Consider the following 228,961-nt stretch of genomic DNA (forward strand, 5'->3'; position numbering starts at 1 on the left):
GCGGCCACCGCACCCGCGGCACCGGCGCACCGGCGTCCGAGTGCGGCGCGCCCCTGGCGGCCACCGCGGCCCCCTACTTGCTCAAGACGTTCGCCACCACGATGAACAGCCCGATCATCACATCCACGCCACCGACCCGGAAGGACCCCGTCCAGTTCCGGCCCGCCACCCGGGCCGCCCACACCCCCCAGCCGAACAGCGCCACCATGTTGAAGCCCAGGGCGACGTCGATCGCGCTCGCTTCGCCCCACCACTTCGCCTGGGCGCCGAGCAGCACCGCGATCGTCGGCACCATCGCGGCCACCAGCGGCCATTCGGTCAGCATGGAACGCACCGCGCTCGCGGTGACCGGAGTGTCCTCGTCCGTCCGGTGCGCGATGGAGTGGGCGTAGCCGTGCGCGGCGGCCGACGCCACCGCCGACAGCGCCACCCACAATGCGTCATACCCGGGATCCGCCGGGGTGCCTTCATGGCCCAGCGCGGCCGCCAGCGCGCTGGCGAGCACCGAGCCGTACACCCCGCCGAACAGCAACCGCTGCAGGGGCTCCCCCCGTCTGGCGGGCGGCAGGGAATCGTCACGCATCACGGACACGGCGCCACCTCACAGGACCGACGGGGCTGCCCCGCTCGGGGAGGCCCATACGAGATGTAGCAGCCCCCGGCACGGATCCGTACGAAGCTACGCCGACCGTTCCGGGCGAATCATCCCCGTGGCGCGGCGGTATGGCCCCGCGGTATCGCGCGGAACCGAGGAGTCCGCACGGTCCGCGGAACCGAGGAGTCCGCACGGTCCGCGGAACCGAGGGCTCCGCACGGTCTGCGGCAGCTCGTCAGACGCGCACGGTCAGGGCGGGATGCGTACCGTTCAGATAGTGATCGCCGATGTCGCGGAGAGCGTGGGTGGGGGAGGTCCGCGCCGTCAGCACACGTGCGTTGCGCCAGAACCTGTCGAATCCCAGGGTCCCGGCCGGGGAGTCGGCGCCCTGGGCGAGTTCCAGGACATGGGTCGTGATGTCCATCGCCGACCTGCTGGTGACGGCCTCGGCCGCGGCGACCAGGACCGCGATGTCCGCGCGCTCGTCCACGCCGAGTTCCTGCCCTGCGAGAAGACCGCGCGCCAAGGCCTCGGTCGCCGATTCGACCACCGCCGCGGCGGTGTGGACAGCCGTCACCAACTGCCCGTAGGCGAGCAGCAGGTAGGGATCCGTGCTTGTCCGGTCCGGGTACGCATCGGGGTACGCACCGTCATCCGGACCCGTGGCCGGACGGCCGCGCGATGAGGCCCGGTCGATGTCCCGTGCCTCGGCAAGCGCTCCTTCGGCGGTGCCCAGGCTGACATGGGCAAGGGCGAGCCGGAGCGCCAACGGGGCGAGCGTGGCGAAGGGGGAGATGGCGTGCTCATCGTGGGGGACGGCGCCGAGGACCTGGTCGGCGGGGACCGGGACACCGTCGAAGCCGATGCGCCCGGCGCCCGTGAGCCGCTGGCCGAGGCGGTCGTGCTCCGCATCGGCCACCACCCCCGGGTGGGCCGGATCGACGCAGACGACCAGTGACTCACCGCTCTCGGCGCACACCGCGCCGAGCATCAGCCGATCGGCGACCTGGACACCCGAGGCGAGTGCCTTGCACCCGTGGAGGACGTACCCGTCGCCGGCCGGGGTGAGCGTCAGGTCGGGGCCCGCCGTCGGCTCCAGGTCCGGGATATCGGTACTGCCGCCCCAGAGCCACTGCTTCGCCGCCGACCGGAGTTCGAGCCCGTCGGCCCTTTCCGGGGTGCTGAAGAACCGGGCACTCCACGACAACACATAGTGCCGGGCCAGCAGTTCGCCGATGGAGCTGTCGGCCGCCGCGATCTCCCGGATGACCGCGCAGGCGGTACGCCAGTCGGTGCCGCGCCGGGCCGGTCCGGGCGGTGTCAGCAGGCCGGGCAGACCGGCTTCGCGCAGCCGTGCGGCCTCGTCGAACGGAGGCTTGCCCGCACGGTCGCGGCTGAGCGCGTCAACGGCGAGGTCATCCGCGATCTCCCGGGTGATGCGGAGCCGGATCCCTTCATCGGCAAGGGGGTGGGGCTCCGTGAAGGCGGGGCGTGCAGCGGACTTCTTCGGCATGGCGGCGTTCACCGTCCCGTCGGGCGTCTCCGGCGCGATCGGTGAGACCGGACCGCCGGCCGGTGAATCGGTACGCACCGGTGCCCGTACACCCATTTCTCCCACCCCTGATTCCCTAGTTTTCCCACTGGATTGGTAGGGAAAAGAATGCTTCCGGACTGCGGGCGGATCAAGGGGTGTTCAAGGGGTGGACAGACCGGTCTTGGCATCCGGTACCCCGCGAGGAGAGGCCCTGAGGGACTCCTGGGGGAGTCCTGAGGCAGCTCTGGGAAAGCTTCTGGGAAAGCTCTGAGGGAGCCCTAAGGGTTGGACCAGGAGGCCGGGTCCTCGGTCAGCGCGGATACCAGGTCCGGCAGCTCGGCCGAGGCGACATCGGCCAGAGAGACGCCGTCGAGGATCTGGCGGACATTGGCCCGCAGCGCGATCCACAGCGGCAGCAGTGACTCGGCGGGCCCCGTGTAGGACAACTCCGGTGGACGGACTCCGCGTACCGACACCAGCGGGCCGTCCACGACGCGGATGACATCCGCGACGCTGATCGCCTCCGCCGGCTTGGCCAGCCGGTAGCCGCCGTTGCCGCCGCGCTGGCTGTGGACGAGCCCGCCCCGGCGCATGTCGTTCAAGATGCCTTCGAGGAATTTATGCGGAATGTCCTGTGCTTGGGCAATGGCTTCCGCCTTGAGCGGCCCCGCGTCCCGGGCAGCGGCGAGTTGCAGCGCCGCGCGCACCGCATAGTCCGCTCTGGCTGAGATCCGCATGCTGCGCATTATCCCGTAAGGGACCCTGGCCGGGACCTCCGGGTGTCCCGGCCGGGGACCTCCTGGTGTCCCGGCCGGGGATCTCCGGGCGTCCCGGTCCCGTGATCTCCGGGTGTCCCGGTCCGGTATCCCGGTGCACCCGCGCCCGCCCTCTCGGAGTGCCCTGCGTCGCACTCTTCGCCGGGTTGCGAGCCCGTACGACCGGACGGAGGCTCGACGTAGGCACCGACTCCGAGGTGAGTGTCGTGGCAGACAAAGGCGCGTCAACGTCCGTCGCCGAGTCCGCGGTCATGGAAACGCGAGGGCCCGACAGCGTGGCAGTGGACCTGGTCGTCAACGGGGTCTCCTACGTCCTGGACCTGGAACCCCGGGTCAGTCTGCTGGACGCGCTGCGTGAGCACATGGCTCTCACCGGTTCAAAAAAGGGCTGTGACCAGGGAACCTGCGGGGCGTGCACGGTCTGGGTCGACGGGCGCAGAGTGCTGGCGTGTCTGACGCTGGCCGTCACCTGCGAAGGCCGGGAAGTAACCACTATCGAAGGCCTCGCCGAGGGTGAGGAGCTGCACCCGATGCAACGAGCCTTCCTCGACCACGACGCCTTCCAGTGCGGGTACTGCACACCCGGGCAGATCATGTCGGCCGTCGCCGTGCTGAACGAAGGACATGCCGGGTCCGACAGCGAGATCGCCGAGTGGATGAGCGGCAACATCTGCCGCTGCGCGGCCTATCCCCATATCCGCTCCGCCATCCGCGAGGTGTACGGCCACAAGACAGGACAGTGACAAGACCGGACAGTGACAAGACCGGACAGTGACAAGACCGGACAGTGACAAGACGGGGCAGTGACAGGACAGGACAGGACAGTGACGTGCGTGCCATCAGCTATACCCGCGCGACGGATGTGACCACTGCGGTCCGGGCGGTGACCAGCGACCCCGGAAGCTCCTACCTGGCGGGCGGCACCACGGAAGTCGACCTGCTCCGCCTCGATGTGCTGCGGCCCCATCGCCTGGTGGACATCAACCGACTGCCCCTGGCCGGGATCGAGGACCGTCCCGACGGGGGACTGCTCATCGGCGCGCTGGCCCGGATGAGCGAGGTGGCCGAGGCGCCGGGCGTCGTGCGGCGCTTCCCGATGCTCTCCCAGGCGCTGCTGCTCGGGGCCTCCGCCCAACTGCGGAACATGGCCTCCATGGGCGGAAACCTGATGCAGCGTGTGCGGTGTTCCTACTACCGGGACCCCGAATCCGCATGCAACAAGCGCGTTCCGGGCAGCGGCTGTTCCGCTCTGGAAGGAGCCCATCGCGGGCACGCGATCCTCGGCACCAGCGACCACTGCATCGCCACCCACCCCTCGGACATGGCGGTCGCGCTCGTGGCCCTGGACGCCGTCGTCCACGTGGAGGGCGCGCACGGCTCCCGCAGCATCCCGGTCGACGACTTCTTCCTGCTCCCGGAGGACACGCCCGAGCGGGAGCATCCCCTCACGCCCGGTGAACTGATCACCGCGATCGAGGTGCCCCCGGCCCCCGTGGCGCGCAGGTCGCTCTACCTCAAGGTGCGCGACCGTGAGTCCTACGAGTTCGCCCTCGCCTCGGCAGCGGTGGCGCTGGCGCTGGAGGACGGGGTGATCCGCGAGGTCCGGCTCGCGCTCGGCGGCGTGGCGACCAAACCGTGGCGCGCGCACCGGGCCGAGGACGTGCTCGTGGGGCGGCGCGCCGAGGCGGAGGTGTTCGCACGGGCCGCGGCCACGGAGCTGGCACCCGCCGTCACCCGCCCGATGAACGCGTTCAAGGCGGAACTCGCCCGGCGGACCATCGTCCGTGCCCTGCAGACCGCTGCCGCGCAAGGAGGCGGGACAGTATGACCACGGGCGCCACCCTCACGGCTGTCGGCCGGCCTCTCCCGCGCGTCGACGGCCGGGCCAAAGTCACCGGAAGCGGCCGCTACGCAGCGGAGTACACCCTGCCCGGCACCGTGTACGCCGCCCTCGTCGGCGCGCGTACCGCCTGCGGCCGGGTCACCGCCATCGACACCAGTGCCGCGGAGAACGCCGGCGGTGTGCTCGCCGTGCTGACCCACCGGAACCTGCCGAGAATCGCCGGCGCGCCCCATCTGCTTCCGTCGCTGGCCGGTCACGCCGCCCCCGGCGAGAGCTTCTTCCCGATGCAGGACGATGCCGTGCACTACTTCGGGCAGCCGGTGGCCATGGTGATCGCCGATTCGTACGAGCGCGCCCAGTTCGCGGCCCGGCAGGTCCATGTCGACTACGAGCGAAGCGCCTCCGTCACCACCCTCGAAGAGGGCCGGGACCAGGCCTACGAACCCGAGGCGATCTTCGCGGGCTTCCTCCCCGCACGCAGTGTGCGCGGAGATGTCGAGGCCGGCTTCCGGGCGGCCACCCAACGCCTCGACGCGACCTATCACTTCGCGGCAAACCACCACAATCCCATCGAGCCCTCGGCCACCACGGCGGTCTGGGACGGCGACCGGCTCACCCTCTACGACGCCACCCAGGGAATCGTGGCAAGCCAGAGCACCGTGGCGGCGCTGCTGGGCATCCCGCCGTCGAAGGTGCGGGTCCGTGCGCCGTTCGTCGGCGGGGGATTCGGCTGCAAGGCCATGATCTGGCCGCATGTCACCCTGGCCGCCATGGCCGCACGCCATGTGCGGCGCCCCGTCAAGCTGGCGCTCACCCGCGAGCAGATGTTCACCTCCTGCGGCCACCGCGAGGAGCAGGAGCAGCGCATCGAACTCGGCGCCACGGACGAGGGCCGGCTCACCGCCCTGCGGCACCACAAGCTCTCGCTGACCTCTCCTTTCGACGACTGGGCCGAACCCTCGCTCAGCATCGCCTCGCAGGCGTACGCCTGCCCCAACTACGAGGGCGTCTACCGGCTGATCCGCAGCAACACCATGACGCCCACCTTCACCCGCGGGCCCGGCGAGACCACCGGCATGTACGCCATGGAATGCCTGATGGACGAGCTCGCCCACCGCATCGGCGTCGACCCGGTACAACTCCGGCTGCGCAACCACGCACAGTCCGACCCCCAGACCGGCCATCCATGGTCGAGCGACGGCGCGGAGGAGTGCTACCGCCGTGGCGCGGCCCGCTTCGACTGGCACTCCCGCAACCCCGAACCCCGCTCCCAGCGGGACGGCAACTGGCTGATCGGCAAAGGCATGGCCACCGCCGGATACCCGGTGTTCTTCCCCATGCAGCCGCAACGCGCCCGGGCCCGTCTCTACGCCGACGGCTTCGCCGTGGTGCAGGCCGGCACGCAGGAATTCGGTACCGGAGCGGCCACCGCCATGACGCAGGTCGCCGCCGACGGCCTGGGGATCTCCGTGGAGAACGTACGGTTCGAGTACGGCGACACCGACCTGCCGAACGTCGCGGCGACGGTCGGCTCGGCAGGCGCCGGCATGATCAGTGCCGCGGTGCACACCGCGGCCACCACGCTCCGCGACCAGATGATCGAGCAGGCGATCGCCGACCCCGCCTCCCCCCTGCACCAGGCGGACCCGGCCGCTGTCGTCGTCCGTGACGGGCGGATGGAGCTACCGGACCGGTCCGGCAGCGGCGAGTCCTACCGCGACCTGATGCAGCGCCACTTCATGACCGATATGGACGCCCTCGGCAGTTGGAGCCCGCCGCCCCCGGACGTGCCCTACGGGCTCGCCACCTTCGGTGCGCAGTTCGCCGAGGTCGCCGTCGATCCGGACCTCGGTGTGGTCCGCGTACGCCGGATGGTCGGCGCCTTCGCCCCGGGCCGGATCCTCAACGCCGCCACCGCGCGCAGCCAGGTCATGGGCGGCATGCTCTGGGGCATCGGCCAGGCGCTGTTGGAGGGCACGGTGGTCGACACCCGCGACGGCCGCTGGGCGAACGCGAGCCTGGGGGAGTACCTGGTACCGGTCAACGCCGACACCCCCGATGTCGACATCGAGTTCGTGGAGGTACCGGACACGGTCGTGAACCCGCTGGGTGTCAAGGGCCTCGGAGAAGTCGGCATGGTCGGCGCCGCGGCAGCCATCGCCAACGCCGTCTTCCACGCGACCGGATACCGCGCCCGCGAACTGCCGATCAGGATCGAACACCTGCTGTAGGGGTGGGCTCCGGCCTGCTGTCTCCCGGCGTGTCGCCTCTTCCGCGCTGTCTCCGGCCCCTGTCCGGCGTACGACGCCGACGCCGACGGCAGTCGGCCGGCCAGCCCAGCCCCCCTGAGAACCCGGATCCCGGATCCCGGACCGTGGCTGACATGCGCTGGAGCCCATGACGCATGATTTCGTCAGGCGGTGGCCATCACGGAGGGAAGTATGTACGGACAAAGCGGTACCAGCCGGGTCCTGCTGGTGGACGATGACGCGGCGATCCGGCGGTCGCTGGGGCGCGGACTGCGGCTGAACGGCTTCACCGTGGGGCTGGCGGACGGCGGCCGGGCCGCGCTGGAGCGGATGGCCGAGGCGCCGCCGGACGTCATGGTCCTCGATATCTCGATGCCCGATCTCGACGGCATCGCGGTGTGCCGGCAGCTCAGGGAGCACGGCAACGACCTCCCCGTGCTGATGCTCTCCGCGCTCGACGAGGTCACCGACCGGGTGGCGGGACTGCAAGCAGGCGGGGACGACTACCTCGTCAAACCGTTTGCCCTGGACGAACTCGTGCTGCGTCTGCATGCGCTGCTGCGGCGCCGCCCCCCCGCCCCCACCGACGGCGTACGCGTCGGCGGTCTGGCGCTCGACACGGCGGCACACCGCGCACGGCTCGACGACCGGGAGGTGGAACTGACCCGACGCGAGTTCGCCCTGCTGGAAGTCCTGGCCCGCAACGCCGGGCAGGTGCTGACCCGCGACCAGCTGCTGGAACGCGTATGGGGCTACGACTTCGAGGTGCGCACCGACGCGGTGGACACCTTCGTCAGCTATCTGCGGCGCAAGCTGGAAGCGGGCGGGCGGAGCCGGATCGTGCACACGGTGCGAGGCGTCGGCTTTGTGCTGAGGGACGACGAGGGCGGGGCGGCGCGATGAGGCTGTCCACCCGGATCGCGCTCGTCGTCGGGATGGTGGTGCCGCTGCTGGTGGTGGTGTCCGGCTGGCTCCTGGTGCAGCTGGTGGGCAAGGATCTGCGCATCCAGGCGGACCAGCGTCTCACCGAACGTGCGCAGAGCGTGGCCGTGGCGGCGCGCGGCCTGTTGCGGGCCAGCTCCCACGACCGGCCCCGCGCCGAACAGGCCCGCCAGCGGAAGCTGTTCACCGCGGCCCTGGACGTCGGCGTCCGGCTGTCCGGCTCCGGCACCACCGTCATGGACGGCCCGCAACCCGCCGCCTCGGTTCCGCTGCCCGCCGGCACTCGGCATCCGTCCACCGTGCGGTCGCAGGGCAGGAGCTGGCGGGTGCTGGCCGTGCCGGTCACCGGTCGCGGCGCAGGGGTGCACGGGATGCTGTGGCTGTTCTCCCCGGACACGGCGCGCGAGGCGCAGCTCGGGATGGTGCGCCGGAGGGTGATCATGGTGGCGCTGCTCGCGGCTCCGCCGGCCGGTGCCGCGGCCTGGCTGCTCGCCGCCCGCGCGGCCCGGCCACTGCGGCGTCTGCAACAGGCGGCCGGCGGACTCGACCCGCACACCAGCGCCGCTCGGCTGGATCACGCCCCGACCCGCATCACCGAGGTCGACGACCTTGCCCGGACGCTGCAGACCTTCCTGACCCGGTACGACGAGCAAGCCGCCCGCACCGCCGAGGCGCTGGCCTCGGCACGCTCGTTCTCCGCCGCCGCGTCCCACGAACTGCGCACGCCGCTGATGAGCATGCAGACCAACCTCGACATCCTGGAGGCGTTCCAGGACCTCGACGCCGCCGACCGGGCGGAGACGGTGGACGATCTGCGGCATGAACACGCCCGCCTGCTGGGCCTGTTGGTGATGTTGCGGGCGCTTGCCCAGGGCGATCTGGTGGAGGCCGATTCGTTCGCCGTCATCGACATGGCCGATCTCGCCGACGAGGCCGCGGCGGATGTCCGGCGCAGGTACCCAGGGGCCGAGGTGGTGGTCCACAGCAGCCCGGGGCTGACGATCCACGGATGGCGGCCGGGGCTGCGTTCACTGCTGGACAACCTCTTGACGAACGCGCTGGTCCACGGCCGGTCCGCCGAGGGCGGCGCCCATGTCGCGCTCTCCCTCCGCGCCGGTGAGGACAGCGGCTCTCCCTGCGTCGTCCTCGGTGTCGAGGACCGTGGGCCGGGTGTGCCGCAGCAGCGCCGGGAGGCGGTCTTCCAGCGTTTCCAGCGCCGTCCGGACAGCCCCGGCTCCGGCCTCGGGCTCACCCTGGTCGCCCAGCAGGCCGCCCTGCACCGGGCGAGCCTGCGGCTTGCGGACGGCCCCGGCGGCCGCGGAGCCCGCTTCGAGGTCGTCTTCCCCGCCGCACCCGCCCACCGTCCTCAGCACACGGCGCTGCCCGCGCACCGGGACTGGCTGGCGGATCCCGTGGACCGCCCACAAGGTTTCCACAAAGAACACCCCTAGCTTCTCCTTGCGGACGGGCACCGTGCCCGCCCCGCTCGTGAGGAGGACCTTCATGCGTACCCGGAGCATCGCCCTCTCTTCGGTGGCTGCCGCGACAGCCCTGCTCGGTGTCGTGGGCACCGCCGCCGCGGACAGCAGCACTCCTGCACCGTCCGGTTCCGCCTCCGCCAAGACCCGTACGGGAGAAGGCAAGACCCGTACGGGAGATGGCGCACAGGCGCTGTGCAGGCGCGCCCCGAAGATCGAGAAGCGCCTCCACCGGGCACTTCACCGTCTGCAGGGCAAGGCCGGGGTCCGTGGCTCCGTCGCCCGCCTGGAGAAGCGTGCGGAGAAGGCGAAGGCCGCCGGGCACACCGAGATCGCGACCTTCCTCAACCACAAGCTCGCCCACCGCAAGTCCCTCGTTCCCACGCTCCAGCAGCGGCAGAAGGACCTCGCCAAGGTCGCCACCTGGTGCAAGTCCCGGAACAACACGACCTCGTCGTGACCCGGACCGGACAGGCCGGGGTGTTCGCGGCGATCACCCTGATGTGCGGACTGCTCGTCGCCGGATGCGGGAACGGGGTACGTACCGAGGGCGACGTCCCTCACGTGACATCGTCGCCCTCCGCGCCCGCGCCCACGCCCACCGACCTGGCGGAGATGCGCAAGCTGCTGGACGGCGCCGAGAGCGCAGCGGCTGCGGCGGACTCCGACGCGGCCGCGGACCGCTAGGCGGCCGGGACGTTGCGGACAGGGCCCAGGGACGAGGAAGTCCGCCCGGGTCGCGACGGCGACGGCGACGGCGACGGCGCGTGTACGGGGGTGCGCCATATCCCGCCGCTCCCTCGCCCCTCGTCAGGCCTTCGCCCGTCGCCCTTCGTCCGGTCGCCCTTCGCCTGAGCGTGTCACCCCGGCGCGCTCGGGCGATCCGGCTCAGTCCTCCGCCCGCTGGGTGACGGGAGCCTCGGTGCGGTCGCCAGGGAACTCGTACCAGCGGCGTTGCAGACAGACATAGCGCGCATCGGCCTCGACCAGGTGGAGGAAGGCCGTCACGGTCTCCCGCAGGCGTTCCTGCAGCGCGGGATCGGTCAGCTGCCCGTCCTCGGTGAACCCCCGATGCGCCGCGGCAAGGCTGAACATATCCGGGTAGACCCGGGTGCCCAGATGCTCCAGCGGAACCCTCAGTGCCCACAGCCCCCGGTTGCCGCCGACCAGGGACGGGGAGGCGGAGACCAGCAGCGCATGCTTGGTCTTGAACGGCTGCGGGCGAATCCGCGAAACCCAGTCGATCGCATTCTTGACGACCCCCGGCAGGGAAGCGTTGTACTCGGGGGAAGCGATCACAAAGGCATCGCAGCGCTCCAGCCGGTCGCGCAGCGCCAGAGCACCGTCCGGAACCCCTCCTTCGGCCTCGACATCACCGTCGTACAGCGGCATATCGAATTCCCGCATCGCGGCGAGATCCACCATGGCGCCGGCCTCGGTCATCATGCGTCCGACAAGGGAAGCAAGACGGGCATTGGACGACCCTGCCCGTAGTGCGGCGCCGAGAACAAGGACACGCAGCGGTCCGGGGTGTGCATCCGTGGGCATGGTGACGTCCTTCCGGCACAGGAGTGCGAGTGCCCGTCGCCGCACACACGGCCACCGCCTGGGGTGGTGAAAGCGTACCGGCGCACAGGCGACGCACCCGGTACCCACCGCGCCATGTCCCGACCTGCGCCCCAGCCACCGGAACGCGTCGATCCCGTCGATGCTGCCGGCCTTCCGGCCTTCCGGCCTTCCGGCCTTCCGGCCTTCCGGCCTTCCGGCCTTCCGGCCTGCCGGCTCCGCCGGTGCCGGTATCGATGCCGATGCGATGCCGGCGCGGACGTTCCCCGTCCGGACTATGCGGAAGCGCTGCGCGCCCGGTTCCGGGTGGCCCGGCGCCGCATGGCGCGTCGCTCGTCCTCGCTCATCCCGCCCCAGACACCCGCATCCTGACGGGATTCGAGCGCCCACTGCAGGCACTGCCCCATGACCGGGCAGCGGCGGCAGACGGCCTTGGCCTCCTCGATCTGCAGGAGCGCGGGGCCGGTGTTGCCGACGGGAAAGAAAATTTCCGGGTCCACTTCGCGGCACACCGCGTCGTGACGCCAGTCCATGGCTACCTCCGTTCTCCGCGGCCGAGCGCGGTCGGTTCCCTCACTTCGAGGCGCCGGGGCTTTCTGCTCACGTCCTCAACCGTTGTGCCCGGGCCGCTGGTCGTCCTTGTTGTCCTCGTGTGCCCGTCCCTGTGCCCACAATGCGCCGCCATGGCCACGGCCTCTCGCCAACCGGTATTCCGGTCCGGCGCGGAAGGAGCACCGTTGCCCACGGCTGTCGCGCCGCCTACCCGCGCCTCGCCGTGACACTCCGCCACCGCGCAGGATGGCGTGAGGGCACGTGCACTGCGTCGCCCGATGGCGCCGGGTCACCCTTCTCGTGGACGATAGGACCGGCGTCGTCAACGCCTTCCACCGCAACCAGGGCCAGGCGCTCAGCGTGCTGCGCGCCCTGTCCGGCCCCGGCGACGACGAGGACCCTTTCCTGATCGGTTTCCTCTGGAAGGGCGACAGCCTGATGCGCCTGTACGTGCAGCCTCGCGGCCGCACCGGCATCATCGGCGCCGACATTCGCCTGGCCGGCATGCTCACCGCGCTGATCGCCGCACTCCCCTCCCTCATCGAGGAGGAGGAACGCCACCGGCGGGCCCCGGACGACCCGTACTGCGATCTCCTCGTGGACTTGACCGACTGGTAGGGAACCCACCACTGGGGTGCTCTTCAGGGCCGCCCGCCGCTCGTTCGCCGAATATCCGCGCAGGGGGCTACGGTCACCGCCACGGCTCGGCGTAACGTCGGCCGTACCGCTGTGATCAGGAGGCTGAGACGGATGCTGGTACTTGGGCGTTCGCAGGTCGAGGCGCTGCTCGACCTGGATGCGCTGATCGACGCCATGGCGTCGGCGATGACGGACCTGAGCGCCGGCCGCGCTTCCTCTCCGGAGCGCGTCGCCGCCCTGGTGCCGGAACGGGACGGGTTCCTGGCAGCCATGCCGGGCTTTGTACCGTCGGCCGGGGTGCTCATGAGCAAGCTGGTCTCCGTCTTCCCGCACAACGGGGGCACCCCCGTGCCGACCCACCAGGCACTGATCGCCGTCTTCGATCCGCACACCGGAGAACCGGCAGCGCTGCTGGACGGTACGGCCATCACCGCGGCGCGGACCGCTGCCTGTTCGGCGCTCTCGGCACGCCTGCTGGCCCGCGAGGACGCCTCGGTGCTGGCGGTCCTGGGCACCGGAGCGCAAGCCCGGTCGCATGCCGAGGCGATGTGCCGGGTCCGCCCGATCCGGCACATCCGTGTGGCGGGCCGCGACCAGACGAAGGCGGCCGCCCTGGCCGGCCTTCTGTCGTCCGCGCTCGACATCCCCGTCGAGGCGAGCGACACCTACGCCGAGGCCCTTGACGGCGCGGAGATCGCCGCCGCGACCACCCACTCCGTCGCCCCCGTGATCCGGCGCTCCTGGCTGACTCCGGGCGTGCATGTGACCTCGGTGGGATTCAACCCGGAGGGCAGGGAGATCGACGATGCCACGGTGGCCGAAGCACTGGTATGCGTCGAGTCACGGCAGGCGGCGCTGGCGCCCTTCCCCGCGGGCAGCAACGACCTGCTGAGCCCTCTGGGCGAAGGCGTCATCACCGAAGCGCATGTCCACGCCGAGCTGGGCGAACTCCTCACCGGCAGCAAGCCGGGCCGCTCCTCACCGGACCAGATCACCCTCTACAAGTCCGTCGGAGTGGCAGTGCAGGACGCGGCGGCCGCGGCCCTTGTCGTCGCCGCGGCCCGTCAGCAGTCGGCAGGGACGGACATCCGGCTGGACTGACTTACGCCGCCTGTCCGGTGACTTCCGGCTGGAGTGACCCACGCTGCCTGCCCGGCCGGCGGGTTCGGGGTGAGAATGGTGCGCGGACGCCGCCCCCGGGGAGTGCAGACGCCGGGTGGTGCGAAACGAAGGAGCCGAGATGTCCCAAGGACCCGGAAAGCCGGCCGAGTCGGCTATACCTCACGAGGGTGCGGACAGCTCTCCTCACGGGCGCATCATCTTCCTGAACGGCACATCGAGTTCCGGCAAGTCGAGTATTGCCAAGGAGCTGCTTCTGGCCCTGGACGAGCCGTACCTCCATCTGCCCGTGGACGCCTTCCACGCCATGCGCTCTCGTAACGAACTGTCCCCGGAAGAGTTGCCTGTCGTCCTCCATCGCACATGGCGGGGCTTCCACCGTGCGGTCGCCGGTATGGCTGCGGGCGGCAACAACGTGGTGGTGGACCATGTGCTGAGCGAGCCATGGCGTCTGCTGGACTGCCTCGAAGTGTTGAGGCCCCGGGACGTCGTCCTGGTCGGTGTGCACTGTCCGCTCCAGGAACTGGAGCGTCGTGAGATCCGGCGAGGCGACCGTCCGGTGGGCCTCGCGGCCCGTCAGGGGGAGCAGGTCCATGCTCACGGGCTGTACGACATCGAGTGCGATACCGCCACGGCCGACGCCGAGGAGTGTGCGCGGCGGATCAGGGATTTCCTGCCACGGCGACCGCTCCCCACCGCCTTTGAACAGCTCAGGGCGAAGCTCCGCCCCGAGCTGCCGGCCGCCGGCTGACCCGGACGGGCGCACGGGCGCACGGTCCGCCTCAGCGTCCGTACGTCCGGTGACACAACCGCAGAAGATCCGAACGGACGTGGCCGGACGCCATCCGGCACATCACTCCGGCGTCCATCGTCGGCCGAGGCCGCGGGGCCCGTGGGAGCTCTCGCGGAGCAGGGGCCGGGGCAGGGGCCGTGTGGCGCCGCTGCCGGGGCACCACCCGTACCGGCTCAGGACGTGACCTCGGCGGCGCGGCGTGAGCGGGGCCGGGCAGTGTCCGTCCCACGGCCCGTTGCCGCCGGTTCCCCGGCACCGTATGCCTTGGAGTGGCGTCATCTCGCCTGTGTATCTTCGAGTGCCGTTTCGCCTTCCGCCTCACGGACGCAACATCCACCACCCGCTCATGCGACGGTCCCCGCGTGGGCAGCACCAACGGGGACGGCCGGGCCGGGGCGACCGTGCGTCCGTCCGGTGCCCGACCGGGACCGTGCAACGGGCCGGCCGGAAGGGACACGCAGCTGCTGGTGGCCAGGAGGACGGCAGCAGCTGCGGCGAGGCGAAGGAGTAGAGGGCGCACGCCCTCACGGTGTCGGAGGCCCGGGGCCTGTCCAAACGACGCGCCGGGCGTCCACGCGGACGAAGGACAAAACCGAACTCTCGTGGGTCTCCTGAGCAGACGGGGGAGAGGTGGTGGCGAGAAGCGGCGCTGCCGGTCGCCTCTGCCGGTCCGCCAGGGCTTCACGCTTCCGCGAAGGTGCGCGTCAGCTCCTCGGCCACGATCTGCGCTGCCGGCGCGAACCACCGTCTGCGGTGCCGGACGAGCTGAACGGGCACCGGCTGCGCCTTCGGGCCGTCCACCACCGCCAACTGACCTTCCTGAAGGTGACGTTCGACGGTGACACGGGGCAGAAGCGTCAGACCGAGACCGGCCGCGACACACGACCGGGCGGCATCGATGCTGCCGAACCGGGTGATCCGGGGACGGGCCCCGGGCAGGCCCAGCAGTGTGCGGACGAGCCGGTCGCTGTACGAGCATCCCTCCTCGTGCACGAAGAAGCATTCCCCCGCCAACTCCTCCCAGCCGGCTGCCCGCCCGGCCAGCGGATGACCGGGCGCCGCCATGTACACCAGCGGTTCGTCCGCGATACTGCGGGCCAGCAGATCGCTCTCGCCGACCTCCGGCTCCAGCAGCAGCGCGATGTCCAGCCGGCCGGTGCGCAGTCCGTCCACGGCCGTGGACGTGCCGGCGGCGTGCAGTTGGACATCCAGACGAGGGTGGGTGTGCCGCAAGGAAGCAATCACCGCGGGCAGCCGGGAGGCGCACAGCGAATCACCCGCGCCGACGGCGACCTGGCCCTCGATGCTCGCGCCCGCCATGTCACCCTGCCCGGCCGTGGCCGTGGCCGCGGCTTCGTGACGGCACACGACATCGCCGCCGGCCGGTACCGCCTGCGGTACTTCAGCCCTCGCGCCGAAGTCGCCTTCTGCGGACATGCCACGATCGCCACGGCCGTGGCCCTCGCCTCCCGCTACGGAACCGGCGAGCTGCTGTTCGACACGCCCGCGGGTGAGATCCGGGTAGGCACCGACCTGGTCAACGGGCTGACTCAGGCCACGCTCACCAGCGTGCCGGCGCACTCCCACCCGGCCGAGGACGCCCCCCAGGTCGAGCCGGTGCTGCGGTCTCTGCGCTGGACCAGGGACGATCTGGACGACGACCTCCCTCCGCACGTCGCCTTCGCGGGCAACGACCATCTCGTCCTGGGAGTACGGAGCCGGGCACGACTGGCTGCCCTCGACTACGACTTCGACGCGCTTGGCGACCTCATGCGGCAGCACGGCTGGACGACCGTGCACCTCGTCCACCGCGTGGCCCCCGGCCGCCTCGACTTCCACGCCCGTGACCCCTTCCCGGTCGGCGGAGTCGTGGAAGACCCGGCAACCGGCGCGGCCGCCGCGGCCTTCGGCGGATACCTGCGCCCTGGGGCCGGTCACGGAGCGGCTGCGGGTGCACATCCGGCAGGGCGAGGACATGGGGCGGCCCAGCGACCTCTACGTCGACCTCCACCCCGATGACCCGCAGGTGCGGGTCAGGGGGCAGGCCGTACCGCTCCCCGCTCCGGGCCGGTGAGCCCGAGGACGTGGCGGAGGAGGGTCATCGTCGTCCCCGACGATCTCCCTCAGCTCCGCAGTCGCATACCGCGCGAGCCGGACCACGGCAGGCGACACTGAAGACGGGTTCGTTGTCATTCTCCGCATCATGCTGGCCGCACCAGTCCACGAGCAACGCCGACCCACGCACGGGCCACTGCCAACCCGGTCCGCTGCAGGGCGAGTTGTCGTCTCCCGTGCCCGGCCCGCACGGTCTCGTCGGTCGATAGGGTGCGTGTATGACCGAGCACTGGAGCGCGTCAGACCCAGGAGTCCTACGCTTCCCCTCGGGCGCTCTGGTGCGCGGCCGGGGACTGCGCCACCCCGTTCCCCCGGGACCCACGCCCGCGCCGACCTTCGCGGTCTACCTCCTCGGCAAGCAGCCGCCACCGGCCGAGTGGGAAGTCCGGTGGCTGCGCTGGCCTGATTTCCGGCTTCCCAAGGATCGCCGCCAGGCTCGTCTCGTGTTCAAGGAGGCGCTGACCCGGGCAGCGGACGAACGCGTCGAGGTGGCCTGCGGCGGCGGCCGCGGCCGGACGGGAACAGCACTGGCATGCATGGCCGTTCTCGACGGGGTGCCGCCAGACCGAGCCGTGGCCTACGTCCGTCGGCACTACCACCCTCGCGCCGTGGAAACTCCATGGCAACGACGCTTCGTCCTGCGCTTCGCAGACGACGCGTAGCGGAGGCCCGCGGCGCCGGACGCGTCACCACGGCCCGGCCACGGCCCGGCCACGGCCCGGCCACGGCCCGGCCCCGGCGGGGGCGGCAGCGGCCATCGGCGACGATCTGCCACGCCCCGAATCTCCCCCTGACCTCACCCGAACCTCACAGGCCTCGTGGCTCCTCGACGACACGATGGCGCGGCCCATACACGCTCCCGAGCAGGTGATAGCGCTGCGGGTCGTGCACCTCAATGCCCTCTCCCGCAGCCGTCATGTGGCGGCCCCAGTGGTCCCATCTGTCGTGAGGTGCCATCCACGCAGCGAGAAGAGCGTGCAGGCCATCCGCGCTCACCAGGACGTGCGTGGGCCCTGCCATGGCGGTGGCCGCTTCGCGCAGCGTGACCGCTGTCCGGTCCGCCCAACTCCTGACCGCTTCCGCCGCGCGGGCCTCGGCACGCAGCACGCTGAGGGCATCGGCAGACTCCGGGGCAGCGTCGGGAAGAACGCTGTGCAGCAACCGGTAGCGCATCAGACCCGGTCGTTGAATGCCCGGCACCTCTTGATCGATGCGACCCACCATGGCTGCTCGGTGCTCACGCATGAAGGCGAGATGGGCCTCGTCGCTCGCCCACCGCGCCACACTCAGAAGCAGTCGTCCGTCCAGCCTCCCGAAACAGCTGAGCTGCCGGAATGCCTCGGGCTGAACCCTCGTGCACAACTCGCGCCACTCACCGAGCAACGCTTCCGCCGCTGCCTGTTGCCGCTCCGGTGTGTCCACGATCCATTCGCTGACCAAAATCGTGTCGGCATCGCACCGTGGCATATCGGTCATATCGGGTACTGATCGAGAAAGCATGCGCCGCCTCCCAGGGGTGGAGACCGATCATCCGTCCTCAATCAAAGTTGAGGTCAAGCCGAGGGAGCAGTGTTGCGGAACCGGCGGCGGCAGTCGAACTGACGGCAGCATGCATCATCACCACCGTCGTGCCCCACACAGGGGCGATCGCCCCGGCATACTCCATGACCTGGTTTCTGGTGGCTCACCGGTCCTGTGGACGCGGATCAGCGGACCATGAAGCGGTCGAGTTCGCGCGCCTTCTGACGCAGGGCAACTGCCCATAGGTCCTTGTCCGGAGCCGGAGGAGCCGGCACCTGAACGTCCCTCAGGCCATCGCCCGTGGTGCAGCCGGTCGCCGTCCAGTCCACCTCGATGCCGGCCCTCTCTGCGAGGACCAGCACCGTAGCGACGAACCCTTCGGACAGGGCGATCATGACGGCATGCCCGGTATTGCGGTGCCGCACCAGCAGTGCGTCGACGAACGCTGTGAAGTCGGTGGGGTCGATCTGGCATTCGTCGGCATCCATCGGCCCGATGCCGGACGGCAGAGCCAACTCGGCTTCATGGAGGGCCACTTGGCGCAGGAACAGCCGAGAGACCCCATTGGACGGGTTCCACAGCGTCTGGCTGCCCATGTCGTAGTACTGGCTCACCGGGACGCCTCGCTGCTGGTCACAGGGGCAGCTTAATCGGACGCTCCTGGCTGGTTCTGCGACCGTATATGTTCGCCGGGTTGCTGGTCGGGACGCTGGTGCAGGTGTGCAGGTGCCGCGCCAGGGTCACGGCAGCGTCCCGGAAATTCGGCGGCACAGCGGCCTCACCGCCCGTACGGTGCCTGACATGACCCCCACACCGGCCCTCGGACTCGCCCGTCCCGTACGGGGAGTGAAGGTGCACTCCCGGCAGACGCTCGGCGGCTGTGCGCCGACGTACGGAAGGATCGAGCTCGACTTCGAACCCCTGCCCGCGGCGGAAGCCCCGTCCGTCGAGTTCGCCTGCGCCGTCTCACCCGAACCGGCTCCGGAGTTCGAAGACTTCCTCGCCCAGGGCGTGCTGCGGGAACTGTCCGGCACGGACACCGGGGACCCCGAAGCCCGCCGAGGCGCACCGGCGAACGCCCGGGTCATCGTCCGCGCCATGTCCTGGCACTATGTCGACACCTGTGAGCTGGTGTTCCTCCGCCTCGGAGCCCTGGCAGTGCGAGAAGCGCTGTGCTGTGTGGCAGAGGACCGTGAACCGCAGCTGATCGACACAAGGGTCGGACTGCTCTTCTGAGCCCGGCCTGGCCATGGCCGAACGGCGCATCGTTCGACGCTTCAGCCGCAGCGCGTCTGACCAGGTCGGCGGGGTCTGGCGCTCAGAGTCCGAGATCCGGGCCGAAGACCTCGTAGTGAAGGCGTGAGGCAGGTACGCCGGATGCCAGGAGCTGGGCGCGGACCGTTCATGAACGGTACGGGGCCGCAGAGATGGGCGGTGGTGCCGGCCGGAATGGTGATCTGCGTCAGGTCCATCAGCCCGGTGCGCACGGTCACCGGGTCCGCCGCACCGCCGGCCTGCTGCTCCGCTCGCTCTTCCTCGTTCGGGAGCCCGTCCCCGAACCGCGAGCCCTCTTCGTACCAGAGGTCCGCTGTCGCGTCGGTGAGCTTGCCGGTGAGCCGGTGGAGATCCGTACGGAACGGGTGGGCGGCCGGTGACCGGTCGGCGTGGGCGGCGATGATGCGGCGTCGGGAACCGGTGGCCGCAAGGTGCGAGAGCATGCCGATCATCGGTGTACAGCCGATGCCCGCCGAGGCGAAGAGCAGGGGACCCTCGCCGTCGTCACCGAGCACCACGTCACCGAAGGGCGGGCTCACGTGCAGGGTCTCGCCGCCGTGGACGTGCGCGTGCAGATACCCGGAGACCTCGCCCGCGGGGTCGTCGGAGGGGGCGCCGGACCGCCTGGAGCCCACCGCCCGCTTCACGGAGATCTGCAGCCCGCCGTCCGGCTGTCCGGACAAGCTGTACTGGCGTATCTGCCGTGCGCCATCCGGGAGTTGCACCTGTACGGATACATACTGGCCGGGGCGGGACGGGGGAACGGGCGCGCCATCGGACGGTCGCAGGATGAAGGTCGCGACCTCGCCGGTCTCCTCGATGCGGGCGGCCACGCGGTAGGGCCGCCACACCCCGCCGTCCGGAACCCCCGCATCGGCCAAGAGCCGCTTCTCGGTGGCGATCAGGGCATGAGCCATCAGCCAGTACACCTCGTCCCAGGCCTGTACCACCTCGCCGGTCACCGCATCGCCGATCACCTCGGCGATGGCCGCGAAGAGGTGTTCCCGCACGATCGGGTACTGGTCCGGACGCACCCCGAGAGAGGCGTGTTTGTGTGCGATACGCGTGAGCATGGCATCCGGCCGGTCGTTCGGGTGATCGAGGAGATGACGCGCGAACGCGGCGACGGCGCCGGCGAGAGCCTGCTGCTGCACGCCGTTGGCCTGGTTGCCGCGGTTGAAGAGGTGGCGCAGCAACTCGGGGTGGGCGGTGAAGAGCTTCTCGTAGAAGACCGTCGTGATCTCGCCGAGGGCTTCGCTGACGGCGGGGAGGGTGGCGCGTACGGTCTCGGTGGACTTCGGCGACAGCATCGACAACTCCGGACTCTTGGGGGGAGGGAGAGAGGGGAGGAGAATAAAACTGGTATTTAAAATTCGTATTTTGACGCTCGGGCGGGTGGAGCGGAGCGGGGGAGTGGGTGGGCTGGGCGGAGCGGGGGGGATGGTGGTGTGGGGGTGCGCGGTGTGGCGGGGCGGGTCCGGTGCGCGTGAGGGGTGCGGGGCGGGCGATCGGCGATCGGGGTTCCGTTCGCGCCGTCGTGGTCAGTCCGCGCCGTCGTGGTCAGTCCGTGGGGCGTGGTGTCAGGCTGAGCAGGAGCGGTCCGGTCGGGGTTTCGGTCAGGTCGGCGATCGAGAGCGGGTCGAGCGAGGCGTAGAACGCTTCCTGTGCCGTCCGTAGTGCGATGCGCAGGCGGCAGCCGCCACGCAACGGGCACGGTGGGTCGTCCTCGCAGCCCACGACGTCATCGATCCCCTCCAGCTCGCGTACCAGCCGCCCCAGCGAACCTGTACGTCCCGCGGCTGTCAGCGTCAGGCCTCCGCCCCGTCCGCGCCGTGCCTCCACCGCGCCGAGGTGCTGGAGCTTGCTCACCACCTTGGCGGCATGGGTGTACGGCACTTCGACGGCGCTCGCCACCTCGCGGGTGGTGGGCGCATCGTCCGTATCGCCGAGTACCGCGAGGCGCATGGCGATACGCAGGGCGATGTCGGTGCTCTTGGTGAGTCGCACCTCTGCATTTTATAGAAGTGGCATTTCAGATACCAAAATATCTCAGGGGTCGGTCGGTGAGAGAAGAATGCCGCGTCCCGGCCGGCGGGCGGGCCCGTCGTTCAGTGGTGGCCGGAGGCCTGCTGCTGGAGATAGGCGGCGACATCGGCCACATCGTTGCCGATGGCAAGGACGCCGTTGACGGCGGCGCTGGGGGGCGAGGCGCCGTTCACTCCGGCGAAGAACACGTCGAAGTGGCCCCGGCGCGTCTCCAGGTAGCCGGCCGCCGTCTCCGCGCCCACGGCCAGCCGGTCATTGAGGGCGTCACCGCCGGCCGCGGTGCCGGTCTTGGCGAAGACCTTGCCGCGTGACGGGCAGCCGCGGCAGGAATCCGCCAGGGTACCGTCCACGCCCAGGACCGGTAGCGAGGTGCGGAAGCGCTGCGCCTCGGAGGTGTGCTGCCAGTACGTCAGGATCTGGGCCAGGGCGCGTGGTGTGGTCCGGTCGGCAGGGTTGCCGCCGCGGCCGTCGGCGAGCTGCACCGCCTTGCGTTCGACCTGCGCATGGTCCAGGAAGGTGGCCAGTACGGGGAAGCCGTCCTCGCAGTTGCTGCTTCCCGTACCGGTGGCCATCAGGCAGACCCCGAGGTTCGCCCCGAGATTGTGGCTCACCTTGAGAATGAGTTTGGCGTACTCGGCGTACACGGGTGAGGTGTACCGGGCCACCGTGGGCACGCCCTGGTAGGACTTCGGCAACTGCCGGGCCGGGTTGGGGCCGATGGCCTTTGCGCGGACCTCGACCCCGGCCCGTTTCAGTGCCTCGATCAGCGCGGTCCGGCCAAAGGCATTCGGGTCCTTGATGGCGGACACCCGGAGGACGGGAGCCGAACCGGCGGCGATGGTGCCGGACAGCCGGATCCGGGTGCCGTCGGCGGAACTGCTCACGCTGATGTCGGCCGGTTTGCCCGCCGCGACGGTCCGGACGGCGGACGTGACGTGGTAGGGCGCGACCTTCGGGCGCCAGTCCAGGCCGGCCGGGGCGCCTGCTCTGGCGCCGGGCGAAGTCAGCAGATCGATGACGTTGTCGTTGATGATCAGTGGTGTGGGGGTCGGGACGAGGACGGGATCCGGCCGGAACAGGCGCGCGTCGATGACCACGTCGCCGTCGACCCGGCGAATCCCCGAGTGGCGTACCTGCCGGGCCAGCTGGTCGATGCCGGCCAGCGGATCCTGCGGGGTGAGGGTGGCACCCGGGACAGCGTTGGCGTAGGTGTGGTCGACGGCGGTGAAGGCGACGGTACCGTTCTTGCGCGTCCGGCCACCGAGGGTCAGATCGCCCTGCGCGACCAGGTCCAGGTTGCCCTTGAGCGTCGTGTTGTGGCGCTGCCCGACGGCATGGACCGGTGTGATGAAGCGGTGGTCGCCGCCGAGGGTGTGCCAGGTGCCGCTGACGCTGAAGAGTTTGGCCGTTGACCCGGGGATGAAGAACTCGCCGGCGTTGCGGGACTGCGTCAGTGTGCCGGTCTCCGGGTTCCGCTGGAGCAACCCCCACCGGGCATATCGGTAGTCCGGCTTCCGCATGATCGAGGTGATCCGCGGGTCGAGTGCGTGGGGCGTGGGGGAGGGCGCGACCTGGACGAGACCGGTGATGACGACGCCGACGGCCAGCAGAACGCCCAGGTGTCTGGCGAGGCGCCCGCGAGAGGTCCGAGGGGTGACGGAGGGGGACATGCAGACTCCACCGATGGTGTTGATCTGTCGCTTATCTACCGCTATATCCCCCTGAAGGTACTGCTCACCGCCACCACGGGGCCGCAGACGTCCGCGGGGGTCCCCCGGACGCTCCAGCGCACCGGGTGGTCGAGCCCGTCAGGCCCGTTCTCCTCGACCGGGCCGACCTGGACCATGACGTGGCCCTGCGCGGCGGGCCCGGCATCCCGGGCATGGGCGGCATCCAGACGCGCGACGGCATCCAGACGCGCGACGGCACCCAGAGGCGCGACGGCATCCACGAAGTCAGTTCCCCTCGACGACAACCGGCGCGATGGCCGGCAGATCCAGGTATCTGCGCGTGAGTTACGGGCCGCAGGTCAGGCCGACCGCGATCTGCGTCGGCTGTTGTACGGGGGGTGATACTGGTGGTTCTCGTTAACACCGTTCCCGTCGCCGCCGCCATCTACCGCGACGATATGCACCTCGACCGTGGCCTGTCGCTCGGCGCCGCCCGGATCATCCATGGCCTGCAGCCCTGGCTCACTGATGAGTACCAACACGACGGCCTACGCACCAGCAACGGGGCCGTTTTGGAACGTCTTCCCGCGCTGGTGAACGAGCACCCGTGAAGCTCATCCCGCTCGCACCCACCGCGTCTGCTCCGCCCAACCGAGCAACCCTGTTTGAGGGTGTCCAGATCATTCCCTGAGGAGCCCTGAGGAGCCCTGAGGAGCCCTGAGGAGCCCTGAGCGCGAATGGGTGCGATCGGCAGGGCCCGGAAGGATCGGCGGGATCGGCGGGGTGGCTCCCGTCTCACGCCCGGCGGACGAGGAGTTCGGTGTTGCGGTCCGCCGCGGTGCCCGCCATTTTTTCGTGGACGCCGTCGGTCAGGCCGGCGGCGAGCCCGGGAGCGTTGTAGGACAGCTCGCGGTAGAGCGAGGCGAGGCCGACCGAGGAGAGGTCGTCGAAGTCCGTGCGGTGCGGGGCGGCGGATTCGATGAGGGTGGTGAACAGGGACAGTGTCCCGTCGTGGTTGTCCACGAGCTCGATGAGCCGTGCGTGCTGTGGATAGTCCACGTGCGAGGCGGTGTTGACCTCCCAGAAGGAGCGTGCGGCCGTCGGGTGGGCGTGCGGCGTGATGTGGTTGATGTGGCTGTGACCGTTGATCCATGCCACCACGTTCGGGAACCGGCTCAGCAAGGCGATGACCTCTTCGCCGTCGTGCCGCTTCTCCTCCGAGCGGGCCGCGTCGGGGCGCCGGGTCATGCTCGGGCTGTGGTGATGGCTGAACACCAGGATGTGCGCATCATCGGCACCGGTGTTGCGCACCAGCCGTCCGTCCTCGTCGTAATGGCGGGAGCTGTGAGCGGCCAAGGTCCGTTCCAGCCACCGTAGTTGCTCGGTTCCCAGGGACCCTTCGTAGTGGCCGCTGCAGTAGGTGGTGTCGATGCTGATGCCGATGACACCCTCGGCGATGGTGAAGGAGTAGTACATCCCGTCACCGTCCAGGTGGTTGTCGGTGTAGCCGTGCCCGACCGGCCCCGCTCCGGCGAAGGCCGGTTTCAGATGTGCCCGCAGGTACTCGTGAGGTGTGAACATCCGGCGGTGCTCGTCGGCGGTCACGGCGCGTGCACGGGACGCGTTACGGCGGAGGATGTCCTTGAGCACGCTGCTCTTGGGGTCATCGCCGCTGTCCAGCACCTTGCGGAAGGCGGCCACATCGGCATCCGGTACGGAGAACAGCTTGCGCGTCCCGGTGACGTACTCCGCCAGCACGGGGTCCTGCGGGGCCAGACAACCGCCCGGCAGATCGTCGTGGTTGCCGGGCGTGGAGTACCAGGGAAGCCGCAGGCCGGGGCTGACGACCGGGCGCATCGCGGCTTCGAGGTAGCCGGGGATCGGTGGCAGGCCGCGTCTCTTGTCCTGGTCGCGCAGGCCGTCGTCCGGATGCCAGTACAGCGCGAGGCCGGAATTCTGTACCCCCTCGTACGACGTCGGGTCACCGGTGTTGGGGGTGATGCGGCCACCGCTCATGAGGGTCAGGAACCACTCCAGTTCCACCATGGAGTGGTTGTCGATGTTGTCACCCGTGGACATGACGAAGGCCGGCGGCCGTCCGGTGTGCGGTCCCCTGCGGATCGCGTTGGCCTGCTCCACCAGCGACACCGCACCGGCCACCGACAGAGCCTCCTGCGCCCGCCACGATCCCGGCGATCCGACGCGCAGGTACTCGGTGCGCAAGGGGCTCTGGACGTCGGCCACATGGAGGTCGGTGAACTGGACGAAGCATGCCAGGGCGGTCCGCCGGTCCTGGCGTCCGGCCGCGGCGGAGGTGAGCTCACCCCGGACGACCAGGGGCCATCCGGGACCGGAGGTGATCCGGCGGTAGCTGCCGCTGCCGACGAGGCGGGCCGTGGTGTCGAGGGTGGTGGTCCCGAACGGGGCCGCTCGTCGCCCACCGGGGCGGGCCGGCGGCGTACGGGTGAGGGACTGTGCGTGTGCGGTGCCCGGGGCCCCGCTGCTGCTGCGCCGGCTCGGTAGTGCCCATGCGGCACCGGCTCCGGCGACGGCGGCACCGGAGCTGAGGAGGAAGCGACGACGGTTGGTGGGGGTGTGGGTTTCAATACCGGCCATGAGGCCCTCCGTGCCGTGGCCGGTGTACCTGACCACGGCGGTGTCACCAAGCGGAATGTCTCATTCCAGATCCTGGGCGGCGAGCGTGACCGGAACTTGAACGGGCCCGGAACTGGGCACACCCATTGCCCATCGGTAGGGTCCGCCCCCTCGAGGGCGCCCCGGTAGCGTCCCGGTGGCGCCCGGATGACGCGCGGTGGGCCGCGGCGACCGCCCATGGAGGAAGAGGTGACGCCGTCCTGTCAAGGAGGGCTGACGGCTGAGGCCACTCGTCGTCGCCGACACGCAACGAACGACCGGGAGAACCCTGACCCCGCCGGATGACCGGCGGCCCGGTCCGAAGCTACGCGTTACGCGTCCCGATCGGCTTCCCGGGCTGCCTCCTCCAGCCGGCTTCGACGGTTCTCCCACCACCGAGGTCGGCCGCACATGGTGGGAGTTCCTGCCTGCCCTGATCACGGCCGGAGTGGGCATCGGCTGCGTATTCGGCCCGATGGTCACGGTCGCGATGTACCGAGTGGAGCCGACGATGGCCGGGGCGGCCTCCGGGGTGCTGAACGCGCTCCGTCAGATCGGCACCGTGATCGGCAGCGCCGCAGTCGGTGCGGTACTGCAGAACCGCCTGGCCGCCTCGCTACGGGGCGAAGCGGCAAAGCGGGCGTCGGACCTCCCTGCCGGTGTCCGGAACCCATTCCTGGAGGGCCTTCGCCACGCCGCGGAGAGCGGTCAGGAGGCCGGCGTCGGGCAGAGCGGCGCGATGGTCCACCTGCCGCAGGGCACGCCGTCGGGCCTGGCCCACCGCGTGCAGATGGCGGCCTCCACGCTGGAACACGGGGTCGTGCACGCGATGCGGCCGACCCTGGCACTGCCCATCATCGTGATCGCGGTCGGCGCCCTCGCGTGCTTCCTGGTACGACGCCGGCAGGTCGCCGGCCCGCACCCCGCTACGAAGTCGGCCGACCTCAGCGCCTCGTCCTGACCACGGCTGGGCCCGGGGAGAGTCATTGCCAGGGGCGTGTGCCGTCTCAGGGGTTGCGGCCCTCCAGGCTGATCAGCAAAGTGCGCAGCGTGCCGTTGAGCTCGCGCTGTTGCTCGGGTGTGAACGCGGAGAGCATGGTGCGTTCGGCCTCGGTCTTGGTGGCGAAGACCTGCAGCGCGCGGTTGAGGCCGCCCTCGGTGAGCGTGACGAGAACGCTGCGGCGGTCGGCGGGGTCGAGCTCTCTGCTGACCCACCCTTTGGCCTCGAGCCGTGAGACGCGGTTGGTGACGGCTCCGGTGGTGAGCTGCATCTGTTCCAGCAGGTCCTTGGCGCTGAGGCGGCGGTGTGGTGCCCTGCGCAGACAGGCCAGCAGTTCCAGCTCCCACAACTCGATGCCGTGTCGCGCCAGTTCGCGCTTGAGCTTGATCTCCATGTGGTGAGCCACCCTCCGTAGGCGGTACACCAGCGCCTTGGATTCCAAGTCGGCCAGGCCGTGCGCACTGGAGATGATGTCGATCATGCCGTCGACGCGGTCGCGGGGCGAGCTTTCGGTCACGCGTCGGATCCTATCAGCGCGTTGACGAAAAGGCGAACGTTAATTATCTTCATGTTAAGGGAATCGCGTGCGCCTTTCGCGTACCGCGCTTCGAAAGGGGAGAAATCATGGCGCCCACCAGGCGTGAAAAGCTCGGCCAAGTCGTCACCGTCGCCGGTATGGCGGCGGCTCTGCCGTCGGTCTGGCAGACCGTCACCCACATCACGGATGAGACCTATCGGGCGCCCGAGGCGCGGGACGGCGCGGGGCATGTGCAGTACCACATGGCCCGCGAGGCCCTGATCACTGCGGGCGGCCTGGCGGCCATCGGGATCGGCGTGCTCGCCGGGCCACGGCGCGGACGGCCGTTGTGGGCCGCGATGGCGGCCGCCGGTGCCGGATTTGCGGCGGCGATGTGGTCCGGAGGCCCCACGACAGGTGTCTGGGCACCCAATGAGAAAGCGCTCGCGGTGCATATCGCCTCCACCACCGGTCTCGCCGCGGGGATCTGGCTGCTTCGTCCCGGGCGGGGGAATCGATGAGCGTCGAGGTGACGGTGGCGGGAGGCGGGCCGGTCGGTCTGCTGACCGCGGCTCTGCTGGACGCCGCCGGGGTGACGGTGGAGGTGCTGGAGCGCAGGGCCGGACAGAGCGAGCCCGCCAAGGCCACCACGATGCACCCCCGGACCCTGGAGGTCCTTGCCCTGCTGCGCACCGAAGACGGCCGGCGGCTCTCCGACGTACTGGTCTCGCTGGGGCGCCCCGTACCGAAAACGCACTTCGCCGCACTTCCCGACCTGCTCGACTACGCGCAGCTCGATACGCCCTACCCCTTTGTGCTGATGGTCCCGCAGACGACCACCGAGCGAGTGCTGGCGGCCCACCTTCGCCGGCGCGGCGTAGCCGTGCAGTACGGCCATGACGTCACCGGGTTCACCCAGGATGCCGACGGGGTCGAGGTGACCGTCAACGGCGGTGTGCGCAGCACCGGTTATCTGGTGGGCGCCGACGGCGCGCACAGTCTCGTACGACGGCACGCAGGCATCGACTTCCCGGGGACCCCGCCCTCCATGGTGGGCTTCGTCGCCGATGTCACGCTGACCGACCCTCCGGACGGGGTGGTGCACTACTGGGACCACCGGCACGGTCAGCTCAGTTTCCTCCCCCTCCCCGACGGTACGTACGGCCTCTCCGACGGTACGTACCGCGTGTTCGGCACCGAAGCCGCGGACACCCAACTGACCTCCGACCAGGTGCGCGCACGCCAGGCGCGGTCCCTGACCCTCGACGAACTGCGCGCCATCCTGCGACGGATGACCGGCAGCGACCACGGACTGCGTGACGCGCTGTGGCTGTCCACGGCCAACGACACGACCCGGCGCGCCGTGACGTACCGCGCGAACCGCGTCTTTCTGGCCGGCGACGCGGCACATGTCCATCTGCCCGCAGGCGGCCAGGGACTGAACGTCGGCCTGCAGGACGCCGTGAACCTGACGTGGAAACTGGCCGCCGAGATCCACGGCTGGGCTCCGCCCGTGATCACGAGTGGAGCGGCCGGCTACGAAAGTGAGCGCGCCTCGGTCGCCGCCGGGCTGGCCGGCAACACCCTGGCTCAGGCAGCCCTGATGACCACCTTCACCCCGGCGGGTGCCGCGCTGCGCGACCTGATGAGCGCGCTGATCGCCAAGGGCGGCGACACCGCGGACGACCTGACCGCCTGGTTGTCCGGACTCGGCCTGTCCTACGCTCCTCCGGTCCCGGGACACCCCTTGGACGGTTGCCGCGCCCCCGACCTCGCGCTGTCGGACGGCACCCTGCACCGCCGGCTGGCGGTCGACCGGTTCCTGCTGGCCGACTTCACGCCGGACGCCGTCTTCGCGTCGCTTCGCTCGGCGCGGGTCGAGGTGGCCCGGGCCCTGCCGTGGTCGGGGCTGTCCGCCGCGCTGATCCGCCCGGACGGCTATATCGCCCGCGCCTGGACCAGCCCCGATGTCGATGAAGTGGCCGCGGCGCTCAGCTCCTGGACGACGCCTTTGACGACCAGGAGCCGTGAGCCGTGAGCCCCTGAGTCATGAGCCCGAAAGCGGCCGCTGAGGTATGGCCCCGCCGGCCACCCGTCGGTAACTTGTGGGTGCCCCGCCGGCGGTGTGCCTGCCGCGGGGCTGCTCGCCGGGCGGACCCGACGGGCACCCGACGAAGCAGGCGGATGACGTGAAGCCTCGTTTACGCTCGGCGTGCGGTGCCGTGGCGCTGTGCCTCGCCCTCGTCCTCACGGGCAGCTCTGTCTCCGGCGCGGCCGCTGCCCCTGTCGGGCCGGACGCTTCTGCCGCCGGTGCGTCGGCCGTGCGGACATCCGCCGGTGCGTCGGCCGTTCACGCACCCAGCGCCGCATGGACGGCGCCGCTGTCCACCAGTGGCCGCTATATCGTCGATGCCGACGGCAAACGGTTCCGGTTGAAGTCGGGCAACTGGGACGGCGCGCAGGGCTCGTGGAACGGTTCGGGCGACATCAACGACGCCGCCGCACACCACAGCGGTCAGAACTCCCACGGCATACCGCTCGGCCTCGACCGTGTGGACATCGCCTCGCTGCTGCACGACTTCCGCGCCCTGGGCCTCAACAGCATCCGGCTGCCGTTCTCCAACGAGATGATCCACTCCGACGCCCCGGTGCCGGATGCCGCGGTCGCCGCCAACCCGCAGCTACGTGGCAGAACACCGCTGCAGATCTTTGACGCCGTGGTCGCAGCCCTGACCGCGGACGGTTTCGCCGTCATCCTCAACAACCACACGAACACCACCCGATGGTGCTGCGGGCTCGACGGAAACGAGCGGTGGAACAGCCGCCAGAGCACTCGTCAATGGGCCGACGACTGGGTCTTCCTGGCCCGCCGGTACCAGAACAACAGCCGTGTCGTGGGAGCGGACCTCTACAACGAAGTGCGCCGTGACCTCTGGGACGACCCCAACTGGGGCCTGGGCGACAACCACGACTGGCAGGCCGCCGCCCAGGAGGCGGCGGACCGGATCCAGACCGAGGCCAACCCCCGGCTTCTGCTCATCATCGAAGGCATCAACTGGACCGGGGTGCCGGTGGACGGTCTGCCGCACGGCCGCCCCGCCCTCACCCCGGTCCGTATGCTCTCGCACACCCTCGTCCGCTCCGGGAAGCTCGTCTACTCGGCCCACTTCTACGGCTACACCGGCCCGCACCACAGCGGCGCCACCGGCGTGGGGGAGACCAGCGACCCCCGCTACCAGGACCTGCCCCGCGACCAGTTGCGCGCCGTACTGCACGATCAGGCGTTCTTCGTCTCCGCCGAGTCCGGACAGCACTTCACCGCGCCCCTGTGGGTCAGTGAATTCGGCATGGGTTCCGGCGAGTCGAACCCCGTGCCCCGAGCCTGGTTCGCCAACCTGACGGACTATCTCGCCGCCAACGACACGGACTTCGCCTACTGGCCGCTCGTCGGCTGGAGCACCGACGCGCAGGGCCGCCCTGCCGGGGACAGCTGGGCCATGCTGCGTTACGACCGCGACGGGCACCGCAGCGGAATCCTGGACGGCAACGACTGGCGTACAACGGCGTGGAACCGGCTGCTGACGGCACCGCAACGGACCGGCCCTGTGCCACCGGCGCCGGCCTGGCACCAACTCACCGTCGACCACCGTGATTTCGTCCAGTCCCTGAGCACCCGGACCCTGGGCGACTGGGACGGCGGAGCCCGCAAGGCGGCCTGCCCCGACGGAGAACGGCTGATCGGGATCAGCCATACCCAAGGCCGCGGCCTGTGCACCGACGCCCCCTCGGCCCGGGATCTGCGTACCCCCGGCAGCACCCCCGAGGTCGTACGTGACGAGCGGTACGTCCCTGCCGGTGGTGACTGGGCCTCCGGCTACCGCAAACTGCAGTGCCCCACAGATCACTTCCTCACCGGATACAGCGTGCGCGGGCAGACGGTCTCCGCCGCGCTGTGCATGCCCGCCCGCATCTCCCTGGGCACCGCAGGGCAAACCCTGTGGTTCGACCGTGGTGACCACCGCCCGCCCGGTGACCCCGGCGGCGACTTCGCCTACGGCCACTACAAAGGCCAGTGCCCCTCCGACGCCTACGCGGCAGGTATCGCCTTCACCAACCGCCCCGGCCACCGGGGCAGTCCCGATGCCCTGCTCTGCCGGCCGCTTTCCTGACCACCGGGAGACCCCGCCCCGACGACCGTGGCGGGGCAGACGGCCCCCTGCCCAGGGCGGCGGTCCGGCTGTGCAGCGTGGTGGTGGGGCCTGGGGCCTGGGGCCCGCCGGATGATGCTCAGGAGACGAAGTCGCAGAGGGCGGGCAGTGGAGCGGCCGCGTCGAGCGCGCCTATGTGGACGACGGCTTCCTCGAACTGGAAGTAGGAGAGTCCTTCATGGCGGGGGCCGATGACGAGCAGGTTGTCCCCGCAACGCCACGCGGCATGGCGCCAGTTGCCTTCTCCCATGGCCAGGGTGCCGCCTTCGGCCGTGATGTCGTGCTCCGGTGGACCGAGCCGTCGGGTGAACGCGGCGACGGCGGCGTCGATGTGCGCGTCGAACATCTCACGTACGGCGTTCGCCTGGCTGGACCAGCCGGGCAACGTGCCCCACAGATCCTCGCTCCAGGCGTCGTCGTCAACCCAGTAGAAGTGGGCGAAGGACACGGTGAGGGGGTCCCCGAGATAGGCGAGGTGTCCCTCGGCGGTGATGAACGTGTCTTCCCACGGCAAGTCGTCGCCGGCTTCGCACCAGCCCAGACGCCGCATCGCCGCCTCGGAGGCCGCCCAGTCGCCCAACGGCAGCTTCGCCAGGCCGACGATCTGCTCCACCAGCCGCGGGGTGATGGCGCATGCGGCGACGTAAAAGGGGTCTTCAGGGTCTTCGTCTGTCATGGCTGCACGGTATCCGGGCCGTACGCGTGTGGCCTCGGCCGGGCGTCGGCCAAGGCCGCCGCGTTGCGGTGGGTGACGGCGACGCCCTTGGGCCTGCCGGTGGAACCGGACGTGAAGATGATCCAGGCGTCGCCGGTCCCTCAAGGGCCGCCGGCAACGACCGAAAGGACGCCATCGGCGCGTTGATCCCGGGCGCCCCGTGCCGGTAGGTGTCGTCAGCCGAGCAGGGTGCGGGCGATCTCCAGGGCGAGGCGCAGTTCCAGTGTGTGGTCTGTGGTGATGGCCGTGGGCAGGAGTTCTTCCGCGCGTTTGACGCGGTAGGTGACGGTGTTGCGGGCCACGTGCAGGATGCCGGCGGCGGCCCGCAGGCTGCGTTCCTCGGCGAGGTAGACCCGCAGGGTCTCGCGCAGTTCCCCTACCCGGGTGCCGTCGGAGGCCAGGGGGCCGAGGAGGTCGTGCACGAACCAGCGGGCGTGTTCCGGTGCTGCGGTGGCCAGGGCGACGAGACGCACTTCGCGGTAGTCGGTCAGCCAGTCGCCGGGAGCGAGCCGGGCGATGCGTTCCGCCTCGCGTGCCCCGTAGTGGCTGCGGCGCATCCCTGCCGTGCCGTGGGCGGGTGGGCCGAAGGCGAGGCGCACTCCCGGGGCGCGGTCGGTCCCGGCACGGGCGCGGTCGGGGAGGCCGGTGAGGTCGTCAGGGGCGTGCAGCCACAGCCAGGCGACGGTGCCGGTGGCGGGGATCATGAGGGGCCGGCCGGTGCCGACCGTGCGGGCCAGCGCGGTCGCCGTGTGCTGCAGCCGCTCCGCCGCGGGCAGCGGGTCCTCGGTGCTGTTGCACCACAGCACGGCGGCCAGGTGTGTACGGGTGACGTCGTAGCGCAGCCGCCGGGTGGCGGCTTCCGGTTCCACCGGGCGGGCGGCCAGCAGATCGTCGATCGTCTTGCGGCGGGCCGCTTCGTCGCTGCCGCGCCAGCGGTCGCGTTCGGCGATGTAGGACTCGGCCATCAGGCTGGCGTGGGTGTCGGCGTGGGCGAAGAGTTCCTCGGTGACCCGGCGCAACTCGGTGAGGCGTTCGCCGGCCGGGACGTACTGCTCGACGGCCGAGGTGAGTTCCTGGGTGAGTCTGGCGTGGCCGAGCCGTACCCCGCGCAGGACCCGGTCGAGTCCGACGCCCCGGCGTGCGAACTCACGGCAGCCCTCCAGGGCTTCGTCGGGCATCGCGCCGTCCTCGCCGGTGGTCTCGGTGAGCAGCAGCCGCAGGGCGGCCAGGACCGTCGACTCGGTGGAGCGTCGCAGGGTGGCCAGGGGCGCAGGGCCGCCGCCGTGTTCGGGAACCTGCTCCAGGATCTCCGCGGCCATGCTGTCGGCGGTCTGCAGCGCCCACCGGACGGGACCGGGGCCGAGGACGGCGGTCATGGCGGTCACTGCGGCCGGGGACAGCGCCGGCTCGTGGTGCGGTTGGTCCCGGTCCGGAGCGAGCTGCCGGAGCCATTGCCGTGTCATGACCGCCTCCTTCGGGTCCATGGTGCCGGGGCCGGTGACCGCGCCGCTTCCGGCTCACCCCACCGCTTCCGGCTCACCCCACCCCACCCACCCCTATCACCGGTCCCCGCTGTCTGCCGGGGAACGTCCGTCCCTCCCGCTGCGGACGGAGGGACGGAGCTGCCTCACCGGGCGAGCGGCACGGCGGCGGATGCTCCGAGCTCCTGGGATGCCACGAGCCCCTGCCGCAGCGCCGCCACCAGGCCGGGCACCTCCGCCATGCGGGGCGCACCGCCGAAGAGGTAGTGGTCCGGACGCAGCAGCAGGGCCTGCCGGCCGCACCGTTCCAGGTGGGAGCGGTAGGTGCCGTCAAGGTCGACGACATCGGCCGGCCCGTTCGCCGCCGGGTCACCGGTGACCCGCAGGAGGCGGACGCCGAGCCGCGCGCACCAGTCGAGTGTGCCGTCGTCGAGTACGCCCCGTGGGTCCTCGGTGGCGAGCAGGGCGAAGCCGGTGCCGATGACCTGGTCGAAGAGCCCGGTGCGGCCGCGGAAGCGCACCCGGCCCTGGCCGCCGAGCTGTCCCGCCGGGGCCTGCGGCCCGCCGTCCGTGCCCTGACGCAGCAGTCCTCCGGTGAGGACCTGCGGGGGCATGTCCGCCAGCGGGTCGCGGCCCGCCCGCCGGTCGGCGAGCATCCGCGCGTCGCGCAGGAGGGCGGCTGCGGGGTCGGGTTCGCAGATGATGCCGCCCAGGAAGACGGAGAGGTCGATGGCGTGCCGCAGGTGCTGGGAGCGTTCCGCGGTGTAGGTGTCCAGCAGGGGCGCGCCGGCTTCGCCGCGGAGCACGAGGTCCAGTTTCCAGGTGAGGTTGGCGGCGTCGCGGATGCCCGAGCACATGCCCTGTCCGGCGAACGGCGGCATCTGGTGGGCGGCGTCACCGGCCAGCAGCAGACGGCTCTGGCGCCAGTTCTCGGCCCAGCGGGCGCGGAAGGTGTAGACGGTGCGCCGCTCCAGGGTCGCGTTGCCCGGGTGCAGGTCCCAGCCGGCCAGCAGCCGCCAGGCGTTCTCCGCGCTGCCGAACTCCGCGGCCGACTCACCGGGCAGCAGCATGAACTCCCAACGGCGCCGGCCCGGACCACCGGACACGGCGGTGGTGGGCCGGTGGGGGTCGCACACCTGGAGGTTGCGCGGGGCGAAAACACGGTCCGGGTCGTGCGGGAGGACGTCCAGGACCAGCCAGTCGTGCTGGAAGCCGCGGTCGGTCATCGTGGTCGTCATCCGGGAGCGGACGAAGCTGTTGGCGCCGTCGCAGCCGACGACGTACTGCGCACGCAGCGTGCGGTGCCTGCGCACACCGTCGCGGAGCAGCGGTTCGTCCCCGGCACTCCCGGCGACGGTCAGCGAGACGCCGTCCGTGTCCTCGGCGAGGTCCGTGGTCTCCCAGCCACGTAGCACGTCGACCCCCGCGGTGCTGTGGGCCTGCGCCTCCAGGGCGGCCTCCAACTGCGGCTGGGTGAAGAGGTTCATCGCCGGCCAGCCGGAGGCGCCGGTGTCCTCGAACGCCAGCCGCAACAGGGTCTCGCCGTCGCCGTTGCGCCATTCGTAGTCCGCGGCCGGCTCGCTGAACGTGGGCAGCGCGTCCGCCAGGCCCAGCGAGGCCAGGATGCGGGCCACCTCGTGGTCGAAGACCACCGCCCGCGGCAGCGGATACGGCTGTGGCCAGCGTTCGACGACGCCCACCCGCCACCCCCGGGCCCCGAGCTGTATCGCGGTGGTGAGCCCGACGGGCCCGGCGCCGACGACCAGCACGTCATACGTCTCATCGCCGCCCGCGCGGACGGCGTCGGCGGCCGGGACGGCGTCGGCAACTGGGGCAGGGCCGGATACCGGTACGGGGCCGGCAACCGTCACGGGGCCGGATACCGGGACGGGGCCGGCAACCGGGACCGGGCCGTCGGCCGTGTCCGGCGTGCCACCCGCTGCGGTGTCCGTGTGGTTGTGGTGCATGGTGTGTGTCCTCCTGCCGTACGGGTCGTCAGCTCGCGTCATGGGCGCCGGTCATCAGCGCGGCAAGGTCCTCGGGCGCAAGGAAGGAGGGCGGGACCGGCGGGCCCCAGCTGTAGAGCGAGCGGGCGTCCTCCCACACCCGGGGCGTCCACAGCTGGTCGTCGACGATGCAGTCCATGTCGGCGAAGTACTCGGAGAAGTTGCCGGCCGGGTCCTTGAGGTACCAGAAGAAGTTCGAACCGACGTGGTGGCGGCCCAGACCCCAGACATGGCGTTCGGGGTGGCTCTCCAGCATGCGGGTCGCCCCGCGCCCGACCTCGTCGACGTCGTCGACCTGCCAGGAGGAGTGGTGCAGGAAGGAGATCGGGGCCTGCTGCACCAGCACGTTGTGGTGGTCGGTGGAGCACCGTAGGAAGGCGGCGCCCGGGACCAGATCGCTGACCTTGAAGCCCAGGCCGTCGGTGAAGAACCGCTGCGAGGCCGCCTGGTCGGTCGACCCCAGCACCACGTGCCCCAGGCGGCGCGGCCGGACGGTGCCCTCGCGCAGGATGGCCGGTGCCCGGCCGTCGGTCCGCTCGGCTCGGCCGGGCCCGTTGCAGGGCACCGGCTCGGCGGCCGGCTGCACGAGACGGGGCTGTACCTCGACGGTGACGGTCACCTCCGTGCCGGGATCGACCGCGCGCAGGCAGCGCCCGTCGTGGACGTACGGCATCTCCAGGCGGTCCAGGGCGGCGCCGATCCGCCCGAGGTCGTCGGCGTCATCGGCGGCGACGACCAGCTCGTCCAGCCGGCGCCTGGCGGCGTGCACGATCTTCAGCTGTTCGCCGCCGTCGGCCGAGGCGAAGCGTCCGCGGCCCAGGGCGGTGAGTCCGAAGTCGGCGTAGTAGTCGTGCGTGGCATCCACATGGGGCACACCCATGGTGATCCGGGCGAGGCGGTGCAAGGGCATGACGGCTCCTTGAAAGCATGGGGAGAGACAGGGATGAAGCAGGGGAGAGACAGGGATGCCGGGTCAGGTGCTCGGTCAGGTGCCCGGTCAGGTGCCCGGTCAGGTGCCCGGTCAGGCGCCGGGGCCGTCGGGGTGGTCCGCGCCGACGACCAGCCGGTTGCGGAGCGCACCGATGCCGTCGATCCAGCTGTGCAGTTCCTCGCCGGGGGCCAGGAAGCGCCGCGGAGTGCGGGCGCCTCCCACACCGGCCGGGGTGCCGGTGAAGACCAGGTCACCGGGCAGCAGCGGGCAGACGGCGGAGAGCCACGCGATCTGCTGGGCGACCGGGAAGACCATCCGGCCGGTGCGGGACTCCTGCATCGTCTCGCCGTCGACGGCACAGCCGAGCGCCAGGTCATCGGGGTCGGTGAACTCGTCGGGCGTGACCATGACCGGACCGGTCGGACTGAACCCCGGGAACGACTTGCCGAGCGTGAACTGCGGTGCCGGACCCTGGAGTTGGATACGGCGTTCCGAGAGATCCTGCCCCACGGTGAGACCGGCGACATGCTTCCAGGCGTCCTCCGCGCGTACCCGATGGCCACGGAGGCCGATGACCGCGACCAGCTCGACCTCCCAGTCCACCATCGCGCTGGGCAGCTCCACCGTGTCGTACGGACCGGCCAGTGAGGTCGGGTACTTGGTGAAGACGGCCGGCTGAGCGGGGGTGTCGAGGGCGGACTCCTCGATGTGGTCGGCGTAGTTCAGCGCGACCGCGAACACCTGGCGCGGGCGGGGGACGGGGGCGCCGAGCCGGCGCTCCTCCAGCGGCATCCGCTCGGCTTCCTGCGCGGCGGGCGTCCGCGCCCAGACGGTGAACTCCTCCCAGCGGTCGAAGACGGCCTGCGGGTCGGACGGGAAACGACCGTCACTGGCCTTCTCGACATCGACCACCCCGTCCTCGTGAACGAGTACCAGACGGTTGCCGAGATGTGCTGTGCGCATGGCGCACCACCTCCAGGAAGGAAGAAGGGAAAGGGGGAGGGAGAAGAAAGGGAAGAGCGAGGAGAGGGAAGAGCGAGGAAAGGGGAGCGAGGAGAAAGGGGAAGCCGAGCGCTGCGGGACGCAGCGGCGGTACGGAGAGGAACGGCCCGCTTCGGCTGCGGAGTCAGCCCCGCCCCCTGCGCCACCGCAGGTGCTGGCGGGCTCCGTCGTGCGCGGCGGCTGTCAGCACCAGCTCGTCAGGCTCGCTGCGGACGCCCCGCTGCAGGTCCCCCGCCTCGGTGACGGCTGCCGGCTGCGCCGAGGGCCGGCCGGCGATCGCCGGGTCGCTCGTCAGCAGTGCGCTCATCCAGCCGCCGCGGGTGTACAGCAGCATCCCGCCGGGCCGGTCGCCCAGCGGCCGGGTCTCCTTTCCGGCCCGCTCGACCGAGCAGTGCACCAGACTCCAACCGCCGATGATCTCGTCCACGTCCACGTCCACGTCTACGTCCACGTCCACATACGCCTCACAGGTTTGGTTCCGGACAGGTCCGGCCGGACCGAGCGCACAGGGGCACCACAAAGCAGCACCCGGCCCGACCGACCGCGGGTGACAGCAGCCGCCCACCTCCTCAGGCAACCGCGGCGCCCACCCGCCCGCCTCGGCCTGCGAGCCCAAAGAGCGGGTCCGCGTTTGCGCTCAGTGGCCGCTTCGCGGCGCCGCCGGGGCCGGTAATGCTGTGGGGCGTACTGCTCTGCCGGCCCCGTCCAGGTCCGGGCATGCCAGGTCCGGCGCCGCTCGGATGCCTTCGTGAGCGGGCGAAAATTCGGGTGAGATCGGTGCGAAGATGCGAAACACTCGCCCCGACCGATGAGTCTTACCCGGCATGCCGGTCTCTTTTTACAATCACCACCCACCACCCACGTTCGTGCCGACAGCCCTTGGCTGCGAGGCGACTGTGCCCAGGAACCCCCAGCGAGGTGCTGCCATGACAGCTGCGATCCAAGAACGACCGGCCGTACAGGCGGGCCGCATACCCACCGTGGTGCGGCTGCTGGTGCTGGCCACATTCGTGGTGATCCTGAACGAGACGATCCTGATCAACGCCATCCCGCGGTTGATGGAGTCGTTGCACATCACCCAGCAGTCGGCGCAGTGGGTCTCCACGGCGTTCATGCTGACCATGGCCGCCGTGATTCCGATCACCGGCTGGTTCCTGCAGCGGGTCACCACCCGCCAGGCTTACGCCATCGCGATGGGAGTGTTCCTCGCGGGCACCGCTCTGTCAGCCGTCGCGCCCTCCTTCGAGGTGCTGCTGCTGGGGCGAGTCGTACAGGCTGCAGGTACGGCCGTGATGATGCCCCTGCTGATGACCACGTTGATGATGGTGGTGCCCGAGCAGGACCGCGGCCGGGTGATGGGCAACGTCACCCTGGCGATCTCGGTCGCGCCCGCGCTCGGACCTGCCGTGTCCGGGCTGATCCTGCAGGCCGGCTCCTGGCGGATGCTGTTCGTGGTCGTTCTGCCGATCGCGGCTCTGGTGACCCTGTTCGGGCTGCGCAAGGTGGAGAACATCAGTGAGCCGCAGGTGAGCGCCATCGACTGGCTCAGTGTCTCCGTGGCGGCGCTCGGCTTCGGCGGCCTGGTGTACGGCCTGAGCCTCCTCGGCGAAACCGGCGGCAGGTTCGGGCTCGGCATCGGCATCGTCATCGCCGGCGTCGCGGCAATCGCCGTTTTCGTGATCCGACAGCTCAAGCTGCAACGCACCGGCACGCCTCTGATGGACCTGCGAACCCTCGGGCACCGCACCTATACCCTTTCCCTGGCTCTCATCTCCATCGGTTTCCTGGCGATGCTCGGGTCGATGATCCTTCTGCCGCTGTACCTGCAGAACGTACGCGGGCTCAGCCCGCTGGAGACCGGCTTGCTGGTCATGCCGGGCGGCCTGGCCATGGGACTGCTCGGACCGACCGTGGGGAAGCTGTTCGACCGGTTCGGCAGCCGGCCGCTGGTGCTGCCCGGCTCGATCGGGATGGTGCTCACCCTCTGCGGTTTCACCCAGGTCTCGATGACGATGCCGTACTGGCAGGTGCTGGGACTGCACGCGCTGCTGATGGTGAGCCTGGCGGCGACGTTCACCCCCGTCTTCACGCTCGGTATGGGAGCGCTTCCCCCGCACCTGTACTCCCACGGCAGCTCGATGCTCGGGACGTTGCAGCAGGTCGCCGCGGCGTTCGGGACCGCACTTGTGGTGACCGTGATGTCCGCGCGCACCGGTCACCTGGTCGCCGACGGCGTCGCCGCAGTGCCGGCAGAGCTGAGCGGGATGAAGCTGGCCTTTGGCGTCGCCGCCGCTCTCAGCGTGGTGACGATCGTAGTGGCCGCGAAACTGCCGCGCCGGATCGCTGCCGCCGGCGCCCAGGACGGCGACCTCGCGGACCAGCCCACCGGATCATGAGGGCCGGTCGGAGCGGACTGCCTTCCCCGTAAGCATTGCGCGGTCCCTGCCGCCGACCGGCCCCCGGCGCCCGCACCCCCGGGAAGACGCCCCGACTCACCCCGACTCACCCCGACTCACCCCGACTCACCCCGAGAGCGCGAAGGCCCTGCGCCGGGCCCGGCACAGGGCCCGGCGCAGGCCTGTTTGATGGCGTGTGGCGTCGAGGAGCCGGAACCCGAACTGGAGCATGCGCTCCGGATTCTGCGAAGCAAGCCCGGTCTGAGAGACCGACCGACGGCGACCCTAACGACCGCCCGCAGAAGGGCGGGTGGCTTCCCAGGCCGCCTCGATCATCTGGAAGATCTCGTCCACCGCGGCCTCCGGATCGGCCGCCTCACGGGCCAGCGCATAGGCGTCGATCACGAACCTCGCGATCGTCCGGCTCGCTGTTGTGGTCTGTGACAGGTCGGGATCGGCGGCGATGGCCGTTCCCAGCGACTCCGCATGGCGCAGCCTCATCGACTCCTCGTACTCCCGCAGGGCAGGCGATGCGTCGATCATGTGCCAGATCGGGGCGGCGCTGTCCGCCGTGCAATGCCGCACCAGGGCCTGGATCTCGCGGCGCAGTGCAGGGATGAGCGGTTCGTGCGGTGCCCGGCCGGTGACCGCCTGCGTGAGTCGTTGCTCGAAGTCTTCGTCCTGCTCGAACACCAGGGCCTCTTTCGAGGCGAAGTGGGAGAAGACCGTGGTGACGGCTACGTCGGCCTCGGCGGCCACGTCACGGATGCCCACCGCGTCGTACCCGCGTTCCAGGAAGAGCCGCAGGGCGGTGTCAGCGATCTTCTGGCGGGTCGCGGCCTTCTTGCGCTCACGGCGTCCGGACTGCACGGTCATGCGCTGACGCTATCAGGCACAAAGTCAGAACTGTTCTCAAACACTAACCGTTAGTGTTATGTTCGACCGCATGAAGAAAGTGAGCTTCGCCGAGTTCGGCGGTCCGGACGTTCTGCAACTCATAGACGCCGAGGAGCCCCACGCGGGCCCCGGTCGGGTACGCATCGCCGTGCGGGCGGCGGGCGTGAACCCTGTCGACTGGAGGGTCCGTGAGGGCCAGGTCCTGGGGGCCCATCCGGTCGAGTTGCCCGCCGGGGTCGGGCAGGACGCCGCCGGGGTGGTGGACGAGGTCGGCGAGGGCGTCGAAGGGGTCAAGGTCGGCGACCGCGTGTTCGGTGAAGGCTCGAGCACGTATGCCGAGTTCGCCGTGCTGTCGGCCTGGGCCCGTGTGCCCGAGGGGCTGGCATTCGAAGAGGCGGCCGGGTACCCCTCCGTGGTGGAGACCGCGCTGCGCATCATCCGCCAGGTCGGTGTGGAGTCCGGGCAGACACTGCTGGTCAGCGGTGCGTCCGGGGGAGTCGGATCGGCGGTGACGCAGATCGCCGGCGACCGCGGCATCACGGTGATCGGCACGGCCGGGGCCGCGAACCAGGACTATCTGCGCAGCCTGGGTGCCCTCGCCACCACGTACGGCGAGGGCTGGGTCGAGCGGGTGCGGCAGCTCGGCCCTGTCGACGCGGCTCTCGATCTGGCCGGCTCGGGCGTGATCCGCGAACTCGTCGGGCTGACCGGGGATCCGCAGAAGGTGATCTCCATCGCCGATCTCGCCGCGCCGGAGCTCGGTGTCCGGTTCTCCGGCGTGCCCGGGAGCATGCCGGAAGCGCTCGCCGAGGCCGTCGGCCTCATCTCTAGGGGGAAACTCCATATCCCGGTCGAGAAGTCGTACACACTCGCCGAGGCCGCTGCGGCGCACACCGACAGCCAGGCCGGTCACACGCGCGGGCGCCGGGTCATGGTCGTGCCCGGGTGCCCGAGTCCTCGGGTGTCCGGATTGTGACAGTCAATCATCAGCCGTTGTCGTCGTTGTAGCCACTGTCGTAGCCCGAGCTGCCGTGGTCGTCGTGGTGGTGATGACTGTGGTGGGAGTGGTGGCTGTGGACGTGGTGGCTGCCGAATGTAGAGGACACGGCCGTCGTCGTCGTGGTGGCGGCGTTGGCCGATATCGTCTGGGGGGCTGCGAGCGGCGTGGCCGCCTCGGCAGCACCGGCAACGGCCCCGGCACCCGCGCCGGACAGCGCAAGCAGGAGTGCCGTGAAGGCGGCGACGGTGAGCCGGCGGCTCCTAAGTGTCTTGGTGAGCATGGTTGTTGTCCTTTGAGGGTCTTGAAGGGGCGCGACCGGAAGGCCTGTCATGGCTGTGTGCCTCCTTGGGGCGCCGTGTGCTTGCCCCGCTCCTGCGAGCCCCGGTCGCGACCTGCCAGTGGCTGCTCAGGGCGCGGCCGGCGCACCGCTGGGACGGAGGCGCTTCGTAGCGTTGTGGATCAGCTGCCGGACGACGGGCAGGGCTGCCCGCATGGCTGTGGCCAGTACCTCTTCGTCTTCGGCGGGCAGGCTTGCCGCCAGGCCGGCCAGGCGGGCGTGGTAGGCGCGCTGCCGTTCCGCACGGAGTTCCTGCCCGGCGTCCGTGAGGGCGACCAGGGCAACCCGCCCGTCCTCGGGATCGCTCACGCGCCGCACCAGCCCCTGCTGCTCCAGCCGCTTGACGAGCTGGGTCATCGACGGCTGAGCAATGCCTTCCGCCGTGGCCAGCGCCGTCAGCCGGACAGGCTCCTCACGTCCGAGCCTGCCGAGAGTTGAGGCGGCGGTGAGGCTGAGGTCCCGATCGACCAGGTGCCGCACCATGAGGATCGCCATCTCCAACAGCGCGTCGGCAATGACTTCGTGGTTCTGACCAGCACGCGTTCGGTTCATGAGCTCGTCGCATCACTTTTCGCCGTAGATAGGCCTGACCGGCCTCTTGGTGGATGCCGGGAGTGGCCGTGAGTGGTGGACGGGTGTGTCCACGGCGTTGGTGGCGGGTTCGGAGGCCGTCACGGTGAAGGTGACGTCGGCGCGTACCTCGTCGGGCGTCGTCCACCGGGACGCGCCGGGCTCGCTCGCAGGACCACCGCGGTGGTGCACCAGCGGGCAGAAGGCGTCCATCCCATCCACTGCCACGCCCTATTTACTCTGTATGTCCATTTATATCACTTCCCTATATAGGGAAGTGATGGTTTCGGGCCTCGGTCCGGTGAACGTGAAGGGGAACGGGAGCCGTGAGCGTCAGCGGTGGCTTCTGCGGCTCCGTGCGGGACCGCGGCCACGGCTTCCCGGCGGTGTCGGCTTCACTCGTCGGAATTCACGGCTGCCGCGAGGCCTGGGCGGCGAACGCTTCGAGTGGCTCATGCCAGGAGAGCAGCGGGTCGCGGTGATCGTGCGGCCGGTCGAGGTGCGGCACATCGTCGGGGTGGACAGTTCCGGCCCGGCGGCCCCGTCCCCGCTCTCTGACAGGCACCCCCGCCCTGGCAATCGCCGCCAACACCCCCGCAGGGTGACCCTTGCGCAGGGTGATCGTTCTCCGGTGGTGAACAGAATCGTCACTGCCTCGGTCCTCTCCCTCTGCTGCCTGGCTCCGGCAGTTCCGGCCCATGCCGACGGTCCCCGGACGATGCCGCAGGTGGCGGGCCATGGGCTGGTCTCCGCCTATGCGGCGCTCCGTTACGACACCTCCGTTCGGCTCAAGGACGGGCGCGGAGCCGGCCGCCATGTGCTGTGGCCGGCGGGCTGGAAGGTCTGTGCGCAGGATCCGGCGGCAGGCACGGCTCTGCGGGGCCGGCGGGTCACGCTCACCGTGGTCAAGCGCACGGAGTCGTGCCGGTAGCGGCGGGCGGCGCCGGCTCCGCCGGCCGTATCAGGCGCGTGGGATGCGCCCCTTGCTGTGCATGGCGGTGCGGACCCGGTCCTCGGCCAGGCGGCGGCCGGCGGTGTGCGGGGTGATGCGCTGCAGCCGCGCCTCGTCCATGACGGTCACGGTGTTGGCGCGCAGCCGGGAGGAGACCGTCTCGACGATGGTGGAGGTGTCGGGCCGGAACCCGGAGTAGCGGGCGTCCATCGCGAAGGCGGCTGCGACGACGCCGCCGGCGTTCGCCACGAAGTCGGGGAGCACGGTGATGCCGCGCTCCGCGAGGATGCTCCGGGCTTCGGCGGACGTGGGCAGGTTGGCGCCCTCCACCACGAGCTTCGCCTTGATGTCGCGCGCGGTGGTGCGGTCGATGACGTCCTGCAGAGCGGCGGGCACCAAGATGTCGCAGTCCACGGTGAGTTCACGGCCCGGAGCGAGCACGGTGCCGGAGGGGTGGCGGGTGACGAAGTGGTCGCCGTGCTCCTCGCGCGCCGCCAGGAGCGCGTCCACGTCGAGACCGCTGGGGTCGTGCAGCGCCCCGTGGGCGGTGGAAACCGCCACGACGGTGGCACCGAGGGCGGCGAAGCGGCGGGCGGCTGCGCTGCCGACCGCACCGAAGCCCTGCAGCGCCACCCGGGAGCCGGCCATCGCCAGCCCCTGGTGCCCTGCCGCGGCGTCGGCCGCCTCGGCAAGGCCGTAGCCGGTGACTCCGAGCTTGTCGTAGGCCACGCCACCGAGGTGCGCGGGGGTGCCGACGGCGGCGCCGCGGTCGCCCAGTTCGTCCTGGATGATGGCGGCGTCGTCTTCGGTCAGGCCCATGTCGAGTCCCATCACATAGTCGCGGGGCACCTCGTTGGACAGCGCGCGGGCGAAGGCGCGCAGCACCGCCTCCTTGTCGCGGGACGCCGGATCGGCGACGATGCCGGCCTTGGCGCCGCCGTAGAAGAGGTCGACAGCGGCCCACTTCCATGTCATGACGCGGGCCAGCCGGGACACCTCGTCGACGGTCACGCCGGGGCTCATCCGGGTGCCACCCTTGCCGATGCCGCGAGCGGTGTTGTCGATCACCAGGACGCCCTTCATGCCGGTGCGCCGGTGCGAGACGACAACGATCTTCTCGGGGCCCCACTCGTCGACGAGGGAGAGTGCATCAGTCACGGTGTGTTCCTTGTCGGTAGGAAGGAAGAGGGAGGAAGAAGCAGGGGCGTTCGTCGGCGGAGGCGTCAGGCAGGGGCGTCGGACGGGGGCAGTGCCTGGGCGATCAGTTCGGCGAGATGGGTGCCGCTGCGCGGGGTCTGCTGGGCGATCTGGGTGCGGCAGCTGAAACCGTCGGCCAGGATCCTGGTGTCGGCAGCGGCCGAGCGCACAGCGGGGAGCAGCACCTGTTCGCCCGCGGCGACCGAGACGTCGTAGTGGCCGCGCTCGAAACCGAAGTTGCCTGCGAGACCGCAACAGCCGGAATCGAGCGTGGTGTTGTCGATACCCATACGGGCCAGCAGTGTGCTGTCGGCACCGAAGCCGGAGGTGGCGTGCTGGTGGCAGTGGGTCTGGCTGAGCGAGCGGGCCTCGATCCGCGGGGGCTGCCAGCCGGGGGTGTGGTGGACGAGGAGTTCGGCGAGGGTGAGGGTGGCCCGGGAGAGGGCGCGGGCGTCTTCATTGCCGTCGAGGAGTTCGGGGAGGTCGCTCTTGAGGGCCGCGGTGCAGCTCGGCTCCAGCCCGACCACGGGTATGCCGGCGCGGACCGCGGGAGCCAGCGCGGCCGCGGTGCGCCGGGCGATACGGCGGGCGATGCCGAGCTGCCCGGTGGTGACCCAGGTGAGCCCGCAGCACTGCGTGCCCTCGGGGACCTGCACCCGGAAGCCCGCGTCTTCCAGCACGGCCACGCCGGCTTGGAGGACTTCGGGACTGAAGTGGTTGTTGAAGGAGTCGACCCACAGCATGACGGGGCCGCGCCGGCCGTCACCTTCGGGTGCGCGGCGGCGGAACCACGTCAGGAAGGTCTGTGTGGCGAAGCGGGGGAGGTCCCGCTGCGGGGCGATGCCGCCCAGCCGTTTGAGGACCGGGGCCAGGCGGCCGGACGTGAGCGCGTTGACCAGGCCGGGGATCCGGGCGGCGGCCCGTGAGAGCAGTGGCAGCCAGCCCATGGTGTAGTGCGAGGCGGGTCGCAGGCGCCCCTTGTAGTGGTGGTGAAGGAACTCCGACTTGTAGGTGGCCATGTCGACGCCGACGGGGCAGTCGGCGCTGCAGCCCTTGCACGACAGGCACAGATCCAGGGCGTCGCGGACCTCGGTGGAACGCCAGCCGTCGGTGATCACTTCACCCTGGGTCATCTCGTACAGGAGCCGGGCGCGGCCGCGGGTGGAGTCCTTCTCGTCCCGCGTGACCCGGTAGCTGGGGCACATCACGTCGCCGCGGTGGGCGGCGGAGCGGCACTTGCCGACGCCGACGCAGCGGCGGGTGGCCTTGGCGAAGTCGCCGTCGTCGGAGTGGAAGGGGAAGACCGTGGCCAGGGGCAGGGGAGTGCGGTGCGGGCTGACGCGCAGGTTGCCGTCGACGGGCAGCGGACGCACGATCATGCCGGGATTGAGGCCGTTGTCGGGGTCCCAGATGTTCTTGAACTCCTCGAACAGGGCGATGACGTCGGGGCCGTACATCAGGGGCAGGAGCGCCGAGCGGGCCTGGCCGTCGCCGTGTTCTCCGGACAGCGAACCACCGTGTGCGGCGACCAGGCGGGCGGCGTCGCCGAGGAAGGCGCGGAAGACGGCGGTGCCCTGCTCGGAGGTGAAGTCGAAGTTGATCCGGACGTGCAGACAGCCCTCGCCGAAGTGGCCGTAGACGGCGCCCTGCAGCTCGTGGCGAGCCAGCAGGGCGGTGAACTCGCGGAGGTAGGAGCCCAGTTGATCGGGCGGGACGGCCGCGTCCTCCCATCCGGGCCAGGCCTCGGCCCCGCTCTCGGTCCCGGTGCCCGGGGGCAGGCGGGTGGCCAGACCGGCACCGTCCTCGCGGATCCGCCACAGACTGCGGGCGCGGGCGGGATCGGTGACGATCTCGCTGCCGGTGAAGCCCGCGGCCCCGTGCGCGGTCCCGGCCAGCGCTTCGGCCAGCCCGGGCAGCGCGTCCGCGGGGCCGCCGAGTTCCGCGAACAGCCAGGCCTGCGCGGTGGGCAGGGTGTCGATGGCGGTCCTGGTCGCGGGCCGGGTGACGATGTCGGTCAGTCCGCGGTCGAGGCCTTCCAGGGCCAGTGGCTGATGCCAAAGCAGTGCGGGGACCGCGTCGGCCGCGGCACCGGCGTCCGAGAAGCCGAGGACGACCAGGGCCCGCGCAGGGGGAGGCGAGATGAGGCGGACGGTCGCCGAGAGGACGACGGCCAGCGTGCCCTCGCTGCCGACCAGGGCCCTGGCGAGGTGGAAGCGCCGCTCGGGGAGCAGCTGTTCCAGCGCATAGCCCGACACCTGCCGGGGAAACTGCCCCAGTTCGGTGCGGAGCGTCGCCAGATTGCCCTGGGAGAGCCGGTGCAGGGCGGCGATCAGCTCTCCGCGGTCGTCTCCCGCGGCCACGGCCGCGTCGATCTCCTCCCGGGTCATCTCGCCGAGCCGGACCACCGTGCCGCGGTAGGTGACGACTTCGAGTTCGACGATGTTGTCCGCGGTGCGTCCCCAGGCAAGCGAGTGCGAGCCGCACGCGTTGTTGCCGATCATGCCGCCCAGGGTGCACCGGCTGTGGGTGGAGGGATCGGCGCCGAATACCAGACCGTGCTCGGCGGCGGCGCTCTGCAGGTCGTCCAGGACGATGCCGGGCTGCACGGTCGCGGTCCGGGCGTGGGGATCCAGCGCCGTCAGCCGGTTGAAGTAGCGGGAGAAGTCGAGCACCACCCCCGGCCCGACGGCCTGCCCGGAGGTGCTGGTGCCCGCGCCGCGTGCGGTGACCGGCACCCCCAGGCGCCGGCACACCCGCAGCGCGTTGAGGATGTGCTGCCGCTCGCGGGGGAAGACCACGGCGAGCGGGATCTGGCGGTAGTTCGAGGCATCGGACGCGTACTGTGCCCGGTGACCGGCGTCGCCGGCGACCTTGCCGCAGTCCCCGTGGTCGAGGGCTTCGGCCACCGCTGCCGCGCCGAGGCTGACGGCGCCCTGGGCTGTCGAGGTCACCCTGCTCGCTCCTTCGTGCTCACCGGTCGTGTTCCGCCTGGTCCCGTCCACGATGTGGGGCTCCCGGGGCCGGGGACAAGGCCCAGCAGGACGCAAGAATCAATGCTTGAGACCAAGGAATGCTGAGGCTCGCGTTCGGGGGCGGCGGATGCTTATGCTCGCTTCCCGCGTCGTTGGGAGCCCGCGTTGCTGAAGCCACTGCATCTGCTCACCCTGAAGGCCGTCGTCCGCAGCGCCTCGTTCGCCCTCGCGGCCCGCGACCTCGGATACACCGCCTCCGCCATCTCGCAGCAGATCTCCGCGCTGGAGAAGGAGACCGGCCTGGTGCTCTTCGAGCGGGAGGCGCACGGGATCCGCCCCACCGCCGCGGCCCACCGCCTGGTCGATCTCAGTACCCATGTGCTGGCGGCCATGGAGGATCTGGACCACCACGTCCAGGAGCTCGCCACCGGCGCCACCGGCCGGCTGCGGCTGGGCAGCTTTCCCACGGCCGATGTGCGGCTGGTGCCCGCCGCCTTGTCCGCCCTCGTCGAAAGCCGCCCGCGGGCACGGATCCAGTTGGAGGAGGGCGAGCCCGAAGAGCTCGTCACCGCCCTCAGCCACGGCGATCTCGATGTCGCGCTCGTCTTCGAGTACGGGCTCAGCCCCCGCCAGTGGCCCGACGGCCTGACCTGCCATCAACTGCTGCGCGAGGACCTGGTGCTGCTCAGGGCACGCGACAGCGGCCTCGGCGCCCAGCTGTCCCAGCTTGCCGGGGCCCGCTGGATCACCAGCCGGGAGGACACCGCAGGGGCCCGTTCCTTCGTCCGTCTCTGTGCGGCCGCGGGGTTCGAGGCCGCCGTCGCCTTCCGCAGCAACAACTACGCCGTGGTGCGGGAGCTGGTGTCCGCGGGACTCGGCGTGGCCGTGGTCCCGGCGCTCGGCCACGTTCCCGGCGACGGGATCGAAGCGACCCGCGTCACCCAGCGCTCCGCCCACCGCACGGTGATGGCGCTGCACCGCAGCGAGAACAGCAACCCGCTGCTCCCCGCAGTGATCAGCTGTCTGCGGCGCGCGGTGCCCGACGGCGAGCCGTACGTGCACCCCGCGTGCGACGCATGACCGGCCGGGACGCGGGCGGGCTCCGCCTCTGTGGGGCCGGGGGAGCGGCGGAGCACCCGCGTGAACGACCGGCCGGCCGTCACCGGATGGGCGTGGGTTCGGATGCGTCGGAGTCGGACATCCGGTCGAGGGCGTCGAGGTCCACCGAGCCTCCCGGCATGACCCTGCGGGTGCGGCGGTAGCCGTACGTGGCGTAGATGACCAGGCCGACGACCAGCCAGCCGCCGAGCCGCACCCAGGTCTCCCACTGCAGGAACGACATCAGCCAGACGGAGAAGGCCATACCGAGGACGGGCACCACCGGCATGCCCGGGCAGCGGAAACCGCGCTTGAGGTGCGGCTTGCGGTAGCGCAGGACCAGCACGGACGCGGAGACCACCACGAACGCCAGCAGCACTCCGATATTGGTGAGTTCCGCGACCGCGTTGATGGGAAGCAGCCCCGCCAGCACCGCGGACACGCCACCGATCAGCCAGGTGGCGCGGTGCGGAACCTTGCGCCGGGGGTGGATGGCGCCGAACCAGGCCGGCATCAGTCCGTCGCGGCTGAGCGCGTACCACAGGCGGGAAGCGCCCATCATGAAGGAGAACGTCACGGTGACGATGCCGATGACCGCGCCGACGGCGATCACATTGGCCAGCCCGCTCAGCCCCACGCTCCGGAACGCGCTGGAGATCCCGCTGTTCGGGTTGAGCTCGCTGTAGCGCTGCATCCCGGTGAGCACGATGCAGACCAGCACGTACAGCACCATGGAGACCGCCAGCGACAGCATCATCGCCTTCGGCAGCTTGCGCCGTGCCTCCATCGATTCCTCCGCCGCCGTGCTCAGCGCGTCATAGCCGAACACGGCGAAGAAGACCGTGGCCGCCCCGGTGAAGGCCCCGCTGAAGCCGAAGGGCGCAAAGGGATGCAGATTGCCGGTCTTGACCTTGGTGAAGCCCACCACGATCACCAGCAGCACGATGCCGATCTTGATGATGGTCAGCACCGTCTCCACCCGGGCCGAGGTGCGGGTGCCGCGGGTCAGCAGCCAGGCCACACCCAGGCAGATCGCCATCGCCAGCAGGTCCACCCGGTGGCCGGTGCCGGTGCCGGGGGCGCCCAGGGCCCAGACCGGCAGATGGATGCCGACCGCCTGCAGCAGAAATCCCAGATAGCCCGACATCCCGATCGCCACGACGGCGACGATGGCGGTGTACTCCAGGAGCAGGTCCCAGCCCACGATCCAGCCGACGATTTCCCCAAGGACCGCGGCGCAGTAGGTGTAGGACGAGCCAGCCTTCGGCACCATCCCGGCGAACTCGGCATAGGCGAAGGCCGCACAGAGCGAGGCTGCCCCGGCCACCAGGAACGAGATCAGGACGGCGGGGCCGGCGACGTCCCGGGCGACGGCCGCGGCCAGGCTGAAGATCCCGGCCCCGATGATGGCGCCGATGCCGATCATTGTCAGCTGGGTGAGACCGAGCGTGCGCACCATGCGCTCACCGCTGGGCTGTTCATGGGGAAGCGTTCGCCGGAAGATTCCCTGGGGGCCTCTTCCCAGCAACGCGCGAAGGGGAGAATTCGGGGTGTGATGGGGGGACATCGCTCGCTCCCTGTCAGGCAACGGCGGCACGACGGGCCACCGTCGTGGCGGGGGTCACCACTGGCCTGAAACCCTCACTCAGGATCCGCCCCGGCAAAAGGGACCCCAGCGCGACAACTTGCGTGGCTGAGGGCAAGCGGAACTGGGGAAGGGGCTCCGCAGGACGAGCGGACCGGACTCTCGTGCACCGGGCATCGTGTTCCGGTGCACGCCAACTCGCCCAGGGGGCACGCCTGTCGACGGCAGGGCTCCGCGGCGCGACGTTGGCCGGGGCGCTGTCTTACGGGTCGCGGCGGGCCGGGGCGCCGTGCCGGGCACCCGACACCGCCCGCAGGACGTCCACCAGCGCCGCGACCGTGGGCCGGTGCTCGACGGAGGAGCGGAACAGCACCACGATGTGCCGCTCGACCTTCTCCCGCAGCCGTACGACATCGAGGCGGGACGCGCGCAGGCCGAGCATCAGATCCGTCACCGTGCTCACCCCGATCCCCGCCTCGACCAGCGCCAGCGTGGCCGCGGTGTCGGTGACCTCGTGCTGCACCCGGGGTTCGACGCCCGCGCGCCGGCAGGCCGTGCGCACCGCCCGGCCGTAGTAGCTGTCGGCCGACGGCAGGATCCACCCCAGGTCCTGCGTATCTGCCAGGCCGATCACCTCACGGCCGTCCATCGACCCGGCGGGCACCGCCAGTGAGAACCGCTCGCGGTAGAGCTGCCGCACCTGCAGGGCGGGCTCCCGCGGAAGGGGCACATCCGGGTAGTCCAGGCCGAGCGCCAGGTCCACCGCTCCGGAAGCGACCGCGTCGTGCACCTCGTCCACCTCCATATCGCGGCTGTGCACCGCGAGCCGGGGATGGACCTGCCGTACCTCCTGCAGCGCCGGCGGCAGGATCTCGGCTGCTGCCGTGGCGAACAGCCCTACGTGCAGCACCCCGGAGATCTCGTGCCGGGTGCGCTCCAGAGCCTCGACGGCTTCCGCCCCCGTCGACAGGATCCGCTCGGCGTGACTCGCCAGCGTGCGGCCGGCATCGGTCAGCTCCACCCGCCGCCCGACCCGCCGCAGCAGCTCCGTGCCCGCGGCCTTCTCCAGCGCGGCGATCTGCTGGGAGACGCCGCCGGGCGTGTATCCAAGGGCCTGGGCCGCCGCGGTGATCGTTCCGCGCCTGGTCAACTCCACCAGGGACCGCAGCTGGGCACTCGTCCAGTCCATATAGAGATCCTAATAGATCGGACGTACTAACTGTTCGTAGACGTCAAAGGTTCGCGTGCTGCACGATGACGGGCAGCTAGCTGATCAGCTCTTCTCGCCACGCACTGACAGCCCCGCCACGCGCCGGACGGATGCCCCCGGCGCGGGCGCCGGCCTCCGGAAGGGATCGGCCCCTTGTCCATGTCATCCACCTCCCGCACCGTGCCGCCGACTGCCGACGTCGTGATCGTCGGCGGCGGTGTGATGGGCACCAGCATCGCGTTCCACCTGGCCGAGGCCGGGGTGTCCGACATCGTCGTCCTCGAGCGCGGAGAGCTGGCCGGCGGCAGCTCGGGAAAGCCCATCGGCGGCGTGCGGGCGCAGTTCTCCGACCCGCTCAACATCGCCCTGGGCAGCAGGAGTCTGCGCGCCTGGCAGGACTTCGGACAGCGTCCCGGCGCCGACATCCGGCTGGACAGCGTCGGCTATCTCTTCCTGCTCACCAGCGACCAGCAGGCCGCGAACTTCGAGACCGCCGTCCGGCTCCAGAACGGCCTCGGCGTCCCCAGCCGCATGATCGGCCCCCGCGAGGCACAGCGGCTGTGTCCCTACGTCAGCACCGACGGGCTGGTGGCCGCCGCCTACTCCCCGACCGACGGCCACGCCCGGCCCCAACTCGCCGTCCAGGGCTATGCGCGCGCCGCCGCGAGCGCGGGCGTCACCTTCGCCACGCACACCACCGTCACGGGCCTCGACACCGCCGGGGACCGGGTCACGGCCGTCCACACCGATCACGGCCGAATCTCCTGCTCCACGGTCATCTGCACCGCGGGCGCCTGGTCCGCGCGGCTCGGCGAGATGGCGGGCGTCCACCTCCCGGTGCGTCCGGTACGCCGCCAGCTCGCCTTCACCGCGCCGCTCGCGCCGCCCGCCCCGCGTACCCCCTTCACCATCGACTTCGCCTCGACCGCCTACTTCCACAACAGCGACGACGGCCTGCTGTTCGGCCTCGCCGACCCCGGACAGGACGAGGGCTTCGACACGACCTGGACGCCGGACTGGCTCGAACTTTTCCGTGCCGCCGCACGGCGCAGGGCCCCCGCCCTCGCCGAGATGGAGACCGCAGGCGGCTGGGCCGGACTGTACGAGGTCACCCCGGACCACAATGCGCTGATCGGACGGGCCGGCGCACCGCACAATTTCCTGTACGCCACCGGGTTCTCCGGCCATGGCTTCCTCCAGGCGCCCGCCGTCGGCGAGATCGTGCGCGACCTCTACCTGGAGCGCACACCGTTCGTCGATGTCACCCCCTTCAGCGCCGACCGCTTCACGGCCGGTGCCGAGATCCGCCCCGAAATCCACGTGGTGTGAATCCCCCTGACGGAAGGACGACCTGCCGATGATCAGCCAGTGGCAACTGCGCGCCGCGTTCGCCCAGCGGCTCTCGGACATGTACGGGCGGGAGGTGCCCGCCTACACCACGCTGGTGGACGTCTCACGCGAGGTCAACGAAGACGTGCTGCGGGCACAGGGCGCCGACGCCGAGCGCCTGGGGTCCATCGGCCGGGTGACCGCCGAGCGGCACGGCGCCATCCGCGTCGGCACTCCGGAGGAACTGCGCCAGGTCGCCCGCATCTTCGGTGCCCTGGGGATGTACCCGGTCGGTTTCTACGATCTGCGGGAGGCCGCCGCCAGCGCGATCCCCGTCGTGTCGACCGCGTTCCGCCCCGTCGACGCCGGGGAACTGGCCCGTAACCCCTTCCGCGTCTTCACCTCCCTGCTCACCCCCGCCGACCCCCGGTTCTTCGACCCCGACCTGCGCGCCCGCCTGGAGAACTTCCTCGCCGCCCGCCGGCTCTTCCCCCCGGAACTGCTCGCCCTCGCCGATCGCGCGGAAGGCGCCGGGGAACTGCCCGAAGCGGACGCCGAACGCTTCCTCCACCTCGCCGTCCAGGCCTTCGAACTGTCCCCCGAGCCCGTCGACCAGGCGTGGTACGCCACCCTGGAACGGATCTCCGCCGTCGCCGCGGACATCGGGGGCGTGGGCAGCACCCATATCAACCACCTCACCCCCCGCGTCCTGGACATCGACGAGCTCTACCGGCGGATGACCGAGCGCGGCATCGAGATGATCGACACCATCCAGGGTCCTCCCCGCTGGAAGGGCCCCGACGTCCTGCTGCGCCAGACCTCCTTCCGGGCGCTCGCCGAGCCCCGCGCCCTGCGCACCCCGGACGGCAGCGTGACCAGTGGATCCCTGCGGGTGCGCTTCGGCGAGGTCGAAGCCCGCGGTATCGCCCTCAGCCGCGAGGGCCGGGCCCGCTACGACCGGCTGCTCGCCCGCGTCGACGACCAGTCCGCCGGTCTGTCCCCTGCCGACCGGGCCGCACTCGCCCGCCGCTTGTGGGCGCAGGAGCTTCCCGACAGCGAGCAGGGACTCGCCGCGGCCGGCCTGGCGCACTTCACCTATCACGCCGCGCCGGACCGCCCTCGTGACGGCAGCCGCCCGCCCGCCGGGCTCCATGACCTGCTGGAACAGGGCTGGCTCCGGGCCGAACCGCTGGTCTATGAGGACTTCCTGCCGCGCTCCGCGGCCGGCATCTTCCAGTCCAACCTCAGCGAGGAGGGCTCCAGGAACAGCGACCAGCAGGGTGCCGCCTACGACAGCGCCTGGCTCTCCGGTGTCCTCGGCCGCGACGTCCTGGACCCGTTCGACCTCTACGAGGAGCAGCAGGACCGCTCCCTCGCGCAAGCCGCCCGGGAACTCGGACTCGACGGCACGCCCGGCTGATCCCCGGCCCCGCCGCCCGCACCCCTCGACCCCCTCAACACCCCAGAGGAGCATCATGACCGGCACCATCCTCCCCACCGCCGAGGACCTGCGCACCCGTGCCCGCGGCAGCCTCGCGGCCCTCGGCGTCACCGTCCCGGAAGGCGACGACTTCTCGGCCCGCAGCCCCCTCACCGGTGACGACCTCTTCGGCCTGCGCGCGGCCACCGCCGCCGACACCGAGGAGGCCATCGCCGCCACCCGCGAGGCGTTCCTCGCCTGGCGCACCACCCCCGCGCCCCGCCGCGGTGAACTCGTGCGCCGTCTGGGCGAGTTGCTGCGTGATCACAAGGGTGACCTGGCCGACCTGATCACCATCGAGGCGGGCAAGATCCGCTCCGAGGCGCTCGGCGAGGTCCAGGAAATGATCGACATCTGCGAGTTCGCCGTCGGGCTGTCCCGCCAGCTCTACGGCCGCACCATCGCCTCCGAGCGCCCCGGCCACCGGCTCGCCGAGACCTGGCACCCGCTGGGCGTGGTCGGCGTCATCTCCGCGTTCAACTTCCCCGCCGCGGTGTGGTCGTGGAACACCGCCATCGCGCTGGCCTGCGGTGACACCGTGATCTGGAAGCCCTCGGAACTCACCCCGCTGATCTCCCTGGCCTGCGACCGGCTGGTGACGCAGGCCGCCGAGGACGTCGGCGCCCCGCGCGATGTGCACCGCCTGCTGCTGGGCGACCGCACCACCGGCGAAAAGCTCGTCGACGATCCCCGTATCGCGCTGATCAGCGCCACCGGCTCGACCCGCATGGGACGCGAGGTCGGCCCGCGCGTCGCCGCCCGCTTCGGGCGCAGCCTGCTCGAACTCGGCGGCAACAACGCGGCCGTGGTCGCGCCCTCCGCCGACCTCGACCTCGCCGTGCAGGGCATCGTCTTCGCCGCGGCCGGCACCGCGGGCCAGCGCTGCACCACCCTGCGCCGTCTCCTCGTCCACCGGGACATCGCCGACACCCTCATCGCCCGGCTGACCGCCGCCTACCGGAAGCTCCCCATCGGCGACCCGTTCGACGAGACCACCCTCGTCGGCCCGCTGATCTCCACCGCCGCCCTGGACACCATGCAGGACGCCCTCAGCCGGGCCCAGGCCGAGGGCGGCAAGATCCTCGCGGGCGGCAACCGGCGGCTCGCCGACGCCGCGCCCCGGGCCGCTTACGTCGAGCCGGTCCTCGTCCGCGTCGACGAACAGACCGACGTCGTCCGCGAGGAGACCTTCGCCCCCATCCTGTACGTGCAGACCTACGACACCCTGGAGGAGGCCATCGCCCTGCACAACGATGTCCCGCAGGGCCTCTCGTCCAGCATCTTCACCCGCGATCAGCAGGAGGCCGAGCTCTTCCTGTCGGCGGAGGGCTCCGACTGCGGCATCGCCAATGTCAACATCGGCACCTCCGGCGCCGAGATCGGCGGGGCCTTCGGGGGCGAGAAGGAGACCGGCGGCGGCCGGGAGTCCGGCTCCGACGCCTGGCGCGCGTACATGCGCTCCGCCACCAACACCATCAACTACTCCAGCCGGCTCGCCCTCGCCCAGAACGTCAGTTTCCTGTAGGCACCGGAGGGGCCCCGCGCCCGCGCCGCACGTCCTCGACCGCCCCCGTCCTGCCCCGCGCAGGGCGGGGGTTCGTCGTGACCGGGGCGTCCGAAACCGTCCGCGGATCCGGCCAAGTGCCCGGTTATCGGGCGCCACCTGCCGTTTTTCGACAAACACCGCGCTGCGCCGGGACATCCGTTGACGCGGTGGGTGCCGCGGTGTGATGGTACGGCGGCCTGGGTCATGGACATGCCGTTCTCGCACCGCGCTGACGCCGCCCCACGTGGCCGAGGCCGGCCGACGAGACGCCGCCACGGCCCGGCGCTCCACCAGAACCTCCGCCGGTAGCACTCCCTACCCCTCAAGGAGCCATGGTGTTACGAAGACTCGCGGTGGCCGGCGTCTCCCTCGCCGCCACCCTCCAAGCCGCCGTGCTGGCCCTCGCCCCCACCGCCGCGGCCACTTCGCAGACCGCCCTGCCGCCCCACCCGCCGGGCGCCGCGACAGCGGCCGCCGACCGGGACGCGCCCGGCGGACCGGCGCGCGCGCCCGCCGAAGGCCCCGTCGCCGGCCGCACCCGGGCCGCCGACGCCCCCGACATCGATGTGACCAAGGTCCAGGCGCATCTGACCGAGCTGAACGCCATCGCCACCCGCAACGGCGGCACCCGCAAATCCAGCGGCCAGGGCTACCGGGACTCGGTCGCCTATGCCAAGGCCAAGCTCCAGGCGGCCGGTTACACCGTCACCGAGCAGCCCTGCACCTCCGGCTGCGCCACCGGGGCCGGTCCCAACCTGATCGCCGAATGGCCGCAGGGCGACGCCACCAAGGTGTACATGTTCGGCTCCCACCTCGACAGCGTCGGGGCGGGGCCCGGCATCAACGACAACGGCTCCGGCTCCGCCGCGCTGCTGGAGACCGCACTCACCCTCGCGCAGCAGCACCCCGCCATGGCCTCCCGCGTCCGGTTCGGCTGGTGGACGGACGAGGAACAGGGCCTCAACGGCTCCGATTTCTACGTCAACTCGCTCTCCTCCGCCGAGCGGTCGAAGATCAAGGCGTACTACAACTTCGACATGATCGCCTCGCTCAACGGCGGCTACTTCATCAACCACGTGTCCTCAGCGGCCGCCCAGCCGATGAAGGCCTACTGGGACTCCCTGGGCCTGCAGCCCGAGGAGAACACCGAGGGCGCAGGACGCTCCGACGACTACTCCTTCGAGCAGGCGGGCATACCCACCTCCGGATATGCGATGGGCGCCAGTGCCCGGAAGACCTCCGCGCAGGCGGCCAAGTGGGGCGGCACCGCGAACCGCGCCTACGACTCCTGCTACCACCAGTCCTGCGACACCACCAGCAACATCAACACCACCGGACTGAACCGTAGCGTCGACGGCATCGCCGCCACCCTGTGGAAGATCGCCGTCGCCGACACCGCACCGGCGAACGACTTCTCCCTGACCGCCGGCCCCGCCACCGGCAGCGTCGACCCCGGCGCGTCGGCCACCAGCACCCTCTCCACGACCACCACCAGCGGGCCCCCACAAACGGTGGCCCTGTCGGCCTCGGGTGCTCCGGCCGGTGTGACGGTCTCCTTCAGCCCCGCCTCGGTGACCTCCGGCGGCAGCTCCACCATGACCATCGCCACGACGTCGAGCGCGGCGCCCGGCACCTACCCCCTCACCGTCACCGGCACCGGGTCCGTCACCCACACCACGCAGTACACCCTGACGATCAAGGGCGCCGGAGGCTGCACCGCTCAACAGCTGATCGCCAACGGTGGATTCGAGAACGGCACCACACCCTGGACCGGCGACACCGGGGTGATCGGCGCTCACGCCGGCCAGTCCGCCCACAGCGGCGGCAGGTTCGCCTGGCTCGGCGGCTACGGATCCTCCGCCACCGACACCCTCAGCCAGTCGGTGACAGTGCCCGCCGGCTGCGGCAAGGCGACCTTGAGCTACTGGCTGCACCTCGACACCGATGAGACCGACCGGGTCGCCTACGACACCTTCAAGGTCAAGGTGGGCAGCACCACCTTGACGACCCTCTCCAACACCGCGGCAGCGAGCGGCTACACCCAGCGGACCCTGGACCTGACCCCCTACATCGGACAGCGCATCACCCTGACCTTCACCGCCACCGAGGACTCCAGTCTGCAGACCAGCTTCGTCATCGACGACGCAACCCTGCAGACCGGCTGACCGACGGCCCGGAGGGGCGGGGCAGAATCCGCCTCGCCCCTCCGGTGCCACGTCAAGCGGGCGTCTCGTCCGTCGCGTAGCAGGAGGCGGTGTAGCGGTCTCGGTCGCCGGTGGGTGTCCAGCCGCCCGTGCCCCGGTCGGGGTCGGCGAGGTCGAATCCGCTGTCGCGCAGTTGCGCGCCGAGGGAGGCGGCGGGGAAGCCGCTGCCGTTAGGCGCTTCCTCGACGGGCCACAGCGTGACGAGCAGGGCTTCGGTGTCGCCGGCGTCGGGTTCGCTGTCGAGGCTGGCGACTTCGAGGTGCCAGCGGCCGTTGCGCACAAAGGCCTCGGCGCGGTAGGCGGACCGTGCGGCCGGGGCATTCTGATGGGTCTCGGTCATCCGAAGAGAGCTCCTGACATGGAGTGGGAGTGTGTCGTGGGGCGGGAGTGCGGGACTTGGGGTGAGGATTTTGGGGACGACGGGCAGGCCCCGCGGGCTCAGACGTCCCGCCAGCGGGCCATCGCGCACGAGAAGGCGCCGAACAGCGTCAGACCCGCGGCGATCGCGGCCAGCAGCCAGGGGCCGGCCGGGGTATGGGCGAACGAACGGAGCGTATCGTCCATGCCTTTGGCACGGCCGGGGTCGTAGGTGACCGCGGCCTTGACGACGTAGACGCCGGCGAGTGCGAACACTCCACCGCGGGCGATGCCTCCCGAGACGCCGAGCACATCGATACCGCGCCGGGCGGACCGTGACATGCCGCTCCTGTTGAGGTGCTTGTGGAACGTGCGCAGGATGGCCCGCACCGCGATCCAGACGCCGGCCACGGCAATGCCCACCCCCGCGGCGGCCACCAGCCAGGGACCGCCGGGCAGCTCCAGAGCCTTGGCCGTGGCGTCCCGGGACTGCTGGTCGCTCGCCCCGCTTCCGCTGCCCTTCTTCCCCGCCGCGAAGGACAGCACGGAGAAGGACACCACGGCGTAGAAGACGCAGCGGACGAGCGACAGCAGTCGCGTTCCGGCCTTGTGCCCGTCGGGCCCTGCCGCACCGAAAGCCGCTTCGGACAGACGCCACAGCGCCATCCCGGCCAGTCCCGGACCGAGCGCCCATATCAGCACGCTGCCGAACGGCCGGGCGGCGATCTCCGCCAGCGCCCCGCCCCGGTCGGCCTGCTCACCGGGGTCGCCGAACGCGATCCGCAGTGCCAGTACCCCCACGAGCAGGTAGATCACGCCCCGGGCCGCGAACCCGCCGCGTGCCGCGGCCCGGACCGCCGGGCTGCGCGCGGCGCGCTGGGCGGTGCGTCGTCCGAAGTGCGGTACCGCAAGAGTCGATGGCATGTGTGACCTCCAGAGGGCTTCTGCCCCGCCGTCGGGGGCGCACCCGGCCGGTCTCCAGGACCGACGAGAGCGGGATACTTCTGCCCCGCGGTCGGCGGTGCACTCCGGTTGCCTCTGGCGAGGGGCCCCCGTTGCCGCCGCCGCGGAGACCGCGTGGCGCCGCCGGGGAGAGCCCGCTACCGCTGCCGAGGACATCCCGCCCGCCGGTCATCCGCCCGTCTTCGGCAGGGGGCTCCGTGGCTCCGGCGCATCGAGTGGCGTGGGGCGCATTGCGTGGCCCGGGCGCGTTGCGTGGCCCGGACCGCGTGGTGTGGCCCTGGCGATGCGTGGCCCTGGCGCGATGCGTGGCTCCGGCGCCTCACAGGACGTCTCTGTCGGGTGTGCTCCAGGGAGTGGCCAGGGGCGGGTCTTCGGTGGTGTGCTCCGGGAGACCGGCGAGGGCTTCGACCCGTGCGGGGCGGTAGGGGGTGGGGCCGTTCCACTCCAGCAGGAGGACCGTGGCATCGTCGTCGAGCCGGCCGTCGTGGTAGGCCAGGTGACGCCTTATCAGGCGCCGCAGGGTCTCCGGGACGGGCAGCCCGTCGGCGTGGTGCTGGATGAGGAAGTCGGTGAAGCCCGCCAGGCCGAATTCCTGGCCTTCCTGGTTGCGGGCTTCGGTGATGCCGTCGGTGTAGAGCAGCAGGCGGTCGCCGGGCTCCAGCTGTTCTCGAACCACGGTGGGCGGCAGGCCCAGATCGGTGCCCATGGGAGGGGCCGGCGGGCAGGTCAGGCTCAGTGCGGTGCGTCCCTTGCGGATGATGACCGGCGTAGGGTGCCCGACGCTGGTCCAGGTGAGGAGCCCGGTGCCGGTGTGCAGCTCGGCCAGAATGCCCGTGGCGTAGCGGCTGCAGCCGAACTGTTCCACCAGTGCGTGTTCCACGGCTTCGGCGATCTGCAGGATTCCGGGGCTCTGCCGGCGCCGGTTGCGGCTGGCGGCGACCGCGAGGTTCGCGGTCAGCCCGGCGGCCGTGTCATGGCCCATGGCGTCGAAGAGCGCCAGGTGCACGGTCTCCCCGGCGATGGCGTAGTCGAAGACATCGCCACTGACCTGATAGGCGGGCTCCATCACCGCACTGACCAGTACCCGGTCGGTGGCGAAGGTCCGCGGCGGCATGATGCGCCACTCCATCTCCGCGGCCACATTCATCCTCCGGCGCCGCACCAGCCGGGCATAGGTGTCGCTCGCCCCCCGTTTGCTGACGATCATCAGCGCAATCAGCCCGGCGAGGTTGCGCAGGTCCTGGGCCGCCTGGGAGTCCATCTCCGTGCCCGGGGGGCCGGAGGCGCGCAGCACGCCCAGCCGCTCGGTGCCGTCGAGCAACGGGACCCACCAGTGCTCGGCCCCGGGGGTGGGACTCCCGACGATGCCCCCGGTCTGGAACGCCCGCCCGGCGAGGGTGCCCTCCACCCGCACCACGTCCGGCGGCGGGTCCGCGCCGCCGCCGGCGCCGGGCCCCTGACCGGCAAGCAGACACAGCACTTCCTGCTGCAGATCGGCCAGGTAGATCAGCACGCCCGGCCAGCCGACCTTGGCCGCGTGCTTGACGACCAGGTCCGGCACCTGCTCCAGCGTGATCACGTGGCTGGCGGTGATCAGGTCACCCAGCATGCGGGCCCGGGCAGCCGCACTGCTCATTCAGGCACCTCTCCTCGGGTTGCAGCTCGCCGAGCCTTCGCCCCGTGGGCTGTCCATGCCGTGGCACCGTCGGTCGCTCTTGCTCCCGCTCCCGGCGGCGATGCTTATCTCTCGATGGTGACACCGAGAAGGGTTTGCCGAGAACGACACCGCGGTGTGCCTAGAGCGCCACGCGGGCAATCGCTCCGATTTCCAGTGCGACGTAGAGGGCGCCATCAGCTCCGAAGGCCAGGCCGTGCGGCTCCGAGGCGGGGCTCGGGAGGTCGTACTCCTCGATATGGCCGTCGGGAGTGATGGACCCGATGCGGTTGGCTCCCCATTCGGTGAACCAGCAGTCACCGGCCGGGCCGGCGACGATCGCATGGGGCCGGGATGCCGGGTCCGGCAGCGGGAACTCGTCGATCCGACCCTGTGTGGTGATACGGCCGATCCGGCCGGCACCTATCTCGACGAACCAGAGCGCGCCGTCCGCGCCGCAGGTGATGCCGACCGGCGCGGCGTTCTCGGTCGGGAGCCGGTGGAGGGTGAGGTCGCCCTCGAAACCGAGGCGACCGATCGCGTCTGCCTGGTTGAGGGTGAACCACAGGGCGTCATCGGGGCCGGTCGTGATGGCTGAGGGGAAGGCACCGGGCAGGTGCAGTGGGAACTCCGTCACGCGGCCGTCCGTGTCGATACGCCCGATGCGGTCGGTGTGCAGCTGGGTGAACCACAGGGCTCCGTCGCCGGCGGCCACGATCCCGAAGGGGCCGCTGCCCGGACTCGGGAGGGGGAACGAGGTCGCCTTCCCGTCCACGGTGATCCGTCCGATCCGATGGTCCTGACTGCGGGTGAACCACAGCGCCCCGTCGGGTCCCGAGGTGATGAGACAGGGGCCGCAGGCGGCGGAGTCGAGCGCATAGCGGTCGAGCTTCCCGCCCGGCGCCAGACGGGCGATCTGCCCGGCGTGGACCAGAGTGCACCACAGCGCGTCGTCGGGGCCCGTGGTGAGGGCATAGGGACCTGAGCTGGCTTCGGAGACCGGAATCTCCTCGAACGAAACGGCGCGGCGGGACATCGGCGGTCTTCCCCCAGTGGCACTTGCACTTACTGCTACGAATGTTGCGTTAAGGAAAGCATGGCATGGCGCCTCCGTTCACGCAACGGAATTTCGGTGCGATCCGCCGCGTGTGCGGCGGCCGCTGTGCGAGTTGCGCCGGGGCGCGAGCGGCGAGTTGCGCGGGACGCGCCGCTCGCCCCTCCCGCCCTCACCCCCTCCCGCCTCACCTCCTCCCGTCGTCGCCCCCTCCTGCGGGGGCGTTCCGGCGCGGCAGGCGCGTCGCGATGCCGTCGATGAGGAACGCCAGGCTGAGCTCGAACTGCTCGTCCATGCCGGCTCCCGACGGGGCGGTCATCCACTCCGTGAGCAGCGGATGACGCCCGCCCTCGGCCGCCAGGTCCCGGGCGGCCGTGATGGCCTCGCTGAGCTGCTGCGGCGAGTGGAGTCCGTGCCTGCGGCGCATGGCGAGCTCCTCCGCCTCCTGTTGTGCGCTGCCCAGGATGTGCCGGTCCAGGAGCGCGGCGTAGGTCATGGCCTCGCCGACCGTGAAGCCCTGCCGTACCAGTACCCGGAGGATGAACTCGGTGCGGCGCATCAAGTGCGGGCCCAGGGGTGGGCGCGTGGGCATGAGCTGGGCGTACCAGAGGTGGCGCTTGACCGTCGCCCAGCTCTGCGAGGCCAGTGCGTGGAGGTCCGCGCGCCAGTCGGCGCCCGGCTCGTCGGGCACCGGGATCTCCGCCGTGACGCTGTCGAGCATCAGGTCGATCAGGCCGTCCTTGCTGAGCACGTAGCGGTACAGCGCCATCGGGGTGTACGGCCCGAGCCGCTTGGCGACCGCCGTCATCGTCAGCGCCTGGGCTCCGCCCTCGTCGGCGACCGCGACGGCGGCCCGCACGATGTCGTCCCGCTCCAGCGGGCTCCGGCGCCGCGAGGGTGAGGGCCGGGTCCAGATCAAGGGCGCCGGTGCGCTGCTCGGATTCTCCTTCATGGCGTGAGTTTATCTCGTCAATGTAAGGTATATGTCATATACGCAAGCCAAGGGAGCAGCCGCATGAACCAGTACCCGCCCGTCGCCCCGCCCGGCGTCCGTCTGGGTGTCGTCAGGGGGATCAGCTACGGCATGTTCGGAGCTCCGGACAGCTTCGTGCCCGAGATGCGGAAACTCGGCGGCACTCTGGTGCGCGTCTATGTCTACTGGGGCCAGATCGAACCGGAGCCGGGGCGCTACGACTGGACGGTCGTCGACGCGATCCTCGGCCAGCTGGATCCGGCCGACGAGGTATGGGTGACCGTGTGTTCCAGCTCCCCGTGGGCGACCCGGCACCCGACGGGCTTTCTGCCGTCGTCACCCGCCCACGACCGGCGGCAGTACGAGCGCTTCGTCGGCGACCTGGTGGCCCGCTGCCGGGGCCGTGTCCACTACTGGCAGTGCAACAACGAGCCCAGCAACACCGGCCTCCTGTGGGCGGGTACCGCGCCGGAGTACGTGGATCAGCTCACCTCCTTCCACCGCGGTGTGCTCGGCGCGGACCCGGAAGCGAGGGTCGTCCTCGGGGGGTGCGGCTACGACGTGCTCGCCGGTCCGCCCGGCAGCCCGGCCCGGCAGTTCTTCGACCATGTCGTTGCGCACGGCCGGGATGCCTTCGACCTGTTCTCCGTTCATCTCTACGGCGATCCGCACCACATCCCCGAACAGGTGGAATCCGTCCGTGAGATGATGCGCCGGCACGGCTACGAGCGGCCGGTGGTGGCGGGGGAGTACAACGGGCCGACGCTCTTCGAGTTCCCCGAGGCCCAGGCCGCGTTCCAGCAGACGATGATGGCGGCCTTCGCGGGACCGGAGCAGTCCGCCCCCGAGACGCTGCCGGCGGACGCGCCCCCGGACCGATCGCCGGACGAGGTGCCGGACGGGGCCCCGGGCGGATCGCCGGACGAGGCCCCGCAGGCCTCCCACGAGCTGCTGGACGAGGCCTCCCACGAGCCCCCGGACCGCACGGCCATGCGCTCCCTCTACGCCCGCATGGCCCAACTCCCGCCGCAGTTGCAGATGTTCATGGAGGACTGCCCGCCCGGGCTCGCCGCGAAGCGGGACCGGATCAACTGCCGCCAGGTCGTCACCCGCAACATCCTCGCCCTCGCCGCCGGAGTGACCCGCACGGCATGCTGGAATCTGGCGCCCGAAATCCCCGGCTACCGCGACCGGTTGAACATGATGGGATTCCTCTTCGGCAGGCTCGCCCTGATGGACTACGACGGCACCGGCCGCCTGACCCGACGCCACCCGTCCGCCGACACCTTCGCCCTCGTCGCCGCCTGCCTCGACGGCACCACCCAGGTCCGCCGCCTCGACGCCGGTGGCCGCCCGGAGTTGTACGCGTTCGAGGTGACACGCCAGGGCCGCGGGCCGCTGCACGTCCTGTGGGTGGCCGGGGACGCCTTCACCGGTGAGGACGAACCCGGGACACCCGTCGACTGGCCATGGCCCCACGCGACGGTCCACGCGCTCGACGCGTTCGGCACCCGCATACCCGTCGAACCGAACGGCGGCACCGTGCACCTCTGCGCCTCGGTCACCCCGCTGTTCCTCTCCACCCGCCCGGAGACGTCGGCCCGGCCGTGAGACGGCCTGCCGGACGGGTCCGGTCACCGCGTCGGGTGACAGCCGGCGCATGGAGGCGCGCCGACGGGCGGGCCGGACAAGGGAGGACGACCTGACATGCCTGCGGCAGCGTCGGGTAGGGGAGCATGCGACGGGGGCTCAGCAACAGGCGGGAGCCGGCAGCATGAGCAGCAACAGCACCATGAACGTGGGAACGGAGTCGGAGACCACCTCGCAGGCGTGCGCCGCGCCGGCCCCGAAGGTGCTGCCGCAGATCCAGGCTCCGCTGCGCGTTGCTCCGTCCGACGCACGGGAGTTGTCCAAGCAGTTCCTGCTGCGGCTGCAGGAACTGGAGGAGGGGACCCCGGAGCGCCAGTACGCGCGCAACACCCTCATCGAGATGAACCTCTCCCTGGTGCGCTATGTCGCCCGCCGCTTCTCCAGCCGCAAGGAGTCGACGGAGGACGTCCTGCAGGTGGGGACGATCGGTCTGATCAAGGCGATCGACCGCTATGACCCTTCGCGTGACGTGGAGTTCACCACGCTGGCCGTCCCGTACATCCAGGGGGAGATCAAGCGGTTCTTCCGCGACACCACCTGGTCGGTGCGCGTGCCGCGGCGCCTGCAGGAACTCCGCATCGACCTCGCCCGCGCACGGGAAGAGCTGGAGAGCGAGGGCAGCCATGAGCCGTCCGTAGCCGACCTCGCAGCCCGCCTCCAGCTGACGGAGGACGAGGTGGCGGAAGGGCTCGTGGCCAGTAACGGCTACGACAGCGACTCCATAGACCGTCCCGTCCAGGCCGGCGGCGGCAAGCAGCAGACCACCGGCCTCGTCGCCGACCTCATCGGCACCGAAGACCCCTCCCTCGCCCTCGCGGAAGACATCCAGGCCCTCAAGCCGCATCTGGCCGCGCTCGACGACCGCGAACGTACCCTCCTCCAGCTGCGCTTCGGGGAGGAGATGACCCAGTCCGAGATCGGTGCGGAGCTCGGCCTCTCCCAGATGCACGTCTCGCGCCTGCTGACCCGCGTGTGCACCACTCTGCGCAAGGGGCTCCTGGCCGGGACGTGAACGCGCCTGTCGCTGCCGGGGCAACGCCTGAAGGAGGGCCCCCGTCAGGGCCGGTCTGCGGTCGTCGTCAGCCCGCCTGGCTGCTGTCCTTCATGCCGCCCCAGCCGTGCCAGCGGTCGATCTCGATCCAGGCGCTGACCCGGCGGCGGTCCCGCCGCGGGTACGGCGTGCCGAGGTACTGCTGCGCCAGCCGGTCGATGTCGGTGAGCCCTTCGTCGTCACGGAGCTCGGCGACCCGGCCGATGATGCTGAGATGCGTGTACCAGTTGCCCTCGTCCAGCACGGTCAGCGTGACGCGGGGATCGTTGCGGACATGCTCCAGCCGCTTGCGGCCCTCATCCATATTGACCAGGATCCGGCCGTTGTCCCAGAGGTACCAGGTGGCCGTGGACACCGGCTGGCCGTCCGGCCTCAGCGTCGTGATGACGGCCGGATTCGGCTTGCTCAACAGGGCGGCTGCGGTGTCGGGAAGCGGTGGTTTCGACATACGAGGCGCTCCTCGGTACGTGGGTACGGTGCTGTGGTCCTTTCGGGTCGCTGCGTGCATGCGGTGCCGGCGGTGCTGTTCGCCGTCCGGTGCGATCCCTACGAGCGACCGTACTCAGCTCACCACCGGTACCCGCCTCCCGGTGCGCCGCCACACCGCACACCGTCGGTGCGGTGCTCCTGTTCGGCGGCCACCGGAGGGCAGGGCAGCCGTCCGGCCGGCAGGTCCGGTGCGTCCGGGACCTCCGAGGGGGCGTCGGCCGCCTTCCGCAGGAGGAGCATGGCGGCGTCGTCGTGCAGCTCGCCGCCCACATGCGCGAGCAGGTCCTCGTGGAGCGCGGCGAGAGTGCGGGAAGGCTCCGGCGAGATGTGTTGTGACAGCCGCTCCACGAGCGGGTAGAACTGCCGGCCGTGGTCCCGGGCCTCGGTCACGCCATCGGTGTAGAAGAGCAGCTGGTTCCCTTCGTGCAGGGTGATTTCCTGGAGGCCGGGGGCCTCGTCGGCCAGGGCACGCAAACCGAGCGGCGGGGCCGGACGGACGGGCTCGACGGGCAGCACACCCGCGTCGTGGACCAGGAGCGGAGCGGCGTGCCCGCAGTTGACCAGCTCCATGCGGCCGGCTTCGGGGTATCCGGCCAGCACCGCGGTGACGAAGTCGTCCGGACCGAGGTTGCGCGCCAGGCTGCGCTCGATCCTGTGGACCACATCGAGCAGATCCGGCTCGTCGTAGGCCGCTTCCCGGAACACGCCCAGGACCAGCGCGGCGATTCCCACCGCCGGCAGCCCCTTGCCGCGCACATCGCCCACGATCAGCCGGACCCCGTACGGCGTCGGCACCAGGGCGTAGAGGTCCCCGCCGATCCGGGCCTCGGCAGCGGCGGCGCTGTAGTGGACCGCCGTCTGGAAGGGCCCGACCGTCGCCGGCACGGGTTTGAGGAAGGCGTGCTGCGCGGCCTCGGCGACCGAGCGGACGGCGGCCAGTACCCGCTCGCGGCGCCTGCGCAGGGCGCCGGCCAGACTGCTGGCCAACGTCACGGCGGACAGTGTGGACAGCACGATCGCCTGGTCGCTGCCCGGCGCACCGTCATGCAGACCGAGCGCCGCACCCAGCGCCACCGCCAGGACACCGACACGGAGCACTCCCCACGGCCCGCTGGTGGCGGCTGCCAGCGCGGGACCCACGGCGAGCAGCGGCAGCCAGCTCATGCCGGTTCCGCCGGAAAAGGCGAGGATCGCGACGGCCGCGATGATCAGAACCGGCAGGCAGGAGGTGTAGTGGCGGCGGGTGTCTGCCGCACGGACCGGTGTGTCACCCCGGGGCGGCGCGGGCCGGCGGACCGCTATCCGCAGCGTGGAGAACGGCTTGGGAACCTGCCACCGCGGCAGACGGTCGTGATGATGGATCCGGGCTTGGCGCATGTACTGGTCCGCGGCTCGCTTCCCTGCTCAGGGCACTGGGCTCAGGTACTGACACCTGAAAATGTCCGTTTCATCAAGGAAAGCGGTATATGCGGGGGAGTGGCAAGGGCCGGGATTTCACATAGTGAGCGACAGTCCCCTGGTCACGCGGCTCGCGGTCGGAAGCAGTCGGCCGCGGATCTCCTCGATGCGTGAGATGCGGTCCGCCCGCAGCGATACGCCGAGGGAGCCGAGCGTCTCGCCGCTGTAGACCGGCACCGCGACGCAGAACGTGCCGAGCGCGTACTCCTCCATATCCGTCACGAATGGCGCCATGGGCAGGGTGTCGAGCTTGCGCAGCAGTTCGGCCCGTCCGGTGATGGTGCGGGGCGTGAGGTCGGCAAGGGGGTGCCGGGAGAGGTAGTCGTCGCGGGCCTCGTCGTCCAGCTCACGCAGCACGCATTTGCCCAGTGCCGTGGCGTGCCCGGCGTCCTCGAAGCCCACCCAGAGGTCGACCCGCGGTGCCCGGGGGCCGTCGACGATCTCGGCCACCCGGATCTCGCCGTCCTCGTAGAAGGTCAGGTAGGCGGCGGCCGAGAGGTCGTCCCGTAGTGCCGCGAGCGCGGGGCGGACCCGGTTGAGCAGCGCCTGCCCCCGCCCTCCGGCGTGCAGGGTGCCCAGCTTGTCGCCCAGGACGAAGCCGCCGTCCTCCAGCTTCCGGATGTACCCGTCGTGCGCCAGCGTGCGCAGGAGGTGATACGTGGTGGCCAGTGGCAGCTCTGTCTCGCGTGCCAGCTGCTTCGCCGGTGCGCCGCCCTCGTGGGCACCCACGGCCTCCATCAAGCGAAAGGCGCGCTGGACGGAAGTGATGAGCGTAGGGCCTTCTCCATTGCCCATGTCTTCAGCCTGCTCCCGGTGTCCCGGGGAGGCAAGGCCGTGCCGTGGCGGCTGGCGTTTCGTGGCGAACGGTGCGCGTCGGGACGTGCTGGGTCGTGCCGGCGCGCGTCGGGGTGTGCCGGGGTGTGCGGAGCGTTTCCGGAGCGCGATCGGTGGCGCAGGGCGTGCCCGCGGGTGGCAGCCACGTACAGAACATTTATTCGAATAGTGGGTACTCTGGAAGCATGGCCATGCACCTTCAAGGCTCGCTCTTCGACCAGACCGACGAGGTCCGTCTCGGCCCGCTGCGCGGCGTGCGCAGGACCGAGCTCGGTGACGGGGCCTGGATCGATCTGCTGCCCGGGTGGCTGAGCGGGGCCGACGCCCTGTTCGCGCGGCTCGCCGACGAGGTGCCCTGGCAGGCCGAGCGCCGGCGGATGTACGAGCGGGTGGTGGACGTGCCGCGGCTGCTCGCCTTCTACGAGGCCGGAGACACTCTGCCGCACCCCGTGCTGGTCGAGGCGAGGGAGGCGCTGTCCGCCCACTACGCCACCGAGCTCGGCGAACCGTTCACCACGGCCGGGCTCTGCTACTACCGCGACGGCCGCGACAGCGTGGCCTGGCACGGCGACCGGATAGGCCGTGGCCGGCGCGCGGACACGATGGTCGCCATCCTGTCGGTGGGCACGCCTCGCGATCTGCTGCTCCGCCCGCGGCGCGGCGGCGGCACCGTACGGCGCCCGCTGGGGCACGGCGACCTGATCGTGATGGGTGGCTCCTGCCAGCGGACCTGGGAGCATGCGATCCCCAAGACCGGCCGTGCGGCGGGGCCGCGGATCAGTGTCCAGTTCCGGCCCCACGGCGTGCGCTGAACCCGGACGCGGGTGGGCCCCCGAGTCCGTGTCGACTCGGGGGCCCGGCAACTCCTACGGGCAACTACTGGGGGGAGCGGTCAGTGGCGGTGGCAGACCAGGTGCCCCCGGTGCCAGGTGCGGGTCCAGTAGCCGGGGTGGCGCACGCCGTGCCGGTCACGCCAGGCCGGGTGCCAGGTGCGGGTCCAGTGTCCGTGGACCATGTGACACCGCCCCCTGTCGACGTGCCGGGAGGTCGTGTGGTCTCCGTGGTGCGACGGCGTGGCCGAGGCGACACCCACCGAGGAGAGCAGGGTGCCTCCGGCGAGAGCAACGGTGGCGGCGCCGAGAGCGAGGGCGCGCTTGAATCCGTCAGTCATGGATCGTGCCTTTCTGCATTGCCATGGCGCGTGGCCATGGTGCGAGATGCCCAGCCGATGGCCGGGCATCACTGACCATGCACCCATGGCGCCCTCCATATGCGGCTAACACCAAAGGTTTTACACAATGCAGACGGAGTGTGAAAGAGAGTAATTATCGGACTAATGGGTGGCGAGGGGGTGAGCGCGGCGTGGTGGCCATGGCGGACGGCGGGCCGAGGGGGCGGGTGCCCGTGGCAGCGTCAACTCCGGTGCGCTGCAACCCGGCTGGAAGCGCCGACACCGAAGGAGGCCGCTCGTACGCCGTGCCCGATTCAGGCAACCCAGCGCGCTCGGCGGGTGGCGGACGACGATGAAAGGCCCCCCGCGAGGGCGGCGGCCATGCGGCGCACGGCCTCACGCAAGGTCTCCGGCGAGGTGGTGTAGGGGATGCGCAGGCGCTGTTCGAACAGGCCCGGATCGGTGCCGAAGTACGCACCGCCCTCGATCCGTACCCCGTAGTCCAGGGCCCGTTCGGCCAGCGCCGACGCGAGGGGTGCGCCGAGGTCGACCCACAGCGACAGTCCACCGGGCGGCAGTTGCCAGGTCCACTGCGGCAGGTGCTCGGCCAGGGCCGCGGCCAGCGCCGCGCGCTGCCGGCGCAGCTGTTCCAGGCGGGCCGGCAACAGTTCCCCGGCACGGGCCAGGAGGGGAACGGCCAGCAACTGGTCCAGCACCGAGCCGCCCATGTCGGTGGCGACCCGCTGGCCGGCGAGTTCGGTGACGAGCCGCGCGGGGGCGCGCACCCAGCCCATGCGCAGACCACCCCAGTGCGTCTTGCTCATCGAGCCGATGGTGATGACCTGGCCGGCCCCGCCGGGGGTGGCGAGGGAGGCGAACGGCGGCGGGGCGGGGACATCGAGGGCGAGGTCGGCCAGGGTCTCGTCGACGACCAGCCAGGCGCCGGAACGCTCCGCGGCGCGCAGGATGCGCACGCGCTCCTCATCGGGCATGAGGCAGCCGGTCGGATTGTGGAAGTCGGGGAGCAGATAAGCCAGTTGGGGCACGGCCTGGCGAAAGGTCGATTCGGTGATCTCGATGTCCCAGCCGGTGTCGGTCACCGGGACCGACAGGGTGCGCAGCCGGGCGCGGCGCATGGCCTCCAAGGCGTTCGGGTAGGACGGATTCTCGACCATGACCCGGTCACCGGGCCGGCACAGCAGCCCCAGGACGAGCGTGAGGGCATGCTGGGCGCCGGCGGTCACCAGGATCTGTTCGGGCATGGTGGCCAGGCCCCGCCGGGTGAAACGCTCGGCGACGGAGGCGCGCAGTTCCGGGAGGCCGTAGGGGTGGTAGCCGGGGGTGTGCGCGTGCTCGGCCAGCCGGGGGGTGACCTGGGCGAGGGCATCGAGGAGCGTCCGCTCCGGCAGGCCGGGGGCGGCGCTGGCCAGGTCGATCGCGGTGTCCTGGGGCCCGAGGAGCCGTGCGATGCCGCTGGGTGCCCGGCCCTCCGGAAGGGCCGTCCACGTACCGGAACCCTGGCGGCTGTGCGCGTAGCCGCTCTCGCGCAGCAGGTCGTACACGGCGGTGACGGTGGCCCTGCTGGTGTTCAGAGCCGCGGCCAGCTCCCGTTCGGCGGGGAGCCTGACGTGCAGCGCGATGCGTCCGTCCAGTATCAGCGCGCTGATCGCCCTGGCCAGGTGGCGGTAGGCCGGCCGCGCCTCCGCCGGGTCGGGCAGCATCGCGGCGAGCTGCCGGCTCCCCAGGCTGCGGTCGGCGCGGTCCGCCCGGTCCGCGTGCGGGAACCGATGCCGGTCGGCCATGCCACTCTCCCCGGATTGGTCGTGCTCACCAGGCCAATCACTCTACAGAGGCGGCAGGTTGGCCTTGAGGCGCAGGGGGCCGGCCGCGGTGGGTCCGTTCCTTCCTCACACCCTGCCCGGCTGCTGGGGCGATGCGAACGCACTCCCACGCCGTGACGAAGCAGGGATGTCCGGGGGGGGGCGCAGCCCCGTGACCGTATAACCCGGCCGACGCGTCTCAGCCCCGCGGTGCGTCCTGCAGCAGCGCGGCGATCAGCGCATGCCCCGTTTCCCCCTGCCACTGGGCTGCGCCCCTTCCGCCCGGTGAGCCGACTGTCACCTCGACCAGCTCCGTGCCCTCGGAACGGGGACTGCGCCGGACCTGGCACCTGCTGTCACGGGCGGCGCGCGCCCTCTCCCGCAGTTCACCCTCGATGTCTTTGCCGCACTGTTCGCGGGCCAGGTCCCCTGCCGTCCGGCCCCACGTATCGGTGAGACGGGGGTCGGCGCCGTGGCAGAGCAGGGCCCGCACCACCGCAATCGATCCCCGCTCGGCTGCCAGCATCAACGGGGTCCGACCGCGATGGCGAGCGTCCGGATCGGCATCCGCCTCGAGCAGGAGCCGGGCGGTCCGCTGGTGGCCGCCGGCGGCCACCCACATCAGGGGGGAGTAGCCGGTGCCGTCATCCTCCCGCCGGTCGGGGTCGGCACCGTGAGTGAGCAGTTCGCGCACTGCCTCGAAGTGGTCCCAGCACGCCGCCGCACACAGCGGCAGACCCGAACTGCCCGGCTCCCCGCGGCTCTCCGTATCGGGTGGGGCGCCCGCTTCCAGGAGCAGTCGCACCAGGTCCGTGTGACCGCTCACCGCGGCAAGGTACAACGGCGTCTCCCCGTCGGCGCTCGCGGCGGACGGAGAAGCCCCCTGCCGCAAGAGCGCGTCCACCCGGTGCGCCCGCCCCCTCTCAACGGCGGTGATGAGTCGTTGGGTCAACGACTTGGTCATGCGGCCTCCTTCCTCGGGGGCGTCATCGGGACCGGCCCCGGCCCTCCGGTCACTGTTCCCGCAGTTCTCCGGCATCGGCGAGGCACCACGCCTGCCGCCCGCGGTTGCCCTCGTGGGGGACATATCCCGCAGTGCCGAACCGGCCGTCGTGTGGTGGGAGATGTCGCCGAGGAAGGCGACCCGGGGGCACGTCATCGATGGTCTGGCGGGTGGTCATGGAGGCCGAGGCTAACTGCGGACGCCGCGGGAGTCGACGTAATTGTCCGGGCGGCGGCTCCGTCTTCCCGGGCCCCTTCAGCCACCGTCCGGGAAGAGCCGGTCCAGGTGGTGGCGGAGGACCGCTGCTGCGGCCTCCGGGGTGCGCTGGCCCACCAGGACGCTGGTGCCGAGGCCCGCCGACAGGGCGAGGAGGCTGATCGCCTCCGTGCGTACGTCCGTGCCGGGCGCGGTCAGGCCGGCTTCGCGCGCCCGCTCCAGTTGGTCGGCCACCAAGTCCTCGGCGGCATTGGGGCCGTCGATGAACGGCTGGGCGGCCAGGGCCTCATCCGTTACGGAGAGCACGGCGTAGGAGGTGTAGACGAGGTGGAAGGTCCGGCTCTCCTCGTCGCGGGGGAGTGCTTCGAGGAGGATGGCCTCGATCATCCCGCGTGGTCCCGGGGTGTCCCCGGCGGCCCGGAACCGGTCGGCGATACGGGCACCGAGCCCGGTGGTCAGCTGCTGCAATCCGTGGAGCAGCAGCTTTTCCTTCGTCTCGAAGTAGTACTGCACCAGTCGCAGGGACACCCCTGCTTCGGCTGCCACATCGCGCATCCCGATGGCGTGCAAGCCGCGCCGCCCGGCGACCCGGACCAGTGCCTCGGCGATCTGGGTGCGCCGCTCTTCGTGGTCCACGCGCTTCGGCATCAGCCCGTGCCCTCCGCCTCGTTCGTTCCGTTCCGGTCTGCGGGATCGGCTACATGGTACCGCTGTACCACTTTGGTGATACGGTGGTATCACTAAATTCGCTGTCAGGAGGTGGCCTGCCGTGCCCGGCACCAAGACGCAAGACCACAACCCCGCCGTCGGCCGCTATGTGAACGAGGCGGTGCGCGACCGGTACTTCGCCGCGTGCGACGCCGTCTACGCCCTGGGGCCGGCCCCGGCCGGGGAGTGCGACGTGGAGACCCGCTTCGGGACCACCCACGTCTACCGGTACGGGCCGACGGAGCCCGGCGCCGCCTCCCGCACTCCGGTGGTCCTGGTGCACGGGGCCGGCGGCAACTCGTCGCAGTGGTACCCGAATGTCGCCGCCTTGAGCGCACGGCGCCCGGTCTATGCGATCGACACCCCCGGCGACCCGGGCCGCAGCGTGCAACACGAACCGATCCACCAGCCCGAACGTGCCGCACAGTGGCTCGATGAGGCGCTCGAAGGCCTCGGACTCGACCGGGTCCACCTCGTCGGGTCCTCGTACGGCGGATGGCTCACTTTGAACCAGGCGCTGCACCGGCCCGGCCGACTGGCCTCGGTCACCCTGCTGGATCCGGGCGGCCTGGAGAAGGTGGGCCTCCGGTTCTTCGCCTGGATCTTCGTCAGCCTCTTCGCGACCTGTGCGCCGAAAGCACTGCGTCCACGCCTCGCCGCCTGGCTCGACCAGCCGGTCCTGGTGGTGCCGGAACTGCGCGCGATGATACGGCTCGGCGTGCGCGCCCACCGCATCCGCCGCCCCGCCCCGCTCCCTCTCACCGAAGCCGAACTGTGCAGTATCCGCACTCCGCTCTACCTGTTGCTCGGGAAGCGGAGCCTGATGGTGCATCCCCGACGGCAGCAGGTGCGTGTCCCGCGGCTGGTGCCCGGCGCCCGGGTCGAGATCGTCGCCGACACCGGCCATGCACCCCAGATCGACCACGCGGAGTCGGTCAACAGCCGGATGGTGAGCTTCCTGGACTCAGTGGACTCCGTGGACTCACTGGACTCCGCGCACTGAGGTGCACCGGCACCCGGCCGAAGGGGTGCGGAGGCGGACCCGGCAGCTCGGGGGCCCGGCGGACCAGGGCCCGGCGGGACATGGCTCGGCAGGTCAGGGGCCGGCCGGTTCACGGGTCGTGCACCGTGATGCGCAAGGCCCCCGCCAGGCACCCTCAGCGGCCTGGGTCTCGATCACCCCTGCGGTCTCCTCCCGCCCCGCGCTCGACCGCCGCCAGCACCCGGCCGGCGCCGTCCTCCGTGCCGAGCAACGCCGCCACCTGGCGGGCGCGATGGCGGTACCGGGGGTCGCGCACGGCCTTCCCCATGGCAGCCGCGAGGTTTTCCGCGGTCAGCCGCTGGAAGGGAATCCTCCCGGGGCCGACTCCGAGTGACGTCAGGCGTGACGCCCAGAACGGCTGGTCCAGCATCATGGGAACGGGGACCGCCGGCACGCCCGCGCGCAGGCCGGCCGCCGTGGTTCCGGCACCCGCGTGGTGGACGACGGCTGCCATCTGCGGAAACAGCTGGGCGTGCGGGACCTCGCCCACCGTCAGGACGTCGTCCCCCTCGACCGACAGGCCCGCCCGGCTCGACTGGACGACACCGCGTACCCCGGCGAGCCGCAAGGCGCGTGCCAGGAGACGTCCGAGCCGTTCCGGGTCACTGGGCGCCATGCTGCCGAAGCCCACGAAGACCGGTGGCGGACCGGCCTGGAGGAAATCCGCCAGCCTGGGTTCCGGTGTCCAGCCGGGGACTTCCGACGGCCACCAGTAGCCCGCCACCTCCATGCCCGGCCGCCAGTCGGCGGGCCGGGGTACCACCGCCGGGCTGAATCCGTGGTGGACGGGCCAGGTGTCCCGACGCCGCACCAGGGCCTCCCGCGTCACGCCCAGCCGGCGCCGCAGATGGCGCACCCCGGGAGCAAAGGCCCGGGCCAGCAACGACTGTGCGCACTGTCCCAGGGCCCGGTTGGCGAGCGGCCCCCACGACGGCACGTCGAGGATGGCCGGCGGGAACTCCCGGGTGGGCTCCAGGGGCTGCAAGAACACGCCGGCGCAGGGCAGTTGCAGACCCTCCGCCGCCACGAGCCCCAGGGGAGCCAGGCTGCTGGAGAACAAAAGGACCTCGGCGCCCGAGGCGCAGGCCTCGGCCACCGCGTCGGCCATCTCCGGCGCCAATTCCCGTGCCAGTCGCAGCTGTTCGGCCTTGGACAGGCCGGCGCCCTTCCCCGGCCTGTGCCCCGGCGTGTCCTCCGCTCCGGACGTGGCGTACCGGTCGAGCGGCAGGGGATGGAAGCCCAGGCCGCTGCGGCGTACGACCTCGGCCGAGCGTTCATGGGTGGCCATCACCACCCGGTGTCCGGCGCGATGCAGCCGGGCCCCCAGGCCGGTGTAAGGAGCGACGTCCCCGTGCGAACCCGCGGTGGCGATCAGGATGTGCATGGTCGGCAGTGTCCCGTTTCGTCGGCTGCGATGATTCCGACAGCGACCGGCTTCACCCGGGCGGTGTAACCGCCGTATTTCCGTGTGCGGCCGGACGCGTGGGAACCCCGCGCAGTGGTGTGGTGGACGAGGGCCGGGGGGCCTCCTCGCGGGCGTTTGCGCGGCACCCCGGCGCGGTGGTCAGTCGCGGCGTGCGATCACCCGGTAGGCGTTGGACAGCCGGGTACGCCGTGTGAAGGGCGCCAGCAGGAGGTCGAGCCCGATGAGGACGAGGAGCACGGGCGCGACGGCCAGCAGGGAAAGCCCGCGGATCCAGCGGCTGACCGGCCCCGGCCTCCGGGGCAGCCAGGGCAGATCCTCGCTCGGCAGGACGGACTTGAGCATGTTCACCGCCGCGGACGTCAGATCGGTGGGGACATGGGGCTCGTGCCGGTCGGTGGCCACGACGGTGAATCCCTGCTCGGCCAGTGCACTGCACAAGTTGTCCAGGGGGACGAAGTGCAGATGCTGCGGCTGGAGCCACGGCCCCCACCATTGGCCGAGCAGCCGGGCGGAGGCGGATTCCGGGTCGGGCACTTCCACCAGGAGGTGACCGCCGGGCCGGAGCGCGGTGTGGGCGGCGGCCAGTTCCTGCCGTGGCGCCAGGGTGTGTTCCAGGTAGTGATGCATGCTCACCACGTCGTACTGGCAGGCCAACTGGCCTGCCAGCCCGACGAAGGAACCCCGGTAGGCCCGGGAGATGCGGCCGTTGCGTGCGGCGATCTCGACGCCCTCGCCCCAGTCGAGCCCGTGGAACTGCGTGCCCGGATGGATCTTTCGGGCTTCGGCGCAGAAGTCGCCGTGACCGGTTCCCACGTCCAGCCACCGTGACGGGCGGCCGAAGGGGAGCAGCGCCCGGGCGCGGGCCCGGTAGAGCCGCACCGCGAGGGGCGAGCGGGCCAGCCGGGCCATTGTCGCCTCGCCCAGGCCGTCGTAACAGTCCCGGTAGTAGAAATCCAGCCCGTCCGCGCTCAGCCGGGGATTCTGGAACACGTGCCCGCAACTGCGGCACTGGTCGAGTACGAACGTCCCGGGCTTGTGCTGGGGATGGTCGGTGGTGCGCAGGCGCCCGCGCAGCCGGGAGGAGGTGCACCAAGGACATGTGGTGCGCCGTGGTTCGAAGAACCGCTCCAGCCCGTGTGCCAGCTCGTCTTGGTAACGGTGCCGGTGGGCGGCGATCTGCTCGCTTCGCATACTCATCATGGGGGGCTTCTTTCCGATGTGGTCCTGAGAGGGGAGCGCTGCCACCGGTGCGGAGGGCGGGCGAGGCACGCCGGGCCGCTCCGGGGACCGGGCGCGCACCGCACGGACGCCGGAACGCTGGGTGCACTACGAACGGGTGGCGGCACGGGGGCGGGCACGGCGGGGCACGGACAAGCGCCGCACACACGGGCGTTCCACCCCCGCATACAGCAGCCACGAGGTCAGCAGCACGACGGGCAGCCCGGCCAGCACCACGGCGAGGTTGCTCCACCCATGACCCGTCAAAGACAGGTACAGCAACCCCAGCACCATGAAGTGGACGAGGTACATGGCGTAGGAGATCTCACCGAGGAACACCAGGACGGGCGTGCGCAGCAGCGATTTTCTGCCGCGCAGGTCCAGCTCGGCGGTCGCGTACACGAGCGTGGCGAGCGGGATCACGGTCGAGGCCGCGTACAGGAAGCTGCGCGGCAGAAAGGCGGCGTTGACCACGATCGTGCTGATGACGCCCAGAGCGGCCGGGAGAATGCCGATGCGCGGAATCCGCATTCCCGTCGAGGAGATCCGGGCCAGCATCATGCCGAGGACGAATTCGGGCAGCCTCGTGATCGGCAGCATGTACAAGGACCAGTATCCGGGAAATGACGGACCACCCGGGTTGAGGACGAACTCGTAGAGCACCGGGCAGGTCCAGACGAGCGCGATGGCCCCGCCCGCCCCGATCAGCAGTCCACGACGTGACAGCCGCTCGACGTACGGCAGAAGAAGGGGGAAGAGGAGATAGAAGAACCCTTCGGCGGCCAGTGACCAGGAAACCGGGTTACCCGCGGAGACAAAGCGCTGGCTGGGAACCCAGGTGTGCACCAGGAAGAGGCTGGAAAGGTTCGCCGTCCATCCGGAACCGTGTGTCGCCGTCCCTCCGGCGCAGACGAGCGCGGCCATGATCACGCACCAGGTCAGTACGTGATTGGGCAGAATCTTGGCGGCACGGCGCCGCCAGAAGGCGCGTGCGGTGTCGGTCGGGCGGGCGGAATGCGTGAGCACATAGCCGCTCAGAATGAAGAAGAGCGAAACCGAACTCGCCCCGACCCATACTTCGGGTCCCAGGGTCCGGGCGAGGTGCGGGTTGATCAGCAGCGCACTGTGGGTGTAGACGACCCCGCCCGCAGCGGCGAACCGCAGACCGGTCAGAGAAGGCAACTGCCGGGGCCGGCCCGATCGTGTGCCGTCCTTCGCCGACGGCTCCTGTGCGCCGATACGGCCGACGACGCGGCCGACCGTCGCGGTGGAGGGGGACGACGGCCTGGGGAGATCGTGCACGAGTGGCCTCCTGCGGGAACGACCGGGCCCATGACCACCACGCAGATGCACAGGGGTGCGCGGAAGGGGTCGCCGGGGGATCGATGGGAAGGACTGATCCGGCCCGTGCGGAGGAATGGGCGGCCCGTCGCGCGGATACCTCGATTGACCCACCGCTCCACGCCCGTGCCTAGGGAAGGTGACCCGATTTCACTCATACGGCCCAGAGCCGGACCCTGGTGCGCCGTAAGCCCCCGCAGCAACGCCCGTATCCGGTGGTGGCCTACGTGACATCCCTCAGGTGCGCCCCGGCCGTACAGGTGATTCCTGCGGACCTGTGGCCGGGCGGGTGGAGCGCGAAGCGGCCGCGGGAAAGAATGACGTCATTCCGCCGTGCCATGCACACCGGCTGCCTGGGGCGCCGATCACCCTCAAGGGCAGGGCATATGACGAGGCAACGCATTCCGGTGCACAGGGTGCTCGGTAACAGCGGTACCGCGATATAGGAGCGAACTGATGCGTCGCTGCGCGCGTGCGGGAAAGGCCCTGCGCGAAGGACCGGGCGGCGCGGAAACGGCTGGGTCGAGGGGGAGGGAAACGCCTGCCTCCGGCGGGCCCGGATATCCACCGCAGGCCCCACTCCCACACCAGAGGTCTTGAGTTGAAGCACACCAGCGCATCTGAGTCCCGCACCGTCCTCGGCAGTGCGGGGACCGTGGTTCTGATCGCCGCCGCACTCACCCTGCAGTGCGCCCAAGCCGCCCCGGCCAAGGCTCCTGAGCCCCCGTCAGCGACCGCTGCCGCTCAGCGCGCCCGGACCATCAGCTCCGCACTCGGAGCCAGCGCGGCGGGCTTCTACTACGACGCGCCGCGCAACCAGCTCATCGTCAATGTGACCACCGCGGCTGCCGTGGCCAAGGTCCGTGGGGCCGGCGCCGAGGCCAAGATCGTCAAGCACTCCCTCACCTCGTTGAATGCGGCCCGTGCGACCCTCAAGCAGAAGGCCACCATCCCCGGGACGTCCTGGGCGATGGACCCCAGGACCAACCAGGTGGTCGTCGTCGCCGACCGTACGGTCCAGGGCGAGCGCTTGAACCGGCTCAAGAAGGTCACCGCTTCGCTCGGCGACCGGGTCGTCCTCAGACAGTCGGCGGGCACGCTCCGGCCGCTGATCGCCGGCGGCAATGCCGTCTGGGGCAGCGGCGCGCGCTGCTCGCTCGGCTTCAACGTCATCAGGGACGGTCAGCCGTACTTCCTGACCGCCGGCCACTGTGCCAACGCGGTGCGGAACTGGTCCGCCTCACAAGGGGGTCCGGAGATCGCGGTGACGGAGGCCGGTGCCTTCCCCGGTGACGACTTCGGGATCGCGAAGTACACCGACGCCGGTATCGCCCACCCCAGCCGGGTGGACCTCTACAACGGCAGCCTGCAGCCGATCGGCAAGGTGGGCGATGCCATCGTGGGGGAGCGGGTGCGGCGCAGCGGCAGCAGCACGCATGTCCGGACCGGTGACGTCACCGCCGTCGAGGTGACGGCCAACTACCAGGAAGGGCCGGTCGACGACCTGGTCCAGGCCGGCATCTGCGCGGAATCCGGGGACAGCGGCGGGTCGCTCTTCGACGGAGACACCGCGCTGGGCCTGACCTCGGGTGGCAGGGGCAACTGCCTTCTGGGCGGCGAGTCCTTCTACCAGCCCGTACGCGAGGCCCTGGAGAAGACCGGATCTCACCTCGGCTGATCTGAGGGGCCGGGCGGACCGGGCCGGGCGGACCGGTCCGCTCCCGGCCGCTACGGACGCAGCGAGGGCAGTGGCCCGAGCGTGGGCCACCGGTCCAGCATGCGATGGCGCAGGTCCGCGGCGAGCCGGTGCAGACCGCGCAGATCGGCCCGCTCGGCCGTCGTCTGTGCGACGACGCCGAGCCGGTGGACCAGCCGCTGCCGGGCCGTGGCGGTGCCCCATTTCCAGTCATGATCCGGGACGCGGGCCAGGTGGTCGACGGTGCCGCGGTGGGCCCGCTGCACCAGGGCGTCGCCGCGCAGCAGCCAGCCGGCACAGGCGTCGGTCAGATCGCCGTGCGGCTCGGTGCCGGTCGCGGTGGTCCATGCCGTGCGGTAGGCCGTTTCGGCGCGGTCCATGAGCGGTGCGGTTGCCGCGGTGGAGCACCAGCAGGTGGGAAAGCCGATGCGCAGGTAGGCGAGTTCCATGATCCCGTTACCGAGCGCGGCCTGTTCGAAGTCGATGAATCGGACGCCCTGTGCGGTGTGCAGGTCATTTCCCGGGCACGGGTCTCCATGGAGCAGGGCGTGCCCCGGTGCCTGGCCGATCCGGTCCGCGAGGGCCTCGAGTTCGGAGGGCGCGCCAGACGGCACGGACACCTCCAGCGCCTCGGCGAGGCGGAGGAAGGAGCCGATGTCGTCCTGTGTCGGGCCGGACCAGGCCGGCAGGAGGCCGACGTCCTCGGGGGTGCCGGTGGCGTGCAGCCGGGCGAGTGCGGTGGCATAGCCGACGATCCATTCACGGGACGGCCGGCGGGGCTCGAGATGCTCCAGGACCAGCACGCGCTCCTCGTCGTCGGTGCCCAGCAGGCGCGGCACGACAGCCGGTTCGACCCGGGAAGCGAGCTGCAGCGCCGTCACCTCGCGCGCGTACCGCTGAGCGGCGTCGGGGACGCCGACGATCTGTTTGACGACCGCCGGTATCCCGTTCAGCTCGATGCGCCAGACGCGCGAGCGCGGGCTGCTGTCCAGTCTGCGGTGCCTCGTGGGCGTCCCCAGCTCTGCCCGCAATCCGTCTCCGAACGGCAGTTGAGATGACATGGCCAGCATCCTTCCACCCACGCCAACAAGCGTGGCGCCGGGGTGAATTCCGATGCCGGGGTGAATGCGGTGTGCGGCTGCTGCGGAGGCGTCCGGTTCCCCCGGACTCCCCGGCGCGGGCGGGCCCGTTCGCCGGGGAGCCGGAGACAAGGGGGTCGCCTCACCGCCCCCAGATGCGGCGATGCGGTATGCGGGATGAGCGCGTGCCCAGATGTACGGCGCAGGGCACGGCGAAGCAGCGGTCGGCCGGGCCGCGCCCCCGTCGGTACCACCGTCCCGACGGGGGACTCGGACGGTCTGGGGAGGAATGGCTACCAACCCGCCTCGCCGGCGGAGGAGACCGTTGCCCACGCTCCCTCTGAAGGGGCCCTGAGCGGGGCCTCGTCCGAGGTGCCCGCTGCGGGTGTCAGGTCGCCCCCGCCGCCGAGAGCTCCGCGCAGCGCGTGGCTGGTCTCAGCCGATGGTGGCGCCGGTGGAGGTGGCACCGGTCGTGCCGCCCGCGCCGCCGCCGATGGTGGCGCCGGTGGTGGTGGCGCCGGTCGTGCCGCCCGCGCCGCCGCCGATGGTGGCGCCGGTGGTGGTGGCTCCTGTGGTGCCGCCCAGGCCGCCGCCGATGGTGGCGCCGGTGGTGGTGGCGCCGGTCGTGCCGCCCACGCGGCCGCCGATGGTGGCGCCGGTGGTGGTGGCACCGGTCGTGCCGCCGCCGAGCCTGCATCCCACCGGTACCAGCTGGATCCTGCCGTTCACGATACGGACTTTGCAGAGCACGCCTCCGCCGCCGCCGATGGTGGCGCCGGTGGTGGTGGCGCCGGTGGTGCCGCCCAGGCCGCCGCCGATCGTGGCGCCCGTGGTGGTGGCTCCTGTGGTGCCGCCCACGCCGCCGCCGATCGTCGCGCCGGTGGTGGTGGCGCCGGTCGTGCCGCCCACGCCGCCGCCGATCGTGGCGCCGGTGGTGGTGGCGCCGGTCGTGCCGCCCACGCCGCCGCCGATCGTGGCGCCGGTGGTGGTGGCTCCTGTGGTGCCGCCCACGCCGCCGCCGATGGTCGCGCCGGTGGTGGTGGCACCGGTCGTGCCGCCCACGCCGCCGCCGATCGTGGCGCCGGTGGTGGTGGCTCCTGTGGTTTGTTCGGTGCTGGTCGGGGCCGAAGCCTTCGCTGTCTGCGGCGCTTCACTGCTCATCGCGGTGATAGCACCGACCGTTCCCGTGAGTGTCACGGCCAGGAAAGACGCACCGATCACGTGGGGAATTCGCTTCCGGATGTTTGTCGCCATGATGCCTCCTCTTGAGTGGACGGGCCGTCGATAGACCAGCCTGGGAGGTCGGCCATGACCGCGGTGTTGATCCGGCGTGGCCCTCGCGTGACGCGCTCGGTACCGGGCGGGAATCCGCCGCTTCTACCGGCCGTCCGGTCCCTGGTGAACCGGCCCGTCAATCGAACCGGCCGTACTCGACCGGGCAGGCGCAGCGCCGGTCACAGATGGTGTCGAGGTGATCGCCACCCGTGCAGGGGGCCGCTGGGGGAGTAGTCACCGGATCGGACCCGAGCGGGCCGGACCCGGGCGGACGGGACCCCGGTGAACCGGACCCGAGTGAAGCGCGGCCGGGCGGACCGGGGCCGAGTGCACCGGACCCGGCGGACCGGCCCCGGCCCTGCCGGAGCCGGGTGAGCAACTGCCCTCGGCCGGGTCGCGGCGCCACGGTGCCGTGTCCGGAGCCGTGGCGGGAAGAGGCCGCGAGGTCACGCGTCCGGGGGCTGCCTCGGGCGTTGTGCGCCACAGTCGATGCGCGCTCTGCCATCCGGGTGACGGGGCGTCAAGAGCGTTGCAGGCGTGCTCACTCGGGTGGATTACTGGGAGCCATCCAATCCGGTGGGCCGCCTACCCTCTCGGGCGAGTGGCAGTCGGCCTACCTCGACAACACACCCACGTGAGGGCGGGCGGCGGTGCAGCACTGGCGCCGCGACGGATGCCCTCGCACGCAGAGGCGTGAAGACACCAGGCAGGTGCCGTTCGTCGGCACCGGCTGGTGTGGCGGCTCACATCACCTCTTCCTGGGGACGCCATGCGAACTGTCCGTACATTGCGCGCCATCCTCGGTGTCTGCGCCCTGACCGTGGCGCTGACCGCCGGGCTGGTCGCCGTCCCGACCGGGGCACACGCCCAGACGCCTGTGCTGTGCAGTGAAACCTCGCTGGTCAACGCGATCACGGCGGCCAATGCGGCCGACGGGGGCACCCTGGCGCTGATCCCGTTCTGCACCTACCAGCTCACCAGCGCGCATGGGAACGGACCCACCGGCCCGGTGGGGCTACCGCCCATCACCACGTCGATCACCCTGGTGGGTATGGGCGTCAACATCGTCCGTGACCCGAGCGCACCGGCCTTCCGGGTCCTCCAGGTCCAGGGGGCCGCGAACGTGCCAGGTACCAAAGGCCAGTTGAGCCTGGTGGGGGTCACCGTACGCGGCGGCAGTGCCGTGCCTCCCTTCCCGGGAGGCGGCATCTCGAATCTGGGGGGCACGGTCTCCCTGCTCACCAGTGCCGTCATCGGCAACACCGCCGTTGCCGGGGGCGGAATCTACAACGACAACGGTGCCGTCTCGCTGACCGCCAGCTCCGTCACCGGAAACACCGCCACGTCCAGCGGCGGCGGCATCTACGTCAACTCCGGGGGCGTGACTCTGCTGGGCACCACCGTGAGCGGCAACACCCCGGACAACTGTGCTCCGTCAGGCAGCGTCATCGGCTGCACCTGACGGCCGGCCGGCGCATCGGCCACCACGCACCACACACCCCATCCCGACACCGGCGGCGCACACCGCCGCCCGGTCTCGGCTGATCACTCCCACTCACACACTCCACCGAAGGAGCTTCGCCATGCCCATCTCTCCCAGTCAGGGTTCGACCGGAGGCGGGACCACCGTCAACATCACCGGTACCAACCTCGGCGGCGCCACCGCCGTGCACTTCGGCACCAAGACAGCCACCATCACCGGCAACACGCCCACCTCGGTCACCGTCATCAGCCCCTCGGGCACCGGTACGGTTCCCGTGACCGTGACCACCCCGGGCGGAACCAGCAACCCGCTGTCGTTCTTCTACGTAGGTGCGCCCTTCAAGTCCGGCATCTCCCCGGTCTCCGGCGTCACCGCGGGCGGCAACACCGTCACCATCACCGGCACCGGCCTGACCACCGCCACCTCGGTGAACTTCGGTGCCGCCACGGCGACCCCGACCGTGGTCAACGACGGCCAGCTGACCGTCGCCGTGCCGGCGGGCACGGGGCCCGGGCCGGTGAGCGTCAGCGTCACCACCGCGGGCGGTACCAACAACGGCCTGTCCTACACCTACGTCGACGCCCCGACCCTCACCACGCTGAACCCCAACTCCGGCCCGGTCAGCGGCGGAACCGTGGTGACCCTCACCGGCACCAACCTCAGCAGCACACAGTCGGTCACCTTCGGCGCCACGCCCGCACCGTTCACCGTCCTCAGCGACACCACCGTTTCCGTCGTCACCCCGCCCGCGGCCGACGGAACCCCCGGTCCCGTCGACGTGACCGTGACCACCACGGGTGGCAGCGCCACCCTCACCGGCGGCTTCACCTACCTGGCCGGCCCCGGCATCTGACCGGCACCCCGAGCCGCTGACGGCCTGGTCCCTCCGACCAGCCAACCGAACCATCACTCCGGACAGGGCGCGCCCTGCCCTGCCCGGCCGTCCCCCAGCTCACTTGACGAGCCTCGGCCCGGCGCTTCTCCTCAGCGGACGGCCGGGGCTCACGCTCTCGAAGGACCATGGCCGTGAATCGCTCAGCACAACCGCCAACCGCTTCCGCCGCGCAGACGCCGGCCGCAGCCACACCCGCAGTCTTCTCCGTCTCCCCCACCTCGGGTGCCTCCGCGGGTGGCACCCCCGTGACGATCACCGGCACCGGCTTCACCGGTGCCACCGCCGTGCGCTTCGGTGCCACACCGGCGCCGTCGTTCACCGTCGTTTCCGACACCCAGATCACCGCCACCACCCCGCTCGGCACCGGCACGGTGCAGGTCACCGTCACCACCCCCAGCGGTACCAGCAACCAGTTCGTCACCTTCTCCTATGTCGCCACCTCCGCTCCGGTCCTGACCTCGGTGGTTCCTGCTTCGGGTCCGTCGTCGGGTGGTACGACGGTGACGTTGACGGGTTCGGGTTTTACGGGTGCGTCGGTGGTGCGGTTCGGTGCGGTGCCGGCTTCGTTCGTGGTCAATTCCGCTACGCAGATCACGGCGACGGCGCCGGCGGGGTCGGGCACGGTGCAGGTCACCGTGGTGGGGCCGGGGGGTACGAGCAATGGTGTGGCGTTCACCTACACGACGGTTTCCGCTCCGGTCCTGACGTCCGTGACCCCGTCCTCTGGTCCCGCTGCCGGGGGCAATACGGTCACTCTCACCGGCACGGGCCTGGCCACCACCAGCTCCGTACGGTTCGGTACCACGGCGGCAACCTCCTTCACCGTTGTCTCCGACACCCACGTCACCGCCGTCGCCCCTGCCGGGACCGGCACGGTGCAGGTCACCGTCACCACCCCCGGCGGCACCAGCAACGGCGTCTCCTACACCTACTCCGTGACGCCCGCCCTGAGCGGCGTCAGCCCCAACCAAGGGCCCACGTCCGGCGGGAACACCGTCACACTCACCGGCACCAACCTCACCGGAACGACCTCGGTCACCTTCGGCACCACCCCCGCAACCTCCTTCACGGTCCTGTCCCCGACCCAGATCTCCGCCGTGGCCCCCGCGGCGACCGCGGGTCCGGTCGATATCACCGTGACCACCCCGGGGGGCACCAGCACCCTCCAGAGTGCCTACTTCTACGTCAGCACCCCGGTCCTCACCGGCGTCGCCCCGCTCTCGGGACCGCTCTCGGGCGGGAACACCGTCACACTCACCGGTGTGCACCTCCTCGAAGCCACCGCGGTGCGCTTCGGGACGACCGCGGCAACGGGCTTCACGGTGGTCTCGGACACCCAGATCACCGCCGTGGTTCCGGCCGGAGCCGCCGGTCCGGTCGACGTCACCGTGAGCACCGCCGGGGGAACGAGCAACGGGATCTCCTACACCTACCTGGCGGCACCGGTCGTCACGACCGTGGTCCCGAATCAGGGGCCCATCGCCGGTGGTATCACCCTCACCCTCACCGGCACCGGCTTCGCCCAGGCGACCCAGGTGCTCATCGGTACCGGCCCAGCGGGGTTCACCGTCGTCTCCGACAACCACATCGTCGTCGACGCCCTGCCCGGCGCCGCCGGTCCGGTCGCCGTCACCGTCACCAGCCCCGGCGGCACCAGCGCGCCGAAGACCTACACGCGGGTCGCCTCACCAGGGATCTGAGGTGGCGGGCCGGCCAGGGCGCGAAAAGAGGAAGGCCGCACCCCCACCCCCTGGCGTAAGGTGCCCTCCGGTAGATCATCGCTTACTTCGGGAGGGCTTGATGGTTCCGGAACTGGTCAGGATCTGGGCGTCCGGCTGGGCCGTTTCACGACGCACGCCCCGGCCGGTCGGGCATCCGTGGGGGCTCTATATCGAGGTGGGCAAGCCCGACCAGGTGGGGCGCCATGTACTGCACCACGCCGATGAGTCCTCGGTGCGCCAGGCCGCCGCCGCTGTGACGGTGCCGCACACCTGGCTCAAGGTGCCCATGGAGCCGGCGGATGTCGGGCACTGGCTGCCGCAGGGCTGGGTGGTGGACAAGGACGAGGCGGGACACCTGATGGCCGTGGACCTGCAGGTCACCGACCCGGAGGTGCCCAAGGGCTACACCGCGGACGTGGAGACCGTCGACGGCGTCGTCCACGTCCGGGTACGGGATGCCGCGGGCGACACGGCCGCCGAGGGGCAGATGGCCGTCCTCGGGCGGGCCACGGTCGTCGACCGCGTCACGACCGAGGAGGGGCACCGCCGCCGCGGCCTGGGCAACTTCGTGATGCGTACTCTCGCCGACCATGCCGCGGCCGGGGGCGCGGAACTCGGCATTCTGGGTGCGACCGACGACGGACGCGCGCTCTACGAAACGCTGGGCTGGAAGGTGCACGCCCCGCTGGCGGCGTGCATCTACCGGCCCCGGTAGGGGGCCAGGCAGCCACCCGCTCCGCGCGGGCACGCCAATGTTCCAGGCCCGTTCACCCGCGCAGGAGGCCCAGGACCTGTGCCTCTTGCGCTGCACGGCGCATCACGGGGCGGCACGGGGCGGCGCGTGCCGCTGTGGGACGATTCCGGGCGCAGCGCAGCGCGGGGCGACGACAGCACAGCGACTCGTCCCGAACGCGAGCACACAACAGGCTGACGTGGCAGTGAGACGGGGAAGAAGCGGATGTTTGCGATATCGCTGGGTGATGACGGTGCGGAGCTGCGGCCACTGGAGCCCTGGCAGGCCGGGGAGTACCTCGCCCATATCGACCGGGGCCGCGAGTACATCGGCCGCTACATCGGACTGACGGACCGGGCCGGCGACCTCGCGTCCGCCACGGCGTTCCTGCAGTCCTACGCGGACAAGGCGGCTGCCGACAGCGGTCGGCTCTACGGAATCTGGGTGGACGGTGTACTCGTCGGCGGCGTCCTGTTCAGGACGTTCGACACCGAGTCCGGCAACTGCGAGGTCGGCTGCTGGCTGGAGGAGGCGGCCGTCGGACGCGGGCTGATCACGCGCGCGATCCGGGTGCTCATCGACTGGGCGGTCGGGGAGCGCGGGATGCACCGGGTGGAGTGGATCGCCTCCTCCGCCAACACCGCCAGCCTCAATGTCGCCAAGCGGCTCGGCATGGTGCGGGAGGGTGTGCTGCGGGAGAGCAACCCCTACCGCGGCGTTCGCCACGACATGGAGATCTGGTCGGTCCTGGCCCGGGACTGGCACATGCGGCGCGCATCCGGCGGCCGGTGACGTCTGCCGGCCGGAGCCGCGGTGCCGGCGTTGCCGTACGGGTTGCTGACCGGCGTCGCCGTACGGGTTGCCGACCGGAGGTGCGGTCGGCAACCCGTACGGGCAGCGGGGTCAGGCGGTCTGCTGCAATCGGTGCAGCGAGGCCACCAGTTTGTCCACCTCCTCGGATGTGTTGTAGAGCGCGAGTGAGGCACGCGCCGCGCTCTCCAGGCCGTAGTGCGCCAGCGCCGGTTGGGCGCAGTGGTGGCCGGCACGGATGGCGATGCCGTCGCGGTCCAGCCACTCGGCGATCGTGGACGGGTCGTGGCCGGCGAGGGTGAAGGTAAGTACCGCGATTCTGTCGGGTGCTGAACCCAGCAGCTCAAGGCCGGGGACCGTGGCCATGGCCTGCTGCGCGTACGCCATCAGTGAGGTCTCGTAGGCGGCGATGGCGTCCCGGTCGAAGGAGGTCAGCCAGTTCAGCGCGGACAGCAGACCGACCACGCCGGAGATGTTCCCGGTTCCGGCCTCGAGGAGGTGCGGTACGGGGGCGTAGGTGGTGCGGTTGAAGTCGACCGACTCGATCATGTTGCCGCCACCCTGCCACGGCGCCATGTTCCGCAGGATCTCCGGCTTCGCGTACAGGACGCCGATGCCCGTCGGGGCGAACAGCTTGTGGCCGGAGAACACATAGAAGTCGGCGTCCAGGTCCTGCACATCGACAGGGAAGTGGGCCACCGCCTGCGCCCCGTCCACCAGCACCTTGGCGCCGTAGCGGTGGGCGAGTGCGGTCATCTCGCGCACCGGCGGGACGGTGCCGAGCACGTTCGACGCCTGACTGACCGCGACGAGTTGGGTGCGCATGGAGAGCAGATTGGCGTACGCATGGAGATCGATCTGGCCGTCCGGCCGCAGTGGTACGGGTACCACCCGGGCACGGGTCTCCTTGGCGATCAACTGCCAGGGAACGATATTCGAGTGGTGCTCCAGTACAGGCACCAGGATGTCGTCCCCGGGGCCGAGATGGGCCCGTCCCCAGCTCTGGGCGACGAGGTTGATCGCCTCGGTGGTCCCGCGTACGAAGACGATGTCGTCCGGTGACGGTGCGCCCAGGAACCGGGCGACCGCCGACCGGCCCGCTTCGTAGGCCTCGGTGGCTTCCCGGGCCATGGTGTGCGCACCACGGTGGATGTTGGAGTTGGCGGATCCGTAGAAGCCGGCCAGCGTCTCGATCACCTGGCGTGGCTTCTGTGTGGTGGCCCCGTTGTCCAGCCAGACCAAGGGGTGCCCGTTCACGGTCCGGTGCAGGATCGGGAAGTCGCGGCGCGCCATCTCGGGTGAGAAGGCGACGTGTTGGCCGGGGAGGCCGGTGGGTTGTACGGGCTGGGTGACGGCGGATTGCAGGGGCTGGGGGGTAGTGGGGTGCAGGGGGTGGTCGGTGGGCTGGGTGTGGGCGGCCGGATCGGTGCTGAGTGGAGCGGCGGTGACCGGGGCAGTGCCGACCGGGGCTGTGCTCACCGGGGCAGTGGCGACCGGATCGGTGCTGACCCGATCGGCGGTGGCCGGAGCGGCGGTGACCGGGTCCGCGGGCGCGTCCGTGGCCGTGCCCATGGCCGACGCCGCAGCCAGTGCCGTGGCCAGCGCCGCAGTGAGTGCCGTGGCCGGATCGGTGGATGTCAGGCCGTCCGTCGGCGGGTTCGCGGGGGGAGCCGTGTGCGGCCACCGGCTCCCGGTGACGTCAGGAATAGTCATGGAAGTTGGAGACCTCGACGTTCTGGAGCACGGCGAGTGCGTCCTCCACCAGTACCGCGGTGTTGAAGTACGCCGTCATCAGGTACGACGTGACACCCTTCTGGTCAACGCCCATGTTCCGCATCGACAGGCCGGGTTCCACCTCGTCCTCGACCTTCGCGGGACGCAGGCCCACCACGCCCTGCTCCGCCTCACCGGTGCGCATCAGCAGGATCTCGGTGGTGCCGATGCCGGCACTGCCGGAGAACCGCACCTTGTCGGAGGGGAGCAGCGGGACGCCGCGCCAGGTCAGCAGGGGGCTGCCGAAGCGGTTGTCGATGACCGGGGGCACACCCCGGCGCGTACATTCCCGGCCGAATGCGGCGATGGCCCTGGGGTGGGCGAGGAAGTAGCCGGGCTGCTTCCAGACCCTGGTCAGCAGTTCGTCCAGGTCATCGGGGGTCGGGGAGCCGGTGCGCGCCTGCACCCGCTGCCCGGCGGCCACATTGTTGAAGAGGCCGAATTCCGGGTGGTTGAGCAGCGAGGCCTCCTGCCGCTCGCGCAGGGCGTGCACGGTGAGGTTGGACTGGGCGCGAGTCTGGTCGATGGGCCCGTTGTAGAGGTCGGAGACCCGGGTATGGACGCGCAGCACCGTCTGGGCGAGCGTCATGTGGTACTCGCGGGGCGTGTCCTCGTAGTCGACGAACGTCATGGGGAGTTCCGGTTCGCCGACGTGCCCGGCGCTGAGATCGACCGGTACCTCGGCGCCCGGCAGGACGCCGTCCGCCGAGAGGTAGGCATCCATCGCTCCCCGTACCGCCGTGTCGCGCTCGCAGAGCCCGGTGAGCACGCTCCGTTCGACGCACAGGGCCACGCCTGGCGTGAGTGCCCGGACACGGTACGGCAGGGGCTCGGAGCGGGTCCAGGCGTCGAGATCGAAGAACTGGCCGTCACCGATGACTTCGAGTACGGCGTCCTCGCCGTACCGGCCACTGGCCCGCTTCTCGGCACGTCCCTGGGCGATGACCCACAGCTTGTCGTGCGCCTCACCGTCCTGGGCCAGCATTTCTCCGGCCTCGAAGGTGACTTCCGTGAAGGAGCGCGCCAGTTCGGAGAGCAGCGCGTCGTCGGCGTCCCGCAGGTAAGGGAGTTCCCTCAGGTCTCCCGGAATGACGCGCGGCGAACCACCGTCGTTGTGGGTGCTGATGCGGTCGTCGCCGAGGACGTAAGTGCGGCGGCGGTTGACGCGGAAGACACCCGATTCGACATCCACCCATGGCAGGGCGCGGAGCAGATAGCGCGGGGTGATGCCGCGCATCTGCGGGCTGGTCTTGGTGGTGGTCGCCAGTTGCCGTGCCGCATCCGGGCTGAGACTCGTCTGGTCGTTCATCACAGGACCTCCTCGACGACAGGCGTGTCAGGTGGCCGGGGCCCGGCCGAGCGACACGCGGGAATCTGATCGTGTGGTCGAAGCCCGTCACCCGCAACCAACCGTTTGACGGCGTTAGGCCGGAAATATTCGCTGTATGAACTTCGCAATTACGGATATATGTGCGACTATTGGCTCTTGGGGTGCCGCTATGGTGCGCGCCCATTCCGGGATCGTCGGAGCCGAGGCGTCCCGGCCGCTTTCTCCCGCCGCCCGCCGCACCGGATATGCGACGTGATTTGCCCTCATAACAGTCCTTGGTGATTCTTCAAGGATGGCTTATGTGGGGGCAGTTGGCCCTCTTCGGCGCCGCGGCAAACCACTCTGCGGGCTCTTCTTTCTGTGGTTTCCCGCTCCTCCTCACGGTGCCGTGCCGTGCCGGACGCCCGGCGCAACTCGCCCCACTGTGGCGAGTGTTGAAATGGGTGACCGTGGCGTCCGGTCTTCACCTGGCGGACCGGGGTGCACGGCACTCTCAAGATGCGGACCCGGCCCCGGATGAGGGCCGGGTCCGTGGCCCCGGACAGGCGACAGGAGCCGCCTTCCCCGGGCGCGGCGGCCCACGGGGAAGGCGGCTCCTGCAGTGCGCTGGTTCCTCCTACTGAGGCTTGAAGGAACGGATCTGGTAGCTGCCCTGCAGGTTGCCGCCCGCGCCGGAGGGCGTGGACCCGACGCGCGCGTGGTAGTTGGTCTGCGTGTAGTACTGCACTCGGTGCCGGGTGTTGTTCCATACGGAGCGGACATTCCGTCCCCGCTGGATGAAGGAGCAGTCGTCGGCGGTGTTCGCCTTGCTGGACTGGGACCACTGGCAACGGGTTCCCCCGCCGTTCCAGTCGCTGTAGATGCAGAAGTACCCGGAGGTGCAGTGGAAGGCCGCCGGGCGGGCGGACGCCATGGGGGTCGCGGTTGCGCTGGGTACGGTGCCCAGGGTGGCGGTCAGGGCGGCCGCGGCGACGATGAACGAGCGAAGACGGCGCATGGGAAGAACTCCTTATCCTCGGTGGTGGCCGGCGAGTGGCAGGGCCGCTGCGGACCGGCGGGGAAGGTCGCGTACGAGTAGGAGAGCCAGGCCGCGCCGGGCCGGACGGGCAACGGGCGGTCGGCTGCGAAGCGTCACCAGTATGGTTCGCCGCCGCGATGCCCACTCAGGGCATTTCTGGCCTCACCAGGGCCTGTTGGAGCGCGACGGCGCAGGCACCTGGCGTACGCCGCACGCACCTCCCCTCACGCGAAGAGCGCATTCACACCCGGTTCGCGGCCGCCAAGTCCCGCCCGGTAGCTGCCGGGCGGGACGCACGGCGGCACTGCCCCGTTGACCCGGAACATGGAATTCATGGGTGTCTGATGGGTTTGGTATGTCATGGGGAAGCGCGCCCGGGTATGGCCCTGGCGCCAGGACTGCCTCAGGTCTGTGGGGCCTTTGATTGCAAGGGACATCCGTCCAAAGGGGTGCCGCTCCCGATGACTGCTCCGTATTGTCAGCTCGCGCCGGAGCCTTCCCGTCCGGAAGCTCCGTGTGGGAACCCCTCCGGGCCCGCGATACCTGGCAATGCCTGCACCGAGGAGCAGTGGTGACACCCCTGATCGTACCGGTCATGATCGTATTTGGAATATTCCTGCTTGCCATGGTGACCGTGGGTATCTGGACGTACCAGGACACGTTGACGTTCTCCGACTTCGCGCTGGGCGGGCGCCGGCTGAGTGCGCCACTGGCGGCCCTGTCCGCGGGTGCCAGTGATATGTCCGGCTGGCTGTTCCTGGGTCTGCCCGGGGCGGTGTACACGGCCGGGATCGGCGCCTCGTGGATTGCCGTCGGCCTGGCCGTCGGTACGTATCTCAACTGGCGTCTGGTCGCACCGCGTTTGCGTACCTACACCGAGCTGGCCGGCGACGCCAAGACACTGTCGGCGTACCTGGAGGAGCGCTTCGAGGACGGCAGCAGGATGCTGCGCCTGGTCTCGGCAACCGTCATCGTCGTGTTCTTCACCGTCTACGTGGCCAGCGGCCTCCTGGCCGGGGGAGTGCTGTTCGAGGACATCTTCGGCGGCGGCTTCGAATTCGCGCTCACCGTCTTCGCCGTGGTGATCGTCGTCTACACCGTCCTGGGCGGCTTCCGCGCGGTGAGTGTGACGCACTCGGTGCAGGCCACGGTGATGTTCTGCGCGGCCGTCGCGCTCCCGCTGACCGGTATCGGGCTGCTCGGGGGATTCGGCGCGCTGCACAGGCTGCTCGCCCACAAGACGTCGTCCCTGCTGGACATGGGAGCCAAGGCCCACTTCGACGGCACCCGGTGGACGTCCGGTCAGCCGCTCGGCGCGGTGGCCGTCATCTCCCTGCTCGCCTGGGGCCTGGGCTACTTCGGCCAGCCGCACATCCTGGCCCGCTTCATGAGCATCCGCAGCACCCGTGACATCCCGTTGGCCCGCCGTATCGGCGTGGGCTGGGTGGTCGTCTGTCTGGCGGGCGCCTCGCTCGTGGGGCTGGTCGGGATCGCCGCCCTCAACCAGCCGCTGGACAACCCGGAAACCGTCTTCATCGAGCTCTGCGCCCAGTTGGGCAATCCGTGGGTCGCGGGCATCCTGCTGGTCGCCGTGCTCGCCGCGATCAAGTCCACCGCGGACAGCCAGCTGTTGGTCTCGGCGATGGCCCTCACCGAGGATTTCTACCGGGCCTTCGTCAAACGCCGGGCCTCGGACGCGTCGATGGTGCTGGCGGCTCGTGTGACGGTCGTGGTCGTGGCGCTGGTGGCCTACGTCATCGCACTCAGCGGCGGTGCCGTACTGGACATCGTCGCGTACGCCTGGGCGGGCTTCGGCGCCGCCTTCGGCCCGGTCATCCTGCTGTCGCTCTACTGGCCGCGCATGACGCGGGCCGGGGCGATGGCCGGCATCGTGACGGGGGCGGTCACCGTCGTCATGTGGAAGCAGATCGACCCGCTCCTCGGGCCGCTCCGGTCGGGCATCTACGAGATGGTGCCCGGCGTGCTCGCGGCCACCGCGGCGGCGCTGCTCTTCGGGAAGTTCGTCGGCCGCCCTCCGCGCCGCACCTGGTCGGGCCCCATGGAGAAGCGGGCCGCCGCCACGGTGCCGGCCGGCTGAGTCCGCGGGGCGGGACAGCCGGCCACTGCGCCTGGTTCCGCGCCCCGGCCGCACGGGACTCACGAGCCCCAGCGGCCCACCGGCTCACCGGCTCACCACCGAAGTTCCCCCGGTCGCACCCGTCCCGGCAGCGCGTCACGCGCCTTATGATCCAAGAGGCTCAGCGTGCATCACGACGGGAAAAGATGTGCCTCTTCACCGTTCCTTGTCGCCCTCCGGGCTTCTACGGATGGCGTCGTCCGCTCTCGCGGCGACGGGCCTGGTCGCGCTGTTGAGCGGTTGCACGCAGAGCGGGGAGCCGCAGAGCGCCGGCCGCACCTCGGCCGCCTCCGCCCCGGTGCGGCTGTGGCCCGAGCGGAAGCCCGCACCACAGCCCGAGCGCGGAAGGGGGGAGAACCTTCCCGCAGCCGTGCCCGGAGTGCCGCCCGTGCGGTCCGGGGACATCCGCAAGGCGGATCTGTTCACCGTCGTCAAGGCACAGACCGCCGCGGGTTCCGCGCTCGGCGGCGGGCCGCAGTTCGACTCCGCCACCACGAGGAAGATCAACGCCTGCGCCGCGGAGCCGGCGCACTGTCCGGTGCGAAAGCCCCAGTACCGGGATCTGACGGGGGACGGCAAGGACGAACTCATCGTCGGTATCGAGGCGCCGGACCACTCCCTGGCACTGTGGGTCTTCACGCTCGACCAGGGGCAGGTCACCCGGGTCATGGACGCCGGCGCGACACCGCTGTCGGTGGAGATCGCGAACGGCGATCTGATCCTGCGGGAGCCCACCGGCACGCCTGGCTACGACACCCGCACGGTCTACGCATGGGACTCGCGGACGCAGACCATGGCCCTGCGGTCGATGGAATTCGACCAAGCGCACTCCGCCACCCCCGCCCCGGAGCGCACACCATGAGCGCCGGCCGGCCCCGGAAGCGGCTGCGCCTGCCCGCCTGGACGATGACGCTCCACGGGAAGTTCGCCGCCTTCGTCGTCGTCATGTGCTGCGTCCTCGCGACGGTCGTCGGGGTCCTGGTGCACGTCCTGGTCGGCCGGCAGGCGGAAAGCCAGACCCGCAGTGCGGCGCTGTCACAGCTGGACTCCGCCGCGGAGGCGTACGTCGCCGGGGAGCCCCTCGGTCATGACGCCGCGGTGGACCCCGCGGACCTCCCCGCCCCGCTCCACGCCATGGCACTGCGGGGCGAGCGTGGCACACAGCTCGCCGACCACCAGGGCCGCCCGGCGATGTGGGCCGTCACCCCCGCCGACGGCAAGGCGCTGGCGGTCCATCTCGACTACAGCCGGCGAGCCGCCGCGATCCGCGGACTGGACCGGACCATCGTCGGCTCCTCTGCCTTCGCGATCGCCCTCACTCTCGCCGTCGGACTGTTCGGCGTCTCCCGTATTACCCGTCGGTTGCACCACACCGCCCAAGTGGCCCGCAGAATCAGCACCGGCGATCTCGACGCCCGGGTGGACGACCCCCGCGTCCTGTGTGCCGCCTCCGCCCAGGACGAGACCGCCGCCGTGGCGGCCGCACTCGACGCGATGGCCGCCACACTGCAGAGCAAGCTGCACAGCGAGCAGCGTTTCACCGCCGATGTGGCTCATGAGCTGCGCACCCCGCTGACCGGACTGCACCTGGCGGCGGAGCTGCTGCCCCCCGGCCGCCCGGCCGAGCTGGTGCGGGACCGGATCCGGGCCATGAGCCGGCTGACCGAGGACCTGCTGGAGATCTCCCGCCTCGACGCGGAAGTGGAGCAGGCCGATATCGAGGTGCATCAACTGGGACCGCTGGCCGAGCGTGCGGTGCTGGCCACCGGGCTGCAGGCCGAGGTCCGTACCGAGCGGGACACCCGGGTGGAGACCGATCAGCGCAGGCTTCAGCGCGTGCTGGGGAACCTCGTCTCCAACGCCCACGGGCACGGCCGCCCGCCGGTACTGCTGACCGTCGACGGCCGCGTCATCACCGTACGGGACCACGGGGACGGCTACCCCGGCCACCTCCTCGACCACGGCCCCCAGCGGTTCCGGAGCCGGGCAGGGAGCGGCCGGAAGACCGGTCACGGCCTCGGGCTGACCATCGCGATGGGACAGGCCCGCGTCCTCGGTGCCACGCTGCGCTTCTCCAACGCGCCGGAAGGCGGAGCCGTCGCCGAGCTCGTCCTGCCGCCATCGGTCCCGGGCCCGCGTCGCTCCCCGCCGACGCGGACCGGCAGCTCTTAGGCGGTGTCGTGCTGGAACCCGGTACCCCTCGCCGGAGTGTCCGCGCCTGAGCGACAAGCGCAGAATGAAAGGAGCCGCTCTGCCGTCCGGCGGGCGGACCGCCACTGTGTGCGGCGGGTGGAAGGGAAAGCCGGTGCCAGCAGATCGGCCGAGGGACGCGAGGGCTCGTGGTCCGCTTTGGTCCGAGCCCGGTTCGCTGCTGGAGCATGTCGCCGTCGCCGTCTTCGGCATCGATGACGACGACCGGATCTGCTACTGGGGCCCGGGCGCCCGGGATCTCTTCGGCTACGACGCGGCCGAGGCGCTGACGAAGCCCGGCGCCCTCCTTCTCCCCGGACCGCCCGGGGGAGGGCCCGACGCCTGCGCCCGTATGGCGGAGCGGGGCCGGACCCGGGGGTACTGGCGTGGCCGCCTGCACGCCCTGCATCGGGACGGCACGGTTCTCGACTGCGGGTTCCGCGTCTTCCCGGTGACCGGCACCGCGGGACGCTCGGTGATCATGGCGCTGGCCAGCCGCGGCGACGAGCTGGACCGGGTGAAGACCAACCTCGCCTTCCTCGACGCCCTCTTCGAGACCTGCCCCATAGGCCTGGCCATGTTCGACGCGGAACTGCGCTACCTCCACGTCAACCAGGCGCTCGCCGACATGAACGGACTCCCCATCGAGGAACATCTCGGACGGCGCCTCGCCGAGATCATGATCACCTCGGACGGTGGTGAGTACGAGCGCATGCTGCGCGCCGTCGCCGCGGAGGGCAAACCCGTCACCGGCGTGCGGGTGGGGATGCGCACCCGGGGCCACCCGGACCGGGACAAGGTCCTGTCGGTGAGCTTCTTCCCGCTCACCCAGGCCGTGGGCACCCACCAGGGGGTGGGCGGCCTGCTGGTGGATGTGACCGACCGCGAGCAGGCCATCGTGGAGGCGACCGCCACCCGTCAGCGGCTGGCACTGCTGAACCGCGCCTCCGCCCGGATCGGCACCACCCTGGATGTGCAGGTCACGGCCCAGGAACTGGTCGAAGCCGCGGTCCCGGACTTCTCCGACGCGGCCGTCGTGGAGCTCGTGGAGTGGGGGGACGAGCACGCGGCGTTCGACCCCGCCCTGCCGGTGGACACCCACCGCATCGCCTACGGCACTGTCCTTCCCCCGCCCGCGACGGAACTGGTGGGCGGGGTGGACGTCGTGCACTACCCGCCGGGCTCCGCCATCCATCAGATGCTGCGGACCGGCCGTCCGCTGTGCGTCGAGGTGGACCAGGAGTTCATGGTCCGCACCATGCTCAACGAAACCCGCGCCCGGCTGATGGCCGACAGCGGTCTGACCTGTCTCCTCCTCGCTCCGCTCATCGCCCGGGCAACGGTCCAGGGGATCGCGGTCTTCGGCCGGTCGGCGGCCAGAGTGGCCTTCACCGAACAGGACCTCAGCCTGGCCGGTGAGCTCGCCTCCCGGGCGGCGCTGTGCCTGGACAACGCGCGGCTCTACAACCGGGAGAGGAACATCGCGCTCACCCTCCAACGGGCCCTGCTCCCCGCCGCTTTGGTGACCGGCCCGTACCTGCACATCGCTCACCGCTACCTGCCCGGCAGCCGTGTCACCGAAGTCGGCGGTGACTGGTACGACGTGATCCCCCTGCCCGGCGGCCGGATTGCCCTGGTCGTCGGTGACGTCATGGGACACGGAGTGTCGGCCGCCGCGGCGATGGGCAGGCTGCGTATCGCCGCCAATGCGCTGGCCCGGCACGACCAGGAACCGGACGGGCTGCTCACCGAACTCGACCAGTGCGCCCAAGAGGCCGGTATCGAGCTCGCGACCTGCCTCTACATCCGCTATGACCCCGCCACCGGAGGCACCCGGATCGCCAGCGCCGGCCACCCTCCGCCCCTCGTCCGCCACCCGGACGGCCGGATCCAGCTCATCGACGACGTGCTCGGAGTGCCGCTCGGCGTCGGTGGCTGTCCCTTCCGGACGACGGAGATCGAGCTGCCCGACGCCGCCACCCTCGTGCTGTACACCGACGGCCTCATCGAGTCACGAGGCCACGACATCGACGAGGGCCTGGACGCCCTCCGCACGGAACTGGGCCGGATCTCCGCCTCGTTGGAAGCCACGGCGGACCGTATTCTCGCCCGCCTCCTGCCGAGTTCCCCGGCCGACGACACGGTCCTGCTGCTCGCCCGGGTGCACCGTGCGCCGCGGTGACGTCCGAAGCGGCAGCGAGCGGAGACCGGCGGGGGCATCGCGGCCCCGACTCGCCACCGGGGAGCGGGTGGCGGGGAGTGGGGGGGCGGGGAGTGGGGAGCGGGGAATGGAAAGAGGGGAGTGGCCGGCGGACGCCTGTCGCCGCGCCCTCGCACGGTCCGGCGCGCGGCATCCCGGAGGTTCGACGGCGCCGTGGGCCGCAGGGCGGCTGTCCGGCCGGGCGCGGTGTGGTCAGTCCGCGCGGCCGGTGGCCGCGACCGTCACGCCCAGACCGATCATGGCGAAGCCCCCCGCGCCACCGATCATCGACAGCCGGCGTTCGGAACGCGCGAACCAGGCGCGGGCCGCCGAGGCCGTGAGCCCCCACACCGTGTCCGTGACCAGGCCGATGCCGATCGGCACCAGGCCCAGGACGAGCATCTGGGCGGGCAGCCCGCCTGCCGCGTGGTCCACGAACTGGGGAAGCACGGCGGCGAAGAACACGATGCCCTTCGGGTTGGTGACGCCGACCAGGATGCCGTCGGCGATCGTCCGCAGATCACCGCGGGCGGCCTGCGCGGGCACGTCCACGGCACCCATCTTCATCTCCTTGCGGTGCCGGAACGCCTGGACACCGAGGAAGACGAGGTAGGCCGCGCCCGCGAGTTTCACGGCGAGGAAGACACCGGCGGACCGCTCGACCAACGCGCCGAGTCCGAATGCCACCGCGGTCACCAACAGATACGAGCCCAGCACATTGCCCACTACCGTCGCCAGTGCTGTGCGGCGGCCGTGCGCCAGAGCCCGGCCGATCACGAAGAGCACGCTCGGCCCCGGGATCGCAATCACCAGCAACGACATCGCCGCGAACGCAAGCAGCCGGTCGGTCGACACCATGTCTCTCACCTCGGCGACCATTGAACCAGCTGCGGCGCGACGAGCTGCCCCCTGGTGGTTCGCGGCCTCAAGCCTTTCCCGCTTCAGCCGCGAACCGTACGGAACGGGGCTACGCCACGACGGGCAGCAGGCCCGCCACCGGGGCGGCCAGGTCGGTCACCTGGTGCAGCTGGCCGAGGTCATGGAGGTGCTGAAGGCCGGTGAGCTGCCCGGTGACCGTGGGCATCCGGCTCTGGTATTTCGCGGGTACGGGCGCGACACCGAGGCTGTCGAGTGTGCTGAGCACGGAGATTCCCGGCGCGATGGGAGGGGCGGCCGGGGCCGTGGGCGCGGCCGAGGCGGAGGACACCGCGAGGCCCGAGGCGCCGGCGGTCAGGACGAGTGCTGCATACATGCGTCGAGTGGAGATCACGCTTTCACAAACGGCACCGGCGCCCGGGCGGACACGGCTCCTCGCCGACTTCACCCGGCCAGAGGAGGCGTACGGCGGAAGCACCCGTGTTCTCACCTGCGAGCGGTCCGCCGTGAATCCAGCTGTCCGGTGAACTGACCGCCCCGGTGCCGGCCGATGTCTTCGCCGCGATGCGTTCTCCGGTGCGGAGCCAAGCCGGTCTGAACAACGCAACGATGCGGCCTAATTGCGGCGGGAGACGTGATAGTGGCTGATGTGCCAGCCGTGCTCCGTTTGCTGGAGCAGCACGGTGAGGTTCACGGCGATCGCAGGCCTGTCGGTGAACGAGAAGTCCACGCCCAGATAGCCGAGTACGAGGTCGTCGGCGGGCCGCCTGGTCTCCAGGATCCGGTACTCGGCGGTCATCCCGGGGGGCTGGGAATCGTAGTACTCGGCGATGCCCTGCCGCCCGACGCTGTAGGGGGGCAGTCCTTGGAAGATCGCGTCCTCGGTGAAGTGGGAGGCGGCCCGCTGCGGTTCGTGCGCGGCGACTGCTGCCTTCCACCGGTCGAGCACGTCGCGCAGGACGGCTTCGCTGTCTTCTGTGCTGTTCATCAGGGCTCTCCTGTGGGGGCGGCACGGCGGCGGTCTGCGCGGACCGGGCGGGAACCGTGAGGGGGCGAGACCCGGTAAGCCTCCTCGGGTATTCGATGACGACGCCGCCGGGTCGCCCGCCGCGGACGCGCCGCCGAGGCCGCCGCTCCGGAGCCGAGGTGGCTGCTCCTCAACGGCCCGGGTCATTCGGGTGCGCGGGCAGCGGCGTCACCGTGTCGTGCCGCCACACCCGCAGCGGCACCGACGCGAGCACCTGCTCCAACTGCTCCGCGTCGTCCGCGCGGAAAAGGCTCCAGGTGCGCCACTCACCAGGGGCGAGCGGCGGACACCGGGAACAGTAACGTCGGCGGCCCCGGCCTGTTGATGATCACGCACGGGCACGGCGCGCCGACCCGCAACGACGGCCATGGCTCGCACTCATGCCGGCGGCCTCACCCATGGATGGGCGGTCTCGTACGCGTGCCCGGTGCGCAGCAGCGCGGCTTCACCCAGCGGCCGCCCGATCAGCTGCATGCCGATGGGCAGGCCGGCATGATCGCGGCCGACCGGCAGGCTCAGGGACGGCAGTCCGGTGATGTTCGCCGGGGCGCTGAGGCGGACATAGGCATCGGAGACGCTTTCCGTGGTGCCGTCCGGCCATGAGACGGAGGGCTGGTCTGTTTTCGTGGCGGTCATCGGCACCGTGGGCGCCGCGAGTACATCGATCCGGTCGAACATGCTCAACCACGCCTGGCGCATGAGAGTGCGGGAGCGCTGGGCCCGCAGGTAGTCGCCCGCCGAGACCAGCTCGCCGGCCTCCAGGAGGATCCGCACGTCCGGCGCGTACAGCTCCGGGACCGACCGCAGCGTGCGTTCATGAGAGGCGGTCGCCTCGGGGACCATCAGACCCCACTGGGTGGCCTGAACATAACGCGTCATCGGTATCTCGACCTCGACGAGTTCGGCCCCCATGGCCGCCAGCTGCGTGTGGCCCTCGCGCACGGCGGCCTCGACTTCTGGGGCCACGCGGTCGAAGTAGTAATTGACCGGTATGCCGACGCGCAGGCCCGTCAGGTCACCATCCCCCGGGGGCAGCGGGTAGGCGGTCGGCGTGGTGCGGAGACTCGCCGGATCCTGGGGGGCATGGCCCACCAGCGCGGACAGTACGAGCGCCGCGTCCCGTACGGTGCGGGTGAGAGGGCCGACGTGGTCCAGCGACCAGGACAAGGCGACCACACCGTGCCGGGGGACGAGGCCGTAGGTCGGTTTGAGGCCGACCAGCCCGTTCAGTGCCGCGGGCACACGGATCGAACCGCCGGTGTCCGTGCCCAGGGCATAGGTGGCGGTTCCCGCTGCCACGGCGACCGCCGAGCCACCGCTCGACCCGCCCGCAATCCGGTCCTGGGCCCAGGCATTGCGCGTCTGAGGCGTCGTCAGCCCGTAAGCGAACTCATGTGTATGCGTCTTCCCGATCAGGACCCCGCCCGCCTCCGACAGGCGTCCGGCCACGGCGCTGTCCGTCTGTGCGAGGTGGTCCGCCCTGACCCGGGAGCTGGCCGTGGTCGGCATGCCGGCAGCATCGATCATGTCCTTCAGCCCGAAGGGTATGCCGTGCAGGGGGCCGCGGTAGCCGCCCGCGGCGATCTCGCGTTCCGCTCGCGCGGCCGCATCGCGCGCCGCCTCGCCGGCCAGGGTGACATAGGCCTGCAACCGTTCTTCGACGTCGTCGATCCGCCCGAGCACGGACTCGGTCAGCTCCACCGGGGAGAGGTTTCTCTCCTCCACGGCGGCGGCCGCCTCGGCAAGTGTCAGCTCAAAGAGCTCCATTGGCCGCCTCCCCATCGACGACGTAGGCGGCGGCGGGCGGCGTCTCTCCGAAGTCCAGCTCGCGCAGGGTGCGGATGACGCGGTGGATGTGGTTCGCGGTGGCGGCCACGTCGGTATGGCGCTCGTCCGGCAGTGGGAGTCCGGCATGGAGCGCCCATCGGGCGACTTCTCCAGCCGTGAGTTCGACGGATGTCATGGCATGTCCTTGGCGTCTGTGTGTGCCGGTCGGTCAGTGCAGTGGTGAAGCAGCGTCACAAAACAAAGAAAGGCTAACGCAATTTCTTTGCGTTAGCCTCAGGGTACGGGTCGAAGCAGGTTAAAGCAAACACATAGCTTTTGAGGTCGGTGTCAGTCCGATGCCGGTCCTGATGCCGGTCCTGATACCGGTCCGATCCCGCCCCAGCGCAGTCATGCCACTCGCGCGCAAGGCACCGCCGCCCGTGGACCAGTAGTGCCGGCCGACCGGCCACGCGCCGCCGTACGGTGCGATCCGGCCGGCCGGGCTGTACCGGCCGGCCGGATCCGTGCCGGCTACCGCGGCCGGCTTCCGGAGTGCACGGGCCCGGACCTGTCCACCGTGCACGGACCGGACAGCGCACCTGGGCAGTGTCCTGGCGATCACGAGCGGAGCCAGATGACGAGTGCGGCTGCGGTGACGGTGCCGAGGTAGACGTAGCCGCGCTTGTCGAACCTGGTCGCAACCGCGCGGAAGGCCTTCAGCTTGTTGATCGCCCGTTCGACGGTGTTGCGCTTCTTGTAGCGGGCCTTGTCGAAACCGGGCGGCCGACCGCTGGCGCTGCCGCGCCGGGCCCGGTTGGCGGCCTGGTCGGCTTTCTCCGGGATGACGTGCCGGATTCCTCGTCTGCGCAGGTAGCGACGGGTTCGGCGATTGCTGTAGCCCTTGTCGGCGCTGACGCTGTCTGGCTTCGTACGCGGTCTGCCGGTGGCGAGCCTCGGCACGCGGATCTTGTCCATGACCGGCTCGAACTGGGTGCAGTCGGCGCACTGCCCGGGCGTGATGACCAGCGAGAGCGCCCGGCAGCGGCCGTCCGCACTCAGGTGGATCTTGGTGGTGAACCCGCCGCGTGAGCGGCCGAGCGCCTCACCTCCCGCACCACCTCCGCCAGCCGGTCGATCAGTTCCGCCCGGATCCGACGGCTTTGACCGCCCAGGCGAAGCCCCTTTTGATGGCGGGCGGCGGAGCCTGCCGGGCGCCGGCGGCGTGGTGGTGCGCGCGCACGGATGTCGAGTCGACCGAGATGTCCCAGTCAATCTCGCCGACTGCGTCCGCCTCGGCCTGGACCCGCTGGAAAAGCATTTCCCAGGTTCCATCCGCTGACCAGCGGCGATGCCGCTCGTGCACCGTCTTCCACGGTCCGTACCGCTCAGGCAGATCACGCCACTGCACGCCCGTGCGTATCCGGTAGAGCACCCCGTTCACGACCTGGCGGTTCCGCCACCGGCTGCAACGCCCGTTGCTCACCGGTAGAAGTGGCTCCAGCCGCTCCCACTGAGCATCCGTCAAGTCACCTCTGCGTCCCACAGCCCTATCAACGACTGGACTGATCGTCGGGACGTTGTCCAGCCCCTGGCGATGCTCGGTGCTGACCGCTGAATACGGTGGAGGGGCCCGGTTGATGAGAGGACGCGAAGACGTGGATGTGTATGAGGCCGTGGACAGTCGCCGGGCCGTGCGGGCGTTTAGCGATGGGCCGGTGCCCAGGGAGGTACTCGAACGAGTGCTGACCGCAGCGACACGGGCTCCGTCCAGCGGAAACCTCCAACCGTGGCATGTGTATGTCGTGACCGGCGAACCCTTGGCCGAACTGAAGAGACACGCGACCGCCAGGGCACTGGCGGGAGACCCGGGTGATGAGCGGGAGTATCCGATGTACCCGGACGAACTGACCTCGCCGTATCTGGACCGCTTCTCCGCTGCGGCAGCTCAGCGATACGAAGCGCTGGGTATAGAGCGCGACGACCCCGACCGACCCCAGAAGATCGCTACCTTGAACTCGGAGGCGTTCGGGGCGCCGGTCGTCTTGTTCTGCTACCTCGACCGGACGATGGGGCCCGGCCAGTGGGGTGACGCGGGGATGTACTTGCAGACGGTCATGCTGTTGCTGAGGGCGGAAGGGTTGCACAGCTGCCCCCAGGTGATGTGGACCATGTTCCGCAAGACCGTCAGCCGAACAGTCGGCGCCGATGACGAGCTCGTGCTGTTCTGCGGCATCTCAGTGGGAATTGAGAAGGAAGGCGTGCCACGGCTACGTACCGGGCGGGCGGACATGACAGAAACGGTGAGCTTCATCGGAGTGTGACCGCTGACAGCCGAGATCAACAGGACACTGCCTAGTAGGGCTTTGTTACGTGGTCTTGCGAGCCCCTCGGCCAGACGGGCCGCAAGAAGCGCAAGCGGGGTCGCTGCAGGTCGGAGCCGTTGACGCAGACCAGATCATTTGCGACATGATTCCTGCGAGGGGTTGTCGGTCGGTGGCGTCCTGTTCAGCGGCTCGTGCCCGGGTGCTGTCGCCGCCGACGGACAAGAACGCCGGCTGAGAGTGGGCAGCCCTCCCGAGACCGTCCGCAGGCTCACCGACCGCTCGCGGTCGCCGACCCTCTGGCGCTCTGCCCACGCGGCGTCCGCGAGCTGCTTGCGTTCTGCTGCGCGTATCCGCGTCCGCGACTTTCCTCTGCTCGATGGTCTTCTCGTGGCGGCGGAGAGCATCCAGCATCAGATCGGCGATGCGGTTCGCCGCTCCGGGCGAGCGTGATCCTTCGACCAGCACCCCTCTGTCTCGGCTGCGGGTGAGCACGAGCGTGCCAGGGGTGTACGGCGGATCGGGTACGTCGACCCGGATGCCGTTGGCGGTGCGCAGCGATTCCAAGACGATACGCAGGCCGTCCACGCTTTGGGGCACCTTCACCTTGGTGAGGTTCCACTTCGTATGGCGGAACAGCGAGGCGCCGAGGAGCTGGTCGCCGTCACACGGTAGTAGATGACGATCGTGGGCCAAGGCCGTCGTCCTGCCATGCGATACCCCATGCGCTCAATGTCCTCCACGCGCACGGCCGTTGGCAGTGCTTTGGCGCCCGGCGCGGCCGAAACCTGGCCGCGGAGGGAGTGTGTGTCGTGTCGATGGGCGGGGCGATGAACGTCGGCCGCTATGCCGGGCTCCTCGGGCCGCCCGGCCTCGGCCTGCGCCTGACAGGACTGTGTGATGAGGGCGAGAAGGGCTTCTACGAGCGCGGGCTGACGCGCTCACAGGCTTCGCTCCAGGACATCCACGTATGCACCGCACCTTGGAGGACGAACTCATCCGCGCGCTTGGCACGGCGGGAGTCGAGGAGGTCCTCCGCGCCGAGGGTGACTTCCGTGCCTGGCAGTCCTTCCAGCGTCAGTCCGCACAGCACGGTCGGCCCCGGCATCAGCAGGTGCGGCGCTTCCTCGGTATGAAGAAGGGCCGCAAGATCCGCTATGGCCGTCTCCTTGTCGATGCCCTCGCACCGGACCGGACACCGCCTCCGCTCGATGACCTCCTCGCGAGCCTGTGAGGGCGTGGACGCACTGCCGCGTCGAGCATGCTCGACAGCGGATGAGCGCGAGCGTTAATCGGTTGACCAGGTGGCAACGGCTGGGCAGGCTCCAGCACGAGCCGCCTGCCCCTACTGGGAGACCTGCGGATGCCGTCTCGCCTACACGCTCTCTGTTTCGATGCGCACGACCCGCTCCGTCTCGCGCGCTTCTGGGCGGACTTTCTCTGCTGGGAGACATCCGAGGACTCCTCCGACAACATCACGCTGCTCCCCAGCGACGAGACCGGGTTCCGGCTCCGCTTCCTACCGACCCAGGAGCGGAAGACAGGCCAGAACCACATGCACTTCGATCTGACGAGCACGTCCCTTGACGACCAGATGCAGGTGGTGGAGAGGGCGCTCGAACTCGGCGCCCGGCACATCGACATCGGTCAACGCCCGGAGGAGGGGCATGTGGTGCTCGCCGACCCCGAGGGCAATGAGTTCTGCGTCATCGAGCCGGGCAACAGCTTCCTCGCCGAGTGCGGATTCATTGGAGCGCTGGCGGGCGATGGCTCGCAGGAGGCCGGGTACTTCTGGAGCCGAGCGCTGGGCTGGCCATTGGTCTGGGACCAGGAACAGGAGACCGCGATCCGCTCACCGCACGGTGGTCCGAAGGTCACGTGGGGTGGTCCACCCCTGATGCCCAAGACGGGGAAGAAACGGCTGCACTTCGACCTCGCTCCACCGGTCGGCAGCGATCAGCAGACGGAGGTCGATCGGCTCGTCTCCCTCGGGGCAACGCGCATCGACATCGACCAAGGGGACGTCGACTGGGTGGTGATGGCCGACCCCGACGGTCACGAATTCTGTGTGCTGCCCCCCCGATAGGCCAGCAGTGGCCCGAGCTGACCGTGCTCGACTGGCCTTCGGCGCCCACCATCCTGACGCCTTCTTCATCCTGATGCACGGAGCCGGCGCAGGCAGATGATGCTGCACGCGAGTTGGAGCAGACCGACGTGGAGATCGGAGCGTCGTTCGTAGCGGATCCGCAGTCGCTTGAACTGATGGAGCCAGGCGAAGGAACGCTCGACGACCCAACAGACCTTGCCCAGCCCGGAGCCATGGGCGACGCCGCGTCGGGCGATCATCGGCTTGATGCCGCGCTTCCACAGCAGGCGACGGTACTTGCCGAAGTCGTAGGCCCGGTCGGCGTACACGCACCGGGGCCTGTGGCGGGGCACTGACCCAGGCCTGACACGCTGCACCCCGCCGGCAAGTCCAGCGGGGTGCAGCCGGCACCGGCCGACCCGGCAAGGGCAAGACCACCCGGGCGCTCACCGTCGACCGCAGTAGCCGCCACCTCCCAGGCCGTGCGCATGTTCGGCCCGCTCGCCTCTACCCGGCCCGCCGTCAACTCGTGGAGCGCCCTGGTGTGGCTGGCGATCATCTGCACCGTCGGGACGGGCCTGTACGCGCTCGTCATGTGGGCGCGTCGAGCCTGTTCTGAGCGGCCGCCGCTGGAGGACATGCGCTGGCGGACGACCTGCCAGCACAACGAGCCGCGTGGCGTTGGCCGCCGACTCGATCCGCCCGGTCCCGTGGCTCACCGGCCCCAGCGCACCAAGCCGAGCAAGGCAGCTCCGCGCCATGCAGCACCCTGCGACGCTGATTCGCGAAATACGCCAGCATGAGATCCGGCAGCCCGAGAGCCCGGATGCAGCTACTCCGGCACGCCCTCGGGAGGCCAGCATGCTCATCGTCCTCATCGACGAGTCTGCGCACCAGGGGACGACCCTGCGCTGGCGAATATCAAGTGCGGGTTCAGTTCGACCCGGGCGCGTGGGGGACGACCGCGGACGATCACCTGGGGGATCGCGGCGCTGCTGGCCGGGCGCGAGCCGAGAAGAGGACGGCATCAGCTCTAGCGAGGCCCCTGCTTACGGGGGGGCAGGCCTCTCCGCTGTACCTGGTCGTGGCTTTGCGCCCGCTACGGTCATCTATGAACGCTTACCGAGGTATGCGTTGATGGTCGCCGATCCCGGCCACGAGGCACCGGCCCGCCGCCGGACGGCCAGGAACCCCGCACGGGCACCGCATCGTCGTACCGAACATGATCGATACTCCTGCCGCCCGGAACCAGCGGCTCATTGAGGCGTGGGGGCGCGTCTCGGCGGCCTCTGACGGCGCCGCAGCGGATCCGCTCGTACGGGACTGCGCCCGCCACCTGTTCGCCGACCCTGGCGGCGAACAGGTGCATCTGTGGACGTTCGGGCTGGTGCGGATGGCCGGCTACCTCGCCTGGCGGCCGGGGCCGGAGGCTGCCCGGAGTGCGCTGGATGCGCTGCTCGCCGTCGACCGGGCCCTGAAGGAAATGCCGTGCCCCCATACCTCCCACCCGTATGAGGACGCCTTGAAGGAACTCCTGGCGGACGAGGTGTGGCTGGCCGGGCCCGAGCTGAAGAGCCTGGTAGGCCCGGCGCCCGAGGGCGATACCTGGCGCTGCCCGGCCAACGTGGCCGGCTTCGCCCGGCTCACCGCCGACGTCCTCGACCCGTTCACGGTGGACGGTCTCCCCGAGCGGATCCCCGCCGCCCACACGAGCAGCCTGAGCAGGCTGTCGTCGCTCCTCAACGGTTACCCCTACGGCGACCCCGGCGAGGAGCTGTCCGGCCAGGCCGGCGCCCTCCCCTGCCATCCGACGAAGGGGGTGCTCGCCGGGTATGTCGTCACCCTGCACGCGAGCCAGTGGTACGCGGCCTCCGGCCTGATCACCGAGCAGTCCGTGCTGGACGACATGATCACGGGCCTGGAGGCGGCGCTGCCACTCCTGCGCGGCACCTCCTGCCCGCACACCGCCGCCGAGCACCCGAAGCTGTCCGGCGACCCGAGCGGCGACGCCATGACCGGCTTCTTCCTGCGCAGTCCCGGCGGCCGGGCCGAGCTCCGGGCATGGAGCGCCGACGAGCTCCTGAAGGGGTGGCTGTGCCACGGCTTCCTGCGCGGCCTCGCCGAGGAGGCACTGAGCAATCTGCGCTACGCGCGGGACTCCCTCGTCGGCGCCCGGGATGACCGTCTCCTGGACGGCGCGTACACCCGCGCCGACGGACGGCTCGACATCGGCGCGCTCACGCACTGCTTCGACGCGGCGGAGTACGACAAGTCCTGGGAGGCCGAGAACGCCGTGCGCTGGGCCGCGCGGCGGTACGCGGCCACCGGGGACAACAGCCCGCGGGAGCGTCTGGTGCTGCTGCTCCTGGTCCTGTGGTGCGCAGAGGCCGTCGAACTGGCCCCGGACGTCGGCGAGGAGATCCGGGAGGTGCTCGTCGGCGTCAGGACCGCCGCGCCCGACGCGGTGTGTGCGCACGACGAGGCCCATCCGCCCGCCTACCCGGACTTCCAGGCGCACCTCAACCACCTCTACGCACCGGCTGAGTTCGCCGCCCCGGAGGAAGCCCGGGGCGGCGAGGCCTGGGGCTGTCCCCGGTATCTGGCCTGCCTGGCCGAGGAAGCGCTCGACACCCTGGCGTGACCACGGGACCCACCAGGCGGGTCAGCCGGAGTGGGTGATCACCCCGGTGACGATCCACAGCGCCCACGCCGGCGGAATGAGCGCCACATAGCCCAGCGGCCGCCGCAGCACGGGCACGCCCTCGCCGGGCTCCTGGACCGGGCGGGTGCGGCGCGCTCCCGGCCCGGCGGAGAAGCCGAGCGGTCCAGCGCCTCGTCTGTGAGGCCGCCGCGCTGCCGGGGCTTGTGCCGAGAAGGCGTCAGGAAGCCGCCCCGCAGCGCCTGGACCGGACGGCACAAGCAGCTGGCCGCCGGACTGTCGAGAGTGGAAAGCGACGGGGAGTCGGGGGCGTCGGCGAGGATCAGACCGTCCTGCTGGATGACGGCGGCTGTCTTCGTGGTGGAGTGCCCTACGGCCCACAGGTCCGGGCGAAGTCCAGCCATCGTGAGCTGTGGGTCGCCGAGGGAGGCGACGAAGGTGCGCCAGCTGGGCCAGTCGATCTCTCCGACGTCGTACGGTTCGGTGTGCGCGGTGTTCAGGAGCCTGTCCAGGGTGGTGCGGGCGCCGGTGTGCAGCCGGTCGTCCTGTGCGCGCCAGGCGAGGGAGATCCAGGAGGGGCCGGGGACGCGGTTCTCCCAGTCCACCCAGCGGCCGGGAAGGTCGAGGTCGCCCTTGGGGGAGGCGATCGCCTCGATATACCCGCCGGTGAACACTGCCTCCACCGTGGGTTCGCCGCCGCGGACGCGGATCTCAGCTGTTGTGGTCGGGAGCGTTTGGCAAGGCCACTGGATCCGACGAAACTTGGGCGGCTCGCTAAGGGATGTCCCGTAAATGACGGTCGGGGCGAACCCAGGTAGGGCCGTCCCGGTGCCCGCTGATGGACAGGCGCGATGGCAGGATGTCGGCTCCGACCATCCTGAGAGGCCATCCGCATGCCCACGCCTGCCGACTACCTCGCACTCGCACGTGCGGAGAAAGACGGCTGTGCCCTACATCGCCTCGTTCAATGTCCGTACCCCTTCGTCTGGCAGGCTCTGGCCACTAATCCCCACACCCCGCCCGCGGCTCTCCTGGAACTGAGCAAGGCTCGCGACAGTGTCTGGAACGACAACCGGCTTCTTCGTCTCCTGGCTGAACATCCTGGTGCGAACCGCATCGTTCTCCGAGCTGTGCTCGATGACGTTGCAGCGAAGCTTGAGGAGGGTGAACGACCCTACGCCGCCGTGCTTGCTCTCGCAGGTCGGCTAGAGCTTGAGGCGGACGAGGTGAGGAGGCTCGGGACTCTTCGAGGGTCCTCTGCGCGTCTGCGCCGCCTGCTAACGCTGCGGCTGAGCTCCCGCAACTGAGTGATTGTGCTGCTCGAGTTGCGATGATCTTGGTGTGGCTGGTGTGATCACGGCGTCGGAGCCTTCCTGGATAGCCCCGTTCACCGGGCTGAGCCCGCGTGCGTTCGGAAAGCTGGTGACGATGCTGAGTCGTGAGGGTGCGGACGCGGTCCGCAAGGGCCGGCCGTGGAGCCTTCCCCTGGAGGACCGAACACTGCTGGTCGCGGCGTACTGGCGCACGAACTTGACGATGCGGCAGCTCGCGCCGCTGTTCGGGGTGTCGAAGTCGGCGGCGGACCGCATCATCGACCACCGCGCGCCGATGCTCGCGCCTCAGCCCCGCAAGCGGTTCGCCAAGGACACCGTGCTCATCGTGGACGGCAGGCGCCACCATCGGCCGCGCCGACGCCCGGCGAAGTGCCGCCCACTGCTCCACCTCGGCTCCCCGCTCGGCCGATCGGCCACCCGCGCGCCGAGACGTCAGCCACCGGCGTGAGGCCGGCGTCCATGGGCATCGTGGCCGGTGGCCGATGGCCGATGAGCAGCACACCGGTGGTGGCCGACTTCGCGGTGCATCGGCCACCGGCCACCGCTTCATGGCCGACGGCCGATATACCGACGTCGGCCGTCGGCCATGGCCGACGGCGGCCGGTCACCCATGACTATGCGGCGTGCAAGCGCACAGCGAGGTGGCCGATGCCCCGGCCCGGTGATGGCCGTTTACGGCGCGCGGCGAATACGCACTGCTCACCGCCGGGTATCCGGGGCGGGGTAAGCATTCGGGTATCCGCTGCGCGCCGCTGCATCCGGGTATCCAGGGCGGAAGCAAGCCGGGTATCCGCGCGAACATCCAGCGGCAGTACGGAGCCTGGGCGGCCAGTCGAAAGCCCGATGGCCGACAACCGGAAAGGGAGCTGACCCGCATGGTGACCCTGACGCCCCGGCCCTCGCCCGCATCTACAGCGGCGCCTCCATCCGGCCCACCACCGGCAAGCCCCTTACCCTCGACCAGGCCCACGAGAAGATCCGCGCCGCCCTCGCCCGAGCCGCCGAGACACCACGGGCACAGTGGAGCTGGGGCATCACCGCCGACGAGATGAGCGGCCTGATCGCCCTGCGGCGACGAACCCCGACCATGGGCACCCTCAGCTACATCCTGCGCGAGGACACCTGGGGCAACGGCTACGCCATCGAAGCCGCCCAGCACGTGGTCGACTTCGCCTTCGCCATCGGCGGCCTGGAGCGCCTGGAGGCCATGCACCACCCCGACAACCCGGCCTCCGGCCGCGTGCTGACGAAGGCCGGCTTCACCCGCACCGGCACCTGCGACCGGCAAACAGAGGATTGGCTTCGTTCGCGTTCGGTAGCAGCGTTTGGCCACCGGTTTGGGAGGCGATGGAGAGTCGAAGCCTCAGCAGATGTTCACGAGAAATGAGGTCGCCGTTGGCCGAGGAGTCTCAACCGTGCCTGGTTGAGTGACGGGCAACCGATAATTCGTTGTCGGTGTCAGTTGGGCTGCGAGAGCCTCCGATGCATGGAAGAGCCTGCCGAAAGCCTCATTCGTGGCGGTGTCGAGCACCAAACGCCTCAGGTCGAGCAGGCCGCGGGCGGCGAGCCGGTCCAGGACGGCCTGTGGCAGGCGGGCCCACCGCCGGTTCGTGACCAGATCACGAACCGGCGGTGGGCGGTGAACTTGGAGATGCCGAAGCATGGCGGCAGCGCGGCGGACACCGCCTCATCGTCGGTATTCGCAGTTCCGCCGCCCTGCGGACGGACGCGCGGCGGCGACAGCAGCGGCTGGGTGAGCTCCCACAACCCGTCCGGGACGATCCACCCCCAGCGATTCCTCGCCATGGTGAAAGAATTCCCCACTCACCACGTAGGACACCCTCTTAGGCTCGCTCCTGTCGCCCGACGGTCACTTGATCAGCTGGCCGGGGGGCTGAACTTCTTGTCGTACTCCTCCATGGCATCGACCAGGGGGGCCCAGGGGGAATCGGGGTCGTAGCGCAGGTCCAGCCACTGGTCGACCAGAGTGTGTACCAGTCCCAAGCCGATGATCAACGAGCCCATGGTCAGGACCTGAGCATTGTTAATCTTGATGGCGCCGTCGATGGAAACCGGGTCGTGTGCCGTGACGGCCCGGATACCGGGAACGGTGTTGGCGCTGATGGCGACTCCCAGCCCGGTGCCGCAGAACACCAGGGCCCGGTCGGCCTCACCCGAGGCGACGAGCTGCGCGGCGTCGACGGCGACATGCGGGTAGCCGGCCGGATCCGCCCGGTCGGCCCCTACATCGATGACCCGCGTGACCCGGGGGTCCTTGGCCAGGTAAGTGCGCAGGGCGTCCTTGTAATCCAGCGCGCGCTCGTCGCCGCCCAGTGCGATGGTCAGTTTCTGCGTCATCACGTACTCCTTCGGATTCGTGCAAACCGCTTCATCCACGACTGTGCGGCACGGTGACGCGACGAGGGAGGCCCGGTCTTCCCCAGGGTCTGGGAGGACCCCCCTGCTCGTAATAGATACTGGGGGCATGGATCAGACCAGACGGCAGGAGTTGCGGGAGTTTCTGCGCACGCGACGTGCGCGCCTTTCCCCGCAGAAGGCGGGCATCTGTGGGGGTACCGGGCGACGGCGTGTGCCTGGTCTGCGCCGGGAGGAGCTGGCGCTGCTGGCCGGCGTGAGTGTCGATTACTACATTCGCCTGGAGCGGGGTAAAGCCGAAAATGTCTCGACTGCCGTTCTGGACTCGGTCGCACGCGTACTACATCTCGACGAAGCCGAGCGGCTACACCTGTATGCGCTGACCGGAGTTCCCCACGAGCCCCCTACTCGCGGAAACGGAAGCGGCCCAGGCGTCCGTCCGGGGCTGCAGGCCATGCTGGACGCCTTGGAGAATTCTCCGGCCTACATCCTCGGCCCTGGCCTGACTATCCTTGCATGGAATAGGCTGGCCAGGATTCTCATCGCTGATTTCCCGGCCCTGGCGCCGCAAGAACGCAACCTGGCACGCCTGGTCTTCCTCGACTCGGCCGCCCACGAGCGGTACGCGGACTGGCCCGAAAAGGCGCGGCACACGGCATCGCTGCTGCGCTTGGAATTCGGCCGCGAGCCGCGAAAGCTGGCACCACTCGTGAAAGACCTGACGGCCGGTAGTGAAGAATTCCGGCGCTTGTGGGAAGAACACGGCGTGGCCCGCAAAACTTACGGTCCCAAGCCTTTGCGTCATCCCACCGCAGGAGTGCTCGAACTCGAGTATGAAACATTTCATCCGGCGGATGACTCCAGCCACTCCCTCGTCGCCTACGTCGCCCCGCCCGGCAGCCCCACCGCGCGGGTGCTCAGCCGTCTTCGGGAAGTACCCCCGAGAGCAGAGGACGGCACGAGCCCGCTGGCACGGTCTTGATGACACAGCAGACCTCGGCCCCCGTCTCCGCCGGCCCTTTGGCCAAGAGTTCTTCAACGATCCATACCCCACCTGCGCCCGTCTGCATCGAGACGGACCCGTCCACAGGGTCGCCCTGCCGGATGTTTTCCGATGTGGCTCGTCACTCGAGAGCCGTCGCCCACCGCGTCGCTGATCGCCTCGCCTCCATGGGGCAGGCGGACCTCGAACTGGCGGTCCTGCCCTGGGCGGCGCTCGATGAGCGCTCGTGGGGGAGCACCGACCAGCTGGCGCCCGCGGACATCGCCCGCGTCCTGGGCACCTACGCGGCCCGTGTCCTGACCCCGCGAGGCTCGACGGCCGTCTCCGGCCTTGAGGCGATGACCGCCCTGCGGCCGCCGACCCGGGCCGTCAAAGACGAGGACTCCGGCACCTGGGTCTCCGGCCCTATGCCCGGCTCGTTGACCGAGGCGGTCGATCCTGCCCCGGTGGAGGCTCCGGACGAGCACCCTGTCGTTGCCGCGCTCTACCCCCGGGGCCACCAGCGCACCCCCGCCGAAGTCCTGGACGAGGAGGCGTACGAGTGGATCCGTGACCCGTAGCTGCTCACCGACGCCGAGTGCGAGCGGTCCTTTGCGGTCGGCATCGATGTGAACACCGCCTTTCTCGCCGCCGCCAACCGGTTGCTCGTCGGCCTGTCGGGTCCGGTGCATCTGCGGGCGCCGGCCTTCGACAAGAAGACGCCCGGCTCGTGGCTGGTGGACCTGTCCGGCATCGAACTCAACTCTCGCCTGCCCAATCCCTTCACCCCGCACGGCATCCAGCCCGAGGGCCCGGCCTGGTACGCGACGCCGACGGTCGCCTACGCCCAGGAGCTCATCGACACCTACCGCCTACCGGCGCAGATCCGGCCGCTGGAGGCGTGGGTCCGTACCGATTCCGGCGCCTACCTGGACCCCTGGTACAAGCGCATCGGTGAGGCGTACAAGGCGACCATGGCCGACCTCGGCGTCACCTCCGGCCTGTCGGAGGAGGAGTTCCTCGTGGCGATGGAGCAGCACAAGGCCGCCGACCCGGCCCTGGCACCGGTGCTGTCCGCGATCAAGTCGACGTTCAAGGGCGGCATCGGCAAGCTGCGCGAGCGGCCCAAGAGCATCAAGCACGCGTTCGGCGAGCCGTGGCCGGCGCTGGCACGGCCGACCTGGCGTCCCGACATCCGCGCCGCCGTCATCTCCGCCGCCCGCGTCAACATGCACCGCAAGATCCTCAAGACCGCCCTGGCCACACCACAGGCCCCGGCGCCCACAGGGCACCTGACGCTCGGCCTGGACGCACTGATCCCCATCGCCCTGCTGCCGGACTGCGCCGTCTACCTCTCCGACGGCCCCAGCCCGCTGGACTTCCTGCCGCGCACCGGCGATGGCAAGCCGGCCCCGGCAGCTTCCGTCTCGGCGTCTCGCCCGGCATGGTCAAGCACGAAGGCACCCAAGAGCTGCTGCGGGCCGTGCAGATGCTCGACGAAGGCCACAACCCCGCCCGGCACATCAAAGGCGCCGACGCCGCACTCGACGGAGAGTAGGAGACCGACGTGGGCATCATCGGCGACAGCATCGAGAAGGCATCGGCCGCCACCGCCACCCGCCCGATCCCCAAGAGCGCAGGGGCGCAGATGCGGTACCTGGTCAAGCAGCACAAAGGCTCCACCAAGGCCGTCGCCCAGCTCCTGGGTATCTCGCAGCGCACCGTGGAGCGGTACGTCAAAGACCAGATTCGACGCCCCCGCCGCGAACTCGCCGCCCGCACAGAGCGTGAGGTCCGAAAACGCTGGCAGCCGAAGGTGCGCCAGAGGGCCCAGCAGCGCGCGGCCCAGCGCACCGGGCTCACCATCGAGACGCGGGCAAGGTTCGGGTTCACCGCTGCACCAGGCACGACCGATGACGGGCGGATCCGCCTGATCACCCAGCACCTCCCGCCCGCCTACGCCGCCCGGCTCTTCGACGCCCAGGCCGCCGGTGCCACCGAGCAGCAGTTGCAGATCATCGCTGCCGAGGGCCTGCAGGAGATCTACTTCAAGGACCGCGGCCGCCGCGCGAGCGGCCTGCTCGTGGAGTTCACCGACATCGACTACGTGGAGCTCGACTTCTGAAACGTGAGGACCTGGAACAGGATGTGACTGAGTGCTTCAGTTGGCCAGTTGCACACCGCCGCCCGGCCGGCCTTGCTGCCAGCGCTCTGTGCCATTATGCGGACGCGTCCCAGGGGAGCGGGTCGCGGTCTAAAGCGTGTCCGTTAAATGCGAGCCCAGACCAGCACTGCGGCGAGGACCGCAGCCGAGCGGTAGACGATCGCGAGCTTGTCGAACCTTGTGGCCAGGCCCCGCCACTGCTTGAGCAGGGCGAAGGACCGCTCGACCACGTTGTGGTTCGACGGTCCCGCGGTCGCCGGGCGGATGCCGCTCGGACAGGGCGGCACGCACGTCCTCCCTGATCAGGGTCCGCAGGGTCACGCCCTCGGGGGCGGGCACCGGGCGCCTGGAGCCACCCGCGCGAGTTGCACCCGCACCTGTGCGAGGACTGCCAGAGCCGGACGGTCGCGGCCGAGCAGTAGGCCGAAGCCGACGAACGCGAGTGCCAGGAGCAGGAAGCCCTGCAGGCGGCGCAGAAGGCCGGCGGCCGGCTCTCCCGCTTCCGCGCCTGACCGGTCAAGTCGTCCGCCGACGACGCGGGCAAGCCCACAGTGCCCCCGGGCAAGCCCGCGCTGCTGGTGGCAGCTTCGAGCTCCTGGTCAAGGGCGGCACCGTATGGATCAAGCCGGACGACAGGATCGAGGTCACGTTCAGCGACTCCGACAGCTGGTGACCGTGACACACCGTCGGCCGACCAGGTCGTCACATACTGCCCTGGGGTTTGTATCCGGTGGGTATCAGGGAGCGCTTGGTTGCGCATCGAATCAGTGCGCCGGGCCATGGCGAAGCGACACCCACAGGGGCCGCGATGCTCTGGACCCGGCAGGCATCAGGGCCGGCGTTACCGGTGCTGACCTGGGGTTTCGCGGCTGGGAGAGGCTGTGGGGAGTGGGGTGTGTGTCTGCTGTGCGACGCGGTCGGCGCGCCTGGTGTCTGTCGTATCGTTCCTTTCGGGTCGCCGCCTGCGCGTGAGTCGTGAGTGCAGCCGGGACCGCCGCCTCACCCGGACCGTCCCCACAGGAGTCATTCGCCCGTGTCCTCGTCCGCCCCGGCCGGGGCCTCTTCGCGACCTGTCCGCGTGCTGCTGGTGGAGGACGACGACCTGATGCGTCGGTCCTTCACCATCGCCCTGGAGCGTTACGGCTACGAGATGAAGGCCGCGGCCGACGGTCTTGCGGGGCTTGAGCTCTTCCGCGACGAGAGCTTCGACCTGATGATCCTGGACGTGATGCTGCCCGGTCTGGACGGGATCGGCCTGTGCCGCCGGGTCCGGGAGACCAGCTTGGTGCCCGTCTTGATGATGTCCGCGCGCGGCGACGGGCTCGATGTGGTCGCAGGTCTGGAGGCCGGGGCGGACGACTACGTGGTCAAGCCCGTGGACACGTACGTGCTGGTGGCGCGCATCCGCTCGCTGCTGCGGCGGGCGACCTACGCGCCCGCCCCGGGACCCGAGCGGGCCACCGACGAGGGGCCGCCGTCCGAGGGGAAGATGCTGGTGTTCGGGGACCTGAGCATCGACACCGCCGGCATGGAGGTGTTCGTCTCCGGAAGCCCGGTGGCGCTGACTCCGACTGAATTGAAGTTGCTTCTGGAGTTCGCCGCCCATCCCGGCGTTGTGCTCGAGCGGCACACCTTGTTGCGGAACGTATGGGAGTACGGCTGGGACGGTGACAGTCGGGTCGTGGACCTGTGTGTGCAGCGGCTGCGCAAGAAGCTGGGCCGGGACAGGGTCGAGACGGTCCGCGGCTTCGGCTACAAGTTCAGGCGCTGAGGCCGGTGCGTATGTTCCCCCGCCTGCGGCCGGACTTCTCGTCCTTGCGCTGGAAGATTGCCGCGCTGGCCGCGGCCACGGCGTTCCTGGTCGTGGCGGCGGTGGGCGTGCTGGTGCATGCGTGGACCGCGCGGGACATCCGCGACCGGGCCGAAGCGCAAGCCTTCAACAGCCTCTACTCGGCCATGGACGTCTACCGGCGTACCGGCACGCTGGCCGAGGGCGCGGAACTCGATCCGGCCGACCTGCCCGCCGCACTGCGCCACCCTGCTGACGGCGAGCAGCACACGGCCTACGACATCCCGGTCTTCTGGGCCGCTCAACGGACGGGTGGTCCGGGCAGCCCCGTGCTGGCCGTGGACTACCAAATGGGCACGGAGCTGCACAATCTGCGCCAACTCGACGTGACCATGGCGGTGGCCTCGCTGGTCGCACTCGCAGCGGCCGCGCCGCTGGCGGTCTACGGGGCCGGGTTGCTCGCCCGCAGGCTGCGGCGGGTCTCCGAGACCGCAGGCCGGATCTCCGCCGGGGATCTCGATGCCCGCACCGGGCCCACCAAGGGCCACGACGAGGTGGCCGAGATCGCCGCCACCGTCGATCGTATGGCCGACAGCCTCGGCCAACTGCTGTGCACCGAGCGGCAGTTCACCGCGGACGTGGCCCATGAGCTGCGCACCCCCATCGGCGGTCTGCTGGCCGCCGCCGACCTGCTCCCGGCCGGTGAGACGGAGCATCTGGTGCGGGCCCGGGTGCGGGATCTGCGCGCGCTGGTTGAGGACCTGCTGGAAATCTCCCGACTGGACGCCGGGGCCGAACAGCCGGTCCGCGCCCGGGTGCCGCTCGGCGCCGTCGTCGCCGAGGCCGTGGCACGCACCGGTCTCCGCATCGAGGTCACCGGCGCCGAGACGGAAGCCGCTCAGACCGTGGAGACCGACCCGCGCCGCCTGGAGCGGATCGTCAGCAACCTCGTCGTCAACGCCCACCGGCACGGAGGCCCCCCGGTCAAGGTAGCCGTCAAGGGCCGTACGGTCGTCGTGCGCGACCACGGCCCCGGCTTCCCGGCAGACTTGCTGCTCAACGGTCCCCGCCGGTTCCAGACGGGTGCGACGGAGCGCGGCACGGGCCACGGCCTGGGCCTGACCATCGCCCTGGGCCAGGCCCGGCTCCTCGGTGCCGGGCTGCATCTGGAAAACGCCCCGGACGGCGGCGCCGTCGCCACCCTGCGCCTGCCGTTCCCACCAGCCGAGTCCTGCAGGACCGCCGCGTCGGCATGAGGGCCCGGCGCCTGCGGACCTGCCGCTACGGGACTGCTACGAGGCGGCGGGAACGCCGATACGCGGCGGCTCAGGCCCCGATACGTTCCCCCGGCATCCTTCGAAGCGTGCCCTTCCGCACCTGGAGAAGAGCCCTGTGCCCGGCCGGTCACCTCTGTCCGTGACCGGAGCGGTCCACCCGAATCGTGAGGAGACAACAGTGAACACCTCCGGCAACACATCCCCTGTTCCTTCCCGCCGGAGCGGCGTCGCTTCCCGCGCGCAGACCGTCATGTTCAGGGGGGTGTGGGCCGTCGGCGCACTCGCCGTCATCGCGTCCGTGCTGCTGATCATCGGTGCCTTCGCCGCGAACCCGCGGGCGGGTGAGTCGGGGCAGCCCGCCGCCCTGCTCGGACTGATCGCGTTGTGCTTCGGCGGGACGCTCTTGACCGTCGGTACGCTGGCCCGATTCGTCGTGACGAAGTCGGAGCGCCGATAAGAGCCCGTGGTTGAACTGATCGCTTAGCGGTCGGGGGAAGCAAAGAAGCACTCCGACGGGCCAGGACCTCTCGGCAGCAACCCTGTTGTCCCTCACAGGTGCGCCGAGAGTCCTCGCCTGACGTGTATGTCTCCGCCCCGCCACTGTTACCCGGGCCGGGCGGCCCCGCGTGTGCCTCGCCGCTTCGGGCACGCTCGACCGGCACGGATGCGGCCGCCCCTCCACCTCGGACACCACAAACGCGCCTGCCCGCCCGGCCACCGGACTCCCCACGCCCTACACAACCGCTACCAAGCGGCGCGGACACTGATACACAGCGGCCCAGGCCCCGATACGTTCCCCGGACACCCTTCGAAGTGCGCCTTCCCGTACTTGAAGAGGAGCCCCCGTGACCGCCCACCCCCTTGCCTCGCACGCGCCGCACACCACGCCAGGAGTCGCGGCCGCCGCCACCGACCTGACGAAGGTCTACGGCAGCGGCGACACCCGTGTCGTAGCCCTGGACCAGGTCAGCATCGACTTCCGGGAGGGCGAGTTCACCGCGATCATGGGCCCTTCCGGCTGCGGCAAGTCCACGCTGATGCACTGCGCCGCCGGCCTCGACTCGCCCAGCTCCGGTTCCGTGCGCATCGGCACCACCGAACTCGGCACGCTGGGCGACCGGCAGCTCACCGCGCTGCGCCGCGACCGGATCGGCTTCATCTTCCAGGCGTTCAACCTGCTGCCGACGCTGACCGCGCTGGAGAACATCACGCTGCCGCTGACCCTCGCCGGACGCCGCCCCGACCAGCAGTGGCTGGACCGGGTGGTCGCCAAGGTCGGACTCTCCCAGCGCCTCGGCCATAGGCCCGCGCAGCTGTCCGGCGGGCAGCAGCAGCGCGTCGCGGTCGCCCGCGCCCTGGCCTCCCGCCCCGCCATCATCTTCGGCGACGAGCCCACCGGAAACCTCGACTCCCGCGCCGGGGCCGAAGTCCTCGGCTTCCTGCGCGACTCGGTGCGCGAGCTGGGCCGGACCGTGGTCATGGTCACCCACGACCCGGTCGCCGCCGGCTACGCCGACCGCGTGGTCTTCCTCTCCGACGGCCGCCTGGTCGATGAGATGACACACGTCACCCCGGAGCGGGTCCTGGGCCTGATGAAGAGCCTGGGCGCCCTCTCGCACACCAGCTGAAACCGCCTCGCCCCCAGGACCGAACCCGCCGCCCGCTCGCCTCCGCCGAGCCCACGCCCCGAAAGCTCCCCATGCTGAAAACAGCCCTGCGCAACCTCCTGGCGCACAAGGCCCGCCAACTCATGACTCTCCTTGCCGTCTGCCTGGGCGTCGCGTTCGTCAGCGGCACCCTTGTCTTCGCGGACTCCACCGCCGAGGCCCACCGTGCCGCCGCGTCGAAGAGCTTTGCCGACATCGCGGTCAGCGTGACCGCGAAGGAACCCCCGCCGGGGGCCCCCGCGCACCAGCAGACCAGCGCGCTCGACGACGCGCTCGCACGGAAACTGGCCGCCGTACCCGGTGTCGCCGCCGTGCGCCCGTCGGCCGACGGCACGGCCGCCCTGAACGCGGCGGACGGCACCCCGCTGCGGGTAGGTCCGGGGGCGAATCCGGCCGCCGGCTACGTACCGGGCAAGGATGGCAAGGACAGCCGCTACCCGCTGGCCGAGGGCCGCGCCCCGGCGAACAGCGGCGAACTCGCCGTGGACCGCGGCACCGTCGCCGCCGGCCACTTCCGCCTCGGCGACACGATCACTCTGGCCATCGACGGCCCCGTCATGACCAAGCGACTCGTCGGCATCGTCACCACCGAGGACACCCGGGTGACCGCCGGCGGCACCCTCGCCCTGTTCGACAAGGCGACGGCCCAGAAGCTGTTCGCGTCCCCGGGCCACTACACCGGGATCGATCTGTCCGCCGCCCCCGGCACCGACCAGTCCGCGCTCTCCCGCCGGGTCACCGACGTGCTCCCGGCCGACCGGGCCGAGGCCACCACCGGCGCTGCCCAGGCCGCCCAGCAGGCCCTCCTCGTCGACACCCTGACCCGGGGCTACGAGAAGCTGCCGCTGGTCTTCGCCGGGGTCTCGCTGTTCATCGGCTCCTTCCTCATCATCAACACCTTCACCATGCTCGTGTCGCGGCGCACCCGTGAGATCGCACTGCTGCGGGCCATCGGCGCCACGCGCCGCCAGGTCTCCCGCTCCGTGCTCCTGGAGGCCCTCCTGGTCGGCCTCGTCGCCTCGGCGGCCGGCTTCCTGCTCGGCCTCGGCATCGCCTCGGTGCTGCCCGACATCCTGAGCACCGACGCGAACACGCTGCCCCAAGGCCCTCTGGTGACCGGCCCGCGCCCGGTCGTGGCGGCGCTCGGCGTGGGCGTGGGCGTCACCGTGCTCGCCGCGTGGCTGCCGTCCCGCAAGGCCGCGAAGGTCGCGCCCATCGAGGCGATGCGCACGACCGAACAACCGCCCTCCGCCAAGCGGTCCCGGATCCGCGGCGCGGCGGGCCTCGCTCTCCTCGTCCTCGGCGCCGGTGTGCTGGTGTCGCTCTCGGGAGCGAAGGACGCCTCGGCGAAGAACCTGCAGAACGCGATGGTCGGCTGCGCCCTCCTCGTCGCCGCCCTGATCGTCCTCGCACCGCTCCTCGCCTCCCCGATGATCCGGCTGACCGGACGGCTGACCGGCCGCTTCGGCATCACCGGCCATCTCGCACAGCAGAACGCGCTGCGCGACCCGAGGCGCACCGCCGCCACCGCCGCCACCCTGCTGATCAGCACCGCACTGGTCGCCGGCCTCGCCGTCATCGGCAACTCCACCCGGCAGGCCCTCGACCGCCAGGCCGCGGCCGGCCTCGGCGCCGACTACGTGATCAGCTCCCGCGCCTCCACGACGGGCATCGACCCGGCCGCCGTACGGCGGGTGGCCGACACCTCCGGGGTGCGGACCGCGAGCGCCGTCACGGACTCCACCCTGTCCATCGGCGGCAGCGTCCGGGAGATCTCCGGTGTCGACCCCCGCACCGTGCACGACGTCATGAAGCTCGACTTCGTCAGCGGTTCCGCCAAGGAACTCGGGCCGGGCCGGGTCGCCGTCTCCAGCACCCTCGCCCGGGCAAACGGCGTGACCACGGGCGGCCACCTGGACGTCGCCCTCGGCCGGAACCAGGAGTCCAGGAAGTACACCGTCGTGGGCGTCTACAAGGACAACCCCGTCGCCCACGACGCGCTCGGCGCCCGTACCGAGGTGGCGCACGACAGCTACCTGCCCGGCTCCGTCCAGCGCATCCTCGTCCGCACCGACGGCGGCGCGGTCTCGAAGACCACCGAGGACCGGCTGCGTACCGCCGTGGGCAACAGCCCGCTGCTGAAGGTGCAGGACCGGGAGCAGTTCGTCCACGAGGCCGCCGGCACCATGGGCGACCTGCTGACCCTGATGTACGCGATGCTCGCCCTCGGCAGCGTCATCGCCGCGCTCGGCATCATGAACACCCTGGCCATGTCGGTCGCCGAACGCACCCGGGAGATCGGCGCCCTGCGGGCCATCGGCATGGACCGCTCCGGCATCCGGCGGATGATCCGCACGGAGGCGGTGACCGTCGCCGCGTTCGGCACGCTCCTCGGCCTGGCGGGCGGCCTGTTCGGCGCCTGGGCGGTCGGCTCGCTGGCCAACGGCGCGATGCCGCAGTACTCCCTGGCGCTGCCCTGGGGGACGCTGCTCCTCCTGTGCCTGCTCTCCCTCACGATCGGCGCGCTGGCCGCCACCGTCCCGGCCCGCCGAGCCGCCGCCCTGAGCCCGCTGGAAGCCGTGGCGGAGGACTAACGCACGGCTTTAGCCCCGCCATACCCCCTCTCCGGGGAACCGGAGCGTCACCGCTCAGGCAGAAAACGGTCCTCGTCGCCACGGACGGCGTGCCCGGCCAGGCCGCACTGGACCGTCACCCACGCCCTCGGCGGCAACCCCCTCTGCCCGCCCCCCGTTCGCGGGGATAGTTCGAGCGTGCTTCCGACCTGCCGCTGGCCGACAGCGGTGCGCTCGCCAACGCACCGACTCGGGGGCGGCGCCGAGGGCCGTACCGTCCGCGCGCGGCTATGTCCAGCGCATGCCGATGGCGGAGAGTTGTTCCACTCGTTCCGGTGTCAGTGTCGTGGCGCGGGTGCGTTGGTTGCTGATCCATGTCCCGAGCTTCAGCGGCACGTCCCGTTGTTCCTGGTCCTTGTCGTGGGCTGCGCCCGTGGTGATCGTTTCGGTGTGTTTGCGGGGGACTCGGAGGTGTCCTTCGCGTTGGTAGAACTGCTGGGCGGCCGCGAGGTGCATGGCCCACTTGTCGGCTTGGCTGGTGCGTGGCTTGGGTTTCTCGTCCTCGCCGGCGGGTTGGATGCCGAGGATGTGTTCGCACATCCACTGCTGCACGGTGGTGAGACTGTCCCAGCCGAGCCGGACCGACGTCACCCACCGTCCCAGGTCTTCGCCCTGGCGCACGACGCTGCCCGCCATGGCGGGCAGCGTCCCGCCCTCGTCCAGATGCAGCCGCACCAGGTGGAAGCACCGCTGCCATGTCACCGGCCAGGCCGGGCACCAGGACGGATCGATGGCCTCCAGCTGCTCGCGCCGTTCGGCCGGCATCACCCCGGCCGACGACTCCACCAGCAGCCCCTCGGCGCGCCGCCGGACTCGAGATCCCCCACAGCCGGCCGGACGGCTGTGGCACCTGCGGCTACCGGCCCGGCTGGGCTCGACTGGCCCGCCGCGACCGCCGGCCGCTGGACGAACCCCTACCGCTGCACCAAACCCAGCACCTTCGAGCTGTAGCTCTGCCCCGGGACGGCCGCCATCGGCCTGGTAACCACGTCGACCGCCCCGGGCCACCCAACCCGTACGAGACGAGAGGGAGATCCACAGTATGGACTCCGCCCCGCGTGCCTCGGGCCGGATCGGCCCGCGCACCCTCCTGATCACTACCGCCGCCATGCCGCTGGCCGGCTGGACCGTGCACGCGATCAGCCTCCACCGCAAGCTCGCCTCCGTCCGCCGCGACCCGCTGACTGGCCTGCTCGGCCGCGACGGCTACACCACCAAGGCCCGGCAGACCCTCGACCGGTATGGCGACAGCGCCCTGGTGACCCTCGTCGATCTGGACCACTTCAAGCAGATCAACGACGGACGCGGCGGCCACGCCGCCGGCGACCGCGTCCTGGTCGCCCCCGCACAGAGGCTCACCTCCTGGGCAGGCAGCCGCGGCGCGGTCGGCCGCCTCGGAGGAGACGATGTCTTCTCCCGCAGGTTGGCGGGCCGGCTGCTGAGCGCCGCGAGATTCCGCTCCGGAGCCAGATTGACCCTCGACCTTGTGCAGGGCCCAGAGTGCCGGGTGTGGAGAACGACATGCGCAGCATTGGCGAGATGGCCCGCGACAGCGGCCTGGGCGTGAGTGCCCTGCGGTTCTATGACCGTGCCGGTGTGCTGGTCCCGGCCTGGGTGGATCCGGTGAGCGGATACCGCTGGTACGAACCCGAGCAGCTCGAAGAGGCCCGGGTGCTGGCCCGCTTGCGCCGGGCCGGGATGCCGCTGGCGGACATCCGGCTGGTGCTGGCCAGCTGGTCCGGCGCGGACACCGACCTGGTCCGGAAGCTGCTCAAGGCACACCTGCGCCGCATCGAACAAGGGCTGTTCGATGCCCGCAGCGAGTTCTCCGCGCTCCAAGCACTACTCGATCACAGGGAGAACGTCATGACTTCGCTCCGCATCGCCACCGTCCGGCTGTCCATCGCCGCGCCCGAGCTGGCAGCCGCGCTGGACACGGTCCGTTTCGCGGCGAGCACCGACCCGGAGCTGCCCATGCTCGGCGGGGTCCTGCTCGACATCGAGGGGGAGAGCCTCCATGTCGTGGCCACCGACCGGTACCGAATGGCTGTCGCGCAGGCCAGCGTCTCCGGACACGACGGGAGCCGAGTGCAGGTCATCGTGCCCGCCCCGCTCGTCGACGCGATGCGGGCGCTGTTGGACGGCGAGGGACCCGTGCGGCTCTGCGTCGACGGTGGCCGCGTGACTCTGGAGGTCGGGGATAGGCAGGCGGCCGGTCAGTGCCTTGACCACGACTTCCCCGACTACCGTCGTCTCCTGCCGGCGGCCGGCGGACGCCGCGCCCTTGTCGAGGTGGCGGCCTTCCGGAAGGCCCTGGAGACCGGTCCTGTCCGTGCCGCCGAGGCGGGAGCGCCCGACCTCAGCGTGCTCAAGGTGGAGGACGGCGGCATGGTGACCCTCTGCGCGGACAGCGACGACGACCCGAACCGCGTCGCGGTCAACCGTGAGTTCCTGCTGAACGCGCTGGCCGCCGGAGGCCGGGACCGACTGCTTCTGGAGCTCGGGGCCCCCACGGCGCCGATCGCGATCCACCAGCCCGACGACGAGGGCACCTTCTCGATCCTGATGCCGGTCCGCCTGCAGGACTGACTGTACGTTCGCCCTGATCCGGCCGGCTCCGACCAATCGGACGCAACCGGATCAGGGTGCTGGGGAACTCAGGGAATCCGTCACAGGTGAAGCTCGGCGAGCACGGAGGATCCACTCAGGAACTGAAGTCCTCTGCCAGAACGGTGGCGTCACATGTCAGGTCGAGATCTTCAGGGGTGCCGTCGGAATCCGTACACCAGACGGTCGGTGTGCCGGGCGCAAGGGCGTTGAGCAGGCCAAGAATGACTTGGGCGGGGACGAGGAGTGGATCCTGATCGGGGAAGACGAGTGCGGGGCCTGCCGGATAGAAGGTCAGTTGGCAGTGACCGTCGCTGGTATGGATGTCGAGGTCGGTGGCGTCCTTGGGTGGGAAAGGCCCGGACACTTCTGAGCCCGGCCACAGGGCGATGGCGGTTTGTGCGAGCTGGCCTGCCGAGAACGCCCAAGAGCCACCATCCTCTTGGTCTGGGCTGACGTAGTAGTGGCCTCCCACTGGAACCTCTCAAAGTGTCGGTCTGGCTGGTGTTACTTGACGATACGCGTCTCGCCCGGGGTCTTGTGTGCGGCCATCATCGCGTCGAAGTAGGCGCCAGCCTTCTCGTCGTTGGTGATGATTTCGAGGTGGTTGACCTTCTTGCGCGGATCGTGAATCGCGGAGTTGTAGCGCACAATTCCGTCTTCGTTGCCATCGGCGACGTTCTTGTAGAGGAAATCGGGCACTTTGTCGACGTTGTTAAGGCGTAGCGGTGAGCGGCAACTGGGCCGTTGTGCGCCGTGTTTGGCGTCGATGGCGGCTCCGTCCTGCGGGCGGACGCCGTCGGCGTTCCCGTAGGTCGTCGATGCCCTGGGCGTAGGCATCACAGGCGGATGCAAGTTTCTGGGCCGATGTGCTGAGAGTGTTGAGCAGTGGGCCGCTCTCGCCGCCGTTGTGCATCTTGCGCCAATTGGCGGCGCAGGAGTCCACGGCTTTGGCTTCGCTGGAAGTGGAGACTGTGCGGATGAGCTTGTCGCCCTGCGTACCGAGGCGGCTTACCAGCTGCCCGACGTGGCGCCAGTCTTTGGCGGCCTGGCGGAGTTTCTCCGGGTCACCCTGTGGCCAGAACTGGGCGATGATCTCGCGTACTACCCAGTTGGCTTGGCCGACTGCGGTGGGGATATCGAATTTTCTGTGCTCCTCGTCGCACTGCGGGCTCGAGAAAGCCGGGAGCTGCTGGGGCTTCATGAACTTGGCAGCTGCGTCAGCGTCGGTGCGTATGTAGTTCAACGCCATCGTGTAGAGGCCATTCGCAGTGCCGCCCAGTTGAGCCACGCCCTTCCGGAGGGCGTGTACGAACGCCTTGGCGGCTGGGTCGTACTTCCCGGCGAAGGAGTGGCCCGTCTCGTCGTCGCCGGCCATCCCAGCTACGTCGTCGAGTGACCCGACGAGGCCACGGTGGATCTGACTCGCCCAGCTCTGTAGATCGGTGAATCCAGCTGACGACACCAGCATCTTCGGCGGGTCGACGTGGAACCCCGACACCGTGTACCTCCCGAGAACAATGTGTACCCGGTCCAGGGTGTTTTCTCCCGAACGCAGCCGAGCCGCATTTGGTGATCATTTTGCATCCTCAGGCCCACGCTTTTACCAAGATCAACTGGCGGTAAATGCCCAGCAACCGGCGAGGACTGTGGGTGGCGGATTGCGCTCAGAGATCGCAGACCCCTGATGCACCCGCCCGCGATGAGATCCGTCGGCTCCGCGGCGAGCGCGACCAACTGCAGCAAACCGTCCGCCAGCACCTTGGCCATCAACTCGACCAACTCAGCGCCCGGGACCTTGCCACCCGCTGACCTACCCGTGGCCCAGTAGCTGCGCTTATGAGCGACCTCCAGATAGCCAGGGGTACCGGACATCGATGAGTTGGACAATCCGGCACGGGCCAGAGGTGGGCCTGGCAGATGGCGACGACCTGCGGCGTTCCCGCTGCCGTCGCCCAATCCATCCCGAATCCGGGGTGCGGTTTGGCCGGGTCCGATGCCGCGACTCCCCTCCTGTACACCCCAAGAAGGAAGGAGGTGGAGGAAATGCCAGGCTCAAACTCGGACGATCGGCACCAGGTCGACCAAGAACCCCGCCGCGTGCTCGGTCCTGTCGGACAGTTCATTGCGCTGGTGACCGCGCTGGTGATCGATCTAACGATCAGGCACCTGACCGGCGTCTAACGAGCGGGTTGGCCCTGCTGGGTGCAACGGCGCCCGGAAGGGCCAACCCTGTCCGGGAACTCGGCCGAAGCGCGTCTCACAGCTGGCCGAAACCGAAGGATCCAGCCGACGAAACCCCAATCGTGCCTCGAGTCCCTCACCCAGCTACACCGCCTTCACCTGCGTCAACACCCCGCGAACCCCAGATAACCGAGGCTGGCTGCTGCACGCCGGGCAGGCCACCGAACAGAACCTGCTGCGCGAACCGCTGGTCGCCACCGTGATCCACTTCCCCCGCACCGACAGGGTGCTGGCGTGCCGCAACGATCCCAAGGCGTTCGCCATCGAGGACATAGCCGGCCGCGCTGAGCGGGAGAAGGCCCTCACCAAGGCCAAGCTCGCCTGCTCCGGCTGCCCGATCGTCAAGAACTGCCTCCAAGGGGCCCTGGCCAACAAGCAGCTCACCCCGACCGGGGTGTGGGTGGCGACCACCGCCCGTCAGCGGACGATGCTCTGCAAAGACCTCGTGCGGCGCCTCGACGACGACCGGTCGGCGGGGTCGCCGCACAGGAACGCCGCAAGCAGGAAAAGCAGTACGCGACCCGCACTAACCCGCCGACCGTCCACGAACAGGCCATGGCACGGCTGGAGCTGGAACTCATCTCCAGCCGACCGGCCCCGTACGCTCGACGGATTCCTGGATGAGCCGGCCATGCCCGGCGACAACACCATGGCATGGTTCCGCCTCATCGGCTCCCCCACACACGACGGCACGGACGCAATGGTGCCGCCGTGCAGCGCCACCGACCCGGTAATGGCGCACGCCGTCCTCCACGACCTGGCCCCGGGAGACCAGCTCCGCGTCACTGGCTACCTGCACTTGCCGCGTACCCCGACCGAGCCGATGTTCCTGGTCGTCACCGAACTGCGAGTGCTGCAGTCGTCGCTGTTGCTGGACGACCCCGCCTCACCTGCACTGCGGCTTATCGCCACCAACCACACCTGAACACCATGAAGGCTCGGCCTCACCACGATCAGGCGGTGAGGCCGGGCCTTCGTGCATGTCCGGTGCCTGTCACCCACTGGTGACGAGCGGCTGTCGTACTGCGGTGATAGCGGCGTTATCACCTGCTCTGTTCTCTGCGGGGGCGCCTGGCCATCGCCGGTGGGCACTTGGGTTTGCCGTCGGGCGCGATTAGCCGAAGGGGTTGCCGGGGAAGCGGTTCGCCGAGACTGTCGGCTTGCCCACGAGCACGGGAGCCACCGGAGTGGTCTTGGGGGCGGGGGCTGATACCTGTTCCTGCTTCACGCCGGGGGGCAGGAAGCAGGGCGTTTCCACTGAGAAGACGAGTGCGTTGCCGCGTCCGTATGTCTCCACCGAGACGAAGAGGTTGTCGCTGCCGCCTTTGGCGTCCATGAGCCCTTGAGATGGCTTCTCGCGGTAGCCGTTGATCTTGTAGCCCTCGGCTTCGAGCTTCTTGCGCATGGCGCGCAAGGCCTTCCCGTGCTCGTCTCCTGAAATCGCTGCCCGGACGGAGTAGGAGAGGTCAAAGCGGCCGTCTGTGGCATGTTCGTGGTTCTTGCCGAAGCATTCGTAGAACTCCTTGTCCACCGTCTTGTCGTCGGCCGTGAGGCCGTACTGGCCGGCCAGTGAGTCGATCAGTGTGCGGGCAGAGCGTTCGGCTCCGTCCCTGCTCTTGACTGGCAGTGGGTCGTTCTTCCCGGAGTCGGTCATGCATCCTCCAGATGCGAGCAAGGCTGCGAGTGTGAGCACGCTGATTCGGCTGTGGCGGCGGGTGCGGCTGGTCACCAGTCGGGTCCCTCTGTCTTAGGGCGGGGGTGGGGGTGCACGCGGTACTTCCCTTCTCCAGGAGGCATTCCCGCGATGATGCGGCCCTGGTTGGCGAGGCTTTCGCTGCCCTTGTCCCAGTAGCCGCCGTGCCCCTCGGTGTCCACGTCGAACACCTTGCCTCCAAACTCCTTCTCCGCCGGATTTTCTCCTAGAGTCTTGCCTGAGGCGTCGGTGGAGACGATGTCGTCGGGCGCCCAGCCGGCCCAGACGTGGTCCGGGGCCATGTTCAGGTCCTTGGCGTGGTCCACTGCCATTCCCGGGCTGCCGACCACGACGACATCGTCGGCATCCAGGCCGCCGCTGTGGGATGCACCGACGCCCACCACTGTTGAGCCGTAGCTGTGGCCGAGCACGGTCATGTGGGCACGTTCGCCCTGATGAGACTCGCGCAGTCCGTGCGTGAAGCTTCTCAGATCACCGCCGGCCGGGTCGGCACGTCCGGTCGTGGCCATGCTGGCGTCTGTTTCGGGGGCGTCGTATCCAAGCCATGACACCACCGCAGTGCTGTCGCCGCCCCTCTGCCGGGATGCCTTCTGCAGCCGGTCTACCCGCTCGATCTGCTCATCGACGTTCACCAGGTCGTTGTCGGTGCCCGGGACCTGTACGGCAACGTTGTGGGCGGTGTCGGGATTTCCCTTTGAGACGAGGGCCCGGCCGTCGCCCTTTGTGTCAATCCCCAGTACGTAGAGCCGTTTGTCGTCGCCGCTACCGTCAGCCCTGTCGAGCGCTGTTTGCAGCTTTTGCAGGCCCTCGTACTGCCGCTGGTCGTGGATGCCCAACTCGCCGCGTTGCTTCTTCATGTCGTAGTTCGCCAGCGAGAGATCCACTGCCTTGCGGTTGGCTTCGTCACGGTCGGCACTGGGGATACCGTCGAGCCAGCCGATCTTGTCGGGGTAGGCGTCGGTGTACTCCTGCCGCTCCTGCTCGGAAAGCCCCACCCACCATTTGGCGTTCTCCTTCGGGTCCTTCTTGGAAGGTATGGAGTCCTCGTCGAGGTGGGCGAAGCCTGCGGCCTCGCGAGCGCCGTCCTTCGCCGCCTGGGCGCCGTAGTCCTTGTCGAGGGTGAACGCATCGATCTTCTGGAGGAGTTGCCGCCCCTTCCAGTCGGCAGTGCTGGCCTGGTCGAGGGCAGCCTGGATGTCGTTCTTGTAGCCGGCCATCACGGCGACACGCACCGCGTGGTCTTCCTGGGCTTCCTCGTCGGCGTTGCCGGTGGGGCATGGCCTGCTATCCGTCACGTTGCCGTGGTCGTCGACGGCGAACCCGTCGGCCTCGGCTGTGCGCACACCCTGACGCAGGATGTGCTGGGCCTGCTTCATCTCCACGTGAACGGTGTCCAGGATGGTAGCGATGGAGGTGACGTCGGACTGTCCAACGCCGAGCTGGTTCTCGCTCGCCTCCATCTTCATGAAGGCGTAGCTGGAGTCGACGCCCCGCCACTCACTGGCGTGCAAAGGGCCGGTGACCTTGTGCCGGTGCTGGACCTGCGCTTCCTCCAAAGCCTTGGCCAGCTTCTGCCAGGACCTGATGGCGGCCTCGAGATCAGAGAAGTCCTGCTTGAGCAGTTCCTTGAAGTCGTCGGACACGGTCACCACGCCTGGAAGGACTGAGCGGTGGCATCTTCGTTGAACTGGTGGCCGTCCGCGGTGCGCCGCAGGCGGGATGCCGCGCTGTCGGGGGTGCCGCCGCCGATCCGTTGGCATAACTCATCGAGTGCCATGCCCCAGTCGTGGGCGACCCGTTTCATGTCCGGGCCGATGTACCAGGTCTTCATCGCGGTGCCGGCTGCTTCGATGTCGCGTTTGGCGGTGGCGATGGGGTCCTGAAGATCGTGGCTTATGGCGTCGGCGGCGGCTGCCGCCCGCCGCAGTTCCTCGGGTGTGACCGAGATGCTGCCATTGGACATAGTCCTGCATTCCCCCCCGTTGAGCAGATATATAGTTGCGTGATCATGACATCGACGCTCGTGAGCTGGTTGCTCAGGTGGGTGATTTCGGCTGAAAGCCTGCAGATCAGCGAGTTGAACGGCGCAAAGCCGCTGACGACGTCGGCGCTTGTCGCACAGGCACGGCCGCCCGGTCGAGGGCGTCGCCGCGGTCGGCTTCAGTTCGCGAAAGGTCACCTGACATCTGCTGTGGTCCCCCACTGAGCAGGTACGCGAGGAGAGGCTGCTGACTTCCACGTCGCCGCGGACAACAACCAGCATCCGTCGAGTCGCTCGACTACCCCGCTAAAAGTGCCCGGACCAGAGCAGGGCCATCTCCATCTGACTCTTTGTCTGCGGACAACAATTCAGCCGCTTCTCTGCCACCGCCACCGCCACCGCCACCGCAACCGCCATCGGCGGATGGCGCTGTTGCTGGACGACTCCGCCTCACCTGCACTCCGGCTCATCGTCACCAACCCACTTGAGCACGAAGCGGCTCCCGCCGCCCGGACCTCGATCCGGGCGACGGGAGCCGCCTTATCAGCGCCGACGTCAGGCGGGCTGCTCCTGCTCGGTCAGTTCTCGCAGCAGTGCCTGGTACTCCTCAGGGTCTGTTTGCGTAGAACTGACATCCAAAATCGCCCGCCCTGGACGAAGCCGTCGCTGGTCATCTTCATGCGCAGATGCTGAACAATGTAGAAGGGTTCGTCATACGGCAGCCGCTTCGGCTGGCTGGGCTTGTCCTTCTCCGACCTGTCCGCTTCAGCAGCAACCGCCGGTCCTGGGCTTCCGGCAGGGGTATTAACGCCGAGGCCCGAAGCCCCACCGCCGGAGGGCCCTGGGGTGCCCGCAGTCGCCTGAGGTGGAACCGCTGGTGTCTGGGTCTCCGCAGCTTCGGAGCTCTCCGCCCTATCGCAGCGGTTTACCGCGGTAAACCGCTCCGATGAGGGCGCCGCCTTCTCCCCCGCTTCGAGTCTTTACGAGGTGGCGCGCACCGGCTCGGCGGCGTGCGACCTGCTGCGGATGGCCGCCGGCGACCTGGACGCCCATGTCTCGGTGGCGCTCCCGTGGTGGGACACGGCGGCAGGCCACGGCCTGATCCATGCCAGCGGCCGGACCGTGGTGCACAGGCGGTCGCCGAGGCGCACCCGGATCGACATCTCGGGGCGCCCGGAGGTGGTGCGCTCGCTGGCGCGGCTGCTGGAAGAGCACTCCCATGTGAGCGAGGGCGCAGCATGAGCGCCCCCGGCCCCCGCTCAGGGCGTCCCACCCGGCACGTGCTCGACCGGCCGGACATCGAGACGGTCCTGCTGCGTCCGGAGACGTCCACCGTCTAAGCGCCGGACGGCAGGCCCGTGTTCCGCCTGCGCGCCGGTGTCCCGGCGCAAGAGGAGGCCGCGCGCTACCAGCGGTGGCTCTCCGGCCTGGGCCTGCCGCGTCCGGCGTTCTTCTGCAACCCCGACGAGGCGGCGCAGCCCCGCACCGGTTCGCGGCCGCCGCCGGGCTTCCGCACCTGTCCCCCCGCCAGGTGCGGCTGGCCACCGACAAGCTCGCCATGAAGGAACTGTTCTCCGCCGCAGGCCTGCCGGCAGCACGGTTTCGCGCGGTCACCTCGGCCACGGAGGTGAAGGAGTTCGCCGACCGGTCCGGGTGGCCCATCGTCGTCAAGCCTGCTGTCTCCGGCTCGGCGGTGGACACCTGGAAGGTGGACACCGACCGGCTGGCCGCGGTGGACCTGGCGCTGAGGAGCCGCCCGGACCAGCGGTGGATCGCCGAGGAGTACGTACGGGGCACCGAGCACCAGCTGTGCGCGCTGGTGCACGAGGGCCAGGCGGGACGCCTACATCGCGGTCAACCCGGCACCCCTGCTGGACACCCTGGACGGGGCGACGAACGCCGACATCACGCTGGCCCCGTCGGAGCCGGAACCGGTCGACGGACGCGCAGTGGCCCAGCGCATTGCCGACGTACTCGATTTCCGCGCCGGTTATCTGCACGCCGAGTTCTTCACCGGCCACGACGGATCGTTCGTCATGGGAGAAATAGCGGCGCGCCTCGGCGGTGCCGAATTGCCCACCAGCCACGGACTTTCCCGCGGATTCGACATGCTGGCCGCGGTGGCGGACGTGTATGTGGACCGCCGTCCGGCACTGACGTACACCCGCGACTGTTCGGTGGGCCATCTGCTGCTGCCGGCCCGCCGTGGCATCATCTCGGACATCTCGTCCCTGGCGGAACTGACGGCCCTGCTCGGCGTGGTCTCCGGCGCGCTCACCGCCGCGGTGGGCGACCGGCTCGACCCGCCGCGGGCCTCCAACGCCTCCAGCGGCCACGTGCACGTCGAGGGAGAGAATTCAGGCGTCGTGCAGGAACGTATGGCTGAAGTACTGTCCCGTTTCCGGCTGCAGGTGGCCGAGGCGCAGCCCTAAGATCCCCGTAGTCGCCGGCTCGGGCGAATGGCCGGCGGCCGCCCGAATACCCGATGTCTGCGAGAGGTCACCCGATGGTCCCAAGTGTCGCTGTCCTGTCCGATATCCACGGTGTGCTGCCGGCCCTGGAGGCGGTACTGGACGAGCCCGATGTCATGGCGGCCGACCTGATCGTCGTCACCGGTGACCACGCGGCCGGTCCGCAGCCGGTCGAGGTGCTGGACCGGCTGCGCGCGCTCGGCGAAAAAGCGGTCCTGGTCCGCGGCAACGCCGACCGGGAGCTCGCCGAGATGGCGCGGGGCGAGTTCCCGGCCGACCAGGCGTGGGAAGTCGACCTGTGGGCCGCCGAGCAGCTGCGGGAGGAAGACGTGAAGTTCCTGGCGGAGCTCCCCCACCCCGTGACCATGGAGGTCGACGGCTTCGGCAAGGTGGTCTTCTGCCACGGGACACCGCGCGACGACGACGAGGTCGTCCTCGTCGACACACGCCTGGACCGCTGGGCAGAGGTCTTCGCCGAACTGCACGACGACGTAGGGACCATGGTGTGCGGGCACACCCACATGCCCTTCATGCGCCTCGTCGACGAGCGCCTTGTCGTCAACTCCGGCAGCATCGGCATGCCGTACGGCAGGGCCGGCAGCTCCTGGGCCCTGCTGCACAGCGGGCAGGTGCAGTTGCGGCACACCCCATTCGACGTCGACGGAGCCGTGGATCGGGTGACCAGGGAGTCGGGCTACCACGACTGCCGCGCCTGGGCCGAGCACTACATCCGAGCAGTCACCACGGACGCCGAGGCGGTCCGCACGTTCGGCCCCCGGGATGGTCGGGTCGACTCCTGACCTAACGTCACCGGCACGGTGGGCGGCACTGACCGTCGGTTACGCGTTCCCTTCGAGCCGGTTGGCCACCTGATCCGTGGCCATCACCACGAGACGGGAACGGCCTGACCGGGAACGTCATTGCTGCGGATGATGGAGGCCAAACCCTGACTGGTCGTTATCGCTCCTGCGGGCTGCGGCACGATGTGCGCTCGTGAGCGGCACCCGGCACCCGGGACGCGACAGCGATCACCAGCTCGACGGCCTCCGGCTCACCCACCGTGATCCGCGCCCCCTCGCCGGGGAACGCCTTGACCCGCACTCCCGCCTCCCGGCAGGCGTCGGCGAACGCCGCGGTGTGCTCGCCGAGGCCGAGCCACACGAAGTTGGTGTGGCTCTCGGGCACGTGCAGGCCCACGGCGCGCAGCCTGTCGACGAGCAGGCTGCGGCGCCGGACGAGCCTGCCGGAGTGCAGGTCAACCACAAACGCGTCGCGCGGGTCATGCGTGCCCGCGGGATCGTCGGCTTTCACCTGCGTAAGAAGGTCCGCACCACCGTCCCGGAGCCGTCGGCGACGCCGGTGCCGGACCGGCTGCGGCGCGACGTCACCGCGACGGAACCGGACACGAAGTACGTGGGCGACATAACCTACCTCCCCGTTGGCAACGGCCAATTTCTTTACCTGGCAACGGTGTTGGACCTGTCCTCGAAACGTCTGGCGGGCTGGTCGATCGCCGATCACATGCGCACCGGGCTGGTCACCGATGCTCTCAAGGCCGCAGCCGCCACCCGGGGCGCCGGCGGCCTGCGCGGGGCGATCTTCCACAGCGACAACGGAGCCCAGTACGCCTCGAAGGAGTTCGCGCAGGTCTGCGCGGAGCTTGATGTGATCAGATCGCGCGGCGCAGTGTGCACGAGCGCGGACAACGCCGCCGCCGAATCGTTCAACGCGACCATGAAGCGCGAGACGCTCAAGGGCAGAAAACGCTGGTCAGGGGCCCGTGAAGCCCGTCTCGCGGTCTTCCGATGGGCGACCCGCTACAACACCAGAAGAAGGCACTCCAGCATCGGCCAGATCAGCCCCACAGCCTTCGAGCAACGATCAGCTACCCTGACCACCGCCGCATGACAACCGGTGTCCACGATCCCGGGTCAAGCCCCAACGCCTGGGCCTACAGCAAGAACACCTGGCGCCAGACCTGCCACGACCTGGGCATCAGCCCACGAGGGACACGGCCCTGGCGCCCGCAGACCCACGGCAAAGTCGAACGCTTCCACCGCACCCTGCTCGACGAATGGGCCTACCACCAGCCCTACACCTCAGACGCCGAACGCCAGGCAGCCTTCCCCGACTGGCTGGACTGGTACAACTACCACCGACCCCACACCGGAATCAGCGGCCACACCCCAGCCAGCCGCGTCACCAACCTCTCCGGACAGCACACCTAGACGTCGCCCGCCTGCTCCTTGCGCTGGTGGCGCGGATACGGGTCCTCTCCGCGCCTCGGCGGTGCGGGACGGATCTCCTGGGGTTCGGCCGGGGCGGCTTCGCCGGAGGCACCGTCGGAGCCGAGCATGTCCTCGCCGTACAGGTCCTGTACCCAGTTGGCCTGGTAGATGGTGTCGAGGTAGCGCTCGCCGAGGTCCGGGGCGATGGCCACCGCGGTGAGCCCGCGCGTGTCGTGCCGGGACAGCCAGTCCATCGCGCCGCTGACGACCGTGCCGGTCGAGCCGCCGAAGAGGAAACCGTGCCGGGCCAGTTGGTGGCAGGCACGCACGGTGTCCGCCTCCGCCACGCGTACCGCCTCGTCCACGAAGGACTCGTCGAGCAGCGGGGGAGGGACGCTCATGCCCAGACCGGGGATCATACGGCGTCCCGGCGCACCGCCGAAGGTCACCGAACCGACACTGTCCACCGCGACGATCTGCACCGGCCGGTGCCACTGCCGGAAGTAGCGCGCGCAGCCCATCAGGGTTCCGGTGGTGCCTGCCCCGATGAACAGCACATCCAGATGGGGAAACCAGCGGGCGATCGCCGGTGCCGTCGTGCGGTAGTGCGCCTGCCAGTTACCCGGATTGGTGTACTGGCTGAGCCACACCCAGCGGTCGTCGGAGGCGCACAGATCGCGGACGTAGTCGAGCCGTGCGCCGAGGAAGCCGTTGCCGGACTCATCTGAGGCGATGACGTGCACCTGGCTGCCCAAGGCCTCCATCATCAGCCTGGTCGACAGATTGCAGCGGGAGTCCGTCACGCACAGAAACCGGTAGCCCTTGCTCGCCGCGATCATGCTCAGTGCCACGCCGAGGTTTCCTGACGAGGACTCGACCAGGACCGATTCGGGAGTCAGGGCGCCCTCCCGCTCGGCCGCCTCCACCATCTCGGTGGCGGCCTTCAGCTTGATCGAGCCGGCGAAGTTGAGGCCCTCGCACTTGAGGAACAGGGACTGCCCGAAGATCGCCTCGAGGTCGACGTAGAGTTCTTCCTCGTTGAAGGCGTAGGGAACAGATATGACTGGCATGATGGGTCCCTCCTCTGGAGGCAGAGCACCTTCGGAATATCCATCCGACTAGGGCGGGCTCCTCATTGCGTCGGTGCCGGTCTCATCCGTACCGGCGCAGTTCATGGAAGAAGTTGTCGACGACCTGCAGTCGGCCGGAGCGGACCACCTCGTCGTAGACGTACTTGCCGACCGCGAGATCGAGCACGCCGAGGCCGAACGGTGAGAAGACCGCGGGCCGGTCCGCCGGCACCGTCACCCGCCCGTTCATCACGTCGTCCAACGTGCCGTGCAGGAAGTCCCGGTTGCCCGTCAGCTGTTCGGCCAGATGCGGGGAGGTGTCGGCAGTGAGGCAGTGCTCGACGTCATCGACGATATTCGTCGAGGCCAGCAGGATCTGCGGCGCGAGGTCGCGCAGCGACACATGCAGGACCACCGGGTTGTGGGCGAACCACGAGGGGTCGTGGACGTGCGGCTGACCTGCGACGGTGGCGAAGACCACCAGATCGCTGAGGCGGATCAGTTCCTCGGCGCTGTGGTGCACGGTGATCCGGCCGGCGGTGCCGGTCTGTTCCAGGTAGAGGCGGAAGCCGGCGGCGCTGTCGGCGGACAGGTCGTGCACGCCGATCTCGTCGAACGACCAGCCGGTGCCTTCCAGGAACGTATGGATGTAGCGGGCGATCAGGCCCGCCCCGAAGAACCCGACGCGCAGCGGGCGTGGGCGGCCGCGGCTGAGCCAGTCGGCCGCCGATGCCGCCGACGCGGCCGTTCTGGTGGCGCTGATGATCGAGCTCTCGAGGCAGGCGAACGGGTAGCCGGTGGCGGGGTCGTTGAGGATCAGCACGGCGGAGGCCCTGGGAATGTCGGACGCCACGTTCTCCGGGAAGCTGGAGATCCACTTCAGCCCGTCCACCTGCGCCTCTCCGCCGATCGAGGCGGGCAGCGCGATCATCCGCGAGGACCGGCGGTCGGGGAACCGGAGGAAGGAGGACGGAGGGTTCACCGAGGCACCGGCGCCGTGCAGCCGGTAGGTGTCCTCGACCACCTCCACGAGGTGCTTCTCCCGTCCCTGCAGAGCGGTCTGGACCTGCACTCCTGAGATCACCGCGAACGGGGGCACGGTGAGCGGCGGTTTCGTCATGGCGGACTCCGTTGCACTGGAGCGGATGGTGTTCACGAGGTGGTCACCTCGACGGTCGGTGAGCAGTCGGCCAGGCGCAGCGGATCGGCCATCGCCACCACCACCTCTCTCGGCCCCTCGAAGGGCTCCCTGCTGTGCGCGGTACGGACGTTGTCGACGAGGAGCAGGTCACCGGCCTGCCAGGGCCGGCGCACGGTGTGCGCTTCGTAGACCTTGTTGAGCAACTGGACGGTGTCCTCGGTGAGGGGGTCGCCGTTGCCGTAGCGGGTGTTGAACGGCAGCCCGTCGGCGCCGTACTCGTCGATCAGGTACTCGCGGACCTCGGGGGCCATCGTCCACTCGTTGAGGAACGCGATCTGGTTGAACCAGCAGCGCCGCCCGCTGACCGGGTGCCGCACCACGGCGCTGCGGCGCTGTCGTGTGCGCAGTCCGCCGTCGGGCTGCCACGCGCACTCGATCGCGTGGGCGCGGCAGTAACTCTCGATGGCGCTCCGGTCGTCGGTGCCGAACGCCTCCGGCAAGGAGGCCCCGATCTCGTCGTGGTAGCTGCGGGTGAGCAGCCAGCCCTCCCGCTCGAACCGCTCGGTCAGCTCGGGCGGTAGCGCGTCGAGCACCGCCGTGGAGTCCGCGACCCCGGTTACGCCGCCCTCAGCCGGTGCACCGAGGCAGGCGAACAGCATCAGGCCGGGGAATTCGAGCCTGTAGCTCAACTCGTGGTGCATGCACATCGGCTGGTTCGGTGGCCACTTGGAGGAGGAGTAGACGCCCTCGGAGTAGGTCTGCCGGGGGGCGAAGGCTTCCTTCTCCGTCACCGGAGCGAGGCCCAGCCGTTGCACGACCGCGCCCACCTCGGCGGCGTGCCGAAGCTCCAGGCCACGTACGAGGACCGCACCGTGTTCGAGGACCGCGGCGCGCACCGCGTCCCGGTGCTCGGCCGCCCAGCTCGCCGCGTCGGCAGTGGTGTTGAGCTGCAGCATCGGAGTCCGGCCGGATGCCGAGTCCAGGTCCGGCAGCGAGGTCGGAAGTGAGGGTGCCATCGTGGTGTCCTTTCGCTCTGCTCCAGCGGGCGGCGGGGCGGTGTCCGGCACCGTCGTGGTGTGTCCCTGGGCCGCGGTGTGGCCCTGCACCGTGCCGCCCCGCCCGGGCTCCGGCAGCGCCCGCGGCGGCTCGGAGCCGGCCGTGGAACGGCTCTCGACCAGTTGGGCCAGGTCGGCGAGGACCGGGTGCTGCAGGAGGTCCTTGGGCGAGACCACGCGATCCAGGCAGATCGCGACGCGTACGGCCGACAGTGAGGTGCCGCCGAGGTCGAAGAAGTTGTCCCGGCCTCCGATCCGGTCCTCCGGGATGCCCAGCGCCTTGGCCCATGCGGCGGCAAGCCGCTCTTCGGCCGGTGTGGCGGGCGGGTGGCGGCCGTCCCGGGCGCCGCCGTCCTCGGTGGCGCCGCCTTCTCCCTCGGCGCCGCCCTCCTCGGCGAGTGCGGCCAGCGCCTTCTTGTCGGTCTTTCCGTTGGCCGTCAGCGGAAGGCTCTCACGCCAGTGGAAGGCCGACGGAACCATGTATGCGGGCAGGGACCGGCTCAGCTGCTCCTGCAGTGCGGCCGCGTCCAGCGGGCGCGGACCGGAGTAGAAGGCCACCAGCCGCTGAGCCCGGCCGCCCGGGGGCGAGACCACGACGGCACCGTCGCGGACTCCGGGCACCCTGAGCAGGGCGTTCTCGATCTCGCCCATCTCGATCCGGAAGCCGCGGATCTTGACCTGGGCGTCCTGGCGCCCGAGGAACTCCAGTTTTCCCTCCGGCGACCACCGGCCGTAGTCGCCGGACCGGTAGAGCCGCCTGCCGGCGCGGTGCGGATCCGCCGTGAACGCCGGCCGGGTGCGCTCGGGATCGTTGACGTACCCGCGACCGACACAGACGCCGGAGAAGACGATCTCCCCGGGGGCGCCGAGCGGCACCGGCGACAGGTACTCGTCGACGAGGTAGATGTGCACATTGTTGACGGGGCGGCCGAGCGGGATCCGTTCGCCGTCCGGCACCCGGTCCATGACCTCGTGGTTGGTGTCGTCGGAGGTCTCGGTCAAACCGTAGGCATTGACCAGAGCGATCCGGGGCGCCGCCGCGAACCAGCGCTGGACGAGCTCCTTCCTCAGGGCCTCGCCCGTCACCGACACGCACCGCAGGGAGGGGAGTTCACGGGGGTGCTGTTCCAGGAAGGACAGGACCACATCGAGGTAGGACGGCACCACCTGGAGCACGTTGACGCCGCCGTCCGCGATCGTGTCGAGGAATCGCCGTACGTCCAGGACGGCCTCCTGCTCGACCAGCAGGACCCGCCCGCCGGCCAGCAGCGCGGAGAGCAGTTGCCACAGGGAGATGTCGAAGCACTGCGGCGCGGTCTGGGCGACGACCTGCCCCTCGGCGATCCCCAAGTCGTCGATCTTGGCGTACAGGTGGTTGAGCATCCCCTCGTGCTCACACATCGCCCCCTTGGGCTCCCCGGTGGAACCGGAGGTGAAGATGACGTAGGCGAGGCCGTCCGGGGCGACGGGGACGCGGGGGTCGCCGTCGTCGCCGCTCTCCTCGCACGCCGCGTCGATGAAGAGCCGCTGGATTCCGGGCAGCGACGCCAGGGCGTGGTCGAGGGGAGCGGCGCTGCCGGGTTCGGTCAGCACCAGCCCGCACGAGGCACGGGAGAGCATGGTGGCCATGCGGTCGGCGGGGAAGTGCGGCTCGATGGGCAGGTACGCGCCTCCGGCCTTGAAGACCGCGAGGACAGCGGCCAGCCAGTCCAGATTGCGTTCGGTCACCACCGCGACCACGTCTTCCCGGCGCAGCCCTCGTGCCAGCAGCGTGTGGGCCAGCCGGTTGGCACGGGTGTTGAGCTCCTGGTAGGTCCATCGCCGGTCGCCGTGCACGGCCGCGAGGGTGTCCGGGTGTGCCCGCACCCGCTGCTCGAACAGCTCGTGGAACCGGTGGTCCGGCAGCGCCCGCCGCGGCCCGGCGAGCCCTTCGAGCTGGAGGTGACGTTCCTCGGCGGACAGCAGACTCTGCCGGCCGTGCTCCGCGTCCGGATCGGCGGCGATCAGCGCGAGCGCGGTGACGTGGTAGCCGGCGATCCTGGCGGCACACGCTTCGTCGAGCACATCGGTCCGGTAGCGCAGCCGCAGCAGGTGCCGGCCGTCCGGGCACATCACCACCTCCACCCGCAGCACGGAGCCCTCACCCGCTCCACCGCCCGTTCCGCTGCCACCGGTCGGATCGAACACCGTCTCGGGCGGCGGAAGGGACCGGTCCGGCGTTCCCCCGGGGCCCTGGGCCGGAGCGCCTTCGCGCGCCGGCAGCTGAGACGCGGCCTCATGTACGTCGCGCACCAGCATCCGCCATGACGCGGCCGCAGTCGTCAGCCGGCAGGGCAACGGACTGCCGCCCTCCGCCGCGACGTAGCCGGTCGCCACCGTCCGCTCACCGGACAGCGCACCGAGAACCTTGGCGTGCGCGGCCAACAGCACCGAGCGCAGCGTGACGCCCCACTCCTGCGCCCGCCCATCCAGCTCCGGCAGCAGGTGGCCGGGTATCACCGACTCGTGCGCCGCGGTGCCCGGAACCGGCGTGCGGGTCCACCGCGGGACCGTGGCGAACCCGCCGGCGGCGGGCTCATCGCGCCGGAAATCCATGTCGTTCGTCAGAGGCGTTGCCATCGGAGCTACCTCCATTCCCCGCCGTCGCCCCGGCGGATCTGCCGGGCCGGATTTCCTCCCCACCAGGCGTGTTGCGGGAGGACTTCGCCCTTCATGAGGAACGAGTCGGGCGCGAGCACTGCGCCGTCGCCGATCGCCACGCCGTAGTGCACGAAGGAGCCGACGCCGAGAGTGCAGCCGGCGCCGATCGTGCTGCGGTCGGACTTGAAGGTGCCGTCCTCCTGCGAGTGGCACTGGACGACACTCCCCGCGTTGAGCGTGCAGCCGTCCCCGATGGTGACCATCGTCCGCTCGGTCAGATAACAGCCGTCGTCGAAGACCCTGCTGCCGATCCGGACACCCAGCATCCGCCAGACCACGCTCTTGAACGGGGTCCCGTCGAACATCCGCAGGTACGTCTCCGACGGCACCTTCCAGTAGCGCTCACGCCGCCAGAACCGGAGGTCGTAGATCGAGCAGAACAACGGGTCCGTGGGGTGGCAGGCCGTGACGGCACGTTCGACCAGCACGTAGTACACGGCGGTGAACAGCACGACGAGTACGTTGGCCAGCGCCAGCGCCGCCGCACCGAACGGGGCGTAGAGGTCGGCGGCGGCCGAGACGAGCAGTGTCACCAGGAAGAAGTAGATCCACCGGACCAGCACGTACCAGGCCATGGTGGCGGCATTGTGCCGGTTCTTGGCGGGCAGCCGGCGGCGCAGCTGCTCCTCGCTCTTCAGCCCGTCGAAGCTGCTGTCGCGCTGGACCGACCGCGGAATCTCGAAGCTGGGCGAGCCCAGCAGCCCCACACCCTCCCGGACCTTCCCGTCGACGGGGACCATGACCTTCGTCGCGAGCAGACAGTTGTCGCCCGTCCTGCCCCGCGAGGGGTAGGCGATCCGGTTCCCGAGGAAGTTGTGCGCGCCGATCGACGTCCGGGAGACACGGAACGAGGTGCTGGAGAAGTCCGCGTTGTTGATCGACAGCCCGTCGGCGACCATCGTGCCGCTGCCGACGGAACTCAGGTACGGGGTCTCGTGCTTCACCTCCGTGCCGAAGTTCGACCCGGTCTGCTCGATCCGCGACAGGTCGTACCCCAGGCACCGCAGGTAGTGGACGATGCAGGAGCTGTCGCCGAACAGCCGCATCAGCGACCTCCTGTTGGTCATGAACGTGATCGCCCGGTGCACCCCGTAGTGGAAGCCGTACAGGGGATAGACCTTGCCCGGTGTGATGGTCCGGTTCAGCAGGCGCGGGACCGTGGTCAGCAGGAGAAGACCGAGCGGTAGGGCACCGAAGAAGACGACGAGCGAGAACGCCAGGGCGTCACCGTAGAACGTCCAGCTCGTGAGCGCCGACGGCCCCGGCTCCAGGGCCGCGGCCAGCTGCGGGGCCGCGGCGAGCAGGATGTCCACGGCGCCGATCGCCAGCGGCACGTACACCAGCAGCACCGTCAGCAGTTGCAGGACGCTGTGGAACAGCCTTCTCGTGGCACCGCACTCGGCCGCGTCCACCACCAGGTAGTCCGCATCGGTCCGCTGCGCCGGCGACCCGTGCCAGTGCTCGCCCTCGGGCACCGCCTGCCCGCTGTGCAGCGAGGAGGCGTGGCCGAGCTGGGCCGCGTCGCCCAGCGAGGTGTCGATGTCGAGCACGGTGGCCTCACTGACGACCGCGTCCTTCCCCAGGGTGACCGTGCCGGTCTGGATCAGGCCGGCGTGGGCCCGGTAGCCGTTGAAGTACGAGTCCTTGCGTATCAGTGCGCCGTCGCCCACCGCGAGCAGGTCCGTGCACACGGGAACGTTCCTGGAGAGGATCACGACGCGTCGCCCGATCCTCGCGCCCAGCGCCTTGAGATAGAGCGCATAGAGCGGCGACCCGGCGAACAGGACCAGGGGATCGGAACGGATCAGCGTCTTGACCATCCAGAAGCGGACGTACGCCAGGCTCCAGACACGGATCTGACGGGGCTTCCACCGGCCGATGAGTATCCACTTCAGCAGGACCGGAAGGGCGGACAGACATACGAAGCCCGCCGCGCCGAACAGCACCGCGCGCAGGTAGGCGTCGAACACGCCGGACCCGGCGGAGATCCACGCGTAGCCCCGGGCGGCGACGTAGGTGACGAGGCAGGAGTACCCGAGGAAGGCCAGCAGCTGCAGCGCTCCGCACAGGACGTATCGCGGCGTGCCCGTCGGAGCCACCGCCACCGGCGAGGGAGCCGGCGACTCGGCGCGGGCAGCGGGGGCCGTGGGGGCACCGGGGGTAGCGGAGACAGCGGGCGCTGAGGTCGCGAGCGCCGTCGCCAGGCTCCGGATCGTCGGGTTCCGGTAGACGTCCTTCATCGATACCGAGGGCAGGTCCGCATGCTTCCTGACCCGGGCGCAGAACTGGGCCATCACCATCGAGTCGGCGCCCAGATCGTCGAAGAAGTGGCTGTCGACCGATACCTCAGCGACGCGCACGACGTCAGCCAGTACCGCGGCGAGAACCCTCTCGACATCGGCGGGCGGGGTGGCAACCCCGCCCAGGACCGTGGGGGGTTCCCCCAGATCGGGAGGCAACGCTTCAAACGACTTTCCCGCCATGTGAGCTCCCTGGGGAAGTTCCGGCCGCCGTCGTTCAGTGCCCTGGCACCGGGCGCCTTTGCTTGTTCCGGCGCAGGCCCGAGGGGGCGAACCGAGCGGTGGGTGAGGTGTCGGCACGGGCGGCGGGGCCGCCAGCGGGAAGCCAGTCCCGCTTATCGCCTGCGCTCGACACGAGAGAGACGGTCAGACAGCACAACCTTTGCTCGATGTTAGCGTGGGAATCGGTTGGGGACATTTTGGAAAAACTTTCGCATATAAGCGGCCGCCTATCGGAAACCGGTATGCGTGCCCCTTTCCGGCCGGAAGGCTGTGAGCCCGTGACCGGCTTGTTTCACTCGAACGGGGGTATGGGGGTGCGATCCCTGCACCCCCAAGTACGCCCACGTCCACGGCTCCTCAAAAGGATCTGACCCGCATTTCGGCGGGGGACCGCGAGGTGCATTGCGGATGTGTGGGCAATAACTTGATGTACAGCGAGCCCGGATATGTAACGGAATGGGAACGGAATGGGTGGAGCGGAACGTATGGCGCGTGACGCATGCGATGCCGCCCGGGAAAGCTTCCCTATCACTCGTTGCGGAAAAACGACGAGGAGGCTATGCATGCCGAGAAAAGCGGTGCACAGGCGATGCATAGGCGATGCATTGGAGACCCTGGTCGCAGAGTGAAGGGTCCGGACATTCGCTCATACGGGATACCGGTGGCGATCGTCGGGGAGACCGAGACGAGCCGGCTTGCTGTGAGTCGGCTACGTCGTGCCGTCACGGCAGAAAGCAGGCCGTGACGGCACGTAGGAGCACGTATGGAAGCACACGCACGCACGTATACAGGCACGTATACAGGCACGCATGCAGGCACGTATGTCTGCACCGGCGTCGGCGCCGCTCAGCCCGAGTGGTCCTCAGGCCTCCGCGCCGGACTCCCCGCCGTAGTGGCGGGCGGTGAGCTGGAGCAGCAGCGCGGTACGGACCTGGGGGTCGTCCAGCGGCAGCGCCACGACGTCCTGGAGGCGGCGCATCCGGTGCCGCAGGGTGTTGGGGTGGATGTGCAGGCGGGCCGCGGCGGCCCGTGGGTCGCCCATCTCCTGCAGCCAGGCGTGAAGCGTCGGCACACCACTCGTGCCGTACGCCTCGTCATGGTCCACCAGTTGCTGCAGCGGACCGATGCCGGTGATCCGTGCCGCCGCGGCGGAGCGTGCGACATGGCGGAGCACGACCGTGGCCCACACCTCGTCGTGGACGGCCTGGGCGCTCTTGATCAAACCCGTCCGGAGCAGGTCGAGAGTGTCGTCGGCCTGCTCACGCGAGCGCGCGAGCCCGGGGACCGACGCCGCCAGTCCGCCGACCGCTACCAGAGGGGCGGGCTGCCCGGTGGGCCCGCAGAGCGTCTCCAGCCAAGCCGGCCCCCCGTCGGTGGGCCAGGTGGCCATCTCCGCCGGAACGATCCCGTACACCACCCCGCCGACGACTGCCGCGGGGGAGCGGAGGCGAGACCCGCGGAACCGGGACATACGCTCCCATACCGTCAGTCGCTGTCGCTCCGCCTCGCCGTCGTCCTCGCAGCGCACCCCCACGGCGATCACCCGCCAGGGGCCGGCGGTGAGTCCCAGACGCCGCGCCGCGTCCGCCGATCCCTCCTGACCGTGCAGCACCGTGGCGACCATGTCCGTCAGGACGAGGCGCTCCACATCCGCGCCCGCCCGCCGGCGCAGCAAATGGAGGGCGGCCACCGCCGCGGTGTCGGCGAACGCCTCGGCCCGGTCGGCAGGAACCGGTCCCGGCACGATCGCCCAGATCGAGCCGAGCACATCCCCGCCGGCGTGCACCGGTACCACCAGCCGGGGCTTGGTTCCTTCCACCACCGCGGGTACATAGAACGGCTCGGTGTCCTGGGCGATCCGGTGAAAGACGCCGTGCCGCCGGAAGTGGGCGTTCACCTCGTCAGGGACGTGGCGTCCCATGATCGTCGCGACCCGCGCCTCGTCGCCGCGCTCCTGCCGGGCGGAGTAGGCAAGGACACGTGAGCTGCGGTCCTCGATGGTGACCGGCGCGTCGATCACGGCGGCGATGGCGTCGGCCAGTCCGAAGAGATCGCCCGCCTCGGCGCCGACCGCCCCCGTGCCGGAGTCCCCGCAACCCTCGCTGTCGAGCACCGCGCGCAGCAGGGACACCACCTGGGCCCAGCCCGCCTGCTGCTCGACCTGTATCAGGGGCAGTCCCGCGGCGCCGGCGGCCGTGACCACCGTTTCGTCGACCGCCGCCGGGGCCTTGAGCAGCAGGGCGCCGGCCGACCGTGCGGCGCACGACGACAGCAGCCGCAGGGCCTGCGAGCGATCCGTGAGATTCACTCCGAGGACGAGGTCACCCGGGCGCAGATCGAAACCGCCGTCCGGCTCGGCGATCACCACATCGCCCACCGGGACCGCGGTGCCTCCGGGGGCGCACACTCCCGACAGCACGGCCGGCCCGACGGACCCGAGAAGCCGTTGCAGACTCATCACCGGTCATCACCCGCTCACCGTTCCGCCCCCCATCGTGCACCACGGAATCCGCACCTCCGCAAGCGGCCTCTCCCGAGCGGACCAGGGGGTCGCGCAAGGAGCCACCGGCACCGGCACCGGTCCGGGCAGCCGGGCTCTCGCACCACCGCACCTGCGGTTCCCGCTCGGAACCGACGGTCATGGCCGGCTAACGGCCGGTGTGCGGCGGCCGGTGTGCAGCGGCCGGTGTGCGGCGATCGGCCGGCACTGTTGGCCTGCGCGGTCGGCCGACGCCGGCGGTCGGCGTGGTCACCAAGCGTCGTCACCCACGGACATCAGGAGGACTCCACGGAAATCACCTTCCGGTGGCGGGAATTGAACGGCCGCGGCGGCCGCTCCGTATCTCTTCATATCCGTGCCCCGTGGGGCACCGGTCCGCGATGTGAGGAGGGCATCATGACTGACCCTGGTATCCCGCAGCTCCAGGCCCTGCCGGAGGGAGACGCCGAGGTATCCCTGGTGATTCGTCTGCAGTGGGAGGACGTTGCCGCGCTCGGTCAGGACGCCGCCCGGCTGGCTGCCCGTTGGAAGCGCCCGGTGACCCTGGACGAGGCAGCCAGCCAGCGGCTGCGCATCCGCCCGCCGGCCACCCATGCCAAGACCGTGACACAGGAGCGGGCGCAGCCCGCCGTGGCATCCACCACGGTGTCGCCCCTGCCGTCCCGTTCCCCTCAGGAGCAGGCTCGCCAAGCGATAGAGAAGATCAACGGCACCACCGCTCATGAGACGGCGTAGCGCGACGCCGCACTGAGGAGGGCGGCGAAGAGAAGGGTCCGGGTCCCCTGGGGCAGGGGGTGCGGCAGTCCTGAACTGCCGGACCCCCTGCCCTTCTCCGTGCCCCGGCTGGGCCGTCCGAGCGAAGATCATCGGCCCAACGGCTCAAAGCGGGGCCGCGGTGCGTGCTGCCCGGGCCCGTCGGTGCTTCTGTGGCGAGCCGGGCGCGACCGGCGCTGAGCCGGCGGGACGGGGCCGAGCCGGGCGCGACCGGCGCCGAGCCCGCGGGACGGGGCCGAGCACCGAGGAGGCAGGCCATCGTGAACTCCACCGCCGCGGCACGAGAGCCGAGGCCGGTGCAGGCACGGGACGTCCCGCCCGGCGGACCGGGCCGGGGGCGCGCCCCACCCGCCGACGACCCCGAGGCGGCCCGCTCCCGAACGTCCCGAGCAGCAAAGGCACGGAGGCATGCACACCACGGTCACACTGCTGGCGGACGCTCCGGCCCAACTGCTTCCGGCCAGGCAGCTGATGGCGTTCACCCTGGCTTCCCACATCATCCTGGTGCCGCTCGGCGTGGCGCTGCCGCTGATCACCCTGGTGATGCACCACCGCGGCCTCCGCCGGAACGACCCCGTGGCACTGCTCCTCGCCCGACGCTGGTCGGCGGTCATGGCGGTGCAGTTCGCGGTCGGTGTCGTCACCGGCACCGTGCTTTCCTTCGAGTTCGGGCTGCTGTGGCCCGGCCTGATGGGCACCTGGGGCGGCGTCTTCGGCATCGGATTCGGCGTCGAGGCCTGGGCGTTCTTCCTCGAAGCGGTGCTCATCGCCATCTACCTCTACGGCTGGCGGAGGCTGAAGCCCCGCACCCACTTCCTGCTGGGCCTTCCCCTTCCCGCTGCCGCGCTGCTCGGCGCGTTCGGAATCCTGGCGGCCAACTCGTGGATGAACACACCCCGCGGCTTCACCCTCGATGCGGACGGCAAGCCGGTGGACGTTCACATCTGGTCGGCGATCTTCACCCCCATGTTCGGGCCCCAGTACTGGCACTTCGTCGTGGCGATGCTGGTCACCGCCGGCTACGTCGTCGCCGGCGTCTACGCCGCCGGCTGGCTGCGCGGCCGCCGCGACCGCTATCACCGGCTCGGCTTCACCGTTCCCTTCACCCTCGCCGCGGTGTTCACCCCGGTGCAGATGCTGCTCGGCGACTCCATCGCCCGGTCGGTCTTCCATGAGCAGCCGGTGAAGTTCGCCGCGACGGAGATCGTCTGGCGGACCGGCACCCACGTACCGGAGTACATTTTCGGCCGTCTGCACCCCGACGGCACCGTTTCCGGCGGTATCAAGATCCCCCAACTCGACTCCGTGCTGGCCGGGTTCACACCCGGGACCAAGGTGACCGGACTGACCTCCGTCCCGGCGAGCGACCGGCCGACGGCGGCCCAGGCCACCATTGCCCACGGCGCCTTCGACCTCATGGTCGTGATCGGCTCGCTGCTGCTTCTCCTCGCCCTCTGGTACGGCTGGTGCCGACTGCGGCGCCACCGGCTGCCCCGCTCGCCGTGGTTCTTCCGCGGTGCGGCGTGCGCGGGTGCCGCCTCCGTCGTCGCCGTCGAATGCGGCTGGGTCACCGCCGAAGTGGGACGCCAACCCTGGATCGTCTACCAGCACATGCGGATCGGCGAGGCGGTGACGGCGACCCGGTCCACCAGTCTGTGGATCATGCTCGGCCTGGTGATGGTGGTGTATGTGTTCATCTTCGGCTCGCTGCTCGCCGTGCTGCTCAAGATGCGAACAGGCTGGCGGCTTGCCGACGCGCGACCGGCGGCGGGGGAGCGGCACGAGGGACCCGAGACGGACACTCCCTACGGGCCGCGCGCTCCGGTGGCGGCCGGTGGTCCACCGAAGTCCGGCGCAACGGGGCCGGAACCGGCCGAGGACGGCCGGCCGTGATGGCCGCCGTGATCGCCGTGGTGATGCTGCTCGCCGTGGCCGCCTACGCCTGCGCCGGCGGCACCGACTACGGAGCCGGGTTCTGGGACCTGACCGCCGGCGGAGCGGAGCGCGGCAAGCGGCCGCGGTGGCTCATCGACCATGCGATGGCCCCCGTGTGGGAGGTCAACAACGTCTGGCTCGTCTTCGTCTTCGTCATCATGTGGACCGGGTTCCCGGTCCTCTTCCAGACCGTGTTCTCCGCGATGTGGCTCCCCTTGGCCCTGTCCGCCATCGGCCTGGTCCTGCGCGGTGCCGGCTTCGCGCTGCGCAAGCCCGTCCACCGCATCGCGGGGCGACGCCTCTACGGTGCGGTCTTCGCCCTCTCCTCGTTGCTCACCCCGTTCTTCCTCGGCGCGGCCGTCGGCGGTATCGCCTCGGGACGGGCTGTACCGGGAACGGAGGCGTCGGCTCATGCCTGGGCCAACCCGACCTCCATCCTCTTCGGACTGATCGCCATCGTGGCGACGGCCTTTCTCGGCGCCGTGTTCCTCGCCGCCGACGCCGCCCGCATAGAAGCACCCGACCTCGTCGGCTACTTCCGGCGGCGGGCGCTGTGCAGCGTCGTCGCGCTCGCCGTACTCGCGGCGATCATGCTGACCGTCACCCGGAGCGACGCCCCGCACGTCTGGCACGGACTCACCCACGGCGTCGGCCTGGGCCTCGTCATCCTGGCCGGAGTATGTTCCCTCGCCACCGGGTGGCTCCTGCTGCGCCGGTCCGGAGCCTGGTCCCGGCTCACCGCCGTCGGCGTCGTCGCCGCGGCGGTCATCGCCTGGGGAGCCGCCCAACGCCCCTATCTCATCCCCACTTCGCTGACCGTGGCCGAGGGCGCGGGTGCTCCCAGCAGCCTGCGGTGGGTAGGCCTGGTCACCCTCGTGGCCGTGGTGCTCGTCTGCCCGGCCGTGGCGTTCCTGTACTGGCTGGACACCCACGGCGAGCTGGAACCGCTCTCCGGCGCCGACCTGCAACGAACCCGGCCGGGCCGCGACGACCCGCCCGGTCCGCTCCGCGACGACCCGCCCGGTCCGCTCCGCGACGACCCGCCCGGTCCGCTCCGCGACAAGCCGTCCGGTCCGGGCCGCGGCGAACCGACCGAGCGCAACTGAGACACCGGCGCCGCCCACATGGGCGATGCCGTCGCACGGCACGCCGTCAGCAGCGCTCCGCGACGTGGCCCTCTGCGCCGGCGGGGCGGACATCGCGATCGCGCAGGGCGAGGGAGAGCGTCTTCCCCCAGGCGCGGCAGGCCGCGGTGAAGTCCTCCGGCTCGTATTCGATGACGAAGATCTTGTCGGCATAGGCCGCGGCGAACTCGGTGCACTCGTGGTAGCGGGCGCACTCCTCGACGACGGCGAAGTCGAAGCCGATGCGGCGGCGTTGCGGCAGCAGGTCGGTGGTGTTCTTCTGGGCGATGGCCAGATGCTGCTGGTGGGCGCGGCGGGCCAGGAGCTGGGCGAAGGCCGCGGCATGTCCGGCGGTGAGCCTGCCGCCGGACCGCTCGTAGGAGTCGAGGTTGTCGGGTTCCACGGCATCGAAACCGGCTTGGGCGCAACCGTCGATCCAGGGACCGACGATGTCCATCAGGGCCCGTCGTTTGGTGCCGGTGGAGATGTCGAGCAGAGGCTCGTCCCAGTCCTTGTCGATGACGGGCTTTCCGTCCCGGTCCCGCAACAGCAGCTCGGGGTGGCGGTCCTTCCAGAGGCCGGTCGCGTCGGGCTGTGCCTGGAAGGCGTTGACGTAGCAGATGTTGTAGAGACCGGGGGCCGGCTCGGCCGTGCGGTCGCGGGAGACGGCCCGGGACCCGGCGGGCGGGGGATAGGCGCCGCCGAGCTGGTAGTCGAAGGCGGCGTTCGCCGTCGGTGGCCGCACCGCGGACGGGACCGCCGCGCCGCTGGACGGCGGCGGTGTCCTGGAGCCGGCGGCGTGTGGAGCGCGGGCGGTGGAGCACGCCGTGCTGAGCGCCATGACCAGGACGAAGGCGCCGACGGCGAGGGGACGTGAAGAGTGCACAGCCGGAGCCTACGGACGGGTGGCGCGCGCAGCGCAGTCGCCGCCGTCCTCAGGAACACCTCGCACCGGGGCGGTTCCGGGAAAAGTGTGCCTCCCGGCCCGTGGGGACGAGCCGGGAGGCACGGTGGCCGACGGCTGCGGTCGTCCGTCCCCCGCCCGAAGGCGCGGGGCAGCCCCCCCCGGTGCAACCGTGCGGCGCCGTCGCGGTCAGCTCAGCGCTTGACCACGAACGCCTTGCCCTTCTGCGCGTCGGCGGAGCAGGAGTTCTTCTCCGCTGTGGTCATCGTGCGCGTCTTGACGGTCACCGCGTTGTTCTGCCCGTCCGTTCCGTTGGGCGCGGGCCCGGTGATCGTGTCCGGCACGTACCAGAAGTAGTGACCCCACTTCGGGCTGTCGTAGTGCGTCTGCCAGGTGCCGGAGACGGTCTGCGTGACCTGGGCGCGGGAGATCCAGCCCACCTCGCCGGGCTTCACCGTCATGTTCAGGGAGCTGTTCTCGGTGTGCGAGCTCGACCAGGTGTGGCTGTAGGTCGCGGTCACACTCAGATCGATGATGCCGGCGATGTTTCCGCCCGCGGTGACGGAGACGCCGGCGGAGTCCGTGGAACCCACCGTGTCCGACCAGCCCATCGACTGGGTGGCATCCGAAGTGCTGCAGTTGTAGAGGGAGTTGGAGACCCGGCGGAAGTCCCCGAGGTACGCCTTGCCGAGAGTCGGCTCGTTGAAGCTGCACTTGCCTTCACCGGAAGCGCAGTCGGCCTTGAGCTGCTCCGGGGTGGGGCCGTCGTCCGCGGCAGCCGGTATGGCCATGGCCGCGACCAGACCCAGGGACGCCGTGGACAGTGCCAGCAGCCGGCTTCCGTGGCGAATCGTTCTGCTCTTTGTCATCGTGCTGTTGCCTCTCGCCCAGCCTTGTGGATGCGACGAGTCCATGTGGGGGATGCGTCGCTGTTGCGTATGAGACTGGTGTGAAATCTGTGACAACTACACCAAGAGTTGGCAAAGTTGTAGTTGATAGTGAAACAGACCCTTTACAGCGGACTGAAACGGAGGCAGCATCACCTCCCGCTCGGCGGAAGGGTCACCTCCGCTCGACGGAAGGCTCCTCTGCCGCCCCGGCCGCAGGAGGCCGCCTCCGCCTCAACCGGCGCCGCGCGCCCCATGGAGAACGGTGCGCACGGTCCGCGCCACGAAATCCTTCTCGAGCGGAAGCCGCCGCAGTACGACACGCACCCACGCGGCCCCGGCCAGCAGGTCCATCAGCAGCATGGGATCGGTGTCCGCCGGGATTTCGCCCCGCGCGACGGCCCGGTCGAAGACAGCCTGCTCGCGGGCGATCCGGTCCGCGAAGAAGTCCTTGACGTGCGAGGCGAGTTCGCGGCTGTGGGTGACGGCGCCCAGCACGGCGATGGCGATGTCGGAGGCCGGCCGCGCGGTGAGGAGGGTCGCCATCGTACTCAGAAGGGCCTCCAGGTCCCCTTCCAGGCTGCCGGTGTCGGGAGGTGTGAGCTCCAGTTGGCGTGCGCCGATGAGTGCGGCGCCGAGGAGGGCTCCCTTGGAGGGCCACCACCGATAGAGCGTGGTCTTGTTGACGCCGGATCGCTGGGCGACTCCCTCGATGGTCAGTCCCTCGTAGCCCTTTTCCGCCAGCAGATCCAGTGTGGCGTCGAAGATCTCCTGCGCTTTCCGTGGGCCGCCGCCGCGCCGTGTCCCGTTCCGCTCCTCGCTCATGACGGGAGAGTAGCAGCAAAAAACAACGCAACGTTGCGTTGCATTTTAGGTAGCGTGCCGGGCATGGAATCCAAGGAAGCCGGTCTGCCTCTCGTCTTTGTGCACGGCATGCGGCTGAGCGGCACGAGGTGGCGCCCCGTCATCCGTGCCATCGGTAACCGTCATCCCACGGCTGCGCCCGACCTGCCCGGTCACGGGGACCGGCAGGGCGAGCCGTTCAGCATCCCCGGCGCCGTGGCGGCGGTGACCGAAGCCGTGGACGCACTCGTCGGCCGGGCCATGCTCGTCGGCCTGTCCCTGGGCGGCCATGTCGCGATCGCCACCGCCGCAGCCCACCCCGACCGTGTCCTCGGCACGGTCGCGATGGGCTGTACGGCGCTCCCGCGCGGTGTGTTCGGCGCCGTCTACCGGGGAGCGGCACGGCTCGCGGCCCGGCACCCCCAACAGGCCGACCGGCTCAGCAGGTTGGCGTTCCGCCGCACCCTGCCCCCTCCTCAAGCGCGGGCCATGGTCTCCGGCGGCCTGAGCTGCGCGATCACACCGAGCATCATCAAGGCCGTGGCCGACATGGGCCCGCCGGCGTTGCTCTCCGCGTATCCGGGCCCGGTCTGGCTGGTGAACGGCGGGCGCGACCGCTTCCGCCGCCATGAACGCCTCTTTCTCCGCTCCTGCCGCGACGGTCGTCTCATCATCCGGCCGGAGTGCGGACACCTCACCAGTCTCACCGACACGGCGGACCTCATCCGCCATATCCGCGATGCCGCCACGGTCGTCGCGGCCCGGGGCCACGGCTTCTCGACGCCGGAGGGAGTGCGGTGACCGCCCGCACATGGAGCCTGGAGGAATCCCTGGAAATCCCCCTCCCGCCGCACGCCGTCTATGCGGCCCTGGCGGACATCCGGCGGATGAAGGAGTGGAGCCCCGAGGTCATCTGGGTGTGGCCCCGCGGGGAACGCTTCGTGGGGGTCAACCGGAAGGCCTGCTGGATCTGGTTCGCCACCTGCCGGATCGTCATCGCCGATCCCGGCCGGGAGTTCGCCTTCGACAACACCACGTTCGGCCTGCCGGTGGCGCGTTGGGGCTACCGCCTGACCCCGACGGAGTACGGCACGCTGGTCACCGAATACTGGATCGACCGCCGCCGCCACGGATGGCGCCGTTGGGCCGCCGAGATGCTGGGCCTCGTCTTCACCGGGACTCCGCCGGCCCGGCGCGCCGCACACAACCGCGCCGGCATGCGGATAACCCTCCGCCGGCTGTCCGCCGCGTGCCGGACGGCCCCTTGAACCGCTCAGGGAGGGCGGGCCCGGCACATCGACGCGCGCCGTACCAACAAACGGTGAGGTGACCGGGCAGCTCGCCCCCACGCCGCCCGTGGCCCGCACCCATGAACGCCGGCCACGGCCCCGGGCCTGTCTTCCCGGCTCTCCGCTGGTGACGGCGAGCCCGTCCCTCCCTCAGGTGGCCCGGGTGGCCACCACCAGCCGGCACCGTGGGCTGCCGTCGGGGCGTCGGCCGAGCTCCGGCAGGGCGTGCAGCTGCACATCAAATCCGGCCCGGGTCAGCTCGGCCCGCACCTCGGCGAGCCGGAAGGTCCGGTAGTACATGACGAAGCGCGGCCGCCACAGGGCGTTGCGGACCCGCATCGCCGTGTCGAAAGCCAGCAGCGCCCAGTAGCCGGGCGACCCCGGCCGTGCCGGAGCCCCGATCGGGAAGACGAACCGGCCACCGGGGCGCAGCACGGAGTGCACCTGCGCGAACAGCCCCGGCCGTTCCCGGGACAGAAAATGCCCGAACGCACCGAAGCTCACCACGAGGTCGAAGACCGGTCCGAAGGGGAGCGCCCGTGCGTCCGCGCGCACCCATGTGGTGCGTGGTGCGTCCGCGACCGGGCGCTCACGGGCGCGCCCCTGGGAGAGCATTCCCGCGCTGAGGTCGACTCCGGTGACCCGCTCCCGGCAGTTCTGCCGCAGTACGTCCATGCCCGCGCCGGTGCCGCAGCACAGGTCGAGACCGCTGTCGAACGGCCCCAGTCTCTGCAGCGCCCGAGACACGGGCGTCAAGATCGCGTCCGGGGTCCGGAACGGCGTGTGGTCGAACGTCGGCGCGAGCAGGTCATAGCCGCGCTCGACGGAGGACAGCGCCTGCACGGCGAGTTCACGAAAGGTGGGACCTTGAGGTGCGAACATCGCCCTCAGCATAGAACTCGTCCGCACCTGGGTCGCATCGGCCGCGTGATGTGGTACCGTCCAAACGGAACGTATGTGTGCTTGCCGCCCTTCCGGCGCCCGTACGTCAGTTCTTTTCCTTCGCTTGCGCATCGCTGTTGCGCCCGTCCTTCTCGACCGGCGATCCAACAGGCACCGGATACTCGATATGCACAGCCCGGCGATGCGGCATCACCTTTTCTTCCGGTCGCGGGCCGTTCCGACCTCCGGCAGGGCGTGAACTCACCGCCCTCACCTGCCGGATTCCCTCCCGTCGGCCCGCAGACGAACCTCCTGAGAGGACCTACCCTCATGACCACTGGTACCCATGTCAGCAGGCGACCCGCCACAGCCACTTTTCCTGCTTCCCCTTCCCCTTCTCCCTCCGCTTCCCCTTCTGCTTCCCGCATCGTTGACCAGTCCGCGGCCGCGGACTGGGCCGTGGACTCCGAGAAATCCGAGGTACCGGCAGCCGGGATCCTGGATTTCACGAACGACCGGCAAGAAGCCGGTTTTCTCCGCGCAAAAGGCTGTCTTGCCTCGTCCGGCGATGTCCGGGTGCCCGCCGCGCTGATCCGTAAGGCGGGTCTGCGCCCAGGGGATTCCGTCGTAGGGACGTGCACGCGACCGCGGTTGCTCGCACGGATCGAGTCGGTGAATGGGCACAGGCCGGAGGCCGTGCGCGGGCGGCCGCATTTCCGTGACCTCACGCCACTGCACCCGCGCCACCGCATGCGCCTGGAGAGTGCGACCGGCGCGCTGGCGCCGCGCATCGTCGATCTGATCGCACCGGTCGGCAAGGGCCAACGGGGCCTGATCGTGGCACCCCCGAAGACGGGCAAGACGGTGCTGCTGCAACAACTCGCCGCCGCTGTCGCCGAGAACTACCCCGCATCCCGGCTGATGGTCGTGCTCATCGACGAACGACCCGAGGAGGTCACCGATATGCGACGCTCGGTGCGCGGAGAGGTGCTCGCCTCCACCTTCGACCGGCCGGCGAAGGAGCACATCGCCCTCGCCGAACTGGCCGTGGAACGCGCCAAACGACTCGTCGAGCACGGACAGGACGTCGTCATCCTCTTCGACTCCCTCACCCGCCTGTGCCGGGCACACAACAACGCGGCCGCTTCGGGCGGCCGCACCCTGAGCGGAGGCGTCGACGCCGCCGCGCTGCACGGCCCCAAGAGGCTCTTCGGCGCGGCACGGCTCGCGGAGGAAGGCGGCTCGCTGACCATCCTTGCCACGGCCCTGGTGGAGACCGGTTCCCGGGCCGACGATTACTTCTTCGAGGAACTGAAGAGCACCGGGAACATGGAACTCCGTCTGGACCGTGCACTCGCGGGCAAGCGGCTCTATCCCGCGGTCAATGTCACTGCCTCCGGCACCCGGCGCGAGGAACTGCTGCTCCCGGAAGCCGAGTTGACGGCCATTCGCCGACTGCGGCGCGCCCTACGGGCCGGAGACGGCCAGGCGAACACGGAGTCCCTGCTCGAAAAGGTCCGGCGTACGCCCGACAACGCGACCTTTCTGCGACAGGTCCGGCACACCGTTCCGGGCGGATGACCGTGATGACCGGGTGACCGTGATGACCGTGATGACTAGGTTCTGTCACTCCGATCTTGGATATCGATGACGGGGTAAGCGGGCGGCTGCCTCTAGAGACCTTCAAGGGCTGGCGTTACCGTCTAGCCATTTTCTTGGGGCTCCTCGGCTCCGCGTTGTTTCACAGGACTCGCTGCTGTCCCCGCCGTGATCAGTACCCTTGGGGTAGCGACCCGCGGGGTCCATGTGCACATTTGGTGGCGATCGCGGCCAGGGTTCCCAGGGCGAGACAGCTGGTCATCACGGCTGCCATAGGCGCGGGGCTCTGAGTACCGAAAAGCCCGACCAGGGGGGAGGCGGCCGCGCCGAAGAGGAACTGGCCTCCGCCCAGGAGAGCGGAGGTGGCTCCCGGGGCAGTGCGTCCGCGGCTCTGAGCGACGGTGATCACGGCTGGGAAGAAGATGCCGAATGCGCTGATAGTGATCAACAGGCATAGCCAGGTCAGCAGCGTGGTGCTGCCAGTGGTCGCCTGAATGAGGAGTAGTGCTGCCGCCCCTGTTGTCGACAGCGCGCCGCTGATGATGAGGAGGGCCTCGGGGGCCCGACGTTTGGCCAGATGGCCGTAGGTCAGGCTTCCTGCCATGTTGCCGACGGCGTTGACGCCGTAGACGAGGCTGGAAAGAACTGGGGAGAGACGGTAGATGTCCTGGAAGACGAAGGTGGTTCCGGCGATATAAGCGAAGACGGCGGCTCCGCCGCAGGCGAGGGCCAGCACCGGTGTGAGGATGGCGCGCTGTGCGGCGACCTCTCCGATGGCGCGCAGGCTGGCGGCCATCCCTCCGGTGAGGCGGCGGTGGGGCGGGTGGGACTCGGGAATCCAGCGCCATACGCCCAGCGACAGGAGCAAGCCCATGAGGGCGAGGACGGCGAAGACGTAGCGCCAGGACACCGCCAGCAGCAGAGCGCCTCCCGCCAATGGTGCTAGGACCGGGGCCGTGGCGGTGATCGCTCCCAGGCGGGAGAAGACCGAGGGAAGTTCACGGTCGTCGAAGAGGTCGGCGACGACAGCACGGGAGACGACGATCCCGGCCGCTCCCGCGATGCCCTGCCCGACTCGTGCCGTGTTGAGCACCTCCACCGTGGGCGCCAGAGCACACACGGTGGAGAAGGCGGCGAACAGCACGGATCCGCCGATAAGGACGGGCCGGCGGCCGACCGCATCACTGAGGGGTCCCAAGACAAGTTGCCCGACGATGATTCCGGCCAGGAACCCGGTCAGTGACGTTTGCGCGCCGGAAGCATCGGTTGCCAAGGAGCGTGCCAGGTCGGGGAGGGCGGGGACGTACATGTCTGTGGCCAGCGGGCTTGCGCCGCTCAGACCGGCCAGAACCACCAACAGCGGGAGCCTTTTGGGAAGTTCGGGGGACGGGCGCTGATGACCTGCAGATGCCTTACCGGTTGAATGTGCAGTCATAGCGCCGGGGCCGCCCCCTCGGCCTGCGCTGACGCCTGCGCCGGCCCCCTACCCCCATCGACGGCCTCCTCGGCCTCCGCCACCTGCTCCAGCAGCCCGGCGGCGATCTGCAGCACACCGCGCTCGGCCGGTGACAGCGTCTGGCGCAGTGCCGCCGCCAGCCAGGCGTTACCATCCCGCACGTGCTCCCGCAGCGCCTCTCGGCCCACTTCCGTGACCTCGATGTTCTGGCGGCGGGCATCCACCTCGCTCCGCGACCGGCGAATTCGCCCCTGTTCCTCCAAATCGTTGAGCACCCGGGTCAGTGACTGGGTCTGCAGCCCTTCGATGGCGGCCAGTTCCGACGGAGTCAGTGGGCCGCTGTGTCGAAGGTTGGCGAGCACGGATGCGGCCAGTCGCGTCAGGGACCGGCTGTTTCCCGGCTGCTCGGCGCGCAATCGGGAAGCCAAGCGGGACACGCCCCACCGCAACGCCTCGGCCAGGACCAGATCATTCGATGTCTCTTCTGGAACATCAACCATGTCCATAGTGCCAAACTAACGCTTAGTATCTGGCTTTTCAAGCTTGCACTTAACGTCATTTTAGTAAGCGTGAGTTTCCTACATGGGTGGTTCGTCGACACGTGTTGCGCCAGATGCGTCATCGTGACGTCGGTCGCTGCTGGGCTGCACAGAGCATTGGAGGTCGAGTCCGGTCTGGCTGCGAGGCCGTCGATGAGGCAGGGGCGGTACCGCATGCGTTTGAGCCGGGTCTCCACCAGCTTGGTGACCTGGTCGAGGCTGTGCTTGGTGAGGTTGGCCAACGATCTCTTCAGGTGCGACCATACGCCCTCGACGGGGTTGAACTCGGGGGCATATGGCGGCAGCCGGTAGACGGTCAGCCATTATCGGGCGGCGATCAGCTCGCGCATGGTGCGACTGACGTGTGTGTTCAAATTGTCCCAGACCAAGACGATGGGACCGCCGAGTTACTGGTGCGCGGCGTCCAGCAGGCGTGGGTAGTTGGTCTCGGCGAAGCCCTTGCGGCGGCCTTTGGCAGGACCTCGGTCGAGGTGGATGCGGTAGATCAGTCGGGCCCGGTGGCCTGCCTTGGTGCAGATCAGTGCCGCCATGGAGACTCGTTTGGTTCCTGCGGCGGTGACCCTCACGACCGGGGTGCGGTAACGGCGGCCCCAGGTACGGCCCTTCGGCGGCCTCAGGCCCTGGCCGGCTTCGTCCTCGAAGCACCGCCAGGCACCCAAGTCCGCCGCCCTCTTTTTATGACGGGCCACTGCTCGTCCCTCCAGGTGGCGATCTTCGCCTCGGTCCCGCTCGGCAGCCTTGCGGGAGGGGACCTGAATGCTCCAGCCGATGCGTGCAGCAGCAGATCTAGCCCGGCCAAGGTGTACTCGATACCGAACCGGCGGCGCACGGCTTCGGCGATCCTCGCCAGTGTCCAGTACTGGTCAGGCCAGCCGAATGTGGCCGGGCCGGCATCCAACACCGTCTCCAGCCGACGGAGTTGTTGCGGAGCGAGCTTGCAGCGGGCGCCGCTGGGGCCCTTGGAGGCCAGGGCTTGTCGACCGCCTGAAACCAACACCCGTCGCCAGCGGTTTGCCGACATCCGGGTCACCCTGAACCGTCGGGCCACCTCCCGGTCAGTGGCCCCGGCCTCGATCAGGTCAGCCGTCGCGAGCCGGACTCGTCACGCCGAGCCCGTTCCTCGGAAGTCAAACCGCCATCGGGATACCTCATCTTTCTGGCATAGCGCGGCCCCCGCCAACCGTCACGCCCCGACGTAACCCCCACCATTAAAGATCTCTAGCGTGTGCGTCGTGAGAGTCCACCAATCGGTCCGGAGGTGCCATGCCCCTGCAGATGAAGTTGACTGCGATAACACTCGACTGCCCTGATTCACTGGCTCTGGCGGCGTTCTATCAGCAGGCGTGCGGCCTCGAACTCCACCCGAAATCAGACGCCGATTTCGCCGGTCTCAGCCATGAGGACGGACTCTTCATCGGCTTTCAACGGGTCGACGACTACCGGGCTCCACACTGGCCCGACCAAACTGTTCCCCAGCAGTTCCACCTCGACTTTGTGGTCGAGGACCTGGACGAGGCCGAGGCCCGGCTGCTGGAGCTGGGCGCGGGCAAGCCGGACCACCAGCCGGGTGAGGACAGGTGGCGGGTCTTCACCGATCCGGCAGGGCATCCGTTCTGCCTGGTCCTGCGCTGAGGACAGATCGCCAGAACAGTCGCTTCCGTACGGAATCACGATCGGAGCCAGATGAGGAGGGCGGCAGCGGTGACGGTGCCGAGATAGACGTACCCGCGCTTGTCGTAGCGGGTGGCGACGGCCCTGAATTGCTTGAGCTTGCCGATAGCCCGCTCCACCGTGTTGCGCTCTTTGTACCGGCTCTTGTTGAAGTCCGGAGGCCGTCCGCCGTGCGGCCCCCGGCGCAGGCGAGCGGCCTTGTGATCTTTCTTCTCCGGGATCACGTGCCGGATGCCTGCTTACGAAGGTAGGCGCGGATCATGCGGTTGCTGTACGCCCTGTCGGCGCCCACGCTGTCCGGGATGCGGCGGGGACGCCCAAGCCCCGTGCGAGGAACGCGGATCTTGCCCATGACCGGCTCGAACTGGGTGCAGTCCGCCCGCTGCCCCGGGGTAACAAGCAGGGACAACGGTCGGCAGCGGCCCTCCGCGGCAACATGGATTTTGGTGGTCAGCCCGCCGCGGGACCGGCCGAGGGCCTCGCCTGGTGCACCGCCTCCGCCAGCAGGAGCCGCAGAGCCATGTGCGCGTGCAGGTGAACTGATCTTTGTGGCGCCCCCTTTGAAAAGCCAGGTGCGGCGGGAGGCGGGTTCGTGGGTGCGCCGGCGGCGTGCTGGTGGGCCCGCACAGAGGTGGAGTCGACGTTGACGTTCCAGTCGAGGTCGCCCTCGGCGTCGGCAGCGGCCTGGACGTGCTGGAGGAGCATCTCCCAGGTGCCGTCGGCCGACCACCGCAAATGCCGCTTATGAACCGTCTTCCACGGGCCGAAGCGTTCGGGCAGCTCCCGCCACTGCACCCCGGTGCCGAGCCGGTGAATGATCCCGTTGATCACCTGCCGGTGGTCCCGCCACCGGCCGCACCGGTTGGTGCTCACCGGCAGCAGCGGCTCCAGCGCAGCCCACTCCGCGTCTGTCAGATCCCCCCTGCTGAGCATGACCGGAACAACGAGCCACCTGATCGAAGAGACACCACCTAAGTGGCAGGGTGACCGGGTGACCAGGTGGTCGGCTCCGGGACGGCCCTCCGAACCTGGTCAGTAGTGCCCCTTCTTGCCGTCGGCAAGCTCCCGGATGGCGTCCGTATGACCTGCGTGCCGGGCCGTTGCCTCGGTTATGTGGAACACGATCCACCGCAGGCTCGCGGCGGAAACACCGAAGTCGGGGTGGGTACCGACGACATCGAGCGCATGGGCGGCGATGATCTCGTTCGACACGGCACACTGCCGGTCGTACTCGGCAAGGAGCTGGGGGCGCCGCCCCGAACGGCCGCGCCCGGGCCGTCGCTCGGTCACCGTGGCAGGCCGTCGGCGAGGCCTGGCGTGCCACCGCCTCAGGAAGCGGGCGCCGCCGGCAGGACATGGACGCCGGTCCGGTCGGTGCTCAGGCAGAGCGAGCAGATCGCCGCGGCGTGCTGGTGGCAGGCGGCGAGGTCCGGACGCTCGAACTCCTGCCGGCAGACATGGCATGCGTACCGGGCCGTACTGGGGTTGCCGTCCGGGTCCAGCAGTGGAGCATCGATTCCGTCGGTGGTGCGCCGCAGGTAGAACCGGCCCTTGGTCAGGACGGCCGTCAGAGGGGTGAGGACGAAGGCGATCACTGCGGCCGCGACAGGTGAGTACGGCTGGAGGGTGTCCCCCAGAGCGTGGAAATACAGGGCGATCGACAGGCCGGATGCAGCGGTGAAAGACACCACTCCGACCGGGTTGACCGCATAGAGCATGCCGCGGCGGAACTCGGGGGCCTGCGGGGAGAGTTTCAGCAGGTACTTGTTGACGATGATGTCGGTGGCGACGGTGACGATCCAGGCGATGGCGCAATTCGAATAGAACCCCAGGATGCTGTTGAGGAAGCTGAACATGTCCGCTTCCATCAGGACCAGCGCGAAGGCCAGATTGGCGAGTACGAACACCATTCGGCCCGGATAGCGCTTGGTGACCCGGGTGAACGAGTTCGTCCATGCCAGCGAACCGGAGTAGGCATTGGTCACGTTGATCTTGATCTGACTGATCACGACCAGGACCACGGCCAGCGGGATGACCAGCCACGACGGCATCATGGCCGCGAAGGCGCCGGTGAACTGCTGGATGGGCTCGGTGGCCGAGGCCGCACCCACTTCGGAGAGGATGTAGACGGCCAGGAAGACACCGATGGCCTGCTTCAGCGCGCCGAGCACGACCCACCCGGGGCCGGCCATCACCACGGCCGTCCACCAACTGCGCCGGTTCCGTTCGGTCTTGGGCGGCATGAAGCGAAGGTAGTCGACCTGTTCACCGATCTGCGCGATCAGCGACAGACACACGCCCGCACCCAGCAGCACGGACGCGGCGTTGATCCCTCCGTTGCCGTTGCCGTTGCCGTTGCCGTCGCCGTGGGCGCCCCGGTACGACAGGAACGTGTGCACCGTGCCGGGGTCCGTGGCGATCAGGTAGAGCAGCGGCCCCACCATCAGCAGCAGCCAGACCGGGGTCGTCCAGACCTGGAGCTTGCTGAGCGCCTTCATGCCGTAGATGACCAACGGGATGACCATGCAGGTGGACAGCACATAGCCCAGCCACAAGGGCAGCCCGAAGCCCAGTTTCAGGCCCTGCGCCATGATCGAGCCTTCGAGGGCGAAGAAGATGAAGGTGAAGCTGGCGAAGATGACGCTGGTCAGGACCGAGCCGTAATAGCCGAAGCCCGAGCCCCGGGTGATCAGGTCCAGGTCGATGTTGTAGCGCGCCGCGTAGTAGGCCAGGGGGAAGCCGGTGATGAAGATGACCACCGCGGCGACCAGGATGGCGGCCAGAGCGTTCCCCGTGCCATGGGTGAGGCCGATGCCCGCACCGATCGAGAAGTCGGCCATGTAGGCGATGCCGCCCAGCGCCGTGGTGGCCACGACCATCGGCGTCCAACGGCGGTAGCTGCGCGGGGCGAACCGGAGGGTGTAGTCCTCCAGGGTCTCGTCGGCCGCTTTGCCGGCCGGTGCCTCGGTGGGGGCGGGCCGGGGGCTGCTGTCGGGGACGGTCAGTTGTGGCTCGACGCTCATGCCGGACCTCCTGAGGGACAGTGGGAATGCGAAGTGATGCGAGGTGATGCGAGGCGACGCCGTGTCATGCGTGTCATGCGGTGTGATGCCACGCGCACGGCAGGGGAGGCGCCGTGTGGCGCGCGAGGACATCGGCGCAGCGGGAGTGCGGTGGTGGGGAGACTAGGGAGCGCGTGTTTCCCGCAATGTCTTTCCAGATGAAGCGGACGTTTCCGCGGTGGCGCGACGCCGGTGGCGCGACGCCGGTGGGGCGAGGATCGCCGGCGCGAACACCGTCCGCGCGACCGCCCGCGCGAAGACCGACCGCGCCATGAGCGAGATGTCCTCGCGGCCCGCGCGGCAGAGCGGGTAGATATGAGGCCGGCGACGACGGAGGTTCCAGGTGCACCGGGCTCGGGCCGGGAGGGACAACCGGGAGTTCCCTTCCCGCCGATGCTGCCCGACGAGCACTCTCTGCCCCCGCCCCGTCGCGTCCCGCCCCCTTCCCCCCTCTCACCCGCAGGAGCCACCATGACAGCGGACCGACACGGGCACCTGATGAGCGATACCGACGCCGAGGCCGCCCACCGCTACGAACAGGCGCTGGACGACCTGCTGTTCTTCCGGCCCCGGGTCGCGGAGACATCGCAGGCGGTACTGGCTGCCTCGCCGCGGTCGGTGATGGGGCAGACGCTGGCCGCCTATCTGGGGGTGCTGGGCACCGAGGAGAAGGACGCGGCCGCGGCACGGGACCGCTTCGTCCGCTTCCGCTCCGGCCTGGACACCGAGCGCCTGACGCCCCGGGAGCGTATGCATATCGCCGTGGCCACGGCATGGCTGGACGGTGACCTGCACGGCGGCGGCCGCATCCTCGGCGACCTCTCCATCGCCTTCCCGCGCGATGCGCTGGCACTGTTCGCGGGCCACCAGCACGACTTCCTCACCGGGGACGCCCAGCGCCTGCGCGACCGCGTCGGCGGCGCGCTGGACGTCTGGGACGAGGACGACCCCCACCACGGTCCGTTGCTCGGCATGTATGCGTTCGGCCTGGAGGAGTCGGGCCACTACGAGCGGGCGGAGGAGGTCGGTCTGGCGGCCCTTGCGCAGCATCCGGGCGATGTGTGGGGCATCCACAGCGTGGTGCACACCTATGAGATGCGGGGACGCTTCGCGGACGGGATCCGCTTTCTCGACGCCCGTACGGCCGACTGGGCCCGGGGCAGTCTGCTCACCGTCCACAACTGGTGGCACTACGCCCTCTACACACTGGAGCTCGGTGCCACCGACCGGGTCCTGGAGATCTACGACTCCGCGCTCCACCACGATGCCTCGGCCGGTGTGGCGATGGAACTGCTGGACGCCGCGGCGCTGTTGTGGCGGCTGTACCTGGCACAGGAGGAACAGAGTGCGCGGTGGGCCCGGCTCGCCGATGCCTGGGAGAGCCGCCAGGACGGCCCGCACTATGCCTTCAACGACGCACACGCGGTCATGGCGTATGTGGGGGCGGGCCGCTTCACCCAGGCGCAGCGTCTCGTCCGGGACCGGGAGAACTGGCTGGCGGCGGAGGGGGGCGTCACCAACCGTGCCATGACAGCCGAGGTCGGACTGCCCGTCTGCCGCGCACTGATCGCCTACGGCCGGCAGGACTACGGCCGGGCCGTCGATCTGCTGCTCCCCGTCCGCCACCGCCTGCACACCTTCGGCGGCAGCCACGCCCAGCGGGACGCGATCCAGCGCACCCTCGTCGAGGCATCCCTCCGCTCGGGCCGGGCCGACCTGGCGCGGACCCTGCTCAGCGAACGGATTCAGCTGCGCCCGGTCTGCCCGTACAACTGGTCGGCCAAGGCCCGGCTCGCGGAACAGCTCGGTGACCCCGCACGGGCCGCCGCCGCCCGCGAACGCGCGGCCGCGCAGGCATCCGCGTAGCGGGTGGAACGGGTGACACGTTCGGACGTCAGTGGCGTCCCGCGGGCAGGCGGGTGTCCTCCACGGCCGGCGGGGCGTCGGGCGTCAGGAACTCCGGATCGGGTTCCAGGAACCGGATGGCGACGGCGGTGGCGAGGTGCAGGACGGCGAAGATCCAGACGATGCCCTCCACACCGAGCGGGCCCAGGGCGAGGGCGACGATGGCGGGGCCGGCGAAGGTGCTCGCTCCGGCGCCCAGGTTGAGCGCGGACATCGCCTGCCCCTTGTGGTGTGGCGCGAGTGCGGGAACCAGCGCCGAGATCGGCACGTAGCCGGCCAGGGCGATGCCGTAGAGGGCGGCGGCCACCGCGGCGGCGAGGAAGTGCGGTCCCGCCAGGACCGGTACGTAGTACAGCGCAAGACAGGTGAGGGCGCAGGCCACGGCGCCGAACCAGGTCATGGTGCGCTGCCAGCCGAGGCGGTCGCCGACGGCCCCGAAGAACAGGTTGGCGAAGATGTTCGCGGCGAACATCACGCTGAGCAGGCGCAGCCAGCCCGAGGTGCTGAAGCCGACCGTTTCGGTGAAGAAGAACGGCAGGCAGACCAGGAAACCGAATTGGGAACCGGTGCTGAAGACGCGGACAGCGGCGCCGATGGCCACGCGGGGGCGCCGCCGCATGATCGAGACGCTGCCCGCCAGGGTCGCGAGCGGACGCCCGCGGTCGGGAGCGAGTCCGCTCCGGCCGGTGGGCTCGCGCACCAGCAGCAGGGCGAGCAGGCCGCCGAGCAGCACCAGGCCGAGCGCGAACCACAGGGTCCGGTAGGAGCCGACCACCGGGATCGTGGCGCTGGCGACGAGTGAACCCAGGGTCGGCAGGCCGCCGGTGAACGCGAACCAGTACCAGCCGACCGCCGTTCCCAGCCGCTGCGGTGGGGTCGCCGCGGTGACCCACACCAGGAACCCGTAGGCGAACAACGGGTATCCGAACCCGCGCAGCCCGTAGATGAGCATCAGTAGCGGATAGTTCATGGTGGGTAGTGCCACCGTCAGCATCAGCAGCTGGAAGACGAGCCAGATGGCGAAGCCTGCGGTCATCACCCGTCGTGGCCCCCACAGGTCCGAGAGGGCTCCCGAGAGCCAGGCGCCGAGGGCGACGGTGATGCCGTAGACGGCGATGACCGCCGCCGCATCGGCCTTGGCCAGGCCCTGATCGGCCAGGTACTTCGAGAAGAAGCCGGTCTCCACGCCGTCGCCGGTCATGAACAGCAGCACCCCCAGGAACCCCCAGGCCAGCGCCGGGGGTATGCCCAGGCGGGCACATCGGGAGTGGCTGCTGACGGCCGGCGGCCGGCCGGTGGCCGGTATCGGTGCCGGCCGGGGGTGAGCGGGGCTGCTCATGGGCTCTCCAGGGGGCTGGGCGTGATCGGTGAGCAAGGGGGAGGCCGCACCGCCGGCCGCGTCGGCAGACGGTGAGCCGCGGCAAGTCTTCTCGCATTTTGTGCGAAGTCAAGACTCCTCTGATAAAAAAAGAAGCGGTACCGTGCTGACATCCAGGGACGCGCCGGTCCGGAACCGGATCGTGCACGGCCCCCGCCCCACCCCCGCACCCCGAGGGAGCCGTGACCCCGCCATGACCACCACATCCGGGATTCCCACCACCATGCGTGCCGCCGTACTGCACGGACCCGGGCAGCTGAGCGTCGAGAAGCGTCCCGTTCCCGCCCCCGGCCCGGGAGAGGTCCTGGTCCGCGTCGAGGCGGTCGGGACCTGCGGCTCGGACGTGCACTACTACCGGGACGGGCGGATCGGCGACTTCGTCGTACGCGAACCCCTCGTGCTGGGGCACGAGGCGGCCGGCACGGTCGTCGCCTGCGGTCCGGGCACCGACGAGCGCCGGATGGGGCGCCGGGTGTCCATCGAGCCCGGCACGCCCTGCGGCAGCTGCGGTGAATGCCGTCCGGGCCGCTACAACCTGTGCCCGGACATGAGCTTCCTCGCCACGCCGCCCGTGGACGGCGCCTTCTGCGAATACCTCGCCGTCCGCGAGGGCTTCGCCCACGAGGTCCCCGACACCCTCACCATCGAGGAGGCCGCCCTGCTGGAACCGCTCTCCGTGGCGGTCTGGGCCTGCCGCAAGGCCCGCGTCGCCCCCGGCGACCGGGTGCTGATCACCGGCGCCGGGCCCATCGGCCTGGTCGCCGCCCAGACGGCACGGGCCTTCGGGGCACGGGAGGTACTGGTCACCGATGTCCTGCCGCACCGCCTCGAACTCGCCCGGGCCGCCGGCGCCACGGCCCTCGACGTCTCCCGTACACCGCTGCCCGAGGCGCAGTACACCCCCACCGTCCTCCTGGAGTGCTCCGGCGTACCCGCCGTGAGCGGCGAGGCGATCCGTACCGTGGGCCGGGCCGGACGGGTGGTGCTCATCGGGATGGGCGGGTCCGAGGCGCCGCTGCCCGTGAGCCGGGTGCAGAACTACGAACTGGAACTGACCGGTACCTTCCGCTACGCCCATACCTGGCCCACCGCGATCTCCCTGGTGGAGTCGGGAAGGGTCCGGCTCGACTCCCTGGTCTCGCACGGTTACGGTCTTGCCGAGGCCGAGAGCGCACTGACCGTCGCCACCCACGACGCGACCGCCGTCAAGGCCGTCATCTACCCGCAGCGGTAGCCGCGCTGCCGCTGTCCGACCGGAAAGGGGCGGCCCCGATGGCTTCCACACGGTCGTCGCTGGCCGAGGTCGACCGGCGACGGCAGGACGTACTGGCCCATGTCGTCGAGCACGGAGACGTGCGCATCGATGACCTGGCCAGACACTTCGGGGTCAGCCTCGCGACCATGCACCGCGATCTGGACCAGCTCGCCGAACGCCGGCTGCTGCGCAAGGAACGCGGCCGGGCCGCGCCCTTCCCGACCCTCACCATGGAGACCGCCACCCGCTTCCGCATCGGTGTGAACCGCTCGGTGAAGGAGGCGCTGTGTGCCGCCGTCGCCGACGAGATCCGGCCCGGCAGCACCCTCGTGCTGGACGACTCGACCACGGTCTTCCCGCTCGCGGCCCGGATCGCGCGGACCGAAGCGGTCACCGTGGTCACCAACTCCCTGGGTGTGGCCCGGCTGTTCGACGAGACACCGGGCGCCGACGTCACCCTCCTCGGCGGCCGCTACCGCGGTGAGTTCGGCTCCTGCGTCGGCCCCGAGGTGCTGCGCGCGCTCGGCCGGCTCCGCGCCGACCTCGCGGTGATGTCCGCGGTCTCCGTACTCGGCGGCCGGCTCTTCCACCCGATCCGCGACTACGCCGACATCAAGGAAGCCATGCTGGACTGCGCCGAGCGGTCGCTGCTGCTGGTGGACCACACCAAGTTCGGCAAGTCCGCCACCCATGCCTACAGCGACATCGCCCGCTACGACCGGGTCGTCACCGACCGCGGTGCGCCGGCCGGGGAGCTCGCCGAGCTGCGCCGCAGGGGAGTTGCTGTCGACGTGGTCGACGCCTGACGGTGCGCCGCAGCGGGGCGGTGCCGACCGCACCCGCCGGGGCTGCTCCCCGCTCGCAGGCCTGCCCCGCACCTCAGTTCCGGGGAGGCCGCGGTGGCTCCGGGTCGGGAGCGAGCAGGCCCGCCAGCACCCGGCGGATCACCCGCTCGAACAGGTCTTGAGCATCCTGCGCCGGGCCGGCCGCCGGGTTGACTGCTGGGTGGGCTTCCGCGTGGTCGGTGAGGGCCTGCGCGAGGAGCGGATGAGCACCCTTCCCGGCCGCGGTGGCGAGATAGGCGGCCTGTGCCGACTGGCGCGCAGTGGGTGACCGGCAGCTTTGCAGGGCGGCACGGGACAGCATCGCGACCAGCGCGCTCAGCACGGCGACGGCCTCCAGCTTGGCCGGGCCCGTCATCCGTACCGGCGCCAGGGCCCCGAGGGCGAATTCGAGGTAGTCCAGTCCGCGGGGACCCACCCGCATCGCCTCCGGCGGCACCTCCAGTAGCCAGGGGTGCCGGAGTTGGACCTCCCGGGCACGGAGGGCCAGTGCCACCAGATCCGTCACCGGTTCCCCGGTCAGGGCCACCGTGAGGTCGATCTCGCCGGTCACCGAGTCCACCATCAGGTCCACCAGATCGTCACGGCCGGCGACATAGCGGTAGAGGGACGCCGGACCGGTGCCCACTTCCTTGGCCACCTGCCGTACGGACACGGAGGCCAGCCCGCCGGCATCGGCCAGACGGACCGCCGCCCGGGTGATCTGCCCACGGCTGCGCTCGGGTGCAGGCCCTCGCGCCCCCCGCTCGGGACGTTCCCACACCACTACCGGCTCCTCGGCCACCGAGACCCTCACCTGCCCCTCTCCCTCGTCCGGCCGCTATGCTAATAACTGCGAACAGCGATCGCAGTATTGAGGGGGGATCATGACCACATGGACGCCGGGCCGCTGGGCCCGCAACGGTGAAGTGGAGCTGGCTTACGACCAGTTGACGTCTGAGCAAGACAAGGAGCCACTGCTGCTGGTGACCGGCCTGGGCGTCTCGCGCCGCTGGTGGCCCGACGGCCTGGCTCAGGCCCTGGCCGGGCAGGGTTTCGCGGTGGCCCGCTATGACCAGCGCGACGCGGGAGAATCGACCCATCTGCCGCCCACCGCGACCGGCAACCCCATCACGGCGCTCTTCCGCAAGCGCGGCGCGTCGTATACCGCCGAGGACATGACCGACGACGCCGTCGCCGTGATGGACGCGCTGGGCTGGGATTCGGCCCATCTCTTCGGACAGTCGCTCGGCGGCGCGGTCGCCCAGCGCATCGCGCTGCGCCACCCCCGGCGGGTACGGACGCTGACGTCGGTGTCGGCCGTGCCCGGCGACGCCGCGGGCCTGGGCGCGGTGCGCTACATCCGGCTGCGGACGCTCGGCAAGCTCGCTCGGATGACATACCCGGACACCCCCGAAGGCGATATCGAGGCCGGGGTCGCCCTCGCCCGTCTCGTGCATTCGCCCGCGTATCCGCTCGACGAGCAAGCCGTCAGGGCCTCGGTCGCCGCCCGGGCGGACACCGGGGTCCGCGACGGGCACAGCCAGAGCCGGCAGATCGGCGCACCGTGGCACGGTCCCGCCATCAGCCGGATCACGATGCCGACCCTGGTCCTGCACGGCGCGGACGATCCCCTGGTCAAACCCGCTGCCGGGCGCACCGTTGCGGCCCGTATCCCGGGTGCGCAGTTCGTCTCGTTGCCCGGGGTCGGCCACGACCTGCCGGAACCGGTCTGGAGCGACGTCGCCGTGCGGGTGCGACGCCTCGCCGACCGGTAGGGCGGCGGGGAACGGCCGGCGGAGGAACCGAGCTCGGGGGCGCCCCTGCCGGACGGCCCGCCTGAACGGTCACTCCGATTTCGCGACAACGTGGCCCGCCCGTCGGCCATATGCCGACCGGCGCACAACTCCGCCGCAACCCCACCCGTCCTACCGCACGCATCTGTAGGCACTCTTCTTCGGAGGTTATTCATGCGACGGTTGGGGACAGCGGCCGCGGCGCTCGTGCTGGCGGGCGCCGGGGTGGTGGGCACGGCCGGTGCGGCCGGCGCCGTGACCGCCCCGGCGGGCAGGGCACCCGCGGCCTGCTCGACCGCGTGGGGCAGCGGCAACAAGTCGACGACGGACGCGAGCTTCAAGCCGTTGAAGAACATCACCACCAGCCGCACCGAGTGCTACGACCGGATGGTCTTCGATATCGGCGGCGCAAACGGCAAGCTCGGCTACCACGTCGGCTACGTCGATGCGTTCCACCAGGACGGCTCGGGCGAGCGCATACCCGTCAAGGGCGGCGCCATCCTGCAGATTTTTGTGTCCGCGCCCAGCCATGACCCGGTGACCGGTAAGCAGACCTATGCGGGGACGGCCGGCAAGTCGCTCCCGGGAGTGAACATCAGCGGTTACAAGACGTTCACGGACACCAAGTTCGGGGCGAGCTTCGAAGGGCAGACCCAGGTCGGCCTGGGCCTGCGCGCCAAGCTGCCGTTCCGGGTGGTCCAGTCCGGTCACGAGCTGATCGTGGACGTCGCCCACAAGTGGTGAACCGCCCAGCCGCGGGCGTCCGGCCCGGGGCGCCGGAAGGGATACGGCGGCCCGCCTGACGCCCGGGTAAAGCTCCGGCGGCACACAGAGAAATACCCCGGTCCGAATTGACGGCCGGGGTATTTCTCTGTGTATATTGAGGGCTTCTATGTCTTCATGCTGTGTCTTCGTCAAGCAATGAAGTAAGCCCAACTTCATTACCGAACATTACCCGAGCGGAGCTGAATTGTCAAACGCGGAAATGCGGTACGAGCAGGAATTCATTGATCTGCTCTATGAACGCCTCGCCGAACTGCGGGCCGGAGCCGAGAGGGCGGTGAACGCCGCCCTGCCGCTGGACGGGAACCATGCCCAGGCGCGGCTGGAGCGCGATGTGCTGGTGGCCGAGCACTCGGGCCTGCTGGCTGCCTTCGACGCCGGCGAGAACGGCCTGTGCTTCGGCCGGCTGGTCTTCCGGGACGGGCGCGATCACCACATCGGCCGTATCGGCATCCGGCGCGACGACGCGGACCGGACCCCGCTGGTCCTCGACTGGCGGGCCGAGGTCGCCCGCCCGTTCTACCTCGCCACCGGGCACACCCCGCTGGGGCTGCGCCGCAGGCGTCACCTCACGACCGAAGGCCGGGTCGTCACCGCCCTCCATGACGAGATCCTCGACCTCGACGACACCGAACGCACCGGGTACGAGAGCACCGACGCGGACGCCGTCCTGCTGTCCGCGCTGGACGCGGCGCGCACCGGACGGATGCACGACATCGTGCAGACCATCCAGGCGGAACAGGACGCGATCATCCGTGCCCCGCACCGCGGCGTCCTCGTCGTGGAGGGCGGGCCCGGCACCGGCAAGACCGTCGTCGCGCTGCACCGCGCCGCGTACCTGCTCTATGCGCACCGCGAACTGCTGGCCCGCCGCGCCGTGCTGATCGTCGGCCCCAACCCCGCGTTCCTCAGCTATATCGAGGAGGTGCTGCCCTCGCTCGGCGAGACGGGCGTTCTGCTCGCCACACCCGGCGAGCTCTTCCCGGGCGTGACCGCGACCGGAACCGACACCGCCGAAGCCGCCGCGATCAAGGGCCGTGCGGAGATGGCGGACGCCCTGGCGGGGTACGTACGGGACCGGCAGACCCTGCCCGACCCCGAGATCGTGATCGACCACGAGGACGGCGAACTGCGGCTGGACGCGGACATGGCGCGCGAGGCACGTCGCCTCGCGCGCGAGACCAAGCTGCCGCACAACCTCGCCCGCCCCCACTTCGCCTTCCGCATCATCGATGCGCTCACCGCGCAACTGGCCGACCGGCTGGGCGCCGACCCCTTCGGCGGGCCGAACTTCCTCGGCCCCGACGACCTCGCCCAGCTCGGCAAGGAGATCGCCACCAGCCCCGAAGTGCACCGCGCCATCGAGGAGTTGTGGCCCGACCTCACGCCGCAGCGGCTGGTGGCCGACTTCCTCGCCGACCCCGGCCACCTCCCGGAAGCCGACGCGGACCTGATCCGCCGCGCGCACGGCGACTGGACTCCCGCGGACATCGCCCTGCTGGACGAGGCGGCCGAACTCCTCGGCGAGGACGACTCGGCGGCCCGCGCCGCGGCCGAGGCGGAACGCCAGGAGCAGATCGCGTACGCCCAGGGCGTCCTCGAACTCTCCTACGGCTCCCGCACCCAGGAGTTCGAGGACCGGGTGGACGAGGACTCCGAGGTACTGGCCGCGCACGATCTGCTGGACGCGGAACGGCTCGCCGACCGGCAGGAGGAGGCCGACCACCGCACCGCCGCCGAACGCGCGGCGGCCGACCGGACCTGGGCGTTCGGCCACATCATCGTGGACGAGGCGCAGGAGCTGTCCGCGATGACGTGGCGGTTGCTGATGCGCCGCTGCCCCACCCGCTCGATGACCCTGGTCGGCGACCCGGCCCAGACCGCCGAGCCGGGCGGCCTGGGCTCGTGGGAGGCCATCCTCGCGCCCTACACCGGCGAGCGCCGGCACCATGTCAGGCTCGGGGTCAACTACCGCACGCCGAGCGAGATCATGGACATCGCGGCGCAGGTGCCCCGGTCCACGGACCCGGCGTTCGAACCGCCCCGCTCCATCCGCTCCACCGGTGTACCCCCTTGGGCACACCGCACCGACGATCTGGCGCATGCCGTCGCCGAGGCCGTCGCGCAGGAGGCCCACGAGGAGGGCCGCCTCGCCGTGATCGCCCCGGCCGCCCGCCACGCGGCCCTCTCCGCCGCCCTTCCTGGGGCCTCCGCCGGCCTCTCCCCGGACCTGACCAGCCCGGTGGTTCTGCTCGATCCGCGGCAGGCCAAGGGCCTGGAATTCGACACGGTGATAGTCGTGGAACCGGCGGAGTTCGGAGCCAGCGACCTCTACGTCGCGCTCACCCGGGCCACGCAACGGCTCGGCGTCATCCACGCGGCACCCCTGCCGCCCGGACTGGAGACGCTGCCGCCGCGGAACGCCGCCCCCACCGGTCGGTGACCGCGCGCCGCCGGGGCGCCGTAAGGAGAGAGACGGCGCCCCGGGGGGGAGGGGGTACCCCCGGGGGACCGGGCGGCGGAGCCGTGAAGTCGGCGGTATGTCGGAGCCGGTGGTCCAGGTGTCGGTGGCCTGTCGGGAACCGTCGGGAACTGTCGGTCCGATGTCGGCGGGATCCGGCACCGTTCGAGAGGTCCTGCCGGGTATCCACCCGGCTGTTGGTCGGGTAAGGGGATCTCCTGTGCATGACGTAGTGATCGTGGGTGCCGGTCCGGTCGGTCTGTTCCTTGCCTGCGAGCTCGGCCTCGCGGGCTGTTCCGTCCTGGTACTGGAGCGGGAGCCGGAGTCCGGCTCCCCGCTCAAGGGAAAGCTGCTCGGGATCCGGGGCCTGTCCGCCGCTTCGATCGAGGCGTTCCGCCGCCGCGGGATGCTGCACGAATTGCGGACGGCATCGGGTGTGCACGACACTCCCGGCGCTGACGCCGAAGCGCACGAGCCGACATCCCTTCGTGGCGGCCATTTCGCCGGCATGAGGCTCGATCCGGGCCGGATCGACGCCGCAGCCCTGCCGTACCGGCTTCCCGGCGCGGCGATGGACGGCATGCGTACGTACCTCGAAGCGGTCGAGACGACGCTGTCCGAGCAGGCAATACGGCTCGGCGTCGAGATCAGGCACGGCGTCACGGTCTCCGCCCTCACCCAGAACGAGAAGAGCGCGATCGCGCACGCCGGCGAGCACGAGTACGCGGCGCGCTGGGTCGTCGGCTGCGATGGCGGACGCAGTACGGTGCGCGGACTCGCGGGCTTCTCATTCGTCGGTACCGAGCCGCAGTTCACCGGCTACACCATGCAAGTCACCGTCGCCGGCGCCGAGAAGCTGCACTTCGGGACCAACCTGACGCCGACCGGCATGTACCTCCATTTCGCGGCCGGGCACATCGCCATGGCGGACTTCGACGGCGGCGCGTTCGACCGCTCGCAGCCGCTGACCCGCGACCATCTCCAGTCGGTTCTGCGCCGGGTGTCCGGCACCGACGTGACGCTGACCGAGGTGCATCTCGCCTCCAGCTTCACCGACCGGGCGATGCAGACGACGACCTACCGGCGGGGACGCGTCCTGCTCGCGGGCGACGCCGCGCATATCCACTCGCCCCTTGGCGGGCAGGGACTCAACACCGGCCTCGGCGACGCCATGAACCTGGGGTGGAAGCTCGCGGCGACCGTGCACGGACACGCACCGGACGGGCTGCTCGACACCTACACCCGTGAGCGCCATCCGGTCGGCGCGAAGGTGCTCGACTGGTCGCGCGCCCAGGTGGCGGTCATGCGGCCGGACCCGCACTGCCAGGCGATCCAAGGAGTGGTGCGCGACCTGATCGGGACCGGTGACGGAGCGACCTACGTGTCCGAAAGGCTGTCGGGAGTATCGATCCGTTACGACCTCGGCAGCGAGCATCCACTGGTCGGCCGCAGCGCCCCGGACCTCCACCTGGAAGACGGCACTCGCCTCAGCGACCTGATGCGGGACGGACGGGGCGTGGCGCTCGATTTCAGCACCGCCCGGAGCCTGCGCGGTGCGGCGGAGGGCCGGGAGAGCCGGATACGGTATGCAGCCGGTCCGGCGGAAGACGACCTGGGACTGGGTGCCGTGCTCGTCCGTCCCGACGGCGTGGTCGCCTGGGCAGGTGAGCGCACCCCCGATCGCGAAGCGTTCGAGGAGGCCGCCGGACAGTGGTTCGGCGGCCCGGAAAGCTGACGCGGCCATGCCGTTCTCCTGAGCGGCCGCCCGTTCCCCTCCCCTGTCTCTCTTCTCCCCGAGTTCGAGGAGCGCATATGACGATCACTGTCCGACCGGGAAGCACCGTGATGTTCACCGGTGATTCGATCACCGACTGCCAACGACTGGAGAGCGAAGACGGACTCGGGTTCGGCTACCCGCTGCGCGTGGCGGGCGAGTGGGGCTTCAGACATCCGGACCGGCCCGTGACCTGGCTGAACTCCGGGATCGCCGGCCACAAGGTGCGGGACCTCGAAGCCCGCTGGCAGAGGGACGTACTCGACGCGCGCCCGGACGTGGTGTCGATCCTCGTCGGGGTCAACGACATGGGCTGGCACACGCTGGACCCGGAGGGGTATGTGATCCCCGTGGAGGAGTTCACCGCGGGTTACGACCGCCTGCTCGCGCCCCTCGCCGAGGCGGGCACGGAGCTGATCCTCATCGAGCCGTTCCTCCTGCCGATCCACGGCGTCGTCGAGGCCGGTGCAGGTACCGCACGCATCGGAGTGGAAGAGCGAAAGGAGTGGCGCGCCGACCTGGACCCGAAGATCCAGGCCGTACGGGAACTCGCCGACACCTACGGTGCCCATCTGCTGCCCGCCGACCACATGTTCGCCGAACTCGCCGCGACGACCGGACCGGAACACTGGGCCGAGGACGGCGTGCACCCGACGCCGGCCGGTCATGCCGCCCTCGCGGCGGCCTGGCTGCGCCTGGTCGGGTGACCGGGCGTCAGGTCACGGCCATCCCGGCGGAGACGCGATACACCACGTTGCGGCGCAGCGGGCCGTCGGGGACGCCGGGATCGTCGAAGTCGAAGGCGGGGTCGTGGGTCATGCCGATGCGGCGCATCACGGCCTGGGAGCGGAGGTTGGTGGCGGTCGTCACCGCGACGATCTCCGGCAGACCGAGGGTGGTGAAGCCGAAGGACAGGGCGGCCCGGGCGGCCTCGGTGGCGTAACCGTGGCCCCAGGCCGACCGGGCCAGACGCCATCCGGTCTCCACCCCGGTGAAGGACATGTCCTCGTCCACCGGGTCGAGCCCGGTGAAGCCGATGAACTCGCCGGTGGCGCGCACCTCAAGGGCCCACCACCCCCAGCCGCGTTCGTCGAGGGCGGCCTGGAAGCGGGCGATGGAGGCCTCGCTCTGCTCCTGCGTCAGCACTTCCGGGAAGTACCGACGGACCTCGGGATCGGCATTCATCGCCGCCCAGGGCGCCAGGTCGGAGGGCCGCCAGGCGCGCAGCAGCAGGCGCTCGGTGCGTAGTTCGGACACCGCGCCAACCTAGCCCGCTCGGGCGGGGGAGGCGACCGAATAAGGGCGACCGGCCAGGGATGAGCGCAGAGGGACGACCGCATCAGGCGAGCGAAAAGCGGGGTGCCGTTGCGGCGTGGACAGGCCCGACCCGCCCGCGCCGCAACGCCCTGCCGCAGACGGCCGGTCCGGTTCTCCCGGCCCGCGCACCGCCGGCGGCGTACTACTTGACCGACCCCGCCATGATCCCCTGCACGAAGTGCCGTTGGAAGGCGAAGAACACGATCAGCGGCACGATCAGCGACAGGAAGGCGCCGGGGGCGAGCACCCCGATGTTGCTGCCGAACTGTCGCATCTGCGACTGGAGGGCCACCGTCAGCGGCTGTGAGGCGTTGTCGGCGAAGAGCAGCGCGACCAGCATGTCGTTCCAGACCCACAGGAACTGGAAGATGGCCAGGCTGGCGATGGCGGGGCGGCCCAGCGGCAGGATCAGCTGGGAGAAGATGCGCCACTCCCCGCCGCCGTCCATACGGGCGGCCTCCAGCATCTCCTTGGGGATCTCCGCGAAATAGTTGCGCAGCAGGAAGATGGCGAACGGCAGGCCGTAGGCGGTGTGGAAGAGGACCACACCCGGGATGGAGCCGAACAGACCGAGCGCGCCGAACAGCTTGGCCACCGGCAGCAGTCCGATCTGGACCGGCACCACCAGCATGGCGACCACCACCAGGAATATCCAGTCCCGGCCGGGGAACTGCAGCCAGGCGAAGGCGTATCCGGCCAGCGCGGCGATCACGACCACGGCGAGGGTGGTGGGCACCGAGATCAGCACGGTGTTCCAGAACGCCTGGACGATGCCCGAGTCCTTCAGCAGCGCCGTGTAGTTGTCCAGCGACAGCTGGCCGGGCGCGGTGAGCGCGGTCCACCAGCCGCTGCTCGCGTTCTTTTCCTCCGTACGCAGGGAGGAGAGGAAGAGTCCCGCGGCAGGGGTGAGCCAGACCAGGCCGATGAGGAGCAGGAACAGCTGGATCGCGCCGCGGCTGAGACGCTTCACCGGCGCCTGCGCCCTCGCCCGCCGGCGGGACGCTGCGGCTGAGGGGACGGTGGTCATGACTGGCTCCTGCGGAAACGTCGGATGTTGAGGAACATGGCCGGGACCACCAGGAGCAGCAACAGGACACCGAGGGCGCTGCCGAGGCCCTGGTTGTTGCCGCCGCCGAAGGAGACCAGCCACATCTGCAGGGCCAGGACATTGGCGTCCTGCTGTACGGGACCGGGGGCGATGATGTAGACGAGGTCGAAGACCTTCATCACATTGATCACCATCGTCACGAACACCACGCCCAGTACGGGGCCGAGCAGCGGCACCGTGATCCTGCGGAAGACCTGCCACTCGTTCGCGCCGTCCATCCGGGCCGCTTCCAGGACGTCACGCGGCATCGAGGAGAGTCCCGCGCCGATCAGGACGAGCGCGAAACCGGTCCAGATCCACATATAGGCGCCGATGATGGCGGGCGTGATGAGGGCCGGGCCGAGCCAGGAGATGCCCTCGTACGGCGGGGCGAAGTCCTTCGCGGGGAGCTGGACGGCGTACGACCCCGGAGCCAGGCGGGGAAGCCGGTAGGAGCCGTCCGCCGCGGTGGTGGCCGTCGCCACGACCTTGCCGTGCGAGTCGACGGCCTCGACGGTGAGCTTCGGCAGACCGCGTTCGCGGGGGTCCACCGTGCCGGGTGTGCCACCACCGCCGGGGGTGAAGTCGAGGTAGACCACGCCCCGCAGCTCCCCCTTGCCGGCCGGGGACTTGGCGGCCTCGGCGGCCGGCCGCGCCTGCGCGGGCATGTCCTTGGGCGCGACGCCGACCAGACCGAGGTTGACGGTGTTCCCCGGGTCGGTGCGGTGCGCCGTGCGGTAGGAACCGTCATGGCCCTTGGCCAGCCGCTTGTCGCCGAGGCGGGCCTTGGCGGTGGGGAACGAGACGGACTCCCCCTGAACCTTGTCGTGGATGCCTACCGTGATCGCGTTGAGCACCCCGCGCTGCGGATCCTGCTCGTAGGCGAGGCGGAAGATGATGCCCGCGGCGAGGAAAGAGATCGCCATGGGCATGAACATCAGCAGTTTGAACGCCGTCTTCCAGCGGATCTTCTCGGTCAGCACGGCGAGGACCAGACCGAGTCCGGTCAGCAGCGCGGGGGCGAAGACGACCCAGATCGCACTGTTGCGGATGGCTCGGAGGGTGGCGGGGTCCTGGAACATCGCGGTGTAGTTGCCGGCGCCGACGAAGGTGTTGCCGGAGGCGTCGTACAGGCTGCGGACGACCGAGAACACGATGGGGTACGCGACCAGCGCACCCAGCAGCAACAGTGCGGGAAGCAGGAACAGCGCGGCGATCCGGCGGCGGCGCCGGACGGCGCGCCGCACGGGGTCGGTGGTGCTGCCGGGGGTGCCGCCCGGAGGGATGGGCGCGGCGGCGCGCGAGGTGGCGGGCGCCGCCGCGGGAGTGGTGACAGGCATGGATCGGGCCCTGGTCCTTACTTTCCGTACGCCTTGGCCGCGGCGGCCTCGAGCTTGTGGGCCGTGCCTTCGGGGTCCGAGGGGTCGCGCAGGAAGTCCTGGAGCAGCTTCCATTCGCCGGCGCCCTGGGTGCCGCCGAAGGCAGCGGGGGCCTGGTCGGACATGTCGAAGCGCACGGAGTTCCCGGCGTCGGTGAGGGACGCGGCGGCCTTGCGGGTGACCTCGTCGTGGTAAGCGTCCGCGGGCACCTTCTTGTTGGGCGAGATGTAGCCACCCGCCTTGGCCCAGACACTCGAGGCCTCGGGAGTGGCCAGGTACTTCACCAGCTCCATCGCGGCCTTCTTGTTCTTCCCTGCCTTGAGCACCACCGCGGCGTCGCCGCCACTGACCACCGGGGCCTTGCCGCCATCGACCGCGGGGAAGGGGAAGAACTTGGCGTCCTTGCCGACTTCCTTGTGGAGCTCATCGGTGACCAGCGCACTGACGAAGTCACCCTCGTAGACCATGGCCGCCTTCGGCTCCGGGCCGAAGACCTGCTGGACGGACTCGGGGAAATCGGTGCGCAGCGCGCCCGAACCGCCGCCCGCCACCAGGTTCTTGTCACTGAACAGCTTGCCGAGCGCGGTGAGCGCCTTGACCACGCTGGGGTCCGTCCACGGGATCTTGTGGGTGGCGAGCTTGTCGTACTTCTCCTGACCGGCCTGGGAGAGGTAGATGTTCTCGAACCAGTCGGTCAGCGGCCAGCCCGCCTCGCCCGCGACGGAGAAGGCCGGCACGCCCGAGTCGGACAGCGTACGGCCCGACTTCAGCAGCTCCTGGTAGGTCTTCGCGGGCGTGACCCCGGCCTGGCCGAACGCTTCCGGGCTGTACCAGACCGTCGACTTGTGCGAGGCCTTGAAGTACAGGCCGTAGTAGGTCTTGTCGACCGTGCCGTAGTCCTTCCACACCTGCGCGAAGTTTTTCTTGGCCTCGGCGCCGACCTCCGCCGACAGGGGAGTCAGCCAGCCCTTCTTGGCGAACTGCTGGAGCACGCCGACCTGGGGGACCATCACCACATCGGGAGCGTTGCCGCCTTCGACCTGGCTGCCGATGACCGTCGAGACGTTGTCGCCGGTGGAGGCGAAGGTGACCTTCGCGCCGGTCTTCTCGGAGAAGGCGTCCAGGACCTTCTTGAAGTTCTGCTGTTCCACGCCGGTCCAGACGCCTGCCACGGTCACGGTCTGGCCGGTGAGTTCCTGCTTCTTGCCTCCGGCCGCCACATTGCCACCGCATGCGGTGGCGCCGAGCGCCAGACCGAGCACGGCGGCGCCGGACACGGCGGCTCGGGTGTGTCGTACTGCGGGTCGTCTCATCGTGGTTCCCTTCGGAGGACTGACGGGGAGGTGGGGAGGGGGTGACGGGAAGGGGAGAGGGTGTGGGGGGAACGGGGCGCGGACGCTAACGGGGCGCCGGCGCGTGCATCCACCAGGCGGCGGTGGAGCCCGGGAGCGTGCCCGCCGGGCAGTCACCGCTCGCCAGCAGCGGGACACCGGGTACGGGAGCCGGCACCGGGTCGGTGCCGAAGTTGACGGCGCAGACCAGACCATCACCACGGACGAACGCCAGCACCTGCGGCGGGGACTCCAGCCAGCGCAGGGTGCCTTCGCCGAGCTGCGGAAGGCTGCGGCGCAGTTGCAGCCCCTCGCGGTACAGGTGCCAGAACGACCGGGTGTCGGCGAGCGCCCGGTCCGTGGCGTGGTCGGCGAACCACTCGGGCTGCGGCAGCCAGGGCCGCGCCGCGTCGGTACCGGAGGTGAATCCGAACGGGGAGGCGTGCCCGGACCAGGGCAGCGGCACCCGGCAGCCGTCGCGGATGTGCTCCCGGCTGCCCGTGCGGTGGAAGATCGGGTCGGTGAGGACCTCGTCGGGCAGGTCGACGACCTCCGGCAGGCCCAGCTCCTCGCCCTGGTAGATGTACGCGGCGCCGGGGAGGGCCAGCATCAGCAGGGCGCCGGCGCGGGCGCGTGCAGGACCCAGCCCCTCCCCGGAACCTGCCGCGGCTGCCGCTGGGGGCTCCGCCAGGGCGGCCTCACCGGCCCGGCCGCCCGGTTCGGCCGCGTACCGGGTGACGGTCCGGACCTGGTCATGGTTGTTGAGCACCCAGGTGACGGTGGATCCGGTGTCCGCGATGTCGGTCAGCGCCTCGGAGATGACCCGGCGGAAGATGCCGACGTCCCAGCGCGCGGTCAGCAGGTGGAAGAAGAACGCCTGGTGCAGCTCGTCGGGCCGGACGTATGCCGCCTGCTCGCTCGGTGTCCGTACGGAGACCTCGCCGACCAGCAGCCGGTCGTGGCCGTCGCGGGCCGTGTACTCCTCGCACACCGCGCGCCAGTCGCGCCACACCTGGTGCACCTCGGGCTGGTTCCAGGCCAGGGGGTTGACCGAGTCGCGGGTCCGCTCGTCGGCCGAGGGGTCGGGGGAGTCGGGGAGTTCGGGGTGCTTGAACAGCCCGGCGGCCACGTCGATCCGGAAGCCGTCGACACCGCGGTCCAGCCAGAAGCGCAGCACCTGGTCGAAGTCGGCGGCCACGGCGGCGTTGCGCCAGTTCAGGTCGGGCTGCTCGGGCGTGAACATGTGGAGGTACCACTGGCCCTCGCTCCCGTCCGTCTCCTTGACCCGGGACCAGGCGGGACCGCCGAACATCGCCCGCCAGTTGTTGGGCGGCAGCTCGCCGGCCTCTCCGCGCCCGTCGGCGAAGTGGAACAGCGACCGTGCCGGGCTTTGGGGACCGTCCCTGAGGGCGGCCCGGAACCACGGGTGCTCGCTGGAGCAGTGGTTGGGGACGATGTCCAGGAGCACCTTCAGGCCCAGGCGGTGGGCGTCGGCCACCAGGCGGTCGAATTCGGTGAGGTCGCCGTATACGGGGTCCACCTCGCGGTAGTCCGCGACGTCATACCCGTGGTCGTGCTGCGGGGAGGGGTAGAAGGGGCTGAGCCAGATGCCGTCCACCCCGAGCTTCTTGAGGTAGGCCAGCCCTGTGCGGACGCCGGCCAGATCGCCGATGCCGTCGCCGGTGCTGTCGAGGAAGCTGCGGACGTAGACCTGGTAGATGACCGCATCGCGCCACCAGCGCTGTGCAGGGTCCTGGGACGGGGTTCCGGCGGCGGCCGCGGAGGACGCGGGGGAGGCCGGACCGGGGAGGGAGGGAGAGGGCGCGGAGTCGGCCGAGGAGCCGTTCCCTGCCGTGGCTATGAGCATCTGCCGTGATCCCGTTCTTGCATGGGCATGCCGTGCGGCTGCAATCGCTGTTATGCATGCATGTTAAGTAGGGATGTCTTTTGAGTGTCAACGAAAAGGTCAAAACTCGCTGTGAGATGCCCGAATTTATGGGAGTTTGCGCAGCTCTCCTGTACTTAACATGTAAGTAGAGGTGAGGGAGGGAGTGCGGAGAACTTCGCGGGGTCAGCCGCGGCCGACGATGGCCCGCAGCTCCCGCGTCAGCCGCGCGACGGTGGCGTCCGTGCCCCGGCGATGGATCAGCGCATCGTGCATGACCCCCTGCACGGCCAGGCTCACCTGGTCGTAGTGCGGGCTCTTGAGACGCGGCTTGGCCGCCAGGACGCCCCGCTTGAGCGTCGGAAGGTACGGGAAGCGACGCACCAGCTCCGGATCCCCGTACAGATCGGCCCACACCGGTGGCAGTGCGCCCTTGGTGAGCACCCGGCGCTGGACCGACTCGGACGTCAGGTAGGAGATCAGCTCGGTGGCCGTCTTCTGATGCCGGGACTGTGCGTTGACCGCAAGATTGGAGCCGCCCAGCGCGCTGGAACCCGGCCCGTCGGGGCCCGGCAGCGGCACCGCGCCGAACTTCCCCGCCACCTTCGACGACCGGGCGTTGGCCAGCGCGTACGCATACGGCCAGTTCCGCAGGAACAGCAGCCGTCCGTCCTGGAACGCCTTGCGGGACTCCTCTTCCTTGTACGTCAGCGCCCGCTGCGGGATCCAGCCCTCGCGCACCCCGTCGAGGAGGAAGGACAGGCCCCGGCGGGCCGCGGGGGAGTCCACCGTCACACGGGTGCCCTCGCCCGCGAGCACCGTGCCGCCCGCCGACTGAACCGCCTCGCCGACATTGGCGGTCAGCCCCTCGTACGGCAGGAACTGGCCCGCGTAACCGTCCATCCCGTACTTGGGCGCGACCGTCTTCGCCAGATGCTCCAACTCGGCCCAGGTGCGCGGGGGCCGCGCACCTTCCCGGGCGAGCACGTCCTTGCGGTAGTAGAGCAGCCCCGCGTTCGTCACATACGGAACCGCATAGAGCCGCCCCCGGAAGGTGGCGGTGTCCACGACGGGAGGAAGGAAGCGCTTCAGCGGAAACTGATCGGCGTTCACGGGCTTGATCCAGCCCGCGGCCGCGAACTCCGAGGTCCATGCCACGTCGATGTTCAGCACGTCGAAGCGGTCACTGCGCGAGCGCAGCTCGGTGACCATCTGCGCCCGCACCTCGTCGGCCGCGTCCGGCAGCTCGACGAGGGTCACCTTCTCCCGCGGGTGCCGGGTGTTCCAGCCGTCGAGGACGCCCCGCAAATAGCCCGTGAGGTCGCCGCCGGTCACCAGGGTGATCGGGCCCCGCCCGTCCGAACCGCCGGCCGACTCCCCGGCCTGCGCACCGGTATGGCCCGCGAACAGCAGCGAGCAGACCAGCAGAGCCCTTCCCGCGGCACGCTTCCACCGCATGGGCTCCTCCTCGCACCAGGCGTCGACGGGGTACGGGACCGACAGCCCACCCCATGTATACCTGTTAGCCATGCGGGATACTAGATGGTGCAGGAAGATACGACAGCGACCCGGCTCACAGTCGGATGAGTGCAGATGACCGTCAACTAGGGCGGAGAGGGAGAGCGAGAGCGTGCGGCTGCCACTCCTGGCGCTGTTGGTCAGCGGCCCCGCACACGGCTACGAACTCAAACAGGCCCTTGAGAACCTTCTGGGCGCGGCATACCCTCAGCCAAATGTCGGCCAGATCTACGTCACCCTGGGCAGGCTGGAGAAGTCGGGCCTGATCGAGGGAGAAGACGTCGAGCAGTCGGATCGCCCGAACAAGCGCATCTACCGGATCACCGAAGCGGGACGCGAAACGGTGGACGCGTGGTTCGAGGAATCCACCGCCGAACCACGGGTACGGGACGAATTCTTCATGAAGCTCGCCCTGGCCCCCCACACCGGGACCGCAGACCAGATCGTCCTGATCAACAAGCAGCGCCGCCACTACCTCAACACCATGCGCGACCTGTCGAAACTCGCGGCGGGCGAGGACCGGGACAACCGGGTCGCGCAGCTGCTGATCGAGGGTGCGATGCTGCATCTGCAGGCGGATCTCGACTGGCTGGAGCGCTGTCAAGAGGAGTTGGAATGAACCGGGACGAGCCGTCCGGCCCGATAGTCCGGGCAGCCGGCCTGGTCAAGACCCACCGGCCGGAGGGGGCCGCACCCGTCCCCGCGGTGCGGGGCGTCGATCTGTGCATCGAGCGCGGCGAGTTCGTCGCCGTCACCGGGCCCTCGGGAGCCGGCAAATCCACTCTGCTGCACCTCCTCGGCGGCCTCGACCGGCCCGACAGCGGTGCGCTCTGGCTCGGCGGCCGCCAGGTCGACGCCTACAGCGAGGCACGCTGGGCGGAGCTGCGCCGCCACCACATCGGCATCGTCTTCCAGTTCTTCAATCTGGTCTCGAATCTCAGCGTCGCCGACAATGTCGAACTGCCCGCACTGCTCGCCGGCAGATCCCCCCGCCAGGCCCGTACCGACCGGGCCGAGCTGCTCGATGAACTGGGTCTGACCGGCAAGGAGAACTGCACACCGGGCGAACTGTCCGGCGGCGAACAGCAGCGCGTCGCGCTGGCCCGCGCCCTGGTCAACACCCCCAGCCTGCTGCTCGCCGACGAGCCCGCCGGCAGCCTGGACAGCAAGGGGACACGCGAGGTGCTGCGGCTGCTCGCCCGCTTCCACCGGCGCGGGCAGACGATCCTGCTGGTCACCCATGACGCCAGGATGGCCAGCGCCGCGGACCGGGTGATCAGCTTCTACGACGGCCAGGTGGCCGACGACGCGCACCTCGGCGGCAGCCGGAACCGTCCCGCGGCCGGTGTGGCCGACGTCCTCAAGCTCAAGGGCTGACCCGTGCGAGCAGCGGCACGCTGGACACAGGCGCATCTGCGGGCACACCGGCCGGCCGCGGTGCTCATCGTGCTGGCCACCGCCGGGATCACCATCTCGCTGCTGCTGGCCACCGCGCTGTTCGCCTACGCGACCGACCCCTGGCAACGGGCCTTCACCCAGTCCTCCGGCGCCCACGTATGGATCCACACCCAGGCCGGCACCGCCGCAGGGTCGCTCGCCGGACTGGACGAGGTACGAGCCACCTCCGGTCCCTTCCCCACGGTCCGCACCACCGCGAGCCTCCAGCCCGGCGGAGCCAAGGCCACCCTGGAGCTGCGCGGCGTGGCGAAGCGCCCCGCCACCGCCGCCCCGCAGATCGTTGCGGGCCGCTGGCTCGACGCGGGTACCGATGCGGGCGCCACCAAGGGCATCGTGCTGGACAGCTCGGTGGCCCGTGCGATGTGGGCCAAGCCGGGCGACTCGCTGGTGCTGAGCGGGATCGCGGCGCGGCTGCGCGTGGTGGGCGTCGCGGACACCGCCGAGGCCGCCTTCCGCGCGGGGGAGTCCCCGGGCGTGGCATGGGTGCTCCCCGGCACCCTCGCCGCCTCGGATGCGGGCCGTGACCATCGTGGCCGCACCATAGGCCTCCAGCTCACCGACCCCGCGGACACCGACTACGTCGTCCAGCGCGCGGTCACCCGGCTCGGCGCCGATCAGATCACCGATGTCTCCACCTGGCGGCAGGCCAAGACGGAAGCCGAGGGGGACAACCAGCTCCTCGGACGGCTGCTGGGCCTCTTCGGACTCGGCGCGCTGCTCGCCGCCGCCCTGGCGGTGGGCGGCGCCATCAGCACCCGGATCCGCGGACATCTGCGCGACATCTCGATCCTCAAGGCCATCGGGTTCACACCCGGCCAGGTGGTCCGGATGTTCCTCGCCCTCCACCTCGGCTTCGCGCTGCTGGGCGTCGCCCTCGGGGCACTGCTCACCCAGGCGCTCGGCACTCTGGTCCCCGGCCGGATCGGTGAAGCGATGGCCCTGTGGCGGCAGCTCCCCGGGCACGCCTGGCTGACCCTGGTGATCTCCGGCGGAGTGGTGGTCTTCATCGGCTCGGCGACCTGCCTGGCCGCCTGGCGTGCGGGGCGGGTACCGCCGGTGCCCGTGGCGCGTGCCGCGACGGCCGGCGGCGGCCGCACATCCGGCCTCACCCGGCGGGCGCTCGGCCTGCGGATCCCCCCGGCCCTGGTCCTCGGCTGGCGGGGCGCCTTCCACCGTCCGCTGCGCTCCTCGGCAGCCGTGGCACGGCTCGCGGTCCCGCTGCTGCTCATCACCATCGCGCTGGGCACCTGGACCACGCTGGACCGCTTCACCTCACACCCCGAGAACGTCGGTCTGCCCGCGGCGCTTACCGCGCGCTCCGACACCCTCGGCGCACACGAACTGGGCCAACTCCTCGCCTCCCAGCCACGGATGACCGCCTACCCCGGAGCCGAGGTTCAGGCCCTCGTACCGGGACAAACCGGGACCATCACCCTGCGCGGGCTCGGCACGGACGCCAAGCCCTACCCCTTCGCCGTCGTGGAAGGCCGCGCCGCCCGCGGCCCCGACGAAGCGATCGCCGGACAGGGCCTGCTGGACCTCCTGGACGCACGCGTCGGCGACTGGGTCCGGATGACCGTCGCCGGCCGCCCGCACGTCCTTCATATCGTCGGCCGCAACATCGAAACCGCCGACGGCGGCCGGGTCGTCTCCACCACCCTCGACACCCTGCGCGACGACGACACCGCCGGTACCGCGACCCCGGCAGCACAGCCTCCCCGTCCGGACTTCTACAACCTGGTCCTGCACCACGGAGCCGACCCCGGTGTGGTGCGCGACGCCCTGACCAAGGCATCGGCCGGGCGTCTCGAAGTGCGGGAGATCCCCAACCCCGCCGATCAGCTGTCGGCGGTCCGTGCCGTCAGCATCGGTCTGATCGCGGTGCTGATCCTGATCGGGCTGGCGGAGCTCGCCACCACGGTCGGTGCGGGCGTACGCGAACGCAGCCGCGATCTGCTCGCCCTCAAGGCCGTCGGCCTCACTCCCCGCCAGATCACCGCCGTCATCGTCTCGGGCACCGCCTTCGTCACGCTCGCCGCCGCGCTGGCCGGCACGGCAACGGGCCTCCTCGCCTCCGAGTGGCTCATCGACCTCCAGGGCCGCACCAGCGGCTGGGGGACCGGTATCGCCCGGCAACCCGGTCCGGCCACCCTGCTGCTGGTCGTTGCCGTCGCGGTGGCGATCGCCGCTGTCGCCTCGGCCCTGCCTGCCGCCCGCGCCGCACGGCGCCGGCTCGCCGACTCGGCAAGCGATCTGCTCTAGCCCAGGGCTGTCCCCGAGGTCCCCGGCCGGAATGCGGCCGGGGACCTTCGTGCGCTCTTCAGGGACTCATCCTCCGCGACGGGCTCAGCTCGGCTCATGCGCGGCTCATGGGCTCCGCAGGGGCTGCGGAAAGGAGGCCGGGGGAGGGGCGACCGGATCTCTGGTGGCGGTCAGCCGGCCGTGCCGAAGTCCTGCGTCCAGTAATCGCCGGGCTGCGCGACGCCGACGCCGATCTCCTTGAAGGAGCAGTCCAGGATGTTCCGCTTGTGGCCGGGGCTGGACATCCAGCCCGCCATGACCTTCTCAGGCGTGGAGTACCCGTAGGCCACGTTCTCGCCGTAGGCGTTCCAGTGGTAACCGGCACGCGTGATCCGGTCGTCCGGCGAGGAGCCATCGGAGCCCGTGTGCGACATATTCTTGTGGTCCGCCATATCCTTACTGTGGTCCTGGGCGGCCTTTGTCAGTTTCGCATTCACGGTCAGCGGGGAACACCCGGCCTTGCTGCGCTCCTTGTTGACGAGTTCCACCACGCGGGCCGTATCACCGGACGCCGGGGCAGCGGTTTTCGAAGCGCTGGTGGTTTTCGAGGCGCCGGCTGAAGCGGCGGGCTTCTGCGCTGTGCCAGCGGCCGGCTCGGAGCCCCATTCCGCCTTCGCCTGCCGATGATCGTAGGACGCATTCTGCCAATGACCGTGGTGCCGGCCGGCCTCTTTCTCCTGCCCCAGGCAAGCCATTGCTGCGGAGGGCACGCCCACGGCGCCTATGGCCAAGGCGGCGACGGTTATCTGCCGGTATCGCCGCGTCCTGCGATGTTTCGTCATGCGTGACCTCAATCGGTAATTGCGGAGCGTCCCTGGCGCGGCTGGCTCTGTGCAATTCCCGCGCCTGAGCTGCGGAGACGCCTTGCGGCTCGTCATTCTTGGCACCGCCGCGCAGGCAAGGCAACAAACTCTGAGTACTACTTCGCTTCGTAGTATTGCGAGGTGCTTGCCATGAGTGCGGGAGCGTGCTGGTCCGGCTGCTGGATCGCCGGGAATTCCTGTCGATCCGTCAGAACCCCTTATGTGCTCGCCGTGCGGGCGAAAGCGCGGAGCGGACCGAATGCCACTTATCCCTGCGCGGGGTATTCATCGGCCGAGACGGACAAATCCCTTATGTCCCCGAGGTGAGAGCTACTATCCAGCTTAGTTAGTGCCGGAATGCCGTATGACGCATGTCACGAGACCGTGCACCACGTGGTGGGAACCATGCCGGGCGTGCCCGCGTCCACCGGGGCATTCCGAGATCCTGGGTCCGAAGATCGTGCATGTTGCGGGGACCTGCTCGTGACGGGAATCGGCTACCCGTTCCGGTTCTTCTCCGCTTCCGCTCCCTCGCGGCATGGTGAGGCCGCACCGGACGAAGGCGGCGAGCTGACGGGCTGAGGTCGCCGTCAGCCACCTCCGCCTTGAAGCGGCCAGGTGAGCCACCGCGACCCGGGACGTGGTTCCCGCGTCCGTCATGCCTCGCGACGTACCTTGCCGTTGGGTCTGCGTCGGCCTACCTCACGAGATCGGACATGTGCCATGAACTGCTATGACTGCGCGAGGGGCAACGGAAACGCCGCCGCGGTGGCGATCTGCCGGAGCTGCGGCGCCGCGCTGTGCGACCAGCACGCCCGTGGTCCGCGTCCAGGGCGTAGGCCAGAGCACCCTGCCGGAGCCGGCGCGCCGCATTGTGTGCACGGTCTGCCGAGGGGCGACCCAGCGGGTCTGAGCCCTGAACACCGGGTCGTGAGTCCTGAGCGGGGCCTGTGCGCGGTGTCGTGAGCGCGGGGTCATGAGTCCTGAGCACGCAGTCCTGAGCACACTCCTGAGCCTCCGGCCGCGAGGCCTGAGCACCGGCCGGACGACGGTGGCATGATGCGTCGATGACGACCTTCGTGTTGATTCCCGGTGCGGCATGCGACTCGTGGCACTGGCATCTGCTGGCGGAGGAGCTGCGGCGCCGGGGCCGTGATGTGGTGAGCGTGGACCTGCCGTGCGAGGACGATGCGGCGGGCCTGGATGAGTATGCGGATGCTGTCGTCCACGCGATCGCGGGCCGTGGGCGGCTCATGCTGGTGGCGCACTCGTTCGCCGGCTTCTCCGCACCCCTGGTCTGCGCGCGGGTGCCGGTGGATCAGCTGGTGCTGCTGGCGGCGATGGTGCCGTCGCCGGGCGAGGCGCCGGCGGAGTGGTGGAGGGCAACGCGCCACCCGGACTCACAGGTCAGACGGGCCGGGCGGGAGGCGCAGCGGGCCGGCGCGGACCCGGCGGCGGAGGGCACGCCGGAATCCGCCGTGCCGGGGTCTGCCGCGGATCCGTTCTTCCAGGATCTGCCGCCGCGGCTGGCGGCCGAGGCGGCGGTCCGCTGGCGGCGGCAGTCCGAGACCCCGGCCACGCGGCCCTGGCCGATGGAAGCCTGGCCCGCAGTGGCGACCCGGTTCCTGTTGTGCCGTCAGGACCGCCTCTTCCCGGCACCGTTCCTCCGGGAAGTGGTGGCCGAACGTCTGGGAGTGGCACCCGACGAGATGGACGGCGGGCACTTCCCGATGCTGTCCCGTCCGGTGGAGCTGGCCGACCGACTGGAGCGTTACAGCCGGTCAGCAGCGAAGTGACGACCTCACACCGCACGGGCCTTTGACTGCCGGGGGCCTCAGGGCAGTTGCGCGAGTGCGGCGATCACCGGCACCGGCAGGTACGCGGGCCACTCGGGGCGGGCCGCCTGGTAGGCGATGTACCCGAGGGAGCGGCTGACCTGTACCTCATCCGTCGTCTCCGCCTGGTACACGACCCGACAGTGGCCCGATGCGTTTTTGGCGCGCTTCCACAGCGCCGACGCGGGCTTTCTTTCCGCCTCGGTCCGCGGGGTGAAGATCCGGTCGCCGAAGTCCGACCAGGCGAACGGGCTGGTGCCCGCCCAGTCCTTGTCGATCACCTTCCTCAACTCCGCTGCCCGCTCCGCGTCGGTGGAGCCCCAGGAGGACGGAACGTTGGTGATCAGCCCCACCGGAATATGGCGGGCGCGCAGCGCGCGCAGATACCGGGCGGCTCCCGGCATGTACCGCACACTCTTGTCCTGGGCGGTGTGTACCAGCGTCTCACCGAGGTCGAAATACACCACGGCACAACGGCCGACCCGCCCTCCTTCCCCGGCGGTGCGCGGTACGCCCTCGGCGGCGCCCGCGGCCGGCACGGTTAACGCCGCCACGCCGCCCAGGGCGAGCAGCGTGCGCCAGGTGACTCTTCGAGCGGATGTCTTCTTCATGGGGAAGCCTTCCCGTAGGGGGGGACATCCGATCGTACGCGCCATGTGCACGTCAGTAAGGGGATCGGCGTAGTCCGAGAGACCTGCTGGGTGATGGTGGGCGTGCCACTGCTGGTCGTGCTGTGGCGACGCTTTCCGCTCAGCCCGCTCCTGTGCTGCCTGCTCGCCGCGCACGCACTGATCCTGATCGTCGGCGGACACTACACCTACGCCGAGGTCCCCCTGGGCCACTGGATCCAGGACCTCCTGGACCTGTCCCGCAATCCTTACGACCGGATCGGACACCTGGTGCAGGGCTTCGTGCCCGCCGTCCTGGTCCGCGAACTAATGGTCCGCACCTCGCCGCCGCGCGACAGCGCCTGGCCGGCCCCACTGACGGTGTGTGCATGCCTGGCCTTCAGCGTGTTCTTCGAACTGATCGAGTGGTGGAGCGCGCTGGTCGGCGGCGCCGGGCCGATGCGTTCCTCGCCACCCAGGGGGACCAGTGGGACACCCAATGGGACATGGCCTGCGCCCTCCTCGGGTCAATCGTGTCGCTGCTGCTCCTCAGCCGCATCCACGACCGCCGGCTCGCCCGCTACGGCACCGGGGAGGAGCACCGGTCCACGCGACCGCAGGCCGCCTGATCGCGTTCCGGCCGTCCGCGTCCGCCGTCATACAGGGGGCGCGGACCTGCCCCGCCCCCACGTCGCGTCGGAGTTTACGGAGTTCTCGGTGTGAACTGCCCCTCGAAGCGCTGTAGTTGCCTCACACCCGGGCGGAGAAGGGGCAGGCCCAGTCCGCCGGCTTGCGTCGGCCCGAGTAGCGACGGGCCTCGGAGAGCTGCTCGTACTCCACGAGGTTGGGGTTGATATTGCCCTGCAGCTCGATGTCCTGCTTGCGGATCTTCTCCTGCAGCCGGTCCCACAGGCCCGCGGCCTTTATTCGGTCGAACTGGGCGTGGGAGTTGAAGGCCAGCATGGGGAAGGGCGGGCGGCGGCCGATGCGGCTGTGTGTTTCGTGCAGTCCGATCACGAAGAAGGGGTGCCCGGCGATGCTGTAGGCGAAGGCTCCGGACGACGGATCGGGGTCGTAGCCTTCGGCCCAGGGGTACGTGAGGCTGTCATAGTCGTGGACCGCCTGCAGCTGCTGCCACAGCAGCGTCTCGAAGTCGACTTCCGACACGTTCAGAGGGCCCGAGAAGGTGGCCACGAAGCTGGTGAAGGGCTTGGCGGCCCAGTCCACCGCCTCCACATACGCCTGGAGATCAGCGGCCATCTCCCGGGCCGTCTCGTCATCCCCGAACCACGTGTAGTGGCGATGGACGATGCCGCCCTGTCGCCACGCCGAGCGACCGGCCAGGCAAGGGAAGGCGTCGCCGAGCAGGAACCGTCCGACGTCGGCGGAGGCGTCGACTTCGGTGGCGGCGGTGGCGTCAACCGTCATGTTCGTGACCTTCGGTAAGGGGGGCAACACCCCTGGTGGGGGCCCTGCGGTGGTGGGACCCTGGCAGTCAAGATCGGGCAGGGCCGGTTCGTCAAGACTCGGCCGTATCGCCCCCCTGCGACTGCCTTCACCGACGGCGTCAGCACCGCTTTTGCGGTGGTATGACCCGTATCGGGCCGCGACGATGTCTCGGCCGCCGGGCAGTTCGCCCTCACTGCAAGGCTTCTTGTCGATCTTCATCGTCTCAGAAGCCCGGACACCTGATCGCCAGGGTGGGCCGTGGCGGCGCCGCGCCCTGCGCCGCCGGCCCTCTCAGCGGAACCCTCTCCGGGCTCCTCGCCGCCGGGCCGCCCCTCGGCGCCCGGTCTCTCGGCGGGCGCCCGGGGAGCGGGATCCCGCGGTCAGGCCCGGGCGGGAGCGGCCTCCTCAGAGGTGTCCGCGGCCTGGGCCGCGCGGGCCTCGGCGCCGGCCCCGGCAGCGGCACCGGGGAGGGAGTAGAAGACGCTCCTTCCCTGCTTGCTGCGGTGTGCCAGACCCTTGGCGACGAGTGAGGTCTCCAGGGTGTTGCGCACGGCGGTCTCCGGTGCCGTGTGGTCCGGGTGCTCCTGCGCCAGCAGCTTGGTCAGCTCCGTCACCGTGCGCGGCTGCCCGTCGAGCAGGGCGAGAACGCGGTCGGCGCGGGTGGCATTCCGCTGCCGGGCTTTACCTCGGGCCGGCGCGGCTTTCCGTGCCTTCTTCGTGCTCCCCGCCGCCTTGGCCGGGGCCTTCTTCGCCGGTTTCGCCTTCGGTGCCGCAGGCTTCGCGCGCCGCGCCGCGGGTACGGTCACCGGTTTTGTCACCGCGGTGACGGCCTCCGAGGGCTGAGGGGCGACAGCTTCTTCCCGGGAGGTCGTGCCGAGGTGCTGCTGGAGGTCCTCCAGCTTCGTCCGGAGCTTCTGCAGTTCGTCGATCTCCTTCGCGATGCTCTTCAGCTTGGCAGCCACCTGCACAGCGAAATCCGCCTCTGACATGAAACAGCCTGCTCTCTCTTGCCTGATCGGTCTGCGGTTGGCTGGATGTTACTCATCCCGCTCCGCAATTAACCCGGTACCGTTCCGTTTTATCGCCACACACAGGGCATCGGTGGTCGGCTCCGCGGCCGAACAAGCTCACCATCATGGGGTGTTCGGATGCTGCCCAACCCTTCGCCACCAGTCAAGACAAGGGACTTGAATGAGCCATACGGGCATGGGAAATGGTCCCATGTGCTGGCGGCAGAGGTATTGAACTCCGTCCGGTTGTCACTCCTTTGAGTCTTTCCTCCGGTGGACCGGTTGTGGTTTTCCCCGACCGCGCGGACGGCTTCTGCCGTATCGGCGCCGGGTGAGCGCCGATGGTGACCTGAGCCGCGGGCACTGTGGGAGCGGGTGTTTTCCGGTCGGGTGGGAGGCGAAGGCAGGGTGTGAGGGGGAGGCCGGGCGCCCGCCACCGCAGGTGGGCCGGCCCCGGCTGTGAAAGGTGAGCCACCAGTGGTGCGGGCGCGAGTGGTGCGGGCGCGAGCGGTGCGGCGCCAGCAGTGCGGCGCCAGCAGTGCGGCGCCAGAGGTCGCCGCCAGAGGACGCCACCAGAGGTGGGCCTCCGCTTCTGCTCGCGCCACTGCTTCCGCCCGCTCCGTGTACCCCTCGGATGGCCCGGCACCACGTGCACCCCACCGGGACCGGTTGTAGGACGGAGACAACGGGTGTGGCAGAGGACGGGTGTGGCAGAGGACGGATGCGGCGGTGGGAGGAGTGGTGGCGCGGGATGAACATCGTCGTTGATCTCAACCGATGCCAGGGCTATGCACAGTGCGCCTTCCTCGCTCCCCGCATGTTCACGATGCATGGCGAGGAGACCCTGCTGTACACCCCGGCCGTCCCGGACGACCAGCGGGAACATGTTCTCCGGGCCGCGGCGGCGTGTCCGGTGCAGGCGATCGTCGTGGGCGAGGAGGCGGGCCCCGGTGCAGGGTGAACCACGCGACGGCCGCATCGTTGTCGTCGGTGCCTCGCTCGCGGGACTGCGGGCCGCCGAGACACTGCGCGACGAGGGGTTCGCCGGCTCGCTGACTCTGATCGGCGACGAACCGCATACCCCGTACGACAGGCCGCCGTTGTCCAAGCAGGTGCTGCTCGGAAGGGTGCCGGCCGACAAGACCGGGCTGCCCCGGCGCCGTGACGTGGACGCGCGCTGGAAACTCGGCGTGCGCGCCACCGGCCTCGATCCGGTGGGCAAACAGGTCCTCCTCGCCGACGGCGAAGAAGTGCCCTTCGACCGGCTGCTGATCGCCACCGGCACCCGGGCCCGCCCCTGGCCGGACCCGGCCGAAGCCGCCATGGACGGAGTGTTCACCCTCCGCACCGCCGAGGACGCAGGCCGTCTTGTGAAGCGTCTCGACGCCGGACCGGAACGCGTCCTGGTCATCGGCGCCGGGTTCACCGGCTCGGAGATCGCCTCCGCCTGCCGGGAGCGCGGTCTTGCCGTGACGGTCGCGGAGCGGGGCCCGGCGCCTCTGGTCGGTGCGCTCGGCGGAACACTGGGTGCCCTTGCCGCCAAGCTGCAGCGCGCCCACGGTGTCGATCTGCGCTGCGGAGTGACGGTCACCGCGCTGGAGGGCAACGGCCGGCTCAGCGGCGCACAGTTCTCCGACGGTACGAGGATCGACGCCGAGGTCGCCGTCGTGGCCCTCGGCGCGGTCCGCAACACCGAGTGGCTGGCCGAGTCGGGACTCGCCGCGGGACCACGGGGCGTGACCTGCGACGCTGGGTGCCGCGCCTTCGACATGTACGGGATCGTCACCGACGACGTCTTCGCCGCCGGCGACGTGGCCCGGTTCCCGCATCCGCTCTTCGAGTACCAGCTGCTCTCGCTGGAGCACTGGGGCAACGCGGTGGCCCAGGCGGAGGTCGCGGCCCACAACATGGTCAACCCCGGGCCGCGCAGGCGCCCTCATCTGACGGTCCCGGCGTTCTGGTCCAGCCAGTTCGGACTCAACATCAAGTCGGTCGGCGTACCCACCTTCTCCGACCAGGTGGTCATCGCCCAGGGGTCGCTCAAGGACGCCCGGCTGGTCGCCGTCTACGGCTACCGAGGACGCGTCACCGCGGCGGTGAGCGTGAACCAGGCCAAGTCGCTGGAGTACTACCAGGGGCTGATCGAGACGGCAGCGCCGTTCCCGCCCGCGCCGGGAGCCGCCGACCGGATCGACTTCCGGGCGCCGGTCCCCTCGGACGTGCCGGACCCGAAGATGCTGTCGCACGGTCCGACCGTCGCGCTCACCGGCCATCTGCCGGACCGGCGCCTGACGCTGGTGCAGCCGGCCCGCTGAGACCGCCACTCCCTAGCGATGAGGAGCGCCGCGCATGGCTGCGGACACCCTGTTCCACCGGATCACCGACTATGCCCACCGCGCCGACCCCTACCCGCTGTACGCCGAGCTCCGCGAGGAGGGGGTGGTACGGCAGGAGGACGGCAGCTATCTGGTCGGGACCTACCACGAGATCGAAGCCCTGCTGCACGATCCGCGGATCAGTTCGGACCGTCGTAAGCGCACCGTCCCGGACGAGAACGCCGTCGCCGAGGAAGGGCTCTCACCGGCCTTCATCGGACTCGACGACCCTGAACACCACCGGCTGCGGAACCTGACGATGCGCTCCTTCGGCCCGCCGCACACACCGGACCGGATCGCCGGTATGCACGACGACATCACCCGGACCGTCAAGGACCTCATCGGCAGCTTTGCGGACAAGGAGCGGATCGACGTCGTCGACGACTTCGCCTATCCGCTGCCCGTCACCGTGATCTGCCGTCTCCTGGGGGTGCCCCTCGAGGACGAGCCACAGTTCCGTCGATGGTCGGACGCCATCGTCGCCGGAATCGATCCCACCCCGGGGGAAGACCCCACCCAGCGCTCGCGGGCCGCCGCCGAGGCCCGGAAGACGATGGGCCTCTACCTCGGTGAGCTCGCCGGCAAGCGCCGTTCCCATCCGTCCGACGACATGCTCTCCGCATTCGTCAGCGACAGCTCCGACGGGCAGCTGACGCCGCTCGAAATCATGACCACTTCCGTGCTGCTGCTGATCGCCGGTCATGAGACCACCGTCAACCTGATCACCAATGGGATCCTGACCCTGCTGCGCCACCCCGGCCAACTGGCCCGCCTCCGTGGCGAACCCGCCCTGATGCCCAGAGCGGTCGAGGAACTGCTGCGCTACGAACCCCCTGTCCAGATGCTCCCGCAGCGCACACCGTTGGCCGATGTCGAGGTCGCGGGCGTCACCATCCCCAAGGGCGCGCCCCTGATCCTGATGCTGGCGTCCGGCAACCGTGACCCCCGGCGGTTTCGTGACCCCGACCGCTTCGACCCGACCCGCGACGACAACCAGCATCTCGGCTTCGGCAGTGGCATCCACAGTTGTTTCGGCGCGCCGCTCGCCCGTCTGGAGGCGCAGATCGCCCTGAACGAGCTGATCCAGCACCTCGACGGCCCACGTCTGGTCGAGGACCCGCCTCCGTACCGCCGCAGTCCCGTACTGCGCGGACCCCGGCACCTGCTCGTCGGGCGAAACAGGACCGATGCCTGAGGCGATCGGTGGCGCGGTTGCCACGAGGCGATGCCCGGCCACTCCGGAACGGGATCCGGATCGCACCCCTTGTGCTGGCGACTGTGGGTATCGGTGTCGCCGTCGTCGTAGGCATGGCGGATGCCGGGACCACGACGCCGGCCGAGTCGGCCGCCCCGCGTAACCCCTTCCTTGCCGAAGTCGCCGAGCAGATCGATCTGCCGGCACGGGCCTGGACGGCGTCGGGTACCCACACGGCCAAGGGATATACGACTGAGGCAGCCGAGACCATCAGCGTCGAGGGCATGAAGGCCGACTGCGACAACATCAACCTGAACAAGAAGCTGGCCGCTGACTTCCGCAGCGATGTGTTCGGCCCGGCATGAAGGGGTTCTTCTGCAAGTGCCGAAGGATCAGCCCGGACACCAACAAGTACTGGTTCACCGTCAGTTCCGCGGGCCACGCCCAGATCGACAAGCTCTGCGATCCGCACACCAGGTACCCGGTCGTCCACGACGAGCAGCATGACACCTACTGGATCGACGAGCCGTTCACCTGTACCCTCCGGGCCCGCCCCTCGTAGGACGACCCGACTTCGGGTTGCGCCGTATCCGCACAAAGATCTTTCCCTCCGGGTATCCCCTTCGCCACCTCTGGAACAGTGCCACCCCACCGTGATCTTAAGCATCACGGATCTTTCCCTTGATCATCGAATCCGATGCCGAGGAGAAAATCCCTAATCGCTCATTGCTGCACCCAAAACCGAGTGATAGCATCCCGAAGATTCCGCGTTCCTGACTAGTTTGCGGAATCACGGGGGTGAGGGGGAAAGCGTGGATCAATGTGGCTCATGTGACTGATGTGACGAGCGGGAACTGGCGGTTGATGCCGCCTCGGTGACCCGCGCTGTCATGTCGATGCGTGAATGCGAGTGCGGTTTCCTGGGGGCTTCGAAGGGATCAGAGAGCCACTTTATCGATTCGGTAGATGCGGCCTGTATGCGCAGCAGAGGGTGGCGAGAGCATGCCGGTCGTACCCGCATCCTCGAGTGTGCGTCCATGTGCGATGCAATAAGGCTGCGACCTTACGCACTTCAAGAGTGATTACCGCCTGGTACTCCTGAATTCTGAAATGAATCATGATGGGTCGGCCCGGAGGCGGGCAATGGTTGCGCGCTGGAGTGTCGAAATGCTCGGTTTTTGAGAAGTGGTCACGGGGGAGGACAGAAAGGCGTGCATTCCGACGAAGGCGTGGCCGAGCACGGCCGGCGCCGCTCACTGAAATGTCCGATCAGTTTTCATGAACGTGTGCTCCATGCGCCACGCGAAGCCTACGAATTACTTCGAGAGGAGCAGGGAGAGGTAGCGTATGACCCGACCACGCAGTCCTGGTACGTCATGTCGCCACTTCTCGCACGCAAGGTGTTAACGGACAAGAGATTCCTCGCCAGGGGAATGAAACACAAGACCCACCTGGTCCCCGAGACCAGGCGCGCGGACGTTCACTATGTCGAGAGCTTCCTCTCGCAATGGCTGGTCTTCTCCGATCCGCCGGTTCAGCAACGCGTACGGACGGCTTTGGCTGCGGCCATGAACAGTGCGTTCATGGCCGAGATAACGTGTGAGGCCGTAAAGCAGGCAGCTGTGTCGTCCACCGGGTCCGCAAGGGTGGATCTCATCACCGATATGGCGCTCCCCGTTGCCCGTGCGGCAACACGGACCTTGCTCGGTGCCACCCTCTCTCAGTTGGAGATCATCGAGGGTGTCTCGGACGCCGTGATGGCCTATCTTGCGGTGCCGGGTGCGGATGCCGGCAAAGCTGAATGCGCGGCGGAACACATCCGACTGCTGGAAGCTCTCGTCGACCAGCAGCTTCTGGACGGAGGCGATCGGATCGCCGCTGCTCTGCGCACGCTGTATCAGCAGAAAGTACTGGATCTGACAGGGGTGTCCGCGACGTACACCCAGTTGTTCACCGGTGCGCTTGAACCTCTGAAGACGGCTCTTGTGTCCTGTCTCGCCCACATCAGCGACGAGGGCTGGTCGCCGGCGGATGTCGAAAAGTTTGAACCGGCGGATTGGGCGGATCTCATCGAGACCCAGCTGCGCGACGACCCGCCCTTTCATTTCGCGCCGAGGCGTACCACCACGACCGTCGAATTAGGTGGCCGCAGCATATCGGAGGGCGCCCGGGTCGTGGTGAATCTACTCAAGGCGAACGAAGACTGCCAGCCGGCTCGTCACCTTTCTTTCGGGCACGGCCGGCATTACTGCCTCGGCGCTCGGCTGGCGCGGTCGGTGCTGCAATCCTGCCTGCCTGTTCTGGCAAGGAAGATCGCATCGGACGACGTCGAGGTGTTGCGGGTGCGAAAGGAAAAAGCCATGGGCATGACGGTCTACCGGGTGAACGAAATCTGACGTGTCCCGTGCGTCATGAAGCCGGCCATACGAAGTCTGAGCATGATGGGAGAGTTAATGATCAACCTGGGCTTTGCGGACGTTCTGCGCAGCAACCGCGTGCCACGTCTCGCCGGCGGCACCCTCGTGGGACGGATCCCGAACGCACTGGCGCTTGCGGCAATTCCCATGCAGCTCCGCTACGTGGACCAGAGCTGGCTCACGGTCGGCGCGGCCGCGGCCGTATATTCACTCCTGTCCGCTGCCGGGTCACCCATCTGGGGACGTATGGTCGACCGCGGCCGTGCGCGGCTCGCCATCTGGCTGACATCGATTGTCAGCGGATTCGGATTCCTGGGTTTTGCTGCCTCGGGCCACTCGATGGTTATTGCGTTCGTCGCACTTGGCGTCGCCGGCGTCTTCAATCCCCCGTTCGAACCGTATCTCAGGTCTGCTTGGCCTCGGGTAGTCCGAGGCCCCCTGCTGATGAAGGCGTACGCTTTTGACTCCGCGTCACAGGAACTTCTCTTTATTGTGGCGCCGCTCGTGGCCACCGCGAGTGCAATCGTTCTGAACCCGACTCTCGCGTCCTACCTCTGTATAGCCTTCCTGTTGCTCGGTGCCTGGATGATCGAGGTGATGCCGACGGCCGATACCGAGGACCGGGTCGAGCATATGGGGTTCAGGAGGATCATCGGCCCGCTGTTCTTCGGAACTTTCCGGCTTCTGATGTGCTGTGCCGCAATGATCGGGGTCACGATCGGCGCCATGGCGATCCTCGGTGGTCGGCTGACAGAGTCGAACGCGTCCGTGGGGGGAGTGGGAATCCTGTTGTCCTTGCACGGCTGCGGTGCATTCGTCGGCGCTCTCACCTTGAGCGGCGGCGACACCGAGAAGATCGGGAATCTCACCAAGAGGCTGATCGCCGTCCTCGCCGCTTTCTCGGCATCCTGGGCGCTGGCCGCGCCGTTCTTCCCGGTACTCGTCCAGGAATCCTCCTTCTTCCTCGCCGGCTTCTTCATGGGGCCGGCCCTGACCTGGACTTTCGCTTTGGTGAACGCCTCAATTCCCAAGGGTGAGATCTCCGAGGCATTTTCCTGGCTTGGCGGAATTATCGTGGTGGGCTCGTCGGGCGGTTCTTTTCTGGCGGGCACGCTGGGCTCGTGGTCCGGACAGTCGGCGGTGGTGGTGATGATGGTCGCCGCGTCGATACTGGCGGTGGGCTCCGCGGCCATCCTCACTCTGCGCTCGGCACGTACGTCTGCCGGACGGGAAGCAAGTCCGTCGGATAGCGTGACCCTTTCATCAGGTTGACATCAGGTTGATCCGGAAGGAAAACCATGCCCGCAGGGAAAGGTGGTGCCGACCAGGTGCCGCAGATGGACCAGGGGATGCCGTTCGTCTTCGACGTCGACGGCACCACATGTTTCAACGGGACGCAGATGCCGCCCGAGATCATTGAGGCCATCATGCGGTGCCGAGCCGGGCACCCCATCCTGTTCGCCTCTGCCCGCCCGATTCGCGACCTCATTCCGGTGCTTCCCACCGAGCTGGCCGATGTCCCGCTGGTCGGCGGCAATGGCGCGTTCACCCGGTCCGACGGGCACATCGCGGTGACAAAGTTCAGTGACAGTGTCCGTCGCTCGATCAATGACATCATCGATCGGTACGAGCTCGAGTACCTTATCGACAGCTCCTGGGACTACAGTTTCCACGTAACCCAGGAACGAGAGATTCTTGATCGTGTGGATCAGGCCGGCCTGGCGAATCGCGTGGCCCGGGAAGAATTGCCCGAATACGCCAAGGTCGTTCTGTTCGGCGCCGGAGACGTCGCGCTGACGGAACTTGCCAAGCTCGGTGTGACGATCAATATCCACCGGTCCGAGGATCTGGTGGACCTGTCCCCCACGGCAGTCGACAAGGCGACGGCCCTCCTCGCGCTGAACATTCCCGCCGGGGAATACGTCGCCTTCGGTAATGACCAGAACGATCTGCGCATGTTCGAGAACGCCGCATATGCGGTATGCGTCGGCACCTCGGAGGCCGGAAAGATGGCGGACTGGGTCATCACGCGAGCCGATGTCGGCATGGCCATCGACGCGCTGTCGAGCAACGTCGCGGCACCCGTCATCACTTGAGGGCCCTTGGGCTCTGCAGCCGCGTGCCCGACACGCGGCTACAGGGCGCGGGCTGACCGGCGAAGGGAGTGGACCGCCCTCGGTGACGGCTGTGCTCATGGGGAGCCTGTTTACTGCAGTGCGGCGGAAACGCCGTGGGCCCCGCCGTTCCCGTTGATCCGACCGTGCTGCACCCGATGCCCGGCGTCAGCCGCCTGTGGTGCTGTTGAAGCCGCCGGTGGAACCGGCGCGGCACGCGGACTCTGAGCAGGGACCGCCGTATGCCGCGGCGGCCGCCGCTACCCTTGCGGGCCGTCCACCAGCCGCAGAGGCAGCGACTTCAGCCCGTTGATGAAGTTCGACACCAGCCGCCGGGGAGGCTCGGCGAGCGCCAGGCAGGGCAGCAGGCGAGCCGTCTCCTCGTACAGCACCCGCAACTGCAACCGGGCGAGATGCGCGCCCAGGCAGATGTGCGGGCCGTCACCGAACGAGACATGGGGGTTGGGGGAGCGGGACAGGTCCAAGCGGTGCGGGGCGGCGAAGGCCCGTTCGTCGTAGTTCGCCGAGCCGTGGAAGACGACCACTTTGTCACCGGCGCGTATCCGCTGCCCGGCCACCTCGGTGTCGCACACGGCGGTCCGGCGGAAGCTGAGCACCGGCGGATGCCAGCGCAGCAGCTCCTCCACACCCGTCGCCGTCCCCACCGCACCGGTGCGCAGACGGCGGTACGCATCCGGGTGCCGGGCCAGTGCCAGCAGGCCGCCGGGGGCCGCGCTGCGTACGGTGTCATTGCCCGCGATGGTCAGCAGGAAGAAGAACATCTCCAGCTCGGGCGTGGCCAGTTCGCCGTCCGAGGCCAGGACGGTCATCACATCGTCGCCCGGATGCCGGCGTTTGTGGGCGGCCAGCTCGCGTGCGAAGGCGAACATGTCCTGCAGCATCGCCGGGGACCGCGGGTCGGCGGGGCGGCCGTCCGCTCCCGGGGCGGCCGGGCCCGACTCGTCCGGGTCCTGGTAGCCGATGACGCGCCGGGTCCAGGCCAGGAGCAATCCGCGTTCAGCGGGCGGCACCCCGAGCAGATCGGCGAGGTTGAGCAGCGCGAAGTCGTCGGTGACATCGGTGACGAGGTCGCGCACCCCGTTCCCCGTACGCGCGGCGTCGACCGCCGAGGTCAGCAGGTCACGGGCCCGCTCGCGGACGGCCGAGCCGAACCGCTCGATACGGCGAGGGGTGAAGGCACGGCTGACCAGGCGCCGCAGCCGCCCGTGGCCGGGGGGATCCTGGTTGAGCATCATGCGGCGGATGAACGGCAGATCGGCGGGGTCCGGATCGCGGATCTGGGTGGCTCCCACCTGGGAGGAGAACCTGCCCGCGTCCTTCAGCACCCGTACGACGTCCTCATGCCGCGTGACCGCCCAGAAGCCGGGGCCGGCCGGCCAGCCGAGCACCTCGTGCTCCTCCTGCCAGGCCACCGGGTGCCGTTCACGCAACAGCCGGTACGCCGCGTGCGGCAGACCGTCCGCGTAGCCGCGCGGGTCGAAGACGTCCGGCACGTCCGGGACACCCGGCACGTCCGGGACACCCGGCACGTCCGGGACACCCGGCACGTCCGGGACACCCGGCACGTCCGGGACACCCGGCACGTCCCACACACCCGGCACGTCCGGCTGGGCCGCACCTCCGGTGGGCACGGTCATCCGGCGTCGGACCCGTCGCCGTTGCCGTCGGCGCGCAGGAAGTCCTCCACGGCCCGGATGAGCTCCAGCGGGGTCTCGTCCATGGCGTAGTGCCCTGCCGAGGACAGTTCGACCAGCTCGCTGTTCGCGTACCAGCGCGTCCATGTCGCACGTGTGAGTTCGGCGGTCAGTGCGGGATCCAGCGCCCCGGTCACCGCGAGCGCCGGCACCGCCGAGCCCTCGACCTCGGCACAGAATGTCTCCCCGGACCAGGAATCCAGCCAGGACCTGAACGCCTTCGGATCGCTGCACTCCAGGGACCGCCGCACCATCCGGTCCAGCCAAGCGGCCGGGCGCTGTCCGCCGGTGGTGAGATCGATGATGACCCGCCGGCTCTCCGGCGAGTGCGCCGCCGAGGAGAACAGCTCCCACTGCTGCGGTGGCAGCGGCAGTCCGGAGGCGGGGACCGGCGAGATCCCCACCAGCCTGCGCACCCGGTGCGGAGCCGCGGCCAGTACCCGTTGGACGACACTGGCGCCCATCGAATGCCCGACCACCGAGAACCGGCCCCAGCCCAGCCGGTCGGCGAGCGCGAGCACATCGGCCGCGCCCTCGCCCGAGGTGTACGTGCCGGCCGCGCCCCTCGCCTCGCCATAGCCACGGAGGTCGACCAGCGCGTACTGGAAGGCGCCCTGATCGAGGTCCGGCAGGACCGGGTCGAAGGCGGATCTGTCGGCGAACCAGCCGTGCACGGCGATGACCTTGTGCGATCCCTGTCCGTGCAGGGCATGAGGCAGTACGAAGGAAGCCACGCGCACTCCAGAGGTGTGACGAACCCGCAGGCGGCCAAGGGCCGCGTGCGACCACACTGGCCGTACTCTCCCCGTCGTGCAAGAGCGCCACGGACCGGGTACGGCAGACCGGAGGGCGTGTACGGGCGCAGGTGCGGTGCGCCGCGGCAGGTGGGAGCCTTTCCGGCCCCGGGCCGGGGGAGGACGCCGCCGGGAGTCAGCTGCCGGTCAGTTTCTCCTGCAGCCAGTCGAAGACGACCTCGCAGTGCTGCTGCGGGGCCATCGGGGAGCAGTGCAACTGCGCGCCGGTGGCCGCGGTGAGCTTCACGTAGTCCTTGGGAGCCGTCAGTTTGTCGAACATCTGGCGGGGCTGTCCCGGGTAGAACTGCTCGAATTCGTAGTCGAGCACCAGCGTGGGCATCGTGATCCGGCCCACGACGTCCGTGATGTCCAGCGACTTGATGAGGGTGGCGGGGGTGTAGAAGTCGGTGAACATCTTGCCCTTGCGGGCCGCGAGCATCGCCGGCACGGAGAACGGTTCGAAGCGCTTCTTCATCGTCGCGGCCGCGGACGGCGGCAGGTCCGGGACGACCTCCTTGTTCCAGATGGCGTTGGTCTTCTCCTTGTCCGGGGTGAGAACTTCCCGGATCTCCGGTGGAAAGCCCAGCCAGGGCGTGAGCACACCGGGCATCGCCACCAGCGCGGCGATCCGGTGCTCGAAGGCCGCGGCCCGGGGAGCCAGATTGCCGGCCATGCTCAGCCCGGTCAGCGCGATCTTGCCGCTGTCCACGTCCGAGCGGGCGGACAGCCAGTCGACGAGCGGCGTGACGACCCTCTCCCAGCGTGGCGTGAAGACCACCTGGTCGACGAAGAGCAACTGGCCCTGTCCGGGCCCGTCGTACACCAGGGCGTTCCAGCCGCGCTGCAGAGCGGCCGGGACGCCATAGGTCCACATGTCGACGTTCTGCCCGTCGCTGCCGTTCGTGAGGATCACGGTGGGGCGCCGCTCGCGGGAGTCGTCCGGCCGGAAGAACCACACCGGCAGCGGGGTCTTCCCGTACGGGACGCGGGCCGTCACAGGTGCCGGGTCGCACCGCTCACAGAACGCGTCCCAGGCGTCGCGCCCCGCCTTGTACAACTGCTCCTCGCTGCCGGGGCGTGGGAGCCGAGGACGAAGAAGAGCCCCTGGCCGTAGTACTGCGCGGCCCGCAGGGCCCGGAAACGTGTGGTCTGCGTCCCGGGCCCGGAGTCCTGAGGCGGTTCCCTCAGCTGATCGCCGAGCCTCCTGAAGGTCTCGGCGTACGTCTGCGCGGAGAGGCCGGCCTCGTTGATGGTGTTCACGGCGGTGAGCACCTCGCCCGCCTCGCCGGCGCCGTAGCCGGACGCGCCGAGCGCAAGGAGCCCGTTGAAGTTGAAGGCGGGGTCCTTGAACAGCGTCATCACACCGGGCGTGGGATCGCTTGCCGTGGCGTAGGCCCACGCCGTGCGACGGGCCGTCGGCGCCGTCGCGGGTGAGGCGCCCGAGGTGCTGCACCCGGAGGCCAGTACGGCCCCGGCTCCACCGACGAGCCCGGCGAGCGCGGTGCGGCGGGTGGGGCCGGAGGTGTGATCAGCCGATACGTGCGTCATGCGGACCGAACGTACGAGCCGCGCGCACCGGTCCCCCTCTGCGACACCCGCCCTTCCCCCGAACGGCACGTCACACCGGCGTTCGGGACCTCCGGCCGCCCCGCAGCCGCCACGCTTGACCTTGTAGTTGCTGTAAGGACGACCATGGCGTCATGTTGTCGATCGGTGAATTCAGCGAAATGTGCCATCTGCCGCCGCAGACGCTGCGGTACTACCACTCCGAGGGGCTGCTCGTCCCGGCCGGCGTCGACGAGCGGACCGGCTACCGCTCGTACCTGCTGGAGCAGGTCGAACAGGCCATGCTGATCACCGTCCTGCGCGGCACGGGGATGAGCGTCAGGCTGGTCCGGCGTGCTCTCGACGAGCCGGACGCGGCCCCGGCCCTGCTGGAGCAGCACAGTGCGGAGGTGGAGCGCCGGCGGCAGGCCCAGGACGAGGCGATCAGGGACGCACGCGCCTTCTTCCGCTCATGGCCAAAGGTGCGCCGGCGCCACGTACCCGAGATGACCGTGGCCTCGAAGCCGGTGCCCGGCACCTCGGCGGGGCGCAACCAGGACGAGTGGGAGGAGGCCGAAGCCGCCGTCGCCGCCACCGTTCAGGACGTGGTCAAGACCGTGGAGTCCTGCGGAGCCGTGGTGTCGGGGCCTCCGTGGCGGGCCCTGGCAGGCGAGACCCCGGAGCAGAGCAGGCAGATCCTCGCCGGCGAGGGGCCGTGCTGGCTGGTGAAGGTTCCCGTCACGGCGGACGAGGACGCCCTCGCGGCGCTGCCCGGCGACGTCGAGGTGCAGATCTTCGAGGCGCGGGACGAACTGTCGCTCTTCATCCCGGGCAAGAGCTCGATCGCCAAGTACTGCACCGCGCTCTCGCGCCTGATCCCGCACCCCCTCGACGACGCGTACGCCGACCTCACCCGCATGCGCCATCTGCTGCACGACGACGGAGTCGAGACCACTGCGGCGATCACACCGATACCCCGGACGTCCCTCAGCCACTGAGCCGTTGCGCGGCCGTACGCAGCCGCTTGCCCCGCCTGCCCGTCACCGCTCTGACCGGGATCAGTACCGCCCACCACAGCTTCGCGCCCGTCGGGGAGGCAAAGGCGAGCGGTACGGCGATGGCGAAGACCAGCACCGTGGACGCGAGGTCGGCCATATCGTTGCGGGCAATGGGGTCGGGCAGCGCCTCGCGGCCCAGCCACGGTCGCTTCCAGAGCACGGCCGTCAGCGCGAGCTGCGTGGCCCCCATGGCCGCAACGGCGCCGGAGTAGATGGCCACCGACTGCGGCAGGTCCCCGTACTCGGCGAGCAGGGTGGTGGGGAACGGCATCAGGGCGATCAGCCCCAGGCCCAGCAGCCCGAGTCTGATGACCGTCCCGTCCACGTCCCGCACGTACCGGAAGATCTGGTAATGGCCGCGCCAGAACGCCGCGATGACCAGCAAACTGAGGGCGTACGCCCACACCTTGGGCATCACCTCGCCGAGCGCCCGCTCGAAACCGGCGCGGCCCAGCCCGTCGGGCAACGAGATGTCCAGCGCCAGCAGCGTCATCGCGATGGCGAACACTCCATCGCACAGCGCGAGGAACCGGACTGCGCTCCCCTCGTCGTCCCGCACTCGCTGGTGACCGTTCACCACGCCACTTTAGGATCACCGGCACCGGATGGTGCCGATTGGTCCTGCTCATCCTGTGTCCGTGTTGAGACGCCCCGGGGTGTGCATCCATCCGGCCTGCGACGTCAGCCGCGAGGTCTCTTCGGACGCCCCGTCAGCCTGCGGCCTCCCCGATACCCCTTCGGTCGTAAAGCCTTCGTCAACTACCGCTGCACCACATCACGTTCGCAGGGTGTCCGACTATCGGGTTTCGCTACGCGGGGGAGCGGTACAAGCCTGAGATTCGAAACCATAAGTCCGCGCTGGCCATCGATTACGCTAGTGGAGGTTGCACTTCCCTTTGCTGGCGTGGTAGTTGGCGTTACCGCTCCGTAAACATCTTGTGATCGACAAATGTGTCGATGACAAGAAGGATGTGCTCGATCCGTACCGACCCCCACTTCAGCTGCACATGGCTGATTCGGTGCGCATGAGGAGAGACATCACCATGGGCCGATATTTGCTGCGCCGATTGGCGAACTACCTGGTCCTGGTCATCGTCGCCGCGTCCCTGACGTACTTTCTGGCCGGGCTCAGCCTCAACCCCCGCGCCAAGTTCGAGGGGCGCAACCCGCCGCTGCCCGCGTCGTCCATCACCAAGACACTCGACGACTACAACATGAACCCGGACACCCCGATCCTGTCCCGGTTCGGACACTGGGCGGAGGGCGTCGTCCACGGTGACCTCGGCAAGACCATCGAAGGTGACGACGTCAACGACGACTTCGGCCGCCGGGTAGGTGTCTCCACCCGGCTCCTGCTGATCGCCACCCTCATCGGCTCCCTCGGCGGTGTCGCGCTCGGCGCCTTCGGCGCCATCCGGCAGTACCGCCTCTTCGACCGCTTCACCACCCTCGCCTCGTTCTTCGTGCTGGCCATGCCGGTGTTCGTGATCGGCGTCGCGCTCAAGATCGGCGCCACCGCGGTCAACGACGGCACGCAGACCATCAAGGTGCTCGGCGAGTACGACCCGCAGTACGCGGGGCAGTGGAACCTCGACGCCCTCGTCAACCGGGCCCAGCACATGCTGCTTCCGGCACTGACTCTGATCATCCTTCAAGTGGCGCTCTACAGTCGCTACCAGCGCTCCACCATGCTCGACGTCCTCGGCAGCGACTTCTTGCGCACCGCCAGGGCCAAGGGGCTGCGCCGGCGAAAAGCCCTGGTCAAGCACGGGCTGCGGACCGCGATCCTGCCCGTGGTGCCGTTGCTCGTCTACAACATCGTGCTGCTCTTCACCGGGGCGACCTTCACGGAGAAGACCTTCGGCTGGCACGGCATGGGCGAACTCCTCGTCGACTCGATCAACAAACAGGACGTCAACTCCGTCGCCACCGTCGGGCTGTTCACGGCCGTACTGGTGCTGATCGCCGGCGTGCTGTCCGACCTGCTGTACGCGGCGCTCGATCCGCGCGTACGGGTCCGCTGACTCCGCCGGCTACCGCTGGGTGCCCCACCCCAGCTGCTGCTGGGAGGTGCGCCCCTCCCTCAGCTACCGCTGGGAGGCGCCTCCATCGCCGACCGGCCCCCATCCCCACCGCCCCTCAGGAGAGCGCGCGATGAGCGTCCAGCTGCCCCCTGCGACCGAACCGGCCCCCGGCCCCGTCCCGCCCGGTGAAGCCGAAGGCCGTTCCACCAAGGCCCGTACCTCACGACTGCGGCTGACAGTACGCCGCTTCGCCCGTAACCGACTGGCACTGCTCGGCCTGGCACTGCTGGTGCTGCTGTTCGCCGGCGCCTACGGCGGCCCGTTCCTCACCAAGTGGGACTACCAGCAGCACGACTTCATGAACTTCCTCTCCAGCCCCTCCGGGGACCACTGGTGGGGCACCACCCAAGGCGGCGTCGACCTCTTCTCGCTGACCATGCGCGGTCTGCAGAAGTCGCTGATCATCGGCCTCCTGGTCGGTCTCATCTCCACCTTCCTCTCCGCCACCGTCGGCGCCTTCGCCGCGTACTTCGGCGGCTGGACCGACCGGGTGCTGATGTGGATCGTCGACCTGCTGCTGGTGATGCCCTCGTTCCTGATCATCGCCGTCCTGTCGCCCGCGTTCCGCGGTGCCACCTGGCTGGTCTTCGTGTTCCTGCTCGGCGCCTTCAGCTGGATGGTCACCGGGCGCGTCGTACGCTCCATGACCTTCACGCTCAAGGACCGCGAATTCGTCAAGGCCGCCAAGTACATGGGCGTTCCCGCGCCCGTCATCATCTTCCGGCACATCCTGCCCAGCATGGCCTCGATGCTGATCATCGACGTCGTCATCCAGGTCGGCGCGGCGGTCATCGGCGAGAGCAGCCTGTCGTACTTCGGGTTCGGCGTGCAGGCGCCCGACGTCTCCCTCGGCACCGTCATCGCCGACAACACCACCAATGCCTCCACCTACCCGTGGCTGTTCTTCTTCCCGGCCGGCTGCCTGGTGCTGATCGGCGTCTCCATCTCCTTCATCGGCGACGGGCTGCGTGACGCGCTCGACCCCAACGCGTCCGGTGCGAAGGCGCGTTCGCCCCGCAAGAAGAAGCGGCCGCGACCGTCCGCGGCCGCGGTGGTCCCGGCGCAGGCGACGGCGGCCGGCACCCGGCCCGGCGAGCCCGAGACGTCCGCCGGCAGTCAGGGCGCCGCCTCGTGAAGCGCGCCGCACACTCCCAGCATCAGCATCAGCACCCCGCGCACCGCGCGCCCCAGGAAGGACCCCGACGGTGACCGAGACCAGGCCGTCCCAGCCCACCGAGGCCCTCGACGCGGCGCAGCCCGTCCTCGAAGTCAGCGACCTGACGGTCTCCTTCCCGAGCGAGGCGGGCGAGGTGCAGGCCGTACGCGGCGTGTCCTACGCGGTGCGCCCCGGCGAAGTGCTCGGCATCGTCGGCGAGTCCGGCTCGGGCAAGTCCGTCTCCTCCATGGCCGTGCTCGGGCTGCTCCCCGAGAGCGCCCAGGTCGCCGGGTCCGTCAAGCTCGCCGGTCGTGAACTGCTCGGCCTCGGCGACTCCGCCCTGTCGAAGATCCGCGGCAAGGACATCGGGATGGTCTTCCAGGACCCGCTGTCCGCGCTGACCCCCGTCTACTCCGTCGGTGACCAGATCATCGAGGCTCTTCGGGTCCACCAGTCCCTGGACAAGAAGGTCGCCCGCAAACGGGCGATCGACCTCCTCGACGTGGTCGGGATCCCCGACTCCAAGCGCCGGGTGGACGCCTTCCCCCACGAGTTCTCCGGCGGGATGCGCCAGCGCGCGATGATCGCCATGGCCATCGCCAACGACCCCGAGGTCATCATCGCCGACGAGCCCACCACGGCCCTCGATGTGACCATCCAGGCGCAGGTCCTGGACGTGCTCAAGACCGCCCAGGAGGTCACCGGCGCCGCCATCGTCATGATCACCCATGACCTCGGTGTCATCGCCGGCTTCGCCGACCGGGTGCAGGTCATGTACGCGGGCAAGCCGGTCGAGGCGGGTCCGGTGGACGCGGTCTACTACGGGCCGCGGATGCCGTACACCATCGGCCTGCTGGGTTCCATCCCGCGGCTGGACGAGGCTCGCGCCGAGGGCACCGCACGCCGCGCGCTCACCCCCATCGACGGCAACCCGCCCCAGATGGTCGACCTGGCGCCCGGCTGCCCCTTCGCTCCCCGCTGCCCCATCGCGATCGACCGCTGCCACACGGTGGAACCGGAGTTGACTCTCGCCGAGGGCTCCGACCACCCCACCGCCTGCCACCGCGCCCACGAGATCGGCGCGGGCCTGGACCGCGACGCCGTCTACCCGGTGCCGGTCCTCCCAAAGGCCGGCACGATCGAGCGGCTGCCGCGTGCGGAGCGGCCCACCGTTCTCGCCCTCGACGGACTCGTCAAACACTTCCCGCTCACCAAGGGCGCGCTCGTCAAGCGCACGGTCGGCACCGTACGGGCCGTGGACGGCATCAGCCTGGACATCCGCGAGGGCGAAACGCTGGGCCTGGTCGGCGAGTCGGGCTGCGGCAAGACCACCACCCTGCTGGAGATCCTGGACCTGCCCAGCGGCCAGGCCGGCACCGTCACCGTCTTCGGCAAGGACATCCGCGGCCTCAGCCGGGCGGACCGCAAGGGACTCCGCCGGGACATGCAGATCGTCTTCCAGGACCCGATGGCGGCGCTCGACGCCCGGATGCCGATCGGTGACATCCTCGCCGAGCCGCTGAAGACCCACGGCTGGGACAAGGAGCGCATCGCCGCCCGTATCCCCGAACTCCTCGACATGGTCGGCCTGGAGGCCGAGCACGCCGACCGCTACCCGCAGGAGTTCTCCGGCGGCCAGCGCCAGCGCATCTCCATCGCCCGCGCGCTCGCGCTGGAACCCAAGCTGGTCATCCTCGACGAGCCGGTATCCGCCCTCGACGTGTCCATCCAGGCGGGTGTCCTCAACCTCCTCGACGAGCTGAAGACCCGCCTCGGGCTCAGCTACCTCTTCGTCGCCCACGACCTGTCCGTCGTCCGGCACATCGCCGACCGCATCGCGGTGATGTACCTCGGCCGGCTCGTGGAGCTCGGCGCGGCCGACGAGGTCTTCGCCGCGCCCTCCCATCCGTACACCCAGGCGCTGTTGTCCGCGGTGCCGCTGCCCGACCCGCGCAAGGAGCGGGAACGCAGCCGGATCCTGCTCAAAGGTGATCTGCCCAGTCCCGCGGACGTGCCGGCCGGCTGCCGGTTCGCGGGCCGCTGCCCGAAGTACGCCGGGCTCGGCGAGAGCGAGCAGGCCCGCTGCCGGGACGAGGACCCCGCCACGGCCGTTCTCGGCTCGGACCACACGGCGGCCTGCCATTACGCGGCGCCGCTCGATGTGGTCGAGCCCGCGGCGGAGTGATGCGCCGCCCATCCGACGGTTGCGCACCGCATCGCTCCGCACCCGCACATCCATCGCCGGCACGTTTCCGACAGCTCAGGAAGAGGCATCCGTGAAGGTCTCCCGATATCCCCTCGCGCTCGTCGCGACCCTCGCCGTGTCGTCGCTGGCACTGACCGCCTGCGGCGGCTCGGACAGCGACGACGCGCAGCAGAAGGCTCCGGAGGGGACGACCGCCCTCAACATCAAGGCGACCGACCCCGCGAAGCTCAAGCAGGGCGGGACGATGAACTGGGCCATCCAGACGTTCGCCACCCAATGGAACATCGCCGAGATCGATGGACTGCAGGCCGGCCCCACCGAGGTGATGAAGGCCCTCATGCCGAGCCTGTGGCACTCGGACGCGCGCGGTGAGCAGGCGCCCAACAAGGCGTTCCTGCTGGACGCGGACTCCAAGACGGTCAAGGGCAAGCAGGTGGTCACCTGGCATCTGAACCCCAAGGCCAAGTGGTCCGACGGCACGCCGATCACCTGGAAGGACCTCGCCGCCAACACCCATGCCCTGGACGGCCACGACAAGGCGTTCAAGGTCGCCTCCACTGTCGGCTTCGACCAGGTGGCGGACGTCAAGAAGGGCAAGGACGACTACGAGGCCGTCATGACCTTCGCCAAGCCGTTCGCGGACTGGAAGGGCATGTTCAATGCAGTGGCCAACCAGCCGCTGTATCCGGCGAAGTACGTCTCCGACCCGGAGACCTACAACACCGCCTACGTCAACAAGATCCCGGTCACCGGCAACGCCTTCAAACTGGGCAGCATCGACAAGTCCGCCAAGACCGTCACCGTGGTGGCCGATCCGAAGTGGTGGGGTGACAAGCCCAAGCTGGACAAGATCGTCTTCCATGCGATGGACCAGGGGTCGATGCCTGGTGCCTTCGCCAACGGCGAGATCGACTACTTCGACGTCGGCGGCGACTCCTCCGCCTACAAGCAGGCGTCCAAGGTGTCGTCCGGCGAAATCCGTGAAGCGGGCGGCCCCAACTACCGCCAGCTCACCTTCAACGGCAAGAGCGCCAAGCTGAAGGACCCGAAGGTCCGCCAGGCTCTCTTCATGGCCACCGACCGCGCCACGATCGCCAAGTCGGACCTCAAGGGCCTGGGCTGGAAGCCCGCCACCCTGGAGAACCACCTCCTGATCGCCAACCAGAAGGGGTACCAGGACAACTCGGGCACGCTCGGCAAGTATGACCCGAAGGCGGCCGGAAAGCTGCTCGACGAGGCCGGCTGGAAGCTCAGCGGCCATGCCCGCAAGAAGGGCGGCCAGGAGCTGTCCCTGCGGTTCGTCATCCCGTCCGGCACCCCCGCGGCCACCAACGAGGGGTCGATGCTGTCCCAGATGTACCGGCAGGTCGGCGTGAAGCTGCAGGTCCAGACGGTGCCGAACAACGACTTCTTCGACAAGTACATCACCCCGGGCGACTTCGACGTCTCGCCCTACACCATGCTCGGCACGCCGTTCGCCGCGAGCGGTGCCACCAACGTCTACGCAGCCAAGGGCGGCAACAACGACGCCAGGGTCGGCAGCAAGAAGCTGGACGATCTCCTCAACGCCGCCAGTTCCAACGCCGCCGACCCGGCCGGCGCGCTCAAGACGACCAACCAGGCCGACGCCGAGGCCTGGCACCTCGCCGGAGTCCTGCCGCTCTACCAGCGTCCCGACATCGCGGCGATCAACAAGAAGCTCGCCAACATGGGGGCCCTCGGTATGACCGACTCGGTCTACGAGCACATCGGCTTCCTCAAGTAGTCCGCTGAGCAGCAGGCACCCACATGCCGGTGGCCGTACCCGAACTGTTCGAGTGCGGCCACCGGCGTTCGTCCGTGGTGGAGTTGACCGAAGCGAGCCCCCGTCATGTCCGGCAGGGGTGCCTGCCGGGAAGGCCCTTCACGACCAGCGGACGGGAAGACTCCGCGGACCACGGAGCAACGCGCCCAACCGCCAGGAGAGGTCGGCCGGGTGGGCGTCCAGTTCCAGTGCCGGGCAGCGCTCCAGGAGCGTACGCACCGCGATCCGTGCCTCCAGCCGGGCGAGCGGGGCGCCGAGGCAGAAATGGATGCCATGGCCGAAGGCCACATGGCCCCTGGCGTCGCGGGTGATGTCGAAGCGGCCGGGATCGTCGAACCGCAGGGGGTCGCGCCCCGAGTCGGAGATCACGGGGAGCACCACCTCGCCGCCGCCGGGGATCATCGTGCCCGCGATCTCGGTCGGCTCGACGGTGAAGCGGAAGGTGGAGGTCTCCAGCGGACCGTCATAGCGCAGCATCTCCTCGACCGCACCGTCGATGAGGGACGGATCGGCACGCAGCAAGGCCAACTGATCCGGGTGGGTCAGCAGGGCCAGGACCCCGTTGGAGATCAGATTGGCGGTGGTCTCATAGCCGGCGATCAGCAACAACTGGGCCATGCCGAGGAGTTCTTCCCGGCTGAGCCGGTCGCCGTCCTCGTCACTCACCGCGATCAGATCGGTCAGCAGATCGTCGCCGGGCCGGGCGCGCTTCGCCTCCACCAGGTCGTCGAGGTAGCCGGCCATGGCCCCCAGGGCTTCCCTGGTTTGCGGCGTCCGGGCACCGACCATCAGGATGTCGGTCCACGTGCGAAAGGCCTCCCGTTCCAGGAAGGGCACTCCCAGGAGCTCGCAGATGACAGTGACCGGGAGCGGGAAGGACAGCGCCTCGACGAGGTCGCCGCGTCCTTCGGGCCGGGCGAGCATCGCCGCCAGGAGCTCGTCGGTCATCTCCTGGACCCGTGGCGCGAGGGACGCCACCCGGCGCGCGGTGAAGGCACGGGCGACCAGTCCGCGGATGCGGGTGTGCTGCGGCGCATTGGAACGGAGCATCGACACGCCGATGGACACCGGCTGCAGGGACTGCGCGGACGAGGCGTGCCGCCACTCCTTCGACAGACGGGGGTCGCTGAGGGCCGCGCGCACCTCTTCGTAGCCGACGACCAGCCAGACGACCGTGCCCTCCGGGAGCCGAACGCGATGCACGGGCCCCCGCTCGCGCATCCGTGCGTACACCTCGTACGGATGGCGGACGAAATCCTCCCCTAACGCCGCCAGATCAAGGGTCTCCACCGGTTCCGTTGCCATCTGGCCTCCTGTCCCCGTGCCCTGAGCCGCGGTGCGTCCGGGTACCGGGGAACTATCCGTGACGGCAGCTCCGCAAACCGTCGGTCCTCGCCGGCCAGGCGGTCGCGGCCAGCGGCGGCACGGCCGGCAGCCGGGCGCATCGCGTCGGTGGGGCTGCCGGATGCACGGCCGGCCCTGGCCACAGCCCGCGCTCCGTGCGCGCTCCGCCCGTGCTCCGTGCGTGCTCCATGTGTGCCCCGGCGGCCTGCCGCGCAGGGGGCGGCGGCGGACGGACGGGGTGCATGATGGAGGTAATCGAATAAACGCACGTGAAGAGGCGTCATTCGTGAGCGAAGGATTTCTGGAGACCGGTTACGAGAGCGATGAGGCCGCCCCAGAGGGCACCCGGCCCGACCGCGAGGGGCAGGCCGAGGCGTTCGACGCGATCGGCGACCGCTATGACGAGGCCTTCCCGTACAAGAAGGGGCAGCTCGCCGCCGCCGAGTGGCTGATCAGGACGCTGCCCGCCGGGTCCCGTGTGCTGGACCTGGGCTGTGGAACCGGCCTCCCGACCGCCCGGCAGCTGGTGGAGGCGGGCTTCGAGGTGGTCGGCGTCGACCTGTCCCGTGGAATGGTGGACCTCGCCAGGGAGTATGTGCCCCGTGCAACGTTCCACCGCCTCGACATTGCCGACCTGGCGCCCGACGGCCCCCACGACCTGGGGCGTTTCGATGCCGTCGCGGCCTTCTTCTCCCTGCTGATGCTGCCGCGCGCCGAGATTCCCCGTGCGCTGCGCACGATCCACGGCCTGCTGGTTCCCGATGGCCTGTTCACCCTCTCCATGGTGGAGGCCGATGTGGACTACTTCACGATCCCGTTCCTCGGCAACAGCATCCGGGTGTCCGGCTACCTGCGGGACGACCTGCGCGCGGTCATCGAGGAGGCGGACTTCGAGATCGTCGACGAGTCCTCGTACACCTACGCCCCCGCGATCTCGGACGTGCCGCCCGAGGAACAACTGTTCCTCAACTGCACGCGACGCGGCTGAGGCCACCGCCCCGCGGTCCCTGACACCCACCGGACGGACGAGACGAGTAATGGAGCCCCGCACCCCCGACCAAGGACCCGGCCCGCTCCCCGCCGGGACCGAGGGTCGTGGTGTGCCCCAGGACCTGGCAGTGAACGCCACACCCGTGGACGCGGGCGCCGCTCCGCCGGCCGGGCCGCCGCCTCCCACGAGCGGCCGCCCCGAGAGCGTGCCCCCAAAGGACCCGGCCTCTCCCGGCCGCGGCCCCACCCACCGGGATCCGGCCGCCCCCGAGCGCCCCGTGAAGGGTGTCCGGGACGCGACGGAGCGCGCCCCCGGGACGGCGACCGACCGGCTTCGCTACCTCGAGGCCGCCACGCGGCGGATCACCCGGGGCCTCGACCAGGACGAAACCCTCCGGGAACTGTGCCGGGCGGCGATCCCCACCTTCGCCGACGCGATTCTCGTCCACCTGCGTGACCCACTCCCGACCGGCGAGCGGCAGCCGGCCGGTCCTCTCCTCCTGCGGCTGCACAGCATCGCTCAGGGACCGGAGGATCTGGTCACCACCGCGTCTGCGAGCTCCGGCGACTTCGTCCAGCTCACCGTCACCGGCCGGTTCGCCGAGCTCCTGGTGGCCGGGCGTCCGGTGTTCGGCGATGCTCCGGAGATCACCCCCGCGCTGACCGAGTTGCTGGAGCCGGTGGCGAGCGGGCCTACGACACCGCCCCCCGGCCGACGGCTGATCATCGCCCCGCTGTACGGCCGCCGGCGCCTCATCGGATCCGTCGCCCTGCTACGCGGCGCCGAGCGGCCCGCCTTCACGGGCGACGACCTCCTCGTCGCCTCCCAGCTCGCCACCCACACCGCCTTCGGCGTCGACAAAGCGATGCTCCACGGGCACGAGGCCTCGCTCGCCGATGCGCTCCAGCTCACGATGCTGCCCTCGTCGCTCCCCGAGACCACCGGTGTCCGGCTGGCGAGCCGGTACCTGCCGGCCGCCGAGACCTCTCAGGTGGGCGGCGACTGGTACGACGCGATCCCGCTGCCCGGCAACCGCGTCGCGCTGGTCGTCGGCGACGTCATGGGCCACTCGATGACCTCCGCCGCGATCATGGGGCAGCTGCGCACCACCGTGCAGACCCTCGCCGGGCTCGACCTGCCGCCGGAAGAGGTCCTGCACCACCTCGACGAGCAGGCCCAGCGCCTCGGCAGCGAACACATGGCGACCTGCCTCTACGCCGTCTACGACCCCATATCGCAGCGGCTGCTGGTGGCCGACGCCGGCCATCTGCCCCCGGTACTGCTGCACCCGGACGGGTCGGCCGAAGTGCTGCGGATCCCGCCCGGCGCGCCGATCGGCGTGGGCGGCGTCCCCTTCGAATCCGTGGAGATGCCCGCGCCCACCGGAGCGACCCTGCTCCTGTACACCGACGGCCTTGTCGAGTCCCGGGGCAGGGACGTCTGGACAGGAGTGGAGGTGCTGTGCGCCCGCCTGCAAGCCACCGCGGCCGCGGTCGCCTCGCCGCCGCTGGAAATGCTCTGCGACGCGGTACTGACCATCCTGGACCAAGGCGCCCGGGACGACGATGTTGCGCTGCTCGCCGCCCGGTTCGACGGTTTTCCGCCGCGCAATGTCGCGTACTGGTTCCTCAACCCCGAGCCGCAAACGGCCGGCCGGGCCCGGCAGCTGACCCGCAGAGCACTGCACCGCTGGGGCCTGGACCCACTGCTCGATACGACCGAACTCCTGGTCAGCGAGGTGGTGACGAACGCGGTGCGCTACGCCTCCCGGCCCATCGCCCTGCGGCTGCTCCGTACCGATGTGCTCCGCTGCGAAGTGGGCGACGATTCACCGCAGGTGCCCCGGATGCGCCGTGCCCAGGCGGGTGACGAGGGCGGCCGGGGCCTCTTCCTGGTCGACCGGCTCGCGCAGCACTGGGGAGCGACCCGGCTGAGCACAGGCAAGGTCGTCTGGTTCGAGCAGCCGATCCCCGAGGAGTACCGCCCGTAGGCCCCGAAGGACCCGTAGGACCCGTAGGTCCCGTAGGCCCCGTATGTTCACGCGGACGCTCCGTGGTGACGATGTGTCGGATGATCGGCCAGGTGTTCCACCGGCGCACTCCGGCCGCTGCGTCGCGCGCCCGGCCGGTGGGAGGAATCTGCGGCCTAAACCTCCGCCCCGCCTGTCGCGTTTTCCCTCACGGCTCGTTGTCGCTCACATGATTCCCTGTAGCAGCCCCCTCTCGGGTACCAAAACGATGAACAGACCGAAGAGTGTCAGCTGGGCCGGACGCATCGCGCTGATCGAGCCCGCCCCCAAGCCGGCCCGTTACGCCCGCTATCTGGCGCCCCATTGGAAGGGCATGGCGCGCCTTGACAGCGACAACGGGATCGGTGCCCTTCCGGCTGCTCTCCTCCTTCTGCTCGCCGGGGTGTTGCTGTTCGGAGCCGGCGGGGGCGGTGCGGCCCTGGTGGTACGGGCGGCCTGCGGACGGCCCCCGCTGCTGCAGCTCTGGCTGGCCTGCGACACCGCCACTGCGCTCGTCCTGGCGTCCTCGTACTGGCTGGTGAGCCGCTACGGCCTGCGGTTCTACGACACCGAACCCGCCGACAACGAGATCTGGCGCCTGGTGACCGTGGCCAACACCGCTTGGCGCGCCCTTCCCCGTTCCCACCGTCGCCTCCACCAGCCCCGCCTGCGCGCCGCCAACACCGCCGCCCGCTTGCTGCTCACCGACCACACCGATACCCGCACCCATCAGGTCCTGGCCGGCCATACCGAGCTGCTGCGCCATCTGTCGATCACTGTTCTGCCGGACACCCAGCCGCACGGCCAGGCGGACGATGCCCTCAGCGCCGTCCTCGGGCACCACGATGCGGACGCCTGCCAGATCCTGGACGCCACCGCCCCCGCGCCGCCCACCTCACTTCCGTCCCTGGCCGCCGCCTCGGCATAGCGGCCACGCCGTACCGGCCCATCGCCCCCTGGCTCCGCTGCCTCTCCGACCCTCTGCCCCTCTGCCTGCGCACTTCACGGGCCCCGCCGCAGGCCCGTCACCGTGCGACGACCCGGTGCGCTGCCGGGGCGTCGCGGGCTCGCCGTGGCAACCGGACCGCTTCCTTCACTGCCGGCTTCGGCCCTCGCCGGGGAGGGCTTGACGACTGCGCCGCAGGAAGTCGCGCTCCGCCGCATTCTCGGTGCGGGCGATCGCCTTCTCGTACGCCAGGGCCGCCTCGGTATCGCGGCCGAGGCGACGGAGCAGGTCGGCGCGGAAGGCGTGGAACAGGTAATAGTGGTCGAGCCGCAGGCTGCCGACGAGGGCGAGTGCCTGCTCGGGCCCGTCGACCTCGGCCACCGCGACCGCCCTGTGGAGGGCCACGACGGGGCTCGGGTCGAGGGCGAGCAACTGGTCGTACAGCTGAAGGATCTGCCGCCAGTCGGTGGCCGCCGCGGTCGGTGCGTCGCTGTGCACGGCCTGGATCGCCGCCTGGATCTGGTAGGGGCCCGGCTGGTTGCGTCGCAGGCACCGCCGGACGAGGGAGTGGCCCTCGGCGATCAGACCGTGATCCCAGCGACGGCGGTCCTGGTCGGCCAGCAGGACGAGGGCGCCGTCCGGACCGGTACGGGCGGCGCGGCGCGACGCCGTCAGCAGCATGAGGGCGAGCAGCCCCGTCGCCTCGGGCTCGTCGGGCATGAGCTCGGTGAGCAGCCTGCCGAGGCGGATCGCCTCCCTGCACAGGTCGTCGCGGACCAGCGCCTCACCCGAGCTGGCCGTGTAGCCCTCGTTGAAGATGAGGTAGAGAACGGCCAGTACGGCCCGGAGGCGGTCGGGGAGGTCGGCGTCGGCAGGGATCCGGTAGGGGATCCGGGCGTCGCGGATCTTGCCTTTGGCCCGGACGATCCGCTGCGCCATGGCCGGCTCGGCGACCAGGAAGGCGCGGGCGATCTCGGCGGTGGTCAGCCCGCCGAGGAGCCGGAGGGTCAGGGCGACCCGGGCGGCGGGGGCGAGCGCCGGGTGGCAGCAGGTGAAGATCAGGCGTAGCCGGTCGTCGCGCACGGGTCCCTCCTCGGCCGGTGCGTCCCCGGCGTGCAGCAGAGCGGCTTGGGCCTGCCGGTCCTCGCGGGACGCTTCCCGGCGGAGGCGGTCGATCGCCCGGTTGCGGGCGGTGGTGATGATCCATCCCGCCGGGCTCGGGGGAAGCCCGGCGGACGGCCAGCGCTCGGCCGCCGTGGTGAAGGCGTCCTGGACCGCTTCCTCGGCGACGTCGAGGTCACCGAAGACGCGGACCAGGACGGCGACCGCACGGCCGTACTCCTCGCGGAACACGCCGGAGATGTCCGCCGCGGTCGCCCCCGGCCTGCCGGATGTCACCCGCAGGACCCGTCCTGCAGCGGCCTGACCTCGATGGGGAGGGTGGTGGCGCGGGCGAGCTTGCGACCCCATTCGAGTGCGGCATCGAGATCGGGTGCCTGGATGACGGTAAAGCCACCGATGTGCTCCTTGCCCTCGATGTACGGCCCGTCGGTCGTGAGCATCTCGTCGTCCTTCTGCCGCACCACGGTGGCCGTGCTCGCCGCGTGCAGGCCCCCGGAGAACACCCAGGCGCCGGCCGCTCTGAGCTCGGCCTTCAGGGCCTCGACGTCCCTGATGATCGGCTCCAGGAACTCCGGCGGCGGCGGGGTCCCGTCACCGTCGGGCTGGTAGATGCTGAGCAGGTAGTGCGTCATGGTGTGCCTCCTTGGCCGAGTCTTCCGGCCCTGTGCCGGCGTCTCACCCTCTATACGAACGGCCTCGTCGCGGATCGACACCGGAGCACGACCGGGCGGCAGATTTTTTTGCGCCCGCTCCGGCGGCGGGGAGCGCAGGCGCCCTTGGTGTCGGTGCCCTCAGCCTCTTCAGGTCTGCTCAGGTGCCCTCTGCGGAAGTGCCCTCTTCTCCAGCGTGAGCCCTCGGCTTCTCCCGGTGTGAGCCCGCCGCCCCTGAACCGCCTTCCCTGCCGCGTGCCTTTGGGGGAATGCAGCCCCGCTCACGTTCGAAGGCCCGCTCGCGGTGATACCACGTTGGGGTATGCGCGGAGGGCGGGTGCCCGTCCCTCGTGCGGCAGACGTCCCTCTTCCGGCCCTGGGCACGGGAGGGGAGGGAGGTGGTGGCGGCCAAGTGCGGAACCGATCCGGCAGGGAGCGCGGGCGTGACCCCGCTGCCCACGGGGTCACGGCGCAGCGGCGCAGGAACAGCGCGCGGCGCCTGGCCCGCGGGGCGCGCGTCATAGGCATCCGCTGGTCGGTCGGGGGCACGCCGGATCGCCGTCCCGGCGCGGAGGCCGAGGTCTCGCCTTCGCTGCGGGTGGCGGCGGCCTACGGGTGGCGCCTGATCATCGTGGGTGCCGCCGTCTACGCGATCTTTGCGGCGCTGGGGCGGTTCCAGCTGGTGACGCTGGCAGTGTTCCTGGCCTTGGTGCTGACGGCCCTTCTGGAGCCGTTGGTCAGTCTGCTGAACCGCTGGATGCCGCGGTCCGTGGCGGTCGCGGGCGGCCTGCTGCTCGGCATCGTGCTGCTCTTCGGCATCCTGAGCCTGATCGGGGCGAATGTCGCGGGTGAGTGGGAGGGGCTGCGCCGGGAGTTCGTCGGCGGTGTGGCGAGGATCGAGCGGTGGCTCGAAGGCCCGCCGTTCCGCCTGCGTGCGGGGACGCTCTCGGATGTGCAGGCGCGGGTGTCACGGTTCGTGTCGAGTCATCGCGCGAGTCTGATCAGCACCGCGCTCAGCGGGGTGGGCCAGCTGGTGGAAGTCCTGACGGTGGGGGTGCTGGCCCTCTTCTGCGCGGTGTTCTTTCTGCATTCGGGTGACCGGATGTGGGGCTGGTTCGGCGGCCAGCTGCCGGGGCGCGGGCGGCATCCCGTGCGCCTCGGGGGGCGTGCCGCGTGGGTAACCTTCACCGGGTACACCCGCGGCATCGTGGTGGTGGCCTCGATCAATGCGGTGCTGGTGGGGGTGATGCTCTTCGTCCTGGGGGTTCCGCTCGCCGTTCCGCTGGCCGTGCTGGAGTTCTTCGCCGCCTTCATCCCGCTGGTGGGTTCGCCCATCGCACTGGCCGTGGCCGCCGTCGTGGCGCTGGCCGCGAAGGGGCCGCTGGTGGCCGTGGTCGTGGTGCTGCTGATCGTGGTCATCGGGCAGATCGAAGGCCATGTGCTGCATCCCCTCGTGATGAGCCGGGCCGTCCGCCTGCATCCGGTGGTGGTGGCGCTCTCGGTCATCTGCGGCAGTGTCACGGCGGGTGTGCCCGGAGCGGTCGTCGCCGTACCGCTGGTCTCCGTGGCCTGGTCCGTGTTTGGCGTTCTGCGCGCACACCCGCGCCCGCCGTCCACCTCTGCGGGCTCTCAGGCCTCTGCGGGCTCTCCGGGGTCTCCGGGGTCTCCGGGGTCTCCGGGGTCTCCGGGACGTTGAGCGGTCCCGCCCGACGACAACAGGCGTGCTGATGGACTCGCTCGGCCGCGCCGCCAGGGCCGCGGTCCGCAACAAGCCGGACCGCTGCGGTGGCGGCCGCAACAAACCGGACCGCTGTCGTTGCGGCCCGCAGCAATCGGTACGAACCGTCCCGGCTTTGCAGTCCTTGAGCCGTGTGTGAAGATCGCACGTCGCGGAAGGCGGGGAAACCAGTGAGGTCAAAGGACGCGTAGTGGGAAATTCGGTCTGGCCGGGAGCGCCGGAGAAGTCCGTTGATCCGCACGGGGGGTTGGTGCTGCGGCCGCGCGGACTGGTGGATCTGCGGGGCCCGGGAGACGTGCCGGCCGTGTTGTCGTATCCCCCCGGGGCGGTGGTGGTGGTTTCCGGACTGCCGGGGAGCGGCAAGAGCACCTTGCTGCGGCGCTGGTCCGAGGCCGCGTCGGTGGTGGACCCGCGCACCGTGCATCTCGCCTGTGAGGCGGTGATGCCGGCCCGGTTGCCGTACGCGGTGTACCGCCCTTGGGCGCGGTGGAAGTACTTCCGGTGGCTGCGTACGGCGGTACGCACCGGCGAGGCGTTGCTCGTCCACGATTGCGGTGGCCGGCCGTGGATGCGCCGGTGGCTGGCCAGAAGCGCCGGACGGCAGGGCCGCGAACTGCACCTGGTGCTGCTGGACGTAGGGGTGGCCGAGGCGCTGTCGGGTCAGCAGGCCCGAGGCCGGTGGGCCCCGCGCCGTGCCTTCGTCCGGCATCACAGAGGCCTCGACCGGTTGCTCGGGGCTTTGTCCCGGCTCGGCGCGGCACAGTTGCCTGCCCCACGAACTGCTCCCGATGAAGCCGATGACGCTTCGTCCCCACACACCGTCAGGCTCCCCAAGCAGTCCGTACCGCCGGCGAGCCCGGCTGCCGACCCGGTGCCGGAGGCGATATCGGTCGTCCTGCTGGACCGCGGCTCACGAGAGCGGGTGGCGGCGGTGGAGTTCGTCCCCGCACCGGCCCGGTCGCCACGCACGGAGGACGGGGCACGGCCGTAGCGCCCGCTCTTCAGTCCGGCCCGGAGAGTCCGGGGACGCGAGTCCTGCCCGGGGCAGTCGTGCCCGGGGGAGTCTTGGGCGGCGAGGCCGGGGTGGCGTGGGGTGCCCTGCCCGGCGAGTCCTGCGCGGCGAGTCCTGCTTGGCCGCAGCCCTGCCCGGCCGGAGCCCGCCGGGCCCGCGTCGTCCTGCCCGGCCGGAGCCCGCCGGGCTCGCGTCGTCGGCTGCCGCAGATCAGACTCGTGCAGGGCGCCGTCGCGACCGTCGTCCGGACAGTCCCGGCGGTGGTCTCACGCGGGGGCTGGTTTGCGGGTGACACGAGGTGCAAGGCACCCTTGCGTCATGTCATACGTGAGGCTCGAAGCCTGGATCGGTGGAGAGTGGCTGCAAGTGGACGCCGTGAGCGTCACCGTAATGGACTCTGCGCTGACCCTGTCCTTCGAACCCCAACGAAGCGAGACGGCCTACCGGAGCCTCATCTGGGAGCCCCTGGAGAACTTTCTCAGGGAGTACCGCGACGAGCCGGTCGTGGTGGTGCCGCTGGGGCGCAACCTGCCGGTGATGTTCGGCCCCGGCGCCGCGGGACCCTTCCGGCTGGCGGAGACGTCGGGCAAGTGACCCCCGATCGCCCGTCACGGCTTCGTTGAAAGAACCAGTACTTGGCGGCCCCGTCGAGTGGCGGGGGCCGCAGCGCGTCAGCCGGCCGACCGCCGCCGGGGGCGGACCGGCTTCGGCCGCTGGGGGCGGACCGGCTTCGGCAGCCGGGGGGCGGACCGGTTTCCGTCGCCGGGAGGGCGGACCGGCTTCCTGCTGCTGAACTCGTAGGCACCATGCCGTCAGTCGAGCAGGCCGGACTCTCCTTACCCTGGTCGCATGGCGAAGACGCACAGCTACGACGTAGCGATTGAATGGACCGGCAACCTCGGCTCGGGTACGGATACTTACCGTTCCTTCAGTCGTGCCCATGAAGTTCTGGCGATGGGGAAGACGCCTATCGCTGCCTCCTCCGACCCGGCCTTCCGCGGTGACCCGGCCCGCTGGAATCCGGAGGAACTGCTGGTGGCCTCCGTTGCTCAGTGCCACATGCTCTGGTACCTCCACCTTTGTGCTGTTGGCGGAGTAACTGTTGTCGACTACGAAGACCGCGCTCACGGCGTCATGACCATGGACGCGAGCGGCGGGGGAGGCCAGATGACCGAAATCGTGCTTCGCCCCGAGGTGACCGTTGCCGAGGTGTCGATGGTGGACAAGGCACGCGCACTGCATGGCGAAGTACATTCGGTGTGCTTCATCGCCCGCTCGGTGAACTTTCCCATCCGGCATGAGCCGCTCACCCGTGTCCAGTGAGAAGCTGATGGCCTGCCCAGCGTAAGAGCCGATGCCACAGTGGTGCGCCTACGGAATCTGCCGAGCCGGTGCCGTGCGAGGGGCAGTGTGTCACGGGGCGCGCAGGCCGTCGCGCCTCCCTCGAAGAGGCTGGCATGGGAAGGGCGTTGGGCCCTGCGGGCAGTCTGGTCCTCGCGGTGTACGAGGTCCTGACGGCCCGTGACACGGGTGTGTCACGTCCTGCTCCGTCACGAACAGGGCGTGGGCCGCGCGGCCACCGGTTGCGCGCAGCGAACCGGCAAGGTTGCTGCGACGCTCACCAGCACACTGAAGCGGCGCGGCGCATGGTCCCGGGTACCCGACCCGCGGCGCGTCACCTTCCTGGAGTGGAGTGCCGGGCATCATGCTCCGCTACCTGGCAAGGACGTCAGCTACTTCGGCGCCCACGGGCACGTTCCGCTGGGCGTGGCCCTGCTGCTGGCCGCGGTGGCGGGCAGCGCGCGGCCGCCCGCAAGCACCGCCGGGCCGACCACAGGGTTGTGAAGGCCGAGGCCAAGGACTCGTCGAAGGCCCGGCGGCAGCCCGGACTACCGGGAGCCCGCCACAGGGTGCCCCTTGTAGAAGGACTCCTCCAGGTAGGCGGCCTCGTGCGGCTGGTAGGGCTCCTCCAAGTAGGCGGCCTCGTCTTCGTCGAGTTCGACGTCCACCGCGGCGACCGCGTCGGCCAGCTGGGCCGGCTTGGTGACCCCGACGATGGGGGAGGTCACCGCCGGGTTGCGCATGACCCAGGCCAGGGCGACCTGGGCCGGGGACAGACCCCGCTTGCCCGCGATCTCGTGGACGCGCTCGGCCACTGCCTGGTCCTCGTCGCGGTAGAGGATCTTGCCGCCCTCGTCGGTCTCGGCACGTGCCGTGGCGGTGTCCGGGGCCCGCGTCAGTCTGCCCCGCGCCAGCGGGCTCCAAGGGATCACGCCGATGCCCTGGTCGGCGCAGAGCGGGAGCATCTCCCGCTCTGCTTCTCGGTGGATGAGGTTGTAGTGGTCCTGCATCGACACGAACCGGGTCCAGCCGTTCAGGTCAGCCAGGTACAGGGCCTTGGCGAACTGCCAGGCGTGCATGGAAGAGGCTCCGATGTAGCGGACCTTCCCGGACTTGACCGCGTCGTGCAGCGCCTCGAGGGTTTCCTCGATCGGGGTGTCGTAGTCCCAGCGGTGGATCTGGTACAGGTCGATGTAGTCGGTCCCCAGTCGCTTCAGGGAGGCGTCGAGCTCGGCGAAGATCGCCTTGCGGGACAGCCCGGCGCCGTTCGGGCCGGGGCGCATCCGCATCCAGACCTTGGTGGAGAGGACGACCTCCTCGCGCCGGGTGAAGTCCTTGACCGCCTGGCCGACGATCTCCTCGCTGCTTCCGGCGCTGTACCCATTGGCCGTGTCGAGGAAGTTGACCCCGCCCTCGAGGGCCTGCTTGATGATGTCCCGGCTGGCGTCCGCGCCCAGCGACCAGGGCTCGCCGCCCCGGTCCGGCTCGCCGAAGCTCATGCAGCCGAGGGTGATGGCGGAGACTTCCAGTCCGGTCGTTCCGAGTTTGATGTATCGCATGCTTCCGAACCTAGGAGTTGGAGTACGCTCTAACGCAATACGTCTCGGTCCGGAATTCGGAGGCGTGCGGCATGTGTGCCCTGTCGGGTTTCGACCGTTTCGGCCAGACGTAGCAGAGAACCCAGTCGTAGCGAGTGACAAACTATCAATTCTCGGCCGAGCGCGTGGGGCACTACTCAGCGCCCCCGACGGCGAACCGCCCTCGCGGGTCCGTCGCCACGACCGATCATCGCTCGATCACCAAGAGACTCCACTGGCCCGGGCGGCGGTATCGCGGCGCTCGCGACGGCGCCCCTACCCCGCGGGATCTCTAAGACCGTGTCCTACGTGGTGAGACGGACGAAACGCTTGTAGCAGCACAGGGCGGCGGCCAGGCCGAGAAAGGCCAGGTAGTTGCGGGGATGGCGTTCATAGCGTGGGCTGAGTCTGCGGTAGCCGGACAGCCAGGACATCGTGCGCTCGATCACCCACCTTCGACGGCCCAATCGTTCACTGGAGTCGATGCCTTTGCGGGCGATCCGGACTCCAATGCGCTTGCCGCGTAACCATTTCCGCAGGTCCGGTCGGTCGTAGGCTTTGTCGGCGTGGAGGCGCTGGGGCTTGAAGTAGCGGCCGCGGTGGGGGTCGTGTCTCGTTTGGTGACCCGCCACCATGGGCTTCAACCCTTCGCTGTCGTGGGTGTTGCCGGCCGAGATGCCAACGAGAAGG

At 70.0% G+C, this 228,961-nt stretch carries 196 protein-coding genes and 16 pseudogenes; 105 read left to right on the forward strand and 107 right to left on the reverse strand.

All coding sequences use genetic code 11. The annotated features are described in order from the left end of the window. Positions 1-73 precede the first annotated feature (73 nt). The 3 genes from ACGFR7_RS02880 to ACGFR7_RS02890 form a co-directional block, all read right to left on the reverse strand. The gene (locus ACGFR7_RS02880) at positions 74-583 is read right to left on the reverse strand and encodes a hypothetical protein (protein ID WP_393312648.1); all 510 of its coding nucleotides are present in this window, start codon (positions 581-583) and stop codon (positions 74-76) included. Positions 584-830: 247 nt separating this feature from the next. After that, on the reverse strand, positions 831-2,108 hold the full coding sequence (locus tag ACGFR7_RS02885; protein ID WP_393312650.1) for an acyl-CoA dehydrogenase: 1,278 nt from the start codon (positions 2,106-2,108) through the stop codon (positions 831-833). Positions 2,109-2,407: 299 nt separating this feature from the next. Next, positions 2,408-2,866 carry an RrF2 family transcriptional regulator gene (locus tag ACGFR7_RS02890; protein ID WP_393312236.1) on the reverse strand — a complete coding sequence of 153 codons (459 nt, stop codon included), beginning with the start codon at positions 2,864-2,866 and terminating at the stop codon, positions 2,408-2,410. Between the two features lie 245 nt (positions 2,867-3,111). On the opposite strand from ACGFR7_RS02890, the gene ACGFR7_RS02895 reads away from it, so the two are divergent. From ACGFR7_RS02895 to ACGFR7_RS02925, 7 genes are all read left to right on the forward strand, one after another. Next, the gene (locus ACGFR7_RS02895) at positions 3,112-3,648 is read left to right on the forward strand and encodes a (2Fe-2S)-binding protein (protein WP_393312238.1); all 537 of its coding nucleotides are present in this window, start codon (positions 3,112-3,114) and stop codon (positions 3,646-3,648) included. Between the two features lie 86 nt (positions 3,649-3,734). Further along, a complete protein-coding gene (locus ACGFR7_RS02900) occupies positions 3,735-4,733 on the forward strand; it encodes an FAD binding domain-containing protein (RefSeq protein ID WP_393312240.1) in 999 nt (332 codons plus the stop codon). Beyond that, entirely contained in the window at positions 4,730-6,979 is a 2,250-nt protein-coding gene (locus tag ACGFR7_RS02905; RefSeq protein WP_393312242.1) for a xanthine dehydrogenase family protein molybdopterin-binding subunit, read from the forward strand. Before ACGFR7_RS02900 ends, ACGFR7_RS02905 begins: the two co-directional genes overlap by 4 nt. Positions 6,980-7,189: 210 nt before the next feature. Continuing rightward, positions 7,190-7,900 carry a response regulator transcription factor gene (locus tag ACGFR7_RS02910; RefSeq protein WP_393312244.1) on the forward strand — a complete coding sequence of 237 codons (711 nt, stop codon included), beginning with the start codon at positions 7,190-7,192 and terminating at the stop codon, positions 7,898-7,900. Then, on the forward strand, positions 7,897-9,390 hold the full coding sequence (locus tag ACGFR7_RS02915) for a sensor histidine kinase (protein WP_393312246.1): 1,494 nt from the start codon (positions 7,897-7,899) through the stop codon (positions 9,388-9,390). Before ACGFR7_RS02910 ends, ACGFR7_RS02915 begins: the two co-directional genes overlap by 4 nt. A 52-nt stretch (positions 9,391-9,442) precedes the next feature. Then, on the forward strand, positions 9,443-9,877 hold the full coding sequence (locus tag ACGFR7_RS02920; RefSeq protein WP_393312248.1) for a hypothetical protein: 435 nt from the start codon (positions 9,443-9,445) through the stop codon (positions 9,875-9,877). Beyond that, on the forward strand, positions 9,874-10,104 hold the full coding sequence (locus tag ACGFR7_RS02925; protein WP_393312250.1) for a hypothetical protein: 231 nt from the start codon (positions 9,874-9,876) through the stop codon (positions 10,102-10,104). The genes ACGFR7_RS02920 and ACGFR7_RS02925 overlap by 4 nt, the downstream gene beginning before the upstream one ends. A gap of 201 nt (positions 10,105-10,305) precedes the next feature. Here ACGFR7_RS02925 and ACGFR7_RS02930 read toward each other — a convergent pair whose 3' ends face one another. Both ACGFR7_RS02930 and ACGFR7_RS02935 read right to left on the reverse strand, forming a co-directional pair. After that, entirely contained in the window at positions 10,306-10,965 is a 660-nt protein-coding gene (locus ACGFR7_RS02930) for an NADPH-dependent FMN reductase (protein WP_393312252.1), read from the reverse strand. 293 nt (positions 10,966-11,258) lie between these two features. Beyond that, complete coding sequence (locus tag ACGFR7_RS02935) at positions 11,259-11,516, reverse strand: WhiB family transcriptional regulator (RefSeq protein ID WP_393312254.1); 258 nt, start codon at positions 11,514-11,516, stop codon at positions 11,259-11,261. Positions 11,517-11,835: 319 nt separating this feature from the next. Here ACGFR7_RS02935 and ACGFR7_RS02940 point away from each other — a divergent pair, with 319 nt between their 5' ends. The 3 genes from ACGFR7_RS02940 (at position 11,836) to ACGFR7_RS02950 (ending at position 14,044) form a co-directional block, all read left to right on the forward strand. After that, on the forward strand, positions 11,836-12,153 hold the full coding sequence (locus ACGFR7_RS02940) for a hypothetical protein (RefSeq protein WP_393312256.1): 318 nt from the start codon (positions 11,836-11,838) through the stop codon (positions 12,151-12,153). A 132-nt stretch (positions 12,154-12,285) separates the two neighbouring features. Beyond that, on the forward strand, positions 12,286-13,275 hold the full coding sequence (locus ACGFR7_RS02945) for an ornithine cyclodeaminase family protein (RefSeq protein ID WP_393312258.1): 990 nt from the start codon (positions 12,286-12,288) through the stop codon (positions 13,273-13,275). Positions 13,276-13,414: 139 nt separating this feature from the next. After that, complete coding sequence (locus tag ACGFR7_RS02950; protein WP_393312260.1) at positions 13,415-14,044, forward strand: chloramphenicol phosphotransferase CPT family protein; 630 nt, start codon at positions 13,415-13,417, stop codon at positions 14,042-14,044. A 723-nt stretch (positions 14,045-14,767) separates the two neighbouring features. On the opposite strand, the gene ACGFR7_RS02955 is transcribed toward ACGFR7_RS02950, so the two are convergent. Then, positions 14,768-15,406, reverse strand: a complete 639-nt coding sequence (locus ACGFR7_RS02955) for a LysR family transcriptional regulator substrate-binding protein (protein ID WP_393312262.1) — start codon at positions 15,404-15,406, stop codon at positions 14,768-14,770. Between ACGFR7_RS02955 and ACGFR7_RS02960 the strand changes: the two are divergent. Together ACGFR7_RS02960 and ACGFR7_RS02965 are read left to right on the forward strand one after the other, a co-directional pair. Beyond that, positions 15,380-16,160 (forward strand): annotated as a pseudogene (locus ACGFR7_RS02960) (PhzF family phenazine biosynthesis protein). The gene ACGFR7_RS02955 and the pseudogene ACGFR7_RS02960 overlap by 27 nt on opposite strands. A 259-nt stretch (positions 16,161-16,419) precedes the next feature. Continuing rightward, positions 16,420-16,863 (forward strand): protein phosphatase, encoded by a 444-nt coding sequence (locus ACGFR7_RS02965; protein WP_393312264.1) that lies wholly within the window; start codon positions 16,420-16,422, stop codon positions 16,861-16,863. A gap of 145 nt (positions 16,864-17,008) precedes the next feature. Here the strand turns inward: ACGFR7_RS02965 and ACGFR7_RS02970 are convergent, their stop codons facing one another. After that, positions 17,009-17,677, reverse strand: coding sequence for an antibiotic biosynthesis monooxygenase (locus ACGFR7_RS02970; protein WP_393312266.1), 669 nt, complete (start codon positions 17,675-17,677; stop codon positions 17,009-17,011). Positions 17,678-17,907: 230 nt separating this feature from the next. After that, the gene (locus ACGFR7_RS02975) at positions 17,908-18,336 is read right to left on the reverse strand and encodes a DUF6086 family protein (RefSeq protein WP_393312268.1); all 429 of its coding nucleotides are present in this window, start codon (positions 18,334-18,336) and stop codon (positions 17,908-17,910) included. A gap of 187 nt (positions 18,337-18,523) precedes the next feature. Between ACGFR7_RS02975 and ACGFR7_RS02980 the strand changes: the two genes are divergently transcribed. Continuing rightward, a complete protein-coding gene (locus ACGFR7_RS02980) occupies positions 18,524-18,958 on the forward strand; it encodes a hypothetical protein (protein WP_393312270.1) in 435 nt (144 codons plus the stop codon). A gap of 82 nt (positions 18,959-19,040) precedes the next feature. Here ACGFR7_RS02980 and ACGFR7_RS02985 read toward each other — a convergent pair. The 4 genes and pseudogenes from ACGFR7_RS02985 to ACGFR7_RS03000 all read right to left on the reverse strand — a co-directional run bounded on the left by ACGFR7_RS02985 (position 19,041) and on the right by ACGFR7_RS03000 (position 22,994). Then, positions 19,041-20,307 (reverse strand): annotated as a pseudogene (locus ACGFR7_RS02985) (globin domain-containing protein). Positions 20,308-20,557: 250 nt separating this feature from the next. Continuing rightward, positions 20,558-21,004, reverse strand: a complete 447-nt coding sequence (locus tag ACGFR7_RS02990; protein ID WP_393312272.1) for an RrF2 family transcriptional regulator — start codon at positions 21,002-21,004, stop codon at positions 20,558-20,560. Positions 21,005-21,105: 101 nt separating this feature from the next. Further along, entirely contained in the window at positions 21,106-22,713 is a 1,608-nt protein-coding gene (dacB, locus tag ACGFR7_RS02995; RefSeq protein WP_393312274.1) for a D-alanyl-D-alanine carboxypeptidase/D-alanyl-D-alanine-endopeptidase, read from the reverse strand. A gap of 41 nt (positions 22,714-22,754) precedes the next feature. Beyond that, positions 22,755-22,994, reverse strand: coding sequence for a hypothetical protein (locus ACGFR7_RS03000; protein WP_393312276.1), 240 nt, complete (start codon positions 22,992-22,994; stop codon positions 22,755-22,757). A 126-nt stretch (positions 22,995-23,120) separates the two neighbouring features. Between ACGFR7_RS03000 and ACGFR7_RS03005 the strand changes: the two genes are divergently transcribed. Beyond that, positions 23,121-23,324, forward strand: a complete 204-nt coding sequence (locus tag ACGFR7_RS03005) for a hypothetical protein (protein ID WP_393312278.1) — start codon at positions 23,121-23,123, stop codon at positions 23,322-23,324. Between the two features lie 184 nt (positions 23,325-23,508). On the opposite strand, the gene ACGFR7_RS03010 is transcribed toward ACGFR7_RS03005, so the two are convergent. After that, positions 23,509-25,329: a TIGR03767 family metallophosphoesterase gene (locus ACGFR7_RS03010; protein WP_393312280.1), complete on the reverse strand. Its 1,821-nt coding sequence runs from the start codon at positions 25,327-25,329 to the stop codon at positions 23,509-23,511. Between the two features lie 466 nt (positions 25,330-25,795). Between ACGFR7_RS03010 and ACGFR7_RS03015 the strand changes: the two genes are divergently transcribed. Further along, positions 25,796-26,308 (forward strand): hypothetical protein, encoded by a 513-nt coding sequence (locus tag ACGFR7_RS03015; RefSeq protein ID WP_393312282.1) that lies wholly within the window; start codon positions 25,796-25,798, stop codon positions 26,306-26,308. A 46-nt stretch (positions 26,309-26,354) separates the two neighbouring features. On the opposite strand, the gene ACGFR7_RS03020 is transcribed toward ACGFR7_RS03015, so the two are convergent. Continuing rightward, entirely contained in the window at positions 26,355-26,864 is a 510-nt protein-coding gene (locus tag ACGFR7_RS03020; RefSeq protein WP_393312284.1) for a MarR family winged helix-turn-helix transcriptional regulator, read from the reverse strand. Positions 26,865-26,971: 107 nt separating this feature from the next. On the opposite strand from ACGFR7_RS03020, the gene ACGFR7_RS03025 reads away from it, so the two are divergent. The 3 genes from ACGFR7_RS03025 (at position 26,972) to ACGFR7_RS03035 (ending at position 31,033) form a co-directional block, all read left to right on the forward strand. Continuing rightward, positions 26,972-27,385, forward strand: a complete 414-nt coding sequence (locus ACGFR7_RS03025) for a hypothetical protein (protein ID WP_393312286.1) — start codon at positions 26,972-26,974, stop codon at positions 27,383-27,385. After that, positions 27,382-28,902 carry an FAD-dependent monooxygenase gene (locus ACGFR7_RS03030; RefSeq protein ID WP_393312288.1) on the forward strand — a complete coding sequence of 507 codons (1,521 nt, stop codon included), beginning with the start codon at positions 27,382-27,384 and terminating at the stop codon, positions 28,900-28,902. Before ACGFR7_RS03025 ends, ACGFR7_RS03030 begins: the two co-directional genes overlap by 4 nt. Before the next feature lie 151 nt (positions 28,903-29,053). Then, positions 29,054-31,033 (forward strand): glycoside hydrolase family 5 protein, encoded by a 1,980-nt coding sequence (locus ACGFR7_RS03035; protein ID WP_393312290.1) that lies wholly within the window; start codon positions 29,054-29,056, stop codon positions 31,031-31,033. Between the two features lie 118 nt (positions 31,034-31,151). Here ACGFR7_RS03035 and ACGFR7_RS03040 read toward each other — a convergent pair whose 3' ends face one another. The 7 genes and pseudogenes from ACGFR7_RS03040 to ACGFR7_RS03070 all read right to left on the reverse strand — a co-directional run bounded on the left by ACGFR7_RS03040 (position 31,152) and on the right by ACGFR7_RS03070 (position 37,658). Continuing rightward, complete coding sequence (locus tag ACGFR7_RS03040; protein ID WP_393312292.1) at positions 31,152-31,748, reverse strand: hypothetical protein; 597 nt, start codon at positions 31,746-31,748, stop codon at positions 31,152-31,154. 41 nt (positions 31,749-31,789) lie between these two features. Then, positions 31,790-31,879, reverse strand: a pseudogene (locus tag ACGFR7_RS03045) (AMP-binding protein); the annotation flags it as partial. A gap of 84 nt (positions 31,880-31,963) precedes the next feature. Then, on the reverse strand, positions 31,964-33,250 hold the full coding sequence (locus ACGFR7_RS03050) for a PucR family transcriptional regulator (protein ID WP_393312294.1): 1,287 nt from the start codon (positions 33,248-33,250) through the stop codon (positions 31,964-31,966). Positions 33,251-33,414: 164 nt separating this feature from the next. After that, the gene (locus tag ACGFR7_RS03055; protein WP_393312296.1) at positions 33,415-35,235 is read right to left on the reverse strand and encodes a bifunctional 3-(3-hydroxy-phenyl)propionate/3-hydroxycinnamic acid hydroxylase; all 1,821 of its coding nucleotides are present in this window, start codon (positions 35,233-35,235) and stop codon (positions 33,415-33,417) included. Between the two features lie 28 nt (positions 35,236-35,263). Continuing rightward, positions 35,264-36,184, reverse strand: coding sequence for a VOC family protein (locus tag ACGFR7_RS03060; RefSeq protein ID WP_393312298.1), 921 nt, complete (start codon positions 36,182-36,184; stop codon positions 35,264-35,266). A gap of 111 nt (positions 36,185-36,295) precedes the next feature. After that, positions 36,296-37,168, reverse strand: coding sequence for a fumarylacetoacetate hydrolase family protein (locus tag ACGFR7_RS03065; protein WP_393312300.1), 873 nt, complete (start codon positions 37,166-37,168; stop codon positions 36,296-36,298). A 163-nt stretch (positions 37,169-37,331) separates the two neighbouring features. Beyond that, the gene (locus ACGFR7_RS03070; protein WP_393312302.1) at positions 37,332-37,658 is read right to left on the reverse strand and encodes a lipocalin-like domain-containing protein; all 327 of its coding nucleotides are present in this window, start codon (positions 37,656-37,658) and stop codon (positions 37,332-37,334) included. A gap of 475 nt (positions 37,659-38,133) precedes the next feature. On the opposite strand from ACGFR7_RS03070, the gene ACGFR7_RS03075 reads away from it, so the two are divergent. Further along, on the forward strand, positions 38,134-39,603 hold the full coding sequence (locus tag ACGFR7_RS03075) for an MDR family MFS transporter (protein ID WP_393312304.1): 1,470 nt from the start codon (positions 38,134-38,136) through the stop codon (positions 39,601-39,603). Between the two features lie 285 nt (positions 39,604-39,888). On the opposite strand, the gene ACGFR7_RS03080 is transcribed toward ACGFR7_RS03075, so the two are convergent. Beyond that, positions 39,889-40,479, reverse strand: a complete 591-nt coding sequence (locus ACGFR7_RS03080) for a TetR/AcrR family transcriptional regulator (RefSeq protein ID WP_393312306.1) — start codon at positions 40,477-40,479, stop codon at positions 39,889-39,891. A gap of 70 nt (positions 40,480-40,549) precedes the next feature. Here ACGFR7_RS03080 and ACGFR7_RS03085 point away from each other — a divergent pair, with 70 nt between their 5' ends. Further along, a complete protein-coding gene (locus tag ACGFR7_RS03085) occupies positions 40,550-41,476 on the forward strand; it encodes an NADP-dependent oxidoreductase (RefSeq protein ID WP_393312308.1) in 927 nt (308 codons plus the stop codon). A 10-nt stretch (positions 41,477-41,486) separates the two neighbouring features. Here ACGFR7_RS03085 and ACGFR7_RS03090 read toward each other — a convergent pair whose 3' ends face one another. Continuing rightward, positions 41,487-41,780 (reverse strand): hypothetical protein, encoded by a 294-nt coding sequence (locus ACGFR7_RS03090; RefSeq protein WP_393312310.1) that lies wholly within the window; start codon positions 41,778-41,780, stop codon positions 41,487-41,489. A gap of 126 nt (positions 41,781-41,906) precedes the next feature. Beyond that, on the reverse strand, positions 41,907-42,389 hold the full coding sequence (locus tag ACGFR7_RS03095; protein WP_393312312.1) for a MarR family winged helix-turn-helix transcriptional regulator: 483 nt from the start codon (positions 42,387-42,389) through the stop codon (positions 41,907-41,909). Positions 42,390-43,038: 649 nt separating this feature from the next. On the opposite strand from ACGFR7_RS03095, the gene ACGFR7_RS03100 reads away from it, so the two are divergent. Next, entirely contained in the window at positions 43,039-43,338 is a 300-nt protein-coding gene (locus tag ACGFR7_RS03100; RefSeq protein ID WP_393312314.1) for a PASTA domain-containing protein, read from the forward strand. A 30-nt stretch (positions 43,339-43,368) separates the two neighbouring features. Here ACGFR7_RS03100 and ACGFR7_RS03105 read toward each other — a convergent pair whose 3' ends face one another. Both ACGFR7_RS03105 and ACGFR7_RS03110 read right to left on the reverse strand, forming a co-directional pair. Then, a complete protein-coding gene (locus ACGFR7_RS03105; protein WP_393312316.1) occupies positions 43,369-44,517 on the reverse strand; it encodes a Glu/Leu/Phe/Val dehydrogenase in 1,149 nt (382 codons plus the stop codon). A 65-nt stretch (positions 44,518-44,582) separates the two neighbouring features. Beyond that, entirely contained in the window at positions 44,583-47,507 is a 2,925-nt protein-coding gene (locus ACGFR7_RS03110; RefSeq protein ID WP_393312318.1) for an FAD-binding and (Fe-S)-binding domain-containing protein, read from the reverse strand. A 186-nt stretch (positions 47,508-47,693) separates the two neighbouring features. Here ACGFR7_RS03110 and ACGFR7_RS03115 point away from each other — a divergent pair, with 186 nt between their 5' ends. Further along, the gene (locus ACGFR7_RS03115; protein ID WP_393312320.1) at positions 47,694-48,608 is read left to right on the forward strand and encodes a LysR substrate-binding domain-containing protein; all 915 of its coding nucleotides are present in this window, start codon (positions 47,694-47,696) and stop codon (positions 48,606-48,608) included. 79 nt (positions 48,609-48,687) lie between these two features. Here the strand turns inward: ACGFR7_RS03115 and ACGFR7_RS03120 are convergent, their stop codons facing one another. Further along, complete coding sequence (locus ACGFR7_RS03120; protein ID WP_393312322.1) at positions 48,688-50,085, reverse strand: amino acid permease; 1,398 nt, start codon at positions 50,083-50,085, stop codon at positions 48,688-48,690. Positions 50,086-50,473: 388 nt separating this feature from the next. Then, entirely contained in the window at positions 50,474-51,400 is a 927-nt protein-coding gene (locus ACGFR7_RS03125; protein ID WP_393312324.1) for a LysR substrate-binding domain-containing protein, read from the reverse strand. Positions 51,401-51,580: 180 nt separating this feature from the next. Between ACGFR7_RS03125 and ACGFR7_RS03130 the strand changes: the two genes are divergently transcribed. The 4 genes from ACGFR7_RS03130 (at position 51,581) to ACGFR7_RS03145 (ending at position 57,941) form a co-directional block, all read left to right on the forward strand. Further along, positions 51,581-52,750, forward strand: coding sequence for an NAD(P)/FAD-dependent oxidoreductase (locus tag ACGFR7_RS03130; RefSeq protein WP_393312326.1), 1,170 nt, complete (start codon positions 51,581-51,583; stop codon positions 52,748-52,750). A gap of 28 nt (positions 52,751-52,778) precedes the next feature. Beyond that, positions 52,779-54,170 (forward strand): 2-oxoadipate dioxygenase/decarboxylase family protein, encoded by a 1,392-nt coding sequence (locus tag ACGFR7_RS03135; protein ID WP_393312328.1) that lies wholly within the window; start codon positions 52,779-52,781, stop codon positions 54,168-54,170. A 55-nt stretch (positions 54,171-54,225) separates the two neighbouring features. Further along, a complete protein-coding gene (locus ACGFR7_RS03140) occupies positions 54,226-55,755 on the forward strand; it encodes an aldehyde dehydrogenase family protein (RefSeq protein ID WP_393312330.1) in 1,530 nt (509 codons plus the stop codon). 353 nt (positions 55,756-56,108) lie between these two features. Then, entirely contained in the window at positions 56,109-57,941 is a 1,833-nt protein-coding gene (locus ACGFR7_RS03145) for a M28 family peptidase (protein WP_393312332.1), read from the forward strand. 52 nt (positions 57,942-57,993) lie between these two features. Here ACGFR7_RS03145 and ACGFR7_RS03150 read toward each other — a convergent pair whose 3' ends face one another. The 5 genes from ACGFR7_RS03150 to ACGFR7_RS03170 all read right to left on the reverse strand — a co-directional run bounded on the left by ACGFR7_RS03150 (position 57,994) and on the right by ACGFR7_RS03170 (position 62,960). Next, positions 57,994-58,320: a hypothetical protein gene (locus ACGFR7_RS03150; protein ID WP_393312334.1), complete on the reverse strand. Its 327-nt coding sequence runs from the start codon at positions 58,318-58,320 to the stop codon at positions 57,994-57,996. Positions 58,321-58,418: 98 nt separating this feature from the next. Then, positions 58,419-59,261, reverse strand: a complete 843-nt coding sequence (locus tag ACGFR7_RS03155) for a DUF1206 domain-containing protein (protein ID WP_393312335.1) — start codon at positions 59,259-59,261, stop codon at positions 58,419-58,421. Between the two features lie 358 nt (positions 59,262-59,619). After that, positions 59,620-60,936, reverse strand: coding sequence for a PP2C family protein-serine/threonine phosphatase (locus ACGFR7_RS03160; RefSeq protein WP_393312337.1), 1,317 nt, complete (start codon positions 60,934-60,936; stop codon positions 59,620-59,622). Positions 60,937-61,096: 160 nt separating this feature from the next. Continuing rightward, a complete protein-coding gene (locus ACGFR7_RS03165) occupies positions 61,097-61,990 on the reverse strand; it encodes a virginiamycin B lyase (protein WP_393312339.1) in 894 nt (297 codons plus the stop codon). A 205-nt stretch (positions 61,991-62,195) separates the two neighbouring features. Then, complete coding sequence (locus ACGFR7_RS03170) at positions 62,196-62,960, reverse strand: TetR/AcrR family transcriptional regulator (RefSeq protein ID WP_393312341.1); 765 nt, start codon at positions 62,958-62,960, stop codon at positions 62,196-62,198. Between the two features lie 63 nt (positions 62,961-63,023). On the opposite strand from ACGFR7_RS03170, the gene ACGFR7_RS03175 reads away from it, so the two are divergent. After that, positions 63,024-64,592: a hypothetical protein gene (locus tag ACGFR7_RS03175; RefSeq protein WP_393312343.1), complete on the forward strand. Its 1,569-nt coding sequence runs from the start codon at positions 63,024-63,026 to the stop codon at positions 64,590-64,592. A 163-nt stretch (positions 64,593-64,755) separates the two neighbouring features. Beyond that, positions 64,756-65,643 carry a SigB/SigF/SigG family RNA polymerase sigma factor gene (locus tag ACGFR7_RS03180; protein ID WP_393312345.1) on the forward strand — a complete coding sequence of 296 codons (888 nt, stop codon included), beginning with the start codon at positions 64,756-64,758 and terminating at the stop codon, positions 65,641-65,643. A 67-nt stretch (positions 65,644-65,710) separates the two neighbouring features. Here the strand turns inward: ACGFR7_RS03180 and ACGFR7_RS03185 are convergent, their stop codons facing one another. The 3 genes from ACGFR7_RS03185 to ACGFR7_RS03195 form a co-directional block, all read right to left on the reverse strand. Continuing rightward, positions 65,711-66,130, reverse strand: a complete 420-nt coding sequence (locus ACGFR7_RS03185) for a PPOX class F420-dependent oxidoreductase (protein ID WP_393312347.1) — start codon at positions 66,128-66,130, stop codon at positions 65,711-65,713. A gap of 119 nt (positions 66,131-66,249) precedes the next feature. Next, positions 66,250-67,548: a PP2C family protein-serine/threonine phosphatase gene (locus ACGFR7_RS03190; RefSeq protein ID WP_393312349.1), complete on the reverse strand. Its 1,299-nt coding sequence runs from the start codon at positions 67,546-67,548 to the stop codon at positions 66,250-66,252. Between the two features lie 117 nt (positions 67,549-67,665). Then, complete coding sequence (locus ACGFR7_RS03195) at positions 67,666-68,424, reverse strand: IclR family transcriptional regulator (RefSeq protein WP_393312351.1); 759 nt, start codon at positions 68,422-68,424, stop codon at positions 67,666-67,668. Between the two features lie 224 nt (positions 68,425-68,648). Between ACGFR7_RS03195 and ACGFR7_RS03200 the strand changes: the two genes are divergently transcribed. Then, positions 68,649-69,275 (forward strand): alpha-ketoglutarate-dependent dioxygenase AlkB, encoded by a 627-nt coding sequence (locus ACGFR7_RS03200; protein WP_393312353.1) that lies wholly within the window; start codon positions 68,649-68,651, stop codon positions 69,273-69,275. An 80-nt stretch (positions 69,276-69,355) separates the two neighbouring features. Here ACGFR7_RS03200 and ACGFR7_RS03205 read toward each other — a convergent pair whose 3' ends face one another. From ACGFR7_RS03205 to ACGFR7_RS03220, 4 genes are all read right to left on the reverse strand, one after another. Beyond that, a complete protein-coding gene (locus ACGFR7_RS03205; protein ID WP_393312355.1) occupies positions 69,356-69,634 on the reverse strand; it encodes a hypothetical protein in 279 nt (92 codons plus the stop codon). Positions 69,635-69,948: 314 nt separating this feature from the next. Beyond that, a complete protein-coding gene (locus tag ACGFR7_RS03210) occupies positions 69,949-71,436 on the reverse strand; it encodes a PLP-dependent aminotransferase family protein (protein ID WP_393312357.1) in 1,488 nt (495 codons plus the stop codon). A gap of 217 nt (positions 71,437-71,653) precedes the next feature. Next, positions 71,654-72,418: an ankyrin repeat domain-containing protein gene (locus ACGFR7_RS03215; protein WP_393312359.1), complete on the reverse strand. Its 765-nt coding sequence runs from the start codon at positions 72,416-72,418 to the stop codon at positions 71,654-71,656. Positions 72,419-72,712: 294 nt separating this feature from the next. Then, positions 72,713-73,321: a TetR/AcrR family transcriptional regulator gene (locus tag ACGFR7_RS03220; protein ID WP_393312361.1), complete on the reverse strand. Its 609-nt coding sequence runs from the start codon at positions 73,319-73,321 to the stop codon at positions 72,713-72,715. Between the two features lie 121 nt (positions 73,322-73,442). Here ACGFR7_RS03220 and ACGFR7_RS03225 point away from each other — a divergent pair, with 121 nt between their 5' ends. Further along, positions 73,443-74,384 carry an alpha/beta fold hydrolase gene (locus ACGFR7_RS03225; RefSeq protein WP_393312363.1) on the forward strand — a complete coding sequence of 314 codons (942 nt, stop codon included), beginning with the start codon at positions 73,443-73,445 and terminating at the stop codon, positions 74,382-74,384. Positions 74,385-74,538: 154 nt separating this feature from the next. On the opposite strand, the gene ACGFR7_RS03230 is transcribed toward ACGFR7_RS03225, so the two are convergent. From ACGFR7_RS03230 to ACGFR7_RS03240, 3 genes are all read right to left on the reverse strand, one after another. Then, complete coding sequence (locus ACGFR7_RS03230; protein ID WP_393312365.1) at positions 74,539-75,807, reverse strand: glycosyltransferase; 1,269 nt, start codon at positions 75,805-75,807, stop codon at positions 74,539-74,541. A 180-nt stretch (positions 75,808-75,987) separates the two neighbouring features. After that, positions 75,988-77,049 carry a class I SAM-dependent methyltransferase gene (locus tag ACGFR7_RS03235; RefSeq protein ID WP_393312367.1) on the reverse strand — a complete coding sequence of 354 codons (1,062 nt, stop codon included), beginning with the start codon at positions 77,047-77,049 and terminating at the stop codon, positions 75,988-75,990. A gap of 126 nt (positions 77,050-77,175) precedes the next feature. Continuing rightward, a complete protein-coding gene (locus ACGFR7_RS03240; RefSeq protein ID WP_393312369.1) occupies positions 77,176-78,369 on the reverse strand; it encodes an acyltransferase family protein in 1,194 nt (397 codons plus the stop codon). Between the two features lie 640 nt (positions 78,370-79,009). Here ACGFR7_RS03240 and ACGFR7_RS03245 point away from each other — a divergent pair. Beyond that, positions 79,010-80,086, forward strand: a complete 1,077-nt coding sequence (locus tag ACGFR7_RS03245; protein ID WP_393312371.1) for a S1 family peptidase — start codon at positions 79,010-79,012, stop codon at positions 80,084-80,086. A 50-nt stretch (positions 80,087-80,136) separates the two neighbouring features. Here the strand turns inward: ACGFR7_RS03245 and ACGFR7_RS03250 are convergent, their stop codons facing one another. Beyond that, positions 80,137-81,165 (reverse strand): aminoglycoside phosphotransferase family protein, encoded by a 1,029-nt coding sequence (locus ACGFR7_RS03250; protein WP_393312373.1) that lies wholly within the window; start codon positions 81,163-81,165, stop codon positions 80,137-80,139. A gap of 453 nt (positions 81,166-81,618) precedes the next feature. Beyond that, positions 81,619-82,344: a hypothetical protein gene (locus ACGFR7_RS03255; RefSeq protein WP_393312375.1), complete on the reverse strand. Its 726-nt coding sequence runs from the start codon at positions 82,342-82,344 to the stop codon at positions 81,619-81,621. Between the two features lie 883 nt (positions 82,345-83,227). Here ACGFR7_RS03255 and ACGFR7_RS03260 point away from each other — a divergent pair. The 5 genes from ACGFR7_RS03260 to ACGFR7_RS03280 all read left to right on the forward strand — a co-directional run bounded on the left by ACGFR7_RS03260 (position 83,228) and on the right by ACGFR7_RS03280 (position 88,082). Continuing rightward, a complete protein-coding gene (locus ACGFR7_RS03260; protein WP_393312377.1) occupies positions 83,228-83,920 on the forward strand; it encodes a hypothetical protein in 693 nt (230 codons plus the stop codon). A gap of 121 nt (positions 83,921-84,041) precedes the next feature. Continuing rightward, positions 84,042-84,794: an IPT/TIG domain-containing protein gene (locus ACGFR7_RS03265; protein WP_393312379.1), complete on the forward strand. Its 753-nt coding sequence runs from the start codon at positions 84,042-84,044 to the stop codon at positions 84,792-84,794. 167 nt (positions 84,795-84,961) lie between these two features. Further along, a complete protein-coding gene (locus tag ACGFR7_RS03270; protein WP_393312381.1) occupies positions 84,962-86,536 on the forward strand; it encodes an IPT/TIG domain-containing protein in 1,575 nt (524 codons plus the stop codon). Positions 86,537-86,636: 100 nt separating this feature from the next. Further along, positions 86,637-87,272, forward strand: a complete 636-nt coding sequence (locus ACGFR7_RS03275) for a GNAT family N-acetyltransferase (RefSeq protein ID WP_393312383.1) — start codon at positions 86,637-86,639, stop codon at positions 87,270-87,272. Between the two features lie 243 nt (positions 87,273-87,515). Beyond that, positions 87,516-88,082: a GNAT family N-acetyltransferase gene (locus ACGFR7_RS03280; RefSeq protein ID WP_393312385.1), complete on the forward strand. Its 567-nt coding sequence runs from the start codon at positions 87,516-87,518 to the stop codon at positions 88,080-88,082. A gap of 111 nt (positions 88,083-88,193) precedes the next feature. Here the strand turns inward: ACGFR7_RS03280 and ACGFR7_RS03285 are convergent, their stop codons facing one another. From ACGFR7_RS03285 to ACGFR7_RS03295, 3 genes are all read right to left on the reverse strand, one after another. Beyond that, positions 88,194-89,813, reverse strand: coding sequence for a SufS family cysteine desulfurase (locus tag ACGFR7_RS03285; protein WP_393312387.1), 1,620 nt, complete (start codon positions 89,811-89,813; stop codon positions 88,194-88,196). Beyond that, positions 89,800-91,182 carry a family 2B encapsulin nanocompartment shell protein gene (locus ACGFR7_RS03290; RefSeq protein ID WP_393312389.1) on the reverse strand — a complete coding sequence of 461 codons (1,383 nt, stop codon included), beginning with the start codon at positions 91,180-91,182 and terminating at the stop codon, positions 89,800-89,802. Before ACGFR7_RS03290 ends, ACGFR7_RS03285 begins: the two co-directional genes overlap by 14 nt. A gap of 637 nt (positions 91,183-91,819) precedes the next feature. After that, positions 91,820-92,200, reverse strand: coding sequence for a peptidase inhibitor family I36 protein (locus ACGFR7_RS03295; RefSeq protein ID WP_393312391.1), 381 nt, complete (start codon positions 92,198-92,200; stop codon positions 91,820-91,822). 616 nt (positions 92,201-92,816) lie between these two features. On the opposite strand from ACGFR7_RS03295, the gene putP reads away from it, so the two are divergent. The 4 genes from putP (at position 92,817) to ACGFR7_RS03315 (ending at position 98,730) form a co-directional block, all read left to right on the forward strand. Then, a complete protein-coding gene (putP, locus tag ACGFR7_RS03300; RefSeq protein ID WP_393312393.1) occupies positions 92,817-94,319 on the forward strand; it encodes a sodium/proline symporter PutP in 1,503 nt (500 codons plus the stop codon). A 229-nt stretch (positions 94,320-94,548) separates the two neighbouring features. Next, complete coding sequence (locus ACGFR7_RS03305) at positions 94,549-95,220, forward strand: hypothetical protein (protein ID WP_393312395.1); 672 nt, start codon at positions 94,549-94,551, stop codon at positions 95,218-95,220. Then, positions 95,217-96,530: an ATP-binding protein gene (locus ACGFR7_RS03310; RefSeq protein ID WP_393312397.1), complete on the forward strand. Its 1,314-nt coding sequence runs from the start codon at positions 95,217-95,219 to the stop codon at positions 96,528-96,530. The genes ACGFR7_RS03305 and ACGFR7_RS03310 overlap by 4 nt, the downstream gene beginning before the upstream one ends. A gap of 133 nt (positions 96,531-96,663) precedes the next feature. Beyond that, a complete protein-coding gene (locus tag ACGFR7_RS03315; protein ID WP_393312399.1) occupies positions 96,664-98,730 on the forward strand; it encodes a SpoIIE family protein phosphatase in 2,067 nt (688 codons plus the stop codon). A gap of 231 nt (positions 98,731-98,961) precedes the next feature. Here the strand turns inward: ACGFR7_RS03315 and ACGFR7_RS03320 are convergent, their stop codons facing one another. The 7 genes and pseudogenes from ACGFR7_RS03320 to ACGFR7_RS03350 form a co-directional block, all read right to left on the reverse strand. Then, entirely contained in the window at positions 98,962-99,606 is a 645-nt protein-coding gene (locus tag ACGFR7_RS03320; protein WP_393312401.1) for a LysE family translocator, read from the reverse strand. Positions 99,607-99,715: 109 nt separating this feature from the next. Continuing rightward, on the reverse strand, positions 99,716-100,000 hold the full coding sequence (locus ACGFR7_RS03325) for a hypothetical protein (RefSeq protein WP_393312403.1): 285 nt from the start codon (positions 99,998-100,000) through the stop codon (positions 99,716-99,718). Positions 100,001-100,240: 240 nt separating this feature from the next. Continuing rightward, entirely contained in the window at positions 100,241-100,612 is a 372-nt protein-coding gene (locus ACGFR7_RS03330) for an SgcJ/EcaC family oxidoreductase (protein ID WP_393312405.1), read from the reverse strand. A gap of 169 nt (positions 100,613-100,781) precedes the next feature. Beyond that, a pseudogene (locus ACGFR7_RS03335) lies at positions 100,782-100,937 on the reverse strand (muconolactone Delta-isomerase family protein); the annotation flags it as partial. A 92-nt stretch (positions 100,938-101,029) separates the two neighbouring features. Then, positions 101,030-102,418, reverse strand: a complete 1,389-nt coding sequence (locus ACGFR7_RS03340) for an amidase (RefSeq protein WP_393312407.1) — start codon at positions 102,416-102,418, stop codon at positions 101,030-101,032. Then, a complete protein-coding gene (locus ACGFR7_RS03345) occupies positions 102,405-102,614 on the reverse strand; it encodes a hypothetical protein (RefSeq protein WP_393312409.1) in 210 nt (69 codons plus the stop codon). The genes ACGFR7_RS03340 and ACGFR7_RS03345 overlap by 14 nt, the downstream gene beginning before the upstream one ends. 422 nt (positions 102,615-103,036) lie before the next feature. Continuing rightward, a protein-coding gene (locus ACGFR7_RS03350; RefSeq protein ID WP_393312411.1) for an IS5 family transposase occupies positions 103,037-103,961 on the reverse strand; the annotation gives its coding sequence in 2 pieces (ribosomal slippage) (positions 103,037-103,613 and positions 103,612-103,961; 927 coding nt in all). A gap of 112 nt (positions 103,962-104,073) precedes the next feature. Between ACGFR7_RS03350 and ACGFR7_RS03355 the strand changes: the two genes are divergently transcribed. The 3 genes and pseudogenes from ACGFR7_RS03355 to ACGFR7_RS03365 all read left to right on the forward strand — a co-directional run bounded on the left by ACGFR7_RS03355 (position 104,074) and on the right by ACGFR7_RS03365 (position 106,825). Continuing rightward, positions 104,074-104,739: a nitroreductase gene (locus ACGFR7_RS03355; RefSeq protein WP_393312652.1), complete on the forward strand. Its 666-nt coding sequence runs from the start codon at positions 104,074-104,076 to the stop codon at positions 104,737-104,739. Between the two features lie 770 nt (positions 104,740-105,509). Further along, a pseudogene (locus tag ACGFR7_RS03360) lies at positions 105,510-105,973 on the forward strand (ATP-dependent endonuclease); the annotation flags it as partial. 129 nt (positions 105,974-106,102) lie between these two features. Further along, positions 106,103-106,825 (forward strand): VOC family protein, encoded by a 723-nt coding sequence (locus ACGFR7_RS03365; RefSeq protein ID WP_393312413.1) that lies wholly within the window; start codon positions 106,103-106,105, stop codon positions 106,823-106,825. A gap of 65 nt (positions 106,826-106,890) precedes the next feature. On the opposite strand, the pseudogene ACGFR7_RS03370 reads toward ACGFR7_RS03365, so the two are convergent. Further along, positions 106,891-107,175, reverse strand: a pseudogene (locus ACGFR7_RS03370) (transposase); the annotation flags it as partial. Between the two features lie 872 nt (positions 107,176-108,047). Between ACGFR7_RS03370 and ACGFR7_RS03375 the strand changes: the two are divergent. Further along, complete coding sequence (locus ACGFR7_RS03375; protein WP_393312415.1) at positions 108,048-109,466, forward strand: hypothetical protein; 1,419 nt, start codon at positions 108,048-108,050, stop codon at positions 109,464-109,466. Positions 109,467-109,504: 38 nt separating this feature from the next. On the opposite strand, the gene ACGFR7_RS03380 is transcribed toward ACGFR7_RS03375, so the two are convergent. Continuing rightward, positions 109,505-110,158: a hypothetical protein gene (locus ACGFR7_RS03380; RefSeq protein ID WP_393312417.1), complete on the reverse strand. Its 654-nt coding sequence runs from the start codon at positions 110,156-110,158 to the stop codon at positions 109,505-109,507. 667 nt (positions 110,159-110,825) lie between these two features. Between ACGFR7_RS03380 and ACGFR7_RS03385 the strand changes: the two are divergent. Beyond that, positions 110,826-111,152, forward strand: a pseudogene (locus tag ACGFR7_RS03385) (transposase family protein); the annotation flags it as partial. 486 nt (positions 111,153-111,638) lie between these two features. Beyond that, a complete protein-coding gene (locus tag ACGFR7_RS03390; RefSeq protein ID WP_393312654.1) occupies positions 111,639-112,205 on the forward strand; it encodes a GNAT family N-acetyltransferase in 567 nt (188 codons plus the stop codon). Positions 112,206-112,334: 129 nt separating this feature from the next. On the opposite strand, the pseudogene ACGFR7_RS03395 reads toward ACGFR7_RS03390, so the two are convergent. Both ACGFR7_RS03395 and ACGFR7_RS03400 read right to left on the reverse strand, forming a co-directional pair. After that, positions 112,335-112,624: pseudogene (locus ACGFR7_RS03395) on the reverse strand (IS5/IS1182 family transposase); the annotation flags it as partial. A gap of 72 nt (positions 112,625-112,696) precedes the next feature. Further along, a complete protein-coding gene (locus ACGFR7_RS03400; RefSeq protein WP_393312419.1) occupies positions 112,697-113,176 on the reverse strand; it encodes an RpiB/LacA/LacB family sugar-phosphate isomerase in 480 nt (159 codons plus the stop codon). 127 nt (positions 113,177-113,303) lie between these two features. Here ACGFR7_RS03400 and ACGFR7_RS03405 point away from each other — a divergent pair, with 127 nt between their 5' ends. The 3 genes and pseudogenes from ACGFR7_RS03405 (at position 113,304) to tpg (ending at position 116,301) form a co-directional block, all read left to right on the forward strand. Next, entirely contained in the window at positions 113,304-114,176 is an 873-nt protein-coding gene (locus ACGFR7_RS03405) for a helix-turn-helix domain-containing protein (protein WP_393312421.1), read from the forward strand. A gap of 203 nt (positions 114,177-114,379) precedes the next feature. Next, positions 114,380-115,734: pseudogene (gene tap / locus ACGFR7_RS03410) on the forward strand (telomere-associated protein Tap); the annotation flags it as partial. 9 nt (positions 115,735-115,743) lie between these two features. Further along, the gene (gene tpg / locus ACGFR7_RS03415; RefSeq protein ID WP_393312422.1) at positions 115,744-116,301 is read left to right on the forward strand and encodes a telomere-protecting terminal protein Tpg; all 558 of its coding nucleotides are present in this window, start codon (positions 115,744-115,746) and stop codon (positions 116,299-116,301) included. Between the two features lie 143 nt (positions 116,302-116,444). On the opposite strand, the pseudogene ACGFR7_RS03420 reads toward tpg, so the two are convergent. Further along, positions 116,445-116,612, reverse strand: a pseudogene (locus tag ACGFR7_RS03420) (IS5/IS1182 family transposase); the annotation flags it as partial. 833 nt (positions 116,613-117,445) lie between these two features. On the opposite strand from ACGFR7_RS03420, the gene cseB reads away from it, so the two are divergent. The 5 genes from cseB (at position 117,446) to ACGFR7_RS03445 (ending at position 123,667) form a co-directional block, all read left to right on the forward strand. Next, a complete protein-coding gene (cseB, locus tag ACGFR7_RS03425) occupies positions 117,446-118,111 on the forward strand; it encodes a two-component system response regulator CseB (RefSeq protein ID WP_393312656.1) in 666 nt (221 codons plus the stop codon). A gap of 11 nt (positions 118,112-118,122) precedes the next feature. Continuing rightward, complete coding sequence (locus ACGFR7_RS03430; protein ID WP_393312424.1) at positions 118,123-119,385, forward strand: ATP-binding protein; 1,263 nt, start codon at positions 118,123-118,125, stop codon at positions 119,383-119,385. A gap of 199 nt (positions 119,386-119,584) precedes the next feature. Beyond that, a complete protein-coding gene (locus tag ACGFR7_RS03435; protein WP_393312426.1) occupies positions 119,585-119,863 on the forward strand; it encodes a hypothetical protein in 279 nt (92 codons plus the stop codon). A 388-nt stretch (positions 119,864-120,251) separates the two neighbouring features. Further along, complete coding sequence (locus tag ACGFR7_RS03440; protein ID WP_393312428.1) at positions 120,252-121,034, forward strand: ABC transporter ATP-binding protein; 783 nt, start codon at positions 120,252-120,254, stop codon at positions 121,032-121,034. Between the two features lie 71 nt (positions 121,035-121,105). Continuing rightward, on the forward strand, positions 121,106-123,667 hold the full coding sequence (locus ACGFR7_RS03445) for an ABC transporter permease (protein WP_393312430.1): 2,562 nt from the start codon (positions 121,106-121,108) through the stop codon (positions 123,665-123,667). Between the two features lie 267 nt (positions 123,668-123,934). On the opposite strand, the gene ACGFR7_RS03450 is transcribed toward ACGFR7_RS03445, so the two are convergent. Next, positions 123,935-124,492: a helicase associated domain-containing protein gene (locus tag ACGFR7_RS03450; protein ID WP_393312432.1), complete on the reverse strand. Its 558-nt coding sequence runs from the start codon at positions 124,490-124,492 to the stop codon at positions 123,935-123,937. Between the two features lie 256 nt (positions 124,493-124,748). Between ACGFR7_RS03450 and ACGFR7_RS03455 the strand changes: the two genes are divergently transcribed. Together ACGFR7_RS03455 and ACGFR7_RS03460 are read left to right on the forward strand one after the other, a co-directional pair. Further along, positions 124,749-125,273, forward strand: a complete 525-nt coding sequence (locus ACGFR7_RS03455) for a GGDEF domain-containing protein (RefSeq protein ID WP_393312434.1) — start codon at positions 124,749-124,751, stop codon at positions 125,271-125,273. Next, positions 125,228-126,295 (forward strand): MerR family transcriptional regulator, encoded by a 1,068-nt coding sequence (locus ACGFR7_RS03460; protein WP_393312436.1) that lies wholly within the window; start codon positions 125,228-125,230, stop codon positions 126,293-126,295. Before ACGFR7_RS03455 ends, ACGFR7_RS03460 begins: the two co-directional genes overlap by 46 nt. A 115-nt stretch (positions 126,296-126,410) precedes the next feature. On the opposite strand, the gene ACGFR7_RS03465 is transcribed toward ACGFR7_RS03460, so the two are convergent. From ACGFR7_RS03465 to ACGFR7_RS03475, 3 genes are all read right to left on the reverse strand, one after another. Further along, a complete protein-coding gene (locus ACGFR7_RS03465) occupies positions 126,411-126,680 on the reverse strand; it encodes a hypothetical protein (protein ID WP_393312438.1) in 270 nt (89 codons plus the stop codon). Positions 126,681-126,820: 140 nt separating this feature from the next. Beyond that, positions 126,821-127,084: a restriction endonuclease fold toxin-2 domain-containing protein gene (locus ACGFR7_RS03470; protein ID WP_393312658.1), complete on the reverse strand. Its 264-nt coding sequence runs from the start codon at positions 127,082-127,084 to the stop codon at positions 126,821-126,823. After that, entirely contained in the window at positions 127,029-127,814 is a 786-nt protein-coding gene (locus ACGFR7_RS03475) for a hypothetical protein (RefSeq protein WP_393312670.1), read from the reverse strand. The genes ACGFR7_RS03470 and ACGFR7_RS03475 overlap by 56 nt, the downstream gene beginning before the upstream one ends. A gap of 942 nt (positions 127,815-128,756) precedes the next feature. On the opposite strand from ACGFR7_RS03475, the gene ACGFR7_RS03480 reads away from it, so the two are divergent. Then, on the forward strand, positions 128,757-129,482 hold the full coding sequence (locus ACGFR7_RS03480) for a WhiB family transcriptional regulator (protein ID WP_393312440.1): 726 nt from the start codon (positions 128,757-128,759) through the stop codon (positions 129,480-129,482). A gap of 189 nt (positions 129,483-129,671) precedes the next feature. Here the strand turns inward: ACGFR7_RS03480 and ACGFR7_RS03485 are convergent, their stop codons facing one another. From ACGFR7_RS03485 to ACGFR7_RS03495, 3 genes are all read right to left on the reverse strand, one after another. Next, positions 129,672-130,211 (reverse strand): hypothetical protein, encoded by a 540-nt coding sequence (locus tag ACGFR7_RS03485; RefSeq protein ID WP_393312442.1) that lies wholly within the window; start codon positions 130,209-130,211, stop codon positions 129,672-129,674. Positions 130,212-130,282: 71 nt separating this feature from the next. Continuing rightward, a complete protein-coding gene (locus tag ACGFR7_RS03490; protein WP_393312444.1) occupies positions 130,283-131,914 on the reverse strand; it encodes an alpha/beta hydrolase in 1,632 nt (543 codons plus the stop codon). 2 nt (positions 131,915-131,916) lie between these two features. Beyond that, positions 131,917-132,234 carry a hypothetical protein gene (locus ACGFR7_RS03495; protein ID WP_393312446.1) on the reverse strand — a complete coding sequence of 106 codons (318 nt, stop codon included), beginning with the start codon at positions 132,232-132,234 and terminating at the stop codon, positions 131,917-131,919. Between the two features lie 984 nt (positions 132,235-133,218). Between ACGFR7_RS03495 and ACGFR7_RS03500 the strand changes: the two are divergent. From ACGFR7_RS03500 to ACGFR7_RS03515, 4 genes and pseudogenes are all read left to right on the forward strand, one after another. Beyond that, positions 133,219-133,494: pseudogene (locus tag ACGFR7_RS03500) on the forward strand (inositol monophosphatase family protein); the annotation flags it as partial. A 316-nt stretch (positions 133,495-133,810) separates the two neighbouring features. After that, positions 133,811-134,065, forward strand: a pseudogene (locus ACGFR7_RS03505) (hypothetical protein); the annotation flags it as partial. Positions 134,066-134,201: 136 nt separating this feature from the next. After that, entirely contained in the window at positions 134,202-134,684 is a 483-nt protein-coding gene (locus ACGFR7_RS03510; RefSeq protein ID WP_393312448.1) for a hypothetical protein, read from the forward strand. A gap of 74 nt (positions 134,685-134,758) precedes the next feature. Further along, on the forward strand, positions 134,759-135,523 hold the full coding sequence (locus tag ACGFR7_RS03515; protein WP_393312450.1) for a metallophosphoesterase family protein: 765 nt from the start codon (positions 134,759-134,761) through the stop codon (positions 135,521-135,523). A gap of 157 nt (positions 135,524-135,680) precedes the next feature. Here the strand turns inward: ACGFR7_RS03515 and ACGFR7_RS03520 are convergent, their stop codons facing one another. Then, positions 135,681-135,920, reverse strand: a complete 240-nt coding sequence (locus tag ACGFR7_RS03520; protein WP_393312452.1) for a hypothetical protein — start codon at positions 135,918-135,920, stop codon at positions 135,681-135,683. A gap of 45 nt (positions 135,921-135,965) precedes the next feature. Here ACGFR7_RS03520 and ACGFR7_RS03525 point away from each other — a divergent pair. Continuing rightward, positions 135,966-136,631: pseudogene (locus tag ACGFR7_RS03525) on the forward strand (IS3 family transposase); the annotation flags it as partial. Between the two features lie 83 nt (positions 136,632-136,714). Beyond that, positions 136,715-136,951 (forward strand): annotated as a pseudogene (locus ACGFR7_RS03530) (integrase core domain-containing protein); the annotation flags it as partial. Here the strand turns inward: ACGFR7_RS03530 and sbnA are convergent. From sbnA to ACGFR7_RS03555, 5 genes are all read right to left on the reverse strand, one after another. Further along, positions 136,948-138,021 (reverse strand): 2,3-diaminopropionate biosynthesis protein SbnA, encoded by a 1,074-nt coding sequence (gene sbnA / locus ACGFR7_RS03535; protein WP_393312454.1) that lies wholly within the window; start codon positions 138,019-138,021, stop codon positions 136,948-136,950. The pseudogene ACGFR7_RS03530 and the gene sbnA overlap by 4 nt on opposite strands. 82 nt (positions 138,022-138,103) lie before the next feature. Next, positions 138,104-139,141 carry a 2,3-diaminopropionate biosynthesis protein SbnB gene (sbnB, locus tag ACGFR7_RS03540; RefSeq protein WP_393312456.1) on the reverse strand — a complete coding sequence of 346 codons (1,038 nt, stop codon included), beginning with the start codon at positions 139,139-139,141 and terminating at the stop codon, positions 138,104-138,106. A 32-nt stretch (positions 139,142-139,173) separates the two neighbouring features. Continuing rightward, positions 139,174-142,836 carry an amino acid adenylation domain-containing protein gene (locus ACGFR7_RS03545; protein ID WP_393312458.1) on the reverse strand — a complete coding sequence of 1,221 codons (3,663 nt, stop codon included), beginning with the start codon at positions 142,834-142,836 and terminating at the stop codon, positions 139,174-139,176. 5 nt (positions 142,837-142,841) lie between these two features. Further along, positions 142,842-145,400 (reverse strand): Pls/PosA family non-ribosomal peptide synthetase, encoded by a 2,559-nt coding sequence (locus tag ACGFR7_RS03550; RefSeq protein WP_393312460.1) that lies wholly within the window; start codon positions 145,398-145,400, stop codon positions 142,842-142,844. A gap of 901 nt (positions 145,401-146,301) precedes the next feature. Next, positions 146,302-147,897 (reverse strand): PucR family transcriptional regulator, encoded by a 1,596-nt coding sequence (locus tag ACGFR7_RS03555; RefSeq protein ID WP_393312462.1) that lies wholly within the window; start codon positions 147,895-147,897, stop codon positions 146,302-146,304. Positions 147,898-148,335: 438 nt separating this feature from the next. Here ACGFR7_RS03555 and ACGFR7_RS03560 point away from each other — a divergent pair, with 438 nt between their 5' ends. The 3 genes from ACGFR7_RS03560 (at position 148,336) to ACGFR7_RS03570 (ending at position 151,754) form a co-directional block, all read left to right on the forward strand. Next, complete coding sequence (locus ACGFR7_RS03560; RefSeq protein WP_350248918.1) at positions 148,336-148,674, forward strand: hypothetical protein; 339 nt, start codon at positions 148,336-148,338, stop codon at positions 148,672-148,674. 447 nt (positions 148,675-149,121) lie between these two features. Further along, a complete protein-coding gene (locus ACGFR7_RS03565) occupies positions 149,122-150,606 on the forward strand; it encodes a cytochrome ubiquinol oxidase subunit I (RefSeq protein WP_393312464.1) in 1,485 nt (494 codons plus the stop codon). After that, the gene (locus tag ACGFR7_RS03570) at positions 150,606-151,754 is read left to right on the forward strand and encodes a cytochrome d ubiquinol oxidase subunit II (protein WP_393312466.1); all 1,149 of its coding nucleotides are present in this window, start codon (positions 150,606-150,608) and stop codon (positions 151,752-151,754) included. The genes ACGFR7_RS03565 and ACGFR7_RS03570 overlap by 1 nt, the downstream gene beginning before the upstream one ends. 46 nt (positions 151,755-151,800) lie before the next feature. Here ACGFR7_RS03570 and ACGFR7_RS03575 read toward each other — a convergent pair whose 3' ends face one another. The 3 genes from ACGFR7_RS03575 to ACGFR7_RS03585 form a co-directional block, all read right to left on the reverse strand. Beyond that, positions 151,801-152,613 (reverse strand): endo alpha-1,4 polygalactosaminidase, encoded by an 813-nt coding sequence (locus tag ACGFR7_RS03575; RefSeq protein ID WP_393312660.1) that lies wholly within the window; start codon positions 152,611-152,613, stop codon positions 151,801-151,803. A gap of 257 nt (positions 152,614-152,870) precedes the next feature. Then, a complete protein-coding gene (locus tag ACGFR7_RS03580; protein ID WP_393312468.1) occupies positions 152,871-153,545 on the reverse strand; it encodes a hypothetical protein in 675 nt (224 codons plus the stop codon). Between the two features lie 252 nt (positions 153,546-153,797). Beyond that, on the reverse strand, positions 153,798-154,388 hold the full coding sequence (locus ACGFR7_RS03585; protein ID WP_393312470.1) for a TetR/AcrR family transcriptional regulator: 591 nt from the start codon (positions 154,386-154,388) through the stop codon (positions 153,798-153,800). Between the two features lie 63 nt (positions 154,389-154,451). Between ACGFR7_RS03585 and ACGFR7_RS03590 the strand changes: the two genes are divergently transcribed. Both ACGFR7_RS03590 and ACGFR7_RS03595 read left to right on the forward strand, forming a co-directional pair. Further along, positions 154,452-155,207 carry an alpha/beta fold hydrolase gene (locus ACGFR7_RS03590; protein ID WP_393312472.1) on the forward strand — a complete coding sequence of 252 codons (756 nt, stop codon included), beginning with the start codon at positions 154,452-154,454 and terminating at the stop codon, positions 155,205-155,207. Further along, positions 155,204-155,674, forward strand: a complete 471-nt coding sequence (locus tag ACGFR7_RS03595) for an SRPBCC family protein (protein ID WP_393312474.1) — start codon at positions 155,204-155,206, stop codon at positions 155,672-155,674. Before ACGFR7_RS03590 ends, ACGFR7_RS03595 begins: the two co-directional genes overlap by 4 nt. A gap of 171 nt (positions 155,675-155,845) precedes the next feature. Here ACGFR7_RS03595 and ACGFR7_RS03600 read toward each other — a convergent pair whose 3' ends face one another. Continuing rightward, positions 155,846-156,577, reverse strand: coding sequence for a class I SAM-dependent methyltransferase (locus ACGFR7_RS03600; protein WP_393312476.1), 732 nt, complete (start codon positions 156,575-156,577; stop codon positions 155,846-155,848). A 330-nt stretch (positions 156,578-156,907) separates the two neighbouring features. Between ACGFR7_RS03600 and rho the strand changes: the two genes are divergently transcribed. Beyond that, positions 156,908-158,158, forward strand: coding sequence for a transcription termination factor Rho (rho, locus tag ACGFR7_RS03605; RefSeq protein ID WP_393312477.1), 1,251 nt, complete (start codon positions 156,908-156,910; stop codon positions 158,156-158,158). A 190-nt stretch (positions 158,159-158,348) separates the two neighbouring features. Here rho and ACGFR7_RS03610 read toward each other — a convergent pair whose 3' ends face one another. From ACGFR7_RS03610 to ACGFR7_RS03630, 5 genes are all read right to left on the reverse strand, one after another. Continuing rightward, positions 158,349-159,530 carry a multidrug effflux MFS transporter gene (locus ACGFR7_RS03610; protein WP_393312662.1) on the reverse strand — a complete coding sequence of 394 codons (1,182 nt, stop codon included), beginning with the start codon at positions 159,528-159,530 and terminating at the stop codon, positions 158,349-158,351. A gap of 77 nt (positions 159,531-159,607) precedes the next feature. Further along, positions 159,608-160,069, reverse strand: a complete 462-nt coding sequence (locus tag ACGFR7_RS03615) for a MarR family winged helix-turn-helix transcriptional regulator (protein WP_393312664.1) — start codon at positions 160,067-160,069, stop codon at positions 159,608-159,610. After that, positions 160,012-160,491, reverse strand: a complete 480-nt coding sequence (locus tag ACGFR7_RS03620; RefSeq protein WP_393312666.1) for a transposase — start codon at positions 160,489-160,491, stop codon at positions 160,012-160,014. Before ACGFR7_RS03620 ends, ACGFR7_RS03615 begins: the two co-directional genes overlap by 58 nt. 87 nt (positions 160,492-160,578) lie before the next feature. Continuing rightward, a complete protein-coding gene (locus ACGFR7_RS03625; RefSeq protein WP_393312479.1) occupies positions 160,579-160,722 on the reverse strand; it encodes a transposase in 144 nt (47 codons plus the stop codon). An 83-nt stretch (positions 160,723-160,805) separates the two neighbouring features. After that, positions 160,806-161,213, reverse strand: coding sequence for a winged helix-turn-helix domain-containing protein (locus ACGFR7_RS03630; protein WP_393312481.1), 408 nt, complete (start codon positions 161,211-161,213; stop codon positions 160,806-160,808). A 242-nt stretch (positions 161,214-161,455) separates the two neighbouring features. Between ACGFR7_RS03630 and ACGFR7_RS03635 the strand changes: the two genes are divergently transcribed. Beyond that, entirely contained in the window at positions 161,456-161,824 is a 369-nt protein-coding gene (locus ACGFR7_RS03635) for a VOC family protein (protein ID WP_393312483.1), read from the forward strand. A 35-nt stretch (positions 161,825-161,859) separates the two neighbouring features. On the opposite strand, the pseudogene ACGFR7_RS03640 reads toward ACGFR7_RS03635, so the two are convergent. From ACGFR7_RS03640 to ACGFR7_RS03650, 3 genes and pseudogenes are all read right to left on the reverse strand, one after another. After that, a pseudogene (locus tag ACGFR7_RS03640) lies at positions 161,860-162,796 on the reverse strand (IS5 family transposase). Positions 162,797-162,895: 99 nt separating this feature from the next. Beyond that, a complete protein-coding gene (locus ACGFR7_RS03645) occupies positions 162,896-163,153 on the reverse strand; it encodes a DUF664 domain-containing protein (RefSeq protein ID WP_393312485.1) in 258 nt (85 codons plus the stop codon). A 38-nt stretch (positions 163,154-163,191) separates the two neighbouring features. Next, on the reverse strand, positions 163,192-164,886 hold the full coding sequence (locus tag ACGFR7_RS03650; RefSeq protein WP_393312487.1) for a purine-cytosine permease family protein: 1,695 nt from the start codon (positions 164,884-164,886) through the stop codon (positions 163,192-163,194). A 510-nt stretch (positions 164,887-165,396) separates the two neighbouring features. Between ACGFR7_RS03650 and ACGFR7_RS03655 the strand changes: the two genes are divergently transcribed. Continuing rightward, entirely contained in the window at positions 165,397-166,791 is a 1,395-nt protein-coding gene (locus tag ACGFR7_RS03655) for a tetratricopeptide repeat protein (RefSeq protein ID WP_393312489.1), read from the forward strand. 28 nt (positions 166,792-166,819) lie between these two features. On the opposite strand, the gene ACGFR7_RS03660 is transcribed toward ACGFR7_RS03655, so the two are convergent. Next, a complete protein-coding gene (locus ACGFR7_RS03660; protein ID WP_393312491.1) occupies positions 166,820-168,169 on the reverse strand; it encodes an MFS transporter in 1,350 nt (449 codons plus the stop codon). A 232-nt stretch (positions 168,170-168,401) separates the two neighbouring features. On the opposite strand from ACGFR7_RS03660, the gene ACGFR7_RS03665 reads away from it, so the two are divergent. After that, positions 168,402-169,442 carry an NAD(P)-dependent alcohol dehydrogenase gene (locus tag ACGFR7_RS03665; protein WP_393312493.1) on the forward strand — a complete coding sequence of 347 codons (1,041 nt, stop codon included), beginning with the start codon at positions 168,402-168,404 and terminating at the stop codon, positions 169,440-169,442. A gap of 38 nt (positions 169,443-169,480) precedes the next feature. Beyond that, positions 169,481-170,269, forward strand: a complete 789-nt coding sequence (locus tag ACGFR7_RS03670) for a DeoR/GlpR family DNA-binding transcription regulator (protein WP_393312495.1) — start codon at positions 169,481-169,483, stop codon at positions 170,267-170,269. A gap of 73 nt (positions 170,270-170,342) precedes the next feature. Here the strand turns inward: ACGFR7_RS03670 and ACGFR7_RS03675 are convergent, their stop codons facing one another. Then, complete coding sequence (locus ACGFR7_RS03675) at positions 170,343-171,101, reverse strand: TetR/AcrR family transcriptional regulator (RefSeq protein ID WP_393312498.1); 759 nt, start codon at positions 171,099-171,101, stop codon at positions 170,343-170,345. Between the two features lie 70 nt (positions 171,102-171,171). Between ACGFR7_RS03675 and ACGFR7_RS03680 the strand changes: the two genes are divergently transcribed. The 5 genes from ACGFR7_RS03680 (at position 171,172) to ACGFR7_RS03700 (ending at position 177,805) form a co-directional block, all read left to right on the forward strand. Further along, on the forward strand, positions 171,172-172,062 hold the full coding sequence (locus ACGFR7_RS03680; protein WP_393312500.1) for an alpha/beta fold hydrolase: 891 nt from the start codon (positions 171,172-171,174) through the stop codon (positions 172,060-172,062). A 192-nt stretch (positions 172,063-172,254) separates the two neighbouring features. Next, positions 172,255-172,824: a hypothetical protein gene (locus tag ACGFR7_RS03685; RefSeq protein ID WP_393312502.1), complete on the forward strand. Its 570-nt coding sequence runs from the start codon at positions 172,255-172,257 to the stop codon at positions 172,822-172,824. Between the two features lie 241 nt (positions 172,825-173,065). Then, positions 173,066-175,306, forward strand: coding sequence for a HelD family protein (locus ACGFR7_RS03690; protein ID WP_393312668.1), 2,241 nt, complete (start codon positions 173,066-173,068; stop codon positions 175,304-175,306). Between the two features lie 238 nt (positions 175,307-175,544). Continuing rightward, entirely contained in the window at positions 175,545-177,059 is a 1,515-nt protein-coding gene (locus tag ACGFR7_RS03695) for an FAD-dependent oxidoreductase (protein WP_393312504.1), read from the forward strand. 77 nt (positions 177,060-177,136) lie between these two features. Continuing rightward, the gene (locus ACGFR7_RS03700) at positions 177,137-177,805 is read left to right on the forward strand and encodes an SGNH/GDSL hydrolase family protein (protein ID WP_393312506.1); all 669 of its coding nucleotides are present in this window, start codon (positions 177,137-177,139) and stop codon (positions 177,803-177,805) included. A gap of 7 nt (positions 177,806-177,812) precedes the next feature. Here ACGFR7_RS03700 and ACGFR7_RS03705 read toward each other — a convergent pair whose 3' ends face one another. From ACGFR7_RS03705 to ACGFR7_RS03730, 6 genes are all read right to left on the reverse strand, one after another. Next, positions 177,813-178,355, reverse strand: a complete 543-nt coding sequence (locus ACGFR7_RS03705; RefSeq protein ID WP_393312508.1) for a GNAT family N-acetyltransferase — start codon at positions 178,353-178,355, stop codon at positions 177,813-177,815. A 202-nt stretch (positions 178,356-178,557) separates the two neighbouring features. After that, positions 178,558-179,442 carry a carbohydrate ABC transporter permease gene (locus ACGFR7_RS03710; protein WP_393312510.1) on the reverse strand — a complete coding sequence of 295 codons (885 nt, stop codon included), beginning with the start codon at positions 179,440-179,442 and terminating at the stop codon, positions 178,558-178,560. After that, positions 179,439-180,842: an ABC transporter permease subunit gene (locus ACGFR7_RS03715; protein ID WP_393312512.1), complete on the reverse strand. Its 1,404-nt coding sequence runs from the start codon at positions 180,840-180,842 to the stop codon at positions 179,439-179,441. The genes ACGFR7_RS03710 and ACGFR7_RS03715 overlap by 4 nt, the downstream gene beginning before the upstream one ends. 17 nt (positions 180,843-180,859) lie before the next feature. Next, positions 180,860-182,194, reverse strand: coding sequence for an ABC transporter substrate-binding protein (locus ACGFR7_RS03720; protein ID WP_393312514.1), 1,335 nt, complete (start codon positions 182,192-182,194; stop codon positions 180,860-180,862). 85 nt (positions 182,195-182,279) lie between these two features. After that, positions 182,280-184,079, reverse strand: coding sequence for a glycoside hydrolase family 13 protein (locus ACGFR7_RS03725; RefSeq protein WP_393312516.1), 1,800 nt, complete (start codon positions 184,077-184,079; stop codon positions 182,280-182,282). Between the two features lie 204 nt (positions 184,080-184,283). Continuing rightward, a complete protein-coding gene (locus ACGFR7_RS03730) occupies positions 184,284-185,555 on the reverse strand; it encodes an ABC transporter substrate-binding protein (RefSeq protein WP_393312518.1) in 1,272 nt (423 codons plus the stop codon). A gap of 172 nt (positions 185,556-185,727) precedes the next feature. Here ACGFR7_RS03730 and ACGFR7_RS03735 point away from each other — a divergent pair, with 172 nt between their 5' ends. From ACGFR7_RS03735 to ACGFR7_RS03745, 3 genes are read left to right on the forward strand one after another with little or no spacing between them, the layout of a single operon-like run. Beyond that, a complete protein-coding gene (locus tag ACGFR7_RS03735) occupies positions 185,728-186,234 on the forward strand; it encodes a PadR family transcriptional regulator (protein ID WP_393312520.1) in 507 nt (168 codons plus the stop codon). After that, positions 186,231-186,992: an ABC transporter ATP-binding protein gene (locus ACGFR7_RS03740; RefSeq protein WP_393312522.1), complete on the forward strand. Its 762-nt coding sequence runs from the start codon at positions 186,231-186,233 to the stop codon at positions 186,990-186,992. Before ACGFR7_RS03735 ends, ACGFR7_RS03740 begins: the two co-directional genes overlap by 4 nt. A 3-nt stretch (positions 186,993-186,995) precedes the next feature. After that, positions 186,996-189,335 (forward strand): FtsX-like permease family protein, encoded by a 2,340-nt coding sequence (locus ACGFR7_RS03745; protein ID WP_393312524.1) that lies wholly within the window; start codon positions 186,996-186,998, stop codon positions 189,333-189,335. A gap of 170 nt (positions 189,336-189,505) precedes the next feature. On the opposite strand, the gene ACGFR7_RS03750 is transcribed toward ACGFR7_RS03745, so the two are convergent. Continuing rightward, the gene (locus ACGFR7_RS03750) at positions 189,506-190,156 is read right to left on the reverse strand and encodes a CAP domain-containing protein (RefSeq protein WP_393312526.1); all 651 of its coding nucleotides are present in this window, start codon (positions 190,154-190,156) and stop codon (positions 189,506-189,508) included. Positions 190,157-190,900: 744 nt separating this feature from the next. Here ACGFR7_RS03750 and ACGFR7_RS03755 point away from each other — a divergent pair. Both ACGFR7_RS03755 and ACGFR7_RS03760 read left to right on the forward strand, forming a co-directional pair. Beyond that, positions 190,901-191,143 (forward strand): DUF2180 family protein, encoded by a 243-nt coding sequence (locus ACGFR7_RS03755; RefSeq protein WP_393312528.1) that lies wholly within the window; start codon positions 190,901-190,903, stop codon positions 191,141-191,143. 101 nt (positions 191,144-191,244) lie between these two features. Beyond that, positions 191,245-191,973 (forward strand): alpha/beta fold hydrolase, encoded by a 729-nt coding sequence (locus ACGFR7_RS03760; protein WP_393312530.1) that lies wholly within the window; start codon positions 191,245-191,247, stop codon positions 191,971-191,973. A 38-nt stretch (positions 191,974-192,011) separates the two neighbouring features. On the opposite strand, the gene ACGFR7_RS03765 is transcribed toward ACGFR7_RS03760, so the two are convergent. Next, positions 192,012-192,623 (reverse strand): hypothetical protein, encoded by a 612-nt coding sequence (locus ACGFR7_RS03765; RefSeq protein WP_393312532.1) that lies wholly within the window; start codon positions 192,621-192,623, stop codon positions 192,012-192,014. Positions 192,624-192,716: 93 nt separating this feature from the next. Between ACGFR7_RS03765 and ACGFR7_RS03770 the strand changes: the two are divergent. After that, a pseudogene (locus ACGFR7_RS03770) lies at positions 192,717-193,249 on the forward strand (DUF2238 domain-containing protein). A 121-nt stretch (positions 193,250-193,370) separates the two neighbouring features. On the opposite strand, the gene gntA reads toward ACGFR7_RS03770, so the two are convergent. Continuing rightward, positions 193,371-194,048, reverse strand: a complete 678-nt coding sequence (gntA, locus tag ACGFR7_RS03775) for a guanitoxin biosynthesis heme-dependent pre-guanitoxin N-hydroxylase GntA (RefSeq protein WP_393312534.1) — start codon at positions 194,046-194,048, stop codon at positions 193,371-193,373. A gap of 401 nt (positions 194,049-194,449) precedes the next feature. Next, on the reverse strand, positions 194,450-195,031 hold the full coding sequence (locus tag ACGFR7_RS03780) for a hypothetical protein (protein WP_393312536.1): 582 nt from the start codon (positions 195,029-195,031) through the stop codon (positions 194,450-194,452). Positions 195,032-195,830: 799 nt separating this feature from the next. Between ACGFR7_RS03780 and ACGFR7_RS03785 the strand changes: the two genes are divergently transcribed. The 8 genes from ACGFR7_RS03785 (at position 195,831) to ACGFR7_RS03820 (ending at position 203,162) form a co-directional block, all read left to right on the forward strand. Continuing rightward, on the forward strand, positions 195,831-196,040 hold the full coding sequence (locus tag ACGFR7_RS03785; RefSeq protein ID WP_393312538.1) for a ferredoxin: 210 nt from the start codon (positions 195,831-195,833) through the stop codon (positions 196,038-196,040). Next, positions 196,030-197,394: an NAD(P)/FAD-dependent oxidoreductase gene (locus ACGFR7_RS03790; RefSeq protein ID WP_393312540.1), complete on the forward strand. Its 1,365-nt coding sequence runs from the start codon at positions 196,030-196,032 to the stop codon at positions 197,392-197,394. The genes ACGFR7_RS03785 and ACGFR7_RS03790 overlap by 11 nt, the downstream gene beginning before the upstream one ends. Before the next feature lie 34 nt (positions 197,395-197,428). Beyond that, complete coding sequence (locus ACGFR7_RS03795) at positions 197,429-198,649, forward strand: cytochrome P450 (RefSeq protein ID WP_393312542.1); 1,221 nt, start codon at positions 197,429-197,431, stop codon at positions 198,647-198,649. Positions 198,650-198,732: 83 nt separating this feature from the next. Beyond that, positions 198,733-199,014, forward strand: a complete 282-nt coding sequence (locus tag ACGFR7_RS03800) for a hypothetical protein (RefSeq protein WP_393312544.1) — start codon at positions 198,733-198,735, stop codon at positions 199,012-199,014. Further along, positions 199,011-199,211, forward strand: coding sequence for a hypothetical protein (locus ACGFR7_RS03805; protein WP_393312546.1), 201 nt, complete (start codon positions 199,011-199,013; stop codon positions 199,209-199,211). The genes ACGFR7_RS03800 and ACGFR7_RS03805 overlap by 4 nt, the downstream gene beginning before the upstream one ends. 649 nt (positions 199,212-199,860) lie before the next feature. Continuing rightward, positions 199,861-201,045: a cytochrome P450 gene (locus ACGFR7_RS03810; protein ID WP_393312548.1), complete on the forward strand. Its 1,185-nt coding sequence runs from the start codon at positions 199,861-199,863 to the stop codon at positions 201,043-201,045. A gap of 57 nt (positions 201,046-201,102) precedes the next feature. Next, entirely contained in the window at positions 201,103-202,338 is a 1,236-nt protein-coding gene (locus tag ACGFR7_RS03815; RefSeq protein WP_393312550.1) for an MFS transporter, read from the forward strand. A 26-nt stretch (positions 202,339-202,364) separates the two neighbouring features. Further along, positions 202,365-203,162, forward strand: a complete 798-nt coding sequence (locus ACGFR7_RS03820; RefSeq protein ID WP_393312552.1) for an HAD-IIB family hydrolase — start codon at positions 202,365-202,367, stop codon at positions 203,160-203,162. Positions 203,163-203,440: 278 nt separating this feature from the next. Here ACGFR7_RS03820 and ACGFR7_RS03825 read toward each other — a convergent pair whose 3' ends face one another. The 4 genes from ACGFR7_RS03825 to ACGFR7_RS03840 form a co-directional block, all read right to left on the reverse strand. Then, a complete protein-coding gene (locus ACGFR7_RS03825) occupies positions 203,441-204,838 on the reverse strand; it encodes a cytochrome P450 (protein ID WP_393312554.1) in 1,398 nt (465 codons plus the stop codon). Then, positions 204,835-205,629 carry an alpha/beta fold hydrolase gene (locus ACGFR7_RS03830; RefSeq protein ID WP_393312556.1) on the reverse strand — a complete coding sequence of 265 codons (795 nt, stop codon included), beginning with the start codon at positions 205,627-205,629 and terminating at the stop codon, positions 204,835-204,837. The genes ACGFR7_RS03825 and ACGFR7_RS03830 overlap by 4 nt, the downstream gene beginning before the upstream one ends. A gap of 196 nt (positions 205,630-205,825) precedes the next feature. Then, the gene (locus tag ACGFR7_RS03835) at positions 205,826-206,686 is read right to left on the reverse strand and encodes an alpha/beta hydrolase family protein (protein ID WP_393312558.1); all 861 of its coding nucleotides are present in this window, start codon (positions 206,684-206,686) and stop codon (positions 205,826-205,828) included. Then, positions 206,683-207,237 carry a hypothetical protein gene (locus tag ACGFR7_RS03840; protein ID WP_393312560.1) on the reverse strand — a complete coding sequence of 185 codons (555 nt, stop codon included), beginning with the start codon at positions 207,235-207,237 and terminating at the stop codon, positions 206,683-206,685. Before ACGFR7_RS03840 ends, ACGFR7_RS03835 begins: the two co-directional genes overlap by 4 nt. Before the next feature lie 152 nt (positions 207,238-207,389). On the opposite strand from ACGFR7_RS03840, the gene ACGFR7_RS03845 reads away from it, so the two are divergent. Next, the gene (locus ACGFR7_RS03845) at positions 207,390-208,232 is read left to right on the forward strand and encodes a MerR family transcriptional regulator (protein WP_393312562.1); all 843 of its coding nucleotides are present in this window, start codon (positions 207,390-207,392) and stop codon (positions 208,230-208,232) included. Here ACGFR7_RS03845 and ACGFR7_RS03850 read toward each other — a convergent pair. Beyond that, positions 208,222-208,872, reverse strand: a complete 651-nt coding sequence (locus tag ACGFR7_RS03850; RefSeq protein WP_393312564.1) for a TMEM175 family protein — start codon at positions 208,870-208,872, stop codon at positions 208,222-208,224. The two genes, ACGFR7_RS03845 and ACGFR7_RS03850, sit on opposite strands and share 11 nt — an antisense overlap. 463 nt (positions 208,873-209,335) lie before the next feature. On the opposite strand from ACGFR7_RS03850, the gene ACGFR7_RS03855 reads away from it, so the two are divergent. The 4 genes from ACGFR7_RS03855 (at position 209,336) to ACGFR7_RS03870 (ending at position 215,503) form a co-directional block, all read left to right on the forward strand. Next, positions 209,336-210,316, forward strand: coding sequence for an ABC transporter permease (locus ACGFR7_RS03855; protein ID WP_393312566.1), 981 nt, complete (start codon positions 209,336-209,338; stop codon positions 210,314-210,316). 130 nt (positions 210,317-210,446) lie between these two features. Next, positions 210,447-211,511 (forward strand): ABC transporter permease, encoded by a 1,065-nt coding sequence (locus ACGFR7_RS03860; RefSeq protein ID WP_393312568.1) that lies wholly within the window; start codon positions 210,447-210,449, stop codon positions 211,509-211,511. Between the two features lie 70 nt (positions 211,512-211,581). After that, the gene (locus ACGFR7_RS03865; RefSeq protein WP_393312570.1) at positions 211,582-213,717 is read left to right on the forward strand and encodes a dipeptide ABC transporter ATP-binding protein; all 2,136 of its coding nucleotides are present in this window, start codon (positions 211,582-211,584) and stop codon (positions 213,715-213,717) included. A gap of 91 nt (positions 213,718-213,808) precedes the next feature. Next, complete coding sequence (locus tag ACGFR7_RS03870; RefSeq protein ID WP_393312572.1) at positions 213,809-215,503, forward strand: ABC transporter family substrate-binding protein; 1,695 nt, start codon at positions 213,809-213,811, stop codon at positions 215,501-215,503. A gap of 138 nt (positions 215,504-215,641) precedes the next feature. Here the strand turns inward: ACGFR7_RS03870 and ACGFR7_RS03875 are convergent, their stop codons facing one another. Beyond that, positions 215,642-216,847 carry a cytochrome P450 gene (locus tag ACGFR7_RS03875; protein ID WP_393312574.1) on the reverse strand — a complete coding sequence of 402 codons (1,206 nt, stop codon included), beginning with the start codon at positions 216,845-216,847 and terminating at the stop codon, positions 215,642-215,644. Between the two features lie 325 nt (positions 216,848-217,172). On the opposite strand from ACGFR7_RS03875, the gene ACGFR7_RS03880 reads away from it, so the two are divergent. From ACGFR7_RS03880 to ACGFR7_RS03890, 3 genes are all read left to right on the forward strand, one after another. Continuing rightward, the gene (locus ACGFR7_RS03880; protein WP_393312576.1) at positions 217,173-217,874 is read left to right on the forward strand and encodes a class I SAM-dependent DNA methyltransferase; all 702 of its coding nucleotides are present in this window, start codon (positions 217,173-217,175) and stop codon (positions 217,872-217,874) included. Between the two features lie 130 nt (positions 217,875-218,004). Then, entirely contained in the window at positions 218,005-219,867 is a 1,863-nt protein-coding gene (locus ACGFR7_RS03885; protein WP_393312578.1) for a SpoIIE family protein phosphatase, read from the forward strand. A 247-nt stretch (positions 219,868-220,114) separates the two neighbouring features. Beyond that, entirely contained in the window at positions 220,115-220,813 is a 699-nt protein-coding gene (locus ACGFR7_RS03890; RefSeq protein ID WP_393312580.1) for a hypothetical protein, read from the forward strand. 165 nt (positions 220,814-220,978) lie between these two features. Here ACGFR7_RS03890 and ACGFR7_RS03895 read toward each other — a convergent pair whose 3' ends face one another. Both ACGFR7_RS03895 and ACGFR7_RS03900 read right to left on the reverse strand, forming a co-directional pair. After that, positions 220,979-222,229, reverse strand: a complete 1,251-nt coding sequence (locus tag ACGFR7_RS03895) for an RNA polymerase sigma factor (RefSeq protein ID WP_393312582.1) — start codon at positions 222,227-222,229, stop codon at positions 220,979-220,981. Beyond that, complete coding sequence (locus tag ACGFR7_RS03900) at positions 222,226-222,585, reverse strand: YciI family protein (RefSeq protein ID WP_393312584.1); 360 nt, start codon at positions 222,583-222,585, stop codon at positions 222,226-222,228. The genes ACGFR7_RS03895 and ACGFR7_RS03900 overlap by 4 nt, the downstream gene beginning before the upstream one ends. Before the next feature lie 430 nt (positions 222,586-223,015). On the opposite strand from ACGFR7_RS03900, the gene ACGFR7_RS03905 reads away from it, so the two are divergent. The 5 genes from ACGFR7_RS03905 to ACGFR7_RS03925 all read left to right on the forward strand — a co-directional run bounded on the left by ACGFR7_RS03905 (position 223,016) and on the right by ACGFR7_RS03925 (position 227,198). After that, the gene (locus tag ACGFR7_RS03905) at positions 223,016-224,299 is read left to right on the forward strand and encodes an AI-2E family transporter (protein WP_393312586.1); all 1,284 of its coding nucleotides are present in this window, start codon (positions 223,016-223,018) and stop codon (positions 224,297-224,299) included. 346 nt (positions 224,300-224,645) lie between these two features. Next, on the forward strand, positions 224,646-225,332 hold the full coding sequence (locus ACGFR7_RS03910; protein WP_393312588.1) for an AAA family ATPase: 687 nt from the start codon (positions 224,646-224,648) through the stop codon (positions 225,330-225,332). A 339-nt stretch (positions 225,333-225,671) separates the two neighbouring features. Further along, positions 225,672-225,947, forward strand: coding sequence for a hypothetical protein (locus tag ACGFR7_RS03915; RefSeq protein ID WP_393312590.1), 276 nt, complete (start codon positions 225,672-225,674; stop codon positions 225,945-225,947). A 255-nt stretch (positions 225,948-226,202) separates the two neighbouring features. Then, complete coding sequence (locus ACGFR7_RS03920; RefSeq protein ID WP_393312592.1) at positions 226,203-226,676, forward strand: OsmC family protein; 474 nt, start codon at positions 226,203-226,205, stop codon at positions 226,674-226,676. Positions 226,677-226,874: 198 nt separating this feature from the next. Then, complete coding sequence (locus ACGFR7_RS03925) at positions 226,875-227,198, forward strand: hypothetical protein (RefSeq protein ID WP_393312594.1); 324 nt, start codon at positions 226,875-226,877, stop codon at positions 227,196-227,198. Positions 227,199-227,242: 44 nt separating this feature from the next. On the opposite strand, the gene ACGFR7_RS03930 is transcribed toward ACGFR7_RS03925, so the two are convergent. Then, positions 227,243-228,253, reverse strand: coding sequence for an aldo/keto reductase (locus tag ACGFR7_RS03930; protein ID WP_393312596.1), 1,011 nt, complete (start codon positions 228,251-228,253; stop codon positions 227,243-227,245). A 323-nt stretch (positions 228,254-228,576) separates the two neighbouring features. Continuing rightward, on the reverse strand, positions 228,577-228,961 hold a 385-nt coding region (locus tag ACGFR7_RS03935; protein ID WP_393312598.1), incomplete at its 5' end, for a transposase.

The organism is Streptomyces sp. NPDC048516 (assembly GCF_043199875.1).
GTDB lineage: Bacteria > Actinomycetota > Actinomycetes > Streptomycetales > Streptomycetaceae > Streptomyces.

Bases quoted from the DNA above. Each gene is read 5' to 3' on its own strand.
- ACGFR7_RS03855 (WP_393312566.1), top strand. From the start codon at position 209,336: ATGGGCCGATATTTGCTGCGCCGATTGGCGAACTACCTGGTCCTGGTC.
- ACGFR7_RS02910 (WP_393312244.1), top strand. From the start codon at position 7,190: ATGTACGGACAAAGCGGTACCAGCCGGGTCCTGCTGGTGGACGATGAC.
- ACGFR7_RS03720 (WP_393312514.1), bottom strand. From the start codon at position 182,194: ATGAGACGACCCGCAGTACGACACACCCGAGCCGCCGTGTCCGGCGCC.
- ACGFR7_RS03060 (WP_393312298.1), bottom strand. From the start codon at position 36,184: ATGCCCTTGCACCGCCTCGCCCGGATCACCATGGGTGTGCCCCATGTG.
- ACGFR7_RS03690 (WP_393312668.1), top strand. From the start codon at position 173,066: ATGCGGTACGAGCAGGAATTCATTGATCTGCTCTATGAACGCCTCGCC.
- ACGFR7_RS03325 (WP_393312403.1), bottom strand. From the start codon at position 100,000: ATGTATGCAGCACTCGTCCTGACCGCCGGCGCCTCGGGCCTCGCGGTG.
- ACGFR7_RS03670 (WP_393312495.1), top strand. From the start codon at position 169,481: ATGGCTTCCACACGGTCGTCGCTGGCCGAGGTCGACCGGCGACGGCAG.
- ACGFR7_RS03140 (WP_393312330.1), top strand. From the start codon at position 54,226: ATGACCGGCACCATCCTCCCCACCGCCGAGGACCTGCGCACCCGTGCC.
- sbnA (WP_393312454.1), bottom strand. From the start codon at position 138,021: ATGCCAGTCATATCTGTTCCCTACGCCTTCAACGAGGAAGAACTCTAC.
- ACGFR7_RS03625 (WP_393312479.1), bottom strand. From the start codon at position 160,722: ATGGCGGCACTGATCTGCACCAAGGCAGGCCACCGGGCCCGACTGATC.
- ACGFR7_RS03765 (WP_393312532.1), bottom strand. From the start codon at position 192,623: ATGAAGAAGACATCCGCTCGAAGAGTCACCTGGCGCACGCTGCTCGCC.
- ACGFR7_RS03660 (WP_393312491.1), bottom strand. From the start codon at position 168,169: ATGAGCAGCCCCGCTCACCCCCGGCCGGCACCGATACCGGCCACCGGC.
- ACGFR7_RS03155 (WP_393312335.1), bottom strand. From the start codon at position 59,261: ATGCCATCGACTCTTGCGGTACCGCACTTCGGACGACGCACCGCCCAG.
- ACGFR7_RS03785 (WP_393312538.1), top strand. From the start codon at position 195,831: ATGAACATCGTCGTTGATCTCAACCGATGCCAGGGCTATGCACAGTGC.
- dacB (WP_393312274.1), bottom strand. From the start codon at position 22,713: ATGTCCCCCTCCGTCACCCCTCGGACCTCTCGCGGGCGCCTCGCCAGA.
- ACGFR7_RS03580 (WP_393312468.1), bottom strand. From the start codon at position 153,545: ATGACAAAGAGCAGAACGATTCGCCACGGAAGCCGGCTGCTGGCACTG.
- ACGFR7_RS03890 (WP_393312580.1), top strand. From the start codon at position 220,115: ATGAACAGACCGAAGAGTGTCAGCTGGGCCGGACGCATCGCGCTGATC.
- rho (WP_393312477.1), top strand. From the start codon at position 156,908: ATGACCACTGGTACCCATGTCAGCAGGCGACCCGCCACAGCCACTTTT.
- ACGFR7_RS02920 (WP_393312248.1), top strand. From the start codon at position 9,443: ATGCGTACCCGGAGCATCGCCCTCTCTTCGGTGGCTGCCGCGACAGCC.
- ACGFR7_RS03815 (WP_393312550.1), top strand. From the start codon at position 201,103: ATGATCAACCTGGGCTTTGCGGACGTTCTGCGCAGCAACCGCGTGCCA.
- ACGFR7_RS03555 (WP_393312462.1), bottom strand. From the start codon at position 147,897: ATGAGTCTGCAACGGCTTCTCGGGTCCGTCGGGCCGGCCGTGCTGTCG.
- ACGFR7_RS03025 (WP_393312286.1), top strand. From the start codon at position 26,972: ATGGCGCCCACCAGGCGTGAAAAGCTCGGCCAAGTCGTCACCGTCGCC.
- ACGFR7_RS03375 (WP_393312415.1), top strand. From the start codon at position 108,048: ATGATCGATACTCCTGCCGCCCGGAACCAGCGGCTCATTGAGGCGTGG.
- ACGFR7_RS03175 (WP_393312343.1), top strand. From the start codon at position 63,024: ATGAACCAGTACCCGCCCGTCGCCCCGCCCGGCGTCCGTCTGGGTGTC.
- ACGFR7_RS03710 (WP_393312510.1), bottom strand. From the start codon at position 179,442: ATGACCACCGTCCCCTCAGCCGCAGCGTCCCGCCGGCGGGCGAGGGCG.
- ACGFR7_RS03655 (WP_393312489.1), top strand. From the start codon at position 165,397: ATGACAGCGGACCGACACGGGCACCTGATGAGCGATACCGACGCCGAG.
- ACGFR7_RS03630 (WP_393312481.1), bottom strand. From the start codon at position 161,213: ATGTCGGCAAACCGCTGGCGACGGGTGTTGGTTTCAGGCGGTCGACAA.
- ACGFR7_RS03330 (WP_393312405.1), bottom strand. From the start codon at position 100,612: ATGAACAGCACAGAAGACAGCGAAGCCGTCCTGCGCGACGTGCTCGAC.
- ACGFR7_RS03125 (WP_393312324.1), bottom strand. From the start codon at position 51,400: ATGGACTGGACGAGTGCCCAGCTGCGGTCCCTGGTGGAGTTGACCAGG.
- ACGFR7_RS03235 (WP_393312367.1), bottom strand. From the start codon at position 77,049: ATGATGAGTATGCGAAGCGAGCAGATCGCCGCCCACCGGCACCGTTAC.
- ACGFR7_RS03565 (WP_393312464.1), top strand. From the start codon at position 149,122: ATGCACACCACGGTCACACTGCTGGCGGACGCTCCGGCCCAACTGCTT.
- ACGFR7_RS03145 (WP_393312332.1), top strand. From the start codon at position 56,109: ATGGTGTTACGAAGACTCGCGGTGGCCGGCGTCTCCCTCGCCGCCACC.
- ACGFR7_RS03460 (WP_393312436.1), top strand. From the start codon at position 125,228: ATGCGCAGCATTGGCGAGATGGCCCGCGACAGCGGCCTGGGCGTGAGT.
- ACGFR7_RS03050 (WP_393312294.1), bottom strand. From the start codon at position 33,250: ATGACACGGCAATGGCTCCGGCAGCTCGCTCCGGACCGGGACCAACCG.
- ACGFR7_RS03250 (WP_393312373.1), bottom strand. From the start codon at position 81,165: ATGTCATCTCAACTGCCGTTCGGAGACGGATTGCGGGCAGAGCTGGGG.
- ACGFR7_RS03345 (WP_393312409.1), bottom strand. From the start codon at position 102,614: ATGACATCCGTCGAACTCACGGCTGGAGAAGTCGCCCGATGGGCGCTC.
- ACGFR7_RS03590 (WP_393312472.1), top strand. From the start codon at position 154,452: ATGGAATCCAAGGAAGCCGGTCTGCCTCTCGTCTTTGTGCACGGCATG.
- ACGFR7_RS03065 (WP_393312300.1), bottom strand. From the start codon at position 37,168: ATGCGCACAGCACATCTCGGCAACCGTCTGGTACTCGTTCACGAGGAC.
- ACGFR7_RS03405 (WP_393312421.1), top strand. From the start codon at position 113,304: ATGGATCAGACCAGACGGCAGGAGTTGCGGGAGTTTCTGCGCACGCGA.
- ACGFR7_RS03205 (WP_393312355.1), bottom strand. From the start codon at position 69,634: ATGACTGACGGATTCAAGCGCGCCCTCGCTCTCGGCGCCGCCACCGTT.
- ACGFR7_RS03310 (WP_393312397.1), top strand. From the start codon at position 95,217: ATGAGCGCCGGCCGGCCCCGGAAGCGGCTGCGCCTGCCCGCCTGGACG.
- ACGFR7_RS03260 (WP_393312377.1), top strand. From the start codon at position 83,228: ATGCGAACTGTCCGTACATTGCGCGCCATCCTCGGTGTCTGCGCCCTG.
- ACGFR7_RS03430 (WP_393312424.1), top strand. From the start codon at position 118,123: ATGTTCCCCCGCCTGCGGCCGGACTTCTCGTCCTTGCGCTGGAAGATT.
- ACGFR7_RS03215 (WP_393312359.1), bottom strand. From the start codon at position 72,418: ATGACCAAGTCGTTGACCCAACGACTCATCACCGCCGTTGAGAGGGGG.
- ACGFR7_RS03665 (WP_393312493.1), top strand. From the start codon at position 168,402: ATGACCACCACATCCGGGATTCCCACCACCATGCGTGCCGCCGTACTG.
- ACGFR7_RS02885 (WP_393312650.1), bottom strand. From the start codon at position 2,108: ATGCCGAAGAAGTCCGCTGCACGCCCCGCCTTCACGGAGCCCCACCCC.
- ACGFR7_RS03585 (WP_393312470.1), bottom strand. From the start codon at position 154,388: ATGAGCGAGGAGCGGAACGGGACACGGCGCGGCGGCGGCCCACGGAAA.
- ACGFR7_RS03455 (WP_393312434.1), top strand. From the start codon at position 124,749: ATGGACTCCGCCCCGCGTGCCTCGGGCCGGATCGGCCCGCGCACCCTC.
- gntA (WP_393312534.1), bottom strand. From the start codon at position 194,048: ATGACGGTTGACGCCACCGCCGCCACCGAAGTCGACGCCTCCGCCGAC.
- ACGFR7_RS03170 (WP_393312341.1), bottom strand. From the start codon at position 62,960: ATGAAGGAGAATCCGAGCAGCGCACCGGCGCCCTTGATCTGGACCCGG.
- ACGFR7_RS03090 (WP_393312310.1), bottom strand. From the start codon at position 41,780: ATGCTCACCAAGACACTTAGGAGCCGCCGGCTCACCGTCGCCGCCTTC.
- ACGFR7_RS02905 (WP_393312242.1), top strand. From the start codon at position 4,730: ATGACCACGGGCGCCACCCTCACGGCTGTCGGCCGGCCTCTCCCGCGC.
- ACGFR7_RS03730 (WP_393312518.1), bottom strand. From the start codon at position 185,555: ATGCGGTGGAAGCGTGCCGCGGGAAGGGCTCTGCTGGTCTGCTCGCTG.
- ACGFR7_RS02935 (WP_393312254.1), bottom strand. From the start codon at position 11,516: ATGGACTGGCGTCACGACGCGGTGTGCCGCGAAGTGGACCCGGAAATT.
- ACGFR7_RS03560 (WP_350248918.1), top strand. From the start codon at position 148,336: ATGACTGACCCTGGTATCCCGCAGCTCCAGGCCCTGCCGGAGGGAGAC.
- ACGFR7_RS03725 (WP_393312516.1), bottom strand. From the start codon at position 184,079: ATGCTCATAGCCACGGCAGGGAACGGCTCCTCGGCCGACTCCGCGCCC.
- ACGFR7_RS03515 (WP_393312450.1), top strand. From the start codon at position 134,759: ATGGTCCCAAGTGTCGCTGTCCTGTCCGATATCCACGGTGTGCTGCCG.
- sbnB (WP_393312456.1), bottom strand. From the start codon at position 139,141: ATGACGAAACCGCCGCTCACCGTGCCCCCGTTCGCGGTGATCTCAGGA.
- ACGFR7_RS02980 (WP_393312270.1), top strand. From the start codon at position 18,524: ATGACCCCCACACCGGCCCTCGGACTCGCCCGTCCCGTACGGGGAGTG.
- ACGFR7_RS03080 (WP_393312306.1), bottom strand. From the start codon at position 40,479: ATGACCGTGCAGTCCGGACGCCGTGAGCGCAAGAAGGCCGCGACCCGC.
- ACGFR7_RS03930 (WP_393312596.1), bottom strand. From the start codon at position 228,253: ATGCGATACATCAAACTCGGAACGACCGGACTGGAAGTCTCCGCCATC.
- ACGFR7_RS03635 (WP_393312483.1), top strand. From the start codon at position 161,456: ATGCCCCTGCAGATGAAGTTGACTGCGATAACACTCGACTGCCCTGAT.
- ACGFR7_RS03295 (WP_393312391.1), bottom strand. From the start codon at position 92,200: ATGCGCCGTCTTCGCTCGTTCATCGTCGCCGCGGCCGCCCTGACCGCC.
- ACGFR7_RS03365 (WP_393312413.1), top strand. From the start codon at position 106,103: ATGCCGTCTCGCCTACACGCTCTCTGTTTCGATGCGCACGACCCGCTC.
- ACGFR7_RS03915 (WP_393312590.1), top strand. From the start codon at position 225,672: ATGTCATACGTGAGGCTCGAAGCCTGGATCGGTGGAGAGTGGCTGCAA.
- ACGFR7_RS03120 (WP_393312322.1), bottom strand. From the start codon at position 50,085: ATGGTGCGCACGCTCGGTCTCACCCAGCTGACAATGATCGGCATCGGC.
- ACGFR7_RS03030 (WP_393312288.1), top strand. From the start codon at position 27,382: ATGAGCGTCGAGGTGACGGTGGCGGGAGGCGGGCCGGTCGGTCTGCTG.
- ACGFR7_RS03900 (WP_393312584.1), bottom strand. From the start codon at position 222,585: ATGACGCACTACCTGCTCAGCATCTACCAGCCCGACGGTGACGGGACC.
- ACGFR7_RS03270 (WP_393312381.1), top strand. From the start codon at position 84,962: ATGGCCGTGAATCGCTCAGCACAACCGCCAACCGCTTCCGCCGCGCAG.
- ACGFR7_RS03075 (WP_393312304.1), top strand. From the start codon at position 38,134: ATGACAGCTGCGATCCAAGAACGACCGGCCGTACAGGCGGGCCGCATA.
- ACGFR7_RS03740 (WP_393312522.1), top strand. From the start codon at position 186,231: ATGAACCGGGACGAGCCGTCCGGCCCGATAGTCCGGGCAGCCGGCCTG.
- ACGFR7_RS02890 (WP_393312236.1), bottom strand. From the start codon at position 2,866: ATGCGGATCTCAGCCAGAGCGGACTATGCGGTGCGCGCGGCGCTGCAA.
- ACGFR7_RS03085 (WP_393312308.1), top strand. From the start codon at position 40,550: ATGAAGAAAGTGAGCTTCGCCGAGTTCGGCGGTCCGGACGTTCTGCAA.
- ACGFR7_RS02930 (WP_393312252.1), bottom strand. From the start codon at position 10,965: ATGCCCACGGATGCACACCCCGGACCGCTGCGTGTCCTTGTTCTCGGC.
- ACGFR7_RS03165 (WP_393312339.1), bottom strand. From the start codon at position 61,990: ATGTCCCGCCGCGCCGTTTCGTTCGAGGAGATTCCGGTCTCCGAAGCC.
- cseB (WP_393312656.1), top strand. From the start codon at position 117,446: ATGCGTCGGTCCTTCACCATCGCCCTGGAGCGTTACGGCTACGAGATG.
- ACGFR7_RS03750 (WP_393312526.1), bottom strand. From the start codon at position 190,156: ATGACGAAACATCGCAGGACGCGGCGATACCGGCAGATAACCGTCGCC.
- ACGFR7_RS03275 (WP_393312383.1), top strand. From the start codon at position 86,637: ATGGTTCCGGAACTGGTCAGGATCTGGGCGTCCGGCTGGGCCGTTTCA.
- ACGFR7_RS03495 (WP_393312446.1), bottom strand. From the start codon at position 132,234: ATGTCCAATGGCAGCATCTCGGTCACACCCGAGGAACTGCGGCGGGCG.
- ACGFR7_RS03255 (WP_393312375.1), bottom strand. From the start codon at position 82,344: ATGAGCAGTGAAGCGCCGCAGACAGCGAAGGCTTCGGCCCCGACCAGC.
- ACGFR7_RS03285 (WP_393312387.1), bottom strand. From the start codon at position 89,813: ATGACTATTCCTGACGTCACCGGGAGCCGGTGGCCGCACACGGCTCCC.
- ACGFR7_RS03305 (WP_393312395.1), top strand. From the start codon at position 94,549: ATGGCGTCGTCCGCTCTCGCGGCGACGGGCCTGGTCGCGCTGTTGAGC.
- ACGFR7_RS03570 (WP_393312466.1), top strand. From the start codon at position 150,606: ATGGCCGCCGTGATCGCCGTGGTGATGCTGCTCGCCGTGGCCGCCTAC.
- ACGFR7_RS03265 (WP_393312379.1), top strand. From the start codon at position 84,042: ATGCCCATCTCTCCCAGTCAGGGTTCGACCGGAGGCGGGACCACCGTC.
- ACGFR7_RS02945 (WP_393312258.1), top strand. From the start codon at position 12,286: ATGCTGGTACTTGGGCGTTCGCAGGTCGAGGCGCTGCTCGACCTGGAT.
- ACGFR7_RS03220 (WP_393312361.1), bottom strand. From the start codon at position 73,321: ATGCCGAAGCGCGTGGACCACGAAGAGCGGCGCACCCAGATCGCCGAG.
- ACGFR7_RS03280 (WP_393312385.1), top strand. From the start codon at position 87,516: ATGTTTGCGATATCGCTGGGTGATGACGGTGCGGAGCTGCGGCCACTG.
- ACGFR7_RS03040 (WP_393312292.1), bottom strand. From the start codon at position 31,748: ATGACAGACGAAGACCCTGAAGACCCCTTTTACGTCGCCGCATGCGCC.
- ACGFR7_RS02915 (WP_393312246.1), top strand. From the start codon at position 7,897: ATGAGGCTGTCCACCCGGATCGCGCTCGTCGTCGGGATGGTGGTGCCG.
- ACGFR7_RS03130 (WP_393312326.1), top strand. From the start codon at position 51,581: ATGTCATCCACCTCCCGCACCGTGCCGCCGACTGCCGACGTCGTGATC.
- ACGFR7_RS03135 (WP_393312328.1), top strand. From the start codon at position 52,779: ATGATCAGCCAGTGGCAACTGCGCGCCGCGTTCGCCCAGCGGCTCTCG.
- ACGFR7_RS03095 (WP_393312312.1), bottom strand. From the start codon at position 42,389: ATGAACCGAACGCGTGCTGGTCAGAACCACGAAGTCATTGCCGACGCG.
- ACGFR7_RS02880 (WP_393312648.1), bottom strand. From the start codon at position 583: ATGCGTGACGATTCCCTGCCGCCCGCCAGACGGGGGGAGCCCCTGCAG.
- ACGFR7_RS03445 (WP_393312430.1), top strand. From the start codon at position 121,106: ATGCTGAAAACAGCCCTGCGCAACCTCCTGGCGCACAAGGCCCGCCAA.
- ACGFR7_RS02955 (WP_393312262.1), bottom strand. From the start codon at position 15,406: ATGGCGGGCGCGAGCATCGAGGGCCAGGTCGCCGTCGGCGCGGGTGAT.
- ACGFR7_RS03845 (WP_393312562.1), top strand. From the start codon at position 207,390: ATGTTGTCGATCGGTGAATTCAGCGAAATGTGCCATCTGCCGCCGCAG.
- ACGFR7_RS03685 (WP_393312502.1), top strand. From the start codon at position 172,255: ATGCGACGGTTGGGGACAGCGGCCGCGGCGCTCGTGCTGGCGGGCGCC.
- ACGFR7_RS03860 (WP_393312568.1), top strand. From the start codon at position 210,447: ATGAGCGTCCAGCTGCCCCCTGCGACCGAACCGGCCCCCGGCCCCGTC.
- ACGFR7_RS03195 (WP_393312351.1), bottom strand. From the start codon at position 68,424: ATGGGCAATGGAGAAGGCCCTACGCTCATCACTTCCGTCCAGCGCGCC.
- ACGFR7_RS03290 (WP_393312389.1), bottom strand. From the start codon at position 91,182: ATGAACGACCAGACGAGTCTCAGCCCGGATGCGGCACGGCAACTGGCG.
- ACGFR7_RS03920 (WP_393312592.1), top strand. From the start codon at position 226,203: ATGGCGAAGACGCACAGCTACGACGTAGCGATTGAATGGACCGGCAAC.
- ACGFR7_RS03320 (WP_393312401.1), bottom strand. From the start codon at position 99,606: ATGGTGTCGACCGACCGGCTGCTTGCGTTCGCGGCGATGTCGTTGCTG.
- ACGFR7_RS03190 (WP_393312349.1), bottom strand. From the start codon at position 67,548: ATGCGCCAAGCCCGGATCCATCATCACGACCGTCTGCCGCGGTGGCAG.
- ACGFR7_RS03010 (WP_393312280.1), bottom strand. From the start codon at position 25,329: ATGGCCGGTATTGAAACCCACACCCCCACCAACCGTCGTCGCTTCCTC.
- ACGFR7_RS02965 (WP_393312264.1), top strand. From the start codon at position 16,420: ATGACCGAGCACTGGAGCGCGTCAGACCCAGGAGTCCTACGCTTCCCC.
- ACGFR7_RS03545 (WP_393312458.1), bottom strand. From the start codon at position 142,836: ATGGCAACGCCTCTGACGAACGACATGGATTTCCGGCGCGATGAGCCC.
- ACGFR7_RS03680 (WP_393312500.1), top strand. From the start codon at position 171,172: ATGACCACATGGACGCCGGGCCGCTGGGCCCGCAACGGTGAAGTGGAG.
- ACGFR7_RS03340 (WP_393312407.1), bottom strand. From the start codon at position 102,418: ATGGAGCTCTTTGAGCTGACACTTGCCGAGGCGGCCGCCGCCGTGGAG.
- ACGFR7_RS02970 (WP_393312266.1), bottom strand. From the start codon at position 17,677: ATGACCGATATGCCACGGTGCGATGCCGACACGATTTTGGTCAGCGAA.
- ACGFR7_RS03200 (WP_393312353.1), top strand. From the start codon at position 68,649: ATGGCCATGCACCTTCAAGGCTCGCTCTTCGACCAGACCGACGAGGTC.
- ACGFR7_RS03055 (WP_393312296.1), bottom strand. From the start codon at position 35,235: ATGCACCACAACCACACGGACACCGCAGCGGGTGGCACGCCGGACACG.
- ACGFR7_RS03180 (WP_393312345.1), top strand. From the start codon at position 64,756: ATGAGCAGCAACAGCACCATGAACGTGGGAACGGAGTCGGAGACCACC.
- ACGFR7_RS03755 (WP_393312528.1), top strand. From the start codon at position 190,901: ATGAACTGCTATGACTGCGCGAGGGGCAACGGAAACGCCGCCGCGGTG.
- ACGFR7_RS03210 (WP_393312357.1), bottom strand. From the start codon at position 71,436: ATGGCCGACCGGCATCGGTTCCCGCACGCGGACCGGGCGGACCGCGCC.
- ACGFR7_RS03550 (WP_393312460.1), bottom strand. From the start codon at position 145,400: ATGGCGGGAAAGTCGTTTGAAGCGTTGCCTCCCGATCTGGGGGAACCC.
- ACGFR7_RS03230 (WP_393312365.1), bottom strand. From the start codon at position 75,807: ATGCACATCCTGATCGCCACCGCGGGTTCGCACGGGGACGTCGCTCCT.
- ACGFR7_RS03185 (WP_393312347.1), bottom strand. From the start codon at position 66,130: ATGTCGAAACCACCGCTTCCCGACACCGCAGCCGCCCTGTTGAGCAAG.
- ACGFR7_RS03760 (WP_393312530.1), top strand. From the start codon at position 191,245: ATGACGACCTTCGTGTTGATTCCCGGTGCGGCATGCGACTCGTGGCAC.
- ACGFR7_RS03715 (WP_393312512.1), bottom strand. From the start codon at position 180,842: ATGCCTGTCACCACTCCCGCGGCGGCGCCCGCCACCTCGCGCGCCGCC.
- ACGFR7_RS03160 (WP_393312337.1), bottom strand. From the start codon at position 60,936: ATGAGCAGTGCGGCTGCCCGGGCCCGCATGCTGGGTGACCTGATCACC.
- ACGFR7_RS03875 (WP_393312574.1), bottom strand. From the start codon at position 216,847: ATGGCAACGGAACCGGTGGAGACCCTTGATCTGGCGGCGTTAGGGGAG.
- ACGFR7_RS03805 (WP_393312546.1), top strand. From the start codon at position 199,011: ATGAAGGGGTTCTTCTGCAAGTGCCGAAGGATCAGCCCGGACACCAAC.
- ACGFR7_RS03485 (WP_393312442.1), bottom strand. From the start codon at position 130,211: ATGACCGACTCCGGGAAGAACGACCCACTGCCAGTCAAGAGCAGGGAC.
- ACGFR7_RS03820 (WP_393312552.1), top strand. From the start codon at position 202,365: ATGCCCGCAGGGAAAGGTGGTGCCGACCAGGTGCCGCAGATGGACCAG.
- ACGFR7_RS03575 (WP_393312660.1), bottom strand. From the start codon at position 152,613: ATGGCGCTCAGCACGGCGTGCTCCACCGCCCGCGCTCCACACGCCGCC.
- ACGFR7_RS03840 (WP_393312560.1), bottom strand. From the start codon at position 207,237: ATGACGCACGTATCGGCTGATCACACCTCCGGCCCCACCCGCCGCACC.
- ACGFR7_RS03650 (WP_393312487.1), bottom strand. From the start codon at position 164,886: ATGAGCGTCGAGCCACAACTGACCGTCCCCGACAGCAGCCCCCGGCCC.
- ACGFR7_RS03150 (WP_393312334.1), bottom strand. From the start codon at position 58,320: ATGACCGAGACCCATCAGAATGCCCCGGCCGCACGGTCCGCCTACCGC.
- ACGFR7_RS02950 (WP_393312260.1), top strand. From the start codon at position 13,415: ATGTCCCAAGGACCCGGAAAGCCGGCCGAGTCGGCTATACCTCACGAG.
- ACGFR7_RS03700 (WP_393312506.1), top strand. From the start codon at position 177,137: ATGACGATCACTGTCCGACCGGGAAGCACCGTGATGTTCACCGGTGAT.
- ACGFR7_RS03825 (WP_393312554.1), bottom strand. From the start codon at position 204,838: ATGACCGTGCCCACCGGAGGTGCGGCCCAGCCGGACGTGCCGGGTGTG.
- ACGFR7_RS03795 (WP_393312542.1), top strand. From the start codon at position 197,429: ATGGCTGCGGACACCCTGTTCCACCGGATCACCGACTATGCCCACCGC.
- ACGFR7_RS03600 (WP_393312476.1), bottom strand. From the start codon at position 156,577: ATGTTCGCACCTCAAGGTCCCACCTTTCGTGAACTCGCCGTGCAGGCG.
- ACGFR7_RS03400 (WP_393312419.1), bottom strand. From the start codon at position 113,176: ATGACGCAGAAACTGACCATCGCACTGGGCGGCGACGAGCGCGCGCTG.
- putP (WP_393312393.1), top strand. From the start codon at position 92,817: ATGATCGTATTTGGAATATTCCTGCTTGCCATGGTGACCGTGGGTATC.